Consider the following 230,686-nt stretch of genomic DNA (forward strand, 5'->3'; position numbering starts at 1 on the left):
ATCGATGGGATGCGACAAGGACGCCGTGTCGAATGCCTTCCCGCACTGGTAGCCGCAGAGATCCCTTGGACCTGCACGATTCACCAACTTGAGGGCGCGCAAGAAAGCGCCGCGTGACGCTACTGCGCAGTGGCCATCTACGCGCTCGCGTCTTCAGGCGCTCAGAGGTCGCTGGCGCTGACCAGGGAAATAGCACCGCCTTGGCGCATTCGCACGACGCAAGGGCACTGTTGGGACACCGCAGTCCCAGCTATCGCACGCCAATAGTCGCACCTGCAAACAAAAACCCGGCAGTGCCATGAGCACGGTGCCGGGTTTCGGTAAGCGGTAGGCTTTTTAGGCGTCGATCAGGAACTGATCGCGGTCCTTTCCATTGATCCAGTTCGGGGGCTTGCCCCGGCCCGTCCAAGTCGCGCCGGTGGCGGGGTCGCGGTACTTGGGGACGCCGACGCTACCTGCCCCAGTCGAGGCGGCGCGACCACGGCGACCAGAAGGGAAGATGTCTTGGGCGGTCAGGCCAAACTCGGCCACCAGGTCGCGAATTTCCTTAACCGCGCCGGACACTTCATTCTGGCGCGCGGCTGCGATCTGGGCTTCCAGCGCTTGGCGCTGTTGCAGCAGTTCCTTGTAGCTCATGCTCATGCTGTATTTCTCCTGACATGAAATCGGTTAGTAACCGTTGAATTATCACGCAAAAAATCAATCCGTGGGCGATGTATTTGCAAATTTCCTTATCGCCTCAATTGCAATTTCTTGCAAACCATCCTTGCCCAATCGCATCCGAGCCAAGGAAAACCCGATGCCCACACTTTCTCACCCTCGCGAGCTTTGAGACTGAGTGGTCACATCCCGTGCAGCCGCCTTCAATCAGCATGCCTGCAACACGCGTAGCCTGTAATCGCCAAGAAGTCTTGATGGACTGCCAGCACCAAAGCGGTGCGCAAACGACGGGGGCATCGTACCCCCGCCGTGAATCCGGCTGCTACCGTATCAACGCAAATTGGATCGCGAAGCCGCGCAGCAACTACTGTCAATTCTTGCCAATCAGTATTTAGTGGAAAATTGCGTAGCAAGAGATTGATTTCTCTTGAAATGCGGAAGGAATGCCTCGGCTAGCGCTGGGTTGTCCCAGTTCACCGTCACGTACTCGCTGTTGCGGGTCTCTGCCGACACCGTGTAGTTGAAGCTGCCGGTCTGCACATGTTTGCTATCCGACAAGATCAGCTTGTCATGGTGGATTGCAAACGCCGACACCACGCGTACATCAGCGCCAGCGGTGCTCAATGCGCTCAAGGCGGCGCGGGCCCGTCCATCCGACTCACGAGACAGATTGTGGTTCTCATCCACCACCAGCGCGACAGATACACCACGCTTTCTCGCGCGGAGCAGGGCTTGAGTGACGCGGGCCGAGGTGAATGCATATGCCAGCACCTTGATATCAACTTGGGCGGCATCGATCACCCGTACAACAAGACCTTCTGCGCCCCCCTTCGGGCTGAACGCTATTTCGACAGTCCCCGCAGAAGGGACCCTGACCGGGGCATCTACGATCGAGCGAGCCACCCGCCCTGCTGCACTGCGCAGATCTGCACCGTCGAAGCCCGCAGCCAATGTGACGAACGCGGTCGCGGTAATCGCGAGCGCAGCTTTGGAGACAATTCGATAATTGAGCATAGAATTGGAATTAATTGACGCAATTATCTTAACTCAAATAATTGATGATACAATTACACAAAGACACTTTTTGTTGGAGACCACATGCATCGCTTCCTCCTCCCCGCCATCGCCGCAGTCGCCCTGGCTGGTTGCAGCACAAAGGCAAGTCAGTCCGATTTGGCTCAGATCTACATTGGTTCGCCCCAAGTGACCGAGTGGCACGAAGGCGTACTAGTGCAGGCCATCGAGTCGAAGACGACATCCGACGTTGTTGACCTTGCAGGTCAGGCGCTGCCGACGCATGGCGTTTTGGGAGGTGTGGGTGCTGTAATCAATGCAGCATCGCTTGTTAGCTCCGGCGCTGTGTACAGCTACCAATTTCATCTCAAGAAGCCTGATGGGAACGTCGCAGTGCTTCCCCCCATCGAATACACGAAGAAAATGAATTTCATCGTGGGCGACACGTACAGGGTCTTCTATGCAGACAGCCTCAAGATCAAGTGGCCTGCTAACCTGACAAAGTACCCCGAGCTGACGGCCCGTACGGCAGCACGAGAAATCAAAACCGGCGCGCCCACGCAGCCCTGATCGCGTAGCGCCGCCCAGCTAGAGAACCGTGGCGACCCTACTGGAGCGCATATTTTGCGAGGCAAGACGTGCAGGGTAGCTGTGCTCTGCGCCACCTATCGCGACTGTGGTGAGGGGCGCTAGCGCGTCGCGCCATGCACATGGACGCCGATGAAGGTGGCTTAGAAAAAAGGGAATGCAATATGGCAATGGACACATTGAGCGTCGCGCGCAGACGGTGGTGGAAGGAAGCTCTTCAGGTGATGAGTTTCGCTGTCCCAGCACTGATTGTCGCGACAGCGCTTATGGCATGGCTGATCGGCCCACTGGGACACTTTCTGCTTGAGGCTCATAGCAGTGAATATGACATCTATGCATGGCAGGTCGCATTTATCGAGTTGCCATTTTGGATGCGCGCATTGTGCTTCCTTCCTTTTGGAATTGTGCTCTTGGCAATAGCCGTTGTTTACTGCAACGGCTCCTATCCATCAGAAGAGTCTGTCGAGCGTAGCAACGAAATGCGCAGAGCGTATGGTGAACGAGAGTGACCGAGAGGGGAAAAGACATCACCATGAAGAACCAGGCAAAGGCAATTTCTATCGGTGCACTTCTAATATGGGGTACATGGACAATACTTCCCGTCATAATGGCCGCACTCGCAGCAGTCGTGGCTATTGTGCACTACGGCATCAAGGCATTCGCGCTCCCGACGTGGGCCTTGGCGTGCGGAGCAGCGACAAGTATTTTAGCCGTCCTGCTGACGCTTCTCCTGCAAGAAGGGCCTAGAGAGCGTCTGCTGAAAACATTTTATGTTGCAGGCAAACTCGTAGGTCTTTTGCTTCTTACAGCCGGAGCAATGGTGATTGCCATTTCTAACTTGCCTGCGCTTCCGGACCAAGGCCCCTCACGTGTCGCAGAAATGGATGCAAACTTGACCAGCGCCGCATTTGGTTTAGTAGAGGCGTTTGCATGGCTAGCGGTTGTCGTTCTTCCAATGATCCTCTGTATCATCACGCTACATCGTCTTTGGTTTGAGATTCAATCAAAATAATTGGAAAGAAGTGTCGTGCATACAGTGGATCATTTGCGTTGGGGAAAAAATGTTCTGAAACGCGTATTTGAATTGTTTGTGGCGTGGCCATCCATTACCTTGGGAAGCATTCTGTTTCTTTCCGGGTTGGCAGGAGGCGCACCCATCCGCGATGCCGTTTCAAGCGTATTCCAGTGGGGCGACGTAGCGTTTCGATTCGCGCCCCCTGGCACGGTGCTTGTGGGTAGCGTCCACGAAGGTGTCGTGACCGATGGAAACTTGATACCCGCTGCCCGTCTCGCGTCGGAATTCAAACCGGTCTCACTCCAACAGGCGGTCGATGAGGCGACGGACACTCTGACAGACATCTATTGGGGGTGTGTACTGACCTGCGCAGGCCTCAATCTAGCGGTACTTGGCCCTCGCCGATTCATCGGGCTTCCTCCCATGGCAGCCTCACCAGAAATCAGCGCAGGCCCTTGAAGGAAGACCATGCCGATAGCCAAGCGCCCCTGTGCGAACTGCCCATTCCGATGCGACGGTGCCGGCATTGAACTGCACCCCGGACGGATTGAGAGCATAGTGTCCGAACTGCTGTCCGACGACAGTAAAACATTTGTTTGTCACAAGACCTTGGACAAGGAGCGTATGACCTGTGCTGGAGCAGTAGGCCTCATGTCGAAGCTGGACCGCCTTCCCGTGATTGCCCGCATCGGCTTGGCACTTGATGTCATCTCCCAGGCCGACATTGAGGCCAGCGCTGCGATGGTGATCGAGCCCCGCGACTTGGCTCTACCATCGACTGACTGCACAGACTAAAAGGTAGCGAGGCTAGGACGAAGCGCTGTTCAGCATTTGATGATCGTCCAAGTGCGGTCCGCAATACGGTTCACAGTGCCGCTTCACCATCGGCCTGCGGCTGGCCAGAACCTGCAGGGTGGAGTCGTTGAATACAGTCTCCCCGCTCCGCCTTGACCACTGGTATGTATTTAAGGAACCGAACGGGTCTTCGACTAATGTCGTTGAGGATCGAGGAAATTAGATATGGCGAGTGTTTCTAAGAAAATCAAACCGATTGAAACGGGCACAACGTCCGGCGACGATATGACTGTGTCTCAGAACGCGCAAAAGCTACTGTTTGAGGCAGGCTATGAGCCGAAAGCAGAATGGGTATTCATTGACGATCTGCTGCAAAAGTATCTTCGTAGACACAAAGGGAAGGATGATTTGCTACAAGAAGTCAAATCACTTCTAGCTGATTCAGTTCGCCCTGTGACACGTTCTGAATTCCTCCAGTTAACAACCGCACTCGATAAAAGAGAGGCCGAGCAAAAGAAAAATCAGGACCGCGCGTGTCAACTAACCGACATCCTTACCAAGGCCGGAGTGACAGAAGTGGCCTTGGGACACGAGGCATTGGCAATGCGAATATATGAACTTGAACGCGCCGTGGAGATGTATGCGCAAAAGTTGAAGATGGCAGAAAGTACCGCATCACAAGGCCGCCCCAGTGGATCCATCCCATTTCTTGCAGGCGTAATGATCGGTGGCCTCTTATTCTAGTCGCCTCTATACTATAACTATCACGGTCGGGACACTCATTGTCCCTAGGCTTTCGCTCATGGAAACAGCTACGGCAATAGCAAGAGAGAAATATTGTGGAATTGACTAAATATCAGCGCGTCAAGGCTATTCACGGATGCGTAGTCCTGGCTTTATTCGCCTGTTCCTGCACTCTGACGTGGCTGATCTGGAAGCAGCCGCCCGATGACCGGCTTGAAACGATGCAAACGATGTTTTATCCGGTATATCGCTGGATTTTTCCGCTGTGGGCATTTGCCCTTTGCGCGAAAGTAGCGTTAGATCCCTTCACCACTCGGCTGCTGCGTTCTCTGAGACGACAGCCAAGGTAGGTAATCATTTTGCGCAAGTGTGGACTCTGACCGCCTGCATTCCGATGCCAACATAACGTTGGGGGCTAACTACACGCACGAAATCTGGGCTGCCTTGCCTATCGCGGATTCTGCCATCTGCACGATTTGCCGGTGCTGGAGCAAGCATCGATTTAGGGGTTTTCGCAAGTCATCGATGGCCACGCGCAGCTGGCTTGCTTTTCCCGCGTAGTGACGCGATAATCGCGGTCATGACTTGGTTTCCTGTGGTATGGGTCTGGGTCAAGAGACTCGTGAGGTTGCCGCCGCAGGTGTCTCGCCGAAGGACTGACGGTTTCCGCCGTTCAGTCCTTTGCTTTTTCTGGGCGTACATCTGAGGCTAAGGGTTAAATGCTTGCCTCCGGCGCCGATAGTCATCGCTCGTCCTCCGCCATGGACGTGCACGTGCAGCTGCCCTCGGTCAGCTGCAGCTGGCCCAATCGGGCGCCGTCAGCGCGGATCGATTCGCCCTTGGCCACTGACACATCTCGCGCCAGCCCCTCACCAGGCGGCACCTGCACACGCAGATCCTCCATGCAGAGGCCTAGCTTTGCCCACGTCCAATATCTCTGTTTCTCAGGATCGGCGGCAACGCAAATGATCTGGCACGGCATCGGAGATGGCCTCTGGCCCGAGCCCGGAAGAAGTGCGGCGTATGCGCACTGGCCACCCCGGCACCTGAGCAGCCAGCGGCAGCGTCGCTACGCAACATCAGTACCTCATGGAGAAGCTGCTCTCTCCACCGCCGTACAGCAAGTGCCCCCGGCGCGCACCACCAGCTGCACCGGCCAATGAGGCTTGGGCTTGCTAACCTGAACTCAAGCCCGCCTGTGGCGCGCTCGGCCCTGTGCTGCAGCTGGCCAGCACCGCGAGGACCTGGCCTCAATTCCCCTTTGAAGGCCGTACGGCCTTTTCGAATGAGCAGGGGTGCATCGTCGCTGGCCCGCATTGGGGCTCGGCCTGGTCACGCCATTTGCCGACACATCCCAGAGATCCAACGTGGAGCGCGGCAGCCACTGCCGGCATCTAGCAGCTGCAGCTGCCTAGCCGCGACCAGCGCCAGCAGTGGTTGCTCCATCACTGGAGTGGCCGAAGCGTGCTCAACGTCACCTGGACCCACCGCGTCAAGGTTCTCAGCAGGACCTCCAGCATCAGCTGCAGCAGCAGCTGGCCCAGCTAAGCCGGCATTCATCCCCTAACGTTGCGTCATGCTCCCACTGCATGAGCACTTCAGGTAGCCAACGTCCACCGCTACATCGGCTCTTGGGCTGTCACGGCCCGCTGCCCGACCTGGCCACGCGCATCAACGGGCACCAGGGCTACGCGCCGCACCCAGCCCGACCCGATGTACTCACCTAGCCCCAAAAAACGCTCCTGCGCCCGCCTGACGCCACCCAGCACCATCCCGGTCGGCGCAGTCACACTCCCTTGCCCAGAGCCCACCAATCACCATCACCTATGGCCTGACGGTCAAGCGGCTCCAACCAGCTCGGCACACCGAGGTGGCGCCATGCCGACCAGCGCCACCAGCCCCGACCACCAGGCTCCGGTCGGTACATCAGCATGCTGAGCAGAAGTCGCTGAACTGGCCAATGCGCAATAGCTCGGCAACACAGCTCCCCACGGCCCTCCTCATCAGCTGCTGCTATCCCATCTGCGCGGGCATTCACGACATGGCGTCTTGTCGGATCCGGAACCTGCACAAGCCTTCCAGGCCGAGAACACTGCACCAGCGCATCTCGCGCATACCGGGTTCCAAGGGAAGGTGAGCCTGGCCAGCTCATCGATCTGGCCCTGCGCATTGTCGAGAAGCCGCGCGACCGGCCGCGACGACTCAGCCCGATGCCCTCCCACCTCACAAGCATTGCTCCTGCACCCGCCTGACCGCGCCCACAACCAAGCGAGCTGGCGCTGGGCGCGCACCAAATGGATCTATTCGTTCGCTGCGTATTCGGCCGCACGAGTCCACTGCGCGAGCGCATCACGCTCATCACGGCCCGTCTTGTCGATTTGTCGCCTTCTGAAGTCGCCGTACGCTCGCCACACTCCACCGCTCTTCTGCCCCACCCACACACGGCACAGCTCTCCATCGACCAGGATTTCATGCTGCGCTGCAGCCCGAGAACTCACCATCGCTATACCCCCTTCGCGTCCATCCGGCGCGCAAGAATTCTGAGTCACAGCCTACGCCCGATCTGCCCCACCAGCGCCGACAGCCGCCTACAGCAACTGCGTCGGCGGCACCAGCCTCAAACGACTCACCTCAAGCGGGTTCTGGGTACTGACCATCCTCGCCTGCGAGTGCAAGCACTTCTATCCAACAAGCGCCGGCATCTCGTCGTAATGCACCACCGAATTCCACTAAAAAATTAGGCTCGTGGCGCGCCATCCTGTCTTGCAAAGACCGCAGCGCCTCACGATGGCGGCGGATCCGCCTCCTCAGATCCCCCACAAACAACAACGCCCACCGCCTTCTTGACGATGAGCATCTTGCTAGCAGGATGAACCGCATCATTGATCAACTCCTGGTGCGCCGGATCCAGCGTTACAGGCCCGTGAGCCTCCAGAGCTGTACCCTGAATTCCGCAGTCCTTGCGCGGACAAATCGCCGAGAAAAGCTCGCCTCTTAGACCTGCTTGGACCATTGGTATCCCGTGTACTGGACAGCGGCCATCTGCCAGTCGCAATAGCCGGTCCTGCCTCGTTTGCTTCACCATCCCTGGGCGACTCCCGCCCCAAGGGGCACAAGCAAATTGCAGTGCCCTTCATGGGTCCTAGCCTCCACGACCTCTACTGTGGTTCCTGAATTGCAGACGATGCATACAACGTTCCGACCGATATCCATACTGCGGCGCTCTTTCAAGGTTGGTATCCTGGCTGATGTATCGGGTCGTCTGGGTGGCCACCACATATGCGGCACCAAAACACCTGGTCAGACGGAAACTCCATCGGGACTAGCTGATGGCCGATCATCACTCCATTTTCGTCGTAGTGAAGCGGATCCAATTGCGTCAGAGCATCTACTAAGATGTGCTTTCTCATGCCTACACTATCCCCTTTTCTCATCTAGCGAAGATAAGCGGCAGCACAACTGCCGATACAGACGATCTGGGCTATGACTTCACCATAAATTCACTTCGCAGCTGATCGATTGAGCCACCAATTCCATAACACACCATTTTTATAGGCTCGTGAGATAACCAAATCCACCAGCTGCACACCCGACCCCAATCCAAGGAAAACCGTCCCCAACATTGCGGACTCCGAAAACAGTAAAACCGACACTCCAGCCCACATAAGCAACAGAGCAAGTGACGAGGAGGTTTTGCGGGAACTGCTAAGTGACGGCCAGGCAGCCAAATACATGATCGTCGTGGCGAGAATGAGTAAAAAATACAAGAGGACCATCGTTGCCTTTCGCTAATCTGAACTTCTGCCCGCCATCACACAATAGCTAGCACAATCTCACCAATAGACTGGACCTTAGGCACAGAATATTCAGGTGTTGATACGGAAGGCGATGCACAACGGAGGACTGGCAACTTCGCAACAGCCAGCTTGCAACACCGCCATGCTTCGCTCCTTCAGGTCATTTGCTTCCAGCACGACGCCCAACGCCAACACATGGAGTATGACCTGCATGAGCCATTTCTGCATACCCACTGTTCTTTAGCATTATTTGTTGCATCGAAACGGTAGCTAAGCTCATCGCCAACTTGGATGATGTTGCCAGGCCAGTCAGTGACATCCGTCACCCATACATGAGTCGAGGTGCGGACAGTGCACTGCAAAGAACGCTTGCCAGAACTGCATCCCTTCACCTCCAATACGCTACCCAACGGCCTCATCGTCGTTCTCTTAGGCCCACTTGGCAATTGGATCCAATAGAGTACCGCTGCCGTAATTACAAAGGATCCAAAGATCACGGCAAACTCTCTCATTCTTCGAGCTATCGACATAAGTCTCCTGATAAATTACCCAAGCGCACCTCCACCCTTTACTCCCCCTTAAGCCTATGGCTCAGGATTTCGTACTCACCGGGGACCACTTCCCTAACGACGCAGCACGCTTTAAGCATGCGACCAGCGACCCCGGCCCCGAGCGGAAACACCTGCCCATTCGCGTTCTGAGTGCGAGCTCCAGGCCAGAGCATCTCGGCCACCACGCCAGCGCGCACACGACGGTGACCGCGAGCATCAAGGCTCCGGAGCACGTTCAAAAGATCCGCCTGAGTAGCCATCGCTCACGTCGATGCCGGGGGGAGCTTGAAACCGTATCCCTCCAAGATGGGATCGCACGCCACGTACACGTCGTGGTCGTAGTAGGGAAGCTCAATTCCGAGGGAGGGAGCCGGAAATCCCCACGGAGTCGCCAACTTGCGCTCTAACAAATTCTCTCCTTCAAGCGCTCGGAACAGGTCCGGCGAGACGATCACGCCCTTGGGCCTTACATTCGCTGCGGCGACCGCGCTTTTGAAAGTTGCTGTTGTCATGTCGTTTCCTTTCATTTAGGTTGCTTCCATTACATTGCAGGCTACCGTCAAAGATCCCGGTGCGCTCCGGACGGGTACCGGCGCCCAGCCATTGATACGACGCGAGCTTCACCCTCCAGCCGAGCAGCGCCACTGCATCGTCGGCAACGTCTGCGCAACGGCTTCTTCTGCAAAAAAGGACACACGCCCTGGACTGCATCGGTCCCGCGTACCGGGCTTCCAAATTCTTCCAGTAGCTCGGCGCCTTGCACATTTTTTCTTCAGGTATCGAAGCTCGAAGCGCGCAAGCGCATCGCAACCACGCCATGCCAAATTGCATAGCACCGCGTGCAGGTGATTTTTTGCCCGCGCTTCGGTTCTACCGTCCCGTAGGTGCCAACTGCGGAATCGTTTGCGTCGATGCCACATAGCGTGTCGTAATCAGGCCCTGCAACTGGTGGAGCATGCCACGTCTCTTCACCTTCAATCAGTACGCCCACTGCTTTGCTCATCGTCGGTCTTGCCTTCGTTAGTCCCGCATCCAACGGTTAGCTTGCGCCAAGCAGGCTTTGCATGTGACTTTGGGCTGAAATGGGTTGCCATCGCCATCCTCGCCACGCACTACCGTGGCTGAGTAACGCTTTCCGTTCGTGCCGCTGCCCGAGGTGCAAAGGAAGTCGCCTTCGTGGCGCTTCAAACGGCCTGCCTGAAGATCTTCCAGCAGGTAGATATGCTCCACGGTAGCTTTGCAACGGCCATCACCCCAAGATGTTTCAGAGAGACCGGACAGTACATCCTTGATCCCCACATCCCAGCGCAGAGGTAGCGCGATCCTCGCATTGAAAACTTCTGCGTCTGCGCGCATCTCATTGAGGCGCTTTCGGCGCTCACTGGCCTTGAAAGCCTCGGCCTCCTGCCAGGCCTGGGCCTCGCGCTCGATCTCGTCGCGTGTAGCGCAGACGAAGTGGCCAGCGCCGTCAAGCCATACACGCACAGCGGTGCCGGCAGCCAAGGCGCCCCGGGATAGTCGAAGGTCTACGCCATTGACTGACAAGATGCCTTCAGCCGCGACTTCGGCCGGGTGCTGGCCATGCCGCACAGTGTTGAACCAAATTGGATCCAGCATGCCAGGGCCTGCGAGAGCGTAGGTCTGCATCGGATGCACTCCCTCAGATCGTTGGGCGATGCACAGCAAGAGCCGCACTTGCTTGTTGAACGAGCTGGGCGAGCATCCCTGCGCCGATCTCCCCGGATGACGCGTTAAGCCCAGCAACCCGCTCGGCCAGCTGTACCAATCCGTGGATGGGCTGCACGGTATGCCCTGCAGCCCCCCCAGTATCGGCTGCGTGGAGTTCAATCCAACGCAACGCGGCCTCGGCGTCGCTCTGCAGCGGCTCTCCGCTTCCGTCTTCCCAAGGTCCGTGCGTCGCAGTTCCTCTCCTGTCAGCAACTTCTAAGAGCAGGCTACGGATGCGAGCCGGGAACCCTTCAACCGCTTCGGTGTGGACTTGCACCTCACGTGTAGACGATCGGTTCATGATGGACATGGCTTCTTCCCTCAATTTCATCACCGCACGATCTTCCAACCCATCTCACGGCACAAAGCTGTGGCCTGTGCTTTCGTTGGCATCGCTTCCATCCAGAAAGCAGGTTCATCAAAAACCCGAATGGCCCACACAGGCTCCCCTGTCTCCAAAGAACGTTCGATGAACACCGATAGCCTGTCTTGAAGCGCGTATTGAAGCGCAGTTTTATAGCTGACAGGGGAATCAATCTTGAATTGTTTGGCCCATGCTGTTCGCTCAAGTGTTTGAAGAGTTGTTGGTGTGCGGCCCGACATAACGTGCTTTTCTACTAGCGATTTGAGCAACTGCTGCCCAACTTCCGTCAGGCAGTCATCTTCTATTGCCCCCCAGCCAATCAGCGTTGCGCGGCATGTCATCAGCCCGTTGGCTTCACTGCTTCTGGCCGTGACCAGCTTGCGGCCTTCCCGCACAGCTTCTAAGACTTGACGGTGCCCGCTGTTCATTCGGGCACGCATCTGGCGAATTGTGGGCACAGGCATCGCTTCCTTCACTACCACGAGCCCAGTAGGCCTCCGAGTTTGAATAGACGTTCAGCCGCCTTAGCATTCCACGCCGCAGCTTCCTTTGCCGAATCGTACTTCAGCGCCGCTCGTGCAAACTTTGCGCAGCCCAGCATTTCGCGTCTGTGCATCGCCTTTCGGTCGTAGTAGTTCATTTAATCACCTCTGCCCAACGATTCGGGGCAAATGCATTGTAAGGGCACTTGTACCCTTATTCAAGTTTTATTGACGTGTTGTTTGAAATTCCGCATTGCGTGGGCCAGAAGCTCGTCTTTGAGTGGTCTGAACTTTAAAGAATCTGACCGAGCGAGAAAGGCTTTGAACGTATTGATCGAGTATGCAGCTGGCCCCAACCCTAGGTTAAAGATAGCTAGCGCTGCGGATTGAGTTAGACCGCTTACATCCACCAAGTCACGCAGTCGATCATTGTTCGATTTTTCTAGGTACATGGACCCATTCTGCCAAAAACCAGTTTTCTAGAGGTTCTTCCCCGCGCGGTGTATAAGCCGAGCAGCATTGTTAGGTATCTTGCGGCCTAACACCACACTCGATCTGTGGCCTCGGCGCTGCGCATCTACTGATGCGCCGCTAAGCGCGCCACCGCTTGATTGATCGAATGATCGCCTTCAAGAGAGCCGGAACCACGAGAAGCCCAAGGAACCCCATCAACACAGGCATGTTGGGCGATGCGCCGGATTCTTGTTTGAGCACGTAGAGTGAGATACAGCACCCGACGACACCCGCCCAAAGCGGGCCAGAGCCACATTCATGCAGCCGCCAGAACATGCCAAACAACAGCACCAGGTTGCCCAGCCCGAGCAGCATCAACAATGTTGCGCCAACTGAGAACATGTTCATATCTCCCTCAGGGAGAGTCGCAAGCACCAAGTGCATGGCAACGAGGCCAATTATCACAGCCACGTAGCGAAGCGCAAGCAACCGCCCGGTATTCACAACGCATTTCATTGACTCTCGCTCTCTTTCTTCAATACTTACTGACCCACCGGCTGATGATCACGTACTTGACGTTGAAAATTTCCAGTAGAACCACCAATACGTTCAGGCGGTGGATCGGAACTCCACAAGCCAACAGCGGAACCAAATCGTTAGCGTTTGACTACGGCATCCCATGCCAGATCGTAGCAGCCAACTGACCAACCCGCACATGAACTCTGCCGTGACGTTACAGCCTCGGCAGCAGAAATATTCTCAGCAGTGCAGTAATAATGGAAATGCAGCCTGCCAAGAGAAATGCATAAAGGACAACTAGCCCCCCAGGCAAGTCTCTGGCTACATTCTCCAGAGCGTCTTGAACTTGCGCTAAAAACAGCATTATTTTCCTTCCTAGAAGCCGATGACGAGTCCAGATTCAGAACAGATGTACTGTGTTGGGTTGCCAAATGACGTTTCGCCGTCACCAATAAAGCGTAGGTTAGGCTCCTGGCCACCTGCCTTGCTGCCAGTAGGCAAGAAGCTCACTTCGAATCGCCAGGAGGTAGACGGAGAGGCGACTGCACACGCAGAGCGAATCGGCCGCACGCAGACAACGCCTTTGCTGCTGCTGCTGTCCATACCAACATTCAGCGCGAGTGAGCATAAGCTCGTCGGCGCTTTCCTCCTCGGCCGTAATCTGGCCAACGAACGCGGGTAGCTCCTAAGGCTCAGCGCGATGCTTGCACAGCAATGCCGCCCGTTGGCGACGCGTGTCTTTCAACGAGTAGGTGTCGAACTTGCCGAATGGCATGGCCTAGCTCCTACCCCTCACCTCTTTGCGTAGATAGCCCAGGCGATGGCGAACAGACCTGAAGCAATAAACCCACCTACGCCAGCCAATGGATTATTCATCAAAAACTGCGCTGTTCCAGCGAACCACGCCAGCAATGCGAATATGCAAAATACTATGTTCATGTTTTATATCCTATCTCGTATATATCGAGATTTGTACATTGGCCGGAGGCATATACTTTACACCTAAGCCGGCGACTTGAATCGGCGGCGATATTATCGCCGTGAGAATTGCTATTTTCGACGGGTCGCTAAACCCTTATCAATGAGATACTCTGCTATCAGTTCATCCTCTGGATAGGACCATCCTCCATCTGCCCCTGCTCGCATATTTATTTGAAAATCGACATACTCACGAATGGCAGCATTACACTTTCGCCTATCTAAGGGCAAGCAGATATTGTAGATCTCGGACAGATCGATTTCTGCGGTGATGACAACTCGAACTTTCATTACCATATCCTCACCACCCTACGTCTATCTTCTTTACAGTCGCTCGGCGCTACCTGTGTCGCCAACCTTGCCTTGATTTTGGGCCAAGCTATCCCCTTAATATCAACTGCGATGCCAGTTCTCTTGATGACACGGCTTCTTAAAGCTGTGCATTACCCTTAGGGCCTCAATGCAGTTTTAATCGCGGCACGCGGCCAGAACAGGGTCGTCCGCTGGCACTCCATTGGCGATCGCCATTGCGCGATAGTTTTTATGAAGCTCGTGCCCACCATCACGCACGTCCAGGCAGTCACCTCTCATTTGCTTCAATCTAATTCCCAGGTTGTGAGCCGCCCCGCGCAATAAGAACCCGGCACATGTCGAGGGCTTAGCAGAGCCCGATGCGTGGCACGCGAATGACTCTTGCGCCATGTCATACGCTGTTCGGGCAGAATGCCTGAAGGCTTCTGGAGGAAACTCGCCCACTGCGTCAACCCGCCAGGGGCAATTTTCGCAAGGCGTACGGCGATAACTTCCACCACCTCCAGTGACAGTGACTACCTGGTGGTTTTCGCCACGCTCATTGAGGCCTGCAGGGAGAATCCTAGTTATGCGGGTTTTGCTAGTCAATTTGCGATTTCCTTTACGCCGCAGACAAGAACAGCTTCGCGGCGTCGTACTTCTTCTTCAGCCGCTTCGCGAGCGCTTCGGGCAGAGCTCCAAGGCGCACAGGGTCACCGTTGTCTTCCAGATCGGCCACTTTTACCGCCAGAGCACGAGGGGCAGATTTCACGACAGCCAAGTATTCGTCGTAGGTTTGGGTCTCGTCCTTCGAAAGGACCTTCACCGTTTCAACTACTTCAGGCGGCACTCCAAGCCACAGTAGCTGCTCAGGGCTAGCTTTTCGATCCTCAACGGCATCGTGCAGCAAAGCGGCCATCTGTTGAAACAGATCGCCGCCAGCGGTCTGAACGCGAAGGAACACCCTTGTGAGGTGCTCAATGTAGGGTCGTCCAGCTTTATCAACCTGCCCCGAGTGCAAGCGGCATGCGAGTTGGTACGCCTCAAGCAGTTCCATATGATCTCACTACGTGGGTTCAGCCGAGCAGCACTGTCGCGCCCGGCATGTCAATGAAGTCTTCGAGCCAGTGGTTCTCTTGGATGTGAGACAGTGCAGCGTCCACGGTCCTGAATGACTGCGCGCCTTCTTCCTGGCCGAAGTGCATGCGGACAACTTGCGCTGCGCCGGTCTTCGGCGAGTAGTGCAGCTCAACGGCAAAATCGCTGCTCTCGTGATGCTGGACGCCAAAACGGACAAACCCCATCTTGGACTTGATGAAGGGAGCAAAGTGAAGTACCGCCGCCTTGGTCCGCTCCACCGCGCTCACCTCTCCGCGATTCAGGCGGACATGCAGCACTGTCTGCTTGGTGTCCGCCCACGTCAAGCCCCACCCGAGGCCATAGGCACCCGCCAGTGCTTCGCCGGCATAGTGGAAGGCCATGCTGCCCCCAGACGCTAGCAGTGCGGCCACATCGGGATTGGAGCCCCACAAGCGCAGCCGCTCGTGGTCGTAATCTTCCAGAAGTGCGGCTACAGCATTGTCGGCACGCTCTGCGCGGCGCTCGACCTTCTTCAGTTCGGCTTTGGCCTCTGTCGCCTTGGCGCGAGCCTGAGCGAGCTTCGCGGCGAGCTGGGCAAGTTGTGTTGATGCGTCGATCCGGCTTGGCATTTTTGCTCACCTCAAATTTGAATCAAGCCGGGGCTGACCACGATGCCGTGGTGTTGATTCATCAACTCGCAAAAAGTCAACCAATCGTCCGACCTCGGTGGTACGTGGGTGCAATGCAGGCACTGGTCCGCTCCTTCCATCTGCTGGGTGACCGTCGTATGTACATCAAGCCCGAAACGCTTTGAAAAACGCCCTACCGTAGAACCATCCAGGGCATGCACCCACACGGTTGATCCGTCTGCGCTCACTTGCACATGCTCGACTTGCGAGAACTGCTCCATCGGCTGATTTCCTTCGTCTTCAGTTCGTTGGCTTGATGCGAAGCACACTTGCCAGTGAAATTGCCATGCATGCCAGTGCGGTCTTGTTATGGCCTTCGCCATATGCATATGCCGCTGCCAGTAATCCTGCGCCGAATGCGACTGCTAGTAGGGCTTTCAAGCTCGTGCTCCTTCCCTCATTTTGTTAATTGGGCTACTGCACGCATGACTTGCTTGCTGACGCGGTACTGCGTTCCGCTCTTCGTTGTAAGCACGTGAGTGTAGGTATAGCCCCCGCTATAAAAGGAGGATGCCATCGGCGCCAGCGACCCGCCTGCACCGATGGCTCGCTGCACTATGTCAACGCCTGCCGATTTCAAGCCGTACTGCATGTCCGGTTCCCTCAGGCCAAACGCACTTGGCATGCCTGGCTGATGAGGTAGCCAAGGCCTGCGATCTTGTGATCGTGTTTGGGCTCAAACGAACGCAGATGAGCCATCACCACACGATTAAGGAGTGCCGGCGCTTCCGCGTCGTCGAAGCCCTCATGAAACACGATCTCCCCCTCGGGAATGGCTTGACCAGAAAACAAGTGGTCAAGCAGCCTCGTGTAGTCGTTTCCGCGCTTGAACTCACTTGGCACCACGTCGAAGGGGGGCAGCAGCTTGCGGGTGCCGAACGCGACTTCAAGATCTGTGATCGTATTCAACGACTCTCGCTTAAGGCTGAACTCAGGCATGGGATGTACTCGTGAAGTCGCTTAATGCCAAGGAGCCTCAGCGTCCCGTGGGCCAGGGACGCAGCTGCTCTCACCATCCTCTTCATCCATACCTTGGAGTACTTCATCCAAGGTGTAGACGCGAATGAGTTGCTCGGGATGTGCACGCTTGAACTCGTAGGCCTCGTCACCGAAGCCCATGCGAAGCACCTTGTTCGTATTCAAGTCCACGGCAGCAGCCATGTAGTCGGGCTGGCCGTCCTGCACTTGGTACACGCAGCCCTTCCACTCCGCCCAGCGTGCCGCTTGCCGAATACTCATCTGCTTCATGTGTTGCTCCTTTGGTAGTCGCCTGCGATCAACCGCGCCGCGAGGCGCTGTGCACAGCCAAAGTGCCTCTGCCGAGCCATCTGCTCCATCACGGGATTCATGAAAAGCCAGGCGCGTTTCAGGGCGCGCTGCTGCGTGGAGAGTCGGTATGCGAGTTCACTCATAATGACTTAATCATAGTGTGCACGCACACCATGCGCAAGCTCTATTTCTGCAGTGGACCAAATACCTTTTCAGCGTGAGCCAGCAATTCAGGAGCGAAGCCGCGATAGCGAGCCGTGCCTGGCGCACAGAAGTAACCCTTCCACGTGGATTCGGACAGGGGTCGAACTTTTATTTCTCGGTTGAAGAGCGCCAAGGCCGCAGGTTGCGTGAGCCCTGCGCCCGTCACAAGTAACCGCAGGCGCTCATTGTTGGGATTAGCGTTCGATGTACGGTCGGTGTTCATGCACACCATTTTAGCTTGCTTACCCTTCACACGTCGCCGGAAGCAATAAATGGTTCCTGGGGATATGCTGAACCGATATTCAGGGCGCTGCTCATGCAGGGTGAGACGATATAAGCCGAAGGAAACTGGCCGAGGTCTCTTTCCCGATCCGCAACAAACTGACCAATCATCAATCGAAAATTATGAGGATCTAGGCGCGCAGTGTCCTGCATCGCTGTCTCTGCCCCATCAGCGGCAGCTTCATAACCAAGGACTCCATCCCTGTTCCAGACTCACCATGTCACGTCGCGGCAGCCTGTAGCCAATGTGGCGATGCGGCCTGGCTTCCGGGCCCAGTTCCATTCGCGACGGCGGGCCGTGGCCGTAAGCAACCAGCGCGCTGCACAAGCCTAGATCAAGGCTACAAACCCAGCTGCTACGCCAGCAACAGTTCCTTTGCCAGGGCTGGCCGCAGGCGCACGCTACCGAGAACAGCACCCTTGATTGCGAGGCCTCGTGCACAGTCCATTGGACATCGCCGTCCAATGTGGGCACCACGCGCCGCAGGCCTGCTTGAGCCAGTTGCACCAGCGCAGCAAGCGGCCCGCTGACTGGTAGTCGCCACGCGCATCCTCGAAAAGCAGCGAAACATCGCCTCCGGCCCCAGCGTTGGTCTCACACACGCGGTCAACGGCACATCAGTGCCGGCGCTGCCCGCGCCCACATCGGTTCCATTCATTGACGGCGAACTACGCTTTTAACCGGCACCGGGGTGTCTGGCTGCCGAGTAGTGGATCACATGCCATGTTCTAAACTACATCGCGAGCACTGAAGGAGGGCTCCGGTGGCAATGTTGAATTCAATCATTTTCTGTTGCTTCGGAATCTGCCGATAGCGGCCAATGCCAAGGAGAGCAACGCGACACTCAAGCATGCCAACGCAGTCCAAGAATTCCCACGATCCAACGCCATGCCAGATAGAACCGCGAAGAGTCCAAATAATGCTATTTCCATTTATTCCACTCATTCGTCACGGACGACTGACTCTCTCTGAATCCCTCAACTGGGGTGAATTCGCATAGGCCTGGCGGGAGCGATCTCAATGCGACTGACACGGTGTGGCCAACAACTGCGGCGTCGAGCGTCGGGTACAGGCGCTTCAAGGCCGTCATCAATTCATGCCACTCCTGACCGCCTGGCCACGGGACGCCGCCCACGTGGATCAATGCGGGGGCACCCAGGTAGACGCTTGGCAAGTTCTCGCGTGAGCTCCAGTTGAACTGGTCCGCCGTGGGGTCCAGCACCTGGCCATCAGCAAGCAGCAGGAAGACGTGCTCGCACGCGCCGACATCGGATACCACGAGCTGGCTTGGAATGTCCAGGACCCGAAATGCGGCATGCAGGGGTGCAGATAGCGCCACGCACATCCGATCGCTAGATGCACCTTGCAGAATGGCCTTTCGGAACTCTCGGGCGTAGGTCAACGGATCAGGCATATTTTCCCTTTACGTAGGCTCGCGTCTCTCGCTCAATCGAGCATGGCGCTTCGACTCCATGACCACTTCATCGAGAATCGTTCCGCACAGGCCAGCGAGGGACACGCCCAATGCCGCACACTGGGCGTCCAAATATGCGCGTGTATCCCCTTTTACGACAACAGGAAACCGCGACTCATCTGAAGTGGCAGGAGCGGGCTTTGCTTTCTCCGATGCCGCTGCGAGAACATCCAATATCGACATCGCCCCCATCTCAATAAGCATCAGCTTTCCTATTTCAGTTGGCCGTTCGCAGCAACCGAGTAATTTGGGTGTTATGTGCGCGCAGCTTGTCTGCATCAATCCGCAACCTTGCCAAAGCTCCAGCAACGTCACCGTTCTCAAGATCAAGGCTTGCCATGACAACTACCGTGTACACGCGAAGCTCTGGACGCTGAAGCTCTTTCTTCAAAATTTCTAAGTCATTGCTGTTGAAAAACGACACGCTGATTTCCGATCACTTGGGGATGTGCATGACGGTGACTGATCGCCCAATGCTAGTCAGCAAACCATTGACCGTCGCTGCATGTTTCTTGGCCATGGAGTCATCGAGCTTGCCCGTCACCACCAATGGCTGCCCTTTGATCACGCGCTGCTTGAACAAATCAGCCATTTCGACGACTTCTCGCTCATCCTTCGGAATCACATTCTTCATATCATGTTTCCTACGAGTTGCGGATTCGCTGGCTAATAGTGCAAAACAGGTCGCGCATAGAACCAAACACAGGCATGAAAAGTATTCCTACCAAGAAGTAGAACAACTCCATTCCCGGCTTTCGCGCGACGGTCATGCAACCCACCATCATTAGTAAAAGAGCCGCGTGAACCAGTACCTGTTTTTTGAAGTTGCTCATGTGCTTTCCCATCAGAAAAACTTGCTGCCATTCCATGGCTCGGTACTGTGTACCATCAGGGCCTTCAAAGGGCTCCATGCCCTCGCCTCGAATACCTGCTGCACCCATCCAAACGACGCGAACTTTCACCATCACAGCGACGAGTGCACGGCCATCCTCATTCCAGGCCTGCGCAACGCCTTCTCGCGCATCAAACGACACGCTCGCAGGCACCGCTGCAGGCTCTCGGACAGACCTGCCAGCGTCATCAAGCAGCTTGGCGAATTTCACGCTTTCCTTCATCAGCGTTTGGTGATTTTGCGGCGAACTGCAGTCACACGACCGCCGCAACTTTGGCCTTGAACGCGTGCCAGCTCTGCACGCAGCAGCAGGCTTCAGTGCAGCTGAAACGATCCGTCATCCTGGCTTCGTCGAGCACTGCGCATCACCAGTTTGTGCCCGCCGAAAAGCGTTCCTGGCTGCGACCCGGGCAATGCGGCGCAAGTTGTGCCCAGTTGGTGCTGCCATGCTGCTCACGGTTCTGTTTTCCCTTGCTTCAGGCGACTTCACGTTTACCGAAATTCTTCTCATAAAGCTCAATATTGCCTGCTAACCAATCCTTAGCTTCAACCTCAGTTATGAACTTAAATCTCTGTTCTACTTGAGGGCCGTATGGAACTTGTATGTTGTGCTCAAACCACTGCCCTGTGTTGGTTTGACACAGGTGCGAAATTCGCAAGGGCCCAACTGCTGCAATCTCACTCTCGCATCGAGCGACGACCTTGGCGTTTGCCCCAATCAACCTCTTCCCGTCAATCACAACATCAACTCTTTCGAGCGAGCTGTCCGCGCGAAAGGCATCTTCCGCATCAATCAAACCTTCGATGATATATACGCCGGAAATCAAAATGCAGGCAACCCAGAACATAAGAAACAAGGTCAACCCGCTAAAGGTGTCTTTCTCACTTGGTGATGCACCTCGCATTTCCATCATTTGATCGCTCAGAGAATTCATCAGCGGATGAGCCAAGACTGCTATAAGCAAAACAAAGCCAACAGCTGCACACATTAATCGAACGACGCTCCATGAAGCTTTAGTCACTGATTTTTCCTTGATCGTTAAGCCCGAGTCACGGGCACAACGAGAAGGCCTCCCCCGTGATCCATGTTCGGCAGCGCGCCAGAAAGCGCGTCCGCGACTTCGAAGAGATGCATTAAGACAAACATGGCCACGGCAAGAAAGGTCGCTACTACTGGCCTGAACATCGCCGCGCGCTTCAAGGACTTCCGTTTGGCGTAAAACATTGAAGTATCTTCACTCATTGCCGTGATGGGAAGAATTCACGTATGTCCGCAATAACGGGATGGGCTGTGGTCTGCGCAATGAGACGATTGACTGCGAGCGCCTCACCTACGGACACCATCGGAAGTTTCACAGCCAACATGCGCTCGGTTGCACACCAGTAACTGTCGGAATCAAATGAGGCATGCCCACGACAGGTCAGTGGCCTGTCGTCATAAATGCTGCACTTATGGTCCTTGAGAAAAGGGCACGCGAGGCCCGCAAACTTCTCGTCAGAATTATTTGTACTGAACCCTAAAGGCTGTGCTGCTATGCCCGTGGCTTTCGCAATACGCTCAGCCTCAACATTCGTTAGTTCAACTTTCATGTGGCAGCAGGAATCGCAACCTTCCTTGCACGCAACGTACGGCTGGCGCATAGCAGCGTATTCATCAACCAACGTATATAGTTTGCCGAGCTTTGCACGCGGCGAAGCATTCATGATGGCAATTTGCTTAGTTCGCTCGGTCGCTTCCACAATGAATGCCGTAGGAAGAGCCTTAATGTGTGAGGCTCGCTGAAGCTCCATGAACTTTTCGGAAGCCTCTAAACGAGCGGTATCAATCGTAGGCTTATCTGTCATATCAGAGTTCCCCTTGCGGACAGTTCTTCTACTTTCGTTCATTTGGAAAGGTGACTTGGCACGTTGCTGTACAAGGCATCAGGCCAGTCCGCCTCGCCGATCACATGTGCGTTGTCAACAATCAGCCCCGGTTCCACATGGCCACGCACCATGTGCGCGCGCAGGCTGCCTAGGACACCATCCGCAATGACGTGATCCTCGATGGCGGGCCACCAAAGAGGTGGCTCGACACGCTGCCATAGCAGTTCCTTCATGTCAGCTGCGATCGCCTCTCCGCTGTCCACGCTCAACAGGAGCGCACGGGTAACCTCCTTGACGTCTCCCTCATGCACCACAAATGCAGTCGAGGCATCTGGATTCTTGACCTGCAGGGCAACGCACGCTTGGTCGATATGTACAGCGCCCAGTTTTCGGTGAAAGGCAATGCCAACGCTATCTACTCGCATGTCTTTCCTTCAACTTTCCTCTGGGGTCGCTAGACGGAGCCAGTCATAGGCACAATAACTGTCGTGGACCATTCGTGCTGTTGCGAGTCGAACGTAACTTCCAACGGGCGGCCCGAACGGTCCACAAATCCAATCTTCTTCCCTACGGATAGTCCCAGTGCCTTTCGACGAATTAGTGAGTAGAAGGCCATACGTTTAGCCAAACGTCCTTTATTTTTCATGATCTATCCGTTTAACTGAACAAATGCGACGACCAGGCCGGACGCGCTCACTAGGAACGAAAGCAAGCAAGACGGGGCCGCATTCCTCGCTTGATTGAATCCAATGATGAAGCTGACCATCGAAGCGAGCACGCCAATTGCGCGATTGAGTTCCGCAGGAGCTGGGCCAACTCCTGCGAACAGCACGGCCCCACTCAAGGTAAAGACAACCCAGGCGCTGAGATTCTTCTCCATGATCCTTTCCGGTGGTCAGTCTTGTAGACGCTCTACAACGCCAATTTCATCGTGAGCTTGAACGAGCAGGCAAACAGCCTCTTCTAAGGTCGCTAGCGCCTTGGAATACCGACGTTCCTTTAGCAATGGATTTTCGAGCAATAGGTCCTTGATCCCATTCGCGTGCGCCTTGATACCGTCCATCACTGCAGTCTGTGCGTTGAATTCTTCAAAAGCCATGGTGTCACTTTCCTTGATCGCTAAACTGACTCGCACTGACCTGCAAGCCAGCTTTTGCATGCGTCATAGCTGCCGGAATAGCTAGTCCTGAAAATCCCGGCGGTTTACTTGCAATTGTAGTTGGGTTCGATGCTTACTGCTTTCATGATCCGCTCAGGTTGCCCTTATTCGGCAGGATTGCGGGGCGTGCGAACCTCGGCACCTGTCAGCTTGACCCCTTCAGGGCCAAACGAAAAACTAAGGACCCCACCGCGCACACGCACATCGTTCGGGCCGATGCCGATGGGGTTGGTCTTCAGCATGTCTACCATCTCTGCTTGTGTGACTTTTTGACCAATTTTGGCTTTTATTTCATCTGGCGTCATGGGTTTTCCTTGATCACTTTGGGTAAGAAGTACGCAGCAAACCGGATTCCAGTTTTACTGCCAGCGACTGTTCCACAAGGACCTTGGCAACCGTTTCAATCGAGTCACCCCACAGGCCCAGTTCGACAAGCCGCCTCAGATGCCCCTTGCCCTGTTCGCTGACATCAATTTTCAGACGGCAATCGGCTTGTTTCGGCTCACGGGACGATTCTTCCTCGCTCATGAAAACCTCAAGAGCAGCAGCTGCTGGATGCTCCTGTTTTTCAAAGCAGCCTTGCAAATAAATTGCGTCGGCTTCCAACAGTTCTTCGATCCACTTTGCACTCAACTCATTTCGTTTCTGCAGCAGCCTGCGCACCGCGTCCACGTAGTCTTGAAGGGTCGCGCATTGGCTGCTCGATAACGGCAGCGCCGCGGTCTCGGTCTTCTTCGGCATGTCCTTGCTCTCCTAGCTGTTCCTTAGCTCACGCAGCTTCTTTCGCATCTTTTTCCTTGATCAATGAGTGGCGCCAGCAGCATCTGCTTGGTCGCCAGGAAACAGGATGTCGAAGCCTGGTACAGGAATGACTCGACCATCGCGCAGGCAAGCTGCAGCGGAAACAAGGTGTTCATGGGCTGCGCGTTGAGGATGCGGCATCCACGCAAGGTATGCCAGAGAGGCCTGCGCTTCTTCTGCAAATACTTCGGCAGCTTCCTCAGGCCTGATGCCCTTTGCCTTGATCTGCATGTTCACCAGCTCTACCAGAGCGGCGCGGAATTGCTCCTTGATTTCAGTCCGACTCACTTTGCTTTCCTTCAATTCAAACTGGTCACGCGCTCAGGATCTGTGCCCCATGCGCGGACGCACAACCAAACTTGCAAGCGCCCATCGGAGCCACCTTCACCCCGCAGCAAGTCAACACCGAAAGGCTTGATGATTGCGTACACGCCAGGGGCAACATCTAAGCAGTCTCCAACCTCAACTTTCGCAGTCACTGCCCCTATCTGGTCAAGCAGTCTTTTGCGATCCCAGGCGGCAGGTGCTGCGGGCCGGAAAGGCAAGCCGCGCAAGTGATCCAGTGCAGCCTGCACATCAGGCTCAGAGATCACCAGATCGGCCTTTTTTCTTCCCAGCATCGCTGCTCTCCTCTCAGTAAGTAGACGGCGTGTCACCGCACTTCGCTTCGTATTCGGCGATGGCTTTTTCGATCAGCGCCAGGCGCTGGCCAGCGTTTTGCTGCACTGACCGATGTTGCTGGGCATCCATCCATGACATTGCCAAGACTCGCAGTACGGTATCGCCCCCATCCAAGAAGCTGTCAATCCACTTCTGGCGATTTTCAGTGACGAAGTAGCTCATGCTTTCCGATCAGTTGCGAGGTTCAAAGGACACGCAGCCGAAATCCGGCGCCGTGATCAAAGCTGCCCGGTAGCCGGTGCCATCGAGAGCCAAGGCTTTGACTCCGACGAACTCTGCCTTCAGCGTGCGGGCACCATCACCGGAGTCCTCTGGGTCGAACTCATCAAGGTCGTCGGTTGCATCGAAAAATTTCGGGACGTTGGTGCACTCTCCCATCCCCATGCGCCAACCAGGCTCCCCCTTTTCGGCTTTGGACCAGCGCCTACAAACCGCACAGTTCATCGTTGCCATCGCTTTCTCTTTCCTATAAAGCGACGCTCACGCCGCGTGCAGCCGCAAGCTCTGCGGCCGAGAGATGCACAGGGTTCAGCTCCAGCCGCCCCTGGTCATGCATGTGCAGCATGCACAGCAAATAGGTCGGGTCCGCTGGCCACTTGCATCGCTGCCAGTAGACTCGCAGATCGTCTCGAATCGGTTTTGGGTAGGCAGCAAAACGATTGCGCGCCCGGCGCCAGTCGGCAGCCCGAGCCGTTGAGCCACACTTTTACGGCCGTGCCGGCAGCCAGGGTAGCGTTGCACAACCGAAGTGCGACACCCGCGACGGTCAGGCTCCCATCTACTGCGACTTCAGCCGCGTGTTCGCCATACCGCACCGTGTTGAACCACATAGGGTCCAACATGCTGGGGCCTGGGACAGGGTAGGTTTGCATTGTGTGCTTCTGCCTCAAATACGAGCGGGCAGCAGCGACAGCTCACCGCGATTGACACGCCCCAGGGTGATAGCGGCGCAGTGATCGACCACCGTATCAATCAAGACTTGCGCATCGCCTGAGAACAGGTGCTTGAACTGATCCCATAGCACCTTACGCTCTGCTTCCGACTGCACGTTGATGCCGGCCAGTGATTCAGCCTGACCGAGGGAACCGCCTGCCCACCCGCCTAAACGGCGGAGGGTTTCTGAGGGACGAGTTTTCGACTTTGCCATGGTCGCTTTTCCCTTTTAGGCCATCGCGTCGTTCAGCGAGGATTCAATATCGTCAAAGGCTGTCAAAGCGTCATCCAGCGCAGATGCCGCAGCCTCGCTTGCTTGACCCCGTTCGGATGCCTTCAGGCCTTCAGGCATGTTGTCATAGGCATCCTGTTCCTCTCCATGCAGCGAATCAACGCGGCTCCGCAAATCAGCGAGCTCGTTGAGCACTTCTTCTATCTCTTTGCGGCGCTGTGCGTTCATGGCGTTCCTGGCTCTGTTGAATGCCTGTATTATTAGGGTACTTGTACCCTGCGTCAAGATGCTTTGATGTGCTGCTTGAAGTTCTTTTCGGCATGAGCCAGAAGCTCATCCTTTAGAGGCCTGAACTTTGGAGAATCGGCACGAACCAAGAATGCCTTGAAGGTGTTGATTGAGTATGCAGCGGGCCCAAGTCCAAGGTTGAAAACTGCAAGTGCTGCAGGTTGGCTGAGGCCGCTTGCCTCCACTAATTCGCGCAGGCGGTCGTTGTTGGTTTTTGCGGGGTTCATGTACCCATTGTGCCAATGTATACGGCGTCGGCAAACATGGCGCATATAGTCTCTTTGCTCACATCGACATACCGTTGCGAGCAACTTGCTGGATGGATGCATCACATCGGCCTCGGTCGAGAAATCTCTGTGATCGGCATGCGGCAGTGATGACCCAGGAGAGAACCGGGAGATCAGCTCCTGGCGGCCGAGAACCTGGTCCTCGATCGGGGCACCAGCAGCTGCTGCAGCTGGGCGATGCCGCCCGCCTGAGCCAGCGCCCGTGCAGGGTGCGCCAGGGTGCCGGCAGCAGTCGCAGGAGGTGCGGGCGAATGTCATGTGGCTACCCAGGCATCGGCCGTCGCCTGTTGCTCGACCACGCCGCACCAGGGCGCCAGCAGCAGCTGCAGGACGACTAGCAGGCGGTAGTCATGAGGCTCGCCAAGCCTAGGCCCCGGGCGGCCCAGGACCCAGTCCTTGATTGGGGCACCAGCCGCTGCTGCAGCTGGTCGATGCCGCCCACCTGGGCCAGCGCCCGTCCGCAGGGCACAAGGGTTCCGGAAGCTTTTGAGATTGCCCTACGGTCGTTGAAAGCGTGACCGCTTTGCGCCAACGGCTGTGCACTACCCTTGCGGGCAGTGCTTTCCTTTAAAAATTCACGGGAGCAAGGCTGACATCAGCTGATCATGCAGGTCTTGCGTAGCGGCAGCTTCCTCTTCGGAAGCACAGTTGGTACAAAGTCCATCTCTGACACTTTCGCCGTTGTAGTCACAGGAGCTGCACTGGTAGCAACGCCAGTACCAACAGCCATCGCGGGCAAAGCCTTCTGTGTTCGAACGCTTCTCGCGACCATTGAGGTAAGCCGCACGCAGACCAGTGTCATCAGCGAGCAGCGGGGGGACTTCCGCATCGGTTGCTTCCGACACGGCGCCGTCTGCGAATGCCATCATCTCCGCTTCCCATGCTGTAACCAGGCAGGATTGGTCACCCACAAGGTGGGCAATGTCTGCTTGGGCCATCAGGCACCGCGCTGCTAGTCCTCGCATCTGCTTTCCTTGAATGATCTCGCTCAGAAGAATTTATCCAAAAAATAAGGTGCAAAGATGATGAGAGGCCCAACGATCAACAATCGTTTGTCGCGCACCAGCAGCATACCTATGAGGTCCCACACAGGCGGCTTTTGGTCTCTTTGATTCATCAGCTTTCCCATGCCCTTACCCAGCTGGCCTTCATCAATATCCTCAGCGACACGCTCAAGCGCCCGCCACCTCCCGTATTTGACGGCCCGATCAATCAGTGCCTTGGTGGTTTCGTCTGCGCCAGGCGGTAGGAGTTGGGCGGTACCCGTGCGCCGGTCAAACCCCTGCTCCTCCTCCAAACGGATAGCTCTGGCTCGGATGTCGTCTATGACGGCGAATTTCGTAACACGTCCCATGGTCTTTCCTTTCAAACCACAGCATCGACGGTCTTAAACCATTCGGCCGCGACAGCGCGGAAATGGGGTTCGACCTTCTCGGCCTGTACCCTCCCCGCATCCACTTCTTTGATGTGCCCGCCAGCCCGTCCATCCTCCCAATACTTTTTGGCGTGAGCGACCATAGCGTCTGCATAGTAGCCACGCGAGCCCAGCTCCAGCGTCCGCATGGCCGCGCCAACGTGATCGCCAGCGCCAGGTATGCGTGAGTCGCCGAGCGCCGTGCACCACCCATGACCAGACGGAGAATTCGCCTCGGCGAAGGAGGGAAACACTCGCATGATCGCGGTGGCCAGGACCAGGGGGTGGCCAGGGTACACAGGCCAGTCCCCAGTCAGCTCATGGATGATTAAAGCGCCTTGCTCCATATCTTTCCTCGATTATTTCTGGGCTTATGAAGCCATTGCATCAGCAAAAACTCAGACTAAGTACCATTCGTCAGCGCTGTATTTGCGAGCATTAGACCGCACGTTCCGTGAAGCGCATTCGTGGTAGTTGAAATTCATGGCTTACCCATCGCGTCGCCATCCACAGGCTTCGACGCAAAGCTCACTACAGCAGAAGCTAGGGTCTCCAGACTAGAAGCCAAGGGTGCCAGCTGACGTTGCACGACCGCCTCCCCAGAAGCGATTGCCGCTCGCTGGAAGTCCCCTACTGCCTCATTGAACCCTTCTTTCACTGCGTCCTTGATCCCATCAGCACATGCTTCCGCTGCAGCAGTGGCGGCTAGAACTGTTGCGCCCGCAACAAGATCGAGCCCAGGAACAGGGAAGTAGAGAAAGGTCTTAAACGCGAGGCTGTCTTCGGGTTTCATTGTCATGCTTTCCTCTCCGTTTTTCTATCCACGCTCAAGCGGCGTCGCGCGCCACCACTGACCATCCCGGCTGATGGCCGCTGCCCGCTCTCTGCGACAGACGCCCAACTTGACCATGCGCGAACCGTTTTGCACAAACCGAAGGCCACGCAGCGCCTCGGTAGTAAAACGCTCCTTCAGCGTGGCATGGATCGGCTGCTTGTTCATGCCGCATTCCTAGAGATTGTTAAGCATTGAAGTACCCTGACCTCGGGGAATGGTCAGCACATGTGTAAAACCGGCTTTAGTGATGTGAAACGTCTTCAGACCCTCGTCTTCTTTATGCAGGATCACTCGCGTATTACGTTTTACCCGGTTGCGGGCATAGAAGGCCCTGCGCTTGGAAATGCGGCCTTGCGGATTGTTCTTAGGCATGGTGCTTTCCTCAATCAGAGCTTGGCTGCTTTGGAGATCACAGCTGCAGCCGCAGACTGCGCAGCCGCCGCCGCAGGACTGGTTAGCACCACAATCTCACCATCCACCCGATGGGCCGCTAGCTTTTCGCCCGTTTCAATGTCCTGCACATCAGCCTTGCCATTGATGGCAAGCTGAGTGGACAAGCGATGCTGGCCGCTCACGACCTTCAGTCTCGTACCGCTGACACGCTTAACTTGAATAGTCATAACTGGTTTTACCTACTTGTTCCGACGGGCAGTTAGCACCTTGCCCTGTTGATCGACCATGAACTGCACACCGTGAGACTGCCCATTCTGGGAGAACTGAGCCGCATGGGTGTCCGCTTCCGCCATTGTTTCAAACAACAAAATTGGAGCGCCATCGAAGAGCTTGCGATCTGGCAGCCACGCACCGGACTCCAACAGGTATTGCATTGACCCCATTCCGTAGAACTGCCCTACTCCCCACGTCTTTATCATGGCATGCTTTCCTCGATTTAGTTGGATCCCGCTGGCTCAGCAAAGAACGATGGGCCATGGGTTTCACTTGCCACGGAGAACCTGTAACCAAAGTCATCATCATGTTCCTCGCCAGCAATTTCTCCCTCACGCAGCCGGGAGAGAACCGCCTCAAGCAGCGAAATCACTTCATGGCGATGACTATGCCTTGTCCCTTGCAAGTGAATTGCCACCTGCTGCAATGGATAGGCATGCTCGATCCACGCGGCGTTGGTATGCATTTCAGGTTGCTCTGGCCAGGACCGAGGGAAGCCAGGGCCCCTTGCGAAGCCTGGATTGCTCACGCCGAGTGATGTGGCCAAGCTTTCTAGTGCGCAGAAAAATTCGTCATTACCACGCAGCCAACCGTTAACCCATGGGCATTCAGCGAGCAGTTGCGGCGCCTTCTGCTGCAACAGCTCCAGCAGCTCGCGGTTCTCGTCTACGCGCTTGTGGACACCGCCACCGATATTCTCCAAGACCATCAAGAGTGCTGGTGGGGCCTTTGGTCGGAAAAAGGTCAGGATTTTTTCGAGCATTTCTTTTTTCCTTCCAATCAAATCTCAGAACTGCCAACCCACTGGGCGCCCAAAAACGCATCCCAGGGTTCAGCCTTGGGCACGACGATTGCGTCGAGTGCATCGTGTGTCCAGCCTGCCTTGGGAGGCTGATGGGCCGCCAACTGATGGTCGCCAGCCCCTGTGACAAAGCGAAAAACGCAGTGCTCGTGGCCACTCAGCAAATCCGACTCAGCGTCACTTTCCGGGCGTGCAACGATCATGGCTTTCCTCTCAAACCTTAGATCCGCCCTGGCGCGTCACACCAGGGGTCCATACCGCATCCTCGATCGCAATCCCAGGGTTCGACTTGGCGAACTCTTTGCCGGCCGCGTAGCAGACAGCGCTGAGCGTTCCAGGGATCACGTTCGCGGTCTTGGCCAAGCCGCCATAGCCGTCCCAGAACGCCGTGCGGTGGCCCGCGCCACGATGCGGCTTGCCGTCGTGGTACAGCTCGCTCGATGGGTCGCGCGCAGCCGAAAGCATGGCGTCGTATGTCGCCTGGAACGATGGGGTCTTGTAGCGCGGCACAGCCACTTTTCCGATCATTTCGCGCCCGCAGGCGCACTCAGTTGAACTTCGCGACGTGCAGTGCCCGCACGCGCCGCCGCCACGGTGTCGAAGCCTTTGACTCCACAGCCAGGGTCTTCGCTGCAAAACTCGAACTTGCCTTCCAACGTGACAATGATTGAGCTACCGTCCTCACGCTCATCGTCTACTGCTGACACGTATGGCAGCATGCGGATCGCATCAAGGGTCTTGCTCATGGCTGCGCTTTCCTTGCTCAGAAGGTCCAGTAGGTCAGGCTCAAGTCTGCCGCCGCCTCGGGTAGCTTGGTTGTCCACTCGGGTGGGTAACCCGCGATAGGCTGCTCTGGCCAGCTCGCCAGCTCGGTCGCCGGGACATCTGCCCATGAAGGATCGACTTCACTGACCAGGTCGAGCTGCTCTGCGAGGCGGGCCTTGAAGCGACGCTCCCATCCTGCGCGAGCAATGCCGTGAGCCATGACGCCTATCTGTGACTCCGCCTTGGCCTCCTCGTAACCGACGTGCCACTCAATGTAGGCCTCACTCCTCTCGGCAAATTCAGGAGGCAGAGTCCGCCCGGCGTTAAAGGCCGAGCGACCCTGTTTTCTGTACTTCCGCCGATCAAACAGCTTTTCAGCCACTGCGTACTTTCCGATCAGTTCGTCGCTGTATCGGTGTAGGACACGTTATGCCCTTCGCGATGCAACACGTGAAGCATGTGGGCCACGGCTCGATAGAACGACGCCCCGTCTTTATTCAAGTGCAGAGGGCCTTCGCAATCGCGAGCCATGCGGTCACCTTCGTCTTTACGCGTCAGCGTCAGCGTCCCGGAAGGATGGCGAGATACTTTCAAATCAATCAACATAGTTGGCTTGCCTTCGTGGTTAGGTAGATCCGATTCTAGTAGCCATTGGCTACTTGTCAAGAGGCGGTCAACTTGCTCAAGCGCTCCTCGGTCGCGAAGGAGGTCGAGTAGCAGAGCGCAGCGAGCGATGTAGCGCGGAACAGGTCTACTACCCGTCGCGTAGCGCTTGTAGCCAACATAGTCACAGGCCAAGCGCTCAGCCATCATTTGTTGTGTAAACCCAAGGCGCTCACGGATAGCTTCCAGCTGCTGCCCCGTCATCAAACAGCCCTCGCCACAATGTCAGCCAGCCGCACTGCATCTCCCTCAACAAGCCGCTTCGTAGTGCTGACGCTCTTATGTCCAAGGATCGCCGCGATGTGCACCAGGTCGCGGCCTTGGCGGTGCTGCTTTACCGCGAAGGTGCGTCGAGCAGATTGGGCGCTGCCGCCCTCGATGCCGGCGTTCGTATGAAGGCGGGAGATGTAGGCACCGAGCGTGTTGCACGAGTAGCTACAGACGCCAGAGGGGAGCACTCGCTTGGTCAGGGTATAGGGCCTGCCGTCTTCGGTTAGGAACAAGGCGCTTTGGGGATCAAGACCACGGTACGCACCCTTCCTGACGGTGGCGCCATGCTTGCGCTCCAAGCGCCACACCAAGTAGGCATCCATTGCCGCGACAACGCGCCTATTCGACCAGAAAAGGGGGCGCTCTACTCCGTTGTGCGCGACATCGACGCGCACTGCGCTCGTGACGCGGACGTTGCCCTTGGCGTCGAGGTAGTCGCCAACCGTGATGGTGGCTAGCTCCGTAACCGACATGGCCGTTCCGTATAGAGTCAGGAGCAATGCGGTATCGCGTAGCGGGACGCGGCTGCAGGCAGCCGTCGCCTTGAGCAGGTGCTCGATCTGTTTGTCTTCGATGACGGGAGGTTTTGCCACTCTTGCAATTGTGCGTAGTTGACGAATTACATAGAGTGTATCGGTAGAGCGCCAGCCTGCCTATTGGCAGCGTGAGAGCCGGCGCCACATCAAGGAAAGTCGGATGACCCGACTTCCCCTATGCTGAGCCCTCACCAGCCTCGGATGCCACCACCTTGCGCGTGGCGCGCAGACCGCGTGCTTCCTGTACGAGGCGCTGGCCGTGTGCTGCATTCGCTTCTGAAACAGCCCTGCAGCCAGTGCAACTTCCAGAATATATCGAATGTGCTATGATTTGCACATCGGCATGTAAACGAGGCGACGAAAGTCGTGTGCCGACCCCGCCCCGCAAGGGGTTCCCGCCCAAGTGTGGGGATAGCCAAGGGGCTCGATTGTTTTCCTAAACGCCCTCCTCGTGAGGGCGTTTTCATTTGCCGATCTCCTCATCGACTCGATCTAGCTGAGGGCACAGATTCCGCATTCTCCACCAAATTCACGTCTTTCGCTCTTCGCCCGATTGTGGGACAGCACGAAGGCGGCTGAAGTGCCCATGCCTCCATGGCTATCCATGAGGTGGATGCAGGCAGGGGGGGACTGTAGGCCAAGCCGCATGCAGCCTCGACATCGAGGAAAGTTGGAAACCGGCTAACCATGAAAAAAGCCCCGAAACCGAAGTTCTCAGGGCTTTGTTTGAGAAGCAATTACACGCCTGGACTCGGTGACTCGTCACGCGCCTTCTCAGGCTCATCAAGCGCACCTACAGCGTCACAGAACCGATTGATGGCGTCGGGGTGAAGTACTCCAGCCAAGTCATCCAGAAGGCCGCATTCCGTGGCTTTCTTCAGTGCTTTCTGCAACTCATGCTTCGCTGCTTCCTTGGCATCTTCCTGCACGTCTCCGAGTTGAGGCAACGCTGATTTAACCTCATCAGGCCAAGCCTCGATCACCTCTCCGTCTGCGAATTTCACACGGTACATCGGGCCAACGTCATCGGCATCGTAGGTAGCTGGGTCAACAGGCCCTAGCAGCACGAAACTTTGTCCGTCGCGCGCCGCATGCTGCTCATAGGAGGACTGGAAAACTCCAGTTTTCTCCACGATCACACTAACGCTCGTCAGCGTATTGCTGTTGATTTCTCCGACAATGTAAGAAGCGAACACTTCCATCAATTTATTGAATTCGTCTGGGTTTGCGAAGTGTCCATCGGCATAGACGCCTTTAGAGACTCCGGCGAACTTCTGCAAACGCCGGCAACCAGCATTAATTGCATCAAGAACCGCTAGAGGCAGCTCTTCATTGAGACCCACAATGAATTTCGCCTGTTCCTCGTTAAGGCCCCAGCATTCTTGCGGATCGACCTTATCTCTCATACCAACATCGTAGTATGGGTCCGTCACGAAATAGTCTTCGATGGTCAGACCGATTGCAGGATGATCTTCGGCAGTGAACCAGGAAAGTTGCGACGGCAGCGTCAAACGCGTGGCACCGCAATCGCCAACGACCTGTGACTGTTGCCGCATAGGCTGCGCAGCCAAAGTGGCTCCAGTGTGCGCCAGATTCACAAACCTGGGAGCCAGCACACTACTAGCCGTCGCCTCGGGCGTGCTCCCATCCCAACATCCTCGCTCACTGTCCCACGCACTGGCATCAAAGTCATAGCAATCGCGCTCGCTGTAGATGTGGCCCTCATCCTCAGTCGCCAAACCACAAACATGGCCGTTGATGATCACAACGAAACCAAGGTCGCCTTGAACAAGCGCTGTCCAATCTGGCTTATCGCCAAGGAGCTCGCTCGCCAGCGCCAGCCAGCCGCGATATGTGGTGATGTCGTGTGTGGTTTTCATGTGCTACCTCTGGTGGAGAATCGATGTTTTGATTGTATGCGCATAAAATCAAGATTAACTATTTCCGACTCCTTTGCGGGGTTGTTTTCATGCGCATTAATTCAAATAGAATCCGTGAAATGGAACCACACAAGAAATCAACTCATGGCGGCGCCGGTCGCGGCCAGGGCCGTAAAACTCTCTCCGACGATGGAGAACCCCTGGTATCGCTGAACAGCAGCGTTACGGCCGCGCAGAAAGCCAAGTTCCGCGAGCACCTGGGCAGCGCGTGGCTCCGCGCGGCTATCGATGCAGCGCCGGTCAAGGAAAAGACGCCAGGCAAGACATCCTGAGAGCGGGAACTCCAGTGGCTTTTTGGACTACGACAGCGAGCATTCCTTCACAAATGAACCGCCGTCTACTTTCCTTTCTACTTGGACAGGGACCTATCGATCAATAAGCCATTCCGTGAAGCAAACTCCGGAATCAGCTGCACAAAAAAAAGCCCCGGAACCGAAGTTCGCAGGGCTTTTTGTTTTTAGGAGTTAGGGGGAACTAAAGGTGTTCGCCCTAAAAATCGACGGTTAGAGCTTCGGCGTCTGCGAGCCGGGGCTTACTCAACTCGATTCGATAGTCACGTTTCCATTTTTACGTGCTTGGACGCCGGCAGCAGTCTTCCCTTTATATGCCTGGCGCTCTCAGAATAGCGAGGCTTGACAAAGATTGGGAGTAGGCGCCTCCTTAACGGAAACCGGGGTGGGAGTGGGATGTTCCCCCCCCTGCCGGAGCTTCAGCAGTTCGCGCCTTTGGAGCATGTGCTCCTGAATAGTCCCACTTCCCTTCCAGAAAAGGATATTAACTTCCGGGGTGGCGTCTGTACGAGCATACGTACAGACGGGGTGACCGGCGAGGCTTGACCAAATAGTTGTGGCATCGCGAAAACTGTAGCTTCGCCAGCCGCTTTTTCGTAGTGACAACTCAAAGGCGATGGCCTCTTCTATCGAGAGTGGCGTTACAGTCGGAAGCGAGCGTACAAAATTGACCGGCTTGGCACAGACCATTTTTTGCCCTCGGACTTTAACGATCATTCCGGTCTTGTCCCCACGCGCTCGCAGGCGATCCCACTCTGAGGCACAAATTGCCCCAGTGGTCCTCCCACTATAGGCTTGCAAGGGATGAAGCTGCCAAGCATACACAACATAGTCGCCAGACCATCCACCTGTCTTAGTGGCAAAGACGGCGTATAGGAAGCCACCGTGCGTGAACTCCTTTACCGTCACGACATCGCCTACAGCCGTTTCGCTTAACCGATCTCCGCAATAGGCGTCGGCTGCCTCAGCCCAAACCTGCGAAGGAATCGAGATGCTTTTCGCCTCCGGCATGATCAGCCTTCCGACCGCTTCATTACATGCGGATGTTACTTCTGCACACGGATTTTCTTCAAACAACATAGCTTCATCTCCAAGAGAGACGGGCAGCAGCCCTAACGGGCCTTGCCCGTCAGGGTTTAAAATGATCGGCCGTAGCAGATTAATGATTTAAACCTTCATAGCTGAGTCGCTATCAAGATTTAATAGTAAATAGCAGAAGTCGCCATTATTGCTGAGTTCTTCAGAAGATTGGTATGCTATCAGTTGATTCGACATAACCGGACCCTCAGGAAGTTTTCTGCTTCCATAAACCTGGGCAGAAGTGTCTTTTGCGGCTCCTGCCAGGATTTTAGAAAGCGCCGAGCTTCAGCGGAGATGTTTCCTCTCGCTATTACGCAAAGACGCAATGATTTGAGAATCTGTGATATAGCCTAAAGCGACACTATATTCGAGACCGCTTTGACCCTCATAGATTATTTCGACATCCTGAGCCAGGACTTGGGCACCGGCAAAATCAAAGCGTTCGCCGCTTTTTATCTGCTCTAACCTCTTCTCGCTTTTGCCATAAACCACAAAGCCCCAGAGCTCGCCCGCTTCCATGGTGAAGCGAGGAAGGGCAATGCGGCGCTTGAATCGAAGCACCGCATAGAGTTGATTCGGAACGTTGGCAGGGTTAGAATTTTCCCCTTGGAATTGAGTTGCTTGCATGATTCATGCTCCTTTACAGAAACGACGAACCATGCCCCCTTGGGCTGTGGCCCGTCAGGGTTAAAAACCAGCTGGCGCTGGGGTTATTGCGATCGGTCAATAGACTGAACGTCTAAAGACTTAATGGACTCGTATGATTTTCCTCGGGCATCCGAAAGGCATCGACATACCGGAAGGTAGTGCATCCGTTTTCGAATCAGCGTCAGCAGGTTTCAACACCTTCTCGCCGCCAAGCAAGACTGCCAGGAAGCTATATCGGCGATTGAGCCTCGAACGGGCCTTTATCCTCCCGATCCAACAAGCTGGTACAGGCCTGAATCGTTGGCAGGATAGGGTATGAAGAATCGCTACTGAACGAATGCACAGGCGTCATCGCTTTGGAAGGCGCCAGCGAGCAAGCCTACGCATTGCTGTGCAGCTTGCTCCAGTACCGCCCCCTCGCATGGTCCACGCGGTGGAGGGCATGTTTCACGTGCCGTCTCCTGTTGCAGGTGACAGACACTGGCCCCTATCAGGCATCAAGTGCCTATCTGGGGTTTGAAAAAGCGACTTTCGTCGCTGCAAAGTGCTTCTTCACCCGAGGGCACGGCAGCTACCGTATCTACCACCAGCAGCACGCTGGCAGGCTGAAGATTTGCCCAAGCCCCCGCTTCCGAGGTGTGGCTTGGGTAAGCCATCGTTGCCAAGTCGCATGCTGACCGGGCGTCAATCCTACACGAAGAGCGAGACGCGCCCAAAGCAGCTGCCTCTGTCGCGTCGTTCAAGCCCGTGGGTAGGTGGTGTGCCGATAGCGATGGGCGTGTTCAACGTCGGCTTGGAGACTGCGTCCCGCGCCTGCTCTAGAGTTCTATGAAGCGATCGTGACGGCCTGACAACATTCGATGGAGATCAGGTTCCCGCTCGAACAACACGGAGGATAGATGGCCACGCTACCGTATACCTTTTACCCACTTGGGCCTGAAGAGCCTGCCGGTGTGTTCCACTGGGGCAAGGCCCCTCAACTCACGGAGAGTGACGTTTTGGCGGGTGTCGCCCGCCTGGGCGGTCGAAGGACACCGAACTACTGCCAGGCCTATCTTTGGAGCGCGGGCGAATTGCTGCAAACCGCCATAAACAAGAGGCTGCTTGACCACCACGCATTGCCCATTTTTTACCTTCAGCGTCACGCGGCAGAGCTCCTCCTCAAGGCGCCGCTCTCACTTGCAGTCGAAGTGCAAACGTATCGTGAGAGGCTGGGCATTCGGTCTTCTGGCTTTCCGACCCCAGGTCAGGCCAAGCGTGTTCATAGTTCTCACAACCTCCAGCTCCTCCTGAGAGATCTCGGCGCTATGCTAAGAGACATGCAGGTAGGCGTCATCCCACAGCCTCTGAGCGAGGCCGTGCATCAGATCGTTGCCATTGAAAAACATGCTACCTGGGCGCGATATGAATACAGCATCCAAGGTGACAGGCTCGTACATCACCTGGCTGATGAGGTCGTCGTCCCCTTGACTGCGATCCAAGGGCTTTTGTGCCGGGCAAATGACTCGCTAGGAGCCCTGTGGCCGTCTACTTCTGGGCTTGTGATGGGGAGGCTCAGCGAGATGCTTGAGTACGCTCTCCGTAGCGCAGGTGAGATCCCTTGAGTACCGGATGGGACTGGTGCTGATGATCGGGCCGCAAAGCGGCCCACGGCCCCTCTCTCATACGAAAGCCAGGGTCAAGCGCGGATCCGCGCTAAGTTCAAGGCCCTTCAGACCGAGAGCCCCCGTCAAACTTCCGTTCGTATAGCGTGATGAGGGTAGTGGAGGTGGTTGGGCGCGAGGGGTCTCTCGACGTAGACGCGGATCAGTCAGCCTCGAATACCTCGCGGGTCTTCAGCGCACGTTCCAGCACGATCACCCGCTTGCCGGCGCTCTTCCCCTGCGTCCGCTGCACCAGCCAGCAGGGCGCCTTCATGCAGGGCTTCTCTCAGGAAATCGTTCGCACCTCATTTCCGGACTTCGTAACGATGTAGAGGTCGTCGCTTTCAACGATCATGTTTGGACTCCTTCCAGTTTTACGGCAGCGGCCTGCAGGCCGCTAAAGATCGGTTCGGCCACATGCTCCGGGAAATCCGAGGGCAGCTGCGCGCTCACCTCCCGGATCACTTCTGGTGTGCAAGCTATATGGTCATCAAGGACACCCGCAACTGACCTTCCGTCCTAAGTCAAGATGTCGTGAAATTGGCACACGGCGTCAGCGTGGAGGGCGACATTGGATATCTTGTCCCGCGCCCTGAAAACTGATAGTCAGCTAACGCCACCCCTTGATGTTGGACCGTGACTCCTCGACCAAGAGTGCGTGGCTTGAAGGGAATCGCGAAGGCTTCAATTCAACCGTCACCCCCATGTGAAGCCGCAGGAGCCGCGCGCGATCCAGCTCCGCCTCTGCCTGCATTGCGTCAAGCGGAGGGCCTTGAAAACTTCCCATCGGGTCGTCTCTGTGAGAGGAACCAGCAGTGGGCCGGAACGGCCGACAAACGGCCTGCTGCCCCCGGATGTCATGCTCCCTTTGCCTTGTGACCGGGGCCAACAAGGAGGCTTGGCCATTTTCAACAGAGACGCTGAACAGCACGGTCCCAGCAAAAGTCGTGACCTGGCCTTCCCAGGAGGTTGGTTCGTGAGCGGGAATAGCCACATCCTGGCTGCTCGGAGTGGTTAGGTGGGCCTCGATCTTGCGGATAAGTTCCTGCGTGGACGGAACGAGTGGTAAGCGGCGCAGATAGGCCGCTGTCTCCTCTAAGAGGGCTAGTGAGGGATCTGTCGAGGACGTGGCTTGCATCACTGGGCAAAAACTACTGCAGCCCGGCAAGTAGATCCAGATGCTGGACGGGCGCCTGGAGGTTGCCGGAATAGAAGATGAATCGTGCTCAACTCTAGGCCCTCGCTTCCAACACGGCGGCTTCATCACAGGAGCGGCCGAGAGTAGCAACGAATGGTGGCCGGACGCTGGCGTTCCGGCTACTCGAAAAGAGAGCCCTTTCCTGTCTACCGAGATGAACTAGGCATCGGTACCGGGAATCGTCTGCTGGCTTCGGCGCTGTTTCTCAACATTCTTTGACTGCTCTTTTGCTCTTCGTGCATCCATCGCGCTGCTCCAATTCTTAACGAGTTCGAGCATCACCGCTGCGTCGATTTCCACCTTCCGGCCCTTCAACTTTGAGGGAGGAAGCTTCTCAAGCTCGGCTAGCTCGCGCCGCTTCTTCGAATCCAACGACTCCACCACGCCTTGCACCGAGCTGATGATGCCCCCAGCAATCTTGCGGGGAGGAAACCACTCACGAATTGCTGCAGGCCGGATCTTCGTCTTTCCTTTGGCCTGCTCTTCTTCCAAGGTCTTGCGCAGGAATTCAAGAGCACCGTCGCCGCGCTCGCGCAAGACCTCGATGGCCGTGGTAGCCGATACCTTATCTGTGTTGACCATCCGCTGAATCTCAGCCGGTGCCTCGGCCAGCACCAGCATGCCCTGCACATGCGACAGTTCCTTGTTGCGGCGCTTCGCGATCTCTTCTTCGGTGGCGCCCAGGTGGACCAGCTTGAGATAGTTGCGAGCGATGCCCACCGGGGTGAGCTTGAGCCCACTTTGACTATCCAGCTGGCAGTTCACCCGATCGACATCGTTGCCTCGAAATGGGATGCACACGAGAAATGGGACGGATGCGCCGCGCGAGATTGCGAGCATGGCACCCCGGGCACGCTGGTGGCCTTCGACAATGAAGAACTTCCCCGTGCCGGCGTCGATGCGGACCACCAGGTGCGGCACAAACCGCCCTTCGGCGTACGCCTCCGCGAATTCCTCGATCTTGGCGACCACACGAGGATCGTCATACTCCCGCTGATTGAAGCCTGGTTCTTCCAAGAGCAGGTGCGGCGGGATTTTGAAGACATCGTCCTTCTTCACGCCCGTCTGCTCCGAGTGCGAGGCCTGCGCCTTGAAGGACCTGTGGATGGTTGGGGTTGCGGCTGTCGCCATAAAGCTCCTCATACAGTCACAAAAGTAGTTGACTGTAAATGCAATGCTACTACAACAATTACCTAAGTCAATATTTAGACAACAATTAATTGCCAATCTACAACAATTAAATCACAAAAATAGTCAATGTATTCAACACGTTAGCGATTTGGTATTGAACGTGTGGTTGTTCTGGGGAGTTGCACCGCCTTCCGGTAGAAGCGCAACAGCGATAGCGTAATACGGGAGATCTGCCAGGCGGCGCCCTTCTTGTACATTCATCCACCCAGTAGCGGGATTGCTTGTTATCAAGGAGCGGTCCGAAGACACTGTCCCAGCTAAGCGTCTTCCGCGTCAGGAGCCAGTGACGCCCCTGAAATGCATGTGACTACAGCGGCCAACGTTTAAGGTGAACTGGCAGGGAGGCGGCCACATCGGTCTTGGACGTCGATGGCAAATGCCGGATGCAGATCCCTGCAGCCTTCACATGAGGATGAGGGTATCGCTGTGCCTGTTGCTGGCCAGTGCGTTCCCAGTGATCGCATAGTAGCGGCCTTGCCATCAGTAGTCTTTCAGTTGTGATTCTGTATCTCCTCTGTCGCCTTTCAGTGGCAAGCAATCCCTTTGATCGAAGGTCCAGGTTGCCACTCAACTCTCAGTCGCTGCTCAGTCACAAACGCCCCTTTCTGTTAAGCCTTCCGTGCAGTCGTACTTCGAGCTGGACTTTACCCTCTCTAAACCTGCCGGTGCAGCTGGAAGCCACGGGTCAGTCCCTGCATCTGGGTGACTAAGCTGGCGCATCGCCTGCGTCTCGGCAGCCATGTCATAGGCCCAACCGTTGTCTGCTGCAGCATTGAAGTCTTAGCTGTTGCATGCTGCAGTTCGCAGGATTGTCTGAGCGATGGGCACTCGTCTGGAATTTGACCTGTGGATAACTTCAAAGGTCCCAACGGGATGTTTTCCGAAGGATTGCATAAATACAGATACTGAAGCTGCAAGGTTCCCACATGATCGCCGGCTTTACTCGGTGTCTCGCTTGGGAACAATCCGCCCGTCATGAATCGCCTCGACGAATGCCTCACTGATGATGTGAACCAGGCGCGTACCGTTTGGCTGCACCTCATACAGCACCCCTCCTTCCACGCAGAACGCCCGGTTGTTCTTGCGACCGATGTAATGGCGCCCTTCCATGGCTTCAAGCTTATTTGCCAAAAATTCGGAAATTTTTGTAGTTTTCTCAATTTCTTCGGATTTTCTCGCAGAGTATCCAAAATCCCTTCCTGATCCGATAAGCTTTCGCAGATAAGCAAATATCTCCCTCGCAGGAAGCTCCTCAACGTACTTTCTTGCGGTCAGCATGATGTCGGAAAGGCGCTGTTGGGCATCTTTCGCCGCTCGCATCAGGGCGAGAACACCAAATGCACTGACACCTTTCTCACAGAGCCAGGCAAGTTCCTTCGGAAGAAGTGCGTTACCCACTTTGACGAAGGCGGAGCGCCCAGCCTTGGTGGACTCAGCCGGAGAGCTTGGAGACTTAGGCGGTTCGGCTTGTTTAGTCCTAAGAGGGTGGCCAGTCCGATCTTGTGCACTGGCAATAGGCTTTCCCTCCTGGTCGACCAAATTCAAGGCCAGCAGAAAGCTCCGAGTTGGTGTTATAGGAGATGTCGAGCCACGGTTTCCAAAGAATGCTCTACGCTCGCGCTCAATGAAACCGTTACCTTCGAGCCATTTGACAGCTCTATGCACCGAGTCTATGGATTTCCCAGATTCGTCAGCAATGGTGGCCCGAGAGGCAAAGATCCCCGTGTATGGACTTTTCAGGTCAATCTTTTGAACTATGCGCAGTACGATGCGCAGGAATCCATCTGGCATTGCATGGAAGGCCGATGTATGCGGCAGAGCTGTGCAAGCCCTGGTGATCAGGTACGGGAAGTTTGTAGGTGCGAGCGTTTCCATCGCAGTCTCCGAATAAGGACACGATTCCTTGACGGAGCTGGAGGAACGACTTACTATTGAATCCGTGGTCTGGATTTTTTCCGATTGGCGTCGGTAGAAGTCAGGTTCCGTCACAGCACCCGTCTAACGAGTGCAGAAACCCCGGTAGTTGGCGCTTCCGGGGTTTTTTATTGCCTGTGCTAAGTCATGGGCCTAATCTCCAAAACGTGGACTCCAGAAACGCCGAACCCCGCTCGGTGGCGGGGTTCGGTTGGGGGGAGTGCGGAAGCTGATGGTGGTAGGTTGGGCATCCTCGCCCTCGTTGATGGTTCATACGTATGAACCATCAACGTCGGTAAGGTGCAAGTGCCCCCCGGACCGTGGTTCATACGTATGAACTGGGCTCCTGCGCAGCTGTAGGCGAACCCCGGCGGCGGCGAGCCAAATTCATACGTATGAACCGGTAGCTTCCTGGTGGTCTTTGGCACATGTTGTGTTCTTCCAGTGCGCCTTCCCCATATAGCTGAGGAAGCCTCGTCACTCTCAGAACTTGCCGCGTCCAGGACGAAGTTCGCGCACCTCGAACCTGAATCAGATTCAGGTTCGAACTCACTTCCAAAGGCCTGCTCATAAGGCAATTGTGCGGACGAGCAATTCATACGTATGAACTGCGACGAGAGCCAGCCATGAGGCATGAAGCCGCCGTCAACAACGGTGCTTGAACCGCTTGTGTAATCTTCAGCTGCTTGAGCTTCGGAGCATTCGGGCCTGCGTAGGCAAAGGGTTGCTTGTAGGCCGGACGAGTCGACGTGCGATCCATCCCCAAGTTCATACGTATGAACTGGACGGCGCTTGCCAGCCGAGTTCATACGTATGAACTGCGACGAGAGCCAGTCATCAGGCATGAAGCCGCTGTCAACAAGGGGTTTTGAACCGTTTGTGAAATCTTCTGCTGCCTGTGCTTTACAGCGTTCGGTGTGACGTCGGGAAGGCGCTGCTTGCTGGCCGGACGACTCGATGTGCGATCCATCCCCAAGTTCATACGTATGAACTGGACGGCGCTTGCCACCCGAGTTCATACGTATGAACTGCGACGAGAGCCAGTCTTCAGGAGCGAAGCCAACTTCAACAAAGTTGCTTGAACCGTTTGTGAAATCTTCAGCTGCGTGAGCTTTGGAGCGTTCGGAGCGGCGTCCGGAAGGCGCTGCTTGCTGGCCGGACGACTCGATGTGCGATCCACCTCCAAGTTCATACGTATGAACTGGACGGCGCTTTCCACCCGAGTTCATACGTATGAACTGCTCCACGTCGAACATGGCAGACTCGCTCGGGAGCGCGTCGCGGCCATCCTCAAGTTGAGGTAAACGAAATCCGGAAAAGATGACGCGTTCCGGGCCCGCAAACAAGGTGTGAGGAACGGGTGAGCTTCCGAACACGGCCAGAGGCAGTGAAGACAGGCAGTCTTCATCCAGTTCATACGTATGAACCGGAAACCAAGAGTGGTGCCGGTTCATACGTATGAACCACTCCCGGAATGGAGTGGTTGAAAGACAGCAAGCCACACCTTGAGGGTGCGGCTTGGCAGGGTCGAGGCGGCTGGACACGCTCATAACAGAAGGTCTACTCAGGCGCGTCGCCTGGAAGAGTCGCGTCGGTAGGACCTCCATCTGGCAGATCCTTAGGGTCCAGATATTGCTTCAACAGGCTTTCAATAGCCTGGTTGAACTCTGCAACCCGGGATGTGTCAGGGATTTGGATGGCCATCTCCACCTGACCATTCTTTCGCTGCCGATAGTGTCCAACGGAGAAGCGGCGCTGAAACATCACCGTGTTGCTATCGTTGCGCTTACGGCCCTGTCGCCCGAGCTTTGCAAGAGCGTCATCAACTTGCTCCTTGAGCCACTTGATCGTTTGCTCATTCGCAAGGAACTTGTTCGCGAGATTTGCCGCAACCGAAACGCCTGCTTGGGCTTGAAGACGTGACAAATGATAAGCAACGTTGGCCGAAAACCGCTGCGGGGTAGCTTTCACAAGCGAAAGCACATCAGACTCCAGCTTGGAAAAAGCCGCGTAGTAAGCCATCTGCGCTTTAGATACTCCCGCTCTAGTGGCGATTTCGTCCCAATCCATCCCGGAGGCGTTCCACCCCTGGTAGTAGACCCCTAGGTCGTAGTCGGTTGCACCGTTCCGATCCTTATTTTGTGAGTATCCAAGCCAGGAAGCCTGCTCTTCAGAAAGGTTGGTGTGAACCTTGGCAAGCAGAACGCCATTGTTTAAGTTGTACGAGCGTGTGGCGAGGACCCGAGTCCAACCGTCGCCGATGATGTAACGATTGGGCTTTGCGGGATTGGGAATGACGTGGATCGCGTCTCGCTGGCCATCCGCGCGCATGGAGTCTGCAATGACACGGATGCCATCATCCAGATACAGCGAGCGCGGGGGATGAGAATTTTGATCAATGAGGGTCGCATCCAACTCCACAAAATAGAAATCTTGCGTTGGTGTCGGAAGTGCGTGGCTGTATGTTTGTACAGTATCCGTACTGGAGTGCTCGACTTGGGACGCTGGAGGAAGGAGCAGTTCTGCGTCGCTCCCGTCCTGCTTCGCATGGCCAACTTCTTGCACAGTGCTCGCTAACGTGCTTTGCGCCGCCGCTGATTGAAGATGATGAGTGTCATGCGGCTCGCCACCGACGAGCGACGGCTCGCCTGGAGACACAGACGGGTCAGACACTTGCACCGTACTACCGTCCTGCTCAGCTTCATCTGCTCGTTTGGCGTTCGAGAACGAAGGAAGGAGCATCGGTACGGCTAGCTTATTTGGCCGAGAGCCGGTTGACGAAGGCGGCGGAGCCGCCGCACCCGCTTCCTGCGGGTCGGGGACAGGCGCAAATTTACGACGTTTCATGAGTTGCTTTCTTGGCCTTGGTCGCCGCGATCTGCAAGATCTTGCCGTGGATGAACTCCGCGAACACTTGGTACTCTTTGGAAGCGTTCGATGTCGGACGTTGCAGCGCCAGAGGAAGATAGTTCTCGATGGCCTTGGGAAACTCCTCAGACAGGGAAATCGGATGCGGGGCCAGCGAGTCGGCATACTGGTTCACGCTAGCTTGCATGCGACTGATCCGCGAAAACTGAGGCGAATAATGAGTTGGCAAGATCACCAGCTCGGGCCTGACTTTGTAGCTTTCTTCCACGGATTCGATTTCACCGATTAACCTGCGCAGACCTTTAACGGCGAAGGAGTCCATGCGAACGGGCGCAATAACGAGATCGGCTGCAGCAAGAGCAGCAGTAGATGTGAGACTGACGTTCGGGGGGCAATCCATGATCACCACGTCATACTGGCTCAAGTCGAAGCCAGGAATCTTCCCTTCGAGCGACAGGTCAAACATCGCTTTGAAGAGCATCTCTCGGGGTCCAGTAGAGTTCGCGATGTCGAGCTCCAGGTCACCCAGGTACGTGTCGGCCCCGATGACATGAGGACCATGCTGCCCGAAAGGCTTCTTGATCATGCCGGTCAGGTCGGGCATTGCACGCCGGGTGCGCTTGTACTCGATGAAGGGCTTGACGAGCTTTGCAAATGTCTGCTCGATCAGCGCCTCCTGCGTGACACCGAAGCGCTCGATCTCTTCCAACACGATGTCGTCTTCGTAGCCGAAACACTGGGTGAGATTGGCTTGAACGTCCAGGTCGATCGCCAGCACCCTCAACCCCAAGAACTGGAGGTGAATAGCAGTCTCGACGGCAGTTGTCGTCTTGCCGGTCCCCCCCTTGACCACATCCACGGTCACGAAGACCGGCTTGCCCGCTTGCTTCGGCACCTTCACCAGGCCGCTCGCGCGGCGCCAGTCGGTCAGGCGGAAAAGCGTATTGATGTCGAAGAGTCGAACCGCGACACCAGTCGCTGCGCGCTGAACCTCAATGCCTGAGTTCTCCGAGTAGGAACGGAGCGTCACATCAGACACCCCCAGCAGCGAGCAAGCAGCGCGAGTGCGGTACTTGAGTTCGTCGATCTTGGCGTACGTGTTGCGTGGAGCGTCTTGAGTCATGTCACGGCCTAAGGATGATGGGGCGAATTCTCTACGCTCCGGCGGGGTCTGGTCAAGCAAATTTATAGGTAAAAGTGGCAAATTGGCAAAAAAACCTATAAACCAGACGCACGGAGCGTCAGTTCAGTAGGTGCCTTCTTGCCTGTAACAATCAGAGATGGGCCGGGATCTGGTGGTTGAGGCTTACTTGGCCGGAAAGCCGAAGCAAGGATTCTATGAAACCACTTGAAATATTTTCTGGCGAAAAGAGCGCGATTTCGCAGCTTTTCGAGGAAATGTTGCCCTCGCATGCTGTGTTTTTGTGTTCAGGCCTCGCAGCTCTACGCTGCGGCTGAAGCGCGTAACCCCGCGCCAGCATTGAGGATGTTGGGGCTACGCAGGGGGGAGCAAAAATCTCAATTTGTTTCAGCCTAAGAATTGCAATGCATTGACAATTAATCATTGCCACGGGAATTTGTGCTAGCTCCTTGAACATTGCAACGTATCTGAGCTTAAAATTTAGGTAGGTAACACTGTGAAGAATTGCAATGGAAAACAGCTATCTGGAACTCAAGCAAAAGGTCGAGGCAATGCAATCCGATTTGGAGCGTGCACGCATTGCAGAGGTGCCAAAGATCGTTGCATCCATCAAGAAGCAAATTGAGGAGTACAAAATTGCTCCTGACGATCTGTACCCGGGTTTGCGTAGCCAACTTGCAGCAAGCCGTAGCGGGCGGAGCAAGAGGGACCGGCCTGCAAAGTACCGTAGCCCAACCGGGGAAACTTGGTCGGGCGGTCCAGGGCGTAAGCCCATGTGGGTGCGTGAGATCGAGGCGAAGGGCGAGGACCTAGAGAAGTACAGGATCGAGATACCACAGTGACGTTGAGCGGCCTCGTTCAACACCAAGCGGCCCCTAGTAGGGGCCTTTTTTGTGCTTTGACGTATCGCAACCGTTGAGCCCATACACGCCTCATGCCGGATTTCCGCGAACAGCTGCGAAATCGGAAGCTTTTGGGGGAACTTTGAAAAGCACTTGCCGATATTCTCACCCTATCCCGTTGATAGAGAGGAGTAAGCAAAGTGTGGCTGTACGACGGCGCGCCAGAGCACCTGGAATTGAAAGTAAGAGATGCGCAACCCGAAGAGGGGGGCTACGTCATGCTGCTGGTGCTGGAAGGTGGCGAGATCCGCTTGCTCGGCACACGCTTTCCGGCAAAGTACGTTGCCAATTGGCGCAGTAACGCAGTTCGTCATGACGGACCGACGCTGGCAAGGGTGGTTGTCCTCGGCCTGCATCCTCGCTACGAGAAGATCAAGCGTTTGCTTGCTACCAGCTTGGCCGTGGACGAAGAGAAAGGCTCGCAAGGGCAGGGAGGGGGGCCGGCGAAACCCCATTCTGTAGACAGCGTTTTTTCGAAGGCGGAGTTCCTCTTTTCAATTTCGCCGGCGACCAACGCTCACCTGGCTGAGGCGTCGCAGCAGCTGGCCCAGCAAGCCTGATCCCCGAAGGCAACACCGTGGCCAGCGAACTTTTCGATTTTGACAACCCGTGGCGCCCCGTCTACGAGGGCCGGCAAGCAGCCTCCTGGCTGGGTGCGACCGTTGGGTGTATGGCTACGGCTACGCTCTTACCTCTCCCAACGACCTTCGGTACCGTTACTGCGAGCGCGTGCGGTGTGGTCGGTATGTGGCGGGCTTACAAGGCCTGGGAGAGGGCCTCAGACAAGTGGCGGACGAGCTTTGCACAGAAGGAGTTCATCACCATTCCGGACCTGTTCAAAGTCAGCGTGCCCTTCGCGCAGATGGAAAACGGCCGGGGCGAGTTGACGCCCCAAATGTGGATGGGACGAGGCTTCCACTGGACCGACATTGAGGCGTCCAAGATGCATTCCTTGATGGGGGCTGGTGTCGCAAAGATGCTCGGCAAGACCGCGCTTCATGGAGACGGAAGCTACTGGCTGCATGGCCTGGCCAAGGAAGAGTCGGTTGGAGTTCCACTGGAACTGCTGGAAGGGCATACGCTGATCGTCGGCACCACGGGTGTGGGGAAGACAAGACTATTCGACATCCTGATTGCTCAGTGCATCATGCGCGGTGAACCGGTCGTGATCATCGATCCCAAAGGTGACCAGGGCCTTGCAGACAACGCGCGCAAGGTCTGCGAGTTCATGGGGCATCCCGAAAAATTCATCTACTTCAACCCAGCTCACCCGGACAAATCCGCAAGCATCGACCCCTTGCGGAACTGGAACCGCAAAACCGAACTTGCGTCACGCGTGGCTGCGCTGATCCCATCAGAGACTGGCACCGACGCATTCGTGGCTTTCGGCTGGAAAGTGCTGCAGGACATCTGCGGTGCTCTCATTGCAACGGAAGAGCGTCCCAACTTGATGAAGCTGCGCCGATACATCGAAGGTGGCCCAGACGATCTGTTGCTGAAGGCTCTTCGCTTCCACTTCAGAGCAAAAGTTCAGAACTGGGAGGAGAAACTGGCGCCACTGATAAAGAAGGCACAGAGCAACACCAAGGATGACAGTCCAGTTTTGCGCGCGTACATCAAGTTCTACAAGGATGTAGTCATCCACGAGCACCCGAACGTAGACCTGGCGGGCCTGATTTCTACCTTCGAGCATAACCGTGACCATTTTTCGAAAATGGTCGCCTCGCTTATCCCCATCTTGTCCATGCTCACAACGGACCCGCTGGCGGACCTGCTGTCACCGGATTTCGAGCCGGGGCACGACAAGATCTCGACAGACATGAAGAAGGTGATCACAAACGACATGGTGTTGTACATGGGGCTGGACTCCCTGGCCGACTCCACGGTGGGCAGCGCGATTGGCTCGGTGATGCTTGCAGACATGACGGCTGTGGCAGGTGACATCTACAACTACGGAGGGAGCTCGAAAAAGCTCGTCAACGTCTTTGTCGACGAAGCCGCAGAGGTGATCAACACGCCGACAATTCAGCTCCTCAACAAGGGCCGTGGGGCCGGCTTCAAGATGTATATCGCAACCCAGACGTTCGCGGACTTCGCGGCACGCCTGGGCGACGAGAACAAAGCGCGCCAGGTGCTCGGCAACACCAACAACAAGATCATCCTCCGGGTGCTGGACGCGGAAACGCAAAAGTACGTTTCAGACGGCATACCGAAGATCAAAGCCCAATCCATGTCCGTCCGCTACGGCCATAGCCTGACGACTACCATGAGTGAGGAGTACGGCGCGGCATATCAGGAACAAGCCACAGCAGAGGAGGCCGAACTGATCCCGCCCGGAATTCTCAGCGAGCTTCCGCCACTTCACTGCTACATACGGCAGTCCGGTGGGCGAACCTACAAGACGCGTATTCCGATTCTTGGCGAACGGAAGGAAATGCCACGTAGGGCGCGCCACAGCACTTCGGAAAAACTCAAGGCGAAGCGCGGCTGACCATGGCAACGAAAGCATCAAGCGAAGGGAAGCACTCGTTCGCATCAATCGTGCTTGTGATCGTCATCTTCGGTTCGTTGGCGGTGCTCGCCTTCGTGCCGGTTGAGGTATTCCAGACCCTTCGAATGCGTGAGCAGCGGCAGATCGTGGACTGGCTCGGCGCGGAGACGGACCAGTGGATCATGGATCGCATCATGGACACCCTCAGTTGGGTAAACGCCGAAGCGGGCCAGATCATGGAGCAGGCGGCTAACAGCGGCAACAAGAAGATCGACCTGTGGCTACTCGATCGCATCCACGCAGCAGCGATCTGGTCCCATGTCGTGTTCTACCGGCTCGGAATGATCGTTATGTGGATGGCATTCGCACTTCCTTGCCTGATGGCGGCCTTCTCGGATGGCTACTTCCAGAGACAGATTGCAAAGGCCTCGTTCACGTCGCAGAGCCCTCGCTTGCACAAGGGCGGTGTGGATCTCGCGATGCTCGTGGGGGCCTGCCTCGTGGCGTGGATCTTCGCGCCAATTTTCGTCTCAACGTTGGTGGCTCCCGTAGCGATAGGCGTCATGTCGTTTGCATGGTGGGTCTGGATGGCTAACCTTCAAAAGAGGCTTTGAAGATGACCGATGCACTTCAGATGGCGCAACGCCGCTTCCGGGCACAGCCCATCATCTGCGCGCGGACCAAGGCGGTGAAGGGCTTGGAGTTGTTGAGCAGGAGTCGACTAGATTTCAACGACCCTCAGGGCATGCTGATTGCCGACGTGGACGCCATCAAAGCAGCATGGGCGGTGGCGAACCACTACAGAGGCTCAATGCGCGTCCACTGCAACGTTGAAATATCTTCCATGGGCAGCTTGCTCTGGACCGACACCATGGTTGAGTACATGTGTCCCGGCGTTGTGGTCGAACTAGTTGAGCGCAATGACAGCCTCACATGCTCTCGCTCGTTCTCAAGAATCTGCCACACAGTGCAATGGGTCCGTCGAATGGGCGGTGTCATGGCCATGGACGACTGGACCGGGAAGGCTATCGAGATGGGCATGCTGCGTGAACTCTCCCCGGAGTTTGTCAAGGTGAACGAGCCTCGGTATCTGAGGGAGCTAGCCGATTGCGGTTTGGGACTGGGCACGCAGATCGTCGTGGAGCGCATCGAGACACTGCAGCAAGCTACCGACGCCGAGCGAATCGGCGCTACGGAACTGCAAGGGTACTGGTGCGACGTTCATGTTGAGCATGAGTTTCCAGCCGAGTTCACGCCGCCAGGCGTCATAGCCAGGAACATGGCGTTGACGAAGGTGGCCTAGATCTGAATCTCAAGCTGTGTGCCAATTACTTGCCTGGCGCCGGGTTTGAGAGCTTGGAAGCCAGCGAGCACATTGTCCGCTCAGGAGGCCGAGCCTCCCGACATGAGTCGGAAAAGAACATCGTCATCCCTTGGACCGAGCCCGCCGCTGGCGAGCCTTGACCGAGTTTCCAAAGCGCTGCCGGTATGAACGAAGGCGCAGCGAAATTTCTGCAAACAGCGCTCCCAGAGCAAGCTTTTCGCCCGAAATTTTTCTGGGTCACTCCGTAGTATCGAGTGCCATGCGGATCGTTCTCTTTGCACTTTTGATGCTTGGCTCTGTGGGCGCTCGCGCGGCTTGCTTTGATGAAGCGGCCGAGCGCTACCGCGTGCCCGTTAGCCTGCTCAAGGCGATATCGACAGTCGAATCTGGCGGAAATCCGAAGGCCCGAAATAAGAACACCAACGGCTCCTTCGATATCGGTCATATGCAGATCAACAGCTCCTGGCTTCCAACGCTCGCACGGTATGGCATCGACGAAGAGAAGCTGCGGGATCCCTGCATCAACACGAACATCGGCGCCTGGGTGCTCGCACATAACGTTGCTCGCTTCGGAATGACTTGGAATGCCGTTGGTGCATACAACGCCACGACCGAGTCCAAGCGGCTCATCTACGCCAGAAAAGTTTCCCGCGTGCTACTGGGCGGTAAACCTCAATCCTGAATGAACTGGCCACTGGCCCCTTGGAGTAAAAATGATTCGGAAACACCAGCTGAGCCAAATTGCGGTGGCGATCTCCCTCGTCTGCGGAGGAGTGCCTGCGCATGCAGCGCTTGTCGCGGGCGTCTGCGAAGTCAACGGAATTGCGGTGTGTGGCGGAGCGAGCGCACCTGCCATCCCTGCAGCGGGTGTTCTAACGATCCGTGGGTATGCGTTCGATATGGCAACGAACGACCGACCAAACGAGCCTGCAGGTGGTTTTGTCGTCGTTCGCAACGAAGACACACTGGTCTCGTACAAGCTTCCCGTCCAGCGGATCGAGGCTCGCCCGGATCTCATTGTGGACAAGATTGATGGGGAGATCACGCCTGAGCAGTACGCCCTGGTGAACTCAGGGTTCATCGCTCAGGTGTTCTCCGCATCACTGCCGCCAGGACACTACACCATCCAGGATGTTCGCCTGTCGATGCGCGTGGCCGGGATGACCGTGATCCCCATTGCGGATGCTGACCAGAGAGGCAGCTTCAAACTCCCCGATGCCAACAGCCCGTTCACGCTGGTGAAGGCCGACGGGACGAACGTTCCGCTGAAGATGACGAGAACCGCGCCCAACACTGTGAATGCAACGGGCTACCCCGCGCTGCGCGATGACAATTTCGAAATCCGCGCCTCCTTGCCTGGCGTCGGTGGCGAAGTGGTGAAGTCGGTCCCCTTTGCGTACAAGCGGCCGATTCTGAGCGTCCCCGTCTCGCTACCAATTGTCGAGGGCTTCCCTGGCACGACGGCCAAGATATCGCCTACCAACCCACTGAACAACCGTTCGCTGGACGTTGCGGAGATCCCTGTGGTCATCGAGTCTGCGACGGTAGAGTCGATGGAGATCAATGGCACGAAAGTGGAGCAGGGTACTGCCATGAAGCTGCCTCGCCAAGCTAACCTGGCTGGCTTGTACCCCACAGTCGTGAAGGATGCAGGAACGGTGGAGTCGATGCAGCCCGTCAAGCTATGGGTTGATTTGCCAGATGGTCCCAACATCATCATGGCAACTGAGCGATGGGACCCTTCTTCCAAGATCATGGTGAAGTCGTCGAAAGATAGTGCAGCCATAAAGGTTGAGGACATCGACATCAGCGCCAAGCTGGAAGGAGGTACCAAGGAAACCTGCTCCACCTTGAGCATGGTGCGTACTGGCTACATGCTGTCGCAAACTGCAGGCGTGAACTGCGCGATCCAGTTCGGGGATCTGCCTGAGGGCTTGAAGTACAACCCCTACGCATCGAACGCGCTTCGCGGATCCCTCCCCGTGGTTGGTGCCAACGTCATCGACTACACACCTGGCGTTGTGTATACCGATCCGAGCACGCGCCAGACGGCGTTCTACCCATCGCGCAAAGGCCCAAGCGCAGTGGCGGTCGAAGGTCTTGTTCCGGCCCCTATCGCGCTGTCGTTTAAGAACGACAAGCTGCTGGACACCTTTTATACAAAGAATGCGGATCAGTACCCTGGCAAGAACTTTGCCACAGTGGACCGGACGCAGGCGCGTGCGCTGGGCGTGATGAACGTGAAAGGGGGCTATCGCGAGATCATGACCCGCATCGTCTACCCCGGTGATGTGGTGAAGGAAGTGTTTTCTTCCGTGGCCGAATCGAATGTGGCACTGATCATGCAAGCGACCGACCCGTGGGAGTCGTACCCGGTGAAGGTCGAGTCTTGGTACCAGCGTGCGCCAGAATTCAAGACCGAACAATCCTTGGATTTCATCGGGGTGCCTGCGACGCCTCTCGTGGATCTTGAAAAAGCATTCGCCTCACACGATCAAGCAGACACGGTGATCCATGGCCAGGTGGGAATACCGAAGGGCACACAAATCGTTTTTGACCCCGCCTCGATGGGGAAGTGGCAGGTAGTGATCCGCGAGGACAAGACAAACAACCAACTGTCCGCACCTGTCGCCGTTACAGAGGATGGCACCTTCACCGTCAACATGGGCCGTCTCACAGCTGGCACGCGGTACATCGTGGCCGAAGCAAAGATGATCAGCACGGACGGCTTGGTCACCAACAGCTCGGTGCTTTCCAAATCGCGCGCCCTCATCACGGCTGCTGGCGAGCGCATTGAAGCCTCCCTGTCTTCCCGCGCTACCAGCGGCAAGGCCCCATTTGTGCAGACCATCAACGCTAACGTCAAGAACTCCAAGATGTTGGCCAACGTGAAAGCAGTCTCCTGGGAATTCCTCCAGGCCGATGGAACGTGGGCGCGTGTAATGCGATCTGAAACAGTTGAGCAGACAGGCATCAACTTTACTGCCCAGGTAGCGGAAGCAGGGAGTGTCACGTACCGCGCAGTGCTGATGAACAAGTACTCCGGTGCAGAGTTCACCACTGATCCCCTGACTCTGACGGCTTTCGACGTGCCCTCGTTCCGAGTGACTGCGCCCGGGGTGGTCCAGGTGGGCCGACCCGTTACTTTGGAAGTCCAGGCCGACGACGGATTCGACGCTGCATACACATGGCGCATCATTACAACTGGCGGCTATGAGGGCGTGAGCGGCGAGAACACCGCAGCCTTTACGTTCACGCCAACCGAAATCAAAAACTATGCGATCGAGGTCAAGGGGCGCTCTGCGAGCGCTCCCGACAACCCAGCTGCCGATGTCACGAAAACGCTCGGGGTCAAGGCGGTAAATCCTTTGGCGGCGCGCGCATCGATCAGCGGCCCAACCTACCTTGAGGCCGGTAAGAGCTATGCTTTCAAAGCGCAGATCAACGACGTGGTGCCCACCACTGCGCAGAAGGCGTACAAGGTGCTCGGCTATTGGAGCCTGCCGGATGGCACGCGTGTGGATGGCACAGAGTTGCAGTTCGTTCCGCGCCCGGAAGACAAGTTGCTCAGCTACTACACCTACGTTGAGGGCTACCCCGAAGAGACAACTGTCGCTACCCTGCCGTTCAAGACCTGGGCATACAACTGGCCGCAAGACTGGAACGTTCGCTTGTCCGCACTGCAAACCGATGTTCCGGCGGTCATCAAGTATCAAGTGGAGACGCCTGGGTTCGACCTCAAGACGCTCAACGGCGAGCCATTGACATACACCTGGTCACTGCCAAGCGGTATCACCCGGTCTAGCGGCAACGACGTGGCAGGGAACTTCACTGTTGCGGCGCAAGGCACCTACCAGCTGGCGCTGCAGGTCTCGGACACGCGCGGGAATGTTGTGAATGTCTATTCCGACGAGTTCACGATCCTGCCTCCTGCGACTGTCCAGACCCAGGCTTCCATGGTGTCGAAATACGGTGAGTCGTACTACGCGCCCGGCACTTACTACATCAGTTTGAAAATCTCGCAGCTGCCAAGAGGAGATTCGTTCCTTCGGAATGACGTGCTGATCAACGGCGCCAAGGTCGGGGAATTCACAGGGAGCGGTAACTATGTTTCCTTCACTGACCCTGGCAACTATGAGGTGCTGTTGCGGACTATCACCAAGGCGGGCAACTATGGCGAGCAAGCGCTGCAGGTCAACGTGCAAGAAGCACCACGGCCGCAATGCGAGCTGAAGCAAACAACCAGCATTAGTGGGTTGCTGCTGACCCCGGTTTGCACGGTCTCTGCGGGTTACATCAAGTCCCTCACTTGGACCTATGACCTGGACGGCGTCGCCCAAAAGGCAACGTCAAAAACGTTCTTGGTGACAAAAGCTTGGCTCGCATCCAACCGTGTCTCCAACCTCCGCCTGACGATCGAATCGGACCTCGGAGCTAAATCCGAAGAGCCCGTGCTGATCCAGTGAAGGGGCCCCCCGTGATTTCAGCGGGGGAATGAAAATTTTGGCGAATTGCTTCGAAAATGGAAGCTTTTCGCCCTAATTTTTTCTATGTGACCCGATAGTATCCATGTACCGCTTGTTCGTATGTGCATGGAGAAATAATAGTGAAATCGGTAACGCCGCTGGCCGTAGTTGCATGTTGCCTCTGCACTGCATGCGTGCCGCGTTTCATTGATGTTCCTCCTGAACCAACAAAGACAGTTTGGGTTGAGCGCGAGGCCGAAGTCCAGCACTCGGTAATAGGAAATTCTGCAAGCCGCGAGATTGTCAGAATTGAATCTGCAAGCAATCAATTTCTCAGCCCGGACGAGCGCGTAGTTTGGGTCTCTGGGATTGATCCTCAGAAGAGTCGATTTCAACGCATCCACCAACGCGGAAGCGACTTGGCGTCGCTACTTCTGCCTGACGCTGGGCAGCGTGGGGATGCCCTTGTTGAGATCTTCAAGTTCCCTATTGTGGGCGGCGAATTGAGCGTTGAAGCCCAACTCGCAATTGAAAGATTTCAGTCCAACTCCAAAGCGCGCTACTACGTTGAATTCCTGAACAAGTCGCCAATGTCTGAAGAGTCAGTTGATTCGATGTTGAGCATCTGGAAGGCGCTTTCCATTCGTCTTAAATCCCGGGGGCTGGGTATGGCCAATGTCATGCTCGGTGGCAACAAATATGATCAAGGCATTGACGCCATTGTGATGGTGCGGGTGGGTAAATAATGACTCCAGTTCCTATTCCAAACTACGTTGACGATCAACCCCAGTTTTTTTTCTGGGAAGTCGACGAATTTTTTCCGTCACTGGTGATATTTATTGTCCTGTACATGTGGGATCAATTGCTGATGGGTATGGGAGCGTCGCTTGTCTTTGTGAAGCTCTTCGGTCGCTTCAAAAACAATCACATGCCCGGAGTCCTCTTTCACATGGTCTGGTGGGTTGGCTTGATGACTATGAACAAGAAATTTGAAAATGGCGCTGTACGCGAGGCTGTGAAATGAAATTCAAAGATGCTTTGCGAAATATGGGCCAGCTACAGGCCATGACAAAGGGGATAATTATCTCCAATTCAATTCTCGCCCTTGGAATGGTATATGCGTTGGTCCACTTTAACAACCAGCGCGACCGCATTGTTCTGGTCCCTCCGAATATGGATGCCAAGGCGGTGATCGCATGGAATTACGCGGACCGGGAGTACCTAAAGAGCTTCGGCCTGTTCATAGCCAACTTGGTAGGCAATATTCAGCCGAAGTCGTCTACCGTGGTGCTGGACGCTGTGTCGGCATTCATGGATCCGTCCATCTACACGGACTTCCGCCGCCAACTCCTTGCTGTGATTGAGGACCCGGTGTTCAGGGCTTCTGGGTCCGTGATCAGTTTCCTGCCTGCCTCTATCCAGTACGAAGCAGAGACAAGTCGCGTCTTTGTTACCGGCACCCTCGTAACCTCCACAAGCGGCGCGCAGAAGTATCAAAAGCAAGTCGTTTACGAGGTGGGTACTTCGATTCGAAACGGTCGCCCATCTGTGACTCACTTCCTTTCGTACGAGGGATCGATTCCCCGGACCGTCACTTGGCATGTCACCCATGCGCAGAAGGAAGGCAAACCAATTCCTGAATACGCGCTTCCCCTTAAGGATCGCAAATCCAGAGGGAAAGTCGATGTCGTTGAGCCTGCAGCGGATCTGTCCGTGATGCGTGAAACGGCATCGCCGAACCCAGCTGCCGCGCCCGATGCCAATGCCACTGGCGAGAACCACGCCGAGCCCTCCACCGCGCCCGCAGGCGCCGCAGAAACCGTTGATATGAAGGAGCCCACGTGATGTTCCCCCGCGCGTCATCCTTTGCACTGGCAGCTTCCCTTGCCTGTGGCGTTGCTTATGCACAGGATTCGAAATCGGAAGCCGAGAAGGCGAAGGCAGAGCTGCAGAAGACCGAGGCGGCTATCAAGGCTGAGCTCGCCAAGCCCATCAGCACGCCGCTGAGTTCGGAAGCAGCACCTGACAAGGCAGCGACAACCGGCAGCCGCTTCGTTACGCGACCGGGGACTGGCGGCGCAAAATCGGTTCGCTCCGCCCCGTCTGTGACGTTGCCCGACGGACCGCTGGGCAAGGCTCCTGCCGACATCTCTCGGGTCATCGGCGATGCGCAGCGCGCGGCTGGCATGCCGCTGGACGCTTACCAAAAGGAAATCAACCTCCCCGGCCTGAAGAAGGACGACCCGGCCACGCGCCCGACCGTTTTGCACACGCGGAACGGGGTGAACGAAATCGTACGTCTCTCCAGCCGCCTTCCGAACCGGATAGCGACACCGTTCAAAGACCCAAGGGTGGTGGGCGATGTGCCCGAGGACGACAGCCAGCAAATCGTCGGGAGCGACGTGTATCTGCGTCCGCAAGGCGAGCAGCCCATGGGCGTGTTCATCGTAGATGGCGCAAACACCAGCCAGGTCATTTCGCTGACGATCATTCCTACCCCTGAGATTCCTGGGCAAAACCTGATCGTCAAGCTGGAGGACCTGCGCACGGTGAAGCCGTTGGCCGGAGGGGGCTCGGCCGAGGAGCAGGAGATCAATCAACCCCGCTCCACAGACTACGTGGGCAATGTGCGTCAGATCATGGCGCAGGCCGTGCGGGGAAAGATCCGTGGGTTTGCTGCAGTGCCGATCGAAGGTGGTACGGCCAAGATGGGTGCGATCGAAGTCACCCCCGAGTACGCCTTCACTGGCTCAACGGTGGACGTGTACCGCTACTCAATCAGGAACGCAAGCGAAGAAGTTGTGGATCTTGCAGAGACAGCTTTCTATCGAAAAGGCGTGAAGGCTGTCAGCTTCTTTCCCAGTATTTCGCTTCCGCCAGGCGAAGCGGGCTACGTCTTCCTGCTTGCAGATAAGCCAAAGTCCGCCCAGGCACAAAGCGAGGTGTTCGAATGACCCTCGCCGCGCAATTCAACAATCTCCAGCCTAAGACCCGTCGTGTCGTAATGGTGGCGGGGGCGATCAGCATCATCTTGTTCGTTTCCTGGTTCCTCGGAAGCGCAGCCGATCGCAAATCGTCGAGCACGCCTCGCGCGGCGAAGCCAGAAGTTACTGTCGTGGCTCCGGCACGGACAACGGGTGTCGAGCAGTTCGGCGCAAAGATGGCCGTGATGGAGAAGCAGCAGGGCGACCTGGCCCAGCGTATTGCAAAGCTGACCGAGGCAGTGGAGCGGCGCACCTCCGAAAAGCCCGAGGGTGCTCCACAAGGCGAGCCCGCCCGCAGAGCAGAGGACGACCTTCCCGAACTAGGTCCCCAGACTTCTGTTTTCGACGCCCCGGCGTCGAAGGCGCCGGCCCTACCTCCGGCACCGCCGATTTCCCAGCCCAGCGTGCCGGGAGTTACAGGCAACGGAGTTACCCCCCATGCGCCGCAGGTACCAGAGCGTGCGCAACAACATGTCGCGTCGAAGCCGCGCGGTATTCGCATCCTGGGGCCCGAAGGCGTTCTCAAGAAAGAAGACGCCGCCGAGAAGCTGAATAAGCCCGAGGACACCCGTAAGAAGGCGCCGGCGAACGACACAGCATTCATCCCCGCTGGCGCGATGTTCACGGGCGTGCTCTTAACCGGCATGGACGCGCCAACCTCAGCGGTCGCTCAGAAAAATCCGATTCCGGCTGTACTGCGTATCAAGCGTGAGGCAGTGCTTCCCAACTATGCGTCGATCGATGTGCGGGAGTGTTTTGCGGTCATTGGCGGCTGGGGTCAGCTCGCTACGCATCGCGCAATGATGCGCTCCGAAGCGCTTTCTTGCGTCCGCCATGACGGCAACGTCATCGAGACGAAGTTGGAGGCTTACATCGTTGGAACTGACGGCAAGGCTGGCATCCCCGGCACTCTGGTTTCCAAGCAAGGGCAGATGATCGCGCAAACGCTGCTTGCAGGCACCCTGGGCGGGATTGGGCAAGCCCTCAACCGCTCCCGCGTCCCATCTTTGAATATCGACCCTATGCAGGATCGTTCGCTCTACCAGAGCGAATCCGTTTCCTCAATCGCCCAATCCGGTGTCGCCGGTGGCATCGGGTCCGCCACCAACATGATCGCCAAATTCTATTTGGACATGGCTAAGGAAACCTTCCCGGTTGTGGAGGTCCCCGCGGGCGAGGCTGTGACCATCGTCGTAACGCGAGGCTCGATGCTGCCACTCAAGGGGTCCACGAATCTGCAGCGCTACGTTGACCCTAGCGAGAAGCCGCGCAGCGGCGCCACTCTGGCCAACCGGGGCGGAAGCCCAAATCAGCATTCCGGAGCTGCCGGCGCTGTCAGCGCTCAGCCCAGGAGTCCTGTCGAACGCATGGGACACGTGATGGACGCTGCGCGCGACGCCACTTCATCCGCAATGGGTAACGCCGACGGCGCTACGCCCAATTTCTCCAACGGTCTCTCCTGGTAACGCATGAGCATGTTCAACCACGTCATCAAGGCGCTCGCCACTGCTTCCTGCCTCGCAATGGTGGGATGTGCGAGCACATTCAACACGGGTGAAACATCCGACTTCGCTTGCGACCGCAACCGCAACTGCCCGACGCCTCTTGAGGTGTATGAGGACACGCACGCCTCAGCACCTTCCGTGCAGCGAGGGCGCACGCCATCAACCTGGAAGGGTGGAAAAGAGAAGGGCGGAAAGGCTGGCGGACATGAACTGCGCTCCGACCTGCTGGCGCTGTCCAGCGAGTCCGCGCTCGTTGTTGCCGGCGAGCCTGCCGCGCGCCCTCTGCGTGAAGCACCGCAGGTCATGCGCATTTGGATTTCCCCTTGGGTCGATGCCCAGGACAACTTGAATTGGTCGGGCTACGTCTTTACCGAGATCACGCCGAAGCGCTGGAGCTTTGGCGAACAAGAAGTTCGCCACCAGGGGATGGCGCCTAGTTTTGTCCCCCGCTGATTCACTCTTTTCATCCACCAAGCCAAGGAGCTTTTTCCATGACGTTCTTCACCCACTTTCAATCTCGCCTTCTCCAGTCGGCACAGGCAAAACAGGCCCAGGACCACGTGGCCCCCGTGCTGCTGGCGCTGGCAATGGTCGTTGCGCTGGCGCCAATGCAAGCGTCCGCAGGTGCAGGCGGTACCGAGTTCACCCAGGTCTATGACCAACTGACCGGATGGTCCAACGGCACGCTGGGCAAGGTGCTGGGTATCGCCGCGCTGCTCGTTGGCCTGGGTGTCGGCGTGATCAAGCAAAGCGTGATCGCCGCCGTCGTCGGCATCGCCATGGCGCTGACGGCAGGTTTTGGCCCTGGCGTGATCGACGGTGTGATCAGCACGGGCATGGCCATCACCACCCCGATCTGAGCCGTAAAAAAAACAAAAAGGGGGGTTGAATGTCGGCAGTTCATCAAGCTCTGAGTCAAGCGAGTAAGCGTTTCACGCCTGACGAGTACATTCCTACGCTAGCGTACATGGAAGAGAACGGGATCTTCCTATGCGACGATGGCCACCTGGGGGTGTGCTACTGGGGCAGTCCGATCCGGGGCGCCGACGACTCGACAGTGGACATGCTCAAGGGGGCATTGTCCCTGTCGCTCCCCGCTGGCAGCTTTGTCCAGGTGTCGCTGCTCGGAATGCCCGACATTGACTTGCCGCTGGCCCTGTACCGGGCGCGTCGTGAAAACGGCATGGGCCGGATCCAGAGTCCGCTTGCTCGTGAAGCCTTGACGGCGTATTCCGAGCGCAGAGCCGACTACCTCAGCGCCTCGCGCATGGAATCGAATTTGCCCCAAATCGGGGTGAAATTGCTGGACCGGCTTGTGGTCGTTTCTATCAAGATCCCGTTCAAGGGTGACAAGCCCGAGGAAGAGGATGTTGACCTCATCGCCGAGTCTGGCGCGAAGCTGTCTGAGTCACTCCAGACCGTCGGCTTGATGACGAAGAGAATGACGGAGGACGAGTATCTGCGCGTTGCATATCGCCTCACGCACCCTTACGATCCGCCAAAAACTGATTCGGCGCGGTCCGACGAGTTTCTCAAGTCCCAGGTATTCGATGTGGGCGAGAGCTTCGATGTGGAAAAGGACGCACTGGTGCTCTCCGACAACACCTTTGCGCACATGCTTGGTGTGAGCCGCTGGCCCGAGAGGAACCCACTGAGCACCATGGCTTTCATCATCGGTGACCCGCTTGGTGCGAACAACCAGCTCAAGCTGCCGTACCACATCAATTTGACCCTGCACTACCCAGACCAGTACAGCAAGAGCACTAGCCTCAAACAAAAGGCTGGCTGGATCAACTACCAGGCGTTCGGCCCGCTGCTTCGCTTCGTCCCCAAGCTCGCTTTCAAGAAGAAGGGCATGGATGTGATGATCAATGCCATCGAGCGCGGAGCGACCACCGTCGAGGCCTGCCTTAGTGTGACGGTCTTCAGCAAGAAGCGCGAGGAGGGCTCACGCCAGCTCGCAGCGCTGCGCAGCTACTTGCAATCGTTCGACTTCTCGACTGGCGAGGAGAAGCGCGTGCTGTCGCCCAGCTTCTGGAATGCATTTCCGCTGTTCCCCACGGCGGAGACGATCAAGAACACATTTCGCTTCAAGTCCCTGGCCGTCGAACAGGCGGTGACTTTCCTGCCGATCCTCGGCGAGTGGAAGGGGACGTCCCGGCCTAAGCCTGGCGAGGGCTACGGGTTCCTATTGCAGAGTCGCCGGGGCCAGTTGATGAGCTTCGACCTCTATGACTCGCCGACCAACATGAACGGCGTGGTGTTCGCGGAGTCCGGCGCGGGCAAGAGCTTCTTTACGCAGATGCTGGTCACCGAGTATTTGTCGATGGGCGCCAAAGTGTGGGTAATCGACGTGGGCCGTAGCTACCTCAAGCTGTGCAAGTGGCTCGACGGGTCGTTCATCGAATTCGGGACGGACTCTGACCTTTGCATGAATCCTTTCAGCAAGATCCAAGACTTGAATGACGAAGTGGGGCTCTTGCAGGCAATGATCGAGAAGATGGCCGCGCCGATCGACGGGCTGGACGATTTGCACCGCTCGCGGATCGAGGAGGCGATCAAGGCAGTGTGGGGAGCAAACGGCCGGGCCTCCACGATCACCGACGTGGCCATGTACATGATTAACCAGCCCGACAAGTATGTGCAGGACATAGGGCATATGCTCTTCAGCTTCACGAGGAATGGCAGTGAAGGCCATTGGTTTGACGGCACCGCCAACCTGGAGATGGACAAAGACCTTGTGGTCCTGGAGCTGGAAGAACTGAAGAGCAAGAAGACGTTGCAACAGGTCGTGCTCATGCAGATCATTTCGGCCATCCAGCACGAAATGTACCTGTCGCAAGACGGTCGCCCAAAGGTCCTCATCATCGATGAAGCCTGGGACTTGTTGGATGACCCGATGATTGCGCGCTTTATGGAGCACGCCTACCGTCGCTTCCGGAAGTACAAGGGATCTGCAGTCATCGTTACTCAGAGCATTGCGGATCTGTATGGCTCTCCCTCAGGGAAGGCCATAGCAGCAAACTCTGCGTTCAAGTTCATCCTGAGGCAGAACAACGAAACGATCGACCAGTCGCAGAAGGAAGGCTATCTGGCTATCGGCGAATTCGGCTATAGCCAGTTGCGTACGGTTCATTCGTTGGACGGGAAGTATTCCGAAATCATGGTCTACACGAACCAGGGCATGGACATCGCCCGCCTCGTTGTAGACCGGTTCACGCAGGTGCTTTTCTCTACTTCCGGAAACGAGCGCACTGAGGTGATCAAAGCAATTGAGGCAGGAACACACCCTGTCCAGGCCATCGACGACCACATCGCGCGCTACGGCTGATCCTGCTCCAGCCAGAACTCACCGCCGTTCGCAGCAATCCAGGACCCCATTCATGACTGATAACCAAAGCGTGCCTGCGCAAGCAGGCCAAGCCGCAGCATTGCCCCTTGAAACCATCGCCCCGGCGACCCCGGCGACCCCGGCGACCCCGGCGACCCCGGCGCATGCCGGCGGCGTCAGCACATTTCTGACCGAACTCGTGTTCATGATCATCATCGCTGCAATGGTCTCAGTCGCGGTGACGGTGTTCCTGCCTAGATGGCTGGGCACGGCGGGGGGGAAGGCTTCGCTACAGGACTCCATCGTCACCGTCAATTTTGAGGCGATTGTGCAAGATCAGATCTCTGCCTTAAGCGACCAGGTGCGCGTTGGCGCAATCGAGCCCAAGGACATGCCTAGGCTAAGCGAACAGTTCATGTCCGCCCTCTTGGCAAAAATCAAGTCCCAGACAGAAGAGGGAAAGATCGTGTTGCGCAGCGAACAAGTACTGGGCGCTCCCGATGACATCCCTGACCTGACTGACCGCTTCCGCACTGAGCTGCAGCGGGAAGGGCTCATGGTGTCGTGGTCAAGTCTTTTCGGACATTCCGATAGGGGATGTTCGTTCAAGCTGAGTGAGCTGCCAACGCCTGCTGCATCTCGTAGTCATTGGGTGACTGGTATCCCAGCGTGGAGTGCAACCTGATAGGGTTGTAGAAGCCCACGATGTAGTCCGCGATGTCCGCCTGGGCCTCAGCATGGTTTGCATAGTCGCGCTGCCAGACACGCTCCATCTTCAAGTTCAGGAAGAATCTCTCCATCACTGCGTTGTCCCAGCAGTTGCCCTTGCGACTCATGCTGCACACCAGGCCATGGCTCTCCAGCAACCCCATGTGCAGTTCGCTGGCGTACTGACTGCCTCGGTCCGAATGAACCAGCAATCCTGGCTTGGGGCGGCGGCTTGTGATGGCCATGCGCAGCGCCTCGCACACCAGCTGTGCTGGCATGCTCGGGGCCATGGCCCAGCCCACTACTTTTCTGGAGAACAGGTCCAGCACCACCGCCAGATAGAGCCAGCCACTGCGTGTGCGAACGTAGGTGATGTCGCTGGCCCATGTCTGGTTGGGCTTTTCAGGTTTGAACTGGCGCTGCAGCACATTGTCTGCAACAGGCAAGCCATGGCGGCTGTCGGTGGTGTGCGTGAACTTGCGCCGCCAGCGTGCTCGCAGTCCGTGCGCGGCCATCAAAGTGCGTGCTTTGTAGCGCCCAACAGCCCAGCCTTGCAATTTCAGCTGTGCACTCAGGCGGCGACTGCCGTAGCTGCTCCCACTGGCATGGAAGACTGCTTTGGCCTGAAGGCTCAGTGGGCTCACTGCAGCCTTTGTGGTGGCGCGCTTGCGCGCCGCGTACCAGCCCGAGCGGCTCATGCCCAACACCCTGCACCACTGGCTTACTGGGGCCTTCTGCGCCTGTGCTTGCGCACTCATCAGGTCCTGAATCATTTCATTTCCCGGGCGAAGAAGGCCGACGCTTTTTTTAGGAGTTCATTGTCCGATTGCAGTTGCCTGACCTGCGACTCCAATTGCCGAATGCGTTGCTGCTCGGCCGTCAACGGCTTGCCAATACCCGGACGTCCGGCCGCCTCTTCGTCGTACTGCGCCAGCCAGCGGCGCACCGCGCTGTCAACCAGATCCAGATCCTTGCTGACCTGAGCCACGCTCAGATTCTGTTCTCGGACCATCTTGACCACTTGTAGCTTGAAGGCTGCGTCAAACGCCCTGCGCGCTCTTTTGTCTTTCATGTTCGTCATTTCCTCTGGGGTCTATGGGCCCCTATCGAGGTGTCCTATTTCATTGGACCATGACATGGAGCGCAAGCTTGAAAAGGGTGATGCGCCCACCGAAGCCCGCAAGGACGCGCAATGAAATCCTGGATGAGGAAGTTCTTTCGGGTGTGGCTGGTTACCAATGCGGTAAGCATCGCCCTCATCACGCTGGGCCTCTGGCTGTCCGGCCTGCGCATCGGGATTGATGTCCAGCGCCTCATCGGCGAGCCCGCTTGCATGCCCTCGTTGGTCTACATCTGGAACCCAGGCCTGTCCGAGCCTGCAAAAGTGGGCCACTACATCCTCGCAAGGATGCCTGCTACCGGGCTGGGCGTTGGCGCGCGCCCCGGGGACCGCATCGTCAAGCGCGTGCGTGCTGTGGCCGGCGATACGGTAAAGGTCGAGGGCACTGAGCTGTACATCAACGGCAAGCATCAAGAGGACGACAGATTGTGGTTGGCCAAGAGCATCCCCGGCAAGGCGCCGGGGGACTTCGATCGTGAGGTGACGCTTGGGGATGGTGAGTTGTTTCTCATGGGAACAACGAAGGAAAGTTTCGATTCCAGATATTGGGGGCCTGTCAAACGTGAAGCGATTCTTGGTTCTGCTATCCCTCTGTTCTAGCTCGTTCGCCTGGTGCGCGGACCAGGCGGAGAGCAGGGCACCTTGGCTCAACAATCTGCCTCCTGCGGCAGAACCCACCGCCATTGCACCGCAACAGCCCGCAATGGGGTCGTTGCGCGACTTCCTTATGCAGCCTGCGCAAAAAGCTGAATGGATGGAAGAAGCCAAGCAGCGGGTGCAGAGCAAGGCTCCTCAGTCGGAGGCAACCAGCAATGCGCCGGAGCAGGACTTCGACATGCAGGTGTTCATTTCCACGGGCATGCCCGAAGGCGTCCTGCGCCAGTTGTTCAAACAGGCGCTGGCCAAAGAGCCCAAACGCATCCGCTTCGTTGTGCGTGGCTTCGAGCCGCAGAAAGTCGGCGCGCTGCTGAGCAAGCTGCGCCATCTACTTCCAGATCCGTACAACGATGACGTCATAGTGGAAGTCGATCCGAACGCGTTCCGAGCCTACGCGGTAGACGCCGTGCCGGTGTACTTGATCAAGGACAAGGCAAAAAACAAGTGGTTCGAGATTCGCGGAACCGCTAGTTTGGACCTCGCACGGGATTTTGCGCGCAGGGGCGGAAGCTACAACGCTGGCGACCTGTATCCGATAGCGGAGCCGGACATCCTGGCGGTGATCGAGGAGCGCGCACGCAAATACGACTGGGAGCCCGCGATGAAACGTGCCCAGGCACGAGCGGCCCAGAACCTGCGCCCAACCTTCGATCTTCCCACCTCATCGCGCAATGCGACGGCCTACTTCACTCCGACTTTCACGGCGCCGCATGACATAACTTCTCCAGGGCAAAACGGCAGAGGGGAAGTCTTGATCGCTCGCGCTGGCCAGACCTTCGCTCTACTCGACTACACCCGTCTGCAAGTTCCCGTGTTGGTCTTCGACGCAACGGACACCCGCCAGCTGAGCATGGTGCGGCAATGGATCCAGCGACCCGAGTACAAGGGCGCGGATGTGTTCGTCGTGGGCTCGAATGCTGTTGCGCGCGACGCGACTACACCTTTGTCATCGGACCTGCAGCACCTGCTCAAGCGTCCTGTGTTCCCAATGCCGCGACGCCTGGCAGAGCGCTTCGGCGTGGATGCAGTGCCTGCGATCGTGGAGCAAGAGGGACGCAATCTGCGAATTCGCTACTTCGACGCAGCATCTGGACTCGCAAAGTGATCATGAAATCAACCATTCTTCGCGCTTTGGCGATTCTTGGAATTCTCGTGGCTAGCCTTTTCGGATTGGACGAGGCCTATGCGCAAGAGGAGGGAGCGGGCTCCGGGGATACGTCCTCCGCACGCGCTATTGACTGCAGCAACTACAGCCCTCTTGAGACGATGTTCAAGGACGTGTGTTGGAGCGGGATGTTTCCCTTCCGGCTCATGGGGGCAACGTTCATGGATGGTAAGTCGGGGGTGCCGACTGATGCGAACAAGGACATCCTGTGCAAATGCGGAGGGAGTCTCTCGGACGCCAAACTGCCCCGCATTGGCTTCACGCTTGGGTTCTGGGCTCCGGCAAAAATAATGGATGTGACCCGAAAGCCGTACTGCCTGCCGTCTCTCGGGGGGATGAAGTTGCCGCTGGCTGGCGCTGAGTTCCTTAACGGCGGGGCGAACATGGGACGAGGGGGGCTGAACTCGTTTTTTGCGAACTGGGCGCTCTACACGTTTCCGATCATCTACATGCTCCGACTCATCGATGACGGCGCCTGCCCACCCGATGGAATGACCGAATTCGACCTGCTGCAGGTTAGCCCTGCGTTCCCCAACTGGAATGACGTGCTCGGTCGCTACACCACGTTCATCAACCCCGAGATGCTGCTATTCACGGGAGTGACCTCTCTTTTTGCCCTCCCCGTAGATGCCGCCTCATCGTCCTTCGGTACACCCATTAACGCGTTCTTCTGGACAGCCGGCGCGTGGGGTCCCATGTACCCAATCACGGGGTTCGCGTCAGGGTCCGGTGACACAAAAGCCGATCCAGTGTCTCTCACAAGCCTGACCGCAGTGCGCGGAATTTCGCTGCTACATCGCCTAGGCCTACTCAACGAGACCATCGGCAAAGCTAACGTCTGCGAGCGCAACCCGCGATTCGTAATACGCAAAGACGCTTACCGTTGGCAGTTTCTCGCTCCTTCCCCGGAGTCGAACGGCCGCCTGCCTGGCGCTCCTCCGCCGACCGCCACTACATCCCAGGTGCGAGAGGTAAATCCGCCTTCTCGATTCAGCACTTGCAACCATGCCACCGGCGCGTCTTCTGCGGCTTGGGGGATGTGGCGGGATGTTCCAGCGACTGGCGAAGACCATTCCTATCTGATTTTCCAGTGGACCGATTGCTGCTTCGGTATCACTCCGTAAGAGCCTCGCATGATGCACAGATCTGATCTTCCCGAGGTCTATAGGCCGCTGTCCCGGAACCCAGCTATCGTTTGGAGTGGGCGGCTCATGCTGTCGTGGGCCTTGGTAGTGATGCCTACCACTTCCGTACTCACCTACGCTCAGGCGCTGCCCGCGCCTTCTACGGCTGCGCAGAATGAGTGGGCCGCGACAGCGCGCACCCAGGATGAGGGGACCGCGAACCAGCTGATCAACCAGCGTGCGTCGAAGCTCATGCGTAGCCAGTATCAAACTGGAGCGGCGCTAAGGTCTCCAAACTTGACCGAGGACACGTCGGCACCGGTGCGCACACCGAAGATGGTCGCAGACCCGGGCGACGCAGAGCGCGCGGCAAAGCAAGCAGCTCGTGTGACACAGCGGACGCGTGAAGACATGGTGCGCAGCGCCCAGTCGGCGAACTCAGTGGCGCAAGAGAACTACCAGCGCATGGATTTCCATCAAAACACGCTGGAAACAAAGAGGGCCGAACCGGGCGTCAACCAGACAACGAACCATCGCGCCAACTTGAACGAGATGATGCCGGGGTTCAGCGACCAGAAGGTGGCCGAGATGCATGAGATCGGCGCCCAGATGTACAACAACCCAGAAAAGATGGAGTCCATCGCCGAGCAAAACAGGCGAAACCTCCGCAGAGACGGTTGCCGTCGAACTCAGTTCGCGCTGAAGTCGCGACAGAACATCGATCTGGCTCCTACATCGCCTGAACATCGTATTCTCAAAGTCGAGTTCTTCGACATCGAGAAGGTGGCTATTCCGAACACTAGCCCAGTCGATCATCAGTTCATCACAAAGCCCACAACGTACAAGCGCGGCAAGGTGGACATGCTGAGGGCAACGCTTGGCGGCGTGGCCAACGTTATCTGGGACCAAGTCGATGAGACGTTCGCGATCCGCTACACGTACACACCCTTCGCCGAGCCCACGGGGCGCAACTACTTCACATACAACCACTGGTTCGGTGTCTCACGTGGAGGAGCCATCGAACGGGTGCTCGACCCTGGACTTGTGAGCTATGGAACGCCATCTGATGGCTGGAAGCCAGTTGCTGGATATGCGGTTCCCTACGGCGTTTCAGCCGCGTATCTCGCCGCTGATCTGTACCAGTCGGAGGTGACGTATTCAAAGCCAGTGGACGGCGTGCCATGCCCTCCGGACCCGCCCGAGCAATGCGAAGTCCCATCTGTTGGTGGTGACCCCGTACGTTGGTGCCCAGGGGCCTACGGTGCGAACATTGTTCTCATGTACAACGATGCCGCGAATCCAAGCCCGGATCGCTTCGGCAAAGAGTTCAATGACAAGCTTGCGGCCAATGCAAGCCGTAACGATTTCTCCGCGAACGCCGATCTACGCTCAGGCGTTATACGCGGCGTCAATGCTGGAAACAGTGATCTGGCCAAGCAGCTGATCGGCTCATGCCGACGTGATTCGGTTTCGCGTATCGACGTGATTCAGGGTGGCACCTACGGAGATCCCGATATTCAAATGTGCTCTGAGACCCTTGTGAACCCGTTTCCACAAGGTTGTCAGGGTGTCAAACGCAGTTTCGGCCTGGCATACGTCGGTGAGCACAACTTCATGTCGGTAACGGCATTCAACAAGGTCAAGGTGCCGGTCATCGACCCAGTGACGAAGCTGCAGGTCAAGGACGCGGAGGGTTTCCCTCAATTTACCTACCGCAAAGATCCGATGAACGTGACAGGCTCCCTGCGAACCGACTTCACGATCATGGGGGCAGCTACATGCCCAGCGGGGGAGAACTGCACCACCGAAAAGCTGCCTGACGATCCGCGCGGATCGAGCGAAGGCCAGTACGTGGAGTACCGCCATACCCCCATGGGAGGTGACCCGAAGCTCTTCGTGGTCAACGGCGTCTATGCACAGGCTGGAGGAACGGGAGACTTCACGGACTATGGCGTGTCTGGCTCAAGCTGGATGCCGACAGGAACGGTGTTCGCGGACGGCACACTGCACGAAGTCAGGCTAATGGCCAAGATCTACAGCATTGCGATTAACAGCTTCGCGGGCTGCGAGCGCTACATGCAGTACGCCGCAGACGGGTTCTGCAAGGGTGCAAAGCTGACCTGCACGGATACGGCTCCAACGCGGACGGTTGGCGACGTCACTTTCGGGCCCAACCTTCCGAACCGAGGGATCGTCGAGTTGCTCAAAAAATGGGGCACTGATGCATCAGCGGTCGTTCAACCAGACTACGACAACGGATCAGGCGCGGAGCCAACACCGAACGGGCCGCCACTCAAGCTGCTTGACGATCCGATGTGCTGGCAGGCTAACGCCGAATCGTTCACGAGCTGTGCCACGATGGAGGTAAGTAGCAGGCTGAAGACCTTCATGCGGGACGGTGCGGAATGGGCAACCGACTGCAATCTGGCGACGGACGACAACGATGTGCCGCTGGAAAGCTCCCCCTCATGCAAGCGGGCGACAACACGTGATGAGTGCGACAACCGATTCAAAGGAATTTTCACCGGGCAGTGCTACAACCCCTCGATTGCCTACGACTGCGGCGTTACCCGAGAGTTGAAAATCCCTGTCTCGGTGGAAGAGCAGGGCGATGCATGCTCGGGTGCAATGCGTTGCTTGGGGACAGAGTGTCATCGGCCGAACTTGACTGGCTCGCATCAAGGAGATTTCGCTCGCGCTGCTTCGGGCATGGAGGCCATCAATCAAATGGTCAATGAAATGGTGTGCGAAGAGACGGGCGAGCCACCAAAGAGCGTGGATCAGGCGTGCACGCCATATATCTTTGGTGGCAAGGCAATGTACTGCAAGATTCCGATTGGGCATCAGATCGGCCTCACACCAAATTGCTGCAAAGAAGCGAGAAAGGGGGCCAAATCAGCGCCCGGCTGGATGGAGTACCTGCAGGCGATGTCCGCATTGAACAAGTTGGGCCGGACGAAAGTGGTCCAGGATGTGATGGCGAGCAGCGACATCTACAACTCGATTGCTCGAACATTCGGTGATGTCTCGTCCGAAGTGACGAACCTGTACTCCTCGGCGGCGTCGTGGGTGACTGACAACCTGGTGGCACCGTTCCGCGCTTCTTTCGATACCCTCATAGGCTCGGAAGCCACTTCGGAGGTGGCGAGCATGGGGGTGGGGGAAGTGAGTAAAGGGTTGGGGATTGAAGGGCTAATGACACAGTTTCAACAGTTCCTATACAAAGGTCTAAATGACGTCTTGATGAAAATCGGTGGTCAAGAACTTTCCGGCATGGTGTTTCAGGCCGCACCGGGCGGTGCGCTCAAACTAACTCCTGGAATGCAGAACTTAGTTGACGGATTAGGCACAGTGATGATGGTTTACTCAATCGCACGACTAATCGGCCACATAATCTTCGCTTGTAAGCAAGAGGAGTTCGAATGGGGAATGAGTGACAAGTGGCGTTTATGTACAGATGTCGGCTCCTGTTGTTCGAAGAAAGTCTTTCTGATTGGTTGCGTCGAGAAGCGGCAGCTATATTGCTGCTACAAATCGATTGTCTCGCGAGTGATTAGCGAACAGATAGTCTCCAAGAACCTTACGGGTCAGCGCCCCTATGGCTTTCGCTCTACAAAAGATGGACGCCAACTGGGTGGCTGCAGCATAAATTGCGGAGGATTCACCGCATTTGAGTTAGCGTCGATAGACTGGTCGAGGATTGACTTGACAGAATGGACAGATACATTGATTGAAGCGGGGCTTCTAAATCCCGCTGATCCGACGACAAACTTCGGTATCTCGCAGAACAAGATCAAGCCATCTATGGCGATTGCCGGAAATCCAGACACAGAAAATGCGTATGACCATAGAGTTCCAGCCGTCAAGTCTGCCGAGATCCTTGGAACGACTATGGACAGGGCTACAAGCTTCACCCATGCTCTTAAGGACGAAGTTGAGGAGCACTGCTACGACGCAAATAAGAAGAAAATGCCGTTCGTATATCCTGGGTGCAATACAAAGCCTTAATTAGAATAAGCGGTTGATGGATTGTGCAGAAGGCTCCTAGAAACAACGGCCGGAGATCGGTTTGGCGGTTGCTTCCAACTCCCGGGGGGCGATGAAATGCCTACGGTACGCCATGCTCCAGATTTTCGATCGCCCCAATTTTTCTTGGAAAAGCTTCTGTTTCAGTAGCTTTTCGGGCCACTTTTCTTGGTCTCACTCCGTACGATAGGACGCGCAAGGGGGCACTCATTTGAGGAGCTCCTGTCGTCTTACGAAGGGGGATTGCGAGATGGATTCTGGCGCAGCATTGATGGCGGCAGTGGGTGGATTGGCAATCGTTGCGCTAGTGCTTGTTGGGGCAGCAAAGCCTGATGGCCAACGCGCGGGCGATGCACGAGATCGAAAGGCCCCCAGGTCGCCCGCCTCAGCACGGGAACGCGTCGGCGTTTCGCCCCGCCGAGCGGTGGCAGGCGGGGACGAGGATGAGGGTACGGCACTCCCCCAATCCTCGCTAATGATTCCCCCGCCTGACGAGGCGCGCATCCAGGCGATCGCGCCCAACAACGACCCACGTAGGCGCTGCTGACATGAGTCTGCGTATGCGTATGAATGCGGGCCTTCTTGTGGGGCTGTTGTCCGGCTATTGCTTTGCCGGCGATGTTGACCAAGTGGTCACGGCAATCCGCGAATCTACTCAGGACACAACGAAGCTAACTGCGTGCCTCCTACTCAGTCAAGCGGCCAGCACATCGAAGGCGGACGCGCGAACCCAGAAGAAGGCCGTCGAATTGGTCACGCAGCGATTGAAGAATCAGGACGTGGCCATGTTGCGCGCCCGAGGGGATGTAGCGCGAAAGGGACTCTATGGCTATGAGCGCAACGAGGAGCTGGCATACCGCCTTTACTCTAAGGCCACACGTTCGGTAGAAGCGGGCTGGAATGGTGCGCTGATGCTCTATCGAAGAAGCCCCAATGGCGTAAGCGCAAGTGATGCGCGCCTGATCTTGGACTTGCTTCAGAAATCTGGCGCTGCCACGCAGAATTCGCGTGGGTTGGTCGGCTCATATTCACATTATGTTGCCGGCCTACTTAACGAGGCAGGCACGGCAGGCAAGCCAGATCTCAAGAAGGCATTTATCCATTACCGAACCTCGGCTCGCAATGCCTACGTGCCTGGCGCTTACCACTACATGCGCCTGCTGGTCCAGTCCATACCAAAGCTCCCGACTACCGAAAAGGGTGTAGTGATGCAAGAGATCCGGATGATGGTGAACCGCTGGAAGTGGCAATCCCCCGAGATCATGTTCTTGGCCGGAGACATCTACGCGGCCCGATGGCTTCCAGACGAGGACGGCTTCATGGCCCAGTACCACTGGCGAATGGCTGCAAGGATGGGTGCTGCTCGTGAAATCGCGGATTTTGAAGGGGCGCTAAAAACGCGGGTGCGCAGGCTTTCGCCTGAGATGGAAAAGCGTCTCGAAGAGGCTATTGAAGCAGGGTATAGAAACACAATGGCCGTTAAAAACGAACTCGAATTCGTCGATCTGTGCGCTGAGTGAATATGAAAACAATCCTTTTGTCGGTAGCAATAGCGACTATTGCAGCTTCCGCAGTTCAAGCGCAGCAAGCAGGAGATCCCTTCAAGAAGACAGAAGAGGGTTGGTTCTGGTACCAGGTCGAGCCAGAGCCGAAAGAGCCGCTCAAAATTGAGGAGGCCCCACAGCAGCTGAAGAAGCAAGCGCCCGCAGTTATTCAAATCGGCAAGCCTAAGAAGCCAGAAGCGCTATCGGTGGAATGGTTCCAGACTGAGTACCCACGTCTGCTCAACAATGCGGTGGACAACCCTACCGACGAGAATGTCCAGGCGTACCGCTATGCAACGCGGGTGATGCTGGATAAGGCAAGCAATTTCACTCGGACCTTTCAGCGTCAATCGCTTCTGGATCCACTTCTGGATGAGTCAGTACGCTCACCATTCTCCAGTGCAATGCGAGGTAGCTACCAGCGGTGGTCCTTGGAACAAAAGAGGAAGGCCACGGAGGCGATCTCAAAAAAAGCCGGCTTGTGGGTCTTCCTAGACGATAAGTGCCATTTCTGTTCGCTTCAATACCCAATCGTGGAACGAACAGCGAAAGAGCGTGGATTTGAGGTGATCTACATCACCCCCGATGGGGAGCGGCCAAGTTGGCTCATGGGGAAAAGCGACGTTCGGAAGGATGACGGCCAAGGCCGCCACCTAAAGATACAGGTAAGGCCCGCCGTCGCGCTGGTGGCGCCGCCGGACAACATCACCGTGATTACTCAAGGGATGCTGTCTCAGGATTTGCTGGAAGAACGGATTCTGATCGCCGGGGATGTTGCTGGACTGGTTACTGGGCAAGCACGTAAAGATGCGTTCCCTGAGGAGCGAGGAATCCTGACGACCGAAGACATCAAGGAAATTGGCCGCGCGCTTGAAAAGGATCCGAAAGCAATTGTCCCCAGCGCGCAAGAAAAAATTCAAAAGAGGTATTGACATGGCAAAAGCTCGAAGGTTCAGAGCTACCGTAACCGCAATCACAATTGCAGCAATGGCAGCCTTAATGCCTGCCGAGGCTAGTGCGGGCCTAAAGGAAGCAATGAATGACATGTTTGTGACCACTTCAACAAATGCACAAACATACAAATCGCAGCGCCTTATGGGGGTTTACGGCGGATCGCTATCTATACGATCGCCCGGAAGAGGCATCAACATTGTCCAGTTTGCACCCCCCAGAATTGACGCGGGGTGTGGTGGAATCGATATCTTCTTTGGCAGCTTCTCATTTATAAATGGTGCGCAGTTTGAACAGCTCTTGCGCTCTATCGCTGCGAATGCTACAGGGTTCGCCGTAAAGGCCGCCATCAAATTGATGTGCAATCCATGTGACGAGATTTTATCGCGCCTTCAACAAGCAATGGAAACACTCAATTCAATGGCGAAAAACACATGTGCCATTGCGAACTCCATGGTTTCTGGCTCGATTGAGCCTAAGCTGAAGGAGCAAGCTGCAAGAGTGGGGACGGCGCTATCTGGCGCGCTTAGCTTAACTGCGGACTGGGTCTCCGGGGAAAGTAAGCGTCAAAGTCAAACACCTTCGGACGCAGCAACGGCTGGTGGAAATGCACAAGCCCGAGATAACAATCCGAATGTGGGCAATTTCGTGTGGCGCGCTGCAAATGAGACAATGGGTAAAGGCGCTAACACCCTCCAGGTCTTCATGACAAAAAGGCAAGCAATTGAAATAATCATGGGTTTGTTTGGTACCACTGTAAACCGTGCAACAGAGGCCGGTGAGAGCTGCGGACCAGGTGTGAATCCGGAGGTCTGTGATCAACCGGTGCAGACATACCCTTCGAAGATTGCCAATTGGGACCAGGTTCTCAAAGCCAGCAGATTCAGTCCTGATGGAGTTGGGATTTACTCCTGCATAAATGAAAGTCAGGAATGTACAAAAATCGATTCCAGCAGGAAACTTCCTATTAGCGAATGGGGTGGTGTCGAGGACATTGTCAATCAAGCGCTGTTTGGAACTACCAGGCCTGAGATTAGAAGTAACTGGACGGATAGCTCCATTGTCGGTTCTTTTGCCAATAAGAGGCCGCTTGTTTCAGGATCGCTCGATGCGAGGTCTCAGGCTATATTGGATATGACACCATTTCCTTTGCTGCATTTCTTGCTTGAAGCGCAGAAGATACCAGGCGCACCTGAGCAGATCGGCCTGATCGTGGCTCAGTATTTGCCAGACTACTTCGGCTATATGCTCGGCATCGAATTGCTTACCATAGGAAAGTCGGCCTTCACTGAGCAAACGAAAGCCATGATGCCAGATGGGTACGCTGCGGAGTTGAAGATCAAAGAAGAGGCGCTCATGAAGATGCGGCCTGATGCCGACAAGATGAACTCTATGGTCAAAGCTGTATACGACTCGTTGGTCATAAATCAACGGCTAACTGCATCTCAAATGCGTGGCGCGTCCGGCTCTGGCGACAAGCGCTAAGGAAGAATATGGCGTTTACTATCTATACAATTTCCGATCCTGTGGTGATCGGAAGTGCGATGACGTCGATGGCTATGTTCTTCGGCCAAGAGTCATTGGTTGGTTCGATCGTCAAGACTGGGCTATTGATATCGCTCCTCTTCATTCTTGGCCAAACTGTCGTCCAAAAAGGCTTGCGGCTCGATGTAATATTGATTCAGCTAATTGTAGTTTGGGTTGTTTTTCTTCCTAAGACGACTGTCAATATAGAACAGTTTGATAATTCGGCGCCGCCACGGGTCGTGGACAACGTGCCGTACGCAATTGCGCTTCCCGCAACGCTGGCCGGCAGCTTTGCCTTAATGATGACCAATCGAATAGAGCAGGTAATGGTCAACGTTAATGGAGACTATCTATCGGTGTCTGGTGATGTGCACCCATTCTCGCCTGCACGGGTGTTGATGAGCTTCGCAGCTTGCCCTCTTGAACCGCTAGGTTGCCTTTCTCAGAATCTAGTTGAGACAATGCGCCTTGCGGTACGCTACTGTTCAGGCCCTAGCTTGTCTAAAGCCGAATTTGCTAACCAGCGCTATGTTTTGAAGGCACTGTCGGAAACTCTGACGGAGACTGGAAGTACTGTGATCTATGATGATGGTAATCCGTATGTAACGGGCGGTGGCGGCGGACGCGCTGCGTCCTGCTCAGAAGCGGCCTCATACCTTAGAAACTATGAGGATAGTGTTGGCAATGGAAGCAGTAATGAGGTAACTGAAACAATAAAAAATCTCGCAAACAAAGCAGAAATAAAGCAAAACAAAGCAGTCATTCGCGATGATGGGACGATTGACTATGATACCGCCATGGGAATGATCAATAAGTTGACCGATAGCTCCTCAAGGATTGATACCAGGAGTGTCTTCAACATCATGACATATTCAATGGCCGATTCGCTGAAGTATGTTGGCCATACGCCAATTGATCAGCCGATTTCCATAATGAGAGACTCGGGGTTGTTCAATTGGGCAAAATCTGAGGCCTCCCAAAGCATGATGGTAAGTACAACAGCTCCAAAATTCATGGATGTGTTGTTCTTTATATTCATTGCAAGTACGCCGATAGTCATGTTTATGCTTGCTGCTAACCCCCAAAGTGGGGTAAAGGTGGCTGTATCGTATATCGTATTTGGGCTGTGGACTCAAAGCTGGATTCCGATGATGGCAATCATTACAAGTTGGTATCAGCGAGATATTCTGAGTATTCCTGCGCCTATTCCTCCATTGGGCGAACCTTTATCCCCTGCGTACATGGCGATGATGATGCGCCAGACGATGACATCGACGATAGCAGCTGGGAACATGATCCAGAATGCTCCATACCTGATGTTCGCGATACTTACTGGCTCGATGTTTGCCATGTCGAGCATGATCAGCAAAGCGGTTCCTAGCGGGAGTGGTGGTGGCTCTACAGGAGAAGCAAGCGGCGCAGGTGGAAGTTCTGGCGGTGGGAAGGGCTCGCCTCTTGTTGGCGGCGCAGGATCCGCTGGCAGTCCTATTCTTGCGCAGCGCGCTGCAATTGCCGGATCCGAGAACGCAATGCGTGGAGGTATGACAGGCGATTCCGTTGGAGTGCTTGGCGATGCGTCTGCGAATTTATCTGGTCTGGGGAGCATGGATTTCGGTGGCGGTGTGGCAAGCTCATCCAATTATTCGTCTGAGACGTCAGCAGCCGCGCGTCAGAAAGTTGAGCAGTCCCAATCGCAGGCGTTGAACGACACTTCTTCCTTAATCGCATCCGGTGGTAAATATCTTGATGGGGCAAAAGTCGCAAATTACCTGTCCAGCCGAGGCAGCACTGTGACGTGGGATGCTTCCACTGGAACGCTTAGTTCTGATGGGCAATCAGTGAATCTGCGCACTGGGCAAATGAACACAGCTGCGAGAAATGCAGCCCTCTCAGGGAATATCCAAGCAGGAATTAACTCAAAGGACTCTCTCCCAGGGAAAGTACTTGGGACCTTTACTGGGATATCTGGGAGTGCAGGTATTCAAGCCTCCACTGGAATTAGTCATGGAGTAACCCAGACTGCGGGCCTGGACGAACTGAAGAGCTTAAAGAACGAGAGGAGTGCATCGTCAGGTGTTCGCGACTCAGCGTCCAACGGTGAAAGTGCCAATACTGGATCGTCTGGAAAATCTGGCTCCCAGTGGTCTGAAATTGGGCAGAAGGCGACGCAGCTAGGAAATACACTCACGAAACTTGCCTCAAGCGCAAAGGCATTGGACGAGGCAGATAAGCTCTCAAAATCGGCGGCTATGGATGCCTCCGCAAAGACAGGCGCTAAGGTCGAAGGATCAGACTTTGTGAATAAGTGGGGACAAACGCAGGCAGGCAAGAGCGGCAGCGATTCGCGCCATCAAGCTGAAGCTCTTGGGAAAATACAAGGTGCGATGGGAGGCGCATTGACCGGTGAGGCACTTCAAGGCTTTCTCAGCTCATTCGGGAGTAACTACAGGCAAATGGAGCAGGCTTTCGGATCTGGCATGAGCAAAGACCAGATGGCAGGCGCGGCCGCTTGGAAAGCCTTGACCTCAATGAACGCCTCGGCAGCGAGCCCGTCGGAAAAGCTAGCATCGCTAAATGCGATGGCGAAACTTGCCACGGCGGCAAACATTGCCGACGTTTCTGCAGGTGTGGGGGCAGCCGCTGCCGCCGTCGAACGTGTTGCGGCAGTTGAAAAGGGCCTGGCGAGCATGCAAGCCGGGATGAAGCCAGCTATGGCGCAAACTGAAGCGGCGGTGAAGAGTGGCCTTGATCCGGATCGGCAGAAAGAACTTGCAGCTGGTGCAAATGACCGGATTGCAGGAGGACGCGCGGCTGCGGGCGGAATCTATAGCGAAACCATAGCTCAGAATGGTGCAGTTGAAGCGAGAGCTAAAGAGTCAGTTGGCCAAGCTCAGCAGGGTAACGTTCAGTTCGAAAAGCATACAGGCGATAGCACGCCATTGGTCACGGGAATGGCAAATGCCACTTCGCGTCAACAGTTCGTTCCTACAAATGATGGCGCCGGATATGCCGTTGGCGGTAAACCTCCATCACCATTAGAAAGGCTTCAGGATACTCAAGCTGCGTTAAACCTGAAGAATGCGGCGCCCAGTGACCCAGGTGCTACGCTCAGATCTCTGTATGCCGGAAGTGTTCCGCAGGCAGACGCAGGTGGCCTTTCTTCCGCTGTTTCTGCGATAAGTGGAGCTACAGGAAAGGCACTGGATTCGGCGGGATTCGTTGCCGGGTCGCTATCGGATGGAGCTAATTCCGGTAGCAAAACTGCACAAGCCCCTTCAAAGGATCCTGGCGGGTCTCACCTTCAGTCTGCTGGGGGCCAGTCTGCGCCGCATAGCCAAGCGGCCAAGCCGGAGTTGAGCAGCCATTCTCCCGTTGCTTCGGCCATCAGTGGTGGCTCTGTGAATATGCTGAGCGCGGCGGGATCCGTGGCTGGAGCACTAGTGAATGGCGCTCCAGCCGGGAGTAACGTTGTCACAAGCGTTTCGAAGGAGGTAGGTGGTCCGTCAGCTCACTCGCCAGTGACCGCTCCTTCGAATGGGCAAGCAGGCTCTGCGGCTCAAATTTCCAAGGGTGAAGGGGGTGGGCTTTCGCCCGCTGCTGCCGCAATAAATGGTGGCACGGTGAATATGCAGGGAGTGGCTGGATCGGTGGCCGGATCAGTAACAAGTGCTGCAAGCGCTGGGAGTACGGTCGTTCAAAATATTTCAAAAGATGTCGGTGGGGCGTCATTACCGACATTAGGAACTACAACTACTGTCCCACAAGGAGGCGCCTCGGGTGGGGTGGGGGCAGCGCCGGAGCAAGATGTTGGAGGAAAGCCAGGACGGCCGGTTCCCGGAGGCGCGACATCTCGTCAAGTCCCCGGAGAAAACAACAAGAAATCGATTGCTCCCCCCAAATAAAAAAGAGGCCCTCGTAAGGACTCATTCCCTAAACATACATAGGATGTGGGTGAATGAGCGTAGAGCCTTGTCAGAATTGATTTTTTTCTACGAGTCATTGCGGTGTAGAGATACATCGTAATACATCGTAACTACAAAGCGCCGAGGGCAACTTCGGCGCTTTTTTCATGGAATTTTGGGCGTGGATTCGCCCAGCACCTTGCGAACGGCACGAGCAAAGCCCACCTCGAACACCGTCCGTCCGCGCTCGTTGACGATTTCGCCGTGGCTGCCTTCCTTCAAGCCGCGCTCTTCAAGGTAGCTTGCCGAAACCGCTTTCTGCAAGGCTTCACGCTCCGACGACGTCAACTGCGCAGACAGGGCGAGGACAGCCACCGGCAGTGTCCCCGGAGCAGCAGAGATGGTCGCCCCTAAGGGACGTCGATCCACGGTTACCAGCGTGTGGGCCTTCAGCACGTTGAGTTGCGCTTTGAGCTTGTCGCGCTCAGCGATGACGGCCTGCATGATGGAGCGGATGGCAGGGTCTTCGATGCGCATCAGGTAGTCATGGCTCGCCAAGGTTTTGGGTAGCTTGGGCTCAGCGGGTCCGGCATAGGCGGACCACGCTTTAATGAGCACCCGATAGTCGGCGGACTGGGCGTTGTAGAGCGCTCGGCCTTTCAGGATGCCTTCGGCTTCAGCTAGGCGGCCGATGGCCGGCAGGGAGAAGTCGCGCGAGCCGGCTGCGTGCTGCCGGCGGCAAAGCTCGTGCATTTTGGCCAGGTTGGCCTGTCGATTGGAGCGTCCGCCCTTGTCGAGCAGCGACGCAAGCACGGCGTCCGGGTGGATGTCCGTCATGCCGCTCATGCTGCGTCTCCGGTCAAGGGTCGGGGGCCGGAGGGGAACGACTGAACCGGGCGGTCGGCGTGCAGCAGCGAAGCGAGGTCCATGTTGAAGTGCTGGCTGAGGCGTACGCCTGCGTCCATCAGGCGAATCACCTCCCGCTGGCCAAGCACGGGATTCGCAGCGTTCATCTGCTGGGCCAGTCTTCGCATGAAGGCGTTGCCCGCGAGCAGTTGCTCCTGCTCGCCCAGAAGCATGAACACGGGTGGCAGGTCGTCACGATAGAGCACACCATCGAGGAGTTGGCTGCGGCGGAAGACCGCCTTTCCCGGCTCCAGGTCGGGGTAGACCTCGACGCTGTCGCAGACACCGCTCAACTGGAGCAGTTCGGAGTCCGTCTCCTCAAAGGCAACCTGCACGTCGGCCACCTCGCCGACCGTGACCAGTTGCGTGCCGTCGCCTTCTGCGGCATTCAGCGCAGCCTTGCAGCGCTCAATAAGACGCCAGCAGGCCACCAAGTCTTCGGCCAAGTCGCTGAAGCGCTTCATCGCGCTTTCCCACACCCGCTCGGCCTGCCGGTAAGCGTCCTGGCAAGCAAACGGATGTCCAGCGTCCTCCGCGTCAGCCTTCTGCTTTTTCAGGCCCTGAAGCTCCTGTTCGCGCGCAAGGCAGGCGTTGCGTGCCTCGTCGAAGTGATAGGCCAGTGTGTTGAAGTGGGCTGCCAGCGCAGGCAGGTGGTGTGGTTCGGTCACGAACCAGCGGCAACGCACGCAATTGCGACTGCCGCCCGGAACCGCTCCGTACTTCGGAGCGGAAGGTGAGCCTAGGTTTGGCCCGCCGTTATAGCAGCCGCCCACAACGCCGTTATCCTCAGTCTCACTCGTGTTGCCACCGACCAGACACAGACCATGGTGCATCGGCATCCAGCCTACCGGGTTGCGCGCAGCGGGATGCTGCGGGATGGCAGCGGCAAGGCTGGGCACGCTGTTGCAGATGGCCTTTTGCAGCAGTTCGTCGTGTGCGGTATCCAGTAGGAAGTTCTGGATGCTTGATTCCTTGCGCGCCTCCAGCCGCTCCGCAGCACCATGCAGCACATCTCGTATGTGGGTTGCGCCGGGCTTGGTGTAGTAGAGCGTCATCAGCAGCCGGCTGTGGCCGACGAGTTTTTGCAGTATCGGAAACGGTACCTGCCCTTCCAGAGCCAGTGCGGTGATGAGGGAGACGCGCAGGCTGTGCAGCGGGAAGAGGGTTGTCCGCCCATTGTTCTGCTCCTCTGGCGGCGGGAGGAAGCGAATCGGGTTTCCGTTACGGTGGGTTTCACCCAGGTCGGCGAGTCGCAGTTCGAGCGCTTCCAGCAGAACGAACCACGCCCTATCCATGGAACCATCCACCATCGCCAGATGCCGCTCGTCGTCTCGGGCCTCCGGGAACCTGAAGAGGAAGCAAGCGTCAGGATAGCCAGCGAGCTGCACCTCGCTCTTCGCCTTGATGTGGCGGCCATCCAGTTCCGTCCAAGCTGCGCGCCGTGAGACGGGGTTGTACTTCTCCTGCCAATTGCGCAGCTTCTCTAGCCAGTAAAAGACGTCCTGATGTACCGGTCCACCTAAGGACCAGGGCAACACGTAGCCTTTCTCTGTACCGGATTTGGCGATGTCCGCAGTCTTGTTGGTGTTGATGTGAAGCACGGTTGATGCATCTTTACCATCGGAGAGCGGGTTGCTGCGGCGAAACACCCCTTGCTGGAGGGGGCGTCGTTCGCTGCCCCGTGCAAGTCGGTTCGTATTCAAAGTCCACTCACCCGCTGAATAGCGCCAGGTATCCGCTTCGCCCGAGTCGAGCATGCGCACCTGGAAGGTTCGCAGCGGCAGGATGAGCTTCACGAGCAGGGCAACCCAACGCACCGGGCTCCACATCTCCAGCACCTGGCCACCGCGATATTTCGGACTCACCTTGCGGACTCGCCACACGCAGTCGGGGTCGTTCCGGTCAATCTGGCCCTCGGTCACTTCAAACCAATCAGGTGCACCTTGCCCGCGCTGGCCAATTTCCACACCCAGAGCGCTCTGCGCCCACGGCCAGTCGCAGAAGTTTGGGCCTGCTGCCAGCATTTGCCGCAACTCGTCAATGTACCCATAGGGCAGTGGCGAGTGGACGCTCTCATCCCGCCTGGGCAGGCCACTCTTGGACATCCGGAGCACAGGGTTGCGGAAGGCTGGTGAGACCACCGGTTGGCCATTGTCGTCGGCTTCGCTGAACTCCCGCAGCAGCACGAAGTGCAGGAAGGCGTGGATGTTATTGTTGTACTGGATGCCATTCGCTGAATCCGGGCAGGTCGTGCGGTAGAAGTCCGGCAGGACCGTGCTGCGGGCCAGGAACACCGAGGGGTCAAGCGGCAGCCCCTGCTGGACGAGGTAGCGTTCGAAGAAGGCCGCCAAGGCATTAAGCCTCCACCCAACCCCGCTCGTTTCCCCTTGGAGCCACTCCACTGCCAATACGCGCCAGGCCTCGAGTTGTGGATGCTCCAGTTCGACCCAGCGCAGGGTGATGTCGCTTTTACGCGAGACCCTTTTGACCTTGGGAGCCGGGGCGGTAGATGACTTGGCCGTAGTCGTTGTTTTCTTTTCGGTCATACGGATTACCTATTCATCTAGCTCGATACCCGGCTGTGGCCGGCCCAGCACAGTCGGAGGGCCGGCGTGCTGAGCCCGCAGTCGCTGCGCGGCGGTTTCAAGTGCTGCGATGGCCTCGTGGGTGGTCGCTTGCGTGTAGACCTGCTGGCTCTCCTCGGATGCGTGATGCATAAAGCGACGGATGAGCGACTTATCGACATCGGCGTTGCGCAGCCGCCGACCATAGGCGTGACGGTGGCCATGGGGTGTCGTGCCCAGTGCCTTGCCGACCGTAAGACCGATACGTTCACAGGCGGCGGCATGCGCCTTGTTGTACTGGTTGAGCGTGTACACCCCGCCCACTGGCTCTCGACTGAGGTTGATAAAGGCAAACGGGTGGCCACGGTCGATACGCGCGACCTGCTCCAGGTAACGGTGCCAGAGTTGCAGGAACCACTTGCCATATTCTGGCAAGAACCAGTACGCCTGCTTGTAGTAGGCCGCGTCATGCGTACCGCCTTTCCAGCCGGCATGGCGCCTGTCCATCAACTCATTGCGAGGCACAAGGCCGAATTGCTGGGCAAGGTATTCCGCCCGGTTGCCCTTGCGTGACTTGCCTCTTTCATCGCGCCAATCGGCGGGTGCTCCGCCATGGCTCGGGTGATGGATGAGCACCCTGGCCTGACTCGGGTTGGCTGGGTCCGGGAATACATCGGAGATGTAGAGGTGGAAAGGCTCCGACTCTCGGAAACCGGCCCCGTGCAGCAGCAACGTGATGAGCATGCCACGGTAGTCCTGGCGTCCAGCTGCATGGAATCCCTTGGCAAGCAGTTCCTCGAAACGCTCTTCCGGGAAGGCTGGCGGTTCACCCTTCTCAACTCTCGGCAGGCGTTGGCCCCGGACACGGTGCCCGGTCTCGGCGGGGGAAGCGTTAGCCGCCCAGGCGTGCCCGAGGAAGGCCTTGCTGCGCCGGTACTGGTAGGCGGCTTCATCGGTCTGGCGGTCGAAGGCGCCGCCCGCGTAGCGCGGGTTCACCTGGGCCGCCTCGGGACGCATCTCGCCGAGCCAGTCAAAGAAGTCGGTCAGGTGGGTGACGATGTGCGAAGCATCCTGCGGCGAGCGCGGCGCCCAGCAAAGGCCACTGGGGTCCAGACCGGTCGCACGGTCGAAGGTGCCGGTGTACAGCCGCTGGGCGAAGTTCTGGAACAGACGGTAGGTGTCGCGCTCGCCAGGGTTGGATTGCAGGTATTCGAGGAACATCCGCACCGAGCGGGTCACTTTCGACATCCAGGCCAAGCTGCGGTCGTGGCTGCGGTACAGGCAATAGTCCAGCAAGGGCTCCAGCACCCCCGCCGGGGTCAGTAACGCAGGCAACTCGGCGTAGGCCCCGGTGGCATCAGTATGGACACGGGCTTTGACGGTCACGAACATGGTCGACCTAGACAGCCAAGGTGCGCAACAGGTCAGTTGCGCCTTTGAAATCGATGTGGCGCGCATGCATGACCATATCCATGGCGCCCCCACCGCAGCGCTGGAGCCGGGTATCGAAGAACTTGGGGCCGCGCAGCAGCAATTCGAAATCCCGCCCTTCAACATTGATGTGATAGCGCTGGGTGCCGTGCGTGCTCAGTGGCTCAAACGTGTCGTCGGCCTTTACGTAGCTCTCCAGCTTCTCCAGCATCAACAAGGCATCGAGCTCCCGCCAGCGCCCCAGAGTCAAGCTATCGACAAAAAGTCGTCCCATACGTCCCTCCCCCGGACCCCACCTGCTACTCGTCTTCAAAGAAAGACGGCTACTCGAAACAGCCAGAGATAGCGCTGCATCTTCGCACTCAACCTACATAAGATGCAAATTCATGGAATAGCTACAAGATAATTAGGTCAAGAAAAAACCCCTGCAAGAGGGGTTTGAGTAGCTTCCGACAGTTAAACCGTCCCAACTATGTATTGATTGTTGGGGGGAATAATTAATTAGGGCCTCTTTTTAGTCAATATCATGGTCTCTATGATAGTTGCTGTTGTGGATGTTGGTTGCATTCCAGTGTCTCTCAGGGCTGGTAATGTCCTTCATCGATTCATTAAATAGATTTGACTGGCTGTTCTGGACATCGGATTCATTATCTTTGTTCTCTAATTTGTTTGCTCCGAATTTCAACTGCCGTAATAGGTAATAGATTACGCCTGCAGCCGCAAGCATCAATATTTCATCTATTGGAAGCATACGAATCCCCTTTCTGAATTGATTATATGGAAGATAGGCAATATTTGCAAATACTTTGCTTTATTGTTGAAAGTTCGCGCCTCCGTAGGCTTCGCACAGGCGGCGAGGTATGCAAGAGGTGGTTTTCCTCGAAAAGTGCATTCTTTTCGAGCTTTTCGCGGCAAAAAAGGCCTGCCTTGTCGATAGCATATACGAGTCTATAGTCACTCTTGAGCCAGCCCATGTCCCGCGAGATCAGTCGTAAGGTAATCCGCCGCTTGCTGGAGGTCAGCGCTGTTTTCCTCCTCGGCGGCATGTCGCTCCTCCATGCGTGCGAGTCAAAGCTGCCCCCGGGCGCTTCAGCGAGGGCGGACGAGTTTATCAAGGAGGGCAAAGCATGGAAGGCATATGGTGCGATGAACATAGAGGCGTCGAGAGGTAGTGGAGGGGCCTATCGGTACTTGGCGACAATGCTAGAGAGGGGGCGAGGCGTTGAGCGCAGCGCCTTCGCTGCTCGGCAGTTGAATTGGATGGGTTCGCAATACCACGACGCCGATGCGATGTTTCACGCCGCCAAGGATTTTTATGCGCGCGGACATCGCAATGACGGTGATGATCTAGCCGAAAGAGCCGTCCGATGCGGGCATCCAGAAGCGGCGTTACTTCTGGCGGAACGGCGCGCTATGGAAGGTAGAGCCAGTGAGGCGTTGACATTCCTTACGCTGGCTATCGAAGCCAGTCTCCCTGGGGCGAAGTATTTTCTGGCCGAAGTGTATGACAAAGGTTCTCTTGGTCTGCCGAGGGACTATGAGCGTGCATTCTATTGGTACTCGCTTGCAGCGAAGGACGGCATCGCGGAGGCAAAGTCCGCGATGGCTTACTATTTCGTTCGCGGTTTGCATGGGCAGCAGGATGATCTTGCAGCACTGCATTGGTATCACGAAGCGGCGAAAGGCGGACATGTTGATTCGATGACCGCCTATGGCTGGATGTTGATGACCGGTAAGGGCGCTTCAGTGGACATTGGGGAAGCAAGCTACTACCTCAGCCTGGCCGCAAAAAATGGTGATAAGCAAGCAGCGAAGTTCCTCAAGGAAATCAAAATGAAGCGCGATGAACGAATCCAACTTTCTGCTTCCCCTGCGCTCAAAAATGATTAATTGTTATATGGCCCAAGTTTGCGCAGTCTTTGCAAGTTGGCTCGGTATTGCAAGTTTAGCAAGCGGCCTGAAATCGTACAGCACTGGAATGCATGTGATTCCGCACCGATCTAGGGGGGGGCAGTTCCTAGCGGAATTGAAGGGCGCAGCACAGCAGATCCTGCTGAAGTTGCAGACCGCAGTGGACAGTTCGCATGATGCTTTGTCACGGCGAAACATCAGCCTTGCCATGGTGTTTGCCATTGTGCTCGCAAGTGGCGCTACGCAAGCGAAACCGACTGATGCTCAGATTGCACGAAATAACTTCGTCCAATCTATTCCTGTGCTTCCATGGCTTAAGTTGGCTGAGACAACTATTCATGAGGTGCGGACGCCGATTCAGCAGCTAAAGAGCCAATATCAGGGAGCTTTACTTATCCAAGAAGGCACGTCGGCGGAGACTGGAGGCATGTTTATAAACCTCTCCATGGCCTTGCCAGAGGGTATGTTGAATGAGCCTGGCCTTCAGATGCTGACGCTGGATTTCGATGAGCGAAAGATTCTTCAAATGGTCGTCTTCAGAGTCAATCGCGGATGGAAGGACAGGAATCTCACACCCTTGGTTGAGAGGATGACTGGCCGCTACAGAAACCTGGCTGAGCCGGATTTCCTGGGGGATCCTGACAGCGAGGCAACTGACAAAACATTGCTATTCGATATAGGGCGGTTCGCTATCGAAGTGCGTTTGCCGCAGCACGGAACTTACGCAACGGCAACGTTCACCACCAAGACTATTCTGAAACGGTTGCGAACAGTAGATAGCACGATTCACATCTTCGGCGACATGCTCGATAGGTGACATGGAGCGAGATAGGACAGCTCTGCTTATTGCGAGATCTAGATCATTTGTAACCGGGGGGCACAGGCAAAAACCAAGAATCGAAAATTCTGCGGTGCTGATGCCGACTGAGGGCTGGTTCTGGCCAAGGTGAAGCTGATCAATGTTGGTGCGAAGGCGAATGCAGAGAGGGGCGGCAGGACCGTGTTGCGGTGTGAGCTCGTCAAAGGGTTAGAGCGATGCGGACCGGGTGAAGGTGCTCGGCAGGCAGCTGGCGGCCGCCGCCCAGCTCTTCCCAATTTGGGCACTGCCGCGTACGTGTTGGAGATCGAGAGCTTCAAGCTGCAAGGTGCATGGCCATCGCTCTTGGAGGACAGGTCGCCACGAGCCTTGGGGTGTTCAGCGGTTGCAGCGTTGGCACTTGGCCGCTGGACTCCAAGGACCTTCAATCAAAGCCGACGTTGAAAGAATGCAATTAATTAGCAATCAAGTAATTGCAATAAATTGATGTGTAGTAAGCAAAAAAGCTCGCTTTCATGGGGTTTCATCTGGAGCTATTTTGATTGCAAATAAAGTGGAGCAATAATTGAAATGATGATTAGCAAACTTATCGCTGCAGCGCTGACGCTCATGGCTACAGCCACGCTGAGCCACGCTTCTCCAGAGACGGATGCCTTGTCCCAGAAGTTGATGAAGTCGATGCCCGGCCTGACTATCGACTCGCTTAGTCCGAGCGCCATCCCCGGCCTCTACGAAGTGGTGTCGGGAGGGGACGTGGCGTACGTGACTCTGGACGGCGTACACATGATCCAAGGGACGATGTTCAACGTCCCTGCCCGAAAAAATTTGTCCGAAAGGACGCTCTCCACGCAACGCGCAAAGGCGCTGCAGGACTTGGATCCCGCAAGCCTGATCGTCTACAAGGCCTCGGGCCCGGAGAAGCAGGTGATCACGGTGTTCACAGATCCCTCCTGTCCGTACTGCCACCGTCTGCATGACGAAATCCCCAAGCTGAACGAGTTGGGTGTAACGGTGCGCTACGCGCTCTATGCCCGTTCCGGTGAAGGAACCTTGACCTCGCGCCAACTTTCGGAGGTTCTCTGCGCCGCAGACAAGAAGACTGCCCTTATGCGGTTCTTCGCGAACCCTTCCTTGAATTCCTCGGGCGCTGATTGCGACCAGGCACAAGGACTTGAGCGCATTGCTCGCGCGGCCAACCAGGTTGGTTTGAAGGGGACTCCACACATCGTGACGAACACTGGCTACGCGTCGTCTGGCTACATGCCTGCGCCTGAGCTTCTACGGGCCATCCAGCAGGGAAGCTGAGTATCATCTGTCTGCGCTGTCCTTTTATCCTCCCTCCCTCCCTTGTGACAGCGCCTTCGCCGCCCCTTTTTGGGGCGTCTTTTTTTGGTTCCGGCTGGTGAGTAAAAGCGTTTCACGAGATGAAAATGGAGTTGACATCATGTGTTCGGCTTTGCTTGAAACTTTACTTCTGCAAAATTTGAAGGGAGAATTTCGTGGATGAGCAAAAAAGCTGCCACGAAAGAATTGGTTTTCACGATTCCCGAGGATCTGCAGTTCTCGGACTTGGAACTCCGTCTTGACGATGATGGGCTGGTGCGGTTCAACTGGGAGGCGATCGAGCGTCTGTGCGCGACCTCCAACATCAACCCGGACTTTTTCAAGCTCTCGTCCCCCGAATACGTCGGAAACTTGATTTCCCACTGGTATGGCGTGCACCTTTACAACGGGGGCGCCCACGATCCAGAGCAAGAACGCGCCCTGTCTCACGGTGACACCATGCACTGGGGCAGCGAGCAGTTCCAGCACAGAGCCGGTACGGCCTAGTTCGCCCAGCTCCAGTAAGAACGCCCCGGAGAGACGACCTCAGGGGCGTTTTTTTTGGTTTGCCGGCCGGTTTACTTCTTGGTGAGCAGTCTCTTCCAGTCAGCTTGGCTTGCTGGAAGCGGGACGTTGACCATCCGTTCTTTCTCGCCGTCGTAAACGAGTGGCAGGGTGTCCAATCGTGCGAGCAGTGCCTGGGTGCTGTTGTCCTCCATCTTGAAGACCCCGGTACCTAGGATGCGCTTCACTTCGGAGTCCTTGCCCATAGACTTGGGCTGGAGCCAAGCCACATCTCGTGCTTTCTCCGCAAACTCCATGGCCTTAGCGAGCCCGGTGCCGCTGATCGTCTCCGCGCCGTAGGCAATGGCCATTGCGGCCGTGGCGAACTCGTCGTGTCCTGCGGACACAAGCACCAGGCGCAGAGGGCGCACCGCCGCGCCTTCGCGGCGCAGAGCTTGGTGAAATCTCACCAAGTTGAGCAAGCTGTCTCGCCCAGCCTGTTTGCCCAAATCCACCACGAAGCTGACAGCCGAACCGGCGCCGCCTGGCACAACAATGGCGTGCATGTCCTGTGGCCGCAGAGCCTTGGCTGGGTTGTCGGCAAGCTCACCACGAACGAAGCGCTCCGTGTCCACGTTCACATCGCGGTTCTTCTGCATGTCGATCATCATTCCGACCATGAGGTACCGCTTGGACTTGTCCGTGTAGAAGACGTAGAGCTCTTTTTTCCCTTCAGGTGTCGCATCAGAAAAGCTCGTGGCCTCAACCACATAGCCCTCCAGACCAGGGAATGGTGCCTCTACACGGCGGATCACCTTCGGGTTTTCGACCCTGTAGTTCGCATCCGCGCCCAGCATGTCCTGCAACCTCTTACTGTCCTTTAGCCAGTCAGGGAGGTCCTTGCTCTTGGAATCGATTGGTTCCGAGCGCAGGACGCTAGGAGCATCAAGGGCCGCAGGAGCGGCTGCTGCGTCTTGTCCCTTGGGCTTGCCATTTTTCAGGAGACCTCCAAAGTCAACCGCGTGAGCGCTTAGATGGGCGCACAGGCCGATGATCGATGCGGATAGGATGAGCCGTTTAAAGCGCATGTCCAGCCCCTTGAATGATGCGGCTCACCATTCCGTTGAGCAGGAGGAGAAACTGCTGGGGATTGCCCTGCGCGTTGTCGGGCGTCACGACGAAACGCCCAGCCAGCGCAACAGAAGGAGTGGAGGTGAGCTTGTACGTCCGCACGAGTCGAGCGTGGCTCGAAACGCGGTTCTCGACGCCCTGGCCGCGCCCCTTCAGGTACGCCTGGACTGCCTTGCCCTCACCGCCTGCTTGGACGATTGTGCGCAGCACGTCAGTAACTGTGAGCCTGCCTGATGGGGGCGTTCCCAACTCGGGATCACCCTGCAGCTTCATGTACATGAGGTAGTCGTAAGTTTGTATGGCTTGCGGCGCAACGTCTTGCGTGATCAGTCGGCCCAGCACCGCGTTAAATGCGTTTTCGCCTTCGCTGGTGATCAACGGGGTGGCCTCGAAGCTGAGAGGCTTTGGAAGGGTTGCTCCCCATTGCACCAGGCCATTGTGATAGTTGCGGCAGAAGGGACAGTCGTACGAAAAAAGCAGACGAACTCGGGTCAAGTCACCCTTGATAGGAGGGTTCAGAACCTCGTACGGCTTCATCTCCCCAGCGTCGGTTACAGGCGTTCCGGCCTTCGCCGGCAAATCGGCTGCTTTTGACGGGAGTGCAAGGCTTGCGGTGATGCCTGCAAGGGTGGCGAGAGCTTGTCGCCGTTCTGTGAGGAGTGTCATATTGAGCAAGGGGTTCAAAGAACTTCGCGTCCGGTGACATCCAGGGCCTCTGCCAAGGAGGTGTCACCACTGAGCACGTTGAGCATCGCGTCATGGAGCAATGTCCGATACTGCGGCTGCGTCTCGGCGGCGCGGGCGAGATCCTTCAGGCTGGACTCTTCGATCGCCAGCCGCACAGCCTGCGTGGGCAGCAACAGTTCATAGATGCCCTTGCGACCACTCCATCCGCCCTTGCAATGCTCGCAACCGTGGGGGTTATGTGTGTACAAGGAGGAGTGGGCGGAAATCGTCTCGGCGGGCACGCCCGATTTTTCGATGAGCTTAGCCACTTCATGAGTCAGCGGGGCCGCGAGCCGGCAGTGCTGGCAGAGCCTTCGGACTAGGCGCTGAGCCAAGATTCCGCCCATCGATGCAGCCAGGACGTTGGGGTCCACTTTCAGATCCAACATGCGGCTGAGTGTCATGAGCGCCGAGTTGGTATGGAGAGTCGTCAGAACGAGGTGACCGGTAAGGGCAGACTGAGCAGCAATACCTGCAGTCTCGTCATCGCGTATTTCGCCCACCAGGATTACGTCCGGGTCTTGCCGCAACATCGCCTTCAATGCCTTGGCAAATGTCAGCTTCGGGTTCACCTGAGCCTGCGTGAGTCCCTCGATGCGGTACTCGACCGGTGTCGTGGTCAAGTCTTTTCGGACATTCCGATAGGGGATGTTCGTTCAAGCTGAGTGAGCTGCCAACGCCTGCTGCATCTCGTAGTCATTGGGTGACTGGTATCCCAGCGTGGAGTGCAACCTGATAGGGTTGTAGAAGCCCACGATGTAGTCCGCGATGTCCGCCTGGGCCTCAGCATGGTTTGCATAGTCGCGCTGCCAGACACGCTCCATCTTCAAGTTCAGGAAGAATCTCTCCATCACTGCGTTGTCCCAGCAGTTGCCCTTGCGACTCATGCTGCACACCAGGCCATGGCTCTCCAGCAACCCCATGTGCAGTTCGCTGGCGTACTGACTGCCTCGGTCCGAATGAACCAGCAATCCTGGCTTGGGGCGGCGGCTTGTGATGGCCATGCGCAGCGCCTCGCACACCAGCTGTGCTGGCATGCTCGGGGCCATGGCCCAGCCCACTACTTTTCTGGAGAACAGGTCCAGCACCACCGCCAGATAGAGCCAGCCACTGCGTGTGCGAACGTAGGTGATGTCGCTGGCCCATGTCTGGTTGGGCTTTTCAGGTTTGAACTGGCGCTGCAGCACATTGTCTGCAACAGGCAAGCCATGGCGGCTGTCGGTGGTGTGCGTGAACTTGCGCCGCCAGCGTGCTCGCAGTCCGTGCGCGGCCATCAAAGTGCGTGCTTTGTAGCGCCCAACAGCCCAGCCTTGCAATTTCAGCTGTGCACTCAGGCGGCGACTGCCGTAGCTGCTCCCACTGGCATGGAAGACTGCTTTGGCCTGAAGGCTCAGTGGGCTCACTGCAGCCTTTGTGGTGGCGCGCTTGCGCGCCGCGTACCAGCCCGAGCGGCTCATGCCCAACACCCTGCACCACTGGCTTACTGGGGCCTTCTGCGCCTGTGCTTGCGCACTCATCAGGTCCTGAATCATTTCATTTCCCGGGCGAAGAAGGCCGACGCTTTTTTTAGGAGTTCATTGTCCGATTGCAGTTGCCTGACCTGCGACTCCAATTGCCGAATGCGTTGCTGCTCGGCCGTCAACGGCTTGCCAATACCCGGACGTCCGGCCGCCTCTTCGTCGTACTGCGCCAGCCAGCGGCGCACCGCGCTGTCAACCAGATCCAGATCCTTGCTGACCTGAGCCACGCTCAGATTCTGTTCTCGGACCATCTTGACCACTTGTAGCTTGAAGGCTGCGTCAAACGCCCTGCGCGCTCTTTTGTCTTTCATGTTCGTCATTTCCTCTGGGGTCTATGGGCCCCTATCGAGGTGTCCTATTTCATTGGACCATGACACGGGTCCTCGATAGTGATGATCTTGACGGCCGGTTTGATCAGCTGGAGCAACACGCCATAAAGCGTGGTCGTCTTTCCCGACCCTGTTGGTCCGGTGACCATCAACATACCTTGAGGCTGGCTTATGACGCGCTGAAGTGCCGCGTGAATGTCCGCTGGCATCTCCATTTTGCTTAGGGGGGTCAGGTTTTCACTCTTGTCGAGCAGGCGGCAGACGATGGACTGCCCCCGCGCCAGGGGAAGGATGCTGACGCGAAATTCAACGTTGCGGCCGTCAACGCTCATCTCGAATTTTCCGTCCTGGGGGGCTTGCGTTTCGATCAAAGAAAAGCGACACCTGGAACGAATCTTCCGGTCCACCTCACGCCCGATGGCGAGAGTGAGGCGGCCTTCCTCTTGAAGTTCTCCCCTCAACCTAAAGCGGACGAGACAATCTGATTCTTGGTCGTCGAAGTGCACATCGCTGGCTCCGCGACGAGCAGCTTCCCTGAACAGATCGTTCATGTAGGTGGCTACGGGCGCGTCCTTGGAACTGGTTGAAATGAATTCCGCAGCAGGCCCACTGGTCACCTGCATCGCGACTTGTTCGGATGAAGAATTAGCGTTCATAGATTCTTAAATTGACGCGTAATTGTCCGATAAAAAATTGCTTTGTGTCAATAATTGTTACACCTCTGCGTGCGCTTCTAGATGTTCTATTTAATTGGCGTAAAGGTGCAATTAAGTATTGCAATTCTCTGCAATTCGTTCAAAATTGGAACTGTCTTGCGGGAGCTGTTCATCCGGGCAGCGAGCCACAAGCGTTTGCCCTCCGGGGTTTGGAGCATCCATGTCGCCTCACCTGCCCGGCACGAAGCCGGAATCCCTTGCGATCCTTGGGAAGATCCTCCCGCCCGCGCAGATCCGCCGCTTCGAGCGCATGGACCGTATCTCGCAATGTGTGGAAGTTGCCTCGAACCTAAATGCTCGCCATCTCTACATGGAGGACTCCGAGCTGGGGGGGCAGCTTGCCGAGCTTTTGAAGCTGCTCATCCGCGAGAAGGCTGAAGCGCAGATGGAGCACTTCCACGCTTTGGACGATGCAGGAGCGATCAATGCCGGACGGCCCTTTGGCTTTGCCGAAGCACCTAAGTTGATGCCGCGCTTTCGGGATCGAATCACCTCTCTTATCAAGCGCGGGCGGTGAGCATGGACAAGCTTTTCACGCGCGTCAGCGAACGCGCCACTGGTGCATTCCTGGTGGAGTGGCAGTGGTTGCCGCACGGTGCGGCCCAACCTACGGTCGGCTCCCTGAGCTTTGAGGTCGATGCCTACCATAAGGATGATCGCGGGGCCCTGGCAGAACTTAAGGGGCTGTACTACTTGCTTGAGCACAAGCATGTGCACGGCGAAAGGCGGCTCGGAAATGGCGTCAAGCTTTGCGTTTCAAGCGGCGCCATCCGAAAGGCGCTCGCGAAGAACGCCTTGAAGAAAACCATGTCCGGAAAGACTGACAAGGCAGCTGTTGCCAATGCGGCCACCTTCCTCGCGACCAAATACTTTGAGGCGACTGTAGAGGTTGCTCGCTGGCCAGAAATGACGCCGAAGTCCGTTGTGCCTTGTGAAGAAGTAGAAGACCTTGGTAGGCAGTTCGACCGTATCACCATCGACTGCCCTTTGTTGGGCGAGTCTGTCTCGCTGTCGCGGCACGCCATGCATCGATACGTCGCACGGATCGACCAGAAGCGCGACAAGCTCGATGAATCGGATTTAAGCAGCGTGGCGGACGCACGATGGACCGCTGCTTGGCGCTGGTTCGCCCGCATCTTTCCCAATCCCAGCCTTGTCCGCGCTGAATTGCTTCCGAAGGTGAAGGCGAAGTTTGAAGCCAAGTACGGCAAAGATTGCCACTACCTCCATTTCCAAGATGCGGGTGTGCTGCTTGTAGTTCGGAGAGACTCCGTGGGGCTGATCGTCGCGACGGTCATTCGCCTGTCACCCTATGAGCCGCTGATCGTGCTTCCTGATTACATGGTTGGGCAGGGCCTCGTCAAAGGGCATCTCCACCTGTCTCGTAAATAGGCATCGAGCCTAAGGTGCATCATGAAAAATTCGATTTTTCAACTGTGGCAGACGGTCGAGGCCCTGACGCCCGCTGAAGCGGCCCGCATCGACGCAGCTGATCCGATTTCCCCCGTGTACGGGCTGGCGATTGATAGTGTGATGCCCTGGGAGGATGTCGCTCACCAGCGCAAGCGGATCGAGGCCGGATGGCGCTGGCAGTACATCGCTCAGTGCGGCATCTACTCCGTCGATGAAGTCTCGCGCCTTCTCGTGTCGGCTGCGTCCATGCCTGAACTCCCATGGCAGGAGCGATTGGGAGCTCGGTCACGCCTTTTCGATCTGGCGATGGACAGCAATGGATACCCCATCGCACATACATTCGCACTTTCGCTAGCCGCCTGGGCGAGCGGCCTGCTGATCCGCGAGCGGGGAGATGTCGAGAGTCTCTTAAGTGGCGGGGTGTCGCGGCTTGAGGGACTTCCGGTGCCAGGCAACACGCTTCCAGAGGTTCGAAGTGGCTATGCGGGCTTTGACATGCTCTCTATGGCGCTGATGCAACTGGTAGCGGACCAGGTCGAATGCATGCGAGAGGAAGCGCGCCCTGCTGGAGTGGCTTGGCTTGCGCAACTCGCTCATGAGGTGGCTGAGCGTCTGGGCATCCCTTTGATCGCTTTCGACAAGCGGGCTCCGCTGCGTGTTCGTTCTGTGCGCGTCAGGGTAGCAACGCAAGATATCGACTCCTCCGCCAAGCCCAGTGCCCCGGACATTCTTACAAGTTTCTTTGTGGAGGACCTCAGTCGTGCTGAGGCTGCCTTCTCTACCGGCAAAGCAGGAAAGGGACTGAGTCAGTTTATTGCGGCTGGCACGGGAAATTTCGAAGTTGATCGAGTCGATGTTCGTGATGAGGATTGCGCCGAGGTAGTGCTCGACCGCATGCGCCCGGACAGAATCCCCGTTGGTAGGTGGCCCTCGGACCACGCGTTGGTCTTCAGCCAGCAGCTGGCAGTGAACGAAGCCGTCTCAACGCTGGCCGATGACGCTGGGCTGTTCGCGGTTAACGGGCCGCCTGGTACTGGTAAGACGACGCTGTTGCGAGACGTGGTGGCGTCGGTCGTAACCCAGCGCGCCATGCAGATGGTCAAGTCGCGTACGCGGAAGTTCACGGACAAGCAGGTCTTCAAACTATCCGGGGTGTCGCTACCCTTCTACAAGATGCACGAGTGCCTTCAGGGCTCCTCGATCGTCGTGGCGTCCAGCAACAACGGGGCCGTCGAGAACGTGTCTCTTGAGCTCCCGGGCGCCCAGGCCGTGTCTCAACGAGTCAACCCGTCGTACTTCCCCGAGATTGCGTCGAGAATCATCGGTAAGCCCGCATGGGGTCTGATAGCCGCGCCCCTCGGTAAGCGCTCGAACCGCAGCGAGTTCCTGAGCCGCTTCTGGTGGGGCGAGAGTCGTTCCGCAGATCCTGACTCCGAAAAGGCACCCGGCTTGCGCGAGCTGCTGCGCTCCATTCAACAAGGTGTGTTGTCGCCGCGCATTTCCTGGGATGACGCTGCCGCAAAGTTCAAGGAAGCTGTGGAATGCGAAGAGCAAATTCGCGCCAAGATGCTGGCGCTGTCAAAGTTGCCTGAGCATGTTGCCCACATCACGCTTCGACGGAACAGTGACCAAGCGGCACTGACTCACATTGAGGAGCAGCTTTACGAGCTGGAGTCGGTGTCCCAGGCTCTACGAGTTCAATCCAGCCTCGCTACAAAAGACCTGTGGGCTGCGGTAGAGGCGGTCAACCGGGCAGAAACGGCTCAGAAACTCCATTCCCTGACTAAGCCCGGTGCACTCGCTTGGATGGCGACGTTGGGGCTGGCAGCCCGGGAATGGGGTGAGAGAAACCAGGCGCTTCTTAAGGAAAGCCATGCAGCACGCCAAGCTGCCATCGCCAAGCAAGCCGCACTCGATGCGATCACTTCTGAAATGGAGCAACTCAACGCACACATCGAAGCACTTACCAAGCGACAGAATCTGCTGGCAGAAGCGATTGATGCAGCCGAGGCCAACTTGGAAACACACGAATCCAAGTTGCGCGCGGCGATCAGCGAGTTGGGCTCCAACTGGCCGATGATCAACGTCGATCCATCGCAGCGTGAGCATTCCTCGCCCTGGGCCCACCCGGCATGGCTGAAAGCCCGTGAAGAGGTGTTCCTGGCTGCCCTGGACGTTCACCGTGCCTTCATCGAGTCGCACCCTACGCAGATGATCGCCAACCTTGGGCTCGCAAGCGATTGGTTGAATGGCAAGCCTATGCCGCACGACCTGGCTAAGCTGGCGCTGGACTCGCTGTGTCTTGTTGTACCTGTGATTTCCACCACTTTCGCGTCGATGCCGCGCATGTTCGCCAGCGTTGGTGGCCAGGCAATCGGATGGCTGCTGATCGATGAGGCGGGGCAGGCCGCTCCATCGCATGCCGCTTGTGCGATCTGGCGTGCGCGCCGCACTGTCATCGTGGGTGATCCCCGCCAGCTTGAGCCCGTCTCCACCATACCAGTGGAGGTGGAAGACATGCTCGCAAAAACGCTGAAGGTCGAAGACGGGTGGCTCCCCAGCCGCGTATCAGCTCAGAGTTTGGCTGATCGCTCTGCACGTCTTGGCACTTTCATTCCTGATGAAGCTGGCGAGAAGATCTGGGTCGGATGCCCCTTGCGACTTCACCGTCGCTGCGATGAGCCAATGTTCACGGTCAGCAACACAATTGCCTACGGCGGCATGATGGTCCATGGCAAGCCTGCCGGCACCCCAAACAACTTGCCACCCAGTGGATGGCTTGATGTGCAGGGCGTGGTTGCGGCGGGCCATTGGATCGTCGAAGAAGAGGCCTGCTTGCGTAAACTGGTTGCGCGCATCCTCGGCATCGGAGCCCATGCAAATGAGATTGCGATGATTTCTCCTTTCCGAGATTGCGCACAGAACCTTCGCCGCGTCGCGCGCGAGATGAGCGTTGACGGCGGCAAGGTGGGCACGGTACATACGGCACAAGGGAAAGAAGCGGATGTGGTCATACTTGTGCTGGGTGGGGACCCGCGCCTGCCGGGGGCGAAGGCTTGGGCTGCAAGTAAGCCCAATCTACTGAACGTCGCCAACTCGCGGGCGAAGAAGCGCCTATACGTGATCGGTGACCGCAGTCTTTGGCAGAGGCAAAACTATTTTTCAGTACTGGCCGATAGCCTGCCTGTCCTCAACACGGCGGACATCAACGTGTGCCGCTAGCGCTACTCTTCCGACGGGTCCGCGTCCTTTGAAGACGGCACGGGCACTGAAAGGATGTCGGCGATGCTCGCATCAGCCGGACTGTCCATTCCGACACCTGGTTTCACGATGTCATCCCAGCCCGTCTTTTTGCCATAACGGGCCTCTAGGATGGCCAGGTGAAGGGCCTCCCTACAACGCAGCACAAAGCCCTTTGTGAGGAGGTCAAACTTCTCTGGAGCTTCCTCGCGCAGTTTGCGCAGGGCTTCGGCGAGCTCATTGATTTTCTTCTCCGCAGGGCTGACCTCAAGGGGGGGGGGACTGTCCGCTCTCAGCATGCCCCCTTCGCCGGTGAGCAGCCAGTTCATATTGACGCCATGTGAATAGAGGAGGGTTAGGTGCGAAGTTGTGAGCGCGTTAAGTCCTAATTCATATCTGCGAAGGGTTGCTTTGTTCACATCCAGCTGTGTAGCGAGATCATTCTGTGTGAGCCTCATGCTCCTTCGCCAAGCGCGAAGGCGCTCGCCGATCGCTATGGAGCCGAAATTTGGAGCTTCACTAGGGTCTGCTTCATGTGACCCAGGAAAGTTACTTTTTTGCATCTTTTTTAAGGAGCTTCAGTCAAAAAGTGACGTTTTGGCGAGCTTTTTGATACACTGCATTTACAGATTTTTGCAGTTTGTATCTTTTAGCAGCCATGCAGGACGCAGCCATTCTTAATCGTAACTTCTTGTTGCAAGCCCGTGAAGCCGCGAAAAAGCCCGAAGGTGGGCTTACCACGGGGCTTTCACCCACCATGTTGAAACGCATCGGAGACATGACCAACGCCGAGATCGAGCAGTTCTCTCAGCTTCTTCCGATAACTATGTTCACGCTTCGCGTGGACACGGCCGCGCTTGATCGAATTCTGGAAACCAGCAAGACCAAGCCAGTCGCTGCAGCAAGCTACCTCGTCAGTGCCCTGGCAAGGTGACAGGTAAAAGATGCTTGAGCAGATCGCCTCTTGGGTGGTGGCCAAAGATCTCATTGAAGCAAAGCTTCGGCTCACCATAGTTCACTCGCTGACCGGTTTGTCGATTCCGCAGTTGAGAAATCTGTGGCGCGACATCCACCACGACATCCCTCGGAAGGGCAAACTACCCGAGTCGTCACTCTCGTTCATGTCGAACCGCACCGAGGCGGCTACGCTATCAGCCTTCGTCGGTGTCCACCTGCAATTGTTCGGCGAGCCCTCCAGCAAGCCGGAACACCTGCTCCAATCCTGGCGTGCGCACCGGGAGATCCTGGGCGAGCTGGACATCAATGCTGCCTACTTCGCGCTCCGTGACGTGCGCACCCAAATTGTCAACTTTATCCGCTGTGGCGGATGTGAGGGGCAATACATACATGACGCTGGCTCCTACCTGACAAGTCGCTGTCCCCACTGCGGGACCAACCCCATCGGCTAAATCCACAATGAGCCTGTTCAAAACGTTGCGTTCCTGGTGGGGCTCGACGGGCGATGCTACGGTTCAGAAGGTCGACACGACCCAAATCGACCTCGAAGTCCCGCGCTATCCGCCTTTCGTCAAAGGCCTGCCGGCAGTTGCACCGGAGCGCCTGATCCAGTCTCAGGACGAGCTATTGGTACAGCTGGCTCGGGTGGTCACCGTGAGCAAGCCGCTCTACGAGCAGCACTACCTCGGAGTGCTTCGGCGCTTTGTCTCCTACTGCCACCTTTTGCCCGCATCACAGGCCCACCATCACCGGGGCGCGGGGGGCTTGCTTCGTCACTCGATCGAGGTCGGCTTGTGGGCGGCGCAGGCTAGCGACAAGCTGCTTCTGGATCTTGGAAAGACGCCAGCCCAGCGCAGACAAATTGAGCCTCGATGGCAGCTCACGGCGTTTGTTGCTGGCCTGTGCCATGACGTGGGCAAACCAGCTATCGACCTAGTGGTGACAAGTCATGATCGCACCAAAGTTTGGAAGCCTCTGACTGAGAACCTGTCGGACTGGGCTTCTGCAAATAAGATTTCTGCATATTTCCTTGATTGGCGGGTAGGGCGTGCCAAGCAGCACGTGGTGCTGTCAAACCTGATCGCCGATCGCATCATCGGCTCAGAGACGCTGGCGTGGATCGACGAGGGCGGAACTGAACTGGTGGTGTGGCTCATGGAGTCACTTAACGCAAATCCCGGGGCCCGGAACCCCCTCTACGACCTGGTAGTGAAATCGGATCAGGCAAGCGTCGAGCGTGACATGAAGTCACTTGGCGTTGCAATGGCTGGATACGAGCTCGGGGTGCCGGTGGAACGCCACTTGACCGACATCATGCGACGCTTGATCCGCGAGGGTGTCTGGCAGGTGAACGAGCCAGGCGCTCGCGTTTGGAACATTGACGGTTCGATCTTCTTGGTATGGCCAGCGGCAGGCGATGAGATCGCCAGTAAGGTCAGAGAAGATGGGGCGCAAGGTATGCCGCGCACCGGCGATGGAGTCCTAGACATGCTTGTGGAACGCCATTTGGCCTTCTTGCGAGATCATGAGGACGGCGATCGTTTTTGGAAGGTCGCTCCAGAGGTTCTGGAGGCCAAGTTCAACAAGAGGGTCGTTCTCACATGTGTGCGTCTGAAAGACGACGCGATGATTTCCTCAGTGCCCCTTGCTTCAGTGCAAGGAGTGGTAACGAACGGCCCGAATTCCCAGCCTGTCGAAGCTGTGCGCGAGAAGACTCCGGAGCCTCAAGAACAGCCCAGCTGCGCTGCTGCAGGGGCGAGGGAAGAGGAGCCAGCATCAGAGGCGATTGAGCAGGCGGCTACGCCCAAGAAGCCGCGCGTCTCCAAGCCGAAGGCGAGTGGCGCGAAGAATGAAGGCGACGACTCCCATGCGCCGTCGGAAGGCTCTGGGGTGCGCACCCCGGCCCAGATGGAGATCGACCCAACGACGGGTGAGATCTTCAACATAACAGTGACCAAGGCAGACGGTTCGCAGCGCCAGCTGGCGGTGCGCAAGGGGGCCTTGGCCGGCGACGGCACAAGTGGGCTTTCTTCACCTGTGGCGTTGAAGCTCAAACCAAAGGAAGCCGAGTCGCCGCAAGACGACCAGGTCGTCCAAGCGGGACAAGTCGATCCGAGGTCGCTGCCAGAGCTATCAGCACCGGTAAAGAAGGCGAAGCGCCAAGGAATTGACCTCAGTGCTCCACCAACACTGCAGTTTGATGGCGCGGTGGGGGAGCTGCTCGGAGCCTTGGCGGAGGATCTGAAAAGTGGCACCAAGTCCTGGGAAACTGACGCCCGGGTCGATGAGGAAGAGATGGTGCACCTCAAGTGGCCAGTTGCGTTCAGCGGCTATGGCCTTTCTCCCAAGGCCATCTTGGACGAATGCTCGTCGAAGCAGTGGCTGTGGATTGATCCCTACCGGCCAATGGTACGGGTCATAGATTCGCTGTTCCAGGGAGAACCGTGCAAGGCTGTTAGGCTCAATCCAGAAGCGACCTATACGCTCTTGCACAAGGCAAGCTACAAGGGCGAAAGCCAAGGCACGCTACACCAGCCGTCCAGTGCGCAGCAAGCAACCAAGTCTTCCGATCCACACGCGCACGAACAGGGCGAGACCGCGCCTTCCCAGAATCGTGCCTCTGGCCAGGTAGCGGCGGCCGAGCAGGGGACATTGGACCTAGACGGTGGACCTCCAGCCTACCTGGATGAGATTCCCCAAATGGCTATGGATGACATGCCTGCCCCCGTGGCATTCACTGACCTTGGAGAGCCGGATGCGCCGAGGCAAGCACCCGCAAGAGCTAAACGATCCCTCAGGCCAGATACGGGAGCGAAGCAACCGGTCGCGTCCGCAACCGAGCGACAGAAAGGTGATGCGCCGGTGGACTCCAAACCGGCCGCTGTGCCAAAGCCGAAGGCGGGAGAGGGATCCAAATCGTCGCAAGGCAGCGGTGGGCAAAACTCCAAGCCTTCGCTAGCTCAAAAGCGGTCAACGTTGATCGCCGAGCCATTGCAGCACAAGAGCCCCTTCCAAGAGACGAAGTTTGACAAGTTCATGGCCATTGTGAAAGCTATGGATGGAACGCTGACTGGTGACGGCTGGATTTCGCTGGACCGCAAGGCGTGCATTGATGCCTGCAAGGCTCAAGGGTTAGATTTAAACCGTCGTGACCTGCAATCCTTTACGGAGTATGCGAGCGACTATCTCAATATCTCCGGAGCCAGTGTTCGACTGAAAACTGCGAAGTGAGAGTTTCGGGCTCCAGGTGCTGCATGTTCTGGAGAGACACCACCGCCGCCGACACGTGGGGAGTGGTGGGTCCAGCGCTATCGAGCTGTTTGTACACCCAAGCCCGCCTCCTCCAGGAAGCGCGACTCCATCCCTTCTGAGATGGCGCTGCTCAGCATGAGCGTTGAGCGGGGCCGCGTCATCCCCACATACATCAAGCGACGCTCTTCCTCTTCGGTGGAGTCGGTGTGGGGTAGGGTGCCTTCCTCGCACCCGGCGATCCACACGTTGTCCCATTCCAGGCCCTTGGAAGAGTGCAGCGTCAGCAGGTGCACCACACCTTGTTCAACGTCCTTCTCCTTCTCGCTTCTGGAAAGGATGTTGAGGCGTTGAAGCAGGCTTCCTTGAAGCCGTTCAGTGAAAATCTTCTGCATCATAGTGAGCAGCCTGCGCTGCGGCGGCTTGCAGTGGGGAGCAAGAAACGCCGTGATGCCGAACACGACCAGGTTGACACGACTCTTGCGAGCTTGCTCGGACCAAGATAGGTAGCCCTCGCGCAGGGCGACCGCCAGCTTACGAGATTTATCATCCGGGGCAGAGTCGATAGCCGCATCAAACCGCGCCAGCACATTGCCACAGTTGGCGCGCGAGTGCTCGTTGACCCAGGAGTTGCTGCCTCCGCAGAACGAGATGGCGTTGGCCATACCCATCCATGAGTCAGTAGCGACGCTGCGGATCAGGCCAGAGTAAACGGCGCCCACGCCGTGCTCCCATATCGATTTGCTCCCAGCTCGCTTCACTTCTATCCCTGCCGACTTTAGGAAAATCTCGATTTCATCGAGCAGGAGGTTGGTGCGCGCGAGAACTGCCCATTCACCCATGGACTTGGGGTCGAAATTTCTCATGGCCAGGGCGTTCGGATCGGTGTCAAGTGCTGACCCGGGTTCGATACCAAGGATCGCCTTGGTAAGGGCTGTGGCTTCATCCATTCGGTCTGCGCGCCGGAAGACCTTGATGGTGCCCAATTCAGTTTTCTCGGCCTTGATGTTCTTCGCTGCGCGGTTGGCGTTACACGCAATGAGCTTTGCGGCGTGCATCAGGATGTTCGGAGCGCACCGGTAGTTGACGGGGAGTGACAGATCGACCGAGTTGAGGGCCATCGAAACGTCTTGGAGCCCCTCGTAGCCAAGCGCGTGGCGGAACGAGTAAAGGCTTTGGTCGTCGTCCCCAACTAGCGTTATCTGAACGCCGTTCCTCCCGTGTGCCAGGATCCATTCCATCTGCACTGCGTCCATGTCCTGGGCTTCGTCCACCAGGAGCCATCGGATAGGGAGAGGCTGGATCGATCCATCGAGCATCCCCCTGGTAGCGCGCAAAAGGATATCGCTGAAGTCCATCGCGAGGTCCGCAGCAAGTGCATCTTCATAGGCCTTAAAGATCCTCTCCATGAGGATGTCTTCGAAAACGTATGGGGTCACCGATCCTTTGGCCTGGTCCACCTGCTTGATGACATCCTCAAACCTGAGGCTCGGGGCGAAGTCCTTCCAGCAACGTCTGAGGACGGCCATGCGCTCACCGTCATTGATAAGGCGCGGCATCTTTCCTCGGCTGTTGCGACGAAGCTGGTTGAGAGCGAGGGAGTGAAACGTTCCGACAGCGATGCGCCTCGCGTGATCGGAGTGGCAGGATGCCATGATGCGCGAAAGAAGCTCAGTGGCCGCATCGCGAGTGAAGGTGACTGCAGCCAGACGGCCCAGCTCGTTGTTTGTGATGATGTGGCCAGCGCGAGCTGTGAGTACGCGGGTCTTGCCTGAGCCGGGGCAGGCGAGGATGGTGCAATGCCCCGGCGTGAGGACGGCTCTCTCTTGGAAGCTGTTCAGCTCCACGAGTGCGTCAGGCGACCGCCAGTGCAGGCTCTGCTTCCGCCGAGGGAGCAGCAACTGAAGTTGGAGCGGGATCCGCTTCGACATCGGTGGCAGCTGCTACTGGCGTCTCGGCCCCGGGTTCGAGTTGAGTGCCCTTGCGGGGGTCAGCTGCGTTAGGTACGCCGTTTCGCTGCGCAGATGCTTGGGCACGAAACACCAGAATGCGAGCCTTGCCGCAAGTGCGCAGGAGAAGGCTTTTCGCGTCGTAGGCGCTTTTGCTGCGTGCACGGTCGCTAATGAGCGTGGCCATCCAGAGGATATCCAGACAGATGCACAGCTTGTCCAGCAGCAGCAGCAACTCGTGAAACCGCCGCTCGCGTGGGGACGACATCTGCATTTCGTACTCCATCGGGTGGGTGTACTCAACATCAGTTGCGCCATCCAGGTCCACGCCGTTGTTGTCAGCGACGGTTTTCAGGCGAGTCATCTCTTGCTTCATGGCATCCGAGCAGATGCCCATAAGGCGATCGACCTCGGCATCCACCGTGAGACATTCTTCTTCACGCTTGAAGTTGCGCATGGTGACGCTGAGCGTGATGACGGTTTCTGACCATAGCTCGTGAGCTCGCTCATACATCTCCTGAGCGTGACGCGTCTGCAGCTTGAGCTTCTGCTTGAGGAATGGCATCGACTCCTTGCTCATCCGCTGCAGGCGCTGCTTCTGTTGCTTCACATACCAGGGCTCGAAGGGCGGTTGATCGCGGTTGCGGCGCGCGCCTTCGCCAGCCTTGGCCACGGCCTGGGGCTTGGATCCTTGTTGGGTGGATGGTTGAGCATTCGTCGCGGATGGCGATGAGGCCTCGCTGGTATCGGTGGCAGCTGCTTGCGGCTTGCGGGGCGAGCGGGGCGCGCGCTGGGGCTTGGGTGAGGCCTCCGCAGAGGCTTGAGGCGCCTCGGTTTGAGCTTGGGCAGTGGCTTCGGTCACTTCAGCCATGTGTACTCCTAGGGTTGGACAACGGTCAGAGGATGGTACGAAGCAGCCCTGTTAAAAATGGGGCGAAAAGCTTTCGATTCCGCAGTTGTTCAAAGAAAAGAGTGGCGAGGTGGTGAAGCTCCCCCCGCTTGTTGACATCCCAGAGAACTCGACGGTACTATCGGGCCACCTTTGAGCGATGTGCGTAACGCCGTCCTCTTGTATGCGGAGCTGGCCTCATCAGACTAATCCAGTAGTTGTTCCAGGTGAACAACCAGTGCGGCAAAAGCTGTTCTGTTGAACTTTTATCGAACACCGTGATGCGTGTTCTTACGTTGCCTAGCAACGATTGGAGCGAAGCTCCCAACCCTCATGCTGCGGGTTATTGCAGTTGGATTGGGAGCGCGAGTAAGACCTGGACTTCATCCCGTTGGGATGTTGATGGGCGTCCGCTGCAATCCTGCCTTCGATGGCACATCAACGTGAAGAGCTTGACCCCAGAAGGGCTCCTCTTCCCGCCCCGCGTGATGCGGGCCGGTTTTTCACCCACCAAAATCTCTAACGTCGTAATGGCGTTCTTGTGTTTTCGTGCGTGCCAAACATTGCTTGTCTCACAGGACAAGCGATGCAGTTCCCATCTTCGGATGGGTTTCAACGTCCTTGGGATGCTATTCCCAAGGGGGAGTGGCATTTCCTTGGGCATTCTTCTCAAAGGAAAAACCATGACTCTCGTTCTCGTTGCTTGCTGCATTTCTGGCTACATGATTAGCCGTCCTGTGGTACGGGCGTTCGGTCTGTAATCACTTTCAATGGATCGTGGGCTTAGGCCCATGATCCATTTCAGTCCGTGGATACCCCGCAGGCCAGAGAGTTCTGAAAGCGAATTCTCTGGCCTGCGGGGTGCTGCGGACTTCAAAGTCCCGTGAAGCACTCTGTGGGTTATCCAACCATCACAGGGGTCAATCATGGATCTAGTATTTCCGCTTTCTCTTTGCATCGTGGCTGGTCTCGTGATCAGCACCCCTCTCATCCGCGCAATGCGTCGCTGATGGAGGCGCCGTGAAAACACACGAGCCAGAGAAGCACCCACTTGTTAGCGCTGTTATGAGAGCGCTTCCCATTCGTTCCGCAGTTGAACTCCATGCTAGGCTCAAGTCCGGCGAGGAGAGTTCTCCAGCGTTGCGAGCCGCAGTGCGTGATGCAGTGCGAAAAGCAGGGAAGGTTCTCAAACATGCTTGAAGACGCCGCCTTTGCGCCCTTCGTGGCGCGAGGCGGTAGTTCTCTCGTATGAGCCCGATGCCGGGTTCATACGAGAGAATTGCATGCTACTTCGGTAATCGAGTAGCTTCAATGGGTCGCTGCCCCGCCAAATGGCATTCAGCAAACACTGTCACGAAAGTGATCTTTTTAACCCTGTCGGGGCATTCCCGCAGGGGGAGTGCCTCGTCCTCTTGGAGGTACTCTATGTCTGACGATTTGAGCATGTTCATCGACATGCCCGCCGACGAATACCACAGCGACCCAGCCGTGGTAGGGCATTCGGCACTTGTTTCGCTACTTCACTCTCCCAAGCACTATTACGCTGATCTGCAACGTGGCCGCAAGGTAACGCCTGCAATGGAATTCGGAACCGCGTTTCATACGCAGGTACTTGAGCCAGAGCGCTTCGCAGCTGAGTTCGTAGTCAAGCCAAAGTTCGATCTTCGGACGACTGTGGGTAAGGAGAACAGCGCAGCTTGGGATGCAGAAAACCCGGGCAAAACGATTATTTCTGAAGCCGACAAGGAGTCGATCGAAGGAATGTTCGCCGCGCTGAGTGAGCGAGATGATATCGCTTTGAAGATCCGCAACAGCTATCGTGAGAAAAGCTTCTTCTGGACTGATGAAGATACCGGCGTTGAGTGCCGCATCCGACCAGATTTGCTGATTTTCGATGAGATAACCGAAGAGATCATCGCGGCTGCCGACTTGAAGTCGGCCCAGAACGCATCTAGATCGAAGTTCGCACGGGAAATTGGTGACCGAGGCTACGACTTGCAGGCAGCGTTCTACTCGGACGCTATCAGCCAGGCGCTCGGCCGCCGTATCCCATTCTTTCTCATCCCGGTGGAAAGCTCGTACCCCCATGGCGTGGCCTCCTATGAGGTTGGCCCCGTCACGATGGAGGTTGGGCGAAAGAAGTACCGGACAGCTTTGCAGCTGCTGCAGTGGTGTCGTGAAAACGACCGCTGGCCAAGCTACCAGCTTGATGATTCGGAAGTAATCGAGGTTCCCTCTTGGTACGCGCGAAGCGTCCTGGAAGAGGCAATCTAAGCGCGGGCCAGGCCTGCAGAAAAATCAGCGGGCCTTGAGGCCTTTTTGAAGCCCACGCGGGGAGCATCACCCTGCATGGGGTGGTGTTCCCCATTTTTAGGAGAAACACCATGTCTCAATTGATGGGAAGCATCCGCCGCGCCTCGAACGGCGCGGGCGGAGCCAGCGCTGAAATCTACAACCTCGACTTCCCTCGGCTACTGGAAAAGCACAAGGGTGCGATCGAGCGCGCATTGCCGAACCACCTTTCCGTGGACCGGATCATGCGTGTCGCACTCACGGCCTACCGCAAAAATGACTCGCTCGCAAAGTGCCAGCCGATCAGCGTCGTGGCAGCCGTGGTCCAGGCGTCGCAGCTTGGACTGGAGTTGCATCAAAACGGCGAGGCATTCCTGGTCCCGTACGAAGATGAGTGCCAGCTGATCCCCGGCTACAAGGGCCTGATGAAGCTGGTTCGCAATTCCGGCCTTGTGCGCGACATCTTTGCGCATGAGGTCCGGATCAACGACTTCTTCGACTATGACTTGGGTGCCGCTCGCAGGTTGGTACACAAGCCGATGGCAGGGGAAGGCAACTTCCCAGCGCCAGACAGCAGTCGAGGGAAAGTGGTTGGCTACTATGCCGTGGCTTTGCTGCACGATGGAACGCCCACCTTTGTGATGAAGCACCAGCTCGACGTTGACGCGATCCGCGACGCGACTCGCGGCTATGCGGCTGCGAAGCGGAGAGGTAACACCACGCCTTGGGATACTCATCCTGTGGCCATGGGCAAGAAGACCCTTATCCGCCTCCTGTGCAACTCTCAACTACCGATGTCGGCTGAACTGCAGATCGCGCTGCAGCTCGACAAAGCTGATCTGATGGGCGTGAAGCAAGGGATCCAGCTTGAGCAAGCAGCTGACGGGTCCTATGAGCCGCCAGCATTCGACAACCTGCCACCAGTGGAGGGTGGCGACGGTAGCGATGGGGCTCGACAGCCTGGCCAAAGCAGGCCCGCTTCCCGTGGTTCTCAAGGCCCACGTCCTGAGCGCGAGGCTCCGGAGAGAGCGCCACAACCTCCCGCAGAGCGACCGCAACGGACCGCTTCGCCCGTGAGGCCTGCAGCGGCCCCTCGAACGCCAGCGCCCCAACCAGCGCCTGCATCCACTAGGTCTGGGACTCCTCGCCCCCCCCAGAGCGAAGCCCAACCCCAGCACCAGGATCGACCCAGGTCGAGAGCGGAGCAAGAGTTGGACAAGGAGCTGGCGAGCATGCGCAGTTGCCGCGAGATGGTCGATCTTGATGAGATCGTCATCAGGCTGGAGGCGCGCTACTCTGGCGCGCCATTGGAACTGATCAACCGCACGTACGATGAAATGCGAACGCAGCTCAACCCGACGCGCCGCGATCTTTTCACCACGGCCTGATGGCCCGTAAACACCCCCCATGGCTTCGGCCAGTGGGGGCTGTTTTTCAGCAGGCATTGAACGCAGTGTCTGCCGAAAAACAGTTTTTCATCCTCCGCCGTAATGGCCTTGGATAAAAAAAGGTAGCTCGCCTTCCCTAAGCAGCAAATCAATCACTTTCTTAACCCTTGGGGGCACGTTTCCCCTATGGGGAAGCATGTCTCCTTTCTCAGTGGAGGAACCATGTTTTTTGAAAAGAAAATCGATACACGTAGCAAAGAGTCGGTGGCGAAGTTCCTGCTGGATCATTTCCGCTACTACACGATGTCTTCTGTGAATCGCTCTACAAGCTACGCCAATTGCGTGAAGGTCAACCGACTTGGCTTGACAGGATCTGCTTTGGAAAAAGCCTACGATCTCATCTCGGTGGAAGACTACTGGGACGAAATTACTTGGCCTATCCGTGATTTCGAGCGCGAAATGATGGGTGCTTACACCATTGGAACAAATGGCCGCTCGGGTGGCTACCTGGTACTGTTCGAGTCTGAGATCTACGATCCTGGCTACAAGAGCACGTGTCCCAAGTGTGGCCAGCTGAACTATCAACTGGTCAGCCCAGCCAGCCATTCCTGTGGCGTTTGCAGGGCCGAGCGGAGGAACCTGAAAGCGCCGCTTCGTTGGACTCGTACCAAAAGCAGCTCGATCGACCAAGGCATGACCATGGATGACTTCATGGACATGTCCCTAACCGGGCTGAAGGATCGCGCGGACCTTGTGCTGTCCTTTGACCGCGCCTGCGATCGCGTCCGCAATGAGTTCATCAGTGCAATCGAAAAGTACATGGTCGTCGAAGAAACGGTCATGGTTCCGACAAGGGTCCGCCGTCTCGAACGGATGTGAGGCCGCATGAAACTCGTTTTATGCGCCGTCACTCAAGGCTACAAGGGCTGCTTCATCCACCAACACACGGATGGCACGTTCACGTGGCAAGACCGGCATCTCGTTTCTCGACCTGCTAAATCATGGCGTGCTGCTCAGATGGCTATTACGGCCAGCCTGAAAGGATGACCTTAACCGCGTAGGGAGTCCTCTCGGCCTCTCATTGGAGATTCAAAATGAGTTTTTCGCTCAACAAGCAAACGATCATCGGCAACCTCGGACGAGATCCTGAAATCATCCAAAGGGGCGATTTCAGGATCGGGGTTCTCAATGTGGCAACGACCGAGTCATGGAAAGACAAGGCGACCGACGAGTGGAGGAATCTTGTCACCTGGCATCGCGTGATCCTGCGCAATGGCGACGTTGACTATGCGGAAAAGAACCTCCGCAAGGGAGACTCCGTGTACGTCGAGGGCGTCACCCGCCATCGAGCTTGGAAGGACGGTGATGAGCAGGAGCGCATCACCACGGAAATCAACGCACAGGAGCTGCGACTGCACGCAAGGGTTGCGCCTCGTAGCGCCGATGCACCTTCTTTGGCGCGTCGCAATGCCGCGCCGACTGGGCCTCAGAGTCAGCCTCAACAGGATGACGATGAGCGCCCCGAAGGGCCTGCCCACGGCGGCCACGACGAGGCTTACGGCGACCCTACGCGAACCGTCTTCTAAGGGACGTAGCTGTGAGCGTGCTGCGTAGTCGTCAATCCATCTAGCGGCAGCGCCGCAATTTCGTCCCAGCCGGGAAACCATCCCGGTTGGGGCGGTGTATCGGCTGGCTTTCCTTCCGAGTCGGGGCATACCGAAATGTCCCACTGGGCGTTTTGGTATGCCTCGATTCGGGGTCAAACTAGGAGTAGCCATGTCATTTCGTGAAAGAACCGATGCTGAATGGAAAGAGTATTGGACACAGTATTGGAACAAGGCGAGAGAGTTAGCTGGTGGGCGCTGGGACTCCATCTTGAGAACCCTGGCCCCAAGCCTGACAGATGCCTTGAACCAAGAGGGCAAGCGTCACGTCCCCTGCCCCGTGCATGGAGGTACTGACGGGTTTCGAGTGTTCCCCAACTACCACGAAAGCGGTAGAGCTATCTGCAATACCTGCGGCCACTTCCACGATGGATTCAGTGTCCTGGAGTGGGCAAACGGTTGGACGAGGAGGCAAACGGTGGAAGCTGTGATGGCTTTCCTGACGGGTGACTCCAGTCACCGCTTCACTGAACCGGTGCAGCGCCAGCTGCCGCCGAAGAAAGAAGCCAAGCCGACCAGGAGCAATGATGAGAAACGCGAGTCTCTCAACAAGACGATGCAGCGGGTTGTGCCCATGTCCCACCCCAGCGCCGAGCCCTTGAGGCTCTACCTGGCAAGACGTGGACTTGCACCGCTTAAGTCTCCTTCGGTGATGTTTCATCCAAGGCTGGCATACAGCGACGGGGACAAGATCACCGGGTTTCACCCCGCCATGGTTGCCGTCGTGCAATCCGCCACCGGAGAACCTGTCACGCTCCACCGGACGTACCTCGATGAGGACGGCTGCAAGGCGGATGTTGCGGAAGCCAAGAAGCTCATGGCCTATTCCGATGATCTGAAGATCTTGGGCGGGGCCATTCGGCTCATGAAGCCGGGGAAGGTCCTGGGTGTAGCAGAGGGGATCGAGACCGCCTATGCCGCGAGCGAGGGTATGGGTATCCCTGTCTGGGCCACGGTTAACGCCACGATGATGGAGCACTTCGTGCCTCCTGATGAAGTGGAGTTGATCATTGTGTTCAGTGACAAGGATCGTCCCTCGCCGCGACACCCAAGAGGCCATGGCCAAGAGGCCTCCCGAGCGCTTGTGGGACGGATGTGGGCGATGAACAAGAAAGCCATGGCGATCACACCCAAGGGCGAAATTCCTGAGGGGCAGAAGTCGCTGGACTGGCTGGATGTTCTCAACCGTGATGGTGCCAAAGGGTTCCCCAGCTTCGAAGCGGTTCGCCGCGCGATGTTGGAGCAAGTCTTCGGCAAAGCCGCGTGAGGGAGTTCATCGTGTACGGAGTGATCAACTTCAACAGGATCGACACCACACCCGGTGGCAGCTCGGCGTTTGCGCCGCCTGCTGGGTTTGATGGCGACTACAGGGCGTTCCTTATCCGCAAGATGAGTACCGACAACGGCGTTCGTCAACACGTGGCAACGGTTGCCCGCATGTACCGCGCTGGCGCTACACCCCCTGTCTATCTCGGCCCCTACGCAGAAATCGCGGCGGGGCTGATGCAGAGGGTGTGGGCCAAGATGCATGCTTCCAGTGAAGCCGATAAAGCGAGGAGGCAGGCATTGCCCGACGCGCTATGAATGAACCGTGCCCCCTCGGGGGCTGGTTTTCCAGATTCCATCGCCAACGGTGGCATCTGGAAAGCCGCTTTCAAAGCTCTGTGGCTATGCCCTGAGTTTTAAAGTTCGCGCTGGAGAACTGAAATTCCAGAGAAGCCAGGGGGAAACTCTGATGGCTTAGGCGCTGCGTGCGGCGCCTGGAAATCACGATCTTCTCAAGTCGATGTGGACGTCTTGCTTCATGCAGGGCCTACCCCAGTCTCTAGCTCTGCTGGGGGCTGCGGTAGGCCCTGTATGGGGTGTCTGCAACCACTAGAGGAGTTCGCCAAATGGCAAATCGCATTTGCAGCCAGGGTCGCATGACCATGGCATTCAAGAGGGCTGCCAGCCCGTCGCAAGACAAGCGGCACTTTCAATTCTTAGCCGGCTTTCCGGTTCTTTCCACTCCAGTGGGGACACTCTCCCTTCTGGGGGCGGTGTGCCTGCTGGGTTCTTGATCTAGGAGGTACACCATGGAAAGCGCAACAATCGCCAACGCTGCAGACAGCAGCACTGGCGTCATCCAGGCCACTCAGCTCCAACCGATCTCGCTTGCAGTGCTGCTTGAAAAGTACGCGCACGGCGGAGAGACCTCGCCGGAGCAAGTGAAGGATCGTGTGGCCAACGGCCTTGCTGCCGTCGAGCACACGCCCGAGGAATGGGCACCCAGGTTTCGCGAAGCACTCGACTTCACGATCCTCGGCGGGCGCATCAACGCGTCTGCCGGGCTACCAGGTGTTAAAGCGACGTGGGTCAACTGCTTCGTGCAGCCCCTATCGGACTCGCTTTGCGAATCTGTCGATGGCGTCCCCAGCATCATGGAGGCCGCTCGCCAAGCCGCGCAAACTATGCGGCTTGGCGGCGGTGTGGGCTACGACTTCAGCGTGATACGTCCGAAGGGCTCTTGGATTAACTCTACGAAGAGCTACGCCAGTGGGCCCATCAGCTACATGCACATATTCGATTCGATGTGCAAAACCGTCATCTCTGCAGGCTCCCGTCGTGGTGCTCAGATGGGGGTGATGCGCTGCGACCACCCCGATATCTTTGAGTTCGTCTCGTGCAAGAAGGTGTCGGATCTTTCTATCCCGTTGGATGCTAGGCCGCTGCGCAACTTCAACCTGTCCGTGGGCGTGACCGACAAGCTTATGCAAGCTGTAGTGGCCGATGGCAGGTTCGACCTCGTGCATGACGCGATGCCGTCCCCTACGCAGATCGCCGCTGGAGTAGTCCAGCGTGACGATGGCAAGTGGATCTACCGCACGGTTCGCGCCCGTGACCTGTATGACGCCATCATGCAGGCCACATATGCGCGGGCTGAGCCAGGCGTACTCTTTCTGGATCGCATCCACGAGGACAACAATCTGCGCTACTGCGAAGCGATCACAGCGACCAACCCTTGCGGTGAAGAACCGTTGCCTCCGTACGGCTGTTGCGACTTGGGCCACCTGGCTCTGCATTGCTTCGTGAAACGTACGGTGTGGGAAGGCGAGCCTGAATTCGACTTCGATAGACTGGCCCAGCTCACGCCTGTCCTGGCGCGCATGCTGGACAATGTTCTCGACCTGACGCCCTGGCCACTGCCGGAGCAAGAGGCCGAGTCGAAGGCCAAACGACGAATCGGCATAGGCTTCACTGGTCTGGCCGATGCACTCATCATGATGGGCCTGAAATACTCCTCCGCCGAGGGCAGGGCATTTGCTGCAAAGGTGCAGGAGACGATCCGTGATGCTGCGTACGCCGGCTCCACGGAACTGGCTATGGAGCGCGGTTCATTCCCGCTGTTCGACGCTGACCTGTACCTTGAAGGTGTAAGGGACGACATGGAGGGCACTTTCGCCAGCCAGTTGCCCGAAGGAATCAAGCAGCAGATTCGCGCACATGGGATCCGCAACAGTCACCTGCTGGCGCTGGCCCCAGCCGGCACCGGGTCGCTGACATTCGGCAACAACTGCTCCAGTGGTTGTGAGCCTGTATTCAGCTTCAAGGAAATTCGCCGCATCGGAAAAGCAGATGGGAGCATCAGGGAGGAGGCCGTGTTGAACGCAGCCTTTCTGCGCTACCAAGAGCTGGGCGGCGACATCGAGAAACTGCCAGACTACTTCGAGAGCTCGCAGGAGCTTCCAGTCGCTGCGCACGTCGAGATGCTGAATGTGCTGACACCCATGGTGGATGCCGCTATCAGCAAGACGGTGAACATCCCGGCTGACTACCCCTACGAGGACTTCAAGTCGGTCTACATGGATGCTTGGTCAGGCGGGCTCAAAGGTTTGACGACCTACAGGCCCAACGCTGAACTGGGTTCGGTGCTCGCTGTGGACAACGGTGAAAGCAACGGCATCGGTAAGCCGAATGGCCACCCAGTGAATGACCTGGACCATAGCGATCCTGACCGCCAAGTGCGGCTGCATGCATTGCCCGAGACGGTGATGAGCAGTCTGCAATGCTGTGGCTACCTCGGAAGCTGTGGCTGAAAAGTCAGAGACTTCTTAACCCCCTGCAAAGGGGGTTTTTCCGAGCATCTTTTGGCGAGGATGCTTCGAAAAACCGATTTCTGATCCATGTCCGTAATGGCTTGGTGAGAAGGGGCCCGCTGTCCCGCCGTCAGGCATACAGCTTATCTATGTGCCAGGCTCCTGGTGCTTAAACCTACCCATCGGGGACACACTTCCCGATGGGGAGTGGTGTGCCTGTTGGGTTCTTCAACTCAAAGAGGTATTCCATGTCTACTCAAGAAATATTGTTCACTATCGCTCTGCTTGGGTCTGCGCTCTACCTCTTCGATCGCATCGCCGGGGTCTTCGCGGGTCTGTACGCGAAAAAGAAGGCGAAGCTCGAAGTCGAGAAGGAGGCGCTTCTTAAAGCCGAGGCAGTGGCCAAAGAAAAGGCGAGGCTCGAACAGGCGAAGGAGGCCCAAAACGCCGTCCTTCAACTGGTCGAAATCGTCAACAGCATGAAGAAAGGCCTCGCGGGCTTTTCTGACGTTCTGCCTGTACCCGCACCTTCGGCCCCGTCAGGCGCCGTAGCTGCTGGACTTCAGGAAGTACCAGTGCCTGCTTCGTCCGCCTCTGCAAAGACTGACGCTGAGATGTCGTTGGAGGGGCAGATCTCGTTCCTTGCCAGCACTGTGATGGCGCAGGCTGAGCAGATGGACTCGATTCAGGCCACGCTGCGTCAACTCACAGAAGCTGGCGGTGCTCCGAAGCGTCGGTCCGCCCGCAAAGGCGCCGATGGATCGGGGATCGTCACGCCAGCCTCCCCGGCAGCCGCGTCAGCGGGAAATCGCAGCGCACGTGAAGTGCCTTCTTTGGACGGCCTGGAGAACCAACCGCCCCTTCAAGGCGAGCGGCAAGGCGAGTTCGACATCGTGAAGTAAACCATCAACCCTTGCGGGGATAGCACCCCGCAAGGGGGCTTCTCCGCTCTTCTTGGAGAAGACTATGGAAACGAAAACGCCTGAGCCCTGGCGCCCTGATTGGTCGAAGCTGTTCGACTCCATCCTCACGGATCCAGGCGTGCTGGGGACCTACTACAGCGCATTCCACGAGTACAGCCTGGGCAACCAGGTTCTGGCCATGATGCAGTTGGTTGATCGCGGTCTGCCGATATCGCCGATCTCCAGCTTTCACGCGTGGAAGGAAAAGGGGCGCAAGGTGGCTAAGGGACAAAAAGCCCTAGGCCTATGGATGCCCGTCACCGTGAAGGGCGACAAGGCTCGGGGTGATGCCAAAGACGGCGATGCGGATGCTACTTCGGAAACGGGGAGCAAGCGAATCTTCGTCATACGCAACAACTGGTTTGCTTACTCGCAAACCGAACCCGATGAGCGCGGAGACTGCCCGTCATACTCGCCGCCCGAGACACCTGTCTGCGGATGGGACAAAGCTCAGGCGCTGGCCGTTTTAGAGGTCACGGAAGTGCCCTTTGAAATGGTGAGCGGGAACACGCAAGGTTATGCCAGCCCGTTGAGCAAGGAAGTGTCGATTTCGCCGTTGGCGAAGTTGCCTCACAAGACCCTGTTCCACGAATTGGCGCACTGCATTCTCCACGCCAAGGAGGCGGAGTTCGCATGTCTTTTCGAGCTGGACAAGAGCATTCGAGAAGCGGAGGCTGAGGCCACCGCATTTCTCTGCTGCTCGGCTTTAGGCCTACCCGGTTTGGAGGAAGCGCGGGGCTATGTGCAAGCATGGCTTGGTAGCGGCAGCACCCGGGAGGCGTTCAAGAAGAGCGCCAGCCGGGTCTTCACGGCCGCGAACCGAATCCTCAAGGCTGGCGCTGTCAAGCACGAGCCAGGAGTGATGTCACCTGCGTCCAGTCCCGCCCCCATGCAGCATGCGGCCGACCCTTCAGGCCAGTGCCTTCTGTTTGCTTAAGGAGTTCAAGATGGAGATCATGATTGCTTTTGGTCCTGAGGCGAACCAGTACCGCTCTACAGGCATAGTGCTGCGGTTCGGGTTCCCAACGGGTAATACGGTTGAGGTCTTCTACTCTGACTTCAGGCAGACAGGCTCCAGCTTGCGACAGGGACACCAGCGCAAGCGACTGGTGCTGGAGTACAACGACCAATGTTGCGTGGACGACGTGGTCACGGAAATCGAACGCGCCGCAGACGCACTGGGGATTGTGTTCGACCCGGATCCCACGCTGTCCGTCGAGGTTCCGTTGCCGCCCAGCGGCAACTGGCTCTATCTCGCAGCACCAGTGGCCACGCGCCTCGGCTGGAAGCTGGAGCATCCGTTCCAGCCGATTGAGCTCTCTCCATGGACCTGTGACTAGAGGTCTGAATTAACCCCCTCGGGCACCGATCGCCCAAGGGGGTCGTTGTCCGTCAAATTCACAAGGAAACGGAACATGCGCATCACCATCGCTCGCATTGAAGGTCTGCCCCACGTCGTCGCCGCACCGCGAAAGCCACTAGCAGTGCTCGGCACTCGCAGGGTGGGCTGGCTGCAATGGGTCAAGGCCAAACTTTCAGGCCGATAGTTTTTGCTCAGTCACATGGGCAAATCGGCGGCCGAGCCAGTATTGTGCTCGGTCGCTTGACGCCAAGACTTCGGTCAAAGCACTGGGTAGGTCAGCAGCGGATGCGCCAACATCCGTCGCTGAGGCAACCCAATGACTGCAAAGGCGCTTTCGCGCGACACCCGCACGGGTGTCTCCCAAAATCGCTTTCTTCAACGCGAACTCGTTCGCGTTAAACCCTCCCAGCTGCGGAGTAAAAGCAGCAACCTCATGCTGGCGGTCTATCCGCACGCATCCATCAACCCCGGGGGCCATTGATCCCCTAGGGGACGTGACTCCGTATCCTCTTGGAGTCAATATGAAACCACAACAGTCAAGCGCATCGCCGAAGCGTTCCGTGCCTCGAATCATTTCGCTGGCAGAGTACCTTGCTATTCACCAGGACTACCGCACGGTATGGACGACCGAACGCACCGACTTGCCCAATTGGGAAAGGGACCGTCATAACTACGTCGGCAAGCGCACGCTGCTGCGCGAAGGCGGCTTGGAAATTGAAGGCATCTCGTTCATCATCAAGGAGGAGGACTCCGGCTGGTACGAGATCCACGGCGACAACGGCCAGCACGCGCGCCAGCAGGGCCTCAAAGAAGCTCTCCAGGTAGCGAGCGGCTTTGTCGCCATGCCGAGCCAGTACAAGGCTCACTATGAGGCGCTGTTGCGCGATACGGGGGCGGCTGCGTGGAGCTACGGCTTCTGCACCGTAGGTGTTCAGCTCGTGTCGGCATTGCGCTGAGTTCCACGCGGGAATCTTTCCAGTCCTTCCTTGCGTTTGACGTGCTGCGCGGGGCGTGGCATCATTCTCCACGGTCTGAAATCATTCTTCATGGTCTGAAATCATTCTTCATGGTCTAAATTCCGTCTAAGGGTTTTTGATCAAGAGTTCCGCGTGGTTGCAGCCGCGCAGTTCTCGGGCGAAGGCCGGCAGTTCGCGCTGCCGGCCTTCTGCTTTTTCGCCGTGCTAGGCGCCGACCATTGTCTTGCCGTTTAGCGAAATGCAGGAATGGCGTGTTCGTCGTGCGTCTGCGAAAGTGTCCGTGTGTAAAGGCTTCGCCCTTGATGGAACGGCTACGCGGGTGTATTCTTCGCTGGCTGCTCACGGCGAGAGTCGCGAGCCAAGAATTCATCGATGCAGGCTTTGCCTGAATCTGAAAACTCCAAGCTGAGGAGTCAAAACTACAGCATCAGTCAACGGGAAACCGTTTTTTCAACCCTTGGGGACTACAACCCCTTGTGGTTGTGGCCTCCTCCGTTTTGGAGGTCACATGCAGAAGTTACGCGCCCCCCGGGTGCGAGAAATGTCGAGATGGTCTAACCACTCGGCGATGGTTCGCTCTACTATGGAGCGCCTGAAGCCAAGCCTTTCGAGGTCAAGGTTGCGGCGTTTTTTTAATCAGAGCGATATGCCAATCATCCCAGTTCACTTCGACGAGAGCGACACCACGCCCGAGCGCTTGCAGGCGAGGGCGCGCGAGTTGGATATTTCTGTTGAAGCGTTGATACAAAGAGCGATCGCGGAGCACCTCGGTGCCTACGGTCTACCAGTTGTTTCGACATCACCAGAACCCACCAACTTGAGCGAGTTGTTCCAGGCACACGGCCTGCTGAAGCAACAGCAAAAGTAGTTCTACTCAACCTTTTCCCCTGTTGGGGCTGGAGTTTCAATGTGTGAAATATCCGCCCCAATAGGGGCGATCGTGCGCGTCTGGTTCCCTGAATCGGAAGCGGTAATGGTGCCTGGGCCTAAATTCAGGCCCGTGCTCGTTCTGGAAGTGGCTACCAGGAGCGATGGGCGCCGAGAGGCGCTTGTTGCCTATGGCACCAGCCAAAACACCCGCAGCTGTGGGCTCGGGGAATTCACCGTCAAAAGCGGTGATGTCCACTGCCTGGACCGCGACACCAAGTTCTGCCTCACAAGGGCAGTTTGGTTGCCGCTGACCAGGCAGTATTTCTATACCGGCCGAGCGCAACCAGCGCCCGAGTCGCTTCGTGGAGCGTCCATGGCGTCCTTCTTCAGGGCCGCCAAGGAAGCTCGCCTCGTGTGATCTGTCTTTCAACCCTCGGGGGTTCAGCCCCCGAGGGGGCTGCGCCTTCAATTTTTTGGAGCGTAACTATGTCGACAGTCGTCAATCCCCCGTCAGTTGCACTTTCCACTGCCGAGTTGCGCAAGCGTGCTCACGTCCACAGCGCCATCGATACCCATGAGAGAGCAATGTGCCTCAGGACGGGTGTCCTGGACTTGGATCTGTTGAAGGCGGCGCACTTGACAGTTCCATCGAGCCTGGAAGATTGCGCTGTGGTCGGCGTTGCTTACGCAGCGCGGACCCTCAGCAATCTCACCCAAAGGACCGAGGCCGTCTTCCACGTCTTCGATGCCAGTGGCGAGTTGATGGGCTCCTACTTCAGTAGCGCCTTCAAGTCGTTCGCTCGCTGACGCTTCTATCTCAACCCCAGGGGGCCTGAACCCCATGGGGTGGGGCTCCCTTTTTCATCCGCGAAAGGAAACCCCATGAGCAACAAACTCAACCGCCCCGCAATCTTTACCGACAAGATGATCGAGGCCGCCGAACGGCTCTTCGAGGCGATCGCTATCGAAAGAACGTTGGACCCCATCGTCAACGGTTACAAGAAGGCAGTCCTGCTTCGCCTGCAGCTCAAGGTATCGCCCGAGTTCCAGGACGGCAGGGAGGACCTGGTGGTCCTTCACCCCGACCACGCCTATCTGCTCGCAGAAGGTGACTGGGAGTTGTACCTTGCAGAGGTTGAGAAGGCCCGAGTGGCTGCGGGCCTGCACGTCGCTGAGGCGGACCATTGCCCACTGTTGGTCGCCAATCACGAACGCCTGAGCGCCGAGAATGACCTGCTCACTGCCGTGAGTGTGATTCCACGGTTGAAGGACTTGGAGCACCTAGGCGCGGCCAGGCTGGAGGACCGCAAGAAGGCGGTGGACTTGGCGTTGAGTATGCTGAGTCCCTACGTCAAGCCCACCCAGCAAGCCATCCTCGATCTGATACGCAAGGGCCTTGAGGAAGACCCGAAGTAATCCGATGCGCCGTCGTTCCGCTCTGTCCACCACTGGCAAGAGCGGGCTTTGACGCGGTGCTGATGGCCATCACATCGGCCGCTGCCTTCAGCTTGAACTGGGGCCGGCATGGCACGGTGTGCAATCGATCTCCTCTTTCAATCGTGCCGACACGATTCTGTCGCGCACCTTCAATACTCCCTGCCGTTATGCAGGGGGTTTTTCCAAGCCTCGCCTCTTCGAGTGGCTTGGAAAAACCTCATTCACTGCCCAGGGTAATCCTGAGTTGAGAACTCGCGCTGGAGAGACCAAAACCAGTACCCACCGGACGGCTTGCCGCTCCAAAACTCAACCCACGCGGGCCACTATCCCCGCATGGGGGCTTGGCTCGTGTTTATTTGGAAACCAACATGACCAGCAAAACCCATGCGCTCGCCCCTCGCGCGCGCTATTCCAAGATCGGTGACCGTCGTCGGAACGCAGACGGCTCCGTGAGCACCCTTGTAGACAATGGCGATGGCAGCATCGGCACATACACCACGGGCTGCCCTGCGGCGGGTCCTCTGTATCTCCACAAGCGCACCGGGATCATCTCTTCGGTGCCTGAGACAGAGGCCTCCATATGACGCGCAAGCAGTACCGACGCGCAAAGCGCACGGCGCTTGCGGCCTTGCTAGGTGGATGCAGTAGCGACGACCTCGACGAGAGGGAGCGGCGTGTTGCGCAATTCATCAAACGTCAATGGCAAACGGGCACGGATGTGCTTGTCCAACGGACCTCGTCCATGACTCCCAACGCCGCATCGCGCCTGAAGGTGTACCCGATGTGCATCGGTGCCCAACAAGTGGCAAAGCGGACACAGCACTGAACCTAAGCTCGCGAAAGCGGGCGAAGGATTTCGATAGCCCTGACGGGTGCATCCCGTTGGGAACACCTGTCGATTTGCAAGGTAGAGACTGAAATGGAAACCAACAAAATTTCAAGTGCCCAAGCGGGCATTGGCCAACTGCAAGACAGCCTTCACGCGGGCGTCGAGATGTTCGGCTACGGCATCAAGGAAGCGGGACTCAGGATCTGCCAGGATTGGCTGGCCAAACTGGCCACGAATGCCGAGGCGGATCTGGTCGGCGATGTCGATCTGCTGATCCTACGGCTCGATGCCTTCCGAACGATGGCGCGCCGGATCCTGCCCATCCCCAACGGGGGCTTTGGTGGCCACGACAAGGATGTGCTCCTCAGTGCTTTGCGAGAGGCAGGCTGCGAGATCTTTCCAACGGAGGAAGGGCTGTACAGCTATCACGGCTGCGAAGACGATTTCGAAACGTCTGCGGAGGCGATCGTGTCTGCGCTGCAGGACCATCCCGAAGTAGTGCGGGCGCTCGTGCATCAGGATGCTGGCGCCACGGCCTCCTGACTCTACGCATCCCATGTGGCCAGTCGCTGCAGCTTAGCGGCCTGGCTGGCAGTTCAAACCTGGCGGACGCTTGATCCCCGTCGGGGTTAGGTGCCGCCTTATCTTCAAGGAAACACAATGGTGATGAAGAAAACTCCCTCGGGGGCAATGACGATCCCAGTGGAACAGGCCCTGCAAACGATCATGGCCGTTCCCGAAAAGATGAGTCTCTCGCTGGCGCAGGGGGCCTGCGCACATAAGGCCGCTTCTGTCTGTGTTGCCAGCGTCCATCAGCCAACGTCGGCTCAAGTCGAAGCCCTGCGTGGGTTCGCTCAGCGTCATGGACGCTACTGGAAGTCCAAGCTGAAGGCGCTCTGGATCGACGGCAAAGAGGAGCGTCATCCCGATGCATACCTCCTGCGCCAGGTGCGAAACGAGTTCGGCCCGAAATGGCTGACACGCCTCTCGCTTGCCCGGTTTTCTGTGACGACCGGAGATCCCCATGCCTGAATCGCACAGCCTTGAGCACCCTGGAGCCGTGAGCCGCATACGCGCCAAGTGGCGCGGCGTTGAGCCAACGTCCATGATCATCATCGAGTATTGCGGCGACGGCGACCCTGCGTTCGGTGGCACTGCCGACGATCGTGCGCTCGGGCCTGACGGCTACATCCTTCGTCACGAACAACGTGTGCTGAAGATTGAGCCAGTGGAATTCGCGACGCTTGAGGAAGCCCATGAGGCTTCTAAGCTGGTGAAGAACCGACGACCCCAATCGATGTTGGGTGTAGCCCCTACCTGGCGCTAGCGCCATATCCCCTGAACCGCCCTGGCCACGCGCCAGGGGGTTTTCCCAAGCGCGCCCTACGCACGCTTAGGAAATCCGATTTGACTCTGCGGCGTGATGCTGCAGTGACAAGCCTCCGAGCTGACGGAGCCAAAAACTCAGCAAACCGTACCGCCGAAAGGCGGTTTTTTCATCTATCCCTGCGGGTCAGCATTCCCGCAGAGGGGGTGTTGTCTCCAGGGGTTCTCCCAATGAGGCAACACCATGAAAATCAAACCTATCGCCGAAGCGTGCATGTGGCTCCCGGGCTTCGGCCCCGAGGAAGATCCGCTGCAGGTCCTGGGTCCGCTAGGGGCTTCGGTGGCCAACGCTTCAGTGGCTGAAAGCGTCCCCCCTTCGCCGGCGCCAACGTGCGCGGAAACCAACGGAAGACCTATTTGGCCAGCCTTGCTGGGATCGGATCTCGACTGCTTGTCGGGGCCGGTGGCGAAGTTCGAGGCGAACGTCGCGGCGATTGATCTCCTGCGCAAGCTGGAGGTAGAGTCCCGCGAGCCCACGTCCCGTGAGCGCGTTGTCCTCAACCGGTTCACTGGATGGGGTAGCCTGCCGCAAGCGTTCAATCTGGAGCAGAACGACACAGCCTGGGCAGCGCGTGCCGCGCAACTCAAGGAGCTGCTTAATCCTGAAGAGTACACAGCTGCGCTGGAAAGTACCCCGAACTCGCACTACACGCCCATCGAGGTCGTGGAGGCAGTTTGGGAAGCTGTCAAGGCCATGGGGTTCGCCGGAGGGCGTATCGTGGAGCCCGCCAGCGGCGCTGGCTATTTCCTGGGTGCAATGCCCGAGGATGTGGCCAGCGCCAGCGTCGTGACAGCGGTGGAGCTGGATTCCATACCAGCGCGGATCGCCAAGGCTCTCTATCGCCCCTACGGTGTGGTGACACATCACGGTGCTTTCGAGCGCGTGCAGCTGCCGCAGGGGTTCTACGACCTCGCGATTGGCAATGTGCCCTTTGGGAATCACGGAGTAGCCGAGAGGCGCAACGTGGCGTTTGCCGATTTCACAGTGCACAACTACTTCTTTGCGAGAGCGCTGGAGCTGGTTCGTCCTGGGGGGCTTGTGGCGTTCATCACGTCGAGCTTCACCATGGACGCTGTGGATGACAAGGTGCGCAAGTACCTGGCTGGCCAGGCCAAGCTGGTAACCGCCATCCGACTGCCGAGTACAACCTTCGCGGCCATAGCTGGGACAGAGGTCGTGACAGACTTGGTGATCCTTCAGAAGTTGGCGACGCCTGTCGCGGACGTTGAGAAGGCCGGGTGGACCACCACGAAACCGGTTGCCTGGGGTTCCCCGCTGTACAGCCGCGACAGTGGCTACGGCAGCAGGTCGCACCTGATGGTGAACGAGTATTTCGTTGAGAACGCCAACCTTGTCATCGGAAAGTTGCGCACCCGCTCAATGGGGTCCAGGACGGTTCTTGTCTGTGACTTTGAGGGCGACCTCAGGGGCGAACTGGCAGACCGGCTCGGGATGATGCCGCATGGGATCTATCAGCCCACGGCGATGCGCGCAAGGCAGCATGAACGTCGCGAGGCGGCACTGCAGCTTGAAGGTGAGCATCGGCCTGGCCTCTCGCTGATCGATGGCAAGGTGTTCGAGGTGCTGGGCGACAAGGCCGTTCCCTCCGATCTCGCAGGGCGTACGTTGGAGCGTGTGCTGGGTCTGATCCAGTTGCGCGACACAGCCCGAAAGCTGATCAAGGCCCAAACAGCCTCCGACGACGACGGCATGCTGGGCGTGTATCGCACGGCCCTCAATGTCTCCTACGACGCCTTCGTGGCGAAGAACGGGTACATCAACGACAGGGTCAATCGGCGCGCTTTCAAAGTGGATCCCGATCTGCCGTTGCTGCTGTCGCTGGAAGTCTGGAATGAAGAAGAGCAGCGCGCAGGCAAGGCGCCGATCTTCGAACGCCGTACTGCCGGAGCATACAAGCGGGTGACCTCATGCGAAACCGCAGTGGAAGCCTTGCAAGTCAGCCTCGGTGAATCTGCTCGCGTGCTGCCGCTGCGCATAGCTGAATTGGTCGGGAAACCGGCTGACGAGGTCATGAAGGCGCTGGAGGAGGGCGGCCATGTGTTCCTTGACCCGGATTCGGGGCATTGGGAGCATGCGGATGCCTACCTCTCTGGCCTAGTGCGCGAAAAGCTCCTGGCAGCAGAGTCCTGTGGCGCTCGCTTCGAACGCAACGTCGAAGCTCTCAAGGCTGTCCTTCCCGTGCCATTGGGCCCAGCCGACATCACCGCGCGCGTTGGCTCAACGTGGATCCCCACAGGTGTCTACGAGGAGTTCCTGAGCACGCTGTTCGATAGGAAGGGCTTTAAGGTGACCTACGAAGGGAGCGTAGGGGCTTGGAACGTGGAGGCGCCGTGGATCTCTGAATCGGACGTGCGCAACACGCAGACGTACGGAACGGGGCGTGTGAGCGCCGTAGAACTGTTCGAGATGGAACTGAACCAGCGCAGGCCTACGGTGCACGACAAGGGCGAAGCCGGGGGGGCTGTTGTGAATTCGCATGCGACCATCGCGGCGCGAGAAAAGCAGCATGACCTCAAGGTGAAGTTCGTTGAGTGGCTGTGGTCCGACAAGGACCGTAGCGGTGAGATGGCTGGGCTCTACAACAGGCTCTTCAACTCCACGGTACCCCGCCGGTTCAACGGTGAGCACCTGGTGCTGCCAGGCATGTCCTCGATCTACTCACTGCGCGCGCACCAGCGTGACGCGGTGTGGCGGATCGTGTCGAGCCAATATCCGACGTTGCTGGCCCACGTGGTCGGGGCAGGGAAGACGCTCGAAATGATCTGTGCAGGTGCGGAGCTGCGACGGTTGGGTCAGGCAAGCAAGGTGCTCTACGTAGTTCCGAACCACATGCTCTACCAGTTTGGCGCTAACTTCATGGAGGCATATCCGAGCGCCCATGTTCTGCTCGCCTCGAAAGAGGATCTGCAGGGCGACCGGCGCAGGCTCATGCTTTCGCGCATTGCGACGTGTGACTGGGATGCAGTGGTGGTGACACAAGCGACGTTCGAGTCGATGAGGGTCAGCGATGACTACATGACCAGCTTTGTCGAAGAAGAGCTGGAGAAGATCGAATCAGCAATCCGTCTGCATTCCAAGGACCGTGGCAACAAGATCGTCAAGCAATTGGCGAGGGCGAAAAAGTCATGGAGGGCCAAGCTCGACAAGCTCAACAACACCCGGAAGAAGGACTCCGTTCTGGATTTCGAGGACTTGGGGGTGGACTGGCTGATGATCGATGAGAGTCAGTTCGCGAAAAACCTGTATCGCTTCTCTCAGATGGAGCGGATCGCAGGTTTGCCGTCCTCGAACTCAGACCGTGCATTTGATCTGTTCGTGAAGACGCGGTGTGTGATGGAGCGGCGTGGCGACCGGAAGGGCGTCACCTTCGCAACCGGAACGCCCATTACCAACACGATGGCCGAGCTGTGGACTGCTATGCGATTCCTGCAGCAGTCCACCCTGGAGCGGCACCAGATTGATTGCTTCGACTCATGGGCCGCGAACTTCGCGGAATCCGTGACGGCGCTGGAGCTTGCACCTGATGGCAGTGGCTACAGGATGCAGACCCGGTTTGCACGCTTCGTGAATCTCCCTGAGCTGATGTCCATCTTCCGCATGGTGGCGGACATCAGGACTGCCGACATGCTCGATCTACCGACTCCCGAAGTCCGCAAGGAAACGGTGCCGGTAGCGGGAAGTCCAGACCTGAAGGCCTTTGTTGGTGAACTGGTCGAGCGCGCGGGGAAGATCCGTAGCGGCGGCGTGAAGCCCAACAAGGACAACATGCTGAAGGTCACCAGCGACGGCCGCAAGGCCGCGTTGGACATGAGGCTGGTGGATCCCTTGGCGCCAGAGTTTGAAGGGGGAAAGATCCACATGTGCGCGAACAACGTGTACAGGATCTGGAAGGAGTACGCCGAGTCGAAGGGTGCTCAGGTCGTCTTCTGCGACCTATCGACACCGCGAAACGACGGGGGCTTCAGTGCCTACGACGAGATGCGGTTGAACTTGGTGCGCATGGGGATACCCTCTCATGAGATCGCCTTCATCCATGACCACGACAGCGATGCATCGAAAGATGCGCTGTTCAGGGCCGTAAGAAAAGGGGCGGTGCGCGTGGTGCTGGGGAGTACCGAGAAGCTGGGCGTAGGAACCAACATCCAGGACAGGTTGATCGCGGCTCACCACTTGGATAGCCCTTGGCGGCCGAGTGATCTGGAGCAGCGTGAAGGCCGTATCGTGCGCCAGGGGAACATGTACCCTGAGGTGTTCATCTTCACGTACATCACGCAAGGCTCTTTTGATGCTTACATGTACCAGCTGCTCCATAGCAAGGCTAGGTTCATCGCGCAGATCATGACCGGCAATGCCGCGTTGCGAACTGCCGAGGACGCTGAGTTGGCTGCGCTGTCGTACGCTGAAATCAAGGCGCTGGCGTCAGGTAATCCTCTCGTGCTTCGCAAGGCAGGGGTGGACGCCGAATTGGCGAAGTTGAACGTCCTATATCAGGAATGGGCGAGGCAGAGCTATTCCAACAAGCGTGAGCTTGAAGGACTGCCTGCATCGATCCGGTACATGGAGGAAGCGGTCAAGCTGATCAGGATCGACATGGAGAACGCAGTGGCGGCTGACAAGGCGCCGTGTGTGAAGGTGGGGGGTAAAACCTACACCGACATGTCGAAAGCCGCGAAGGCGTTGACGGTGGCGATTCAGAGCGTTTCTGGGCGTATGCAAGAGATTGGGGCCATCAACGGTTTCAAGCTCATTGCTTCAAACCCGGCCGAACGCAGGTGTGAGCTGACTCTGCAAGGCGGCTGGGAGTATGAGCTGGGGCGGCATTCACGTGGTTCGCAAGTCCTGCGTGCTGCAATCCAAGAGCTGTCTCGGCCAAGCTTGGAAAAGCACTTGACGCTCGCGAAGGCGCGCGCGGAAGGCCTCAACAACCAGATGCGCGAGTTGGCCGGAGTGATCGGAAAGCCGTTTGACAAGCAGGCACGTCTCGATGAGCTGCGCAAGCAGCAAATCGAGATCGACACAGCGCTCGATCTGAGCAAGGGAGATCTTTCTGCTGTCGATGAATCGGTGCAGGCCGAGGACCTCGTCGCAGCCTGACCCTGCGAACTACCCTCATGCCCCTTGGGGCATGGAGGGTGGTTTTTTCAAGCACCTTCCTCACCGGAGAGGGTGCTTCAAAAATCCGAATTGTTCCGTGTGCGTAATGCACTCGGCCATGAGGCGAACGCCCTCGCCGCAAGGCACAGCGATTCTCATCATGGAGCGTTCGCGCTTCTTGAATTTGGACCCCGGGGCGTCAACGCTCAGTTGGGGTTCTTGTTCGAACGTGTCGGAGATGGGCACGGCCGAATCCGCCTACGCAGAGCCAGAACGGTCTTCGCTTAGAGCATTCCCTTCCGTCCGTACCTGGCGGGAGATTTCAACCTTTGCGGGGCCTATTCCCCGCAGGGAAGCGGCTCCGTAGCTTTGGAGCATTCAATATGGAAAATCAGAAATCGAGCTTGTTGGCGGCCACACCCCGCGCCGAGCATGTGATCGGCTATGCCTTCCCCCGTAGTTCGCAGGCCACTTCTCTCGGGCATGGCTCATCGGGCTGCTTCACCATTCAAGTCGCTGGGACGCTCGCGCCAGCAGAGACTTATGCGGAAGCCAAAACAATAGTTGTCAGGCTTGGTACTTCGCCTGGTAGATGGTCTTGGGACCATCCGCTGAATACCAGCTTTTTTTCGCACCACATGCACAGTGACGGACAGCCGCTGACCGGTGTGAACGTTTAGCCGCGTGTTTATTGGGGCGCTCTATGCCCTTTCTCCCCTTGGCCTTGGCCAAGGGGCGTTTCTCAAGGCTCTTGAACCAGGGGCCTTCGGAAACGCAGCAGGCCGCATTCCGTTGCTCGGCGCGATGTGGCCACGGCAGGGGCGTCGCTTCCGTGCGCGGGCGTGTATCATTTCGTGAAGTTGCTGATCCTCTACGAAGGGCGGCTGATTTCCCAAGTCCATGCGTGGCGTGGGTTTCGGAAATCAATTTTCTATGACGTGGCTCTGCCAGGTCATGAAGCTCCTAGCTGCCGGAGTTGAATCTGCAGACACATATGCTCCTTCGGGGGCTTGTTTTTCACCCTGGCGGGCTTGCTATAGCCCGCACGGGTTTAGCGTTGGCTCGCTTCTTCTCGGAGACTGCATGAGCCACGAATCGAAGTACGAGCAGCGCAAGCGAGAGCTTGTGGGCTGCCTGGGAACATCCCGCGCCTTGATCAGGCGCATTGAAGAGGATGAGCGGCGCGATTGCGTCGATGCTCATCGCGATGCCGCTGAGTTGACTGCTCTGTTGGAGCTTCGCTGCAACGAAGCTTTTGCCTTGGCCGCACCCGGAAGCGCCCAACCTACCGGCGTTCATCAACGAGACGCCTGAGGCCCTGTGCTGCATGTTTGCTGGCGGCCCCTCTAAGCTGCTGGTGTTCCAACCCGGGCATTGAAGCCCAACTGACCTTTTCTTTTTCACCCTGCCATGGGCGCGTTGACCCATGGGGGGTCGGTGCGTTCAGGGCGCTTCTCACAGGAGATAGACCATGACAAATAGCACCGCACCGACCATCCACAGGTCCTTCAAAGCCCAGGCCTCGCATTCGGACCAGACGGGCGTCAAGAAGGATGATGTATTCAAGATCCCGCCGCATCTCCTCTTGGAGGAGCCAGGGTTCAACGAACGCGACTACGACGATCCGCGCGTAGTGGCCAAGATCGAGGAGTTCGCTCAGGCCTATGCCCGAGGGCAATTCGTGCCGCATCTGGTGGTTCGCATCGACGCCGGCACTGGAAAGTTCTACATCGTTGAAGGCCACCAGCGAACGCGGGGCGCCATGCTCGCAATCTCGCGCGGCACATCCGTCCCGTTTCTCGTGTGCATCCCTTTCCGGGGCAACGACATGGACCGCGTGCACTGCCAGATGGACAGCCAAGACGGCCTCAAGCTCACCCCGGTGGGCATCGCTCGCAACTATCTCAAGCTGGTCCACATGGGCGCCACCGAAGAGGAGATCGCTAAGCGGCGCAACAAGGAACTGTCTCACGTGCAGGCCATGCTTGTGCTGGCCGAGGCACCGGTTGAGATCCAGCGGATGGTCAATATCGACCAGGTATCGGCTACCACTGCCATCGAGGTCCTGCGCGAGCGAGGCGACGGTGCTCTTGAGTTCTTGCGCAATAAGCTTAAGGAAGAGCAGGCCAAAGGCAAGACGAAGATCCGGCCTGCAGCTGTTCGCGAATGGACACCTCCTCGCAAGAGCGCGATTGCGATCTATGCTTCGGTCGGCTCCTTGGTGGGCAGCCTCAAGGAAGAAGGTTTCGAGGGTGACCCCGAGACTCTGCATGGGAAGACCGTGTCAGTTGACGCTCACGCGCTGTACCAACTGATGCAGGTCTTCCGACTGGCCGAAGCCCAGAAAGGCAAGCGCAACAAGGGCTCGACCTCTGGAGAGGAGTCGGCCGAGGAGGGGGCTGCAACGGACACGGCATCGTGCTCCACCAGTGACTCTACCGATGAAAGCAAGCCACAAAGCCCGCCCTCCAGCTGGGTTTCCGGGCTTGTTTCCAACACCTGACAGTGGTTTGACCACATCCCATGATCCTTGCGCCCTCGGGCGCGAGGGTTTTCCAAAGGTGCTGTGCTAGCACCTTTGGAAAGCTTTCCATCAGCACGGCTACGCCTGCTGCGAAAACTCCAGCTGAGAGTCAAAATCAGCATCGCGTTCCTTCCGCTCGTTTGAGTCGGTAAGTCAACAGCCCAGCCGGGGGCAAGTTCAACCCTGGCTTCTTGTAACCCTTGGCGGGCACAGCTCCCGCGATGGGGAAGTGCCTGCCGTTCTTCGAATGAAAGGCACTGCCATGATGACTTTTTCCATGCTCCTGAACATCCTGCTGGAAGCAGAGGCCCGTCGCGATGATCCGAGCCTTCCTCAAGAGGTGCGTGATCGCTCTGCAGAAACGGTATCCCTGTGCAACCAACGGATGGAGGAAGAAGGACTGACTCGCGAGCAACTCGAAATGGAAGCGCGCGCGGAAGCCTGAACCACCTCCAGGCGCGAGGAGACCCCTTGCGCTATCACCATCCCTGACGGGCCCCGCAAGCCCCCAAGGCTGGTGCCCGTCTCCACCACTCAAAGGAAACGGGTATGACACTCGAAATGGGTAAGCATGACCAGGAGCGCCTGGCGCAAATTCAGGCAAACCGAGAGCGCATTGAAGGTCCCCGAATCGGCGACTTCGTGGTGTTCTCCACAGGTCAGATTGAACGCTTCAGTCACGCCTGGGACGACTGCCTCCAGACTTCCCCCAGCGGGTCATTCTTTTTGCATGCCTCTGGAAGCGGCGAGTTTTCAGGGGCTCTCAACCTTCACACACCCAGGCAATCGCTGGAGCTGACCCGCGCAACTCTGCCTGGTACGTTCTGGTTCTTCCGCGATGGGCGTGCGCAGCCTGGCGGCCGTGTGGACTTCTCGATACCTTGCCGGGTCTTCCGCACCGCTGAGACGTACACGGGCTATTTGGGCACCACTTTTCAAATGGACTCCCATCGCCTCCAGACGCTCAAAGCGTTGCTGATCGAACAGGGCGTCTGATCGCTCACTTCCCAACCTGCGGGGCTTTTGTCCCGTTTGGGGCAGGGCTCCGCGTTCTATACGGATTTCACATGAAAGCTTACGAGACCACAAAAATCGGTCATCACCGGGGCAATCCCCGTCTCTGGCTGCAGGGCCGCAAGGCCTCGCGCGCTGGGTTTCACCCTGGCAAGCGCTTCCGTGTCCGCAAGGACGAAACACGGAGCATGCTGGTGCTGGAAATTGATGCCGACGGTGAGCGCGGGGTTTCGCGCAAGATTGCTGGCGCTGGTGAGTTGCCTGTGATCGACATCAATAGCGCTGAGGACCTGGCGGTCCTGACCGGCTTCACGCGAGTGCGTGTGATTTCGCAGAAGCTGCGAATCGTCATCCTGCCCTGTGCTGTCGAGCTGGCAAAGAAAGAGCGGCTTGCGCGTTTGCGGGCAAAGATCGCAGCGGCAGCAGCCATTTCAGTCGGGTCGATCTCGCACGGTGGTGGCATCCTGGATCATGCACTGCATTCCGGAATGAAGGCCGCAGGAGTGAAGTCCCGTCTCGCCTTCGCAAACGACATCCGTCCCGAGCTGCTGGAGCACGCCAGTGCGCACAATGACGCTTGGGATGATGAGACGGTCTCGCTGGCTGCTCCTATGCAGCTGCTCGCCTTTGATGCATGGGCCATGGACCGCATCGAAAAGGTTGAGGTGCTGTGCGCTGGCATTCCCTGCAGTGGAGCTTCCCGCAGCGGTAGGGCAAAGCGCGGCGCTGGCCACGCTGAGGAGCATCCGGAAGTGGGACATCTCATCGCGCCGTTTCTTGCAATCGTCGCGAAGACACAGCCTGCTGTCGTGCTCGTCGAGAACGTGGTGCCTTATCGCACTTCGGCCTCGATGTTCATCTTGCGGCACCAGTTGCGAGACCTCGGGTACCAGGTGCACGAAGCAGTGCTTCAGGCGTCCGAGTGGAATGTCCTAGAAAACCGTGAACGCCTGTGCATGGTTGCTACTACTGAGGGGCTCGACTTTGATTTCGCATTGCTGAGCCGCCCAGTCAAGGTGGAGCGACGCATCGCCGAGATTCTTGAAACAGTAGCCCCGGATGATGATCGCTGGTCAACCATGGCGGGCCTCTTGGCCAAGCAAGACCGCGATCGCGAGAAGGGGAACAGTTTCAAGATGCAGATCGTCACGGCGGACAGCACATCCTGCCCAACGATCACGAAAGGCTATGCAAAGGTGCGCAGCACGGATCCCAAGCTGCGCAGCAGCCACGATCCGAGCTTGCTTCGCCAGTTCACCCTGCTGGAGCACGCATTGTTGAAGGGAGTGCCGCCACATCTCATCAAGGGCTTGGGGCTGACCTTGGGCCATGAGCTGCTTGGGCAGAGCGTGTGCTACCAGCCATTCAAGGCCGTGGGAGAACTGCTCGGTATCTTCATGTTGGCCGATGCCGGCGTGCTGCCATCACCTGCTCAGTTGGCCGCCGACCAGGTCTCCAATGCCTCTTTAGTGCGCGTGCTTACCACGGCACTGCAACATGCGCCCATCGTCGAACCAGCGCAACTTTCACTTCTTGAGTGAGGGCTGCAGGTCGATGACCTAGGCATTCCCGCTTCGGCGATCCTGCTCGTGCACTTCGGTGCGCGGGCTTTCCAAAGCCTCCAGCAGGTGGCTTTGGAAAGCAAATTCATCTCCATGGCTTTCTGCCTTGGTCTGAAGCGGTAGCTGTCCGCGCCTCGTGCACATCAGCATTCGTCACGCACATCTGTGCGAACTGTTAACCCTGTGGGTGCACTAGCCCAGCGGGGTAGGGCGCCTCGATTTCTTGGTCCCCTGTCTGAGCAATTTGATCCATACGGCACGCACCCGCGATGCTACCGATCAATGCGCTTTAAACCCCGGGCGGGGCTCATCCCTGCCGGGGATGGACTCGCCCACTTCAAAGGAGAGTTCTATGACTATGCCATCAGCTAAGTTGGCTTGTACTGCAAGCGCCCAGAGGTTCGAGGAATGGAAGCGGCGGCCTGTGTATATGGCCCATTGCTTCACGGCGAACCTCGCGCGCCAGCTCTGCGGAGTCCAGCTCAAGCCTGGCGAAGGCATGGCAAGCGTAATGGGCCTCCCTGAAGCGATGGGGCTTATCACCTTTCGCGCGCTGGCGCCGTTCCGCTCCGCCGAGGCCAATGAACTTCGCAGCCGTGTTGCGGCTCTTGCGCGCCGCATGCGCCGCGAACGGCTCGTCGTCGCGTGACGCGCATGGGAAGTCCAACCTTAGATGAGGTGTACGTTCTAGCCAGCGAGAAGCGTCAACGCTTTTGGTTGCACGTTCGCGCCACATCTGTGCTGCCCAGCTTTCACCTGATACGGATCATCCGGTCCGCTGAGTCGTATTCGCCGCTGATGCGTGCTGCGGCACTTCGCAACCTGGTCTGCTCGGCGCCCATCGAGATTATTCGTGGGCGCTGCTACTCGGAGAGGCGCAGGCTTGTCCGGGCGTACTTTGGGGTGTAGTTGGTTTTAACCGAAATCGCCTTTTCAACCTGCGGGGCAGAGTTCCCGCAGGGGGCTCTGTCCGACTTTTTGGATGGAGCACAAGATGGACTTGAGGATAAGACCGCGAGATCTCCAGACGCTGCAAGACGCAGTGGTACCGGAGGACACGCCGGAACGGCGTGAAGCGTATACCTTGGGGAATTTCGCCCAGGCAAAGCGGTGCAAGAACTGGGATCTTCGATACCGCTGGGATTTGCTGCGCGCCAGTCGCCTTCGTCTCGGCGGTGGCATGTTGGCGCGGGGCGATCTCAATCTGTACGCCTATCTCAACGACAGGCACATCGATGACGCCTTGCGCAGCATCGTTCCACCTCTGAGAGTACCGGACGGTAATCGTTCGCCATATCCGGAGCAACAAGCGGGCAACGCCCGTTGAACCGAACCCTTTTGCCAAGGGCTTCACGTCTACGCGCCTCCTGAGGCGCGGCTTACCAACCCTGCTGGGGATCCTCCCCGGCAAGGGGGTGAGCCAGCGCAATCAATAAAGGAGTCTGCCTATGGCGCATTTGCTTGGACTATTGTTCCTGCTGTTCGTATTTCTGTTCCCTGCATTCGTGGCTCTGCCGATGCTAGGCGGAATGGCGCTGCGAGCATTTCTTAACTCCCGGTCTACTTGGATCGTCACCGCTCTGCTCATGCCGCACTTGGCCTCCAAGTCGCTTGACGGGATGTACGATGCAGCGATGTCTGGCAATACCTCGCTCACCCTGGTGTACTTGGCGGCGTTCGCTGCCATCGTGCTGGGTATCCGGTCGATCATGAAGCATGCGCTGCATAAGTAACTTCGCGTTAGACTTATGCAGCTGCGTACGGAGAAGGAACATCATGAATGAGTTTTTGAACGATCCTGTGGCGCTGGGTACGGTTATTTTTGCCGTACTCATCAACCTTGCTGTCATCGGCCTTAAATGGCAGATGTCATCGAACGAGGGTGCCACGTTGTGTGAAGGCAATAACGAATAGTTGGTAGGCGCAGTATGGCGCCTAGAATGAAAAGGCAGGCTACGCATCGCGTGGTCTGCCTTTTTGTCTAACGAGTGTCGGTAAAGCCTTGACGCAGCAAGCTGCCTGGAATATAAGAAGGACATGCCTGACATCCTTCACCAGATCCTCTCTGACCGCATCTTGCTCGGAACAATCGTCGTAGCCGTTCTCGTCAATCTGGGCGCGATCGGGTTGCGGTGGGAACGCGCGCGGAAGCAGGGCTAAGGCCTTCCTTGTGCCGAGGAAGCCCGTTGACGCCCGCGACAAACTAGCGAGCCCTTTCGAGCTTGTTGTTCTAAGTGCCCTTGGGGCGCTTAGAAGAACTAGTTTTTCTTTCCATCCGCCTGGTGCGATGGAGTCAAAGCGGTAGCTGGCCGCGCCTAGGGCGATTCAGCAACTTACGGTCGTGCTTGCACGGCATTTTTCACCTCACTGGGAATCTCTTCCAGTGGGAAGACGATTCCCGAAAAGGAGTCGTATGTTTTCTAAAAACCCTTCCCCGCAGTGCGTGGGACGCGAGGCGCTCGATTACCGCGAGCCGGTGGATCCGAGTTCGCAGCGCCCACATCACAAACTTTCCATTGATATCGTGCGAAGCGCTCTGTTTGCATGCGATGAGTCATGTAATCCTGCGCAAGTCTCTTACTACCCAGACATCGAGTCCATGGCTACGCGGCAACGCGAGAGCAAGATTTGGAGCCAAGGCGAAATATTTGTCTTTTCCCGCTCGGAAGATTGTTTCCTTATTGCGAAGCAGGTGGCCCCCAGTAGTTGTGAATTCCTGGTCGTCACGCATGACGGGTGTAAAGATGTATTAACTGCGTACCGTTTTAGGCAGGAAGAGTTGGTAGCTACGCTGAAAGGCTACATCCAATAGGCTAGACATTTCCCTGCCGGGTGGCATCGCCCGCGTGGGTCGGGGTGCCTGGGCTCTACAAGCGCGCGGGGAGCGCTGGAGCGCACCCCTACAACCTTGAGTATGAGTTGGAAGCGTAAATCGCTGACAACGTCAGGCAGGGGCGATTACGTCTCAGCCTCCGATCGCACCGGGGGGCCAGGTACATGCACTCCACCTCCTTCTTCACCGAGCGGTGGCTGGGGATCGAGGGAATCAGCATTTCTGGAAATATCGAGTCGAACACGCAGATTCGGTAAGGAAATATGTCCATGTATAGCGGAGAACTGCAGACCGCCAAGCCGGCTGTTATGGGCTGAAGGGTCTATTTAGCATGCGTTTTCTCCTTCGGGAGAGTGTTTAACCCGCGAGGGCACTTGATGGCCTCACGGGTCCAGTGTCCTCGCTTTTCATAGGAGCGACGGATGAATCTCGAAAATATGGCTAAGCAACAAATTTTGGTCATTGGTGCTCGTGCCACACATGAATTTGTTGAAGGTCCTCAGTACTGCGCTACTAGGATATCTTTGGAATTTCTCAGACGACTCGTTCAAGTGCATCGTCTAGTAGAGGAAGCCGGGCTTTCCGAGGCGAGGTTCTATTACGAACCCGATGTTTGGGGGCCAGGAGACACAAAGGAGGAAGCTAAGCTCTCCGAGCCCGAGGTCGTGGTAGCCACTCGGTGTTTTTGGTTCAGTCAATTCGCCAAGGATGCCGACTGCAATATTGAATCGGAACTCATGGACTTCGTTTCATTGGAAAAGCTGCTCACCGAATCCGCGCCGAACGAGTTGATATTCGTTTCCGACGAACTGCGATCGCTCTACGAGGAAGACAACGGTGAATAAAGGACGAGAACTGGAGATCATAATTGACAGTGATCGCGACCTGGAGCGGCTAAGTTGTAAGCGCGTCTTCATAAGGAGAACCGAGGACGGGCGGTACCACGTCACATCCAAACTTCGGTTCTGGAAAGGAGGTGACCACTCGTTTCTGAGCAAGCTGCTGCGTCGGAGGATGCCAGGGCTTCGATCTATAGCAGGCAATTGCAGTGCTCCAACGGGGTACTACTGGGGCAAGTAGTAACTTTAATGCATCTGCAGACCCTTCGGGGTTCTGCAGTGCTTTCCAAAGGCCCTTATCCAAAGGATCTTTGGAAAGCAGCATTGTTTCGCCAGGTTAGTCCTGACGATCAACATTCCCAGCTCGGGGGAATCAAAGCAACCAGCAAATGCAGCCCTTCACCGGGCCTTTTAACCCATGCGGGTCATCGTCCCGCAAGGGGTGCTGACCTGCTTTTCATTTGGAGGTCAGTATGGTTACTCATGCAATCAGCGCACCCGCTCGTCGGATGGGCGCTTTCATCACGGCTATTGCAAAGGCCAGACAATCGGTGGCAGAGGGTGGCTCGCTGGCTTATGCGGTGGAGCAGTGCCCATTGCGTGGCCGGGTCATCAAACTGGAAACAGCCAATGGGTGGAGTCCCTATCCATTGTTCGTGGAAAGCCCGCAGTAGACGCCATGAGCAAGTTCTACATCAGGGCAAGAGAGGCGCGCGAAAACGATGTTCTCTGCTTCGGCAACCCGAAGCGAGAAATTCGTGTCGAACGTGTCTCGCACAATTCGTCAGGCCGTATAGGTTTTCACGCCAATAGTGACACCTGGACTGCCTACTTCAACCCCAACGACAGGGTTCGCATTAAGGCACGCGCCTATTAACGTCTTTCTTGGAGATTTATCTATGAGCACGCAAACGGTGTTTCTAAAAATGAAGATCAACAAGGCCGACGGCGTATTCCGCAATGAGGCTTCAATGTTGGAATGGGTGAAGGCTTGCTTGAACTGCAACACAAATTATGCGAGTGTCGATTTCGAGGTCGCCGGTGCGGAACGCTTTGAGGCGCTCTCGGCCATTAACTACGCGTTCGACCGAATGCATAGCCTTTTAGCTGGCGCTGGGGCACTCAACACCGCGTGTCTAGCGCAGGCGATCTACGGCCTCAAGCTTGAAATCGCGATAGCGCAGAGAGATGCTGATCTGGTCGCGGCAGCAGAGTCCAGCCTACAGGAACTTAAGCCAGCTCTTCAAGGGTTGGATTTGCGAACCTTCAAGGGCTGGTGCGCTGCGGCAGCTGCGCTGCTGGGAGACAAGCCTTCGGGCACGGCCCTGATCGATGCTCCATTCCATGGATACCTACTCCTGGTGGATGGAGTACTTCACGGCTTGGCAATGCGCGAAGACGGCGACGTGCGGTTTCCCTCAGTGAAGCAGTGTCCGCTCGACGCAAACGAGGTGGACCGTTCGATCTGGGACGACGCGCTTCAGTGCTGGGAAGCCCATGATCCACTGCTTTGCCGCAAGGCATTATTGCTGCCTGCTTTCACCTCACTCACATTCGAGGAAATAGCAGGCGAACAACCTGAGTCATACCCCGGCGCAAGCCTGGATTGATTAGCTAAACGTTACTAACCCCATCCGGGATTCACCTCCCGGATGGGGGGTGATTCCGGATTATCACTGGAGATCACCATGAGTTCTTATCAGTATTACCCGACCGGCGCCCATACGGCAGCCCGCATGTATGCGAAGTTTAAAAGGCCAGTCAACCACCTCTGCGATCCGAGCGCTGGGAAAGGGCACCTAATCCGTCATGCCCGAGAAGGGTTTATCGGAGTTCCAGACGCAGATCTACCGTGGCTTGCAGATATTGAAGATCGGCCGATCGGGAGAAATGGCGCTAGAGTGTTCGACTATGCGCGTAAACGCTTCGGTGATGTTAGACAGGTATCGGCCATAGAAATCGATGCTCGGCATCACGATAGCCTCAAGGAGTTGGATATCCAGATACTGGGTTACGACTTCATGGACGTGCAGTCGTTGGCAACGGTTACGTCTGTTCTCATGAATCCACCGTTTGCTCGCGGTGAGGCTCATGTTTTGCACGCGTGGGACGTTGTATACGATGCAGAAATTGTAGCCATTATCAATGCGGAGTCTATCCGGAATCCACGGACTCAAGAGCGCCAGCGCTTGGTCGAGTTGATTGCGGCACACGGGACAGTCGAGTTTCTGCGCGACCAGTTCATAGACGATGTTGAACGAAAGACGGAAGTCGAAGTAGCGCTCATTTACTTGGAGAAGACGCCTGCGCGCTACATGGATCTGGACAGGTTGCTTGGGGGGCTCACCAAGGGCGATGCCTTGAGGGGCGAGATAGAAGTTGAGGTCTGTACTGCCCTTTCCCTTCCTTCAAACTTCATCCAGGACACGTCCTACCGGTTCCGCCAGGCAGTAGCTGCAGCTCGCGCTGCAAGCGAAGCCGTGGCACTGGCAGATCACTTCGCTGAGGGCATGGGACTCACGCTCGATGAGATGCAGGCCAAGGGGGTGGGAAGTGATTTCCGCGCCGAGGCAGGCAACGTTCGTGCTGCGGCCAACGAAGACTTCAAGGTGCGGTACGACAACCTCAAGAAGCGAGCCTGGGGGCAGATCCTGCGCTCTTCGCTCCTGAATGACCGACTCAGCAACCAAGCGCGAAGGAAAGTCGAGGCGTCAGCGGAAAGCATCTATGCCATGGAGTTCAGTGTGGCAAATATCCACGGCTTCCTCGCTGGGGTCATTCAGTCACTGCCATCTATCTACGAGGAGATGATTGTGGATCTGTTCGATGCCATTATTGAGCGTTCTTCTGACAATGTGGTGTTTTACAGGAGCTGGAAATCGAATCAGAAGCATCGTATTGGTATGCGCATTCGAAAATCGCGTTTCATCATGCCTCGCTTTCAACTTTCGTTCGGCGGATCTTTGGACTACGAGTCTGAACGGTTCCTGGCGGACGTAGACAAGGTGTGGGGATATCTGATGGGTGAGCCCCATGGGTATGAAGGCCTGGTTGCTGCCATGAAGAAATCCGATCTGCGTTCAAGTGAACGAATAGCCTCGCGCTATTTCGATGTGCGTTACTACAAGGGGGTTCAGACACTCCATTTCTATCCTAAGTCCAGCGAGGTTGTAGAGAAAATCAACAAGTTCGTCGGGAAATTGCGTCAGTGGATTCCTGGGAATATGGACGAGGCAAATAGCGATTTTCAGAAGCAATATGAAGGAGGGGAGGCTCTGACGAAGGAATACATGGTAGTCTACGAAACTAGTGCTCGCAATTCCTACGGTTATGACCGCCCAGCTATCGCACTCCTTCGGAGTCTTAAAGGGCTGGATGATGGCGAAACGCTGCAGCTGGACCGGATGAGCTCAGCTGTTGAAGCGGTGCACAACCAGCATGGCCTGCATTGCGGACCCGCACTGGCAAAGGCGCCGACCGCGAAGTTGATCTGCATGGGAGAGCAACGTACTAGCGAAAATAGTTCCGCGCAAGTGCAATTGCCTTTGCTCGCGGCGTAAAACATACCAGCTATGTGAGTTGAAGATGTCTATCCGACATCTTCAACTCCCGTGGCGCTGGTTCTCCAGAGCTCCCACTTCTGTGGGGGCTTTCCCAAGAGCGACTCAGGTGCTCTTCGGAAAGCGAATTTAGAATTTCTGGTCTTTTGTAATATATTCTACTAGAACTCATGAAATGCGGACGCTATTCAAATGAAAGAACCTCGATTGTGGAGTAGGTTGAATGCTGGATTATTCGGCTCGGCGTTGACATTGATGGTGCACTAGGGTCTGCGCAAGGTCGTGGGATCGGCCTCGCGCCCAGTTGCGACGTAAGGGCCGCTCGTCGCAGACGACGTAAAACACGTTGGGCAACGCTTCACTAAGCGCTCACCGAACCGTTTTCCCTTGAACAGCTAGCTACACGGAAGCTTTTCGGCTGATTTTTGCCAGGGCCACTCTGTACTATCAGAGGCACGTCAGGTGGCGAGCACATGAAGTTGTTCGTGTGGTTTCCGCAGATATGGCAAATCTCTTCACTTGGAGAATTTCATGAGTTTTCAAGCCCGCGCACCAGCATATACCATCGCGCATAGGTATTGGCTTTTTGAACTGCTATCAGCTGGAATGCGTAATTTCTTGATTTTAGTTATGCTCAGCCTCTTCGTCATTAGCTCGTACGCAGGAACGGCATATGTTAGAAATAATTCTACTTTTACGCTGGAGCTTACCGCTCAGAACGATGGAGCCGTGTTTGGCGGCACGGGAGATGGAACGAAAATTACCCTCGCACCGGGCGCAAGTCAGAGCGTCTCTCACTCCAAAACCAGTGACGGCTTGATGGTGCGGCATAAATACACTATTGATGTGGGGCAATTGTGTAGTAGATTCAGCACTACGTCTTTCGCGGATGCTCAATCAAAGCCGTGTGAGGAACGTGATGGGGCAATGCTTGGGGGCGGATACACTTACTCCACCGGTGGAACGCCAGATTCAAGCCCTAGATATCTCGGATATCAGACGCTTTACATAATCTACGAGAACAAAGTAAACAACTGCGCTGCTGCTACTGTCGCTTGGGGGCCAGCAGGTATTTGTAAAGCAACTCTTGGCGTAGGACAGCCAAATGCAGTGGTGGCAATTTCGAACATCGCAGCCGGCGTAGTAGGTGATGGGACAGCTACGTGCAGGGTACCTAATGGTTGGAGTGTGACCGGTAGTTGTGCCGCGAGCATGGTTCAACCTGCAGCTATTGCAGCAACTCAAGGTACCCTAGTCGGGAAGATCCAAGTCACTTGGGGCGCGGTGGAAGGGGCTTCCGGGTATGAGCTTTCATATCGTCGTCAGCCCGAGGACAACTGGACATCCCTCGTTGCAAACAGCGGCTATATATTAAATACTACCGATGAGTCTATATTTGAGTTCCGAGTAAGGGCGACAAATGCTGCGGGGGCCGGTGAATGGAGTGGTGTGGCGAAAGGCTTTATTATTCCGCAGATAATGCCGGTTTTTGTATCTCAGTCAGCACCAGAGAATGTACGGGCCGGTTCGACCTTCATAGTGCCACAAACTTGGAAGAATACTGGCTACACAACCTGGACAAGCGACGGGAAGTTCTACCTTGCGCAAGCATCCGGTTCCGGTAATTTTGGTGACGGCAAGGCCATCTTCCCCGGAAATGTCACACAGAATTCGAATGCCACTTCCCAGGTTTCCCTTGTTGCACCTTCCGCGCCAGGTGTTTACGTTCTCTCGCGCCAGTTTTACAAGGATGGTACTCCTTACGGGTCGCCCTCAACTCCAGTAAATATTAGGGTTTGGGGCGACGCGACTTGCAGTGGACTTACTGTCAATAAGGCCTATTTGTATGACATAAATGGGACGGTGAGCGTCCAATTCGCGGCAAATAATCAGACGACAGCAGTTGTTGCAAAGGTCTGGAGTGAAGTGACGGGCGAGCTGGACTCAAGGCTCTACAATCCCACGACAGTTGCCGGTGTGTACAAGTTTGACGTCCCTCTCTCCAACCATGGCGGGCGTATCGGTACCTATCGTGTGAAGGTTGACGTGAGTAACATGGTTACCTTGTCTAGCTGCGAAGTAACGTTTGAGTTGCGGCCGCTCGAAAAGCCAATTGTGCAGCTTCAGGCGCTTATCGGCACAGGGCCTGGTAGCAACAGTTTTGTCGTTGGCCAAACAGACGCGGAAGCGTTCCTCAAGGTCTCAGTCACTCGTACTGAAGGTTTGCCCATGCTTTTGGAGCTTGCCGTGGTCAGTGGCGATTACCAAATTGGGGGCACATCTTCTCTGGCTGCTGGGGCGGAGTCGGTAAGCATGAGCGTCACTCGGTGGCGCCCTGGCGTCTGGGGTACCCGTGGCTATCTGCTGCGCGTAAAGTACGCGGATCCCGCAGCGGCGGACCAGGGGAAGAACCTCGAAATCCCTCTTGATTTGATTCTGCCCCCCGCCGGCGACACCCTGGCATTGAAGTTTGGCCTCGGTCACCCATTGACCGCGAGCACCATAATGGGTCGAGCAGGATCGCTTCCCTACAACGGGGCGGCGCAAGGCAGTTGGGTCTCCAAGCTCGGCGTACAGGGTGGGGCAGATCTGGACAGCTTCTTGCCAATGGGCGAGGCTGGTAGCCGCCAACACGCTCTGGACTACAACATTCTCTACGGAAAGACCTTGGTTGGCACTGCTCGTGCCGTCCCACCAGCAGGTGTTTCGTTGTTGAAGCCCATTGAGGTAACAACAGTTGCAAGCGTACCGACAATGCCCGTCAAGAACCTACAGGCCACTGACGGCACCTTGGAGGATCTGGTGCGTGTTACTTGGGACGCACCAGCGGATGGCGCAGCCGGTTTCACGTATGACGTATACCGGGATGCGGAGCTTATTCAATCCGGCAAGTCGGCCAGGGTGGTTGATGACGTGCCGCCAGTGCGCGGTCAGGTCTACGACTACCGCGTGATCGCCTCCTTGAATGTTGCCAAGAGCGGTGAGGCCACTGACCCTGGCCACATGCCTTCATGCAGGGCAGCACGCTTGGTCGGTGCGAGCTTGAACGCGGATATGAGTGCAATTAACGGCCTCATAGAGCAATGGCCTTGCCTGGTAAGCCTCGCTGGTACGAGCGCTATCGATGCTTTGTCACCTCTGGGGCTGGAGCTTCAAGGTGCGAAGTCATACAAGGCGTTTAGCGTTCCGGTACCGCTGAATTTGAAGGATGGTCCTCACGTCCTCCATCTTGGCTTGGCAAGCGAGGGAGTTGTGTTGAATGCGAACCGGACCTATGACATGCCATTTCAGCTGAATCGCGCTTCAATTGCGGTCAACGATCTCACGATCACCTACGATGGCTCACCGGCGAAGGCGGGGCAGGATGCAACGTCTATCGGTCGTTTTGGGCTTCGCATGGAAGGTGGCTCGGGTATCGGCTTTGCCGAAGAAGTGAAGTGATGAGACCGTGAAGGGGCCGAGGATTTATTTCCTCGGCCCCTTTTTTTGCGTGCAGGAGCCTGTTTCGCTAGTCCGGCAACGTTTTAAGGTCATGGGCACATTACTAGGACCTCTGGGCCTGCAGCTGGTCAAGGGCAAGGGAAGCAAGGTTCGAACAGGCGCCTAAGGTGCGGTGGTGGCTTGCTCTGCAGGCCAAGGGTGGTTCGATTTATATTACATGACCTCGCTGAATGGGGCTAAATATGGTGTCAATCAGCAACGGGAGAAGGTAGTCCCATAGGTCGAAGCAGGCGTGGAAAGGTAATCCCGCTTGCGCTATCGAGTTCAAGACAGGGTCGCCGGAAGAGGGTGGTTGCGAACGCTTATCCGATTCATCTTCCAGGGCCAAGTACCCTATTGAGGAAGAATAGACAAACCGCGTAAGGCACGGCATTAATAAGAGCCTTTGCGGCTTCCACGGAAAAATCAATAGAAGTGTTGTATTGATATTACATGACCTACCATATTGAGCAAATTGGCCTGCTTGTCAAACCTATTGCTAGCAGTTCTGGAAATCCTGGGTGATAATGTGGAAATTGAGGATGCTCGAAAGGTAGGCCTATGTCTGAGCTATTGCAAGAATCGATTTTCAACGAGCCACCGAGCGCCGAAGTTCTGCTTGATCTGTGGCTCGATTATGGTTCTTCGGCTGACAGAGATCCTATTGGCCTAAAAGGCGAGCCATCGTATCGGTACTTCTGGAGTACCTGGACGAAGTATCTGAAAACTGGCAGAAATGCGGAACTGCCAGCCCCTATAGAGTGGCACGCCGTCACTAGCGAGGATGTCGTCGGCTTTCTGACATCTGGACCTGAAAGCCGTAAAGAAGACACCCAAGTCAGTGATATTACCCGCCGCAGATACTGGCGTTTGCTAGAGCGCATTTACGATTTCGCACTGCAACAAGGATGGGTATCGTCCAATCCGGCAAAGGCTCTCGAAAGAATGGATACGCCGCCGAGTGAAGATCCGCTTGGAGCGATCGTCACGCCAAAGGTGTGGGCGGCCCTGAGCTCCATCCTGCTCGCCCCAGTCGATGGAGATCCGATCAGTGCCCGAAATCGCGCGCTGCTTATCTGCCTGACCGCGATGGCGTTGACACCCATGGAAGTCCGCACGCTCACGCTGAATTCGGTCTTGTATTCCATGGACGAGGGGACGGAGCGACCTCACCAGCTCCAGCTCGATGGGCCTGGCAAGAACCAGCGGCGCCGGGTTGTTCTACCCACGGTCGCTGTTGCGGCCCTTCAGGATTGGCTCGCCATTCGGTCCCGCGTCGCATGCAAGCCAGAAGTTGAGAGTCTCTTTTGCACGAATCGTGGGGCAAGCCGCTCTGGCGGAAAACCGGCTGGGCAGATGACACCCGTGACCCTGCTCCTGCTGGTGCGAGACCTTCTCGTCGCTGCGGCTAAGACGGCGGGTGAGCCGCTCCCCGCTCGTCTGGGTCCGCAGATCCTTCGCAACACCCGCTTGGTGATGTGGCTCAATGAAGGCGTGCCAGCCAGCCAAGTTGCGGTCTGGGCAGGGCTGAAGAACGTCAAGGGCCTCTACCACCTACGTGAACACCTTAATCCTGAAATTCGGATTACTGTGAAAAACGTACGGGACGATGAGGACTGACTAGGTGCACCGACAGAGAACGAAGGGCCGGAGAATCCGGCCCTTTTCATTGAACGGCCTGGGCTACTTGAAATTCCGGCTTTCGGTCGCCAAGCGGCCCATCAGGTGGCTCAGGTCGGCGAGCCTGTCCGCGATCAGGTTGCATACCGCGCCGTTGCGTTGCCACCGGCCTTTGACGGCCAACAGTCGAGCGTTGAGCAGGATCTCCCGTTGCGCATCCCGCACATCCGGCCAGACGATGACCTGAGTCGCGCCGTCCTCGTCCTCCAGCGACACGAAGATCGTGCCGCTTGCCGTATCCGGCTGCTGCCGCAGCGTGACGATTCCGGCCGTGCGGACGATGTGGCCGTTAGGGACGCGGCGCAATTGCGCGGAGGTTTTGAGCTTGTAGCGTTCGAGTCTGGACCGCAGCAGCTTGAGCGGATGGCTGCGCAAGGTCAGGCCGATCGAGGTGTAGTCCCAAAGCACCTCTTCGCCTTCGCGCGCGGCCTCAAGTTCCAGCTCGTCTTCATCGATGGGCGCGTCGCGCAGCAGTTGCGGCGGCGCATACAGCGCTGCGGCTTCCCAGACCTGCTGGCGTCGGTGCCCCGACAGCGAGGCCAGCGCGTCGGCGGCCGCCAACTGCTTCATTTCGTGTTGTTCAAGGCCTGCGCGCCTGGCAAGTTGCTCGGCGCTATCGAACGGCGCCCGCGCCCGCTCAGCCTCGATGCGTCGCGCGCTGTCGGCCCTCAGACCGCCGATCAGGCGCAGGCCCAGGCGCACGGCGGGCCGGTGCTCGATGTCTTCGAGCGTGCAATCAACCTGGCTATGCATCACGTCCACCGGGCGCACTTCGACGCCATGTCGTATCGCGTCCTGGACGAGTTGGCTGGGCGAATAGGGGTCGTTTCAGAAAACGGAAAATAAAGCACGCTAAGGATCAGCTAATAAGCAAAAAGGAGTCTCAGTCCCTCTTGCTCCGTGCTACAGATGCAATTTGCCGAGCCTATGGCAAGGATGGATCAATTCTGTATGTCTTCGAGCAGAGCACCGCCCGCATCAGGCGAGACTCAGGCGCAGTGCCAGCGCAGCCAGGGTCGCCGCGAGTACGGGGACGGTTAGCACAATGCCCACCTTGAAGTAATACCCCCAAGTGATCGTCATTCCCTTGCGCGCCAGTACATGCAGCCAGAGCAGCGTCGCTAGCGAGCCAATAGGGGTGATCTTCGGCCCTAAGTCACTGCCGATCACGTTGGCATAGATCATTGCCTCTTTCACCACGCCGGTTGCACTTGTGGCATCAATGGAAAGTGCGCCCACCAGTACCGTAGGCATGTTGTTCATGGCCGAAGACAGCAGCGCAGTGAGGAAGCCTGTTCCAAACGTGGCTCCCCATACGCCGCCTTGTGCGAAGTAATCCAGCAGCCTTGCGATGTGCTCGGTCAGGCCTTGGTTACGCAACCCATAGACCACGAGATACATTCCCAGCGAGAAGACGACAATTTGCCAAGGCGCTTCACGGATCACTTTGCGAGTGCTGATGACATGCCCTCGCGCAGCGACTGCGAGCAACAGCAAGGCCCCTGCGCCAGCCACTGCGCTAACCGGCACGCCTAGCGGCTCAAGGCCGAAGAATCCGACCAACAGCAGGACAAGAACCACCCAGCCGAAACGGAACGTTGCCGCATCGCGAATGGCCTCATTCGGCTGTTTCAACTGATTCACGTCGTAGTGTGCGGGGATACTGCGGCGAAAATAGATTGAGAGTACGACCAGAGAAGCAATGATGGCGACAATATTCACCGGAACCATCACCGCAGCGTAGTCATTGAACCCGATTTTGAAAAAGTCGGCAGAGACGATGTTGACCAGGTTGGATACGACGAGCGGCAGGCTGGCTGCATCTGCGATGAAACCCGCTGCCATGACGAACGCGAGCGTGGCCGCCGGACTGAACCCCAGTGCCAACAGCATGGCCATGACGATTGGCGTGAGAATCAGTGCTGCGCCGTCGTTGGCAAAAAGCGCGGCGACGGCCGCACCTAGCAGGATGATCAGTGCAAACAACATGCGCCCTTTCCCGCCTCCCCAGCGTGCGACGTGCAAGGCTGCCCATTCGAAAAATCCGGCCTCATCGAGCAACAGGCTAATGATGATGATGGCAATGAACGCGGCTGTGGCGTTCCAGACGATCTGCCAGACGACAGGAATATCACCTAAGTGAACGACACCGGACAGTAGCGCCACGACAGCGCCAAGCGTCGCACTCCAGCCAATGCCCAGCCCGCGCGGCTGCCAGATCACCAGCACGATAGTGGCAAGAAAAATCAGTAGGGCAGCAAGCATGTCAAGTCTCTTTTTGTCAAACGGTTATCGGTAACTATTTTTCCCAACGGCAGATCCCGACTTGTGGATTCAACCGGTCGATGCAACGCAATGACTGCCACTGGCTGCCCCATCGCTGACAAGCTAAGGAAGCTCTGCTTTAACCACTTCGCGACGTGCATATGCCGCGCATGCGCGTCGTTTTACAAGTTAAGCCCGTTTGGAGCCCGGTTTTTCATCACTTTCGGCTGCCCACGGGCCGTTTGGCGAAATGCAGGCGCACTCATTCCTGCACCGCCATCAATTTGTGCCGCGCCATCCATAGATTGGACAGTGCAAACAGCGTGTGCAACTGCGCAGTGTTCTTCTTCAACCCGCGGTAGCGCACCTTGACGTGCCCGAACTGGCGCTTGATCACCCGGAACGGATGCTCGACCTTGGCCCGGATGCCCGCCTTGAGCTTCTCGACCTTGTCGATCAAGGCATCAATCGCGTTGTCCTTGTCCAGTGCCCGGCGTTTGCCCGCGCGCATGGCGATGTTCCAGCGCACACCATCTTGTGCATCAGGCCGCTTGGCTGCACCCTGACCCCGATGGCCACCCCAAACTGCTCCACTTATGGCCAGTCAAACTGCTCCAGGCAGAACGTTGCAGATTATGACTATTCCGGCGTGACGGCGATGCGTGCGGCGGCCTCCTTCAGGCGGTAACTTTTACCCTCGAACTCCAGCATCGCGCAGCGATGCATGAGCCGGTCCAGAATCGTGGTGGCCATGGTGGCGTCTCCCAGGTACTTGCCCCAGTCCTGCACCACGCGGTTGGAGGTGATGACGATGGCGCGGCGCAGCTTGTAGCGCTGGTGCACGATGGATTGCAGCAGCTCGGCGCTCACATCGGCGATGCGCCGGGCCAGGAAGAGGTCGTCGAGCACCAGCAGATCGGGCGCAATCCAGCCCTTGAGCTGCTGGGCCTGTTCTGCTGCGCTGGCCAGCCCGTAGCGGGCGAACTCGGTGTCGGCCTCCACGTAGCGCACGTCATAGCCCTGCAGCGTGGCCTGGTAGGCCACGGCCTTGGCCACATGGCTCTTGCCCGTGCCGGGCTTGCCGATGACCAGGGCGTTGGCACCCTCGCCGATGAACTTCAGGGTGTGCAGCTCGAAGCAGGCGCTGCGTGGCAGCTTGGGGTTGAAGCGCCAGTCGAAGTCGGCCAGAGAAGGCCGTTCATCCAGGCCCGAGCGTTTGAAGCGGCGCTCGCTCAGACGCGAACGGCGCCGATCCAGTTCGTCCTGCAGCATGGCGCCCAAGGTCTCCAGGAAGGGCTGCTGGGCGGCCTGGGCCTGCATCACACGGGTGGACAGGGTGTCGGCGATGCCCGACAGGCGCAGCTCGCGTTCGATCTCGGTCATGTTCATGATGCAAGGCTTGTGGGTTGGGCGGCGGTGGCGGCGTGGGCGAACAAAGCGCCGTACTCGTCGGCGCTGCGGATGAGCGGATGCTGTTGGGTGAGCGTTGCGTCCGTCCTTGCCGGTCTCGGGCTTGCGGCCTCCAGGGCCTCCAAGGCTTCGGCCACCGACTGCTCGGTCAGCACCTTGACATGGCGATAGCTGTGCACGCCTTGGTCCAGCGCGACGCCACAGGCGGCGTCAATGAAGTGGTAGGGGTAACGTTTGGCCAAGTTGACGATGCCCCAGAGCTTGCGTTGGCCGACCCGGCCTTCGATGGCGAACAGCATCTCGCACAATCGTGAGGCCTGGGCCCCGATGGCGCGGGCCTGGTCGAGGATGTAGCGTGTCTCGCGCGAGGGGTTGAACACCCGCTCATCCGTGGGAAGTACCACGCTGCCGGGCCTGTCTGCCAAGGTGTGGGTGCGCAGCAATTGCTGGGTGCGCAGGTCTCGGATCTCGATGCACCGCTCGAAGATCCGCACCAGTACCTTGGAGCCGATGGGCGCCGGGCGCGCGGCGTAGCTGCTGTGCGCGATGCGCACGCAGCTGTCGTCGCAGACCGTGCGCTGGACTTCGGTGAAGTACGCCATGCCGGTGATCGGCAGCGGCTGCAGGTGCGTGCGTTCCTCCTCGAACATGGCCTGCACCTGGCGGCGCTCGGCGCCGTGGATTCGCGAGGCTGCCCACTTGGTCTCCCAGTGCTCCAGGAAGGTGTTCTGCTCTTCGATGCTCTCGAAGCGCCGCCCCTTGAGCGCGGTGGACTGGGTATGCCCGATTGCGTTCTCCACCGTGCCCTTGCGGTTGGGGTCGCGCACCCGAGCCGGATCGGCCACCACTTCGTAGTGGGCCAGCATGGCGGCATAGACCGGGTTGAGGGCGGGCTCGTACAGGTCAGGCTTCAAGACGCCCTCCTTGAGGTTGTCCAGAACGACGTAGCGGGCCGATCCACCGAAGTAGCGCCAAGCCTGCTCGTGCAGCTCGGCCCAGACCTGCTGGCCGGACTTCCAGACCACGCGGCGGAAGCTGCGCCGGGAATAGCGCAGCGTGGCCACGAACAAACGGGGTTTGCGCCAGCGCTCGGTGCCGGCTACCCGGGTGGGAGCGCCCTCACCGTAGTCCACCTGCATCTCCTCGCCGGGAGCGAACGAGAGGCGGTCGAACTGCTCGGGTTCCTTGCGGCGAAGCTGGGCAACGAAGCGTTTGACGGAGTTGTAGGCGCCATCGAAGCCGTGCAGATCGACCAGATCCTGGTAGATGGCCATGGCGTTGCGGCCCAGGCGCAGCTGGGCATCGATGAAGGCGCGATGGGGCGTGCACTTGGAGGTGGCCAGCGGCCGCGAGACGGCGACAGAAGTCGGTGGCCGGGGTGGAGCAGTTTGACTGGCAGGGACGGTGGCCACCCCGGGGCAGTTTGCCGGATCGGCCGCGAAACGCTGCTGATAGAGCCGAATGGTGTGGCGCGAAATGCCGGTGGTGCGCTCGATCTCGCGCTGGCTGGCACCGGCCTTGAGCAATGTCCAGATGGTGGTTTGCAGATGTGGCTTCAAAACGTTCACTCCTTTGGTCCCTCGGTCATGAGGGGAGAAAGTAACGTCCTGCCTGTCGGTCTTGGCGGCGCCCACCGCACTGGATTCAATGCGTCAGGTCATAGCCGCCAAGGTGGAGCAGTTTGACCGGCCATAAGTGGGGCAGTTTGGGTGGCCATCGGGGCTGTTTATCGCGAGCTATTGAATCGAAGTGTGCTGTGCTGTGCTGTGCTGGCGATGGCTCCGGCGATCGGCACTTCTGGCGCACGCGATGCGACTGGTAAGACCCGCCTTGCCGGGACGCGCCTGGTTGCGCGCTGGCTTGCAGGCTGCGTTTTACAAAAGCGACAGCGTCAGGCGGCGGTGGCGAGGGCTGAGGGTATGGCCCCGCAGTGTGTCAGGGCTAGATTCCGGAGGTCTGGATGCCGCGGCGCAGCACCACGGGCTTGCCGCCAAAGCGTTGCTTGGACAGCCAGTGGGCCAGCGCGGAATCGAGGTGGGTCGCATGGCCGGGAAACCAATTGACCAGCGCCAGGACCAGAGCGCGGCAGGCCTGCACATTGCCCTCGGCCAGCAGCGCCTGAACTTCATGCACCGACTTCAGCACCGCGGCATGCTCGTCAATGTGGCAGTCGCGTGGCGGGAAGGCCGTGTCCCGCATCCACTGGTTCTCTTCATTGAAATGCTGCTGCAGATGGGTTTCCATGGCTTGAAGCAAGTGCGGCAGTTGCGCATCGCCGGCTGCTTGCAGCTGACGGGTCAGGTCGACGAATTCTTCATGGAGTGCGTCCATGGGGGCATGGCCTAGCAGCAAGGCGTCATCCCATTCCAGCGTGCTGGCTTGGTTCATTGAGTCTTCAGAGTTCGAAAAAAGCGGATCGGAAACCCGTTCCGGGCGGAGGCTGCAAAGCTTAACGCACCGCCTCGACACGGAACAAGCCGGCCGGCAGGTCGAGCACCTAGCGAGAACTTTTGGCCCGTGGGTGGCATACCGTGATGGCCGTGATGGCCGGGCGTTCCAACTCGCCCGATATGGCGTCGCGGTGATCCCCGATGGTCACATCACCCACCACTTTTGGCCAGTCAAACTGCTCCAGGCAGAACGTTGCAGATTATGAATAGTCCGGCGTGACGACGATGCGTGCGGTTTCTCCTTCAAGCGGTAGTTCTTGAACACCCGCTCATTCATGGGCAACACCACGCTGCCAGGCCTGTCCGCCAAGGCGTGGCCTTGTCGACGATGACATTGAGCCGTTTGAGGGCTACCCCGGTGGCGTGCAATTTGCGCAGAACTCGCGCATTGTCACAGGAGGATGCACGGATCTATAGTCTCTATGACGGTGTGTGCATACGGTAGAATGATTGAACCAATTATTACCTGACTCTCATGATGGAATTTTCTGCGATTTCACCTTCGCGAGCTGTGGATGAAATCGCCGCTCAGGTGAGGGAAATGATAGCCACCGGCAAGATCAAGCCAGGAGATCGTCTGCCTTCGGAGCGCGATTTGTCGGCACGCTTGGGCGTTAGCCGCAACACCTTGCGTGAAGCGCTGCGGGCGCTTGAAAATGCCGGCATCGTGGAAATGCGCAAGGGCGCGACGGGTGGGGCGTTCGTGCTTCATGGCAGCTCGGACGTGATCGTCGGCGGCATGCGTGATCTGTACCATCTCGGCGCCATCACGCCGCAGCAGTTCACAGAGGCCAGAATGTGGCTGAGTGAAGTCGTGGTGCGCGTTGCTAGCGAACGTGCCACCGAGGAAGATTTTGCTGCGCTCGAAGCCAATATCGACGCCTCGGCCAAGGCCGTCGATTTCGAGGAGCGTGCGCGCCACAACCGTGCGTTCCACGTGATTTTGGCAAGGGCCACGCGCAACCCCATCTTGATTATCACGATGGAAGGCATCGTCGAGGTGTTTGCTCACTTTATTGCGCAGATCGGCCCGAGCGACAACGCCTTTGTCCTGCCTTCGCGGCGTCGGTTCATGAAGCACTTGCGCGCACGTGATGCTGTGAAGGCTGCAGAAGAGATGAAGCGGGCGCTTGTCAGGCTTCAGACGCAGTATATGGATCAGTGGGAAGCGCGCTCCGCCAGCGATCAGAACGCAAAGTAGTAGCTGCTGTCGTAAAGCCTCGCAACATCACATGGGCCGTGTACGCAGACCTTGAATGATGCGATAGGCGAAAACCATTGCGGGACCGAGGGTTGCGCCTGGTCCAGGGTAGTGACCACGCCAGATTGAAGCCATGTCGTTTCCACACGCATAGAGGCCCGTGATCACGCGACCGGCCTCATCGAGTACCTGCCCATCTGCGGTCGTCAGCAGGCCGGAGCTGCTCGCGGATTCTCCTGGCCAGACTTCGAGGCCTATGTAGGGTCCAGAGCCGAGCGGCGCCAGGCAGGGGTTCGGGGTGTGGTCAGGGTCGCCATTGAACCGACTGACCGCCGTGCTGCCTTTGCCAAAGAGTGCGTCATGACCCTGCGCAGCCGCCTGGTTCATCTGCGCAACACTTGCCCGAAGTCCGTTGGCGTCGACTTCCAGCTGGATGGCGAGTGACTCGATGGTGTCGGCCATGCTGATATAACCGCGTGCGACCCAGTCTTCCAGAGTTGTGGTTCCGGGATGAATGGCGCCCAGTCCATAGCGTTTCACAAAGTCAGCATTGCAGATCAGGTAAGCAGGGCAAAGGGGTGCCGTTGTTTCGGATGCCTGCCGCATGCCTTCAACGAAGTGATGGTAAGAAGCTCCTTCATTGACAAATCGCCTGCCTGCGCGATTGACGGCGATGAGTCCAGGTTTTGCGCGGTCCAAGAACAAGTGAGGGTAAAGAGAGCTCGCGTGATTTTGTGTCCTTGGAACCTTCGAGACGGGTTGCCACAGAAAGTCTGGCACGCCGCGTTCCAGTGCACCGCCCACGGCGCGTGCGGCATCGATCCCTTCACCACGGGTGCCTTCGAACGTCAGGCACTGGGAGCCGAGCGCCTCGGCGCCGAACGCACGCCGCATCTGCGGGTGATGTCCTATTCCGCCTGCGCACAGCACGACACCCACGCGTGCGTGGTAGGCGCGCTGCGTACCCTGGTGCTGCATCAGCGCCCCGGTAACGCGTCCTTCTTGGCGCAAGAGATTTTGGCAACGCGCTCCGTACACGACATTCACGCCAGCGCGGGTCAAGCTGAAAAGCAGCTGAGCGACAAGCGCGTTGCCCATGACCAGCCGCGTCCCGCGGCCGTAGCCTTTGAGTCGGTCGAGTGCGTACCGGCCGACAATGCGCGCGGAGTGCAAAAAGTGGGAGCGACTTTGAAAGCGCCCCAGCAAGGCGTTGATATCCGCCTTGCCGACCATGAGCCCTCCGAGCACCATGAAATGCGCTATGGGTGATCGCACTCGGCCGAATTCGGAGCCTAGCAAGCGCCCATCGAACTGCGCAGGAGAAATCGCTCGACCGGCCAGGGCGGCACCGTCGAGTTCCAGGTAGTCCGGGTGTGTACCCGAGGAGAGAAACTCCACGGCCGACCGGGCTTGCAGATAATCGATGGCATGTGCTGCCGAGGAAAGGTAAGCGGCTCTGAGGCCACGCGGGTCATCCTGGCCGATGAGCGCGTCGAGATAGGTGCGCGCCTTCTCCACAGAATCTTCGTGACCGGCGCGCAGGCCTTGGCTGTTGCCTGGAATCCAGAGCGTTCCGGCGGATGTGGCGGTTGTGCCGCCCACCTGCTCACTGGCTTCGAAAAGCGTGACCTTGTAGCCTTCGAGCGCGCCCACCAAGGCGGCTGTCATGCCTGCCGCGCCGCCGCCGATCACGATGAGATCATCGTCGCGCTCCTGCGGCGCGGCTTTGCTATAGGTCATGCGTCGCAGGGGAGAAAATCTGTGCTCGGCGCGCTGACGCGGGTGCCGAATGCGCCGGATCGTGCCATCTCCTCGACCTTGTCGGCACTCCATCCAAGCGCCTCGTGCAGGACTTCCTGGGTGTGCTGCCCGATGCCAGGCGCAGGCGTTGGGTCGACCATCGGGGTGCGTGCATACCGGATCGGCGATGCAATGTTGGGAATCCGCCCCAGAACCGGGTGTGCGATATGCGTGACCAAGCGTCTCGATTCGGCCTCTGCCGAGCGCATTGCTTCACCGACGGTGCGTACTTCACCACAGGGGATTTGCGCTTGCCGCATGCGCGCCTGCCAATGCGACCAGGGCGATTTGAGAAATTCGGCTCCCAGCTCCTGGAATAAAAATTCACGCTGGGCGATGCGACCGTTGCGATTGGCCAGAGTCGTATCGCTCGCCAGGTCGGGCCGCTCAAGGACTTGTCCGACCAGTCGTTGGAAAATTTTGTCGTTACCGCAGTTGATGTAGAACGGTTTGTCGGAGGCTTGGAAGACGCCCGACGGACAGGTGTCGGGGCTGGTGTTGCCGTTTCGCTCGGGTTCCTTCCCCGAGACCAAGTGCTGCATGGTGGCCCAGCCCGTCATCAACAGGCCCGTGTCGAACAGGCCGACCTCGACGAACTGGCCTTCACCTTGCCGCTCACGTGCGAAAAGGGCCCCCAGGATAGCGTTGGAGACCATCATCGCCGTGCTGATGTCCATGACTGCGGAGGACGCCCTGACTCCCATGCGGTCAGGGTAGCCATTCATGGAGACAAACCCGCTTTCCGCTTGCACCACGGGATCGAATCCCAGTCGGTCGGCAAAAGGGCCCTCGCGCCCATAGGCCGAGACGGAGCAATAAATGAGTTTGGGGTTGAGCGCGCGGCAGGCTTCATAGTCGAGGCCGAAGCGCGCCATCACGCCTGTCGAAAAATTCTCCACAAGCACGTCGGCGCAGGCAATCAGGCTGCGCACCACTTCGATGCCCGCGTCCGTCTTCAGGTCGATGGCGACGCTGCGCTTGTTCCGATTGCTCCACAGGAAGGGCCCGCCCTGGGCCTCCAGCCCAGGCACTGCGGGTGGGTAGTAGCGCAGTTCATCACCGCGCTCTGGGGGCTCGATTTTCATCACGTCAGCGCCCATGTCGGCAAGGATCATGGTTGCCAACGGGCCGGCAATGAAGTGGGTGAAATCGACAACGCGGATTCCTTTCAGCGCGGTTGGTGCCTGAGCGGGGCGCGGCAGGTGTTCAGGGAACTCCTGCGCGCGTTGCGACAACGTGGGGTCAGCGGATGAAAGCATGAATGTGTGCTCTTTCTTACGGCGCGTAGCCGAAATCTTTGCCTGGTTCGGCGCGCATGAATTCTCCGCCCAACTCCATCCAATCCGCATCCGCCGGGACCGTGATAGAAATGGCGCGCATCAGAAATTTGGATGGATCATCGACAGAGAGTGGGCGCACGCCATCGGTGTGCAGCTTTTTCACCGTCTCCAGCAGGACCCGGCGGGTTCTGATGACGCCACTGTCACTGAGCCCCAGATTTTCCTTGCTTCGGTCGTAGATGGGCAAGACACCGGACTGGCAGGCTGCATCCTGCAGCCACAGGCCTGGCATGCCGGCGTTGTATTTCTCGGCCAGCTCAGGCGCATAGCCATAGGCGTTCGCGCGGTTGTACTTGCTCCAGTACGTGTGATAAGGGTGGGTGACGGGACGCTGTTCGAACGAGTTTTCAGAAGCATGGCCCGTCTCCCGACCGTTGTGGCCAGAGACAAAAAGTTGGCGCGTCTTCTCGTAGAAGGGCTGGGTCGGGTGGTACGAGAACATGATGCACAAGGTGTGCTCGTCATCGATCGGCACCCATGCGTGACCGCTCAGTTCGGGGTATTGGGAGAAGGGTGGCACCAATGTCCAGAAGGGCATCAAAAACTGGTTGACCCGAATGTAGTTCTTGTCTTCCCCGAGTTTGCGACGCGAAGCCACATGCACGCCACCTGCATGCTGCACGACTTCGAACTTGGGCGTCAGGTCGGCGGCCTGCTTCCACTGGTCGATGCTGCCACCGGAATCCACCCGGCCATGGAGGATGGCTGCGTGGGCTGAGTCGATTTCACCTTCCAGGGCCTGCAACCAGTTGCAATCCTGAATGCGCATGGAGACATGGACGTTCTCTTGCGAAACCATGTTCCATTCCATGCTGGGGAGTTCGGGCGGATTCTCATCGGGCCCCATATAGGCCCAGAGCACGCCATTGCGCTCACGAACAGGGTAGGACTTCAAGCGCACGCGATTGAGCATCGGTGTGTTTTCAGGCTCGGCGGGCATTTCCTGGCAATGACCATCGACGTTGAACTTCCAGCCGTGGTAGACACAGCGCAGCCCGCCTTCTTCGTTGCGGGCAAAAACCATCGGTGCGCCGCGATGAGGACAGGCCTGATCCACGAGGCCAATGCGCCCATTGCTGTCGCGAAACGCCACCAGGTCTTCTCCCAGAAGTCGGACCCGATAGGGCTGGCCGTCTACCGGCACGTCGCCAGAGAGCAGAAACGGCAGCCAATACATCCTCATCAGATCGCCCATTGGCGTTTTGGGGCCGACGCGAACGAGCATTTCGTTGTCTTCTGTTTTGAGCATCTCTAAGTCCTTTTTAATGGTTCAACCATTGAATTAATTTACCACAATCGTGGTACGCTGTCCACATGAACACACAAAACTACCCCGTGGTCGTTCGCGACCGAAAAATGGAAACCACCGATGTGCTGTGCCTGGAGTTGGCATCCCTGGGTGGTGGCGTGTTGCCTGACTTCGCGCCCGGCGCATATGTGGACGTACGCTTGCCCGAAGGGCTGGTCCGTAGTTATTCATTGGTCAGGCATGCTGCAGACCGTAGCTGCTATCTGATCGCCGTCAAGCGAGAAGCGCAAGGGCGGGGAGGCTCCGCAGCCTTGCATGACACCGTCGAAGTCGGTACGCAGTTGGCAATCAGCGACCCGAAGGGCGACTTTACGCTGGTGGAGCAGCCAGGCATGAGTTGCTTCGTCGCTGGGGGGATCGGCATCACGCCCTTGCTTGCAATGATTGAAAGGCTGGTCGAACTAGGTTCTCCATGGCAGCTGCACTATGCGGCGGCGTCACCGCAGCGCATGGCGTTTCGTGAACACCTGCTGGAGTTGGCGCAAAGCGGGGGGCAGGTATTTTTTCACTTTTCGGATGGATCCACGCCACGCATGGATGTCCAAGAAATCGTCCGCTCGCTCGACGCACACCCTGGCGCGCACGTTTATTGCTGCGGCCCTGCACGCATGGTCGATGACTTTCTTGTGGCCACCAAACCGTTGGAATCCAGCACCGTGCATTTCGAGCGATTTGGCGCCGATCAGCCTCTCGCCACCGAAGGCGGCTATACGGTGGAGTTGAAGAGTACGGGGCTGCGCTACCCCGTGCCCGCAGGCAAGACGATTCTCGACGTACTGCTGGAGGCGGGTTTGGATTTACCGTATTCGTGCGGCCAAGGTGTGTGCGGCTCTTGCCACACCAAGGTGATTGCAGGCGAAGTGGACCACCGGGACTGCTACCTCACGGAGGATGAGCGCGCGGCGAACAACTCCATGCTCATCTGCTGCTCGGGAGCCAAGTCGAGCAGCCTGACGCTGGATCTTTGAAGCCCTCCACGGGTGAACATTTCGCTCATTGACTCATTGATAGTATGGTTCTACCATTAGTCGTTATTAAAAAATCCTACCGGAGACAGCCATGCCGAACTTTCGCCGCACTGCCCTTGCCGCAGGCTTGCTTACCTCGCTGACGATGCTCGCCGCGCCGTACGCGCTGGCGCAAACCCCTTTTCCTTCCAAGCCTCTGCGCATCGTTGTTCCGTATGCGGCCGGCGGCAGCACCGATCAGCTGGCACGCGCGATCCAGCCGTTCATGTCGAGTTATTTGAAGCAGCCGGTGATCGTTGAAAACAAGGTGGGAGCGGGTGGCGCAATCGGCACCGACTTTGTCGCCAAGAGTGCCGCCGATGGCTACACCTTGGTCTTCGGAAACTCGGGCCCGAATGCGGTCTTGCCTTTGCTTCGCAAGCTTCCTTACGATTCGCTGACGGATCTGCGTCCGATTTCGACTGTGGCGATCACGCCCATGATCCTGGCCATTGCCGCGGACAGCCCGGCAAAAAATCTGAAAGAATTTATTGCCGCGGCGAAGCAGTCAGCAGGTCAGTGGAATTTCGGATCGGTAGGCAACGGTTCGCTGTCGCATTTGACAGGCGAGTACTTCAACAACCTGGCAGGCCTGCGTCTGGCGCATGTGCCTTACAACGGTGGCGCGCCGATGATGATGGCTTTTGGTGGCGGTCAGTTGCAAGCGGCGTTCGTCACGGGCCTGGATGGCCAAGCGATGGTTCAGGCGGGCAAGGTCCGCTATATCGCAGTTGCTACGCCGCAGCGCACAAATGTGGTTGCTGGACTGCCCGCGATCGCCGAGGAGGTGCCGGGGTTTCGCAGCGTGGCATGGTTTGGCGTGCTGGCTCCACGCGGGGTTTCCGATGCGGTGGCTGCAAAGTTGAACGAAGCGGTCCTGCATGCCGTGGCCCAGCCTGAAGTCAAAAAGATGTTCGCGGATCGCAATATCGAGGCGCGCGGCAGCACGCCTGCAGAGATGGAGCGCATGATTCGCGATGAGATGGCCCAGTGGGGGGCTGTTGCCAAGCAAGCCGACATTCGGCTCGAATGATGGTGAATATTGCTGATATGGGCGGTGGCCCGCTCAAAGGCCTGCGGGTCGTCGAGTTCGCCGGTTTGGGGCCGGCACCCTTTGCCTGCATGCTGCTGGCGGACATGGGTGCGGATGTGGTGCTGGTGGACCGTTCGGGAGCGCGTGTGGCGGATCCGCTGCAAATCGTCAATCGTGGCCGCACTTTGATCCACGCCGATTTGAAAGCGCCCCATGACAGGGAGCGGTTATTGGCGCTGATCGATGCGGCGGATGTGCTGGTGGAAGGGTTTCGGCCCGGCGTCATGGAGCGCCTGGGGCTGGGGCCCGAGGTCGTGATGTCCAGGAACCCGCGGCTCGTCTACGGCAGGATGACCGGCTGGGGGCAGGACGGGCCCTTGGCAAAAACCGCAGGCCACGACATCAACTACATCGCATTGACGGGTGCGCTGGCTGCGATGGGGCCGCGGGAGCGGCCCACACCGCCGCTCAACTTGGTGGGTGACTACGGCGGCGGCAGCCTGTACCTGGCACTCGGCATACTCGCAGCCGTTCACGAAGCGCGCAGCTCGGGCTTGGGGCAGGTCGTGGACGCAGCCATCACAGATGGGGTGATCCAGCTGATGACACAGTGCCTTGCCCAGCAGCAGCGCGGACAGTTCGTCGAGCAGCGCGAAAGCAACATGCTGGATGGCGGCGCACCGTGGTATGGCGTGTACCCCACGGCGGACGGACAGCACGTTAGCGTGGGCGCCATAGAACCCCAGTTTTTCGCCATCTTCATTGAACGACTGGGTATGGACGAAGCGTGGAAGAAAGCGCAACACGACGCGTCTTGCTGGACGGATCTGCGAAAGGCTATCGCTACCGCCCTGAAGTCGCGTACCCGCGCTGAGTGGGACGCGGTCTTCACAGGCTCCGATGCCTGTTTCTCGCCGGTACTCACGCTGAGCGAAGCAATGGAGCATCCCCATAACGTGGCGCGTGGCAACTTTGTGGATCTGAACGGAGTGATCCACCCGGCTCCTGCACCGCGATTTTCCCGCACTCCATCCAACCCGGTCGCAGCGCCCGCGCAGGAAGTTTCCTCTGTCGAGACGGCGCTCCAACGTTGGCATGCTCGAACCACGCAAGGAGCGAACTTGCATAAGGACAGCGATGAGTGATCGAACATTGCGCGGTAAGGTCGCCATCGTCGGCATCGGCGAAACCACCTACTACAAGCACAGCCAGGCGCCAGAGTCTGAATTCAAGATGGCCTTGCAGGCGATTCTGGCGGCGTGTACGGATGCCGGCATCAATGCCCATGAGATCGATGGCTTCGCGTCTTATGGCGATGATCGCAATGACTCGGTGAGGCTGGCTACGGCACTTGGCTTGCCGCGGCTTCGCACGTCGGTCATGCAATGGGGCGGCGGTGGCGGTGGCTGTTGCGCTGCGGTGGCGAATGGGGCGGCGGCGATTGCCACGGGCCAAGCCGATTGCGTCGTCGTCTTCCGCTCACTGGCCCAGGGGCAGTTCGGGCGCTTCGGACAAAGCGCGGCCTCGGGAAGCGTGACGGGCGAGCGGTCTTACCTGGTGCCGTATGGCGTGATTTCACCGCCCCAGCGTTTTGCCATGCGGGTCATGCGGTACATGCATGAGCACGGCGTGCGCCAAGAAGCCCTGCGCGCCATTGCGATGGCCTCGTACCATCACGCGCAGAACAACCCGCGCGCGGTGATGTACGGCAAGCCATTGAGCGAAGAGCGCTACGATGCGTCGCGCTGGATCGTCGAGCCGTTTCACCTTTTTGATTGCTGCATGGAAAACGATGGCGCGGCAGCGCTGATTCTGATGGACGCAGAACGTGCCAAGGAGCTGCAGCAAAAACCTGTTTATCTGTTAGGCGCGGCCTCGGGCGCGAGTGAGCGCTTTGCAAGCCACGCGCATAACTCGCCGCATTATGCGTCGGCTGATTTCACGACTGTGGCGAAAGATCTGTATCGAATGGCGCGCATCTCCCCCGGCGATGTGGGTGTCGTGCAAAGCTACGAAAACTTCACGGGCGGCGTTGTCATGGCGCTCGCGGAACATGGCTTCTTTGCACCTGAAGAGGCCAACGAGTTCGTCACGCTTGAAAACCTGTCGGCAGCGTCAGGGCGCCTGCCACTCAATACCAGCGGCGGCAATCTCGCTGAGTGCTATATGCATGGTTTCGAGCTGGTGCTTGAAGCCGTGCGCCAGGTACGCGGCGTTTCTTCCAATCAGGTTCGGCGCAATGATGTGGCGCTGGTCATTGGTGGACCCATGGTCGCGCCAGCGAGCAACCTGTTGCTGGGCTCGCAAGCCGTACTTTGAGGAGCATCGCCAATGAATGACTATTACCTTCCAGCAGGATTGCCTGCGCCCGCCGCGGAGTCTGATGGAGTTGCTGCGCCATTTTGGAGTGGCTTGAGACAGGGGCGTTTGCTGGTGCAGCGCTGCGCCCACTGTGGCACGTGGCAGTTCGGCCCGGAATGCCTATGCCACAGCTGTCACGCGTTTGATCCCGACTGGGTCGAGGTGCCCGCGGAGGGAGAGATCTACAGCTGGGAGCGTGTATGGCACCCTGTGCATCCGGCACTGAAAGAGAGCTGTCCGTACCTCGTCGTACTGGTGGAATTGCCCCATGCCGGTCGTGTGCGTCTCGTGGGCAACCTGCTGGGTGATCCTGCGCAGGAGGTGCGGATCGGCGCGCGGGTTCAAGGTGTCTTCGAGCACCATGCGGACGCTGCTGTGCCGTATTCCCTTTTGCAGTGGCAATATGCATGACCGACGAATGTCAGATCAATAGCACAGGCAGCCGTGCGCTCAGTCAACTCATGAGCGCCAGACATAGCTGCCGAGCGTTTCTGTCTGATCCAGTCTCCGTGGAATTGCAGCGCTGGATTCTCGAATGTGCGCAGCGCAGTGCCTCATGGTGCAATGCGCAGCCTTGGCAAGTGCATATTACTCAGGGGCAAGCCACCGACCGTTTCCGGGATCTTATGCTTTGCGCTGCCGATACCACGGAGTCCGATCCTGATTTTGCCTTTCCGACGGCGTACGAGGGGGTGTATCGTCAGCGCCGTTTTGATTGTGCGATGCAGCTTTATGACAGTGTGAAAGTGGACCGAGGCGATCGCGTTGCTTCGGCGCGCCAGGCACGCGAGAATTTTCGCCTCTTTGGCGCACCCCATGTGGCGCTGATTACCAGTGATGCGCGATTGGGTGTCTACGGTGCGCTTGACTGCGGGGCTTTTGTGGCCAATTTTTTATTGGCTGCTGCCAGTGTGGGAGTTGCGACCATTCCTCAGGCGGCGCTGGCGACTCGGCCTCGGCTGGTGCGGGAGTTCTTCGGTTTGGATGGGGATCGGTGGGTCGTATGCGGCATCTCATTTGGCTACGAAGATCGTGACCATCCGGCAAATCAATTTCGTACTCAGCGAGCGAATGTGAAGGACGTGGCATCCTTCGTCTGGCAGTAAGGAGGCCTCGGTGGCCGCATGCCGCGGCCGTTGGAGCATCGAATGTCACCCTTGACGGTCCATGCCCAGCCACAAGCGCTGCCGCAGCGCAGCTTTGCCATGCCTGGTCAAGCAAAGCTGGCGTGCTGCCCTGGCCGAGGGCACGCGCTGGGCATAAAGCCAGCGTGGTGCCGCTGGCGTGCCGCAATCATGGGTGTGACCAGCGACAGCCCCATTCCCAGCAGGTCCTTGTGCCAGATTACTTCCTCGCCCACGCGTGTTGCGCGAGGATCCCCACGAGCATGGCCACCATTGGCCACCATGGACAGCCACACTTCGGGCTGAAGCGTCGCCAGGTTCATCACTACGGGCCGGGGCAAAAGCCGGCCAGACCTCCACCGATACCGAACAGGGCAGCGCCGGTAAGCAGCTGGCGATCCACCACCGTTGCCGTGGGCAGTTGCCTGGGTTCACCGAGAACCGATGCTGACCGCCTTGACCCTGCTGTATATGGCATGAACGCCTGCGTCCTGAACTGCTGGCTCACAGAAACCCACACGCGCCATGCCTTCGCTGTCTCCACGCATCAGCATCTCATCGTCTCCAGTCAGTCGTTGTGGCGAAAAATTTATTGGCTCAACCATTGATTTAATGTACCATTCTTCATCAACATTCGCTGAGCTCAACCACCATGCCGCTGCCTGCGCGGGCCAAAAGCCCCATTGGGATATCGCGCATGCTGGAGACACCCATGAAGAAAGGATTGTTCTTGCTCGTAGAAGTCTGCGCTCCTGTCTGTGAAGACGGACATGTCACCCGCCTCAACCAGGCACTGGCGCTGATCGCAGCGCGCATTTCAACGGACCAAACCGTCTCTTTCTTGAATGCCCGCCGGAGATAAACCTCAAGAACAAGGCCTGAACTGACATCTCCTGACGGGCAAATCAGTGAAACCCCTAGGCGGGGTCTCCTCGTTTTCAGTGCAATAAGTGACGGTACGAAAAGCTAGCACTGGCGCGGAGGTGGTGTTGGTAGATCGTTGATTTCATTGACTTTCCTGTTCACTTTCAAATCTGCGATTCGTGGCGTCAAACCGTGGTCGGTTTCATCCATTGGTGCCAGTTATCGATGCATTTGGCCGCGAAGGCAGGATTTGGTCAGCATAGCGGTCAACCGGGAAGCGAAACACACCCCGCAAGTTGATGCTCTCCAGCCTGGTGGGCGCAATCTTCCCGATCAGTTCCGGTGGAATGACCTGGCGGCGGTTCGACCAGCGATCCAGGACCGCCTGCATCTGTGAGGTATTCCACGCCATCACGATGTTGGCCATCAGGCTCAACGCATCGGCCACAGCCTGCATTTCATCGACACGTTTGGCCTGCGCCGGGCTGATCCGGCCGGTATAAATGGCGCGCTTGAGGGCGTTAACAGCCTCGCCCCGATTGAGCACCCGGCGCAACTCGTTCCTGAAAGCGTCCTTGACAAAGTAGTCAGCCAAAAACGCCGTACGCAGCAACCGCCCCAATTGCACGCCAGCCTCATAGATTGGATCGCCCTGGGCGGCAGAACCGAACCGCGCAAGAGCTGCCACCGCACTGGCATGTCCGCTCATGACCGAGGCTGCCAGGTGCACCAGACTATCCCAATGCTTTTCGATCAAAGCGACGTCGACATTGGCTTCGCACACCGCAGCGATTTCTGCGGGCACTTTGGTGCCGCGTGGCACAAAGAGGTGGCGCTGTTTGAGTTCCTTCAACCGCGGGCAAAGATCAAAACCAAGCAAACGGGCATGTGACATGGCAAAGTCGGTGTAGCCATGGGTATCCACAGCAAGCTGGCTGGTCTCCAGCTTTTCTTGGCGGATGACACCTTCAATGGCCACGCCCGCCTGGCGCTCATTGAGCACAAAGGGCTGCGCATGGAAGATGCCCCACCGGTCTTTTACATGGGAGTAGATTCCAATGGAAGGTGTGTTGCGCCGAGGATCAAGCCGGGCTTGCCACACCCGTTTGGTGGTCTCCATGCTCATCATGTCAGAAGATGCCAAATCGGACCGCCCCCAGGTGGCGGCAATCGGGTGTCGCTGCATGAATTCCAGCACAGCCTGGCAGGCCTGGCTCAGACGCCGTTCGTCCCGCGCCCAGCGCATGGCCTGGCGAATGCTGGTGGCAGACAATTGCGGAATCATGCGCGCGCATTCGACCGCAGTCAGACTGGTGCCGTGGGCCATGATGCCGGCATAGACCATCAGCAGCTCGTCGGTAGAGCGCGGCTCACGTCCGAGCATGATCCAGCTAAAGCGCACCTGGGCGTCAACGGCCAGAATCACTTCCGGCAATTGAACCTCACCGATGCGGTGATCCAAAGCCGCGCGCAGCTTGGTCACTTCTGGGTCTTCGTCCTCTGCGGGCAATGGCGACAAATGGAGTTCATCATCCACGCGCAGTACGCCACTGCGGGCTGCAGCGGCCACCGCATCGACACCGGCAGTTACTCTGGCCAGCAAAGGCTTCAAGAAAGTGGCAGCCTTGCTGGGTAACGATAGACGGGCATAGTGTTTCTTGGACTCTGCCTGCCAACGCTCGTCCGTGAAGAACAAGCGCGCACGACCCCGAAAGCTCAGGCTGTGCTCAATCCAGACCGAGCCATTGCGCACCGCGCGGCGCAGGGCAAACAGGGTGGCCACCTCCAACGCCTGAAACGCCCGTTCCCGGTCTGGGCTGGAGATCGAAACCTGCCAGATCATTCCCAGACTTGGTGCCACCACTTCAACTGGCAGCTTTCTGGATCCTTTGAGATATAAAGCTTGCAGCTTGGCAAGGTACTCGATGGCAGGATGCTCGCCGGTGGCCTGCCAGGGCAGCTTTGCAATGGCGACGAGCAACGACCGCACGGGGCGAATTCCATCAATCAATCCCTCGCGGACCAGGGAGGCCCTGCTCGGTGGTTTGCGTTTCTGGGTTTCGGTGATCAAGGCTTCAAGACGGGCACGCAACTCAGCATCTGGCACCGCACCTTGCGCGCTCAAGGCAACAAGTTCGCCGAGCAGCGTTTTGTACATTGCGGCCCAATTGACGGTAGCGGGGACATCGGCGGCAGCCTGACGCCACAGATCGGCGATCCGGCGCTGCACCATAAGGATCAACTGGTCTGTGGTGGTGAACAGGCAATACCGAAGAAAGCATGCGACCTCCACGGTGCGCGCTGGCTCTTTGATCTTGGCTCCGGCTGAGGGCGGCCTGGAGACAAGTCGGCGCGCGTAGCGGCGCAAGATGAGATCGGGGATGTCTGCCAGGTGCTTATGAACGTCCAGCGTGTAAAGCAGGTCGATGCGCTCCAGTACCTCGCTGATTTGGCGGGTTGAGTGTTTCGCCGGTGCAGCCCATAGCCAACTCTGCTGGGTTTGTCCATCTGGGCGCAGCTCTGAAACTGAGGCTCGCCAGCGATCAAGTGTTGCTGGATCAACGCTGGCGGCGATGGCGGTGCCTGTTTCAACTTCAAGCTGGGCAAGTGCCGCCGCAATCAGTGTCCGAATTGCCCGCTCGTGCACGATCACCAGCTTGTTCTTGTACAGCCATTGACGCGCCCGCACGAGTAGCTGATCGCGGTCGGCGCAGCGCGCCACTTCGTCGCGCAGTTCACGTACCAGTGAGCGGCGCTGGTGCTCGCTCATCCACTGGAATCCAAGGACCGTGCAGGCTACTTGTTGGTGATCGAATAGCGTGCGCCCGCGTTCATACATGGCTCTCAGCGAGGCGACTTCTGGTGCTGCAATGCCAAGCTCGTTGCCAAGGTGGCGCCACAAGGCTACTGGAATTACCCGAAAGGCACCGAGCAAACGCCCACTCATGCGCAGGAAACCAATATGGAGCGCCAGACCAAGCTTGTGGGAATCACCTCGGCGTGCATTGATTGCGTCGCGCTCGGCACCATCGAAGGTGAAAAATGCCTTCATCTCGAAGTCGCTGATATCGCGGGGGAGCCCACGCATCCCCAAAAACGTTGTGTGCCAACCCTGCATCGTGAACCTCAAAAGTGGGAGGCCACCATACCCGTTTACAAAGCGAACAGGAAAGTCAATGAAATCAACGGTCTACCCAGACCACCCCCGCGCCAGTGCTAGCTTTGCGTACCGTCACTTATTGCACTGAAAACGAGGAGACCCCGAGTGACGGAAACAACAGCCGCACCGATGTTGGACGACGGGTACACGCCGCCAGGCAGAGCTACGATGCTCTGCAGCTCGTTGCCACCCTCGTTGCGCTCTAGTAAGTGCTCCCGCAGACGCTCCTCCTGGCCACGAGAGAACAACACGCTGGGCGGCACTAAAAAGACTGCTTTTTGGCCTGTGCGGTTGGTCAGCTCTTGTATTGCCCAGGTCTCAGACCGGTAATAGCGCTCCAAAGCTTTGTCTTCGCTGGAATCCCATTGAGCAAGCTTGGAGTCCCGGACCTGCATACCGAAAACAGGTAGGGCTAGAACAAAATCAGCCCTGGTCAATGGCCGACCTTCCCGGTCTCGCTCGATTACAGAACTCACCTCCGAAATATTGACCTTTCCGAATTCGATGGCCAAGAGCCTCGACAGTGAACTGTCATAGTGAGGCAGCAGCTGTGCCGTATTCACGGACCAACCTCTGCGCAAGGCCCGAATGGTCAGAACGCCCCAAGGGTCGAATGGAACCCACAGGGAGCCGTTAGGCTTACCCAGCATATCGAGCATCAATTCAGCGACTGCGGAGTTGACCAGCCCTTCGACTTTAGGTTTGTCTTTAAGGTATGTTGACAGGGCCGGGAGCACATCCCAAGGCTGGCCACCCATGTCATAGGCCAGCTCTTTGACGATGTCGCACGCGCGGACGAACCCGTTGCGTTCCTTGCCAAGCTCGGCCCGTGTTCCCAGTGCCCGCTCAAGAGCATCAACAGCAAGGCCTGCACGCTCAACGTGACTCCAGGCCGCCTCACTCTTGCAGCTTGTATCGCAAACGTCCGTTTTTGAGAGCCTCAAGACCTGGCGCCAAATGTCATTTTCAGAAGACGACTGCACCAATCAGCGAGGTTTGAAGCCTGTTGTGCATACGGCTCCTGACAGCCCGATATCAGGACTCCTCTGCACGAAACTCGTCTATGCTCAATACTCGTGTGCACCAAAGCGAGGTGAGCTTGGCGACCGATACCGCACCGATTACCGAGCACGGCGTAGCCTCCCTGCCAGATCAGGCATGGGAGCGTGCGCGCCGTCGCGCGGAGATCATCGGGCCGCTGGCACAGTCAGAGACGGTAGGGCATGAAGCGGCCGACGCGGCAGCCCTGGCACTGGGTCTGTCCCGACGGCAGGTGTACGTCCTGATCCGGCGTGCCCGGCAAGGTTCGGGACTGGTCACTGACCTGGCTCTTGGGCAGTCAAGCGGCGGCAAAGGTAAGGGCCGCTTGCCGGAATCGGTCGAGCGCATCATTCGCGAGTTGCTGCAAAAGCGCTTTCTGACCAAGCAGAAACGGACCTTGGCGGCGTTCCACCGCGAAGTCGCGCAGGCTTGCAAAACGCAAAAGCTCCGCGTGCCGGCGCGCAACACCATTGCACTGCGGATTGCCGACCTCGATCCGCGCAAGGTCACTCGCCGGCGGGAAGGCCAGGATGCGTCCCGCGACCTGCAAGGCGTCGGCGGCGAGCCTCCTGCCGTGACCGCGCCGCTGGAGCAGGTACAGATCGACCACACGGTCATCGACCTGATCGTGGTCGACGAGCGCGACCGGCAACCGATTGGCCGCCCGTACCTGACCATCGCCATCGACGTGTTCACCCGCTGCGTGCTCGGCATGGTTGTCACGCTGGAAGCCCCGTCCGCCGTCTCGGTCGGCCTGTGCCTTGCGCATGTCGCCTGCGACAAGCGTCCCTGGCTGGAAGGGCTGAACGTGGAAATGGACTGGCCGATGAGCGGCAAGCCCAAGCTGCTTTATCTGGACAACGCGGCCGAGTTCAAAAGCGAAGCCCTGCGCCGTGGCTGCGAGCAGCATGGCATCCGGCTGGACTATCGCCCGCTGGGACAGCCGCACTACGGCGGCATTGTGGAACGGATCATCGGCACGGCGATGCAGATGATCCACGACGAGCTGCCGGGAACGACCTTCTCCAACCCTGACCAGCGCGGCGACTACGATTCCGAAAACAAGTCCGCCCTGACGCTGCGTGAGCTGGAGCGCTGGCTGACATTGGCGGTCGGCACCTATCACGGCTCCGTGCACAACGGCCTGCTTCAGCCGCCGGCCGCCCGCTGGGCCGAGGCCGTGGCGCGTGCCGGTGTGCCGGCCACCATTACCCGCGCCACGGCGTTCCTGGTCGATTTCCTGCCCATCCTCCGCCGCACGCTGACCCGCACCGGCTTTGTCATCGACCACATCCACTACTACGCCGACGCACTCAAACCGTGGATCGCGCGGCGTGAGCGCTGCCCGTCCTTCCTGATCCGGCGCGACCCGCGCGACATCAGCCGCATCTGGGTATTGGAACCGGAGGGGCAGCATTACCTCGAAATCCCCTACCGAACCTTGTCACACCCGGCTGTCACCCTGTGGGAACAACGGCAGGCGCTGGCGAAATTGCGGCAGCAAGGGCGCGAGCAGGTGGATGAATCGGCGCTGTTCCGCATGATCGGGCAGATGCGCGAGATCGTGACCACCGCTCAGAAAGCCACGCGCAAGGCGCGGCGCGACGCAGATCGACGCCAGCACCTCAAGGCGTCGGTTTCGCCGGACACGCCGGACAAGCTGATTCCGCCGGAAACGGACGTTGCTTCCCCACAGGCAGACGACCCGCCACCGGCCAAACCATTCGACCAGATCGAGGAGTGGTAGCCGTGGACGAATACCCCATCATCGACCTGTCCCACCTGCTGCCAGCAGCGCAGGGGCTGGCCCGGCTGCCGGCAGACGAGCGCATCCAGCGCCTTCGCGCCGACCGCTGGATCGGCTATCCCCGCGCGGTCGAGGCGTTGAACCGGCTGGAAACCCTGTATGCGTGGCCGAACAAGCAACGCATGCCCAACCTGCTGCTGGTCGGCCCGACCAACAACGGCAAGTCGATGATCGTCGAGAAATTCCGGCGCACGCATCCGGCCAGCTCCGACGCCGACCAGGAGCACATCCCGGTGCTGGTCGTGCAGATGCCGTCCGAGCCGTCGGTGATCCGCTTCTACGTCGCGCTGCTCGCCGCGATGGGCGCGCCGCTGCGCCCGCGCCCACGGCTGCCGGAAATGGAACAACTGGCGCTGGCCTTGTTACGCAAGGTCGGTGTGCGCATGCTGGTGATCGATGAGCTGCACAACGTCCTGGCCGGCAACAGCGTCAACCGCCGGGAATTTCTCAACTTGCTGCGTTTCCTCGGCAACGAACTGCGCATCCCACTGGTCGGCGTCGACACGCGCGACGCCTACTTGGCGATCCGCTCGGACGACCAGTTGGAGAACCGGTTCGAGCCCATGATGCTGCCGTTGTGGGAGGTCAACGACGATTGCTGCTCGCTGCTGGCGAGCTTCGCCGCTTCGCTCCCGCTGCGGCGGCCTTCCCCGATTGCCACGCCGGACATGGCGCGCTACCTGCTCACGCGCAGCGAAGGCACCATCGGCGAACTGGCACACCTGCTGATGGCGGCGGCCGTCGCCGCCGTGGAGAGCGGCGAGGAAGCGATCAACCACCGCACGCTCAGCATGGCCGATTACACCGGCCCCGGCGAGCGGCGTCGGCAATTCGAGCGAGAACTGATGTGAAACCGGCAGCACGCTGGCCGCTGCATCCGGCTCCCAAGGAAGGCGAAGCCTTGTCCTCATGGCTCCAGCGTGTCGCCACCCGCTACCAAATGGATTTGTACGACTTGCTGGAACACGACCTCGGTCACGGCCAGCTCGATGACCTGGACACCGCGCCACCTCCGGCGCTGCTGACAATTCTTTCCCAGCGCAGCGGCATCGAGCTGGAGCGGCTGCGTTGCATGAGTTTCGCCGGCTGGGTGCCGTGGCTGCTGGACAGCCTCGATTCTCGGATTCCCGATGCCCTGGAAACCTATGCGTTCCAGTTCTCGGTATTGCTGCCGAAGCGCAACCGCAAGACGAGATCGATCACGAGCTGGCGCGCGTGGCTGCCCAGCCAACCGATTCACCGAGCCTGCCCGCTCTGCCTGAACGACTCGGTGGATCAAGCCGTACTGCTCGCATGGAAACTGCCCCTGATGCTGAGTTGTCCGCAACATGGTTGCTGGCTGGAATCCTATAGTGGCGTGCCAGGGCGTTTTCTCAGTTGGGAAAACGCCGATGCAGCCCCGCGCACGGCCAGCAACGCGATTGCGGCGCTGGACCGGCGCACTTGGCAAGCGCTGACGAAGGGCTATGTCGAGCTGCCGCGCCGGCGCATCCATGCCGGCGTCTGGTTTCGATTGCTTCGCACGCTGTTGGATGAATTGAACACACCGCTCTCGCAGTGCGGTGCTGACGCCGGATATATCCGGCACGTATGGGAGGGTTGCGGACTTCCACTCCGCGCAGGGCAAAGCCTTTGGCGGCCCTATGAGTCCCTCGACATAGCTGTCCAACTGCAAATGCTGGAAGCGGCGGCAACGGGAATCAACATGATGGAGAAAAGGGCAGTCAGTCCGCGCGGGGAGAAAGCAAAGCTGTTCTGGCAGGAGCCTCGAACCGCATTCACCATCGGTCATCCGGCCGTTGATCGGAAGAAGGAACCCGTCAATCACTGGCAGGAGGCGATGAAAGCGATCAATGAAGCATTTGCCGAAGCGCGACACAACCCAGAGACCGCCCATACCCTGTTCAATCTGGCTTCATGGAATCGGCGAGACCCCGAGTCATTGCAGGATTTGCGCGACATGTTTGTGAAGGAAGGCATCCCATCGGAATTTCTGTCACATTATGTGCCGGAAGCACCGTTTGCATTCCTTAGACAGAATGACGGGTTAAGTGACAAAATTTGACGACCACACCTTTCCAATCCAAACTGTCACATAATCGAACGTATATGTGACAGGTGAAACATGCTGATTGGCTACATGCGGGTATCGAAGGCGGATGGCTCCCAAGCCACCGACTTGCAGCGCGACGCGCTGATTGCTGCCGGCGTCGATCCGGCGCATCTCTATGAAGACCAAGCATCCGGCAGGCGCGAGGATCGCCCCGGCCTGGCGAGCTGTCTGAAAGCGTTGCGGTCAGGGGATACCTTGGTGGTGTGGAAGCTGGATCGGCTCGGTCGCGATCTGCGCCATCTGATAAATACGGTGCATGACCTAACCGGGCGCGGCATTGGCCTGAAGGTACTGACCGGCCACGGCGCGGCCATCGACACCACGACCGCCGCCGGTAAGCTGGTCTTCGGCATCTTCGCCGCGCTGGCCGAGTTCGAGCGCGAACTGATTGCCGAGCGCACGATTGCAGGTTTGGCTTCGGCGAGGGCGCGCGGTAGGAAGGGCGGCCGGCCCTTCAAGATGACCGCAGCCAAGCTGCGGCTGGCGATGGCCGCTATGGGGCAGCCCGAAACCAAGGTCGGCGATCTGTGCCAGGAACTCGGCATCACGCGGCAGACCTTGTATCGGCACATTTCCCCCAAGGGCGAATTGCGCCCCGATGGCGAGAGGCTACTCAGTCGAGTTTGATGACAGGACAGCAGATACCATAGAGGAAAGTGCGACGACTGGTTGAGTCAGCATAACCTGCCCGTTATCGCTTGAACGCCAGTAACAAAACGCCACCAGCGACCATCGCAATACCAGACCACTCTCTGAGCGACGGACGTTCGCCCAGAAATGTGAACGCAAACACCGCCACCAATACAAGACTGAGTTTATCGACCGGCGCAACCTTTGAGGCGTCGCCGATCTTGAGTGCACGGAAGTAGCACACCCATGACGCTCCAGTCGCCAAGCCGGACAGCCCGAGGAAAAGCCATGTCTTGGGTGACAACTCCAAGGGGTTGGCCCATTTTCCCGTGTAGGCGACAAACGCCGACAGGACGACGATGATGATGGCTGTTCGGATCAAGGTAGCCAGATCGGAATCAACTCCCTGAATGCCCACCTTGGCAAAAATGGCCGTCAGCGCCGCAAACACAGCCGACAGTAGTGCCCAGTAGAACCAACCAGTTGAAGTAACCAATTCGTTGCACTCTACGTTTCTCAAGTCATTGCTTCATGGGAACGATAACGGAAACCTTTAAGCCGATTTGCTGAGTTTCGTCCACGAAGTCGAGGCGAATTTCCGCACCGATGCGATTGGCAATCGTTTGGACGATGGAAAGCCCGAGACCCGAACCGATCTGCTCGCTGCCCAGTGTGCGGTAGAAGGGATCAAAAACCCGATCCCGCTCTGCCAACGGAATGCCAGGCCCGCTGTCCTGAACACGCAGCTCGGCTTTCCCTTCCGATATACCCACGGAGAGATCGACCCTCCCGCCCTCCGGCGTGTAGCGGATGGCGTTATCGACCAGATTCTTGACCACGGCGACCATGTCCAGCTCGCTCACCAATATCTCGGCGTCCTGCGTGCCTTCGACCCCAATGTCGATGTGCTTGGCCTCGGCCAGCGGCATGAGGTCTTCCAACACGCGACGGTAGATGGCCTGAACGGACATCGGTGACTTCGGCGAGTCGGCAGCCGACTGCGCCTTGGCCAAGGTCAAGAGTTGATCTAGCAGGCTTCGTCCGCGTTCGATCCCTTGGCGCAAGACTGTCAATCGTTCACGTGCCAGCCCAGACATTTCCGCATCTGCCAGCCGCTCCGCTTGCAGCGATAGGGCGGTCAGCGGCGAGCGCAGCTCGTGTGCGGCATCCGCCACAAAGCGGCGCTGGGATTCCATAGACTGGCCCACACGGGCGAGCAGGCGATTGATTGCGACGGCGAACGGGCGCACCTCGGCCGGAAGGTGACGGTCTTCGACGGGGTGCAGTTCCTGCTCGGCGCGCAGGTCGATTTCCTTGGAAAGTGCCGCAATGGGCCGGAACATCTTGCGCACCAGGTCAGCGACGATCAATAGCAGTACCGGCACGAGAATCAGGAAAGGCATCACGGTGCGCAGCGCTCCATCGCGGGCAATTTCATTGCGGAAGCCCGCTTCCTGGGCTACGGCGATGCGTTCGCCGACAGCCGTAGTCTTGACCAGCACGCGGAACGACTCGCCACCGATCTCCAGCGTGTGCAGCCCATCAGCCAGTGTCGTCGGCAGAGAAAGCGTACCGCCTGCATCCACGCTTGCCTCAGATGGGTTGGCCTCGTCCAAGCGCTGGACGATCACGCGCGATTCTTCATCGACATCTTTGGGGCGTGCGTCGGGCGTCGGCGTGGTCGGCGACAGGTGCTGCCGGTCCATGAGCTGCGCCACCTGGCGCAGAACGTCATCCTGTAGCTCGTGCGCCTCGTCGAAAGCCGACAGGAACGAGAAGACGCCCGCCACGATGGCTACCACGAGGATGGCCAGCGACAGGGTGAAGGACAGCTTGAGCTGAACTGACTCGTTCAGGCGTCTTTTGAAACCATCCATCCGACCCCCCTGACGTTCTTGATGACCTCGCTGCCCAGCTTGCGTCGCAGCGCATGGATCAGAAATTCGACGGCGTTGCTTTCGACCTCTTCTCCCCAGCCGTAAATGCGATCTTCCAGCTCGCTGCGCGAGAGGATGGCGCCCGGCCGAACCAGCAAGGCTTGCAGCAGCGAGAACTCCCGGTTGGACAGTTGCACCGAGGAGCCACCGTTGACGCTGGCATCTTTTGTGGCCGGATCGAGCGACACCATGCCGTTGCTGAGCACGGGCGCGGCGTTGCCACCCTTGCGCCGCAAAACGGCGCGCATCCGGGCCAACAGCTCCGCCATCTGAAAGGGCTTGGATACATAGTCGTCGGCTCCGCCGTCCAGGCCGCGCAGACGATCATCCAGGCCATCACGCGCCGTAATGATGAGCAAGGGGATCGGGTTGTCCTTGGCGCGGATGCTGGCCAGCACCTCCAGTCCATCCTTGCCTGGCAGGCCCAGGTCGAGCAGAACCAGGTCATAGTGCTGGCAACCCAGTGTCGTGAGGGCGGTCTGCCCGTCCTTCATCCAGTCGGCGGCGTAGGATGCGTCCTTCAGTGCGCCCTGGATCGCTTCGCCGATCATGGGGTCGTCTTCGACCAGCAATACCCGCATTCCCGCTCCTTTCAATCGTTGTTCAATGCGCCGTCCGGGCTGCCCGTTGTCTGAACAGTAGGATTGCAATCAGCATGAAGGACAGCAGCGCTGCCGACGCCGAATAGCGGCTCAGCGCCAGACCTCCCGCGCTCAGCGGCTTGTCCAGAAAGTCGCCGACCACGGCACCCAGCGGGCGGGTCAGGATGAACGCAGCCCAAAACAGCAGTGTGCGGGACACGCCCGTCCAGTAGTAGGCCGCCACCACCAGGGCGAGCAACCCGCTGAACACAACGGCCGCGCCGGTGTAGCCCAGGCCCGCCGTGTCCGCCATCCAGTCCCCCAGCGCCGTACCCAGCGTCTGGGAGAACATGATCGTCAGCCAGTAGAAGGCTTCCGCCTTGGGTGAGCTGACAGTGCTTACCGATACGGAACCGAGGGTGCGATGCCAGACAAAGAGCGAGCCGAGCAGTAAGGCCAGCAGCAAGCTCGAACCACCAGCGTACCCGATTCCGAGCGAACGATCCGCAAAGTCGGCCAGCGTCGTGCCGACCGTGGTGGTGGCGATGATGGTTGTCCAGTACAGGAAGGGATGGAAGCCCTTGGCCTTGACCTGCGCGATTACGGCAGCCAGGAAGATCACGGCGAAGATGCCTGTGCCGACCAGGTAGCCCAAATTCATGGACATCGAGACGGCATCGCCGCCAGTTTCGCCAAGCGTGGTGGCGGCAATCTTGATGAGCCAGAAAGCCAGCGTGACTTCGGGCACTTTGGCCAAGGCGTGTTCAGTGGATGTCTTCATTTGTCACGCTCCAAGGCCTTGCCTTCAAGGCTGTCGAAGGTTTTCAGCAGAGCACCCATCGCAGCCTTGCAGTCAGCTTGGCTTGGTGTATCGGCACGCAACGCCGACAACGCCTTGTCGATGGCCTTATCGAGCACATGCCAATCATCGGCAGCGCGCGGCTTCAGTCCGGCCTCGGCCGAATCCCAGGCCACCTCCAAATCCTTGATGCGCACCTTGGCTGCCGGTAGATCGCCCTTGTCCACGATGGCGGCCACGTCAGTGGCGATGCTGCGAAATGCGGTCAGGTCGCCCAGCTTAGAAGCGGTTTTGCCCGGCGATGTCGGGCTGGCGTTGGTCGCGGGGGCAGGCACGGCGTTCGTGCCGCCTTGGTCAGCAGGCTTGGAGCAGCCGGCGGCCAGGGCCACCAGCGCCACCGCCGATACGGTGGCGACAAGGCGGGCGATAGAGTGCTTATTGGGCATGATTTTTCCTTGGAAATTGGGAAGATGGTTACTCGGCGGCTTGGGCGGAGCGGCCTGCGTTCATGCCGAACTGCGCAACGGCCACCAGCATGACGATGATTGAGAGGAACAGGGCGCTGGTCCACATGGCCCCCATTCCGAGGCCGCCATAGGTCTTGGCCTGTGTCAGCAGGTCGCCGAGCGCAGCGCCGAAGGGACGAGTCAGGAGGTAGCCGATCCAGAAGGTCAGCACGGCGTTGCCACCTATGCGCCACGCGGCATAGGTGATGCCGATCAGCGCACCAAAGGCGACAGCACCCCAGGTAAAGCCCAAGCCCAGCGCCTCGGTCGCCAGATCACCGGCAGCGGTGCCCAGCGCAAATGTGCAGAGGATGGCTGACCAGTAGAACAGCTCCCGGCTGCGCGTCACGATGTCGTGGATGGACAAGGTACGTTCGACCCGATACCAGACAAAGAAGATCGCGGCGAGAGCCACGGCGAACGCCGAGGTGCTGATGTACAAGCTGACGCCCAGGCCGTCGGTCAACAGATCGGTGATCTGGGTACCGACCACGCTGACCAACACGACCGTTAGCCAGTAAATCCAAGGGGTGTAGCGGCGGGTACGCAGTTGCGTGAACAGGGCGACTGCCAGCAAGCTACCCATGACGGTGCGCGTCAGGCCCTGGCCAAAGCCCGCGTTGACCGCCAGGAAGTCGGCCCCCGTCTCGCCCACCGTAGTGGACATGATCTTGATGATCCAGAACGACAGCGTTACTTCAGGGACTTTGTTGAGCCAGTCGCCTGCTCTGAGCGTGGGCAAATTGTTCATGGTGTTCTCCTGCCGAGGTGAAAGGGATTGCCGCCAGTCTGACCAGGCAGACTTAGCCAATCCATAGGCTCACTCGCGCACCCATCCCAGCGCGATCAGCCTGCAGAACAACAAGCAATGGATACGGCTCGCCAGTCGGTAGATCGGTCCCAGATACCAACGTGCTTCGTGCAACGTCAGCACGGCACTGAGCGCCGCGACCGCGATGGCACCAAGCATGTCCAGCGGAAAGTGAACCCCCAGGTAGATGCGCGACCAGGCGATGGGGAGGCCAAACAGTGCCAAAGCGACGCCAGCCCTTCGCAGTCCTCGCTGTAGCAGAAAGCTGGCGGCAACCGACCACCACAGCGTCAGGTGATCGCTGGGGAATGACGAGTCGGCAACATGGGGAATGAGCGTATGACCCAGCCCGATCATGAAAGGCCGGGGATGCGACCAAGCCAGGCCGATGATTTGGTTGGTCAGCAGCCCAAGCAGGCCGGATGCGGTAGCGATCAGCAGCGCTTTGCGGGTGTTCTCATTGCCGCGCAGCCAGGTGATGCCGATCAGGATCGGGACGGCCCAGATGAGCCATTCCGCACAAAAGGTGGCCAGTGTCACCGCCAGAGCGTTCGGGTGTTCAGGTGCGTTGAGCCACAGGAAGAATGTTTGGTTGAGGTGTTCCATGAAGTCTCCTGGCCGGATCACTGCGTCACGCGCGATCCGGCCACGCTGGCAGGCGGTCAGTCTTGCTTGTCGTGGTCGTCATCGTGATCCGCCTTGTCCTCGGCAGACGAGATGACCGTGCCCTTGTCGGCATCGACTCGGACATCGAAGACCTTGGCCCCGCTGACGACTTCCACGTCATAGACCCAGCCTTGCTTCGAGTTTTCGTACTCGGCGCGTGATGCCTTGCCATTGGCATGCTGCTCGGCAACGGTGACGGCCTGGGTGAGCGGAATCTTGGCCTTGGTGATCGCCAGGGCGTCGTTTTCCATGCCGCCCTTGGCGGCATAGGCGACAGCGCCAGTCGTAGCAATAGCGATGGCCAGCAGGGAAAGTTTGGTGTAGCGGTACATGATGCTTCTCCAGAAGAGTGCAGGGATTTGCACGGTGGAGAAGTTACGCAGGCAGACTTAGCTCGTACTGAGCCGAGCTGTTTTTGCGCTTACTGACACAGTGCTATCGGCTCCTGATACTTCGTGCAATCGTCTTTTGAAAATGACAGAAACCACCCAGCAGCGTCAGAATAGAGTTAACTTTTTTGTTTCTTGACACCTGCGGCGAAAGGTCATAGATTTCTTCCTGACATTTTCGCATTTGGAGGCACCTTGCAGGGTCAACGCATCGGCTATGTCCGGGTCAGCAGCTTCGACCAGAACCCGGAACGGCAACTGGAGCATGTCGAAGTCGGCAGGGTGTTCACCGACAAGGCGTCGGGCAAGGACACCCAGCGGCCTGAACTCGATTCGCTGCTGGCCTTCGTGCGCGAAGGCGACACCGTGGTGGTGCACAGCATGGATCGGCTGGCGCGCAACCTCGATGATTTGCGCCGCCTTGTGCAAAAGCTGACCAAACGCGGCGTGCGCATCGAGTTCGTCAAGGAGAGTCTGACCTTCACCGGCGAGGATTCGCCGATGGCGAACCTGATGCTGTCTGTCATGGGGGCGTTCGCCGAATTCGAGCGCGCCTTGATCCGCGAGCGGCAGCGCGAAGGCATCGCGCTCGCCAAGCAGCGCGGAGCCTACCGGGGCCGTAAGAAAGCACTGTCGCCCGAACAGGTCGCCGAACTGCGGAAGCGGGCCGCAGCCGGCGAGCAAAAAGCGAAGCTGGCACGTGAATTCGGTGTCAGCCGGGAGACCCTGTATCAATACTTGAGATTGGATCAATAGCCATGCCTCGTCGTTCCATACTGTCCGCCGCCGAGCGGGAAAGCATGCTGGCGTTGCCGGACACCAAGGACGATCTGATTCGACATTACACATTCAGCGATACCGACCTTGCCATCATCCGGCAGCGGCGCGGGCCTGCCAACCGGCTGGGCTTCGCCGTGCAGCTTTGCTACCTGCGCTTTCCCGGCATCATCCTTGGCGTCGATCAGCCGCCGTTCCCGCCCTTACTGAAACTTGTCGCCAACCAACTCAAGGTCGGCATCGAAAGCTGGGACGAATACGGGCAGCGAGAGCAGACCCGGCGCGAGCACCTGGTCGAGCTGCAAACCGCGTTCGGCTTCCAGCCCTTCACAATGGGCCACTACCGGCAGGCTGTGCATACGCTGACCGAGCTGGCCATGCAGACCGACAAGGGCATCGTGCTGGCCGATGCCTTGATCGAACATCTGCGGCGGCAGTCCATCATTCTGCCCGCGCTCAACGCCATCGAGCGGGCGAGCGCCGAAGCGATCACCCGCGCCAACCGGCGCATCTACGAAGCTCTGTCCGAGCCGTTGTCGAACGCGCATCGGCATCGCCTCGATGAGCTGCTCAAACGCCGCGACAACGGTAAAACGACTTGGCTGGCCTGGCTGCGCCAGTCGCCGGTTAAACCGAACTCGCGCCACATGCTTGAACATATCGAACGCCTCAAAGCCTGGCAGGCACTCGATCTGCCTTCTGGTATCGAGCGTCTGATTCACCAGAATCGGCTACTCAAGATCGCCCGCGAGGGCGGCCAGATGACGCCCGCCGACTTGGCCAAGTTCGAGCCGCAACGCCGCTATGCCACCTTGGTTGCATTGGCCATCGAGGGCATGGCCACCGTCACGGACGAAATCATCGACTTGCACGACCGCATTCTGGGAAAGCTGTTCAACGCCGCCAAGAACAAGCATCAGCAGCAGTTCCAAGCATCTGGCAAGGCCATCAACGCCAAGGTGCGCCTGTATGGGCGCATTGGCCAGGCGCTGATCGACGCCAAGCAGTCGGGCCGCGACCCGTTCGCCGCCATTGAGGCAGTCATGTCCTGGGATGCTTTCGCCGAAAGCGTCACCGAGGCACAGAAGCTCGCTCAACCGGATGATTTCGATTTCCTGCACCGCATCGGCGAAAGTTACGCCACCTTGCGCCGCTACGCGCCGGAATTCCTTGCCGTGCTCAAGCTGCGGGCCGCACCCGCCGCCAAGAACGTGCTCGATGCCATCGAGGTACTGCGTGGCATGAACACCGACAACGCCCGCAAAGTGCCTGCCGATGCTCCGACCGACTTCATCAAGCCGCGCTGGCAGAAGCTGGTGATGACTGACGCGGGTATCGACCGACGCTACTACGAACTGTGTGCGCTGTCGGAGTTGAAAAACTTGCTGCGCTCGGGCGACATCTGGGTGCAAGGTTCACGGCAGTTCAAAGACTTCGAGGACTACCTGGTGCCTCCCGAGAAATTTGCCAGCCTCAAGCAGTCCAGAGAATTGCCGCTGGCCGTGGCCACCGACTGCGACCAGTACCTGCACGACCGGCTGACGCTGCTGGAAACACAACTTGCCATCGTCAACCGCATGGCGGCGGCCAACGACCTGCCGGATGCCATCATCACCGAGTCGGGCCTGAAGATCACGCCGCTGGATGCGGCGGTACCCGACACCGCGCAGGCGCTGATCGACCAGACAGCCATGATCCTGCCACACGTCAAGATCACCGAACTGCTGCTCGAAGTCGATGAGTGGACGGACTTCACCCGCCATTTCACACACCTGAAATCGGGCGACCTGGCCAAGGACAAAAACCTGCTGTTGACCACCATCCTAGCCGACGCGATCAACCTGGGCCTGACCAAGATGGCCGAGTCCTGCCCAGGCACGACCTACGCCAAGCTCGCTTGGCTGCAAGCCTGGCATACCCGCGACGAAACCTATTCGACAGCGCTGGCTGAATTGGTGAACGCCCAATTCCGGCATCCCTTCGCCGAACACTGGGGCGACGGCACCACGTCATCGTCGGACGGCCAGAACTTCCGAACCGGGAGCAAGGCCGAAAGTACCGGCCACATCAACCCGAAATATGGCAACAGCCCTGGACGAACCTTCTACACCCATATATCCGACCAGTACGCGCCGTTCCACACCAAGGTGGTCAACGTAGGCGTGCGCGACTCGACCTATGTGCTCGACGGCCTGCTGTACCACGAGTCCGACCTGCGTATCGAGGAGCACTACACCGACACGGCGGGTTTCACCGATCACGTCTTTGCCCTCATGCATCTGCTGGGCTTCCGCTTTGCGCCGCGCATCCGCGACCTGGGTGATACCAAGCTGTTCATCCCCAAGGGCGAAGCCAGTTACGACGCGCTCAAACCGATGATTAGCAGCGACAAGCTGAACATCAAGGCTATTCGTGCCCACTGGGACGAAATCCTGCGGCTGGCCACCTCAATCAAGCAGGGCACGGTGACGGCCTCGCTGATGCTCAGGAAGCTCAGCAGTTACCCGCGTCAGAACGGTCTGGCCGTGGCCCTGCGCGAGCTGGGCCGCATCGAGCGCACGCTGTTCATCCTCGACTGGCTGCAAAGCGTGGAACTGCGCCGCCGCGTGCATGCCGGGCTGAACAAGGGCGAAGCGCGCAACGCGCTGGCCAGGGCAGTGTTCTTCAACCGGCTGGGCGAAATCCGCGACCGCAGCTTCGAGCAGCAGCGCTACCGGGCCAGCGGCCTCAATCTGGTGACAGCGGCCGTCGTGCTGTGGAACACGGTCTATCTGGAACGGGCGGCGCAGGCGCTGCGTGGCAACGGCCATGCTGTCGATGAAGGGCTGTTGCAGTACCTGTCGCCGCTTGGCTGGGAACACATCAACCTGACCGGCGATTACCTGTGGCGCAGCAGCGCCAAGATCGGTGCGGGCAAGTTCAGGCCGTTACGACCGCTGCAACCGGCTTAGCGTGCTTTATTTTCCGTTTTCTGAGGCGACCCCGAATAGAAGCCGAGGGGAAAGCTGTTGAGCATTGCAGCGAGAAACGCTGCGGGCTCATGACGCTTGAGCCAGCATGAGGCGTAGACCAGCAGAGCAAAACTGGCGGCATGAGACTCCGGGAAGCCGTACGCGCTGAAACCTTTGATCTGCTCGAAGATGGCGTCGGCGAACGACTTGTCGTAGCCACGCGCCGTCATGCCATTGACGATCTTGTCGTAGTATTTTTCCAGCCCACCCTTGCGCTTCGACGCCGTCATCGCCCGCCGCAGGCTATCGGCCTCACCGGGTGTAAAGCCCGCCGCCAGGATAGATATCTGCATCGCTTGTTCCTGGAAAACGGGCACGCCCAGCGTTCGGCCCAGGGCTTCCTTGAGCGCGTCACTGGGATATGTCACAGGTTCATACCCTTGCCGGCGTCTGAGATACGGGTGTACCATGCCGCCCTGGATAGGCCCAGGCCGCACGATGGCTACCTGCACGACCAGGTCGTAGAAAGTGCGAGGCTTCAGGCGCGGCAGCATCGACATCTGCGCGCGACTTTCGATCTGGAAGACGCCGACCGTGTCGGCCTTGCAGATCATGTCGTAAGTGGCGGGGTCTTCGGCGGGGATGTCTTGCATGTTGAACTGGAAGCCGCGACGCTGCCCGACAAACTCCAGGCCTCGCCTGAGCGCCGAGAGCATTCCCAGCGCCAGCACATCGACCTTCAGCAGGCCCGCCGCATCCAGGTCATCCTTGTCCCACTGGATCACGGTGCGATCGGGCATGGACGCGTTTTCCACCGGGACCATGCGCGACAGCAGGCCCCGCGTCAACACGAAGCCGCCCGTATGCTGCGACAGATGTCGGGGAAAGCCGATCAGTTGATCGGTCAGTTCCAGCAGTTGGCGTACTTGCAGGCCGTCTGCATCCATGCCCAATTCGTCGAAGCGCTCCAGTCGGACTCGCTTGCCATCGAACCACATCTGTCCCTTGGCAATCGCATCGACCGTCTCCAGGTCGAAGCCCAGCGCCTTGCCCACGTCACGGATGGCGGAGCGCGGACGGTATGTGGCGACGGCAGCGGCCAGGGCCGCGCGGTCGCGCCCGTACTTCTCGTAGAGGTACTGGATGACTTCCTCGCGCCGTTGGTGCTCGAAGTCAATGTCAATGTCCGGTGGCTCATTGCGTTCGCGCGAGATGAAACGTTCGAATAGCACGCTCATGCGCGCCGGATCCACTTCGGTGATACCCAGGCAATAGCAGACGACCGAGTTCGCGGCCGAGCCCCGGCCTTGGCACAGGATATGCCGCGAGCGCGCGAACAATACAACGTCATATACAGTGAGGAAATATTGTTCATATTTCAGATCGCAGATGAGGTCTAGCTCATGCTCAATCTGCTTTTGCACCTTGACGGGGATGCCCTGTGGCCAGCGACGGCCGGCGCCTTCATAAGTGGCCTGGCGTAGGAAGCTCGCGGCCGTGTGTCCGGGCGGCACTACCTCCTCGGGATACTGATACTTGAGCTCGTCTAGGCTGAAGCTACAGCGCGCCATGACGTTCAGCGTTTCGGCCAGCAGATCGGCAGGAAAGGTCTGGGCCAGGCGCAGGCGGCTGCGCAGATGCCGTTCGGCGCTGCGCTCAAGCGCGTAGCCGCATTCAGTGAGCGGCTTCCCGATGCGGGTCGCCGTCAACACATCCTGCAGCGGCTTGCGCGAGCGCACATGCATATGCACGTCGCCCACGGCGACCAGCGGCAGCGCGGTCAGGGAGGAGAGTTCACGCATTCGATGCAGCCACCTTTCGTCATCCATGCGGCGTACCAGATCCACGCCGATCCAGGCACGCCCCAGAAAGTGCCTCAAGGTCCAGCGGCCCATGGCTTCCAGCTGGGTGTCGGTGCAAGAGCGATCAGGGCAGAGCAGCGCCAGGCAGTGCTGGAGCTCGCCATGCTTGAGCCCCGCTGTGTCTAGGTGGTATTCGCCTTTGGCCGAGGCGCGCCGCAGCCGGGTGATGAATTGGCACAGGTTTCCGTACCCTTCGAGGTTCTGCGCCAGGACGACCAGCGTGAACGTCCCGTCTCGCTCTGTGCGCGGCTGCACCGCGAAATGCGCCCCGACGAGCAGCGGCAGACCGGCGTTCTTGGCGGCAACGTGTGCGCGCACGATCCCTGCCATGCTGCATTCATCGGCAATGGCCAGCGCTGCGTAGCCAAGTTCCTGCGCGCGCTCCACGAGTTCATCGGCCTCGCTGGCGCCTTTCAAGAAGGTGAAGTTCGTCATGCAACGAAGCTCTGCATACGAAGGAAGCGAGGATGGCACGAAGGACATGGAGAAAGATCAGCCGTAGTGGCCATGGAGGAACCAGGCCGTTTTGTCGCCCGCCAAGCGGGCTTGGAACACACACAGCACTCCCGCATATGGGCTGATCGCCAACCAGTAATCGCGCTGCACGTTCAGAGCGGTCTCCTCCCCCTGCGCATTGACCCGGTGCCACCAGCCGCCCTCAATTCGATCTGGCCCCAGCAGCAGCTGCAGCGTGCCTTGATAAACCGGTCGGTTCTCCTGCTCCAGCAGCTGCAGCGGCTTGTCCAGAATCCAACTCGGCAAGGGCAGGTGGGCCCCTTCAGCGCTAGGGGCGCGTGTGCGCCCCGCCGCCTGCACCCAGGTCTGGATCCATTCCAGTCGGTGGTCTTCGCGAAGAATGGGCCGCCGCACACAGTCTTCTCCCAGACGAGCCTGGATGCGTTCCAGCGTGAGGGCCATGGACGCACCCTTGCGTATCGTGTCCGGGATGAGCGAGCGGCTCTCCTCAACGAGCGGCTCCGCCTCGGCAACGCGCAACTCCAACTCGCCTGCAGGTGCCTCCAGTTCGACCTTCGCCAGATGCTCGGCCAGCAGCCGCACCAAGTGCTCAACGTCTTGCGTGGCCGTGGCAGTTCGTACCGTCAATTCACCGCTCGAATTGGTGCTTTTGCCACGCATAACGTCATAGCACCAGCGCACCGTGAACGCCGTGGTTCCCAACCGTCGAGCTCGCAGCCATCCAACCATCTGCAACAGCAGTCTGCGGGCACCGAATAGCAGTGCAGGAGCCGTTTCCACCCGCGACATCAATTCGAGGCGAGCATGAAAACTCTCGGGGAGGGTGAGCCAGTCATAGCTTTCAGGGCGTAGACCATACGCCTCGTCCAGTGCAGACAACAAAGACTTGTCGAAGCGCCTGCCGATCCCGCCACGCGGTAGCGCACGTACTTGCCCCAGGGTGCGGCACCCGACTCTGGCCAGCGTAGGTTGATGGCGAGCTACGGCGGTGATAGTGTCCAGTGGCAACCTGTCGAGCACCTGTTGCAGCGGCATGCTGAACCCATCGCCGACGCCATGCTTGGCCAACGCCAGCGCTGCCAGACCAGTCGGTGCCCACGCAACGCGAGCCCCCAGTTCGCATGCCCCTTGTTCAATGCGCTCGCGCAGCATATCCATGCCATGGAACAAGCGCGCACTGGCCTCAACTTCCACCAGCACCGAGGCTTCAACCAACGCCACGCGCGGCGAGAATTGAAGGGCCCAGATGCCTAGCGACTGTTGATCAATTTGCGACTCGGAGGCCGTCGAGCTGAGCGGGACTAAAGCGGCCCAGTACATGGGTCACCTCCGAGCCAGGGATGAGCGCGGGCTGCGCAAGATTGCGCAACCTTGGCGGGATCACGATCCCCAAGTTGCTGGGCATCGCGTCAAGATGCAGCATGTCTTCGAGCGGAGCGCCCCGGCGCTTGATTATTTGCACGTCGATCTGCCAGCCCATGCCGGGCTTGACTGAGAGCCGCAGCGGCGCGGCCGACGTGTCGCGCACAGCCGTTTCCGGACGAAACAAAAACACGGGAGCATCGCAGCTATGTGCATTCAATTGCAGGCGCCGGATCTGTTCGGGCCGCGCCTGGGGAAGCCATGCCAGCACCGCGCCCACCGGGTCGGACTTGAGCAGTTGCTCCGTGACCCAAAGCCGGTCTGCCGGCCCCTTCGCGTCGATCCAGACCAACTGCTCAGGCTTTACGCCCAGCTGTGCCAAGCCCATGGCGTGGGGCTGCTTTGGGGGGGCGACAAGATAGAGACAGCTGCCTTTCTCTGCCAAGAGCGCTGCAAGGGATGGGCCCAGTAGACGCCACTCGCAGACAGCGGCCTGAGGCATAAGCACGTCAGAAAGGCAGGCGGTAGGCCATCCCTGGCCTGGCAGCGCCGCGTCCAACGCCGGATGACCGGACGGTACGGTGCGCCCTGCTGCCGCGCCTAACTCCGAGCCACGCCACACCGCCTCGGCAACATGTGTGGGCAACTGCCACCGGTCGAAGGCCGCCGAGCATCGGATAGGGTTGGAAGGTTCGTGGAGCATGGCAATAGCTGTATTTGCATACAGTATAGAGGCCTTGCTTCTCCGCTGCATAGGTTCGGGTCGGGTGTCGCAGCTGCGCTTCCGAATCGGGAGCGAGCCAGGCAGTTCCAGCAGCGCCCTGCGGACTTCGCGACCCAAGCCGGGGCATTCCGCCTAAATCTTGAGTCTGCGTAGGGGACAAGGCCCGGGTCCTGCATCGGCAAGCAAACGCGCATCAGGAACCAGGATGACCTCACACAGAAGGCCGGACGGCGTTGACAGCGGCAGCGCGAGCCTGCATGTCGGCCTTCACGTAGATCGCGGTCGTATTGATGGAGCTATGCCCCAGCAGTGACTGCGCGACCGTAAGATCTTTTCCCGTGGCCTTGAGCACGTGGTGTGCAAATGTGTGCCTAAGCCAATGCGTAGAGGCCCGCTTGAAGGTGGTGCGTTTCTCGCTAGGCAACTCACCCGCCACTTCGGAGCATTTAAGGAAGAACTGTTTGAGGAGTGAATAAATGGCAGCAGCTGATAGGCCTCCGGCATGAATCTTCGAGTTATTCTGGTCTGCCTTTTCTTCAGCCTTTATTTGCGGATGGGAGCCGTCCTCCCTAGCGAGAACCATTTGAAACCTATGGTCCTTTGCCACAACCAGTTGACGGCCATCATTCTCTGAGTCAGTTTCATTTTCTTTGATCGCCTTCATCTTTTTACGTGACTCTATCCATCGTTCATCCAGCAAGCCAATTAAAGGCATATCATTTTCTTTGTCTGGCTTGGGGATGACTCCACGGGCCTGCAATGCGAGCCTATCTTCCTTATGAGCAAGGAGTGCTGCGTAGGTATCTACATTAATAGGCACGTTTCTTACACGCAAGCCTTTGCCTTCAACTTTAAGGCCCCATTGCTCGGCATCACGACCGTCGATGCGCAATCGGCTCAGATGACCCCAAGTGGCATTTGCCAACTCCTCGCGCCGCAGACCCGCTGACTCCAGTATCCGAATGATGGCCGCAAGCCGACGCTTGGCATACCCATCCTTCATCTCAGAAAAAGTCTGCCCGATGATTTCGAGCTCCTGCTCGCTGAACGAGCGCATCACGTCCATCTTGGCGTCCTTGCGTTTGGAGCCAACGATGCCGTCTGCGGGATCCGAGGTGAGGTAGCCGCTCGTGTGCCACCGCCTGAACATGGAGCCAATTGCCACAAAGGTGACTTCAAGGCTCGTATCGGACAACGGGCCTCGCAGAGGGCGCCAGTCCTCGGCTTTGCCTGTGCGGGGCGCATTGCGGTCCTGGATCCATTGCGGGGGCGGGTCCGACAGGAAGTCCTTGAACGCCAGCAGATCGTGTAGCGTCATGGAGGACAAGCTGACAAACCGAACGTGCACGGCCCACAGCACCAGGCGCTCAATAGCCCTGCGATAGGCCACCTGCGTCGCCGCCGACTTCTGGTGGATGAGCTGGAACCAGGCGGTAACGGCCTCCATGTCGTTGCTGGCATCCAAGCTGTTCGGTGCATGCGTTCTCAGCATGCCGTCCTGGCCGCGCAGATGCTCGGGCCAATTCAGCTGGGACAGTGGAGCCAGCTGGGGCCGTCGCTCATCAGCTGGATCTTGCTGGGGCACCAAGGCACGCTGCTTGAGGCCCTGGGCCGCACAGATGTTCCACCTAGCCATCCACAGCCCGATATCCTCGGCGCGCCGGACGCCGAAGCCTGGGACGTAGCCGTACCACTGATCGCCGCGAAGGGCCATCCAATCGACCAGATTGCCGAGGGTGAGCACGCCCGCCTCATTGAGCGCCTGGCGCTGCTGGGGGTTGATCCTCAACCACTGCTCGACGCGATCGTCCCGGCTCGGTCGCCTGCCCAGCTGGCTATCCAACCAGTCGATGGCCGTTAGTAGGCGCTCCGTGCGCTCAGTCGCTGACAGGACGGAAGCGGCCTTTGTACCCTCTGAACCTCGCGGGGAAGGGCCTTGGCCAGACGCCTCCAGCGGTTGCCCTGCTGGCGCTGCCGCAGCGCTCGGCTCGTCGGGATACTCCGCCTCGTACATTTCTATGAGATCCGCCTCGGAGTACATATCCTCAGGGAACCGCGATGCAAACTCTTCGAGCGATGGTCTTTCGGGAGCGTCGGGCGCTGCGGTGCTTTGGGCCACGAGCGGCGCCGACTCAGAGAGCATCGATGCTGCAGCGCCGACAACGTCGGCCTGTAGGGCTAGCAGCTCTCGAACCATTCCCCGAGCCGCAGCAGCGTCCGTGAGCCTCTTTGCGCCGGCTTCAATTCTGGCCAAGATCAGGCCGAAGTTTTCGATCAACTTGGCGCGTTCTGGAACGCGGCTGGTCCACAGGAGGTACTGCCGCGAAGCGATGCCGACATCGATGCCCTGGGCCACCGCTCGAAGCACCGCAAATTCGTCTGCCGTGATGTGCGTGTTGGCCGCGCGGGTTTTGGCCCCGGGCGGTCGGCCGCGCCGGCGAGCTGTGCGAGCGGCGACCGGTGATTCGAGCACCTGGTCGTTCTCATCGACGGCGGCAGTGCCAAAGCCCACTTCGGCGTGGATGTCGTTCTGTTTTGGGTCACTCGTCATGGCAGCGGGGTGAAATGGATCGTTGACAGCAGAGACGCCTTGAACACGTTGGCCAAGGCCTGCAGCCGGAGCGGCCGGAACCCCACAAACTGAAGCAGGGCATCGACACCCAATTTTAGCCACTTCATTTTCATTGTGTTAAGTACCATTAACATGATGAAAAAATTAAATGTATTTTTTATGAACGAGTAGGTAGAACTGTACGAAATCACAGTCATAGTGCGGAACGCTGCGGAACTGCGGAACGCCACTGCGGAACGCTGCTGCGGAGCGCCACTACACATTAGTTTTTCCGCCACTGATCTTTAGTTTTTTCGGGGCTCGCCCGCGCTGGCCAGCGGCTCAGCGCGGCCTGCAGGAGCACACAGAACTGCCGGCGAAAGGCTGGCGCTGAATCACCATGCAGCCTTGCGGGCTGTGCCCGAACCTCGCATCGAGGGCGCGCCTGGCCGTGTGGCTGAGCGCACCCAAGATCAGCCAGCCGTGCAGAGTGACTGCCCTCGATCCGGCGCGAAAGAGACCGTAGCCTCGGCTGGTGACCTCTGTGGAGTCAGGGAGGGAAGCTCCGCCTTCGTGGCGCGATGACGGGGGGCCTGACCAGGTCGGGCACTGATGAGGAGCGGAGCCGCTGGCGATGACCTATGCGGGGTGGTTTCGAGTACTCGGCCGCCCTGCCTCACTGGCGCGATGAGAGGTGAGCATGATTTGGTTGGCTCAAATCGAGCCTGAGTGGCGCGCTCCCGGGAATGTCGCGGCCAACATCCCGCCCGCTACAGGGAGGCTTACGCGAGACACCAGGGGGCGCTTAGCGCTCTGTAGAAAGGCCTGCCCTCACACAAGGATAGCTGGCGGCCATAACTAGACGTTAACGCCTGACCTACACTTCAACGAAGTCATAATGCTCTGAGACTTCGCAACATCGAAAATAGGCTCATGACGCCTATCGCAGAAAATTTACATTCAGTTTGGGCCGACCTTCAGATGTTCTATAGTTAGGAATTGCGTTTAGCCGGATGAAGTTCACTATCACCAACCGAATGCAGTCGTCAAGACATCTCGAATTTCAAACTTCACAAATGAATAAGCAAATAACAAAGTTTCAGCATCAAGTTCCACAACATTACCTGCGCTTGTGGTTTGATCCGGAAAATCACGTGTGGTTGCACGATTTGCTCAAAGATAAAAGCTCACCCAGGACGACCAAGAGAATTTTGGGCGATGACTACTTCTACGAGAATGATGCCGCAAATCCTACTAATGAAATAGAGAATTATTTGGGAGACATAGAGTCTGCAGTCGCTCCGCTACTCAAAAGTATTTCTAAATTAGATCCTCAGAATCTCACGAGTTCTTTGCGACCAGAAGAGGCTATGTGCGAGGAAGCAGCCCGGCTTTTGTCTGCATCAGGCGCGAAAAAAAAATTGCTAGATTTCATCAGTGCTCAACTCATACGCACATCGCGTACAGTAGATGAAATTGAACATTCGATAATAGCAAGCGGCCTATCGGACGTGGAAAAGAAACTACTCCTCCAACAGAATCGGCCTTATGAACTCGTAAAGCTCGGCATGACGCGACTGCCCGCTCGATTGATTGATGGCTATAAGATAGTTCTTAGTTATGTGGAAGATAAAAGTCTTGTAACTAGCGACCACCCAGTGTCGGAAATACGAACAAATACTAATTTGCTACCGCAAACCGTTTATAACGTACTCCATAAAAATGACACCATTCTTTCCGTCCCTCTTGGTCCGAATTTTCACTGCTTTCTTCTACCGGATACAGGCGCTGAAAGCATAATGATCCAATTTCGAAAAACGCTAGCCTCCTGGACGAATACTCCAGGGATTGATTCGGCCATAGTATGGCGCAAACTGCAACCCCAAATTATTGAGCAACTTCGTATTTTGCACACAGGATTTGGTCGAAAATTTTTAGTCAGCAAAAAAAATGAGGATGACCTTATTGAAAACTCGACATTAATCAAAAAATCCAAAGAATCTTGAAAGCTTGGTGTTCACGCGTGGCGTTTGGATATGGGTATTAATATAGCAATATGATCGCCCGATGCTTTGCAACAAGCTTCCGTTTTTGCCTTGCGCTCGGAGCGCCTCTTAACAGGCAGAAGAACATCGTAGGCCAAGAGCGCTGATTCCTCGTACTCCCAGGAACCGTACAGATAAAGCAGTCGCTTAACCAGGAAACACAAAGCGGCGGCAATGGGTCGCTAGCTACCACACGAGAGCCCTTGGCAACTCGCGCGCCGCAGCACTTCGGCCCTGAGCGCTTGCGCCTCGGCCGATAACTCAATCCTCGCGCCCTCATGGCCGCACAGGCTAAAGCTCAGTGGTACATCTCGCCGAAGATTAATGGCACATGGCTTGCTGTGAAGCGAAAATTCAGCGTCGTACCGCAGAAGTTTAAAGACTTTTCAGGTGCCATCAACAACAATGGCGCCGACGCCTCAATCAGGGAACTGTGCGCCATCAGGTCGCAGAAGTCGGATGGCAGAATTCTCCAAAATCCCGAAGGTACTGGGAACATAAAGGCTAGGCGCCGGGAACAAATAATCCTGATCCGCCCCGTAGTAAATCGTCAGTAAAACCAGAAGACCTGCACAGGCATTTAGAACATTTTTAAGACTAGCCTCTGGAAAATGATCAGCTCTATGGTGTTTCACTTTATTATTTCCAGTCCACCAATCTGGAGGTGACTTTGCCGCCCTCCAATTTAACCAAGGCTTGAAATGCATTCCGAATCTGGGCATTGCAACCGCAGTCTGAACAATGATTGGCGCCGCTTCACACAGTATAGCCTGATACTCATTTATAGAAGAAGCCTTATCTTTGGGGCGAATACTGCCACATATTGCTTTTGCCAAAATATCCACCTCCGCCGCAGCAGTCATCAAAAGCCTAGCCAATTCTATAGAGTAGGTCTTCTCATTTTCCTGCGAAAACTCGATCCAGCGTGACATCCTTAGCAGATCGTCCTCTAGTGCTAGGAAGTAACTCCAGTGGCTCGGTATTTTTGAGTATTGAATCGCCATTCAATTCCTGAAATAGTTGAAATAAATACCATGACTCGCAAATGACGTATGAAGTTCTATCTAATCACTGGCCCAGTGTTCATAATCTTCCCAGAGCCTCGACACCAGATCAAGAAGGTCTGGCCTTGACGGCTCCTGAACTTCACAAGTAGTCACCTCGGAATGTACTTTCTTGACCAACTTCCACCTGAACCTAGATGGACAGTTCAAACCAGACCGTAAGAAAAAAAAGTCCACTGCCTCAGTGCATTCTTGTACTAGCTTCCAGTCAATTGCTACGGAGAGAGTCGAAATTGCATTCTCGGAGAATTCATCGTAATCCTCTGAACCAAACAACAGAAAGTTAATATCACCTCCTGCTCGCTTCAACTTCTTCAAGTAGCCAGTTGTAGGCTCAGATTTCCCCGCCTCATAGGAAACCTGCGTTCCACGGGATATTCCTGTCAGCTTCGCCAATTCAACTTGCTTTAGACCTAAACGCTCTCGCTCCGTACGTAGCCTCAAAGGCAGGTCATCTTGAACAATCGGGACCGTATGCATAAAAGAGATAAATATTTGAAGAACACAAAAGCCTAGAAGTTGGATCGGCGTTTCTGGGCGCAGGGTTGAGCATACAAGCAAGTACGGGCCACCTCGGAAGCACCGCTCTGTGATCGCAGATCTCGGTCGCCCCGGCACAGCAAAAATACATGCGAAACGTTGGCAGGCCGCGACGCTGCCACACATCGTCCCTGAGCGCTTGCGCCTCGGGCGATAGATCGCTACTCGTCCTTGCTGGCCAAAAAATCTAAAGTACAGTGGCGCGTTTTCCGTACAGACGAAAGTACAGTGGCGCATCCCTCTAAAGATCGATGGCGCATGGCTTGCGAGGACGCGAGAAATCAACGAGTTATCTGCGTGACGCGCTACGTGTTCAGTTGCGTTTCGCAGGAACGCCACTACACATTAGTTTTTCCGCCACTGATCTTTAGTTTTTTCGGGGAGCACCCGCGCTGGCCAGCGGCGAAGCGCGGCCTGCAGGAGCACACAGAACTGCCGGCGAAAGGCTGGCGCTGACTCACCATGCAGCCTTGCGGGCTGTGTCCTGACGTCGCGTCGAGGGCGGCCACTGGCCTTGGGGCTGAGCGCATCCAAGATCAGCCAACCGTGCAGGGTGACTGCCCTAGGTCAGGCGCCAACGAGGACCGAAGCCTCGGCTGGTGACCTCTGTAGAGTCAGAGGGAGGGAAGCTCCGCCTTCGTGGCAATGACGTGGGAGCCTGACCAGGTCGGGCGTAGATGAGGAGCGAAGCCTCTGGCGATGACCTATGCGGGGCGGTTTCGAGTGCTCGGGCGCCCCGCCTCACTGGGACGATGAAGGGTGAGCATCGTTAGGACGGCTCAAATCGACCCTGAGTGACGCGCTCCCCGGCGACTTCGCGGCGACCGAGCCGCCCGCTACAGGGAGGCTTATGCGAGACACCAGGGGCGCTTAGCGCTCCGTAGAAAGGCTTGCCCTCGCACAAGGACAGCTGTCGTCCAGAAGCTACCGTCCGGGGCGTAGCCGTAAACGGCAGGTCTAGCCTGGTAGCGGTCAGCCGGTAGTGACCGCTTTGAGGCCATCCAGGGGTGTCTCTCGCACGTCAGCCTCAACACGATGAGCGTCACGCTGAAATGCCAAGACATGTTAAAAACATGGGTCTTCAGCTCTTACTTCAAGGACCAGAGGGCGCATACTGCTGCGTACCTGAAGCGAACTCAAGTTTTTTCTTGTCGGTTCTTGCTAGGGCGATGACCGCACTCCAGACAGAATGTGCAGCGTTCTGGTAACGTACCCGTGAAACAAAGGAATGATTTCCTCCCTCCTATGAGCATGACTCCTGAAGATGCCGCCGAGCTAATTTCTTTATGCGACCGAGCATCCGAAGACCTTCGGAGATACGACAGGGGTGTCCCCTATGAGGAGCTTCAAATTGGGACGATCTTGTCGACCATAATTGAGCCGATGATTGCGAACGACGAGCTTGTACCTGAACTGAGAAAGGTCATACCGGCAACCGCGATACTGCCGTTGAAGCGCGCAATCGAGATTGCGAGGGGAGCCGCCTCTTACTCTCGGGGTACGGCAGAAAAGCAGTACGGCGGTGCGGTCGCACTCATTAAGAACGCGCTGCAGTGGTTGGCTAAGGCCCAAGCCGCAACGGCAGAAGTGGCCGTGGAGAATGCAGCGTCAGGTCCCATTGGCTTGGTATCAGCCTTTCCTCGGGTGGAAGACCTACTCCATCCTGAGATAGTTGCACACGCAGTTCCTCTCTTTCGAAACGGGCATTTGCGCGATGCCGTGCTTAATGGTGTGATCGCCGTGTTTGACATGATTCGAGCACGAACTGGTTTGAGCCTAGATGGCAAGGAGCTCGTAGGACAAGCCTTCGGACTGGACAACGGAAGTCTGATATTCAGCGAGGTCGACTCGTTGTCTGGTAAGAGTGACCAAAAGGGCTTTTTGATGATTTTTGAGGGTGTGTACACAGGCGTGCGAAATGTAAAGGCGCATTCTCTAGCCCACGATTTAACTGAGGCCAAAGCGACCCAATATCTCGTGACCTTGAGCCTTCTTGCGCGGCGGGTTGAGGAGTGCAAACCGCGCGCCTAGCCTTTTGCAGGCTGACTGCCAGATCAGTCGTGAAATGTTGGATGGCCGCTTTTGGGGGGCTAATTCAGCGGGGTGTAGGACTGTAATCGCTGCACAGCAGGCGTTGAAGGACAAACTTCAACCGACCGCAGACGGTCGATTGCCGTCATCCACTCTCGGCCGTCGAGCGCCTAGTATCAGCCAAAAGCAGCTATTTTGACTCGCGAAGTTGGTGGCCAGCTCCTCCAAGAGTCCCCACAGACGCGGCGCCACGCGGCCCAACTGAGGGCCGCACTCGCAATCTTCGGGTCAACGGCTCAGTTCCGCTCGCAATGCCTCCGCCAGTCCTGCAACAAGCTTAGAGCCAGCAGTGTAGGGGACCGAAGTGCCATCACTTAGTTCTAAAACTGGACCTATGTCACCCAGTGGCCCTCTCCCTGTCTTTGCCACACCACCAATACCTATAAATCTCTCTAATTCCATAGCCATTGCTTGGTTTGCGCTGTCACTCATCGCATGACCAAGTGTTTGCTCGCGGACTTGATGAAAACCGTAAACACGTATAGCGACGTCCCATTGCTCAGAGAGAATTGACTCCTCTGCTTTCCCCCTAAAAACCGATCCACCGTTGCTTTCATGCAACAAATTTTCATTAAGAGCAGAATTAAGTGCGTTGACCACGTGTGTAGGGTCGAATCCCCGATCCCTCAACTTCATTTGTAGCGCCATCTTAGGTACGTGTGAATGACCAAAAGAATCGAACGCGCTGAGAACGTCTTCTTTACTAGGAATCAAAATATTCTCCTATTTTAAATAAGTAAATCAACTTTTAACACACTTGCATTCTACCACTCTGGAATACCAAGAAGCCCCAAAAGGCGTCCGAGCGTAGCTATTGCCATTTCAAAAATTGAATCTAACTTTGCGGCTCGGCGGATATGTGATTGGGTAAGCCCTTACACTGCAATGAGAGCCGCCAAGCTGGCTACCCCTCGCTAGGACAGCTCTTGTCTGTGAAAAAACTTCTTATAATAAAATAGCTGCCGATGCGCGATCGAAGAAATATTATATAGCGCACCACTACTTCCCTACTAGTCAATCGGGCACCACCCAGCAGAAGGCTCATTTCCTGTAATCTTGCTCAGCATCTCTATTACTTCAATTCGACTCACGAACTGACCTCTGCCCCTGGGCTCCAGAGTTAGACGGCTAATGAAATACTGTCGACCCTGTTCGCTCAATGAATACCTGCCGTCGCTGTGCTTCAGAAGACGGCCTGATTTCAAGTGTGTTCCATAGTTGCTCATGAAGCGAGAAATATCGAAGCGCTCCCCTGCCAATAATCCGGTCGCTTCGAGAATCGCCTGCATGTATGCACGCATAGCACGCGTATTTGGTGCTGGTGGAATAACCTGTTTATAAAGGACTCTCATGCACCCAACTTCTTACACATTAGACTTTAGGAAAGAGAAAACTCATTCTTTGCTTGTGAAGCGATCCGGAATAAGACCCATAGAGAGGTGCCGCAGTTCCATCCCACTCCACGAAAATCACAACTGAAGCCCCTGCTTTGATTGCGAATTGTCGGACTGCACATTTTCATCTGTCTTTGCGAATCTTCACGCTAGACCCCTTTTCAAACGTACTTGCGACGGCGATTCTCAAACGCCGGCTTCGTCCCTTCCAAGATATTTACTACCGATTCGTTTAGGTTCAGCTCCTCAATAGCACCTGCCTCGTAGGAGATCTTGTTTGAACCGTCACGCTCCATACTGCAGACAATGACCTGCTCGGCATCGCAGGCAACGGCGAGGTTGGCGTTGTGGGTCACCATCAAAACTTGGCGGTGCTGCTTTGCCCGAGTAATGACTCCGACCAGTAGGTTGTAGACAGTCTCGTTGTCTAGGTTTTCTTCCGGCTGATCGAGGATGATGGGCATGCGGTCCTGGTCAACAAGCAGATAGAAGATGAGCAACAATGCGCCCCGCTGACCAGGGGAGAGGCGCTCCAGGTCGACGCCGCCGAGCGTCAAGCCGTAACTCAGACTTGCGTATTCAAGCCCAAAAAGGAAGTCGTAAAGTTGTGCGGCTGTCCTTTCGGACTTGAGAATTGTTGAAGTGACGACGGCTCGGCGTTGACCACCACGAACAGAGAAGGTTAATGCCTCGTCCACGTCGGAAAGAAACGCCGTAAGGCCCGCATCTGTGGTGAGGTCATGTGCCGCCAGCAGCTTGCTGGCAAGGGCCTTGGACTCCTCAAATCCTACAAACGAGCCAGCGTTCTGCTTTATGAAATCGAAAAGTCGTGTGACGAAAACATCAAACGAGAATCGGACCGAGAACTGCACGCCAAGCGCTTCACGAATCTGCGGCTCGTCATCCACCAGCGCCTGCACAGGAGCGAAAAGGCTCTTGAGCACGTCGCCGCGCTTTCGCAAAGTGCCCAGTATGGCTAGAGACAGCTGAACTCGCCTTTCACGCAGCTGTTGCAGCTCGATGCGCAGCGCTGGCATGCTCTTGAGACGGTGCCACTTGCCACAGAATGATTCCTCTTTATCCACTGTGCCTGTCGCAAGTGCCCACTCTTCCTCCCAGACTCGAAGAGCCGTTAAAGCCTCCTGGTGTGCCTTCATCGGGCCATCGAGCTTGGAACGCTCTTTGGACAACTCAGCCTTGAGTTCGGCCAGCAGTGCTGGATGGGACTCTTCGACACCCAGTTGAAGCATTGCCTCCTGTTCCAATAACCTGGATTTAGCCGCAGCCCGCAGTTCATTCAAGGGTGCCCTGTTAACAGTGACCTGAATTATTTCTTCAAGCTCTAGGCCAAGTGCTGTTGTGCGTTTCGACAACTCCGCTTTGCCATCCTCGATTACCTTCTGAAGAGCCGCAACACGCTGAAGCACGTCGTCTACATTGCGTATCCGGGTTCGCAGCAAATCGGCTTCATTCTGTGCTGCTGTGATCTGCATCTCGACCTGCGCTATGCGATCACTCAATTCCGAGATGGCGGCCGTCGCGACCTTGGCGGGCTCGTCATTGACCTGCGGCGCTGGTGGAACCGCAGGCTTCTTGTCGCGCAAGGCGCGAAGCCCGACAAGTGAAAGCCGAACTGATTCCCGCGCACGATCCTGTGCCGGCTGGTTCACTTGCTCAACAAGCTGGATGATGCGAGCATTGGTAGCCTCAAGTACACCTCGAATGGCTGCCGCCTCTCGCGCTATGACGTCGGTGCGAAACGCTATAAGCTCATCCAGCGAGCTGGCGCCATCACGGTCAGTGACCGGGATGTGAGAAAAAATGACAGCGCGGAGTTCTCCCTGCAATAAGCTGTCGTCGCCTTTGACGTGATCGTTACAAAGCTCTTCGAAGTAACTCTGTGGCAGGTACTTGACACGTGGTAAGGCGCTGCGGGACCTACTGTCGGACAGCGTTCGCCACTCTGGCTCCTTCGAGTCTCGGATCCATTCAAGCTGTGCCTCGAACGAGCTGGCCTTGTTGTCCTTCGCCAACCGGAAGCGTTGATCGGAAAGGAAAGAAAAATACTTTTCGTTCGGCGTGTCTCCAAGTACCCCGATGACGTCGGCAAGGGCACTTTTGCCGCTGCCCTTCCTGCCGATGAGCGCTACAAGGTCCGTATTCAGAGGGATCGTAGTCTTGTCGAACCACGCCCCAGGCTCGGGCGCGCCAGCACGCTTGCGCACGTGCACGTTCTTGATGAAAAGCTGTGGGTTCTTCTCGACAAAGTCGACTTTGGGCGGCAGGGCTCCGACATGGGAGCGGTTCGCGGGCTCCCGGCAAGCCTGCAGCAGCCCGGCGAACGTTGGAAGCGCTTTGATCCACGTGGGATTCCCGCCGTGGAATTTCCCATAGTCGGCCACGCGATGGGCATCGCTACCGCGAACGGCCAGCTTTGGGTGCCTGATAGCCGCTTGGAAATCAGCGAAAAAGGCGGCGTTGTCCGCAGTCTTAACCCCGTTGAAAGCGTCTCGGCTTGCTTGGTTGGCGACCTCGAAGACAGCCTCCATTGCAAGCACCTCACGTGGGAAAGAGTAGTGTTCCCTGAAACGGATTTTGTTTACTCCATCGTTGGTGTCAAAGGGTACGAACAAGATAGCGTCATGCTCGCCAAAAGTGCGCAAAGCCGCACCAACCGATTCCGCAGTCACCTCTGCGCACTTTGATCCGGCCTGCAGCGCCGCTACTTCGTCCCTGTCGAGGGTCTCGCGAGAAATCCCTAGCGTCGCCAAGCGCTCTGCGCTCAGGTTCTGACGTGCCCATTCAACGAGGTAGCTGTCCGTCAACGGCTTTCCGCCCATGCTCAGTTTCAGTTGCGATTTGAAGGCGTTCAGCTTATCGGCGGAAAGCTCCGGATTGAGCAACACATGCATGTTTAGACGGAAGCTGCCAGGGGAGACCATCCTCAGCTCAATGCCAGGAAAAATGGTTGCTCTGCACTTCATCGCGCCGGGTCGCCCCAGATACTCACGCAGAGCGAGAACACCATCAAAGGTCCAGTAATCCATTACAGCGACGGCGACACAGCCACTGTCGTTGATTCCGTCAATAACTTGCTTCAGCAAAGCATCTCGCTCGGCCGCTGTCGTGGCATCGCGTAAGCGTTTTCCGCTCCACTGGTACGAGGCCGGCGTGTGGATGTGCAGGTCCCACTTGCCCCAGGTTGCGCCTTGATTCATAGCCTCTTTTCCCCAGAATTCATTAAGCCAGCCGCGTGTACGCGCAGTATCAGCGCCCTGCACCAAACTTCCCGAATCTGTCGAGAAGCGGTGTTTCTAAGTGTAGCGGTCTGGAGAGCAAGGGACAAAAAGACCTCAACCTCTCGATCTCAACAAAACTCAAGCCCCAGGGAAGGCACGACGCCAGCTGGCATCGGCCATCAGTGCTAGCGCCTCTGCCATACCACGCAACTCCCCCTTCGCCGGCGCACGACCGTGGCACTGGTCCCTAACCGGCGTAAGTACAGACGCGCATCGCGTTAGCGATCAACGTTCTAAGTCTCTATAAGTCATTCAATTTTGGAGGTGCAGTCCCATGGCTTACCGCAACGCGGCCTGCAAGCGCACAAAGAGCTTTCAGCGAGAGGTCAAGATCAGCAGGGGGCTGTCCAGCCTCATCGCATCGACGGCGCCAGAGTCAATGTAGTTGAGACCAACCAGGCGGGACCGACGGTGCTGGGTGACCACGCTTGCGAGAGCCTGAGCAAGGAGCGAGGCCGCGGCCGAAAGTCTCAGGGGTGAGGAGCGTCAAACGCCTCCACGTCCTCGATCGGTGAAGGCCCAGTCGCTCTCGTAGCACTAGCCGAGCAGGACACGGAGAAGGGCCGAAGCCCAGGGCCTCGATCTATGCTGGCTCCGTATGTCAGGTGACTTTCAGCCCGATCCTAAAAAAAGAGAGACCCGAGCTTGGATGGCTCTAGCATTGGCCTAGGTAGCAAGGGCGTTGGAAGTTTCGCAGGCACCTTCCTGCCGCGCGAGCAACTACCCTGCAGACAACACTCCGTAATAGACTCCAATCGACTCAATAGTACTATCGGATTACGAGTATCTTGACAAGCATTCTTATTACAACTCTTCAGTGACGAAAGGGTCTTCGATGTATACACTGGACATAAGTGGCGAACAGTCATCATGGCCGCCGCTCCCTGCACAACACCAATATAGCCCGTTCTTCGACTTCCTTGCAGACGCGCTCTTTCAGCACCGGCAGGCAGTTGTTGCGGAGGGTCACTTCTCTCGGAACAGATTCTCCCGAGCCGCAATTATTGCGTCGGCACTAAGCGTTGAGTGCTTGGCGAACTGCCTCATATTCAATCTCAATTTGCCGGCAGATCAATTCATGGAGGCAGATAGGCAAAAACCTCTGGATAAGATTGCCCGCTTCTTCAATAATGAAAGCTTAGTGGGTTTCAGCAAAGGCGTTAGAACCTCGCAGCGATGTCGCGAACTGCTGAAGATTCGTGATGCCTACGTTCACCCTAAAAACACTCCAAATTCTGCAGTTCTAGATAGCCTGCAGGATGCCGGTAATAAGTGGGCCATACCCATTTCAATCGACTTGCCACTTTGGCCTTTGCTAAAGATTCCACTAGCTACGTTTGCATGGGACTCACAATCCTCCGCCGTAGCTTTGGAAGCCGCTTTTCGCTTTCATCACTATGTACTCAGCAAAATCCAAGAAGCCGCGCGCCACGATCTAGCGGTTCTACTGGCTTCGCGTATGAAGCTAGATGAGAAATTGAACTTACTCATGCCCCTAGACGAAAGCCTCATTGAAGAACTGCGTGCTGCTAACGAATACGGATTACATCTGGATGATCTCGGCCTCTCCGCTTGGCTCGGCTGACCAAGCCTGAAGCTTCTGTTTTGCCCTAAACACGCCTAATATTGATGGACCCACTTCTTAATATCATAAGACTCGACATCTCAGGTATCGGAAGACAGCCGTCTTCAACAAGTAGAAACATCGATGGCTCATTTCTCAATCTCCGCATAGACCAGCCGTCATGGATTTACCAAGCACATCCAGACGCGCGAAAAACGGGGAGGTGGAATCGTGCAGATCTGTGTCGCTGAAAAAAGCTTCGTTGCGACTCAGCGATTAGGCCAATTTCGGCCTGCTGCAGCAGCCATTTCCGCGAGGAACGGTCCGCTCTGCCGCGCTGCCGTGTCTGGCGTTTCAATCACGAAGTCTTCTCGATTCTTCCCTTCCAACCACCGGGGCTGCTTACCACGGCCACTCCACGTCTCACCCGTCTGAGGGTTCCGGAACTTCGCTTCGCCCTTCTTCTTTTCTTTGGACCTAGTGCCTACGAGAGGGAAAACCTGCTGAGAGGTGAAACCAAACTCACTGACGAGCGCATGAACACGACGGAGGGCGTCCGCTGATTCAATCTTTCGTGCCGAAGCGATCTCAGCGTCGAGGGCAGCCTTTGCTGCGAGTAGTTCTTTCAAATTCATAGGATCCTGGTGTTTCTTGAACCTCGTCGAGGCTCCGCCCTGGATTATGTGGCTTTGCGCTCCTAAGAAGCAACGTGCGGCGAGCGCCGGCCGCAAGTGCTAAAACAACCAGATGCAGGACGCTCGTCCGAGCGAACTCACAAAGCAGTTGCAGGTCCAACGTACTCTTCAGGAACCAACGCCAACAGTGGGACTGCTCGGGCAGACGCAGTGCAATTGAACTTGTAGTCGCGTTCGTGAGAGTCGTGGCTGCGGTGCCCGCAATCCCCGGCATAGGGTCGAAGGAGTTTCGCCCCTGTGAAGAGCACAGTTGTCTACAGCTTACTCGCGCTCTACCGCCCTGGCGTGACGAAGCGCGAGCTTCGCTGCTAGATGGAGTTACAGCCGGTTTGTTGGCGTCAAATTAAGTCTCACGGCTCAAGCAGCGCCTAAGCTCAGCCTTATGCTGGTGTATTGTGCAATACATACATCAAGCCACCTGCGCTTTCTCTCCCTCAGGAGGGCACGCATCGTCGCCATGCCCATGCAAGGCTCGCAAGCAGCCTTGGTGATCATCTCCCTACGACTTTTCGCTACTGATCGCACCCTCGCCTCGCGCCGGGGAGTGCCGGTACGGAAGTCCATAGCCACGTGTGGAGCTGCGTTTTGAACTCATTTACCGGACGGGACACCTTGGGGAAAACGCATGTCCCCGTTCTCCCCTCGATAATTTCCAGTTGCTGTCGCTCCACGACTGTGAGAAATTAGCGATCGGCACCTGATAGTACCGATCCACCTAAATACTGAGGGGCGAAAGATGGCACTAGCACATCACTGGCGGCTTCTAGCTCTGGCATTTGCCATTGGCGCGGCAACAGGTGCTCAGGCTGAGATGAGCGCTGAGCTGCAGGCCGAAAAGGATCGGTTGGAGGTCGAGCAAGCGAGACTCGCTCTCGCAAAGTCTCGCGCCGAATTGTCGAGCAGCTTGGTTCCCAACCTTAAGGACTACAAACTGGCCAAGCCTGATGCCCCCGTGGTTGAGGCCACAGCGGCAACAATTGCGTTTCAGCAATCAGCTGCGCTCGCCGCGAAGATTGCCGAAGAGGTCGACAAGGCGCTGGGGGATTTGATGACGAAAGCGGTTTTGCTAAACAGTGAAAGGATCATGGAGCTGATCTCCGCCGCCGACTCTGTTGGGGCTCGTCTCGATCTCGCACTGTCCGCCGTGGAGTCCAGCAATAGGGATCTCCAGGATCTCATGGACGCTATCAACAGAGCTGGCACACCGGGTACCAAGACCCTTGGTGCAGCCGCCGCCGCGTTACCCGCTGTGGTGTCCGCCTTCTTTTCCGTGGCATCGACGGCAAGAACCCAATACACGCTCAACAGCAAGTCACACACCGACTTGGCATCTTCAGTCTTGAGGGCAAAGGTTGCATCAGCTTTGTCTGCATCCGGGTACAAGGTATACGACCCTGATGCATACATTCCAGTCGGCTCAGACCTTCAGGTGCAGAAGCAGTGGGCTGCACTGGATCGAGCCCGAAAGGGAGCCAAGAACACCTCCATATCGGCAACCAAGCTTGCAAAGACGCTCCGCGATGCTAACGCCGAAGAAGAGGCCGAGCTCCTTGATTCTCAGGCGAAGGTACTGAGCGGTGTCGTTTCTCAGGCAGAGAAGCTGATGGCGGACCTGATGACGCCTGATGATCAGGGTACTGTCGCAATGGTTGCCGCGCAGCGAGGTTCCTGGCTGCGATCCAGGCTTGAAGACACGGATCCGGCCCCACCCGCGCGACTCAACGTGACAGCCCTCCTTTCAGCGACAGACTTGGTTGCGGCCGATGGTTTCGTTCGAGGGCTACGGATTGCCGTGAGCGGCAACACAATCGGCGAATGGAGTGTACTTGCTCGCGATGGCCAGTTGAGAACAGGGATCGTCCAAGCGTGCGCCCCGGACGCATCGAAAGCATGCGCGCGCGTACTCATTCGCCCTGACGACGAAGTGTCCGCCCGATAGATGTGCCCCGTTAGCCCTGGAGCCCGCTGATCCAGGTCTGCCGGCGTCTGCCGCCAAAGACGAAGTGGCCCCCAGGGCTAGCTTCGTCAGCGGCGCCAGGGCATGCTCTGTTGGCCAAGCAGGTGAGGCAGTGGGCCGTAGCCAACGGATGGAAAGTAACAGCTGTAGAACAAGGACCTCTCCCTTGTTCGTTTAGGTTGCGGCCTCCCGAGGTAACTGGAGCGTTCCGTCCCCGTCGCCTTCTCCGCACCAAAGCCTCGGGAGCCCAATGCATTTGCCTGCCCAGAGCACTGGCTGAGAACGTGTTTCGCCGAAACTTATGTAAGGGTGCGATAGGACTATTGCCAGACGTCTTCCAACCATCCGTCGCATGCAAGTCTGGCGAAATTAATTCCAAGACCCACCAGGCGGCAGAAATACATCTGTTCCGCACGACTGAAAATGTATCGGCGATTGTCTAGCATGTCCCTGTCTTGGCTAAACGTCCGGCCCTATGACTCAATAGAAATTACCAAGTAAATTCCTAGTTGATTTACCCCCGGGTCGAAAAAAATCAATTTCAAACCAACGAGTTGTTTACATCTATCTCGGTTTGCATTAATCTAAGCAAAGCCGAAGAAAGGAAATTCCATGGAGCACCTCATCACTAAATCGCAGGCAGCGTATCAACTCAACATTCCTATCCATCGTCTCAATGAAATGGAGGAAAATGGCGAAATCGAGGTTTTAATACTAGGTGGAGAGCCCATGGTCGATACCTTCCAGGTTTCACGCGTGAGCTGGCATGCACAGCATGTTCCCGAACTTATCCATTCCCAGGCGCTGCTGGCAAAATTCGAGGAGTCCACATACTGATTGTTTGGCGTAGAAAAGCCACCTTTCCCAAGGTGGCCTTTTTTTATGTTCCTAGAGTCAATGCGAAGCGCGCTACTCGTGGCTTTAATTTTCTAGGAGCGTGCTCAGTATCGGCGATAGCTGATATCGAAGGCGGTTCCTCAGAGGTCTCGGGCGGAGGCTTCTTCTCGACTGTCTCCTGCTGCACCTTTTCAGGAGTGGGCAGCACCACCTCATGCACCACCCGAGTCTTCGGGTTTGCATCCATCGTCGGTCGTGACTCCGAACGTGACCGCGCAGGCTGAGCTGGTGCAGGCTCTGCAGATACAGCAACTGCATGTAAGCCAAGCAGTGCAAGCGACCTCAACCGTTCTGCCCGAAGCCGTGCAGGTGTATCACGCAACACCTGATGCAGGTCAGGATACGCTTCGTTGAGGACAACTGGAAACTGCAAGAAGGCAGTCCTTAAAGCACTCCCTCCAAAAAATAGATCTGGAGCACTAATCGCAGCCTGTAATTTGCCAGTCTGGATTTGAAGACCGATAGAGGCGAGGGCTCGCAACCGCTCCGATCGGACTGAAGAAGGCATTCCTTCCAGATGCGTTTGTAGGGCCTGGAATGCCTCATTCAGAGCGACAAGAATCTTGACGCTCATACCTGTCCAAGAAGCCAGTAGCCCCGCGCGATAGACAAAACCGGCTGCTTCGGGGAAACAACCTCCAGCTTGGGAAAGGCCTCCTGAATCCCTTTTCGGAAGAACTCCGTCCCCCCACCTACCAGCACAATCACGTCCGGGGACATCTTCTCTGCGCGAAGGGAGGTCAATATGGAATTAGTGGTTATCGACGCCAGGGCGTTACTGGCTTGCTCGATGTACGGAGCAATAGCGACGCGCTGCCCAGCTACCAAAATTGAAGATTTACCTTCACGCATGGCTTTTTCAAAGCTCTCAACCGTGGGCTTCACCCCATGTTCTTCGGCCAGGAGGATGCCCGCCTGTTCCAGAACAACCGATGATGCCTGGAGACTTGTTCCGCTTGAACGCATTTGAAGCTGGCCATCAGCAATCAATACCCAGTCGTTGCTGAAGAACCCCGGGTCGATCACCAAAATTCTCGCTTCTTCATCGATTTTCGGTTTCGCTTCGTCATCCTGGTTGATCATGTCGAACAGCCCACCAACAGGCTGAGCAACCACCTTCACCTTGGCAATCTCCACAGTTCTCTTGGGTGTAATGCGGTGCTTGCCAACGAATTTCTTCTCTAGGGCTGCGCGAAGCTTCTCATCTTTGTACTGATGGACTGGCAGACCTGTGACCAGCATATCCACATCAGACATGCCTGACATCAGGAGGCCTGCATGAAACAACGCCTTGTAGGATTGCGTATTCGAGTATTCAGCATGCAGCGAACGCTCCCACAATGCAGCCTGATCAGAAGATACGCCTGCGACAAATGGTTCTTCATCAACCAGAACATGAAGGAAGTCGTCCTGAGCTTTCCCATCGTAGCGGCTTCCAAAACGATCGGCGGGCGCTGCTCCTGCAGGTCGAATTGCTGTTGTCATGCCCTCCTCGCTGTCGCCAAAAGCCAATTTCAGATTCGAGTAGCCGATGTCCAGACCGATGACGTTCATTGCAATCCTTTGCACAATTAGGAATTGCAATTCTAATGCAATTTTTTGGAAGGTTGGAGCTTTGTGGTGGATCAGTTTACGCCCTGTGGTTGTCTAGTCGCCTCGCTCTGTATGGCTCCAGTCGCCCCTCTGTAGTGCCTCTGCGTTTTCCGGCTAGCGAGGCGATTCTCCGCAGGAGCATTTCGGCTTCTGGCTAGTGAGTTGGCGACGCTGGAGCGCCAGAAGCCACCCCACATGCACCCTGATAGGCTGCATGTGGTGGCTGAACGCGGGAAAGATCGCAGCGAGATTGACGATGTTATCATCCATGTGCCCGTTACCGGGTGCATCTACCCTACCAGATGCACCCGGTAACGGGTGGATAGGTGCTTCTAGGGCGGACTAAAGGTTTGTAGCGCTCGACAGCGCCTGATGGCGGGCAAAAGCACGCCCAGGGTGCATCTGGGGGGTAGATCAGCCCACGGTAACTAGGCTCATGTGAGGGTATGAATGGAAGGCCATGACAAGGGTATCGAATCGCTTGAGGCGATCGTCACCGACCTGTACGACGAAGCAATGCGGATCGCTGATCACTACTGGGACACGGTGACTGCTCATGAACGCAGGGCCACCGGGTATGAGTCACGTAGCGCCCTAGAACTCTCATGCGTCAAACGCGGCAACAACCTCCAGATCGTGTGGAAGGGCATCAAGTGGTACGGCTCGAAGGCCAACCGCACCAGGACACGGATTGCAATTGCACGCGACAGCAAGAACATGACGTACACCGATGCAGAACTGAAAAAGCACGCCAAAGATTGGGAGTGGGAAGTCGTGCGTGAGACTGAATTGCAAATGCAGTCAATCCGACGACAAGCCTATCATCTAGTCAGGGCAATCATGTCCATACGTGCTGCAAAGGCTGTAAAACGCGTTGCCGATGAGAAGTTGCAAAAGCTACGCGATGGGCGTTGAGGTCTTGCCTCCGCCATGACCGACTAACATCGATTTTTATTCTCGAACGCGGGAACTCTGCATCGTACCCCAGGGGTGCTACTCATGCTCCTGGATACACCGAAGTCACGGATCCATTTCGATAGAGTTCCTGGTAATTCGTTTTTACGAACCTAGGTTCGCGTATGAAGAGAATCACTTTCCCTCGACTAATACCGGACAACGCCTCACAAGGTGCTATTCTAGGCATGTAGAAGCTGCTTTTTCAAGAAGTGCTGGTGCCCGAATCTATAAAGAAGCGACGTAGAGACTCCCAAAGCAGATGAACCGCTGTGTCCAACTTTCGTCGACGTTGCAACCGATCCGCCCCATGGACATCAGGTACTAGCGAAGCGTCATGGCTCAGTATATGGAGTTCTAGCGCGGTGATCTTTTTTCGCGTACAGGCGTACTTGAGTATCGGTTCACCCGGAGCTATTGGGTCGGGTTTCGCAGCAGCGGATGCTTGAACGTCGGATTACGGCGGCAGTTCGGGCTACCAACGTCTTAGCGGGACTTCCTCATGGTTCTGCAAGCCTCTTCGCTTCAAAGCGGGCACTCGTGTTGCATAACCATGGCCGAAGGCAGTGAGTCTCTTGCTGTACGTGTATTAGCTGTAGATTGTTCACGGCATCTGGTTGGATTTCCGCATTCCTCACCTGGTTTCATTCACTTTCACGAGCATCTAGCGTAGCTCGCCATATTTTGTTCCTCTCTTCTTCGGCTTAGATTACCTATCCTCATCGTGGCACCTCGATGCTCGGACATTTCGAGGCGTTCTCCGTATTACGAGCTGCCATGCTCAACCTTCAACATAATCCAACAACTAGCTGTGTGCCTCGGCGCGTATATTTCTCCGCAATTCTGCATGGGTTCAATCTCGGCGACCTTATCGCTGCTCCCCAGTTACAGCGCATTCAAGACGGCTACGCCGAGCCGCTTGATGGTCTCGGATATCTTGCGTTGATTTCCAGGCTTATAGCTCGACCGACGTCCCCTGGCGGCTAGTACTGGCCCTGAGAATTTCCGCACGCTTGGAGGGCATTCCACCAATTTCGAGCCCCCTGCCCCATCAGTCCAAATACGCTTCGTTTCTGTAGTGCGAAGCACTCAAGATATAAAGTTCGTGCAATGGCGGTCTTTAGAGCCGTAGGGCGAGGTCATGTAATATTAAATACCATGCATTTGACCTTCTGTAGCTTCCCCAGTTTTCGCACATCGAGGGACGTTCGTCCTCAAGCCATCTGCTCAACAGCGATACTTTCCAGCGTGCAAGACCTCTGCTGATCGCCGCGCATCCCTAGTGGGCGCGACTTCGATGATTGGCGCTTCGTGTAATTGGGAAAAGACTCGCGAGTTACCCCGACCAGTGTCTCGCAGGAACTGGCCGTCAATTTGCACCTGCAAACCATTTTTGCCCCTATTCGCATGCACAATGAGGTGCGCCAGCGCCAGCCGGATGTAAATTCTCAACCTGCTGCTCCCTGCCCCCCCGCGCTTTTCATTTGAACCAAGCGACGTGTTCTGCACACGGCCCAGAACGCACTGCACCAGCACCCGATGGCTTTCAGAGCAGCCGTCTATGGCGGCGTTGTTGGCCGCTGAATCAACGAGAGCGCTGGTTCGTGCGAACGAACGCCTACCCGTGCGAATACACATCTCGACTCCGGCTGCACGGACGCATGGTGTCATCACCTAGCGAAATCTTGGTTGGTACGATCAGCCTCCGGCTGCGGTAAGCTCCAGCTCGCCACGGACAGTCGTCGCTAGGCGGGGTGCACCCCGCCACTGCTTTAAAGATCCCCGCGAGAGAAAAGTGAAAAATTGATTTAGCAAGCCACCCGGGATTGACGCGCAATCCGAGACTACGCGTGTCTTCGATGCGGTGTGTAGCCCTGAATCGCAGTAACACTCGGATGGCCATAAACACCTCAACCCCAGCGTATGAGCCTTAATACGGAACCAAGCCCCACTCACCCCCGCGCGCGCCTGCTCGCCATCGTGGCTGTCGAGCCTTCTCGCCGGGTGATGTGTCAAAACCCGGGCTGCGGCCACGGCGTCTATGCCGCCATCCACGTGGTCGAGGACCAAGGCACTCTCATGGTCCTGGGTTCCACCTGCTTCGGGAAGCGATATGGAAGCACCAACGCTCTGGGATTGCCGTCGTACTCTGCTGGTGGTGGCGGCGGTGGAACACTCGACGAGGCGGAGCGCCAAATGCTCATGGAGAACACAGCCGCCTTGATGGCGCGCTTCAAGGAACGCCACGATAGCGCTATGGCGCTCGCCGATGCCAAGCTACGCGCACTGCGTGAACGCGCGAGCCAGCATCAAGCTGCTCGTCGAGCGCAGTTCGCTCCAACGCCCACAAGACCCTTGCAGTCTCTGCCACAGCACCCCTGGCCCTGGCAGCACCAGCAGAACACGTCGGTAGGGGTGGTTCGCGGCACCGATGGTCAGTGCTGGGTTCGGGTGCAGCATCGCGACGGCACGCAGAAGATTGCGCCGTGGCCTGCATTCGATGGGTGGGATGAGGTTCTTCCTCCCTCCGTGGGCGTGCCAGACCTCTCCCTGACTGCTTACGCTGTGAAAGACGTGGTCATGGCTCTCCAATGGCTTCGGGCCCGGGGCTTCTCCACCCCCGAAGTCAGCCGTTGGCCGGAAGTGCTCAAGATCCTCCCACCCGTGGACGAGTCGCCATGAGGCGGGTTCAACGCACCGCCACAGGCTTGGAGCATCGACACAGCCATCTCCGTGCGCGCGCCTCCGGGCGGAGGGAGCGGCGGCATTGGGTATCTCCGCAGGACCTGTGGCGGTACACAGGCCTCCCTGGCGAAGTTCCCCAGCGCCAGCCTCCGCTGGCCTCGCCTTTACTGCGCAATTGGAGGGGTGGCGGACTACCGGGAGGGCGATGATTTCCGGCCTGGCCTGCTTGGCTCCCAACCTGCGCGGACTGTTGCCCTGGGGATCGGCCAATTCGTGCATCGCGCGCCGAGCACGAGCGCGGCCAGCGCTGATCGCCGGTCAACCGCCTAGAGCACGCAAGCGGCCCACGCAGATACCGAGCCACGCGGCGGCGCCCACCCGCACCGGTTCAGCAGCGCGCACAGCGTTTTCATCGTCAACGATTGCACCGAGCCTGCTTGACCTTCGCAATCGCTACTGCGTACGCCCGCAGTGCCTCTCGTCTGCGCTACGGCGAAGGCTTGGCGTCGGCGGGGCAGCTTCCAGCGCCAGCATCAGGAGGCGCCTGGACGGCACCAGATCGATGTGCGCTCATGCCACCCTGCCCTCTTCCCTTGCCTCTCGCTCCCCAGGGATTCTGGAACACGCATGTGTCAGCGCTCTGCGGCGCGGGGAAACCAGTCCCGTAGATCGGCCACCAAGCCACCGGCCGTCACCTTGCCGTGGTACACGGCCTTCTCGATCGACGCATCCACGTACGGCGCAGAGATCGATTCACCCGGCACTATCTGGCAGAGCAGCGCGTCGCGGTCGAAGTTTGCGTGCAGCCGGCACATCAGCGGACGGTTTCGGAAAATGCTGCATTGGTCATCCTGCAGGAACGTGCACGGCTCACCAGAATGCCGGATAGGCACTACAGGTGCGTCCTGCAGGTCGCGTGCGACGACCACAGCGCCAGCTGGCTCGGCCACCGGCTTGCGGCCGATCGCGCGCCCAATAAGCGCTGCCTCGGCATCAGACACCAGCACGTCTTGGTGGCAGCAAGCAGAGCAGCCTCGGCGGCAAGCGACTTCGGGTGCCACGGCCATGCCGAGCCGATCAGCGGCGCGGTGCAGCCACACGATGGCCTTCGCGCGCGAGGGGGCGGCGAGGGCCTCGTTGACAAGACGCAGGCGATCACCGTTTGCTGGCAGCAGGACCGCCTTGGCGCGAGCGTCCAGCGTCTCGCGCCCCGAAGGGCCGAGGACATCAGTCTCCCGCTGGCGCACGCGGGCGAGATGGGCAGCTCGATCGGCAGAGTCCCAGGTCTTCATCGCTGGCCTAGAAGCCGTACTCGCGCTCGCGCCAGCGGCGCAGCGTCTGGTAGTCGCACTCAGGCAAGTCGATCTCCCCGGCTTCGGCGGCATTGATGATGCGATGACCAGAGCCATCGTGCACCCGGTTGCCGTGCAGGAGATAGAAGAACCAGGCGAAAGGCACGCCCGTTCGGCGGTCGATCACTTGGAGCTTGTCGAGCAGCTGCTGGGACGTACCTTTTCGTGAACTGACTTCGGCGAGATGCTTTCCATACGTCCACACCGGCACGATCGACAACTCACGCAGACCACGAGGACTCGGGTCCTGCCAATCGCTGGTCTTGAGCACCCAGTGCTGGCAAAGGCGGGCGCCGGCGCGGCCCGCGCTGCTGGCCTCCCAGTCCGAGAAAAGACGCCTTGCCTTGCAGGGAAATTTGTCGTGGCCAGGATCCAGGTCTGCCAGCGACTTCACTCCCAGCGGCTGTTTGGTGTAACTGTCCCTGACATCAAAGAGGATCGTTCGGGCGCGCTCGCGCTTGCGCTCCTCAAGCTCATCTGCAAGCCTGAGAAACTTGGCGACATCGATCACACGCTTGACGACATAGCGCGGTGCCCCGAGCGCTAAACGTGCGCCAGCGGGTAGCTCATCGCCGCAGGCTTCCTCGACCAGGTCTTGCAACGTGCGCGGGGCAGACCAGCGCCGGAGCAACTCGCAGTCCAGAGTCTCCTGCTGCAGCTCGATCTCGATCTGCACGAAGTTATCCTGGGCTCCGCCTCGATCGACCACCAGATAGATCTCCGTCAACTCCGTCTTGGTCAGCCGCAGCTGTAGCTGGCTGAGGCGCTCGTAGGTCTGCAGAGCGCGCGCGCCATCGGCCAGATACTCGCTGGTCAGCCAGGCAGCATGGTCCGTCGATATCAGGCACCCATCCGCGCTGGCAACACCGCGTCGAGTCAGCCATCCGCCTTCGCGGCTCGTCGCCCACGCCACGGAAGCGCAGCCCGAGACACCGCGAACAGCCGCCAGGAGCGTCTCGTGCCTGTCCTTGTCCCGGGAAGAAGTCAATGGCTGCGCGACGGCGGCTACAGCTTCAGCCAGGCCAGGGATTTCTATCGTGTACTCATGCATTCGTAGTCCTGTCACGTTGGCAAAGCAAGAAGATGCATTCTCTCCGCCGCCTGCTTGACGCGGCGTGTGCACGGCCGCACCAGGTCGCCCGCACTCTGTCCCGCGATGAGCGGCTAGACGCCCGCCAGGGGCGCGGCATCTACTAGCGGCAGGTTTCCTTGACTGCTGGACGGGTGCGTTCGTCCAGCCTACGCCCCTCAAATGCTATACAGGCAAGCGCCAAACAGCCAATGAACAATGCAGCAAGTGCTGGCCAAGCCGCTTCCCCCGTGAAAAGCGAGCTCGGCGAGACTTTGGTCGCTGCGAGGAAGCCGACCAGGACGCATCCAAGACTTGAAATGAAGATGAGCAGATATGCGCGCACGTTGCCTCCTACTGGCTGGCTGACCTGCCCAGCTGGCCGTCTTCAATACCCTCGGCCACACGCTCAAGCGCCAGCCACTCCCCATAAGCGACTGCGCGATCAATCAGTGCCTCGGTGCTTTCGTCAGCGCCAGGCGGGAGGAGCTGGGCAGTACCGGTGCGCCGGTCGAAGCCCTGTTCTTCCTCCACGCGGGTAGCCCTGGCCCTGATGTCGTCTATGACTGCAGATTTCGTAAAACGTCCCATTAGGTCTCTCTCCTTCGCTTCGTCGTCGCGCAGATTGATCGGCATTGCTTGCTGATCCTGGCCGCGCAACTCATCAGGTGTGGGTTAAAAGAAGCGCCTGTGGCACGCACAGCTCGCGGATGTTCAGCCGAGACGTGTCAAGGCAGCGCCAGCCGCCATCAGGCGATTAGCTCTCGGTCTGTTCAAGCTTGCGCAGAACATCCCCATAGTTGTCATGCAGTTCCGGCCAATCGAGCGCTGGCCGAAGCGCCTCGCCGTCCAATCGCCCGCTCATGACCGCGAGGCGCACGTTGGGGTGGCGCGAACCGACCGTGGCCAGCCACCCGGCACAAGCCAGTTCCTCCCCTTCCTTGGACTGGTGGCACGCGAACAGAGGGGCTCCAAAGCTCGGGCCGAATCCGCGTGCATCGGGACTGGTGGCAACAAGCCCGCGCGCTTTCTCCAGTGAAAAGCCGGGAATGTCGGCAGCGCCTTTGTCACATCGCCATGGGCAACCCGGGCACGGGCGGCTAAGCAATCGCAACCCCTCGTTACCCCTCTCCTCGTTCCGACTATCGCAGGACTCAGCCATCATCTCCCCCTTCGGTTCGCTTGCACCACCTCGCCCACGCCCCCGAGTACACCGTCGAAAGCATGGATGCCAGCGCCAGCCAGACAAACAAGCAGGCGTATCACGCGATCGAGGAAATAGAGCTCGGCTTGGCCAGCACACTCCGTGCACGGTCTGCCATCACCTGGGCATCGAAATCGCCATCATGGCCGATGGCCCAGGCAGGGGGTTGCTTGCGGACGCCGTCTTTCGTGAAGAGCTCGACGTAAGCCGTCGTGGCCTCCAGGGCATCGCGCTGCTCCTCCAAGCGGGAGGCGAGTTGATCGCGCTCCCACACAAGCTCTTCTACGAGGGCGGCGTAGTCACTGTTCGAGAGCTGGGACATGCTTTCCTTCTCCATATGGGCAAACCTAGTAGATGACCATGCAGCTCGTCCGAGCGACCGCGCTGCAACCATGCAACGAATTGTCTACAGCCGTACCTTGGTGTCAAGGAAAATATGATAGTTAACTATTGTTTTTTCTTAAAACGACAGTTTTATAACCATCTACTTTCTGCAGCCAGTGTGATATAAAAGTATTGTTTTCAACAAAGATGCTAGTTTCATATCATGCGATCACTACAGGAATTCGCTGCGACGATGAGGGAGGCGAAGAAGGCTCGCCGACTGACCGTCAACGAACTGGCGACCCGGACGGGGCTGTCCGCCCAGTCCGTGCGGCACGTGCTTGAAGGCGCTACAGCACCGAGGCTTACAAACGCCATGGCGCTGGCGCAGGAGCTGGGTTTCGAGCTCATGCTGGTGCCCAGCGAAGCTGCACAGTCGCTCGTCCAGCGCCAGCACGCAGGGCGCACCGTGGTGTCGGATGTGGAACGACTCATAGCCGGGAACGCCCCAGGCCCCAATCCCAAAGGAAGAGGAAATTGACCATGAGCAGCACCGCACACATCGAATGGGTCCGCGACAATCGCGGCCTTGAAGCAGCATTCAAGGAAGCCTGCAGCGCAGTTCGCAAGCGAGAGGCCGAGGTGAACGACTGGTGGGAGTCGCGGTTTTTCGAGCGGCGGGTGCTGGAGAACGGCAGCAAGAAGCTGTGGCCCACGACCGCAGGCCACGTGAGCCGTGCATACGATCTGCAAGACTGCGATGAGGACGTGCCCGAGTTCTTTTACTGCGACGAAGACGGCCAGCTCTACCCCGTGACGGTCGGCCAGCAAAGCCGCTGCAACACTGAAGACGTGTCGCCTTTCGTGTACGCGGCTTCGGACATCGTGGCGAACGGCAAGGTGGTCGGCCAGGTCATCTACACGGACCACTAGGTCTTGGCCGCCGACTATGCGCACGCAGCCCGCGTGCCGGTAGGGCCGCTTGGTCATCAGATGGCCACGTTGGGACTTTGCCGCCACTGGGGAGAGGCGCGGGCCTTGATGGCAGTGGATGGCACGAATCCCGGAGGGAACTTGCACGGAAAACTAAAAGGAATGGTCGAATGAACACCAAGGTCTGGAACCTGATGTACGTCGTGGGTAACCCTGCGATGTTCACGCGAGTGACAGCGAGCGCCGACAACCCCATGAAGCGCGCGGAGGCTCTTGCCGGTGCAGAAGTAGTGGCCCGCAATGGCTGGCGCGCATGGGTGGAGCACCACGCGACTGGTAAGAGGATTTTCGAGAGCGAGCAGGAGCAAGCGCACCGCGCGGCCCTGAGTGCTACCGAGAGCGTGACCTGACGGGGAGACCATGCAGTACCGAGCCCTTGACGTATTTATCGGCACCTCCAAGCGCCGGGTCGGCCTCCTCTACCAGTACGGCACTGGCCCTTCGGCGATCACGCGCCTTGTGCCGGACCTCAAGTATTGGATGGACGACACAGCCCCCATCCTCGCGGCCAATGCTTGGGTGGCAGACAGCACCGTGCGCGTGGCCTTCCTCGCTGAGCACGCCGTCCAGCCCTTCTTCAACGGGGACGGGGAAATGCTCCCCAACTGGTTCCAGAACCTCCTGCCAGAAGGCCCCCTGCGCCGGCACCTGGAGGAAATCGGCAATCTCGGCAAGGGTGACCACTTCGGCCTGCTCAGCCTGTGCGGCACGGATCTGCCTGGCGCGGTCTATGTGGAGCCCGCGCCTCTTGACCGCGCCAGCGTGTCGAGTGTTGTCACCCAGGACAACGACGCTCTTGAGATGTCCGTAGTGCCCGTGCCGGTACCCGAAGCCACGTCGCTATCCGGCGTTCAGCCCAAGCTATCCCTGATCCAGTCCGGTGGACGCTACGTGGCCAGGACAAAAGACGCCAGGGGCGTGCACATCATTGCGAAGCTACCCACCGTTGAGTACCCGCTACTGCCCCAGGTGGAAGAGCTGTCGATGCGCCTCGCTGCAGCGGCGGGCGTGCAGGTGTGCGAGGTCTCGCTGCAGCCCCTTGAGCACATCGATGCTGACCAGCCTTTTACTCTGGGCGAGGGCAAGCAATTTCTCGCCGTCCGCCGCTTCGATCGCGCGGGCCGCAAGCACGTCCATTGCGAGGATTTCGCGCAGATCCTCGGCGTGCCACCCGACCAGAAATACACCCACCCCTATGCTTCCTACGCGACCATGCTCTCACTGCTGGCAAACACCGAGGCGCTGGGGCTGGAAGCCGCGCACGAGCTGCTGCGCCGGATCGTCGTCAACGATTTGTTGGGCAACTTTGACGGCCACCTGAAGAACTTCGGTCTCCTGTACTTGGATGGCCGCACGCCAACACTGTCACCGGCATACGACGTGGTGGCCTACGCAGCGTACCTCACGGGGCGCGGCCATGCGCTTGCCTTCTCCCCGGGGGGCCTAAAGCATGCTCGCGTGTCGCCCGCAGTTATCCGCCAGCTCTGCAACGCTGTGCCGATGCTCTCGGAGCCCAAGCTACATTCGATCGTCAAGGCCACGGTGCGCCGTGCGCATGAGGCCTGGCCAGCCATGATCGAGGCCTCTGCCCTTCTCCCAGAGCAGAAGGTGAGGCTGCTCCAGCACTTTCGAAATACTCCCATGATCGCCTCCCTCGACAGACGCGCGGCCAAAGCCAAGGCGGCAGCCCATGACTGAGACCTCTACTCAGACCTCGGCCACGGCCACGCCGGTGAAGGTGCATATCGACCCAAGCTGGAGGCCGATCTTGGAAGAGATATGCCTGCTCAAAGATGCGCTGGACCATGCTTTTCGATGGCATGGCGAAGGCGGGAATGAAGCATGGATTGATGACGCACTTCGGCCGCACGGTTTAGACCTGCAGGACTTTGCCGAGGGTTCAAAGGAAGACGGGCCCACCTTTCCCGACAGCTTCGTGGCAATGCTTCTCGGTGGCAGGTTCTGTCGCCGCGAACTTCAGTCGACCATCCAGTTGAGTGAGATCCCGCCATGGGCCGTTTTGGGCTGGGTGCGCAAGGACCTCTACAAGGAAACGCCATCCCTTCCCCGCGAAGACTTGGAGCTCAGGGCCCTCGCCGCCAACCAATGGGACGGTACCGAGTCGTCCGTTGACGTCTGGACTGGGCTACCGCTGTACCTAGCGGGGGAAGGCAAGAACCGTACACAGCTCCAGCGGCTGGCAGGAGTGGATCGGCTGGCGCGGGTGGTCGAACACCCTTTCCCGGAAATACCGGGTTTCACCGCCTCTCCAGTGCCGTTCTTTCCCTGGGCAGTCGCCATCCAAAGCGATAACCGCCCTATTCAGGTCCTGCCGTTTCGCGAAATCACGGAGAAGCTTGTTCTCAAGCTGGGCTTGAAGTGGGATCCGAAACCCTCATGGCGCGCGCTGACAGCACTGATGCAGCGGGGAGACCGCCCCCTGCGATTCCTGAGATGGGCTGCCCATGGCTGGCAAACACGCCCCGGGCACGCATTGAGGCTGCGCCTTATTGCGGGGGATCGTAACAATGGTGGTACTCGACTTGCCGATGCGGTCCTTGGCGAGTTTCAAACCCCTTCGCCATGACCTGTTTCCCATTCCACAGAGCACCCATACAGACCATGCTTCGAAGTTTCGTCAGTGCAGCCGCGCTCTTGCCTGCCATCGCCCTACTCCCCATGCAAGCCGCAGCCCAGTTCAATCTGCAAAAGCAGGATGCATCCAGGCCAAGCAACCAGGTCGTCACTCCGCACGTACGCGCGGAACTGGTGGCGCATGCACCTGAAGGGATCGCCGTGGGCAAGCCTCTATGGCTCGGGCTCACCTTTGCGCACCAGCCAGAGTGGCACACCTACTGGACCAACCCAGGCGACGCGGGCCTCCCGACCGAGCTGGCGTGGAGATTGCCTCAGGGCATGGAAGCGGGCGCCATCGCATGGCCTCTGCCCCGCAGGTTCCCGCTTGGAAAGCTGGTCAACTACGGATATGACGGCTTCGTACTCCTTCCCGTTCCCGTGTCCATCTCCTCGTCATTCAGCCCTGGCCAGGCCGCTGAGGTGGACGTCAAGCTGCATGCCACCTGGCTGATGTGTCGCAAGGAGTGCATCCCCGAGGAGGGCGATTTCGTCCTGAAGCTCCCCGTGCGCGCTCCAACGGTCGCTCATGCAGAGGCCTTCGCGGCAGCGGCGAAGGCCATGCCTCAGCCACTTCCCAACAGCGCAGGCAGTATGGCGCGGGTGAACGGCGCCCACCTGGAGGTCGAGGTCGCTGGACTTCCAACGGAGCTTCGCGGAAAGGATTTAGAGGTCTTCTCGGAAGTCCCTGGCGTGGTCGAGACAGCCGCTCTCAGCTCCCAGCGATGGCAAGGCAAGGTATGGACTGCCCGCCTCCCGTTGGCCGCGCAGCGCAGCGCCAGCCCCAGCCGGATGCCTTTCGTACTCGCCCATGGCGGCAAAGGATGGCGAGCGGATCTGGGAATGCAGGGCGGATGGGCCAGCTCTGCAGCGCAGGGCACTTCCCGGCCCTGAGCGACCACACAGGGCGGAGTTGCTGGACAAAGCAACTGGGCAGGGCCTATCTCACATCAAAAGCGAGCAGGTAGGGTGTGCGGCCGACCAACTGCCGTCTGGTCAACTGCAGACCCTTCAGCTTTCGCGTGAGGTGACATCACCCAGGGCCGCTATGACGCGTCCCCCGGCTTGGTAGCCCTGCGCTCGATTGAGGCTGTGAAGGCTTTGATGCTCGGTGGTGGATCCATCACTCGAAAAATTTTTGACCCCGAAAACTGCCAATGCACGCGGCCACTTTTCCACTACGGAAGCGGGGGGCGAGCCGAAACGGCACGTGCCAGAACGCTACACATATTTACGGGACTGTTCCTGTGCATATGGAGATACGTATGAAAGCTTTTCTGGCCCACCTGGTACGCGCCGCAATGTTTGTTGTGCGGGCTTTACTTCACTGCGCCTGGTTTGCGATGCGGCCTGCGCTCGCGATGCTGTGCTATCTGCTTGCGCAGTACCTCGCCGCGTTCGTGGCGTTCTGCGCGATTACTCTGATGCTCCGCTGACAATGCTGCTAGGCCAATGCCCCAGCTCCTGTCGGAGGTCAAGGCTGGGTTCGGAGCGCATGGATGCTCGTTCGATGGGACATTCCGCGCAGCGCCAGCCTGACCAAGCTCTGAATTGAATCAATTAATTGCAAACATGTGCAATGCAGAATTGCACTAAAATATAGTTGCTTTAGGCTGTGTCGAAGCCTGCTGCCTACCTTTGCAAACCCGAAGGGACGACATTTCACCCATCAAAAAGCATCCGATCTCCCACTCGCGGAGTTCCGGCAGGTAGGCACCGGGCAGATCCGCCAGTCAGGATATCCATGCAACACGTTCACACCCCTGCAGATGCCGTCTCCAAGCTCAAGAAGGCGGCAAAGCTTCGCGTACGAGCCGCCCCCGGTACTCTGCATGCATACGCCCTGGACGAGGTCGCCAAGGAAGCGGGATACAGGCACTGGAAGCATGTGACGGCCTGCGCCATGAACAGCGGGAGTTCAACGCTCGCCGTGGCCACCGCACGCACGTGCACTTCGGATCGGTTTTCCATGCAGCAGCAAGACTTCACTATCGTCTGCGGCCCATCAGGTTCCGGCAAGACGCTCATGGCCTACGACTACGCACTGAACGCAGTGCGAGAAGGCCGCACGGTGAGGGTCGCCGATGTCGGCGGCTCCTACGCGAAGTTGGCCGAAGTGGTTGGCGGCACAATGCTCCGTGTCAACTCCATCGGTTCCAATTCCCAGGCCTTCGGTGATGTGCCGCTGACCGTCGTCGATTTCGAAGGTGCTAAGGCAGCTGGCGCTGGCGCCCTTGACGCTGGGAGCTTCCCATTCGTGACAAACGCTGACGCAGGCGAGGTCTGGATCATTGACGAAACCGAGACCATTCCGTTCAGTCAAAAGGAACTGCGGCTCATCCTGGAGCGGCACTTGGCTGCTGGCGGTTCAGTGCTTGTGACGATGCAGCAGTCGCCCGAATCTGCGCTTGCCCAGGCACTTGCAGAGATTCCGACCCGCGCGAATGTGCGCCGCGCGATGGTGACGCTCTCGCGCTTCCGACCGATGCGGTGACCAATAAGACCGTCCATACTCTGACCGGGTAGCATCACGTCCTAAACGACACAGGGAGCTACGTGGACAGGACCGGCATCGATACAGTGAGAGAGGTAGCCCCCTCCCCGGGCAAGCACGAGCTCGCCGCGAGTATGTGGGACTACCTTGCAGGGATCGACAGCTGCGTTATCGCACCAGTGCCGGATTCAACGGGCTCGATACGGGGCGATCGGCTGCACATCCAGTGGTGGATTGATCCATCGGGCAAGTACTTCGCCGTACAAGCACTCGACACAATGGACGCAAGTCATTGGGAGGTGTTCCATGTGCCTGTGGCTGAGGACAAGTGCGTCGCAGGCTGCCGTTTGAACTGGGAGGCGGCTGCGGGTCGGTCGCTGCTTCCTTCCCTTTGGGAGAAGGTCTTCAACCCTGTGCTCGGAGCGCCTCTGGATAGTGCGCGAATCCCCACGTTCACGGACCTGCTCGCAGCTGGATGCTCCCAGAGCGGAGTCACTGCAGTCCTGGACAACCGCAGTGCCATTGCCCACCTGCAAAGCGAAGTGGAGTACTGGACACATCTTTCCAAGACGCTGTCCAAGCTCCCCCAGCGCCAGCGCCGGATCCATCACCAAAGCCAGCCCAGCACCGCAGTCTCCGTGCCTGAAGCACCGCCAATTGGACCCGAATTGACGCTTGCTGACATCGACGCTTGGGCTGCGGCAAACATGGACCGGATCACCATACTGCCGCGCGCCATCAGCGCCACGAAGCGCAGCCCCTACGAAAACGCCGCGTTTCTCTACGATTGCCTGGAGTTGCTGGCGACCGAGTACACCCAGGTCAAGACTGGCGCGGCCGACCGCTTCGCGTTCAAGGAGAAGGCCGATGCGATGGGGCTGGAATATGGTGGCTCGGTCGATCCGACAAGAGCAGGGGAGCGCGGAGACCAATACTTCATTCGATGGAGGGGTCGCCGACGATTCCTCGACCAGCACATCACAAAGGGGAGCGCGCGAGACCCCCGCTTCTGCCTACGGATCTATTTCACGTTCGACGAAGATGAGCAGAAGGTCGTAGTCGGCTCCATGCCGGCCCATCTCGATACATCCAGCTCCTGAGGAGGCACCCTTGGCCGGAAAGAAGCTCACAAGCGACCAGAAGCGTGCTCTGCGCAAGCGCGAGGAAGAGAAGCGCAACCGCCAGCGCCAGCATGAGAGAAATCGCCGCCTGAACAGCATGGATGACCTGATGGTGACGGTAAGGCTGGCTGCGATGGGCGAGGTTGCTCCGGAGGAGGTTGAGGCGTCTTTGCTCAAGCTTTGTCAAGCCAAGTCGATCACGGCGAGCCTGAAGGAAACGCGCTTCAAGTCTCGCGCCTGGGATCTGCTCCGGGAAACCACTTCGCGCATGGTGTCGATGACACGTGGCCACGTTGAGTTGATGGAGCGGGACATGGCCTTGCTGGGGCGTTTGTACATGATCGATCAGGAAGACCAGTGGTATGACGCCTGCTTCTTTCCCATCGAGACGGCCGTCGCATCGGGTTGGGATCTGGCTGAGGTCTTTTCGAGCACCGCTCAGGAGATGGACCCTGCGCCTCGCGAGGGGGCATACTTTTTTGGACTACCGCTCCTTTCCAGTGCCGTCCATATTGCGATTGCTGGCTCAACCGACCCCAGCGTGCCTGAAGAGGTCTACGTGGTCACCGAGAAAGGCTGGAATGCAATCAACAACGCCGTCTGGCGCCGCGAGCTCATGCCAATCTTCATTCGGGGTATGGCGGCTCGGACAATTCTGAGCGAGCTCGATGACATCTCCTATGCCACCGAGGTACTCCTGCAGCGCCAGCCCCATGCTGATGACGAGGCTGCGGACAGCAGGCAAGGCGTCCCGGTCTTGGATCGTGAATCACGGGCAGTCGTTCGTTGCCTCGGTAGCAATCTCGTGGACGAAATGGACGCTTTCATCCAGGCCTCCGAAGGCATGAAGACGGCTGGGCAATTTGCTGCCTACAGAGATGGGCTGGCTGCAGGCTTGCAGGAGGCAGCGGCCGAAGGGACACAGCTCAAGGCGCAGATAGAGCAGCTGAGGCGTGAGATCAACGTTCTCCGCGAGCGCACTCCAAGTGCCGCGTGTCCACCTGCCAACGACTCAGCCGCGACCATGCACGTCGGAGGCCAGGATGTCTCCCTGGCGCACCGCATGGCGCCCCTCTTCTCATAGCGGCGCCGAGATCGCCGAGGAATGGCCCGCCAGCGCGGTGGTCGTGACCCAGCAACCGCCTGTAGCCAGCCCGTTGCGCGAGTGCCAGCCAGAACGTGCCAAGTGCCCCGCTAGGCGCGCGTTTGAGACGTTTTCGACCTCGATAAGGTCGATGTCCTGCCGGGGCTCGCAAAGCTCCGCGATCAAGGCCTTGAAGAAGCCCAAGCCCTGCCAGTGCACGTCCAGAGAGATGTCGGCAATCACAACGACGCGGCGCGCGCGGTCCAGATGCTCTGCGGGAACGGCCGAGGCGGCATAACGCGCGCCTGCCGACCGCCCACTGAGGCACCGGTAGTAGATGTGCACGCCGTGCGCCATATAGCGCCTGGACACCATCGGCAGGTAAGCTCGCAGCTGCGCGTCGGCAAGGCCCTGTTGGAGGGCCAAGACAACGTCTTGCAGCGCCAGCGCCAGCCTATCGGGCAGGTGGACCATCTGCATCTGCATCTGCATCTGTGGCGGTCCGTGAGATAGCATGAGAAAGCGGGATGAGGTGCTCCTTGCCCGCTGCTTCCCTCTGAAAGTCATGCCAGGATTGCTTCGCCAAAATAGGCCTATGGCCGTAGCTGCGTACGCGGCTCACCATCTCCAACATGGTCTTGGGCTTTTCGCGAGATAGTGGCCCCTTCGCATAGAGATAGGTCCCTTCGGCGCGGATCTTGTCTTGCCGCGAAGCCTCCTCGCGCCAGCGCTGAATGCTGCGCACGGCCTCATCATGTCGCGCCAGTGCCGAGTTGAATTTCGCCAGTGCCAAGGCATCGGCAAAGGCTGTCTTGGTAGAAGTCCGCCGCTCGATCAGCATCTCGCAAACCAACAGAAAGCTCTCGGCGGACGCTACCCTGCACGCATCCTCGATATCTACCTCAGCTGCGCAGAAGGCGGACATCACCACCAGCGCGGGGAACAGGTCCTGCACATCGTCTGGAGATTTCGGGTTGTCGGAGTCTTCGATGAATTTCGATAGCCCCCCAGGGTCAGGTTCGAGTAGGGTTGCAGCGAGGGGCAAAGCGCCTTGATCTCTCCACCAAGCCGCTGCAGCCACACCGGATCTTCTCCGACATGTTCCCCTATATAGGCATCAAGATAGCCGTCAAGCGCCTCGGGCACAGCATGCGCATGGGCGACGAGCGCAAGCTCGTCCGGCGTGCGCGCTGCTGCGCGTGAACGCGCTTCTTGAAGCTTCGTCCGCAAGGTCTCCTTGGCTACGTTGCGCAAGGCCGCCAGCGCATGGGACCACGGCGATAGCAGCGGAGTATCGCCTCGTTCAATCAGGCGATATATGGTGGACTGATTCACGCCAAGGGCGGCAGCCCACGCCACAGGCTTGATGGCCCGCGCATCCAGCAGGGCTTGCAGCTCGTTCCCGGTCACCTCACCAGCCCTCTCGGGTCAGCAGTGCAAAGGCCACATGCTTGGCCCACCAGTCCAGCCAGGACGGCAGCGCGGCTTCTGGAACGCCATAGCGCAGCGCGGCCCAGGCGGGCGGAGGTGCTTCGCCCACATCAGGCAATTGCGCCTGCGCATTGGCCGTGATCCAACGCCACAGCCCAGCGCTGGCCTTGGCCTTGAGACACACCGCCAGCACGGCCACGGGCACGCCTTCATCCAGCAACTGGAAAGTGGCGGCATTGGCCTTGATTTCCCCAGTCACGCTATAGCCGCTGCGGCGGCTGTCGGCCCAGCCCTTGCCGGTGTTGAGCACGGGCAAGAGCGTGCGATCGATGATGCCGGCCTGCTCGCAGGCATCGCAGTCTTCATGCGTCACGCGCTCCCGAATGCCGTCATTGAGCACTGTGTAGACGACGTAGCTCATGCCGATCTCCCGATAAGTCGCTGCACCGTGTGTGCCAGTGCTGGCTGTCCAGCTCGCGCTATGTCGCTGCCTTCATACCTGCCATGGCCTGCCTGGGCTAGCGAGCGCAAGAATCGCATCGCTGCTGCGTTGCTGTCCGGGCCGATGTACAGCACATCAATGACGCCTGGAAACGCTTTGGCGGCTGCCAGCGCTGCCACTTCGTCGTCGGGCTCCCCATCGCTGATGACGAGGATGCGCCCAGGATTGCGCTCACGCGCGGCGTTTAGAGCCAGATGCAGTGCAGTGCTCCCGCTGGCTGGTGGTAGCGAGGACGCATTCGGCACGGGTGTGACATCTTCGGCGAATGCCAGGACTTCGTGGCCTGCTGCTGTGGCAGCAATCGCTTCGCCCAACAGGGAATGCTTGCTGCGGCCACCCCAGGCAAGGCTGTCCATCGAGCCGGAAACGTCCGCAAGCACGACGGTTTGCCCGCTGGCCAGGCGCGTCATGCGGTCGTGAGCCTTTGCCACGGTGCCTGTGTGCTGAGGCAACGAGGCTTTGGCTTTGCCAATGAGGCTCTGCAGGGGGTTTACGAGTTGACGTGTCATGTTGTGATAAATGTGTCGAGTGGGACGACAGCAGTGAGGCCCGCGCAAAATTCAATGAGTTGGGGCCGCACATCGCGCAACGCCGCCACGGTCGATATTTCGGCTGTCGCCGTGTTGTAGTCCACGATGTGGTGCCGCGAAAAGCGATAGCGGCCCATGTTGATGTAAACGCGCCGACTGCCACGCGAATAGACATGCGAAATGCTGATTTCATCGGGTGCACGGCCCACCAGCTCTGCAGCCTGCAAGATCAATGCGCGATCCCGGTTTCTGGCAATCTCGGCCAGATCGCGGGCCTTCGCAGATTCATCGCGCATCATGTCAAGCATGGCATTTGTGACTGAAACGCTGCGCGCCAAGGCTTCTACACAGCAGCCACGGGCCAACTCTATGAGCTGGTCATCTGTGAGGCCGGAGAAATCAAGGCCTTCCATCAATCGTCCCTCGCGCTTTTCAGTTCATCCACTGTCTTTCCCATGGCTGTTGCATAGACATGCCACGCCGTCTCATAGCGCGTCAGAAGTGCATCGGCCACGGCATGCCGCTGCTTTTGTGTCACCCGCGAATGGCGACTTGGAGGATTGAGCATCGTGTGGATGATGCTGCTAATTTTCGGGTCGCCCAGGGTGTCAGCGAGCACCAGAAGTTCACCAGCGAGCCACCAGCCCCCTGATTTCTCCAAGCCTGCAGCCACCGCTGTGCGGTCAGCTTGGCCCTCGGGGTAGAGGCCTTCGTAGCGATGAATGATGCGGCTCACCCAGCCGGATGACGCTTTGTCTTGTGCGCGAATCATGATGCCCTTTGCGTGCAAATCGGCTGCCTGTGCGGCAGAGAAATTGTTCGCGAGGTGATTCAGTCGTACACGTAGCCATCTTCTCCATCCCACTGTGCATCGACCGTGGGCGCGGGTTGTGGATTCCGGGCCAGATGGGGATTTGCTACTTCAAACTCTTCGCGGCAGACGTAGCGGGCATCGAGCAGACCTGACTCGTTGAAATACAGGCTCCCGCTGGCCCAGTTGAAGGCATGTATCGCATCCGCCGTTGCACCTTCGGCTTGGGGGGCAGTGAGCGCCGCAAACAAGCGCTCTGTGCACTTGCTGCTATCGAGCAGGCGCCCGCCTGCGGCTTCTTCATCGTTGGGGTTTAGGCCTTTGTTGAGCCACTCGCGGAAGCAGCGTCGGGCGGCGGCCTCGCTAGGGCCGTGGCCAAGGTAGACGATTTCGCCGCGAGAGCTGGCTTGGGTGCCGATGAGAATTTTCATTATGGTGACCTTCCACAAATGCCCTGCGGAGCGGGAGCAGCGAGGCTGCCATGGGATGAATATATTCGCAATTTGCGGCAACCTCAACCGGGCGTTATGCCGAGAGGCCCTTGGAGTGGCGTTCTCAGCTTCCGGTCACTGCACCCCGTCCGACGCGAACGCCTGGACGTGGGACGCGCACAGGCCCCGAGCGGAGTAGTACGCTTCGTCCATATCGGCCGAATTGAGGCCAACGTCATAGGCTTCGATGCCGCTGGCGCTGAACACGATGGAACCGCCGCTTTGCTCTTGGTTGTACTCGCGGCCCCGATAGAACTGAGCTGCAATGGTTGGGCACCCTTCCCTCTCGAAAATCGCATAGGCGCCGCCGTCGGCCAGCACATCCGCCTGCATCGCGGGCTCTTCCGGATCACCGGCCAGGAAGATCTGCTTTGCGTCGTCCCAAGCGTAGAGGCGAAAGCACCCCGCAGTTCGCATGTTGTCCGGTGCCGCAGCATTCCACCAGGCGCACAATGCCTTGACGCCGGGGTGCGATTCGTACTCACCGAACTTCGGCTCATCCGAGCGCGCCATCTTCGCAAGGGCTAGAGCCCGCTCCAAGGCGGCGGCGTCGCCCACGATGGTCTGCCGTCCCTTGGCATCGTCCAGTCCGGGACGTGTGGCACGCTTGGCCATTGAAACCCGCGAGCCGTGGAAATCGGCCACGCTCGAAAGCACCAGTGACCCATTGCCGGCGTAGTGCTGCAGGCCGGCGTTGTTCCAGATACCCCACAGCCACTCGTCGCGGCGGTAGACGATCACGAACTTCTGACCTTGAGGGGACTGCGGCGCCCGTGTGCAGGCCTCATCCAGTGACGCGGCAGCGATGTTCGATTCCTTGTACCAGCGCAGGAACGGCGCGTAAGGCTCCAGCTCCACCAGCTGCTGCAGCGCCGCTTGCGCTTGACCTGGTTCAGGGTAGGTGTCGGCCAAAGTGGCGTGAGAGCCGAACGTGCCGACTTCGCGCATCACCACACCTTCGACAGAGCGGTCAGGCCTTTCGATCAAGACCAACGTGGGCATGTTGTCCCGGGGGGCTCACCGCCGCTATCGACCACAGCGCATCCCACGAGTTGGGGCGGTGCTCAAGGCGGATGGACTTGCCGTGAAACGGCGACTGGCTCAACAGCCCTCTGATGAAGGCGTCTGCATCACTCCCAGCGCCAGCGAGCTCCCAGGCTGCAGGCAAGTAGTGGTACAGCACGGTGGCGTCCCCGGACACACTCGGGGGGTAATCGCCGTCGCGCACGACAGCAACGTAGCGAAAGCGGGGAGCCGCGTATCCATGCTCATTCGCAGGGAACGTGCTGGCGATGATCAGATCACGGAGTGCAAGGCATTGAGCGTCGTTCATGGGCTTCTCACTGGTTAAATGGACCAGTCCAAGAGTAAGGTGACGCCCTGAAAAATCTCCGGGGAAAAGCACAGCTTTCAAGAGCTTCTCACAGAAAGTAGCAGCGAGCGCGTGCGACCCCGAACCGAAGCGGGGCTGATGCGCTACTGGTGGGGCGCTGGCTGCGGGCGCGGCGCCGCTGCGAGGACCGCGGACTGCTCGATGAACAGCTTGCCCGCGTCGTCTGCTTGGTCGAAATGACGCAGCAACTTGGCATGCCGCTCGGACACCAGGTACATCCTTCCCGAAGTCTTAGGGGCTACGGATAGAACGCGCAGTGGACGTATGAGGGGCCAGGTCAACCCCGCCGCACGCCACTTGTCCATGTCCAGTGTTTTCCAACGGCGCGCTACCGCGACATCCTCGATTTCCAGCAGCTGCTGGATCAGGTGACTGCCATTGCCAAAAGGCTCGTCGGTTGTGTTCTGGTGAGCGAGCTCGACTACCTCAGGATCAAGATCGACGCGGAGATGCTGCTGAGCAAACTGCAGCGCCACGGCGACGGGCATCTTGTCTGGAAAGGCCTTCGATGGTCCGGTGAAGAAAGCAGCAAGGGCTCTTCGCGTAGTGTGGCGGCCATCCAAGGCGGTCAAAAGCTCGACTGAGGGAAACTCGACTTCTAGCACTCCGGGCTCCGCGTAGCGGATCACCCCAAGCGGACCGGATGGGAAGAGCCGCCGTTGCCTTTTTAGACCCAAGCCACGGGTCCCCTTCAGCCGCACCGAAGTGTTGGCTTCTGGGCCATGCATGGAGATATCCGAAAAGCACCTTGAAGCCAGTCGCTGTTTCGTGAATGGCACGCCGCCGTAGTCGCGAGCGCGCTTCAAGCATCTGTCCACCAGTGCGTCTTCCAAGTTCGCCATCGTCTTTCCACCGTGTAGAAGCTATCCTGGGCGTCAGTCTGTGGGTTGGCAATGGCAAACGCAAGAGGCTATTGCACCCTCAGAAACTGAGTTTCACCCTGGGAAAGACGCGTTGCGCGCTCGCTACGAAACCCCATCGGAGCCCGCGTTTGCCACTGCCATTGCTCCCCAGACAGTGCGTCGCAGCCCCACCGTGACGCCATTCGATCCAGAGAGTTGTCAAGCGAAGCTGATCGCAGAGTGAAGGCGAGGTCAGGCGACTCGCACGCTAGGCGCAGCGTCAAAAATTGATCGTTCTTTGCTCCGCTTCTCAGGGTCGAACAAGACAGGCCCTGCGTTGGCATCAACGATGAGAACGCCCTTGGCGGCCGCGAGCCAGAGCGCAGAATCAATCATCGCGATGCGATCTCCAGTGGCTTCGGCCAACGGACGGCACAGCGCCATACAAACGGGGAAGCGATACCTCACCGCGCGCCTGGGGTTGTCCGGGATGCCTGCCAGACGACATACCCAACGATCTGGCTTCAGCAAATCAGCGCCAAGATTCTTCGCGAGTTGGAACTGCGTGTCATCGCCGATGAAGGGGATAGACCCGCACCAGTCCACCAAGGCCTCTGCGCTTCCCACTGCGACGGCCCTATTCATCTTCTCGAAATCCTGCTCCCGTTCACGCCATGCGCGCTCGATGGCAGCTGCCTTGGCCCGGTAGCCGAACGCCTCCACTACCGGCCGCCCGTGGTTGATCGCGTCCCACACCTTGCGCTCTATGGTGCGCGCTGCCTGAGCAGAGCGGCCGGCGCACAGGATGACCCAGATGACTTCGCTGGCAAGCTTTTCGGGAGTCGCTGGCGCTGTCAGTGTTGCAGCAGACCAGTCCAGCAAGCGCGGTGCGTCTGGGTCATTGGCGAGAAGCCATGCGCGAACCTCAGCGTACATCGCAGCGGAGACGCGCGAAGCAGGCTCAGGCACCGGAGGAAACCCGCGCCGCCTCCCGGGCAGCTGGCTTTGATGAATGTCCATATGGTCCCCACTCAAGTGCGATTCGGGCCACACCGCGACTGCTACCCACACCAAACAACGAAGGTGCCGCATGCCCAAGCGATAGCAGCTACTTCAGCCAAAGCGCAGATTTGAGTTCTTGCTGAAGGACCTAGCCGTAAGGGAATCTTGAAGTACTTCCTACAGGCAATAGAGTCTTATATTTTGCTTACGCTGCACATCTAGTTCCAGAATCATCTTCCAAGTGCCTTCCATCTGTTCATTAAACGGGATTCCGACGCCAAATTCGCAAATTACCACGTCTTCCACACCTCGTTCAACGAACTTTCTAGCCCTATTAATTGTGACACTAAGGTCCGGTGATGGCCAAGTCAAGATCTCGCTTGCGGCGGCTCTCTTGGTTTTTCCGGTTATATAAAACCCTCTTTCTGATAGGCCTCTCATGATGGTTGGCTTTGGACGCACGCCTGGATTGTCCCGGTACCAGAGAGCTATTTCCAAGCTACGATATCTAGCGCAAGAAAATTTGCGCTCTTCCCCTTTCTTGAGACAGCGCCAAGAGCGATGGCGCAGTGCGAATACATCCACGTCGCGACAGGAGACAGCGTAGCTATCTTGTTTGTAGTGCCACACCCTTCTGTTGTACGGCGTGAATTCCGGATCACTATAGGGGTCTATAGCGGGTACCCAGCACTCATACAGCGTGACAATTACAGGCGCCCAATCTGACAGATCTGAGCCGGCCATCCTTTTAACCCAGTCGAAATATTTTCGTAACGATCCATGGGTAGCGATGGCTACAAAAGGTTCAATTCCTAGCTTCTCGCTAATCGCAGCCTGTGCCATCCCCAACTCGAAGATAAGAAGCCCATCATGACATCCGCTCTTGACGTTGGAGAACAACCACTCGTCTTCATCCGGAATTCGCGTATCGTTCGCGAACGACTGTGCTTCGCTACAGGGCTCAATTAGGGCAATGAATTTTCCAGCCTCATCGGGAAATGCATGCATTTCGCCAGTGGCTTCATCGAGATAGAGTCTTTTATCATTCACAACGGTTCCTCAAAATGAGGCACCTAGAATACAGACTCAGCCTCTTCAAAATATCGCGAAAAGCTCGCAGCTTTCGAGCTTTTCGCGGAATTTCTCCGCCGCCTCAAGCGGCCGGCGCCTGCGCACTGAAGACGGCATCCTCCACGAGTCGCATCTTCACCGCCTCTCGTACTCTGAGGCCAGCCGGACTCGCGTAGAACGCATCCTCTGCATCCACGTCGAACGGAAGCAACGGGAGGGGCGCTGTGCCGCCAGTTCCAGCGTTGACTTTCGCCGTCTGCGCCGCGCTGATGTGGCTCTCAAGCAGCGCATCCCCGTAGCGACGAATTGCCACCCGCATGTCAGGAGAGTGCCGTGCCGTACCCACAAAGACGAATCGGATTTCCTGCAGGTGATGAAGGTGCTCCGAGATCCCCGGCAGCTGTAGGGCCCAGACGCCAAAAGGCGAGACCTCCACGATGTCGGTTCGGGCATCCATGAAGTTGCGCTCCTCTTGGACGAGATCCATGTTCAGAGCTGTGCGCGCGGTGCTCACGGCGCTGCGCTTGGGAACCTTCAAGGAGAACATCTGCCCAGCCTCCGATTTGAACCAAGAGACGCCCATGCTTGTCAGCATTGCAGGCGTCTCCACCACCTTGTGGGTCAGGTAATCGCTGTCAAAGACCAGCTGGATTCCCAGCGAGGTCGAGCGTTCGTCCCATCGGCTCCTCTGAGCGCCAGCGACGTGACCTGGCATCAGGGATACATAGGCCTTGTCGCCTTTCAACTGATCGAACACCTCCTTGTGGCTGTTCCCACTGATGCGGAACTCGCACACCGACGCGAGCCTGCTATCGACGGGGATCAGCCGTCGATCCCCAAGCATGCGGTCGTACTCCTTCTCGATGTGTTCGCCCCGTGTGCTTGAAAGGTCCACGAATCGGGGAGCAATCCACTCGTACTCGAACGCGGAATTTGCCTCAGCAAGTGCCACGAGATGGCGCTTGCCGAACTCCAGGTCTGCCCATAGAGCGGCCTCGTACACGTCGCCGATCTGCGTGAGAAGGGCGCTCCCATCAGCCCTCTCGAAATCATCACGCTGGCGCTGGGCAGTCGCAATCGCAGCCCGGATGGTGGCGAGCTCCACGATCAGTTGCGT

General features: G+C 57.9%; 224 protein-coding genes and 3 pseudogenes (1 of these 227 cut by a window edge). 106 read left to right on the forward strand and 121 right to left on the reverse strand.

From position 1 onward, the window contains the following. Positions 1-336 precede the first annotated feature (336 nt). Both U6958_RS00005 and U6958_RS00010 read right to left on the reverse strand, forming a co-directional pair. Entirely contained in the window at positions 337-642 is a 306-nt protein-coding gene (locus tag U6958_RS00005; protein WP_047219300.1) for an H-NS family nucleoid-associated regulatory protein, read from the reverse strand. 402 nt (positions 643-1,044) lie between these two features. Then, positions 1,045-1,674: a phospholipase D-like domain-containing protein gene (locus U6958_RS00010; protein WP_074921855.1), complete on the reverse strand. Its 630-nt coding sequence runs from the start codon at positions 1,672-1,674 to the stop codon at positions 1,045-1,047. Between the two features lie 84 nt (positions 1,675-1,758). Between U6958_RS00010 and U6958_RS00015 the strand changes: the two genes are divergently transcribed. The 5 genes from U6958_RS00015 to U6958_RS00035 all read left to right on the forward strand — a co-directional run bounded on the left by U6958_RS00015 (position 1,759) and on the right by U6958_RS00035 (position 4,816). Further along, complete coding sequence (locus U6958_RS00015; protein WP_074921853.1) at positions 1,759-2,244, forward strand: hypothetical protein; 486 nt, start codon at positions 1,759-1,761, stop codon at positions 2,242-2,244. Positions 2,245-2,384: 140 nt separating this feature from the next. Continuing rightward, positions 2,385-2,771 carry a hypothetical protein gene (locus tag U6958_RS00020; RefSeq protein WP_143044561.1) on the forward strand — a complete coding sequence of 129 codons (387 nt, stop codon included), beginning with the start codon at positions 2,385-2,387 and terminating at the stop codon, positions 2,769-2,771. Positions 2,772-2,794: 23 nt separating this feature from the next. Further along, a complete protein-coding gene (locus U6958_RS00025) occupies positions 2,795-3,274 on the forward strand; it encodes a hypothetical protein (RefSeq protein ID WP_143044560.1) in 480 nt (159 codons plus the stop codon). Between the two features lie 471 nt (positions 3,275-3,745). Next, on the forward strand, positions 3,746-4,072 hold the full coding sequence (locus U6958_RS00030; RefSeq protein ID WP_074921849.1) for a DUF6283 family protein: 327 nt from the start codon (positions 3,746-3,748) through the stop codon (positions 4,070-4,072). A gap of 225 nt (positions 4,073-4,297) precedes the next feature. Further along, complete coding sequence (locus U6958_RS00035; RefSeq protein WP_143044558.1) at positions 4,298-4,816, forward strand: hypothetical protein; 519 nt, start codon at positions 4,298-4,300, stop codon at positions 4,814-4,816. Between the two features lie 3,866 nt (positions 4,817-8,682). Here U6958_RS00035 and U6958_RS00040 read toward each other — a convergent pair. From U6958_RS00040 to U6958_RS00280, 49 genes are all read right to left on the reverse strand, one after another. Then, on the reverse strand, positions 8,683-8,841 hold the full coding sequence (locus U6958_RS00040) for a hypothetical protein (RefSeq protein WP_167368407.1): 159 nt from the start codon (positions 8,839-8,841) through the stop codon (positions 8,683-8,685). A gap of 586 nt (positions 8,842-9,427) precedes the next feature. Continuing rightward, positions 9,428-9,691, reverse strand: coding sequence for a hypothetical protein (locus tag U6958_RS00045; protein ID WP_143044557.1), 264 nt, complete (start codon positions 9,689-9,691; stop codon positions 9,428-9,430). Positions 9,692-9,936: 245 nt separating this feature from the next. Next, on the reverse strand, positions 9,937-10,167 hold the full coding sequence (locus U6958_RS00050; RefSeq protein ID WP_143044556.1) for a hypothetical protein: 231 nt from the start codon (positions 10,165-10,167) through the stop codon (positions 9,937-9,939). 17 nt (positions 10,168-10,184) lie between these two features. Beyond that, a complete protein-coding gene (locus tag U6958_RS00055; protein WP_143044555.1) occupies positions 10,185-10,811 on the reverse strand; it encodes a hypothetical protein in 627 nt (208 codons plus the stop codon). A gap of 13 nt (positions 10,812-10,824) precedes the next feature. Beyond that, positions 10,825-11,202: a hypothetical protein gene (locus U6958_RS00060; protein WP_074921841.1), complete on the reverse strand. Its 378-nt coding sequence runs from the start codon at positions 11,200-11,202 to the stop codon at positions 10,825-10,827. Between the two features lie 20 nt (positions 11,203-11,222). After that, complete coding sequence (locus U6958_RS00065) at positions 11,223-11,684, reverse strand: hypothetical protein (RefSeq protein WP_350337273.1); 462 nt, start codon at positions 11,682-11,684, stop codon at positions 11,223-11,225. 645 nt (positions 11,685-12,329) lie between these two features. Beyond that, positions 12,330-12,599: a hypothetical protein gene (locus tag U6958_RS00070; RefSeq protein ID WP_143044553.1), complete on the reverse strand. Its 270-nt coding sequence runs from the start codon at positions 12,597-12,599 to the stop codon at positions 12,330-12,332. Between the two features lie 903 nt (positions 12,600-13,502). Further along, on the reverse strand, positions 13,503-13,649 hold the full coding sequence (locus tag U6958_RS00075) for a hypothetical protein (RefSeq protein WP_167368406.1): 147 nt from the start codon (positions 13,647-13,649) through the stop codon (positions 13,503-13,505). Between the two features lie 111 nt (positions 13,650-13,760). Beyond that, positions 13,761-13,979 carry a hypothetical protein gene (locus U6958_RS00080; RefSeq protein ID WP_143044552.1) on the reverse strand — a complete coding sequence of 73 codons (219 nt, stop codon included), beginning with the start codon at positions 13,977-13,979 and terminating at the stop codon, positions 13,761-13,763. A gap of 177 nt (positions 13,980-14,156) precedes the next feature. Further along, positions 14,157-14,588 carry a DUF6283 family protein gene (locus U6958_RS00085; protein WP_074921837.1) on the reverse strand — a complete coding sequence of 144 codons (432 nt, stop codon included), beginning with the start codon at positions 14,586-14,588 and terminating at the stop codon, positions 14,157-14,159. Positions 14,589-14,601: 13 nt separating this feature from the next. Beyond that, on the reverse strand, positions 14,602-15,036 hold the full coding sequence (locus tag U6958_RS00090) for an HD domain-containing protein (RefSeq protein ID WP_074921835.1): 435 nt from the start codon (positions 15,034-15,036) through the stop codon (positions 14,602-14,604). A gap of 19 nt (positions 15,037-15,055) precedes the next feature. Beyond that, on the reverse strand, positions 15,056-15,688 hold the full coding sequence (locus U6958_RS00095; RefSeq protein WP_074921833.1) for a hypothetical protein: 633 nt from the start codon (positions 15,686-15,688) through the stop codon (positions 15,056-15,058). Between the two features lie 11 nt (positions 15,689-15,699). Continuing rightward, positions 15,700-15,969, reverse strand: a complete 270-nt coding sequence (locus U6958_RS00100; protein ID WP_074921831.1) for a hypothetical protein — start codon at positions 15,967-15,969, stop codon at positions 15,700-15,702. 382 nt (positions 15,970-16,351) lie between these two features. Continuing rightward, positions 16,352-16,687 (reverse strand): hypothetical protein, encoded by a 336-nt coding sequence (locus U6958_RS00105; protein ID WP_074921829.1) that lies wholly within the window; start codon positions 16,685-16,687, stop codon positions 16,352-16,354. A gap of 21 nt (positions 16,688-16,708) precedes the next feature. Beyond that, positions 16,709-16,996: a hypothetical protein gene (locus U6958_RS00110; RefSeq protein WP_074921827.1), complete on the reverse strand. Its 288-nt coding sequence runs from the start codon at positions 16,994-16,996 to the stop codon at positions 16,709-16,711. Positions 16,997-17,201: 205 nt separating this feature from the next. Next, positions 17,202-17,444: a hypothetical protein gene (locus U6958_RS00115; RefSeq protein ID WP_143044551.1), complete on the reverse strand. Its 243-nt coding sequence runs from the start codon at positions 17,442-17,444 to the stop codon at positions 17,202-17,204. Between the two features lie 982 nt (positions 17,445-18,426). Then, positions 18,427-18,918 carry a hypothetical protein gene (locus U6958_RS00120; protein WP_074921825.1) on the reverse strand — a complete coding sequence of 164 codons (492 nt, stop codon included), beginning with the start codon at positions 18,916-18,918 and terminating at the stop codon, positions 18,427-18,429. 277 nt (positions 18,919-19,195) lie between these two features. Then, a complete protein-coding gene (locus U6958_RS00125; RefSeq protein ID WP_143044550.1) occupies positions 19,196-19,402 on the reverse strand; it encodes a hypothetical protein in 207 nt (68 codons plus the stop codon). 12 nt (positions 19,403-19,414) lie between these two features. After that, positions 19,415-19,612, reverse strand: a complete 198-nt coding sequence (locus U6958_RS00130; RefSeq protein ID WP_074921823.1) for a hypothetical protein — start codon at positions 19,610-19,612, stop codon at positions 19,415-19,417. A gap of 10 nt (positions 19,613-19,622) precedes the next feature. After that, positions 19,623-20,093: a hypothetical protein gene (locus tag U6958_RS00135; protein ID WP_074921821.1), complete on the reverse strand. Its 471-nt coding sequence runs from the start codon at positions 20,091-20,093 to the stop codon at positions 19,623-19,625. A 253-nt stretch (positions 20,094-20,346) separates the two neighbouring features. Further along, a complete protein-coding gene (locus U6958_RS00140; protein WP_143044549.1) occupies positions 20,347-20,892 on the reverse strand; it encodes a hypothetical protein in 546 nt (181 codons plus the stop codon). Positions 20,893-21,109: 217 nt separating this feature from the next. Next, positions 21,110-21,715, reverse strand: coding sequence for a YkgJ family cysteine cluster protein (locus tag U6958_RS00145; protein ID WP_167368405.1), 606 nt, complete (start codon positions 21,713-21,715; stop codon positions 21,110-21,112). Positions 21,716-21,753: 38 nt separating this feature from the next. Then, entirely contained in the window at positions 21,754-22,161 is a 408-nt protein-coding gene (locus U6958_RS00150; protein WP_074921810.1) for a hypothetical protein, read from the reverse strand. A 224-nt stretch (positions 22,162-22,385) separates the two neighbouring features. Beyond that, the gene (locus U6958_RS00155; RefSeq protein WP_143044548.1) at positions 22,386-22,616 is read right to left on the reverse strand and encodes a hypothetical protein; all 231 of its coding nucleotides are present in this window, start codon (positions 22,614-22,616) and stop codon (positions 22,386-22,388) included. Between the two features lie 15 nt (positions 22,617-22,631). Further along, positions 22,632-22,835, reverse strand: coding sequence for a hypothetical protein (locus U6958_RS00160; protein ID WP_074921808.1), 204 nt, complete (start codon positions 22,833-22,835; stop codon positions 22,632-22,634). 164 nt (positions 22,836-22,999) lie between these two features. Next, positions 23,000-23,200, reverse strand: coding sequence for a hypothetical protein (locus U6958_RS00165; RefSeq protein WP_143044547.1), 201 nt, complete (start codon positions 23,198-23,200; stop codon positions 23,000-23,002). 13 nt (positions 23,201-23,213) lie between these two features. Further along, entirely contained in the window at positions 23,214-23,636 is a 423-nt protein-coding gene (locus tag U6958_RS00170) for a hypothetical protein (RefSeq protein ID WP_074921806.1), read from the reverse strand. 60 nt (positions 23,637-23,696) lie between these two features. Then, positions 23,697-23,984, reverse strand: coding sequence for a hypothetical protein (locus tag U6958_RS00175; protein WP_074921796.1), 288 nt, complete (start codon positions 23,982-23,984; stop codon positions 23,697-23,699). A gap of 11 nt (positions 23,985-23,995) precedes the next feature. Next, positions 23,996-24,316, reverse strand: a complete 321-nt coding sequence (locus tag U6958_RS00180) for a hypothetical protein (protein WP_074921795.1) — start codon at positions 24,314-24,316, stop codon at positions 23,996-23,998. A 13-nt stretch (positions 24,317-24,329) separates the two neighbouring features. Further along, on the reverse strand, positions 24,330-24,539 hold the full coding sequence (locus tag U6958_RS00185) for a hypothetical protein (protein ID WP_074921793.1): 210 nt from the start codon (positions 24,537-24,539) through the stop codon (positions 24,330-24,332). A 9-nt stretch (positions 24,540-24,548) separates the two neighbouring features. Next, a complete protein-coding gene (locus U6958_RS00190) occupies positions 24,549-24,830 on the reverse strand; it encodes a hypothetical protein (protein WP_074921790.1) in 282 nt (93 codons plus the stop codon). A 433-nt stretch (positions 24,831-25,263) separates the two neighbouring features. Next, positions 25,264-25,524, reverse strand: coding sequence for a hypothetical protein (locus tag U6958_RS00195; protein WP_143044546.1), 261 nt, complete (start codon positions 25,522-25,524; stop codon positions 25,264-25,266). A gap of 15 nt (positions 25,525-25,539) precedes the next feature. Next, a complete protein-coding gene (locus U6958_RS00200; RefSeq protein WP_074921788.1) occupies positions 25,540-25,770 on the reverse strand; it encodes a hypothetical protein in 231 nt (76 codons plus the stop codon). A 53-nt stretch (positions 25,771-25,823) separates the two neighbouring features. Further along, positions 25,824-26,057: a hypothetical protein gene (locus tag U6958_RS00205; protein ID WP_143044545.1), complete on the reverse strand. Its 234-nt coding sequence runs from the start codon at positions 26,055-26,057 to the stop codon at positions 25,824-25,826. Positions 26,058-26,692: 635 nt separating this feature from the next. Beyond that, the gene (locus U6958_RS00210; protein ID WP_074921786.1) at positions 26,693-27,055 is read right to left on the reverse strand and encodes a hypothetical protein; all 363 of its coding nucleotides are present in this window, start codon (positions 27,053-27,055) and stop codon (positions 26,693-26,695) included. A gap of 50 nt (positions 27,056-27,105) precedes the next feature. Further along, positions 27,106-27,471, reverse strand: coding sequence for a hypothetical protein (locus U6958_RS00215; RefSeq protein ID WP_074921784.1), 366 nt, complete (start codon positions 27,469-27,471; stop codon positions 27,106-27,108). Between the two features lie 541 nt (positions 27,472-28,012). Continuing rightward, a complete protein-coding gene (locus U6958_RS00220) occupies positions 28,013-28,330 on the reverse strand; it encodes a hypothetical protein (protein WP_143044544.1) in 318 nt (105 codons plus the stop codon). A gap of 18 nt (positions 28,331-28,348) precedes the next feature. Next, the gene (locus U6958_RS00225; RefSeq protein WP_143044543.1) at positions 28,349-28,531 is read right to left on the reverse strand and encodes a hypothetical protein; all 183 of its coding nucleotides are present in this window, start codon (positions 28,529-28,531) and stop codon (positions 28,349-28,351) included. Between the two features lie 9 nt (positions 28,532-28,540). Next, positions 28,541-28,738, reverse strand: a complete 198-nt coding sequence (locus U6958_RS00230; protein WP_143044542.1) for a hypothetical protein — start codon at positions 28,736-28,738, stop codon at positions 28,541-28,543. 14 nt (positions 28,739-28,752) lie between these two features. Next, positions 28,753-28,986, reverse strand: a complete 234-nt coding sequence (locus tag U6958_RS00235) for a hypothetical protein (protein ID WP_074921780.1) — start codon at positions 28,984-28,986, stop codon at positions 28,753-28,755. Positions 28,987-28,998: 12 nt separating this feature from the next. Next, complete coding sequence (locus U6958_RS00240; protein ID WP_143044541.1) at positions 28,999-29,193, reverse strand: hypothetical protein; 195 nt, start codon at positions 29,191-29,193, stop codon at positions 28,999-29,001. 62 nt (positions 29,194-29,255) lie between these two features. Beyond that, positions 29,256-29,795 carry a hypothetical protein gene (locus U6958_RS00245; RefSeq protein WP_208607054.1) on the reverse strand — a complete coding sequence of 180 codons (540 nt, stop codon included), beginning with the start codon at positions 29,793-29,795 and terminating at the stop codon, positions 29,256-29,258. Positions 29,796-29,812: 17 nt separating this feature from the next. After that, positions 29,813-30,037, reverse strand: a complete 225-nt coding sequence (locus U6958_RS00250) for a hypothetical protein (protein WP_074921776.1) — start codon at positions 30,035-30,037, stop codon at positions 29,813-29,815. 10 nt (positions 30,038-30,047) lie between these two features. Continuing rightward, complete coding sequence (locus tag U6958_RS00255) at positions 30,048-30,362, reverse strand: hypothetical protein (RefSeq protein ID WP_232357031.1); 315 nt, start codon at positions 30,360-30,362, stop codon at positions 30,048-30,050. Then, positions 30,359-30,580, reverse strand: coding sequence for a hypothetical protein (locus tag U6958_RS00260; protein ID WP_074921774.1), 222 nt, complete (start codon positions 30,578-30,580; stop codon positions 30,359-30,361). The genes U6958_RS00255 and U6958_RS00260 overlap by 4 nt, the downstream gene beginning before the upstream one ends. Positions 30,581-30,597: 17 nt before the next feature. Continuing rightward, positions 30,598-30,981, reverse strand: a complete 384-nt coding sequence (locus tag U6958_RS00265) for a hypothetical protein (RefSeq protein ID WP_074921772.1) — start codon at positions 30,979-30,981, stop codon at positions 30,598-30,600. Between the two features lie 14 nt (positions 30,982-30,995). Next, on the reverse strand, positions 30,996-31,466 hold the full coding sequence (locus U6958_RS00270) for a hypothetical protein (protein ID WP_074921770.1): 471 nt from the start codon (positions 31,464-31,466) through the stop codon (positions 30,996-30,998). Beyond that, entirely contained in the window at positions 31,466-32,125 is a 660-nt protein-coding gene (locus U6958_RS00275; RefSeq protein WP_074921767.1) for a site-specific integrase, read from the reverse strand. Before U6958_RS00275 ends, U6958_RS00270 begins: the two co-directional genes overlap by 1 nt. 680 nt (positions 32,126-32,805) lie before the next feature. Beyond that, on the reverse strand, positions 32,806-33,948 hold the full coding sequence (locus U6958_RS00280; RefSeq protein ID WP_074921764.1) for a hypothetical protein: 1,143 nt from the start codon (positions 33,946-33,948) through the stop codon (positions 32,806-32,808). A gap of 119 nt (positions 33,949-34,067) precedes the next feature. Here U6958_RS00280 and U6958_RS00285 point away from each other — a divergent pair, with 119 nt between their 5' ends. Beyond that, positions 34,068-34,280 carry a hypothetical protein gene (locus U6958_RS00285; RefSeq protein WP_139093293.1) on the forward strand — a complete coding sequence of 71 codons (213 nt, stop codon included), beginning with the start codon at positions 34,068-34,070 and terminating at the stop codon, positions 34,278-34,280. Positions 34,281-34,625: 345 nt separating this feature from the next. On the opposite strand, the gene U6958_RS00290 is transcribed toward U6958_RS00285, so the two are convergent. From U6958_RS00290 to U6958_RS00315, 6 genes are all read right to left on the reverse strand, one after another. Next, the gene (locus U6958_RS00290) at positions 34,626-35,378 is read right to left on the reverse strand and encodes a hypothetical protein (RefSeq protein ID WP_143044540.1); all 753 of its coding nucleotides are present in this window, start codon (positions 35,376-35,378) and stop codon (positions 34,626-34,628) included. Between the two features lie 285 nt (positions 35,379-35,663). Beyond that, positions 35,664-36,005, reverse strand: a complete 342-nt coding sequence (locus U6958_RS00295) for a hypothetical protein (protein ID WP_074921761.1) — start codon at positions 36,003-36,005, stop codon at positions 35,664-35,666. Between the two features lie 3,021 nt (positions 36,006-39,026). Continuing rightward, positions 39,027-39,926, reverse strand: a complete 900-nt coding sequence (locus U6958_RS00300; protein WP_143044539.1) for a hypothetical protein — start codon at positions 39,924-39,926, stop codon at positions 39,027-39,029. A 1,071-nt stretch (positions 39,927-40,997) separates the two neighbouring features. Further along, positions 40,998-41,933 carry a hypothetical protein gene (locus U6958_RS00305; protein ID WP_143044538.1) on the reverse strand — a complete coding sequence of 312 codons (936 nt, stop codon included), beginning with the start codon at positions 41,931-41,933 and terminating at the stop codon, positions 40,998-41,000. 1,599 nt (positions 41,934-43,532) lie between these two features. Then, positions 43,533-44,819 (reverse strand): hypothetical protein, encoded by a 1,287-nt coding sequence (locus U6958_RS00310; RefSeq protein WP_143044537.1) that lies wholly within the window; start codon positions 44,817-44,819, stop codon positions 43,533-43,535. Beyond that, positions 44,806-45,963 carry an AAA family ATPase gene (locus U6958_RS00315; RefSeq protein ID WP_074921748.1) on the reverse strand — a complete coding sequence of 386 codons (1,158 nt, stop codon included), beginning with the start codon at positions 45,961-45,963 and terminating at the stop codon, positions 44,806-44,808. The genes U6958_RS00310 and U6958_RS00315 overlap by 14 nt, the downstream gene beginning before the upstream one ends. 527 nt (positions 45,964-46,490) lie before the next feature. Here U6958_RS00315 and U6958_RS00320 point away from each other — a divergent pair. The 16 genes from U6958_RS00320 (at position 46,491) to U6958_RS00395 (ending at position 63,669) form a co-directional block, all read left to right on the forward strand. Further along, complete coding sequence (locus U6958_RS00320) at positions 46,491-46,823, forward strand: H-NS family nucleoid-associated regulatory protein (RefSeq protein WP_074921745.1); 333 nt, start codon at positions 46,491-46,493, stop codon at positions 46,821-46,823. Between the two features lie 200 nt (positions 46,824-47,023). Further along, complete coding sequence (locus U6958_RS00325) at positions 47,024-47,443, forward strand: hypothetical protein (RefSeq protein ID WP_074921742.1); 420 nt, start codon at positions 47,024-47,026, stop codon at positions 47,441-47,443. A 17-nt stretch (positions 47,444-47,460) separates the two neighbouring features. After that, complete coding sequence (gene traD / locus U6958_RS00330; protein ID WP_074921739.1) at positions 47,461-49,374, forward strand: conjugative transfer system coupling protein TraD; 1,914 nt, start codon at positions 47,461-47,463, stop codon at positions 49,372-49,374. 2 nt (positions 49,375-49,376) lie between these two features. Continuing rightward, a complete protein-coding gene (locus tag U6958_RS00335) occupies positions 49,377-49,988 on the forward strand; it encodes a DUF4400 domain-containing protein (RefSeq protein ID WP_074921737.1) in 612 nt (203 codons plus the stop codon). Positions 49,989-49,990: 2 nt separating this feature from the next. Further along, positions 49,991-50,677, forward strand: a complete 687-nt coding sequence (locus tag U6958_RS00340; RefSeq protein ID WP_074921734.1) for an EAL domain-containing protein — start codon at positions 49,991-49,993, stop codon at positions 50,675-50,677. Between the two features lie 280 nt (positions 50,678-50,957). After that, on the forward strand, positions 50,958-51,380 hold the full coding sequence (locus U6958_RS00345) for a lytic transglycosylase domain-containing protein (RefSeq protein WP_074921732.1): 423 nt from the start codon (positions 50,958-50,960) through the stop codon (positions 51,378-51,380). A 31-nt stretch (positions 51,381-51,411) separates the two neighbouring features. Further along, on the forward strand, positions 51,412-55,164 hold the full coding sequence (locus tag U6958_RS00350; protein WP_232244068.1) for a hypothetical protein: 3,753 nt from the start codon (positions 51,412-51,414) through the stop codon (positions 55,162-55,164). Positions 55,165-55,304: 140 nt separating this feature from the next. Further along, positions 55,305-55,910 carry a hypothetical protein gene (locus U6958_RS00355; RefSeq protein ID WP_143044536.1) on the forward strand — a complete coding sequence of 202 codons (606 nt, stop codon included), beginning with the start codon at positions 55,305-55,307 and terminating at the stop codon, positions 55,908-55,910. Beyond that, positions 55,910-56,188 carry a type IV conjugative transfer system protein TraL gene (gene traL / locus U6958_RS00360; protein ID WP_046988358.1) on the forward strand — a complete coding sequence of 93 codons (279 nt, stop codon included), beginning with the start codon at positions 55,910-55,912 and terminating at the stop codon, positions 56,186-56,188. The genes U6958_RS00355 and traL overlap by 1 nt, the downstream gene beginning before the upstream one ends. Further along, positions 56,185-57,009, forward strand: coding sequence for a TraE/TraK family type IV conjugative transfer system protein (locus U6958_RS00365; protein ID WP_083393593.1), 825 nt, complete (start codon positions 56,185-56,187; stop codon positions 57,007-57,009). The genes traL and U6958_RS00365 overlap by 4 nt, the downstream gene beginning before the upstream one ends. Then, a complete protein-coding gene (locus U6958_RS00370) occupies positions 57,009-58,118 on the forward strand; it encodes a type-F conjugative transfer system secretin TraK (protein ID WP_074921726.1) in 1,110 nt (369 codons plus the stop codon). Before U6958_RS00365 ends, U6958_RS00370 begins: the two co-directional genes overlap by 1 nt. Continuing rightward, positions 58,115-59,614: a TraB/VirB10 family protein gene (locus U6958_RS00375; protein WP_232244067.1), complete on the forward strand. Its 1,500-nt coding sequence runs from the start codon at positions 58,115-58,117 to the stop codon at positions 59,612-59,614. Before U6958_RS00370 ends, U6958_RS00375 begins: the two co-directional genes overlap by 4 nt. 3 nt (positions 59,615-59,617) lie before the next feature. Further along, positions 59,618-60,106, forward strand: a complete 489-nt coding sequence (locus tag U6958_RS00380; protein ID WP_074921724.1) for a TraV family lipoprotein — start codon at positions 59,618-59,620, stop codon at positions 60,104-60,106. 38 nt (positions 60,107-60,144) lie between these two features. Next, on the forward strand, positions 60,145-60,513 hold the full coding sequence (gene traA / locus U6958_RS00385) for a TraA family conjugative transfer protein (RefSeq protein WP_167368404.1): 369 nt from the start codon (positions 60,145-60,147) through the stop codon (positions 60,511-60,513). A 29-nt stretch (positions 60,514-60,542) separates the two neighbouring features. Further along, a complete protein-coding gene (gene traC / locus U6958_RS00390; protein WP_074921722.1) occupies positions 60,543-62,984 on the forward strand; it encodes a type IV secretion system protein TraC in 2,442 nt (813 codons plus the stop codon). Positions 62,985-63,036: 52 nt separating this feature from the next. Continuing rightward, entirely contained in the window at positions 63,037-63,669 is a 633-nt protein-coding gene (locus U6958_RS00395; protein ID WP_350337274.1) for a TrbI F-type domain-containing protein, read from the forward strand. On the opposite strand, the gene U6958_RS00400 is transcribed toward U6958_RS00395, so the two are convergent. Next, positions 63,590-64,773 (reverse strand): IS3 family transposase gene (locus U6958_RS00400; protein ID WP_201266015.1). Its coding sequence is split into 2 segments (ribosomal slippage): positions 63,590-64,491 and positions 64,491-64,773, totalling 1,185 coding nucleotides; the frame shifts between segments, so codons are not numbered across the junction. The genes U6958_RS00395 and U6958_RS00400 overlap by 80 nt on opposite strands. A gap of 111 nt (positions 64,774-64,884) precedes the next feature. Between U6958_RS00400 and lepB the strand changes: the two genes are divergently transcribed. From lepB to U6958_RS00440, 8 genes are all read left to right on the forward strand, one after another. Next, positions 64,885-65,412, forward strand: coding sequence for a signal peptidase I (gene lepB, locus U6958_RS00405; RefSeq protein ID WP_232244065.1), 528 nt, complete (start codon positions 64,885-64,887; stop codon positions 65,410-65,412). 154 nt (positions 65,413-65,566) lie between these two features. Beyond that, positions 65,567-66,574 (forward strand): TrbC family F-type conjugative pilus assembly protein, encoded by a 1,008-nt coding sequence (locus U6958_RS00410; protein WP_232244064.1) that lies wholly within the window; start codon positions 65,567-65,569, stop codon positions 66,572-66,574. 2 nt (positions 66,575-66,576) lie between these two features. Then, the gene (locus U6958_RS00415; RefSeq protein ID WP_143044722.1) at positions 66,577-67,758 is read left to right on the forward strand and encodes a TraU family protein; all 1,182 of its coding nucleotides are present in this window, start codon (positions 66,577-66,579) and stop codon (positions 67,756-67,758) included. Positions 67,759-67,845: 87 nt separating this feature from the next. Continuing rightward, entirely contained in the window at positions 67,846-71,766 is a 3,921-nt protein-coding gene (gene traN / locus U6958_RS00420) for a conjugal transfer protein TraN (RefSeq protein ID WP_074924357.1), read from the forward strand. Positions 71,767-72,332: 566 nt separating this feature from the next. After that, positions 72,333-73,304, forward strand: a complete 972-nt coding sequence (locus tag U6958_RS00425) for a hypothetical protein (RefSeq protein ID WP_139093355.1) — start codon at positions 72,333-72,335, stop codon at positions 73,302-73,304. 2 nt (positions 73,305-73,306) lie between these two features. Further along, the gene (gene traF, locus U6958_RS00430; RefSeq protein ID WP_208607096.1) at positions 73,307-74,260 is read left to right on the forward strand and encodes a conjugal transfer protein TraF; all 954 of its coding nucleotides are present in this window, start codon (positions 73,307-73,309) and stop codon (positions 74,258-74,260) included. A 1-nt stretch (position 74,261) separates the two neighbouring features. Continuing rightward, complete coding sequence (locus U6958_RS00435) at positions 74,262-75,764, forward strand: conjugal transfer protein TraH (protein WP_074924355.1); 1,503 nt, start codon at positions 74,262-74,264, stop codon at positions 75,762-75,764. Positions 75,765-75,772: 8 nt separating this feature from the next. Further along, entirely contained in the window at positions 75,773-79,708 is a 3,936-nt protein-coding gene (locus U6958_RS00440; protein ID WP_083393695.1) for a conjugal transfer protein TraG N-terminal domain-containing protein, read from the forward strand. A gap of 165 nt (positions 79,709-79,873) precedes the next feature. Here the strand turns inward: U6958_RS00440 and gmtX are convergent, their stop codons facing one another. Genes gmtX through U6958_RS00460 form a run of 4 tightly spaced genes read right to left on the reverse strand, consistent with a single transcriptional unit; the run spans position 79,874 to position 84,883 of the window. Beyond that, entirely contained in the window at positions 79,874-80,554 is a 681-nt protein-coding gene (gene gmtX / locus U6958_RS00445) for a gamma-mobile-trio protein GmtX (RefSeq protein WP_012204585.1), read from the reverse strand. Then, a complete protein-coding gene (locus U6958_RS00450) occupies positions 80,551-83,160 on the reverse strand; it encodes an integrase family protein (RefSeq protein ID WP_012204584.1) in 2,610 nt (869 codons plus the stop codon). Before U6958_RS00450 ends, gmtX begins: the two co-directional genes overlap by 4 nt. Before the next feature lie 9 nt (positions 83,161-83,169). Then, the gene (gmtY, locus tag U6958_RS00455; protein ID WP_012204583.1) at positions 83,170-84,570 is read right to left on the reverse strand and encodes a gamma-mobile-trio recombinase GmtY; all 1,401 of its coding nucleotides are present in this window, start codon (positions 84,568-84,570) and stop codon (positions 83,170-83,172) included. A 7-nt stretch (positions 84,571-84,577) separates the two neighbouring features. Beyond that, a complete protein-coding gene (locus U6958_RS00460) occupies positions 84,578-84,883 on the reverse strand; it encodes a hypothetical protein (protein WP_012204582.1) in 306 nt (101 codons plus the stop codon). 698 nt (positions 84,884-85,581) lie between these two features. Here U6958_RS00460 and U6958_RS00465 point away from each other — a divergent pair. From U6958_RS00465 to U6958_RS00480, 4 genes are all read left to right on the forward strand, one after another. Next, the gene (locus U6958_RS00465) at positions 85,582-86,499 is read left to right on the forward strand and encodes a tetratricopeptide repeat protein (RefSeq protein ID WP_074924387.1); all 918 of its coding nucleotides are present in this window, start codon (positions 85,582-85,584) and stop codon (positions 86,497-86,499) included. Beyond that, on the forward strand, positions 86,453-87,337 hold the full coding sequence (locus tag U6958_RS00470) for a hypothetical protein (RefSeq protein ID WP_143044724.1): 885 nt from the start codon (positions 86,453-86,455) through the stop codon (positions 87,335-87,337). The genes U6958_RS00465 and U6958_RS00470 overlap by 47 nt, the downstream gene beginning before the upstream one ends. Positions 87,338-87,907: 570 nt before the next feature. Further along, complete coding sequence (locus tag U6958_RS00475; protein WP_065345270.1) at positions 87,908-88,642, forward strand: DsbC family protein; 735 nt, start codon at positions 87,908-87,910, stop codon at positions 88,640-88,642. 198 nt (positions 88,643-88,840) lie between these two features. Then, complete coding sequence (locus U6958_RS00480) at positions 88,841-89,167, forward strand: hypothetical protein (protein ID WP_074924383.1); 327 nt, start codon at positions 88,841-88,843, stop codon at positions 89,165-89,167. Between the two features lie 71 nt (positions 89,168-89,238). On the opposite strand, the gene U6958_RS00485 is transcribed toward U6958_RS00480, so the two are convergent. From U6958_RS00485 to U6958_RS00505, 5 genes are all read right to left on the reverse strand, one after another. Next, on the reverse strand, positions 89,239-90,252 hold the full coding sequence (locus U6958_RS00485) for a hypothetical protein (protein WP_065345268.1): 1,014 nt from the start codon (positions 90,250-90,252) through the stop codon (positions 89,239-89,241). After that, positions 90,242-90,979: a hypothetical protein gene (locus tag U6958_RS00490; protein ID WP_143044723.1), complete on the reverse strand. Its 738-nt coding sequence runs from the start codon at positions 90,977-90,979 to the stop codon at positions 90,242-90,244. The genes U6958_RS00485 and U6958_RS00490 overlap by 11 nt, the downstream gene beginning before the upstream one ends. Then, positions 90,976-91,644 (reverse strand): GspE/PulE family protein, encoded by a 669-nt coding sequence (locus tag U6958_RS00495; protein WP_074924379.1) that lies wholly within the window; start codon positions 91,642-91,644, stop codon positions 90,976-90,978. Before U6958_RS00495 ends, U6958_RS00490 begins: the two co-directional genes overlap by 4 nt. A gap of 33 nt (positions 91,645-91,677) precedes the next feature. Further along, positions 91,678-92,861 (reverse strand): IS3 family transposase gene (locus U6958_RS00500; RefSeq protein WP_201266015.1). Its coding sequence is split into 2 segments (ribosomal slippage): positions 91,678-92,579 and positions 92,579-92,861, totalling 1,185 coding nucleotides; the frame shifts between segments, so codons are not numbered across the junction. 35 nt (positions 92,862-92,896) lie between these two features. Continuing rightward, positions 92,897-93,526, reverse strand: coding sequence for a GspE/PulE family protein (locus U6958_RS00505; protein WP_083393605.1), 630 nt, complete (start codon positions 93,524-93,526; stop codon positions 92,897-92,899). Between the two features lie 220 nt (positions 93,527-93,746). On the opposite strand from U6958_RS00505, the gene U6958_RS00510 reads away from it, so the two are divergent. The 3 genes from U6958_RS00510 to U6958_RS00520 are packed head-to-tail and all read left to right on the forward strand — an operon-like array spanning position 93,747 to position 98,221. Further along, the gene (locus U6958_RS00510) at positions 93,747-94,103 is read left to right on the forward strand and encodes a hypothetical protein (RefSeq protein ID WP_074922022.1); all 357 of its coding nucleotides are present in this window, start codon (positions 93,747-93,749) and stop codon (positions 94,101-94,103) included. 2 nt (positions 94,104-94,105) lie between these two features. Continuing rightward, positions 94,106-94,978, forward strand: coding sequence for a hypothetical protein (locus U6958_RS00515; RefSeq protein WP_065345264.1), 873 nt, complete (start codon positions 94,106-94,108; stop codon positions 94,976-94,978). Positions 94,979-94,999: 21 nt separating this feature from the next. Then, the gene (locus U6958_RS00520; protein ID WP_074922020.1) at positions 95,000-98,221 is read left to right on the forward strand and encodes an ATP-binding protein; all 3,222 of its coding nucleotides are present in this window, start codon (positions 95,000-95,002) and stop codon (positions 98,219-98,221) included. Between the two features lie 2 nt (positions 98,222-98,223). Here the strand turns inward: U6958_RS00520 and U6958_RS00525 are convergent, their stop codons facing one another. Then, entirely contained in the window at positions 98,224-98,568 is a 345-nt protein-coding gene (locus U6958_RS00525) for a hypothetical protein (protein ID WP_232357030.1), read from the reverse strand. A 36-nt stretch (positions 98,569-98,604) separates the two neighbouring features. Then, positions 98,605-98,802 (reverse strand): annotated as a pseudogene (locus U6958_RS00530) (helix-turn-helix domain-containing protein); the annotation flags it as partial. A gap of 95 nt (positions 98,803-98,897) precedes the next feature. On the opposite strand from U6958_RS00530, the gene U6958_RS00535 reads away from it, so the two are divergent. Genes U6958_RS00535 through mobH form a run of 3 tightly spaced genes read left to right on the forward strand, consistent with a single transcriptional unit; the run spans position 98,898 to position 102,427 of the window. Further along, positions 98,898-99,173 (forward strand): hypothetical protein, encoded by a 276-nt coding sequence (locus U6958_RS00535; RefSeq protein ID WP_143044590.1) that lies wholly within the window; start codon positions 98,898-98,900, stop codon positions 99,171-99,173. 10 nt (positions 99,174-99,183) lie between these two features. Beyond that, positions 99,184-99,648 (forward strand): FlhC family transcriptional regulator, encoded by a 465-nt coding sequence (locus U6958_RS00540; protein ID WP_046989155.1) that lies wholly within the window; start codon positions 99,184-99,186, stop codon positions 99,646-99,648. A 7-nt stretch (positions 99,649-99,655) separates the two neighbouring features. Then, a complete protein-coding gene (gene mobH, locus U6958_RS00545; RefSeq protein ID WP_074922014.1) occupies positions 99,656-102,427 on the forward strand; it encodes a MobH family relaxase in 2,772 nt (923 codons plus the stop codon). 77 nt (positions 102,428-102,504) lie between these two features. On the opposite strand, the gene U6958_RS00550 is transcribed toward mobH, so the two are convergent. Next, positions 102,505-104,292, reverse strand: coding sequence for an ATP-dependent helicase (locus U6958_RS00550; RefSeq protein WP_074922013.1), 1,788 nt, complete (start codon positions 104,290-104,292; stop codon positions 102,505-102,507). Between the two features lie 7 nt (positions 104,293-104,299). After that, positions 104,300-105,265: a hypothetical protein gene (locus U6958_RS00555; protein WP_143044589.1), complete on the reverse strand. Its 966-nt coding sequence runs from the start codon at positions 105,263-105,265 to the stop codon at positions 104,300-104,302. Between the two features lie 1,443 nt (positions 105,266-106,708). On the opposite strand from U6958_RS00555, the gene U6958_RS00560 reads away from it, so the two are divergent. The 36 genes from U6958_RS00560 to U6958_RS00735 all read left to right on the forward strand — a co-directional run bounded on the left by U6958_RS00560 (position 106,709) and on the right by U6958_RS00735 (position 145,075). Beyond that, positions 106,709-107,557: a PD-(D/E)XK nuclease-like domain-containing protein gene (locus U6958_RS00560; protein WP_074922009.1), complete on the forward strand. Its 849-nt coding sequence runs from the start codon at positions 106,709-106,711 to the stop codon at positions 107,555-107,557. 110 nt (positions 107,558-107,667) lie between these two features. Continuing rightward, a complete protein-coding gene (locus U6958_RS00565; protein WP_074922006.1) occupies positions 107,668-108,963 on the forward strand; it encodes a recombinase RecT in 1,296 nt (431 codons plus the stop codon). A 222-nt stretch (positions 108,964-109,185) separates the two neighbouring features. Continuing rightward, the gene (locus tag U6958_RS00570; protein ID WP_074922069.1) at positions 109,186-109,842 is read left to right on the forward strand and encodes a hypothetical protein; all 657 of its coding nucleotides are present in this window, start codon (positions 109,186-109,188) and stop codon (positions 109,840-109,842) included. A gap of 215 nt (positions 109,843-110,057) precedes the next feature. Next, on the forward strand, positions 110,058-110,549 hold the full coding sequence (locus U6958_RS00575; protein WP_074922004.1) for a single-stranded DNA-binding protein: 492 nt from the start codon (positions 110,058-110,060) through the stop codon (positions 110,547-110,549). A 190-nt stretch (positions 110,550-110,739) separates the two neighbouring features. After that, positions 110,740-111,894, forward strand: a complete 1,155-nt coding sequence (locus tag U6958_RS00580; RefSeq protein ID WP_167368410.1) for a primase-helicase zinc-binding domain-containing protein — start codon at positions 110,740-110,742, stop codon at positions 111,892-111,894. After that, on the forward strand, positions 111,891-112,211 hold the full coding sequence (locus U6958_RS00585; protein ID WP_074921999.1) for a hypothetical protein: 321 nt from the start codon (positions 111,891-111,893) through the stop codon (positions 112,209-112,211). The genes U6958_RS00580 and U6958_RS00585 overlap by 4 nt, the downstream gene beginning before the upstream one ends. A gap of 491 nt (positions 112,212-112,702) precedes the next feature. Next, a complete protein-coding gene (locus tag U6958_RS00590; RefSeq protein ID WP_074921998.1) occupies positions 112,703-114,703 on the forward strand; it encodes an adenosylcobalamin-dependent ribonucleoside-diphosphate reductase in 2,001 nt (666 codons plus the stop codon). 248 nt (positions 114,704-114,951) lie between these two features. Continuing rightward, complete coding sequence (locus tag U6958_RS00595) at positions 114,952-115,605, forward strand: hypothetical protein (RefSeq protein ID WP_074921997.1); 654 nt, start codon at positions 114,952-114,954, stop codon at positions 115,603-115,605. Between the two features lie 64 nt (positions 115,606-115,669). Beyond that, the gene (locus U6958_RS00600; protein WP_065345250.1) at positions 115,670-116,602 is read left to right on the forward strand and encodes an ArdC-like ssDNA-binding domain-containing protein; all 933 of its coding nucleotides are present in this window, start codon (positions 115,670-115,672) and stop codon (positions 116,600-116,602) included. A gap of 10 nt (positions 116,603-116,612) precedes the next feature. Next, positions 116,613-117,005, forward strand: a complete 393-nt coding sequence (locus U6958_RS00605; protein WP_074921996.1) for a hypothetical protein — start codon at positions 116,613-116,615, stop codon at positions 117,003-117,005. A 75-nt stretch (positions 117,006-117,080) separates the two neighbouring features. Further along, positions 117,081-117,212, forward strand: a complete 132-nt coding sequence (locus tag U6958_RS00610; RefSeq protein ID WP_269751889.1) for a hypothetical protein — start codon at positions 117,081-117,083, stop codon at positions 117,210-117,212. A 337-nt stretch (positions 117,213-117,549) separates the two neighbouring features. Continuing rightward, positions 117,550-117,984: a hypothetical protein gene (locus U6958_RS00615; protein ID WP_175403230.1), complete on the forward strand. Its 435-nt coding sequence runs from the start codon at positions 117,550-117,552 to the stop codon at positions 117,982-117,984. Between the two features lie 667 nt (positions 117,985-118,651). Next, positions 118,652-118,873 carry a hypothetical protein gene (locus tag U6958_RS00620; protein ID WP_074921995.1) on the forward strand — a complete coding sequence of 74 codons (222 nt, stop codon included), beginning with the start codon at positions 118,652-118,654 and terminating at the stop codon, positions 118,871-118,873. Between the two features lie 488 nt (positions 118,874-119,361). Continuing rightward, the gene (locus U6958_RS00625) at positions 119,362-119,682 is read left to right on the forward strand and encodes a hypothetical protein (protein WP_143044588.1); all 321 of its coding nucleotides are present in this window, start codon (positions 119,362-119,364) and stop codon (positions 119,680-119,682) included. Between the two features lie 75 nt (positions 119,683-119,757). Then, complete coding sequence (locus U6958_RS00630; protein ID WP_074921991.1) at positions 119,758-120,291, forward strand: hypothetical protein; 534 nt, start codon at positions 119,758-119,760, stop codon at positions 120,289-120,291. Positions 120,292-120,680: 389 nt separating this feature from the next. Beyond that, complete coding sequence (locus U6958_RS00635; RefSeq protein ID WP_143044587.1) at positions 120,681-120,896, forward strand: hypothetical protein; 216 nt, start codon at positions 120,681-120,683, stop codon at positions 120,894-120,896. Positions 120,897-121,231: 335 nt separating this feature from the next. Continuing rightward, positions 121,232-121,684: a hypothetical protein gene (locus tag U6958_RS00640; protein WP_074921988.1), complete on the forward strand. Its 453-nt coding sequence runs from the start codon at positions 121,232-121,234 to the stop codon at positions 121,682-121,684. A 117-nt stretch (positions 121,685-121,801) separates the two neighbouring features. Then, positions 121,802-122,173, forward strand: a complete 372-nt coding sequence (locus tag U6958_RS00645; RefSeq protein ID WP_083393601.1) for a hypothetical protein — start codon at positions 121,802-121,804, stop codon at positions 122,171-122,173. After that, positions 122,166-122,468, forward strand: coding sequence for a hypothetical protein (locus U6958_RS00650; RefSeq protein WP_143044585.1), 303 nt, complete (start codon positions 122,166-122,168; stop codon positions 122,466-122,468). The genes U6958_RS00645 and U6958_RS00650 overlap by 8 nt, the downstream gene beginning before the upstream one ends. 243 nt (positions 122,469-122,711) lie before the next feature. Beyond that, positions 122,712-127,643, forward strand: a complete 4,932-nt coding sequence (locus U6958_RS00655; protein ID WP_083393600.1) for a helicase-related protein — start codon at positions 122,712-122,714, stop codon at positions 127,641-127,643. Between the two features lie 383 nt (positions 127,644-128,026). Continuing rightward, positions 128,027-128,323, forward strand: a complete 297-nt coding sequence (locus U6958_RS00660) for a hypothetical protein (protein ID WP_143044584.1) — start codon at positions 128,027-128,029, stop codon at positions 128,321-128,323. Positions 128,324-128,726: 403 nt separating this feature from the next. Next, positions 128,727-128,957, forward strand: a complete 231-nt coding sequence (locus U6958_RS00665) for a hypothetical protein (protein WP_143044583.1) — start codon at positions 128,727-128,729, stop codon at positions 128,955-128,957. Positions 128,958-129,114: 157 nt separating this feature from the next. After that, positions 129,115-130,146 (forward strand): hypothetical protein, encoded by a 1,032-nt coding sequence (locus U6958_RS00670; protein ID WP_074921980.1) that lies wholly within the window; start codon positions 129,115-129,117, stop codon positions 130,144-130,146. A 283-nt stretch (positions 130,147-130,429) separates the two neighbouring features. Continuing rightward, positions 130,430-130,612: a hypothetical protein gene (locus U6958_RS00675; RefSeq protein WP_065345237.1), complete on the forward strand. Its 183-nt coding sequence runs from the start codon at positions 130,430-130,432 to the stop codon at positions 130,610-130,612. A 104-nt stretch (positions 130,613-130,716) separates the two neighbouring features. Next, positions 130,717-131,163 carry a hypothetical protein gene (locus tag U6958_RS00680; RefSeq protein WP_074921979.1) on the forward strand — a complete coding sequence of 149 codons (447 nt, stop codon included), beginning with the start codon at positions 130,717-130,719 and terminating at the stop codon, positions 131,161-131,163. Between the two features lie 71 nt (positions 131,164-131,234). Continuing rightward, complete coding sequence (locus U6958_RS00685; RefSeq protein WP_083393599.1) at positions 131,235-132,722, forward strand: DNA cytosine methyltransferase; 1,488 nt, start codon at positions 131,235-131,237, stop codon at positions 132,720-132,722. 373 nt (positions 132,723-133,095) lie between these two features. After that, a complete protein-coding gene (locus U6958_RS00690; protein WP_074921976.1) occupies positions 133,096-133,392 on the forward strand; it encodes a hypothetical protein in 297 nt (98 codons plus the stop codon). A gap of 345 nt (positions 133,393-133,737) precedes the next feature. Beyond that, positions 133,738-134,070: a hypothetical protein gene (locus U6958_RS00695; protein ID WP_074921974.1), complete on the forward strand. Its 333-nt coding sequence runs from the start codon at positions 133,738-133,740 to the stop codon at positions 134,068-134,070. A gap of 121 nt (positions 134,071-134,191) precedes the next feature. Continuing rightward, positions 134,192-134,476: a hypothetical protein gene (locus tag U6958_RS00700; protein WP_065345232.1), complete on the forward strand. Its 285-nt coding sequence runs from the start codon at positions 134,192-134,194 to the stop codon at positions 134,474-134,476. Between the two features lie 43 nt (positions 134,477-134,519). Beyond that, on the forward strand, positions 134,520-134,657 hold the full coding sequence (locus U6958_RS00705) for a hypothetical protein (RefSeq protein WP_167368409.1): 138 nt from the start codon (positions 134,520-134,522) through the stop codon (positions 134,655-134,657). 1,341 nt (positions 134,658-135,998) lie between these two features. Further along, entirely contained in the window at positions 135,999-136,421 is a 423-nt protein-coding gene (locus tag U6958_RS00710; RefSeq protein ID WP_139093342.1) for a hypothetical protein, read from the forward strand. A gap of 673 nt (positions 136,422-137,094) precedes the next feature. Continuing rightward, the gene (locus tag U6958_RS00715; protein WP_143044582.1) at positions 137,095-137,292 is read left to right on the forward strand and encodes a hypothetical protein; all 198 of its coding nucleotides are present in this window, start codon (positions 137,095-137,097) and stop codon (positions 137,290-137,292) included. A gap of 22 nt (positions 137,293-137,314) precedes the next feature. Further along, positions 137,315-138,025 carry a hypothetical protein gene (locus U6958_RS00720; RefSeq protein WP_074921968.1) on the forward strand — a complete coding sequence of 237 codons (711 nt, stop codon included), beginning with the start codon at positions 137,315-137,317 and terminating at the stop codon, positions 138,023-138,025. A 78-nt stretch (positions 138,026-138,103) separates the two neighbouring features. Then, on the forward strand, positions 138,104-139,975 hold the full coding sequence (locus U6958_RS00725) for a DUF4942 domain-containing protein (protein ID WP_232244063.1): 1,872 nt from the start codon (positions 138,104-138,106) through the stop codon (positions 139,973-139,975). A 531-nt stretch (positions 139,976-140,506) separates the two neighbouring features. Then, positions 140,507-143,416 (forward strand): hypothetical protein, encoded by a 2,910-nt coding sequence (locus U6958_RS00730; protein ID WP_143044581.1) that lies wholly within the window; start codon positions 140,507-140,509, stop codon positions 143,414-143,416. Positions 143,417-144,016: 600 nt separating this feature from the next. Further along, positions 144,017-145,075 carry a hypothetical protein gene (locus tag U6958_RS00735; protein ID WP_143044580.1) on the forward strand — a complete coding sequence of 353 codons (1,059 nt, stop codon included), beginning with the start codon at positions 144,017-144,019 and terminating at the stop codon, positions 145,073-145,075. A 63-nt stretch (positions 145,076-145,138) separates the two neighbouring features. Here the strand turns inward: U6958_RS00735 and U6958_RS00740 are convergent, their stop codons facing one another. The 6 genes and pseudogenes from U6958_RS00740 to U6958_RS00765 all read right to left on the reverse strand — a co-directional run bounded on the left by U6958_RS00740 (position 145,139) and on the right by U6958_RS00765 (position 151,198). Continuing rightward, the gene (locus U6958_RS00740; protein ID WP_331254687.1) at positions 145,139-145,906 is read right to left on the reverse strand and encodes an OB-fold nucleic acid binding domain-containing protein; all 768 of its coding nucleotides are present in this window, start codon (positions 145,904-145,906) and stop codon (positions 145,139-145,141) included. A 207-nt stretch (positions 145,907-146,113) separates the two neighbouring features. Continuing rightward, positions 146,114-147,400 (reverse strand): arsenic transporter, encoded by a 1,287-nt coding sequence (locus tag U6958_RS00745; RefSeq protein WP_024160710.1) that lies wholly within the window; start codon positions 147,398-147,400, stop codon positions 146,114-146,116. Positions 147,401-147,662: 262 nt separating this feature from the next. After that, positions 147,663-147,965: pseudogene (locus tag U6958_RS00750) on the reverse strand (transposase); the annotation flags it as partial. A 74-nt stretch (positions 147,966-148,039) separates the two neighbouring features. Next, complete coding sequence (gene istB / locus U6958_RS00755) at positions 148,040-148,789, reverse strand: IS21-like element helper ATPase IstB (protein WP_074921958.1); 750 nt, start codon at positions 148,787-148,789, stop codon at positions 148,040-148,042. After that, positions 148,786-150,378, reverse strand: coding sequence for an IS21 family transposase (gene istA, locus U6958_RS00760; protein WP_074921956.1), 1,593 nt, complete (start codon positions 150,376-150,378; stop codon positions 148,786-148,788). Before istA ends, istB begins: the two co-directional genes overlap by 4 nt. Before the next feature lie 373 nt (positions 150,379-150,751). Continuing rightward, positions 150,752-151,198: a bacteriohemerythrin gene (locus U6958_RS00765; RefSeq protein WP_074921954.1), complete on the reverse strand. Its 447-nt coding sequence runs from the start codon at positions 151,196-151,198 to the stop codon at positions 150,752-150,754. A 537-nt stretch (positions 151,199-151,735) separates the two neighbouring features. Here U6958_RS00765 and U6958_RS00770 point away from each other — a divergent pair. After that, positions 151,736-152,461 (forward strand): FadR/GntR family transcriptional regulator, encoded by a 726-nt coding sequence (locus U6958_RS00770; protein WP_074921952.1) that lies wholly within the window; start codon positions 151,736-151,738, stop codon positions 152,459-152,461. A gap of 27 nt (positions 152,462-152,488) precedes the next feature. Here U6958_RS00770 and U6958_RS00775 read toward each other — a convergent pair whose 3' ends face one another. The 3 genes from U6958_RS00775 to U6958_RS00785 are packed head-to-tail and all read right to left on the reverse strand — an operon-like array spanning position 152,489 to position 156,850. Further along, positions 152,489-154,201: an FAD-dependent oxidoreductase gene (locus tag U6958_RS00775; protein WP_074921950.1), complete on the reverse strand. Its 1,713-nt coding sequence runs from the start codon at positions 154,199-154,201 to the stop codon at positions 152,489-152,491. After that, a complete protein-coding gene (locus tag U6958_RS00780; RefSeq protein ID WP_074921948.1) occupies positions 154,198-155,520 on the reverse strand; it encodes a CaiB/BaiF CoA-transferase family protein in 1,323 nt (440 codons plus the stop codon). The genes U6958_RS00775 and U6958_RS00780 overlap by 4 nt, the downstream gene beginning before the upstream one ends. Before the next feature lie 16 nt (positions 155,521-155,536). Continuing rightward, complete coding sequence (locus U6958_RS00785) at positions 155,537-156,850, reverse strand: Rieske 2Fe-2S domain-containing protein (protein WP_074921945.1); 1,314 nt, start codon at positions 156,848-156,850, stop codon at positions 155,537-155,539. A gap of 65 nt (positions 156,851-156,915) precedes the next feature. On the opposite strand from U6958_RS00785, the gene U6958_RS00790 reads away from it, so the two are divergent. From U6958_RS00790 to U6958_RS00815, 6 genes are all read left to right on the forward strand, one after another. Further along, positions 156,916-157,878 (forward strand): PDR/VanB family oxidoreductase, encoded by a 963-nt coding sequence (locus U6958_RS00790; protein WP_083393598.1) that lies wholly within the window; start codon positions 156,916-156,918, stop codon positions 157,876-157,878. Positions 157,879-157,969: 91 nt separating this feature from the next. Continuing rightward, positions 157,970-158,950 carry a tripartite tricarboxylate transporter substrate binding protein gene (locus U6958_RS00795; protein ID WP_074921943.1) on the forward strand — a complete coding sequence of 327 codons (981 nt, stop codon included), beginning with the start codon at positions 157,970-157,972 and terminating at the stop codon, positions 158,948-158,950. After that, the gene (locus U6958_RS00800) at positions 158,947-160,095 is read left to right on the forward strand and encodes a CaiB/BaiF CoA-transferase family protein (RefSeq protein WP_143044579.1); all 1,149 of its coding nucleotides are present in this window, start codon (positions 158,947-158,949) and stop codon (positions 160,093-160,095) included. Before U6958_RS00795 ends, U6958_RS00800 begins: the two co-directional genes overlap by 4 nt. Further along, the gene (locus tag U6958_RS00805) at positions 160,088-161,269 is read left to right on the forward strand and encodes a thiolase C-terminal domain-containing protein (RefSeq protein ID WP_074921941.1); all 1,182 of its coding nucleotides are present in this window, start codon (positions 160,088-160,090) and stop codon (positions 161,267-161,269) included. The genes U6958_RS00800 and U6958_RS00805 overlap by 8 nt, the downstream gene beginning before the upstream one ends. 12 nt (positions 161,270-161,281) lie before the next feature. Further along, positions 161,282-161,722, forward strand: coding sequence for a Zn-ribbon domain-containing OB-fold protein (locus tag U6958_RS00810; RefSeq protein WP_074921939.1), 441 nt, complete (start codon positions 161,282-161,284; stop codon positions 161,720-161,722). After that, complete coding sequence (locus tag U6958_RS00815; RefSeq protein WP_074921937.1) at positions 161,719-162,417, forward strand: nitroreductase; 699 nt, start codon at positions 161,719-161,721, stop codon at positions 162,415-162,417. Before U6958_RS00810 ends, U6958_RS00815 begins: the two co-directional genes overlap by 4 nt. Positions 162,418-162,760: 343 nt before the next feature. Here the strand turns inward: U6958_RS00815 and U6958_RS33320 are convergent, their stop codons facing one another. The 3 genes from U6958_RS33320 to U6958_RS00830 all read right to left on the reverse strand — a co-directional run bounded on the left by U6958_RS33320 (position 162,761) and on the right by U6958_RS00830 (position 167,403). Then, positions 162,761-162,913, reverse strand: a complete 153-nt coding sequence (locus tag U6958_RS33320) for a DUF6691 family protein (protein WP_404997194.1) — start codon at positions 162,911-162,913, stop codon at positions 162,761-162,763. Between the two features lie 588 nt (positions 162,914-163,501). Next, a complete protein-coding gene (locus U6958_RS00825; RefSeq protein WP_003049965.1) occupies positions 163,502-166,417 on the reverse strand; it encodes a Tn3-like element IS1071 family transposase in 2,916 nt (971 codons plus the stop codon). Between the two features lie 98 nt (positions 166,418-166,515). Beyond that, positions 166,516-167,403 (reverse strand): N-6 DNA methylase, encoded by an 888-nt coding sequence (locus tag U6958_RS00830; RefSeq protein ID WP_074921935.1) that lies wholly within the window; start codon positions 167,401-167,403, stop codon positions 166,516-166,518. Between the two features lie 155 nt (positions 167,404-167,558). Here U6958_RS00830 and U6958_RS00835 point away from each other — a divergent pair, with 155 nt between their 5' ends. The 4 genes from U6958_RS00835 to U6958_RS00850 are packed head-to-tail and all read left to right on the forward strand — an operon-like array spanning position 167,559 to position 172,047. Next, positions 167,559-169,247, forward strand: a complete 1,689-nt coding sequence (locus U6958_RS00835) for a Mu transposase C-terminal domain-containing protein (RefSeq protein WP_197968123.1) — start codon at positions 167,559-167,561, stop codon at positions 169,245-169,247. Between the two features lie 2 nt (positions 169,248-169,249). Further along, on the forward strand, positions 169,250-170,158 hold the full coding sequence (locus tag U6958_RS00840; RefSeq protein ID WP_074921931.1) for a TniB family NTP-binding protein: 909 nt from the start codon (positions 169,250-169,252) through the stop codon (positions 170,156-170,158). Beyond that, positions 170,155-171,372, forward strand: coding sequence for a TniQ family protein (locus tag U6958_RS00845; protein ID WP_074921929.1), 1,218 nt, complete (start codon positions 170,155-170,157; stop codon positions 171,370-171,372). Before U6958_RS00840 ends, U6958_RS00845 begins: the two co-directional genes overlap by 4 nt. Before the next feature lie 60 nt (positions 171,373-171,432). Further along, positions 171,433-172,047 carry a recombinase family protein gene (locus U6958_RS00850; protein ID WP_074921927.1) on the forward strand — a complete coding sequence of 205 codons (615 nt, stop codon included), beginning with the start codon at positions 171,433-171,435 and terminating at the stop codon, positions 172,045-172,047. Between the two features lie 64 nt (positions 172,048-172,111). On the opposite strand, the gene U6958_RS00855 is transcribed toward U6958_RS00850, so the two are convergent. The 8 genes from U6958_RS00855 to U6958_RS00890 form a co-directional block, all read right to left on the reverse strand. Further along, positions 172,112-172,546 (reverse strand): EamA family transporter, encoded by a 435-nt coding sequence (locus U6958_RS00855; RefSeq protein ID WP_054620130.1) that lies wholly within the window; start codon positions 172,544-172,546, stop codon positions 172,112-172,114. Positions 172,547-172,571: 25 nt separating this feature from the next. Continuing rightward, positions 172,572-173,927: a HAMP domain-containing sensor histidine kinase gene (locus tag U6958_RS00860; protein ID WP_074921925.1), complete on the reverse strand. Its 1,356-nt coding sequence runs from the start codon at positions 173,925-173,927 to the stop codon at positions 172,572-172,574. Continuing rightward, positions 173,903-174,568: a response regulator transcription factor gene (locus U6958_RS00865; RefSeq protein ID WP_074921923.1), complete on the reverse strand. Its 666-nt coding sequence runs from the start codon at positions 174,566-174,568 to the stop codon at positions 173,903-173,905. Before U6958_RS00865 ends, U6958_RS00860 begins: the two co-directional genes overlap by 25 nt. Before the next feature lie 22 nt (positions 174,569-174,590). Next, positions 174,591-175,349, reverse strand: coding sequence for a hypothetical protein (locus U6958_RS00870; RefSeq protein WP_074921921.1), 759 nt, complete (start codon positions 175,347-175,349; stop codon positions 174,591-174,593). Next, positions 175,346-175,813, reverse strand: a complete 468-nt coding sequence (locus U6958_RS00875) for a hypothetical protein (RefSeq protein WP_074921919.1) — start codon at positions 175,811-175,813, stop codon at positions 175,346-175,348. The genes U6958_RS00870 and U6958_RS00875 overlap by 4 nt, the downstream gene beginning before the upstream one ends. A gap of 28 nt (positions 175,814-175,841) precedes the next feature. Then, a complete protein-coding gene (locus U6958_RS00880) occupies positions 175,842-176,624 on the reverse strand; it encodes a hypothetical protein (protein WP_074921917.1) in 783 nt (260 codons plus the stop codon). 69 nt (positions 176,625-176,693) lie between these two features. Next, positions 176,694-177,290, reverse strand: coding sequence for an undecaprenyl-diphosphatase (locus U6958_RS00885; RefSeq protein WP_074921915.1), 597 nt, complete (start codon positions 177,288-177,290; stop codon positions 176,694-176,696). A gap of 56 nt (positions 177,291-177,346) precedes the next feature. Beyond that, positions 177,347-177,682: a PepSY domain-containing protein gene (locus tag U6958_RS00890; protein WP_074921913.1), complete on the reverse strand. Its 336-nt coding sequence runs from the start codon at positions 177,680-177,682 to the stop codon at positions 177,347-177,349. A 252-nt stretch (positions 177,683-177,934) separates the two neighbouring features. Here U6958_RS00890 and U6958_RS00895 point away from each other — a divergent pair, with 252 nt between their 5' ends. Both U6958_RS00895 and U6958_RS00900 read left to right on the forward strand, forming a co-directional pair. Continuing rightward, a complete protein-coding gene (locus U6958_RS00895) occupies positions 177,935-178,495 on the forward strand; it encodes a recombinase family protein (RefSeq protein ID WP_074921911.1) in 561 nt (186 codons plus the stop codon). A gap of 2 nt (positions 178,496-178,497) precedes the next feature. Further along, positions 178,498-181,467, forward strand: coding sequence for a Tn3 family transposase (locus U6958_RS00900; RefSeq protein WP_034403086.1), 2,970 nt, complete (start codon positions 178,498-178,500; stop codon positions 181,465-181,467). Between the two features lie 26 nt (positions 181,468-181,493). Here the strand turns inward: U6958_RS00900 and U6958_RS00905 are convergent. From U6958_RS00905 to U6958_RS00920, 4 genes and pseudogenes are all read right to left on the reverse strand, one after another. Continuing rightward, positions 181,494-183,812: pseudogene (locus tag U6958_RS00905) on the reverse strand (error-prone DNA polymerase); the annotation flags it as partial. 9 nt (positions 183,813-183,821) lie between these two features. Beyond that, entirely contained in the window at positions 183,822-185,126 is a 1,305-nt protein-coding gene (locus tag U6958_RS00910; protein ID WP_074921909.1) for a DNA polymerase Y family protein, read from the reverse strand. Next, positions 185,071-185,922: a translesion DNA synthesis-associated protein ImuA gene (imuA, locus tag U6958_RS00915; RefSeq protein WP_350337275.1), complete on the reverse strand. Its 852-nt coding sequence runs from the start codon at positions 185,920-185,922 to the stop codon at positions 185,071-185,073. Before imuA ends, U6958_RS00910 begins: the two co-directional genes overlap by 56 nt. Before the next feature lie 181 nt (positions 185,923-186,103). Then, the gene (locus tag U6958_RS00920) at positions 186,104-188,443 is read right to left on the reverse strand and encodes a tyrosine-type recombinase/integrase (RefSeq protein WP_074921907.1); all 2,340 of its coding nucleotides are present in this window, start codon (positions 188,441-188,443) and stop codon (positions 186,104-186,106) included. Between the two features lie 1,013 nt (positions 188,444-189,456). On the opposite strand from U6958_RS00920, the gene U6958_RS00925 reads away from it, so the two are divergent. Continuing rightward, a complete protein-coding gene (locus U6958_RS00925; RefSeq protein WP_082138170.1) occupies positions 189,457-190,449 on the forward strand; it encodes a DUF4238 domain-containing protein in 993 nt (330 codons plus the stop codon). A gap of 458 nt (positions 190,450-190,907) precedes the next feature. Here U6958_RS00925 and U6958_RS00930 read toward each other — a convergent pair whose 3' ends face one another. Together U6958_RS00930 and U6958_RS00935 are read right to left on the reverse strand one after the other, a co-directional pair. Next, positions 190,908-191,492, reverse strand: coding sequence for a hypothetical protein (locus tag U6958_RS00930; RefSeq protein ID WP_074921901.1), 585 nt, complete (start codon positions 191,490-191,492; stop codon positions 190,908-190,910). 60 nt (positions 191,493-191,552) lie between these two features. Then, positions 191,553-192,329: a helix-turn-helix domain-containing protein gene (locus U6958_RS00935; RefSeq protein ID WP_082138169.1), complete on the reverse strand. Its 777-nt coding sequence runs from the start codon at positions 192,327-192,329 to the stop codon at positions 191,553-191,555. A 1,008-nt stretch (positions 192,330-193,337) separates the two neighbouring features. Here U6958_RS00935 and U6958_RS00940 point away from each other — a divergent pair. Further along, positions 193,338-194,123, forward strand: a complete 786-nt coding sequence (locus tag U6958_RS00940; protein ID WP_074921896.1) for a TIGR02391 family protein — start codon at positions 193,338-193,340, stop codon at positions 194,121-194,123. Positions 194,124-194,411: 288 nt separating this feature from the next. On the opposite strand, the gene U6958_RS00945 is transcribed toward U6958_RS00940, so the two are convergent. Both U6958_RS00945 and U6958_RS00950 read right to left on the reverse strand, forming a co-directional pair. Further along, positions 194,412-194,897 (reverse strand): hypothetical protein, encoded by a 486-nt coding sequence (locus U6958_RS00945; RefSeq protein WP_143044576.1) that lies wholly within the window; start codon positions 194,895-194,897, stop codon positions 194,412-194,414. An 841-nt stretch (positions 194,898-195,738) separates the two neighbouring features. Beyond that, a complete protein-coding gene (locus tag U6958_RS00950; RefSeq protein ID WP_074921894.1) occupies positions 195,739-198,795 on the reverse strand; it encodes a TrlF family AAA-like ATPase in 3,057 nt (1,018 codons plus the stop codon). Positions 198,796-199,711: 916 nt separating this feature from the next. On the opposite strand from U6958_RS00950, the gene U6958_RS00955 reads away from it, so the two are divergent. Next, entirely contained in the window at positions 199,712-200,461 is a 750-nt protein-coding gene (locus tag U6958_RS00955; RefSeq protein ID WP_143044575.1) for a hypothetical protein, read from the forward strand. 248 nt (positions 200,462-200,709) lie between these two features. On the opposite strand, the gene U6958_RS00960 is transcribed toward U6958_RS00955, so the two are convergent. Beyond that, positions 200,710-201,075 carry an H-NS family nucleoid-associated regulatory protein gene (locus tag U6958_RS00960; RefSeq protein WP_074921891.1) on the reverse strand — a complete coding sequence of 122 codons (366 nt, stop codon included), beginning with the start codon at positions 201,073-201,075 and terminating at the stop codon, positions 200,710-200,712. A 796-nt stretch (positions 201,076-201,871) separates the two neighbouring features. On the opposite strand from U6958_RS00960, the gene U6958_RS00965 reads away from it, so the two are divergent. Beyond that, positions 201,872-203,074, forward strand: coding sequence for a hypothetical protein (locus U6958_RS00965; RefSeq protein ID WP_143044574.1), 1,203 nt, complete (start codon positions 201,872-201,874; stop codon positions 203,072-203,074). 630 nt (positions 203,075-203,704) lie between these two features. Next, complete coding sequence (locus U6958_RS00970; protein WP_047219693.1) at positions 203,705-203,929, forward strand: hypothetical protein; 225 nt, start codon at positions 203,705-203,707, stop codon at positions 203,927-203,929. Between the two features lie 43 nt (positions 203,930-203,972). Here U6958_RS00970 and U6958_RS00975 read toward each other — a convergent pair whose 3' ends face one another. Both U6958_RS00975 and U6958_RS00980 read right to left on the reverse strand, forming a co-directional pair. Beyond that, the gene (locus U6958_RS00975) at positions 203,973-204,563 is read right to left on the reverse strand and encodes a hypothetical protein (protein WP_143044573.1); all 591 of its coding nucleotides are present in this window, start codon (positions 204,561-204,563) and stop codon (positions 203,973-203,975) included. Continuing rightward, the gene (locus U6958_RS00980) at positions 204,560-205,543 is read right to left on the reverse strand and encodes a ParM/StbA family protein (RefSeq protein WP_047219692.1); all 984 of its coding nucleotides are present in this window, start codon (positions 205,541-205,543) and stop codon (positions 204,560-204,562) included. The genes U6958_RS00975 and U6958_RS00980 overlap by 4 nt, the downstream gene beginning before the upstream one ends. Positions 205,544-206,032: 489 nt before the next feature. On the opposite strand from U6958_RS00980, the gene mobI reads away from it, so the two are divergent. Together mobI and U6958_RS00990 are read left to right on the forward strand one after the other, a co-directional pair. After that, entirely contained in the window at positions 206,033-206,497 is a 465-nt protein-coding gene (mobI, locus tag U6958_RS00985; protein ID WP_047219691.1) for a conjugative transfer protein MobI(A/C), read from the forward strand. 1,962 nt (positions 206,498-208,459) lie between these two features. Beyond that, on the forward strand, positions 208,460-209,218 hold the full coding sequence (locus U6958_RS00990; protein ID WP_052862767.1) for a hypothetical protein: 759 nt from the start codon (positions 208,460-208,462) through the stop codon (positions 209,216-209,218). Between the two features lie 635 nt (positions 209,219-209,853). On the opposite strand, the gene U6958_RS00995 is transcribed toward U6958_RS00990, so the two are convergent. The 5 genes from U6958_RS00995 to U6958_RS01015 form a co-directional block, all read right to left on the reverse strand. Beyond that, the gene (locus U6958_RS00995) at positions 209,854-210,513 is read right to left on the reverse strand and encodes a YkgJ family cysteine cluster protein (protein ID WP_047219690.1); all 660 of its coding nucleotides are present in this window, start codon (positions 210,511-210,513) and stop codon (positions 209,854-209,856) included. 7 nt (positions 210,514-210,520) lie between these two features. Beyond that, on the reverse strand, positions 210,521-211,624 hold the full coding sequence (locus tag U6958_RS01000; RefSeq protein WP_052862766.1) for a hypothetical protein: 1,104 nt from the start codon (positions 211,622-211,624) through the stop codon (positions 210,521-210,523). A 372-nt stretch (positions 211,625-211,996) separates the two neighbouring features. Then, entirely contained in the window at positions 211,997-212,278 is a 282-nt protein-coding gene (locus U6958_RS01005) for a hypothetical protein (RefSeq protein ID WP_047219689.1), read from the reverse strand. Between the two features lie 121 nt (positions 212,279-212,399). Next, positions 212,400-212,807, reverse strand: a complete 408-nt coding sequence (locus U6958_RS01010; RefSeq protein ID WP_350337272.1) for a DUF6283 family protein — start codon at positions 212,805-212,807, stop codon at positions 212,400-212,402. A 97-nt stretch (positions 212,808-212,904) separates the two neighbouring features. Then, positions 212,905-213,168 carry a hypothetical protein gene (locus U6958_RS01015; protein ID WP_074921889.1) on the reverse strand — a complete coding sequence of 88 codons (264 nt, stop codon included), beginning with the start codon at positions 213,166-213,168 and terminating at the stop codon, positions 212,905-212,907. A 225-nt stretch (positions 213,169-213,393) separates the two neighbouring features. Between U6958_RS01015 and U6958_RS01020 the strand changes: the two genes are divergently transcribed. The 10 genes from U6958_RS01020 (at position 213,394) to U6958_RS01065 (ending at position 221,496) form a co-directional block, all read left to right on the forward strand. Next, the gene (locus U6958_RS01020) at positions 213,394-213,711 is read left to right on the forward strand and encodes a helix-turn-helix transcriptional regulator (RefSeq protein ID WP_047219687.1); all 318 of its coding nucleotides are present in this window, start codon (positions 213,394-213,396) and stop codon (positions 213,709-213,711) included. Positions 213,712-213,713: 2 nt separating this feature from the next. Beyond that, positions 213,714-214,103, forward strand: coding sequence for a hypothetical protein (locus U6958_RS01025; protein WP_047219686.1), 390 nt, complete (start codon positions 213,714-213,716; stop codon positions 214,101-214,103). A gap of 170 nt (positions 214,104-214,273) precedes the next feature. Beyond that, positions 214,274-214,513 (forward strand): hypothetical protein, encoded by a 240-nt coding sequence (locus U6958_RS01030; protein WP_047219685.1) that lies wholly within the window; start codon positions 214,274-214,276, stop codon positions 214,511-214,513. Positions 214,514-214,523: 10 nt separating this feature from the next. Beyond that, positions 214,524-215,861, forward strand: coding sequence for a type II toxin-antitoxin system HipA family toxin (locus tag U6958_RS01035; protein WP_047219684.1), 1,338 nt, complete (start codon positions 214,524-214,526; stop codon positions 215,859-215,861). Then, complete coding sequence (locus tag U6958_RS01040; protein WP_047219683.1) at positions 215,854-216,750, forward strand: hypothetical protein; 897 nt, start codon at positions 215,854-215,856, stop codon at positions 216,748-216,750. Before U6958_RS01035 ends, U6958_RS01040 begins: the two co-directional genes overlap by 8 nt. 92 nt (positions 216,751-216,842) lie before the next feature. Further along, positions 216,843-217,691 (forward strand): protein-disulfide reductase DsbD domain-containing protein, encoded by an 849-nt coding sequence (locus U6958_RS01045; protein ID WP_232244072.1) that lies wholly within the window; start codon positions 216,843-216,845, stop codon positions 217,689-217,691. 371 nt (positions 217,692-218,062) lie between these two features. Further along, positions 218,063-218,233, forward strand: a complete 171-nt coding sequence (locus U6958_RS01050) for a hypothetical protein (protein ID WP_156180084.1) — start codon at positions 218,063-218,065, stop codon at positions 218,231-218,233. Positions 218,234-218,541: 308 nt separating this feature from the next. After that, on the forward strand, positions 218,542-219,291 hold the full coding sequence (locus tag U6958_RS01055) for a PhoH family protein (protein ID WP_047219682.1): 750 nt from the start codon (positions 218,542-218,544) through the stop codon (positions 219,289-219,291). Positions 219,292-219,425: 134 nt separating this feature from the next. Beyond that, positions 219,426-220,391 (forward strand): hypothetical protein, encoded by a 966-nt coding sequence (locus tag U6958_RS01060; RefSeq protein ID WP_143044571.1) that lies wholly within the window; start codon positions 219,426-219,428, stop codon positions 220,389-220,391. 10 nt (positions 220,392-220,401) lie between these two features. Continuing rightward, entirely contained in the window at positions 220,402-221,496 is a 1,095-nt protein-coding gene (locus tag U6958_RS01065; protein WP_047219680.1) for a hypothetical protein, read from the forward strand. Here U6958_RS01065 and U6958_RS01070 read toward each other — a convergent pair. The 14 genes from U6958_RS01070 to U6958_RS01135 all read right to left on the reverse strand — a co-directional run. Beyond that, positions 221,491-221,988, reverse strand: a complete 498-nt coding sequence (locus tag U6958_RS01070) for a hypothetical protein (protein WP_047219679.1) — start codon at positions 221,986-221,988, stop codon at positions 221,491-221,493. The genes U6958_RS01065 and U6958_RS01070 overlap by 6 nt on opposite strands. Then, positions 221,951-222,451: a hypothetical protein gene (locus U6958_RS01075; protein ID WP_143044570.1), complete on the reverse strand. Its 501-nt coding sequence runs from the start codon at positions 222,449-222,451 to the stop codon at positions 221,951-221,953. The genes U6958_RS01070 and U6958_RS01075 overlap by 38 nt, the downstream gene beginning before the upstream one ends. Beyond that, entirely contained in the window at positions 222,421-222,906 is a 486-nt protein-coding gene (locus U6958_RS01080; protein ID WP_143044569.1) for a hypothetical protein, read from the reverse strand. Before U6958_RS01080 ends, U6958_RS01075 begins: the two co-directional genes overlap by 31 nt. Position 222,907: 1 nt before the next feature. After that, positions 222,908-223,348: a hypothetical protein gene (locus tag U6958_RS01085; protein ID WP_047219627.1), complete on the reverse strand. Its 441-nt coding sequence runs from the start codon at positions 223,346-223,348 to the stop codon at positions 222,908-222,910. Further along, the gene (locus U6958_RS01090) at positions 223,345-223,938 is read right to left on the reverse strand and encodes a vWA domain-containing protein (protein ID WP_047219628.1); all 594 of its coding nucleotides are present in this window, start codon (positions 223,936-223,938) and stop codon (positions 223,345-223,347) included. Before U6958_RS01090 ends, U6958_RS01085 begins: the two co-directional genes overlap by 4 nt. Further along, positions 223,935-224,372 carry a hypothetical protein gene (locus U6958_RS01095; RefSeq protein ID WP_047219629.1) on the reverse strand — a complete coding sequence of 146 codons (438 nt, stop codon included), beginning with the start codon at positions 224,370-224,372 and terminating at the stop codon, positions 223,935-223,937. The genes U6958_RS01090 and U6958_RS01095 overlap by 4 nt, the downstream gene beginning before the upstream one ends. Then, complete coding sequence (locus tag U6958_RS01100; protein ID WP_143044568.1) at positions 224,372-224,731, reverse strand: hypothetical protein; 360 nt, start codon at positions 224,729-224,731, stop codon at positions 224,372-224,374. The genes U6958_RS01095 and U6958_RS01100 overlap by 1 nt, the downstream gene beginning before the upstream one ends. Positions 224,732-224,790: 59 nt before the next feature. Continuing rightward, complete coding sequence (locus tag U6958_RS01105; RefSeq protein WP_143044567.1) at positions 224,791-225,201, reverse strand: hypothetical protein; 411 nt, start codon at positions 225,199-225,201, stop codon at positions 224,791-224,793. A 135-nt stretch (positions 225,202-225,336) separates the two neighbouring features. Next, a complete protein-coding gene (locus U6958_RS01110) occupies positions 225,337-226,263 on the reverse strand; it encodes a hypothetical protein (protein WP_143044566.1) in 927 nt (308 codons plus the stop codon). Further along, positions 226,232-226,594 carry a hypothetical protein gene (locus U6958_RS01115; protein ID WP_052862764.1) on the reverse strand — a complete coding sequence of 121 codons (363 nt, stop codon included), beginning with the start codon at positions 226,592-226,594 and terminating at the stop codon, positions 226,232-226,234. Before U6958_RS01115 ends, U6958_RS01110 begins: the two co-directional genes overlap by 32 nt. A gap of 143 nt (positions 226,595-226,737) precedes the next feature. Beyond that, positions 226,738-227,496: a hypothetical protein gene (locus U6958_RS01120; RefSeq protein ID WP_047219632.1), complete on the reverse strand. Its 759-nt coding sequence runs from the start codon at positions 227,494-227,496 to the stop codon at positions 226,738-226,740. A gap of 252 nt (positions 227,497-227,748) precedes the next feature. Beyond that, a complete protein-coding gene (locus tag U6958_RS01125; protein ID WP_208607056.1) occupies positions 227,749-228,516 on the reverse strand; it encodes a hypothetical protein in 768 nt (255 codons plus the stop codon). Between the two features lie 159 nt (positions 228,517-228,675). Continuing rightward, positions 228,676-229,548 carry a hypothetical protein gene (locus tag U6958_RS01130; protein ID WP_143044565.1) on the reverse strand — a complete coding sequence of 291 codons (873 nt, stop codon included), beginning with the start codon at positions 229,546-229,548 and terminating at the stop codon, positions 228,676-228,678. 103 nt (positions 229,549-229,651) lie between these two features. Next, positions 229,652-230,686 carry the 3' end of a hypothetical protein gene (locus U6958_RS01135; RefSeq protein ID WP_143044564.1) on the reverse strand. It continues 1,833 nt past the right edge of the window, so only the last 1,035 of its 2,868 coding nucleotides appear in the window; the start codon falls outside the window, past its right edge; it ends in the stop codon at positions 229,652-229,654.

The organism is Delftia lacustris, assembly GCF_040267515.1.
GTDB lineage: Bacteria > Pseudomonadota > Gammaproteobacteria > Burkholderiales > Burkholderiaceae_C > Comamonas > Comamonas tsuruhatensis.

Coding starts and splice junctions, on each gene's coding strand:
- U6958_RS00005 (WP_047219300.1), bottom strand. CDS start 642: ATGAGCATGAGCTACAAGGAACTGCTGCAACAGCGCCAAGCGCTGGAA.
- U6958_RS00010 (WP_074921855.1), bottom strand. CDS start 1,674: ATGCTCAATTATCGAATTGTCTCCAAAGCTGCGCTCGCGATTACCGCG.
- U6958_RS00015 (WP_074921853.1), top strand. CDS start 1,759: ATGCATCGCTTCCTCCTCCCCGCCATCGCCGCAGTCGCCCTGGCTGGT.
- U6958_RS00020 (WP_143044561.1), top strand. CDS start 2,385: ATGGACGCCGATGAAGGTGGCTTAGAAAAAAGGGAATGCAATATGGCA.
- U6958_RS00025 (WP_143044560.1), top strand. CDS start 2,795: ATGAAGAACCAGGCAAAGGCAATTTCTATCGGTGCACTTCTAATATGG.
- U6958_RS00030 (WP_074921849.1), top strand. CDS start 3,746: ATGCCGATAGCCAAGCGCCCCTGTGCGAACTGCCCATTCCGATGCGAC.
- U6958_RS00035 (WP_143044558.1), top strand. CDS start 4,298: ATGGCGAGTGTTTCTAAGAAAATCAAACCGATTGAAACGGGCACAACG.
- U6958_RS00040 (WP_167368407.1), bottom strand. CDS start 8,841: ATGCAGAAATGGCTCATGCAGGTCATACTCCATGTGTTGGCGTTGGGC.
- U6958_RS00045 (WP_143044557.1), bottom strand. CDS start 9,691: ATGAAAGGAAACGACATGACAACAGCAACTTTCAAAAGCGCGGTCGCC.
- U6958_RS00050 (WP_143044556.1), bottom strand. CDS start 10,167: ATGAGCAAAGCAGTGGGCGTACTGATTGAAGGTGAAGAGACGTGGCAT.
- U6958_RS00055 (WP_143044555.1), bottom strand. CDS start 10,811: ATGCAGACCTACGCTCTCGCAGGCCCTGGCATGCTGGATCCAATTTGG.
- U6958_RS00060 (WP_074921841.1), bottom strand. CDS start 11,202: ATGTCCATCATGAACCGATCGTCTACACGTGAGGTGCAAGTCCACACC.
- U6958_RS00065 (WP_350337273.1), bottom strand. CDS start 11,684: ATGAACAGCGGGCACCGTCAAGTCTTAGAAGCTGTGCGGGAAGGCCGC.
- U6958_RS00070 (WP_143044553.1), bottom strand. CDS start 12,599: ATGAACATGTTCTCAGTTGGCGCAACATTGTTGATGCTGCTCGGGCTG.
- U6958_RS00075 (WP_167368406.1), bottom strand. CDS start 13,649: ATGAACATAGTATTTTGCATATTCGCATTGCTGGCGTGGTTCGCTGGA.
- U6958_RS00080 (WP_143044552.1), bottom strand. CDS start 13,979: ATGAAAGTTCGAGTTGTCATCACCGCAGAAATCGATCTGTCCGAGATC.
- U6958_RS00090 (WP_074921835.1), bottom strand. CDS start 15,036: ATGGAACTGCTTGAGGCGTACCAACTCGCATGCCGCTTGCACTCGGGG.
- U6958_RS00095 (WP_074921833.1), bottom strand. CDS start 15,688: ATGCCAAGCCGGATCGACGCATCAACACAACTTGCCCAGCTCGCCGCG.
- U6958_RS00100 (WP_074921831.1), bottom strand. CDS start 15,969: ATGGAGCAGTTCTCGCAAGTCGAGCATGTGCAAGTGAGCGCAGACGGA.
- U6958_RS00105 (WP_074921829.1), bottom strand. CDS start 16,687: ATGCCTGAGTTCAGCCTTAAGCGAGAGTCGTTGAATACGATCACAGAT.
- U6958_RS00110 (WP_074921827.1), bottom strand. CDS start 16,996: ATGAAGCAGATGAGTATTCGGCAAGCGGCACGCTGGGCGGAGTGGAAG.
- U6958_RS00115 (WP_143044551.1), bottom strand. CDS start 17,444: ATGAACACCGACCGTACATCGAACGCTAATCCCAACAATGAGCGCCTG.
- U6958_RS00120 (WP_074921825.1), bottom strand. CDS start 18,918: ATGCCTGATCCGTTGACCTACGCCCGAGAGTTCCGAAAGGCCATTCTG.
- U6958_RS00130 (WP_074921823.1), bottom strand. CDS start 19,612: ATGAAGAATGTGATTCCGAAGGATGAGCGAGAAGTCGTCGAAATGGCT.
- U6958_RS00135 (WP_074921821.1), bottom strand. CDS start 20,093: ATGAAGGAAAGCGTGAAATTCGCCAAGCTGCTTGATGACGCTGGCAGG.
- U6958_RS00145 (WP_167368405.1), bottom strand. CDS start 21,715: ATGACAGATAAGCCTACGATTGATACCGCTCGTTTAGAGGCTTCCGAA.
- U6958_RS00150 (WP_074921810.1), bottom strand. CDS start 22,161: ATGCGAGTAGATAGCGTTGGCATTGCCTTTCACCGAAAACTGGGCGCT.
- U6958_RS00155 (WP_143044548.1), bottom strand. CDS start 22,616: ATGGAGAAGAATCTCAGCGCCTGGGTTGTCTTTACCTTGAGTGGGGCC.
- U6958_RS00160 (WP_074921808.1), bottom strand. CDS start 22,835: ATGGCTTTTGAAGAATTCAACGCACAGACTGCAGTGATGGACGGTATC.
- U6958_RS00165 (WP_143044547.1), bottom strand. CDS start 23,200: ATGACGCCAGATGAAATAAAAGCCAAAATTGGTCAAAAAGTCACACAA.
- U6958_RS00170 (WP_074921806.1), bottom strand. CDS start 23,636: ATGCCGAAGAAGACCGAGACCGCGGCGCTGCCGTTATCGAGCAGCCAA.
- U6958_RS00180 (WP_074921795.1), bottom strand. CDS start 24,316: ATGCTGGGAAGAAAAAAGGCCGATCTGGTGATCTCTGAGCCTGATGTG.
- U6958_RS00185 (WP_074921793.1), bottom strand. CDS start 24,539: ATGAGCTACTTCGTCACTGAAAATCGCCAGAAGTGGATTGACAGCTTC.
- U6958_RS00190 (WP_074921790.1), bottom strand. CDS start 24,830: ATGGCAACGATGAACTGTGCGGTTTGTAGGCGCTGGTCCAAAGCCGAA.
- U6958_RS00195 (WP_143044546.1), bottom strand. CDS start 25,524: ATGGCAAAGTCGAAAACTCGTCCCTCAGAAACCCTCCGCCGTTTAGGC.
- U6958_RS00200 (WP_074921788.1), bottom strand. CDS start 25,770: ATGAACGCACAGCGCCGCAAAGAGATAGAAGAAGTGCTCAACGAGCTC.
- U6958_RS00205 (WP_143044545.1), bottom strand. CDS start 26,057: ATGAACCCCGCAAAAACCAACAACGACCGCCTGCGCGAATTAGTGGAG.
- U6958_RS00210 (WP_074921786.1), bottom strand. CDS start 27,055: ATGGCCCAAGCAGACATTGCCCACCTTGTGGGTGACCAATCCTGCCTG.
- U6958_RS00215 (WP_074921784.1), bottom strand. CDS start 27,471: ATGGGACGTGTTACGAAATTCGCCGTCATAGACGACATCCGAGCCAGA.
- U6958_RS00220 (WP_143044544.1), bottom strand. CDS start 28,330: ATGACAATGAAACCCGAAGACAGCCTCGCGTTTAAGACCTTTCTCTAC.
- U6958_RS00225 (WP_143044543.1), bottom strand. CDS start 28,531: ATGAACAAGCAGCCGATCCATGCCACGCTGAAGGAGCGTTTTACTACC.
- U6958_RS00230 (WP_143044542.1), bottom strand. CDS start 28,738: ATGCCTAAGAACAATCCGCAAGGCCGCATTTCCAAGCGCAGGGCCTTC.
- U6958_RS00235 (WP_074921780.1), bottom strand. CDS start 28,986: ATGACTATTCAAGTTAAGCGTGTCAGCGGTACGAGACTGAAGGTCGTG.
- U6958_RS00240 (WP_143044541.1), bottom strand. CDS start 29,193: ATGCAATACCTGTTGGAGTCCGGTGCGTGGCTGCCAGATCGCAAGCTC.
- U6958_RS00245 (WP_208607054.1), bottom strand. CDS start 29,795: ATGCTCGAAAAAATCCTGACCTTTTTCCGACCAAAGGCCCCACCAGCA.
- U6958_RS00250 (WP_074921776.1), bottom strand. CDS start 30,037: ATGATCGTTGCACGCCCGGAAAGTGACGCTGAGTCGGATTTGCTGAGT.
- U6958_RS00255 (WP_232357031.1), bottom strand. CDS start 30,362: ATGATCGGAAAAGTGGCTGTGCCGCGCTACAAGACCCCATCGTTCCAG.
- U6958_RS00260 (WP_074921774.1), bottom strand. CDS start 30,580: ATGAGCAAGACCCTTGATGCGATCCGCATGCTGCCATACGTGTCAGCA.
- U6958_RS00270 (WP_074921770.1), bottom strand. CDS start 31,466: ATGACGGGGCAGCAGCTGGAAGCTATCCGTGAGCGCCTTGGGTTTACA.
- U6958_RS00280 (WP_074921764.1), bottom strand. CDS start 33,948: ATGAAAACCACACACGACATCACCACATATCGCGGCTGGCTGGCGCTG.
- U6958_RS00285 (WP_139093293.1), top strand. CDS start 34,068: ATGGAACCACACAAGAAATCAACTCATGGCGGCGCCGGTCGCGGCCAG.
- U6958_RS00290 (WP_143044540.1), bottom strand. CDS start 35,378: ATGTTGTTTGAAGAAAATCCGTGTGCAGAAGTAACATCCGCATGTAAT.
- U6958_RS00295 (WP_074921761.1), bottom strand. CDS start 36,005: ATGCAAGCAACTCAATTCCAAGGGGAAAATTCTAACCCTGCCAACGTT.
- U6958_RS00305 (WP_143044538.1), bottom strand. CDS start 41,933: ATGGAAACGCTCGCACCTACAAACTTCCCGTACCTGATCACCAGGGCT.
- U6958_RS00310 (WP_143044537.1), bottom strand. CDS start 44,819: ATGAAACGTCGTAAATTTGCGCCTGTCCCCGACCCGCAGGAAGCGGGT.
- U6958_RS00315 (WP_074921748.1), bottom strand. CDS start 45,963: ATGACTCAAGACGCTCCACGCAACACGTACGCCAAGATCGACGAACTC.
- U6958_RS00320 (WP_074921745.1), top strand. CDS start 46,491: ATGGAAAACAGCTATCTGGAACTCAAGCAAAAGGTCGAGGCAATGCAA.
- U6958_RS00335 (WP_074921737.1), top strand. CDS start 49,377: ATGGCAACGAAAGCATCAAGCGAAGGGAAGCACTCGTTCGCATCAATC.
- U6958_RS00340 (WP_074921734.1), top strand. CDS start 49,991: ATGACCGATGCACTTCAGATGGCGCAACGCCGCTTCCGGGCACAGCCC.
- U6958_RS00345 (WP_074921732.1), top strand. CDS start 50,958: ATGCGGATCGTTCTCTTTGCACTTTTGATGCTTGGCTCTGTGGGCGCT.
- U6958_RS00350 (WP_232244068.1), top strand. CDS start 51,412: ATGATTCGGAAACACCAGCTGAGCCAAATTGCGGTGGCGATCTCCCTC.
- traL (WP_046988358.1), top strand. CDS start 55,910: ATGACTCCAGTTCCTATTCCAAACTACGTTGACGATCAACCCCAGTTT.
- U6958_RS00365 (WP_083393593.1), top strand. CDS start 56,185: ATGAAATTCAAAGATGCTTTGCGAAATATGGGCCAGCTACAGGCCATG.
- U6958_RS00370 (WP_074921726.1), top strand. CDS start 57,009: ATGTTCCCCCGCGCGTCATCCTTTGCACTGGCAGCTTCCCTTGCCTGT.
- U6958_RS00375 (WP_232244067.1), top strand. CDS start 58,115: ATGACCCTCGCCGCGCAATTCAACAATCTCCAGCCTAAGACCCGTCGT.
- U6958_RS00380 (WP_074921724.1), top strand. CDS start 59,618: ATGAGCATGTTCAACCACGTCATCAAGGCGCTCGCCACTGCTTCCTGC.
- traA (WP_167368404.1), top strand. CDS start 60,145: ATGACGTTCTTCACCCACTTTCAATCTCGCCTTCTCCAGTCGGCACAG.
- traC (WP_074921722.1), top strand. CDS start 60,543: ATGTCGGCAGTTCATCAAGCTCTGAGTCAAGCGAGTAAGCGTTTCACG.
- U6958_RS00395 (WP_350337274.1), top strand. CDS start 63,037: ATGACTGATAACCAAAGCGTGCCTGCGCAAGCAGGCCAAGCCGCAGCA.
- lepB (WP_232244065.1), top strand. CDS start 64,885: ATGAAATCCTGGATGAGGAAGTTCTTTCGGGTGTGGCTGGTTACCAAT.
- U6958_RS00410 (WP_232244064.1), top strand. CDS start 65,567: ATGGAAGAAGCCAAGCAGCGGGTGCAGAGCAAGGCTCCTCAGTCGGAG.
- U6958_RS00415 (WP_143044722.1), top strand. CDS start 66,577: ATGAAATCAACCATTCTTCGCGCTTTGGCGATTCTTGGAATTCTCGTG.
- traN (WP_074924357.1), top strand. CDS start 67,846: ATGCTGTCGTGGGCCTTGGTAGTGATGCCTACCACTTCCGTACTCACC.
- U6958_RS00425 (WP_139093355.1), top strand. CDS start 72,333: ATGAGTCTGCGTATGCGTATGAATGCGGGCCTTCTTGTGGGGCTGTTG.
- traF (WP_208607096.1), top strand. CDS start 73,307: ATGAAAACAATCCTTTTGTCGGTAGCAATAGCGACTATTGCAGCTTCC.
- U6958_RS00435 (WP_074924355.1), top strand. CDS start 74,262: ATGGCAAAAGCTCGAAGGTTCAGAGCTACCGTAACCGCAATCACAATT.
- U6958_RS00440 (WP_083393695.1), top strand. CDS start 75,773: ATGGCGTTTACTATCTATACAATTTCCGATCCTGTGGTGATCGGAAGT.
- gmtX (WP_012204585.1), bottom strand. CDS start 80,554: ATGAGCGGCATGACGGACATCCACCCGGACGCCGTGCTTGCGTCGCTG.
- U6958_RS00450 (WP_012204584.1), bottom strand. CDS start 83,160: ATGACCGAAAAGAAAACAACGACTACGGCCAAGTCATCTACCGCCCCG.
- gmtY (WP_012204583.1), bottom strand. CDS start 84,570: ATGTTCGTGACCGTCAAAGCCCGTGTCCATACTGATGCCACCGGGGCC.
- U6958_RS00460 (WP_012204582.1), bottom strand. CDS start 84,883: ATGGGACGACTTTTTGTCGATAGCTTGACTCTGGGGCGCTGGCGGGAG.
- U6958_RS00465 (WP_074924387.1), top strand. CDS start 85,582: ATGTCCCGCGAGATCAGTCGTAAGGTAATCCGCCGCTTGCTGGAGGTC.
- U6958_RS00470 (WP_143044724.1), top strand. CDS start 86,453: ATGAACGAATCCAACTTTCTGCTTCCCCTGCGCTCAAAAATGATTAAT.
- U6958_RS00475 (WP_065345270.1), top strand. CDS start 87,908: ATGATGATTAGCAAACTTATCGCTGCAGCGCTGACGCTCATGGCTACA.
- U6958_RS00480 (WP_074924383.1), top strand. CDS start 88,841: ATGAGCAAAAAAGCTGCCACGAAAGAATTGGTTTTCACGATTCCCGAG.
- U6958_RS00485 (WP_065345268.1), bottom strand. CDS start 90,252: ATGCGCTTTAAACGGCTCATCCTATCCGCATCGATCATCGGCCTGTGC.
- U6958_RS00505 (WP_083393605.1), bottom strand. CDS start 93,526: ATGAACGCTAATTCTTCATCCGAACAAGTCGCGATGCAGGTGACCAGT.
- U6958_RS00510 (WP_074922022.1), top strand. CDS start 93,747: ATGTCGCCTCACCTGCCCGGCACGAAGCCGGAATCCCTTGCGATCCTT.
- U6958_RS00515 (WP_065345264.1), top strand. CDS start 94,106: ATGGACAAGCTTTTCACGCGCGTCAGCGAACGCGCCACTGGTGCATTC.
- U6958_RS00520 (WP_074922020.1), top strand. CDS start 95,000: ATGAAAAATTCGATTTTTCAACTGTGGCAGACGGTCGAGGCCCTGACG.
- U6958_RS00525 (WP_232357030.1), bottom strand. CDS start 98,568: ATGAACTGGCTGCTCACCGGCGAAGGGGGCATGCTGAGAGCGGACAGT.
- U6958_RS00535 (WP_143044590.1), top strand. CDS start 98,898: ATGCAGGACGCAGCCATTCTTAATCGTAACTTCTTGTTGCAAGCCCGT.
- U6958_RS00540 (WP_046989155.1), top strand. CDS start 99,184: ATGCTTGAGCAGATCGCCTCTTGGGTGGTGGCCAAAGATCTCATTGAA.
- mobH (WP_074922014.1), top strand. CDS start 99,656: ATGAGCCTGTTCAAAACGTTGCGTTCCTGGTGGGGCTCGACGGGCGAT.
- U6958_RS00555 (WP_143044589.1), bottom strand. CDS start 105,265: ATGGCTGAAGTGACCGAAGCCACTGCCCAAGCTCAAACCGAGGCGCCT.
- U6958_RS00560 (WP_074922009.1), top strand. CDS start 106,709: ATGTCTGACGATTTGAGCATGTTCATCGACATGCCCGCCGACGAATAC.
- U6958_RS00565 (WP_074922006.1), top strand. CDS start 107,668: ATGTCTCAATTGATGGGAAGCATCCGCCGCGCCTCGAACGGCGCGGGC.
- U6958_RS00570 (WP_074922069.1), top strand. CDS start 109,186: ATGTTTTTTGAAAAGAAAATCGATACACGTAGCAAAGAGTCGGTGGCG.
- U6958_RS00575 (WP_074922004.1), top strand. CDS start 110,058: ATGAGTTTTTCGCTCAACAAGCAAACGATCATCGGCAACCTCGGACGA.
- U6958_RS00580 (WP_167368410.1), top strand. CDS start 110,740: ATGTCATTTCGTGAAAGAACCGATGCTGAATGGAAAGAGTATTGGACA.
- U6958_RS00590 (WP_074921998.1), top strand. CDS start 112,703: ATGGAAAGCGCAACAATCGCCAACGCTGCAGACAGCAGCACTGGCGTC.
- U6958_RS00595 (WP_074921997.1), top strand. CDS start 114,952: ATGTCTACTCAAGAAATATTGTTCACTATCGCTCTGCTTGGGTCTGCG.
- U6958_RS00600 (WP_065345250.1), top strand. CDS start 115,670: ATGGAAACGAAAACGCCTGAGCCCTGGCGCCCTGATTGGTCGAAGCTG.
- U6958_RS00605 (WP_074921996.1), top strand. CDS start 116,613: ATGGAGATCATGATTGCTTTTGGTCCTGAGGCGAACCAGTACCGCTCT.
- U6958_RS00610 (WP_269751889.1), top strand. CDS start 117,081: ATGCGCATCACCATCGCTCGCATTGAAGGTCTGCCCCACGTCGTCGCC.
- U6958_RS00615 (WP_175403230.1), top strand. CDS start 117,550: ATGAAACCACAACAGTCAAGCGCATCGCCGAAGCGTTCCGTGCCTCGA.
- U6958_RS00620 (WP_074921995.1), top strand. CDS start 118,652: ATGCCAATCATCCCAGTTCACTTCGACGAGAGCGACACCACGCCCGAG.
- U6958_RS00625 (WP_143044588.1), top strand. CDS start 119,362: ATGTCGACAGTCGTCAATCCCCCGTCAGTTGCACTTTCCACTGCCGAG.
- U6958_RS00630 (WP_074921991.1), top strand. CDS start 119,758: ATGAGCAACAAACTCAACCGCCCCGCAATCTTTACCGACAAGATGATC.
- U6958_RS00635 (WP_143044587.1), top strand. CDS start 120,681: ATGACCAGCAAAACCCATGCGCTCGCCCCTCGCGCGCGCTATTCCAAG.
- U6958_RS00640 (WP_074921988.1), top strand. CDS start 121,232: ATGGAAACCAACAAAATTTCAAGTGCCCAAGCGGGCATTGGCCAACTG.
- U6958_RS00645 (WP_083393601.1), top strand. CDS start 121,802: ATGGTGATGAAGAAAACTCCCTCGGGGGCAATGACGATCCCAGTGGAA.
- U6958_RS00650 (WP_143044585.1), top strand. CDS start 122,166: ATGCCTGAATCGCACAGCCTTGAGCACCCTGGAGCCGTGAGCCGCATA.
- U6958_RS00655 (WP_083393600.1), top strand. CDS start 122,712: ATGAAAATCAAACCTATCGCCGAAGCGTGCATGTGGCTCCCGGGCTTC.
- U6958_RS00660 (WP_143044584.1), top strand. CDS start 128,027: ATGGAAAATCAGAAATCGAGCTTGTTGGCGGCCACACCCCGCGCCGAG.
- U6958_RS00665 (WP_143044583.1), top strand. CDS start 128,727: ATGAGCCACGAATCGAAGTACGAGCAGCGCAAGCGAGAGCTTGTGGGC.
- U6958_RS00670 (WP_074921980.1), top strand. CDS start 129,115: ATGACAAATAGCACCGCACCGACCATCCACAGGTCCTTCAAAGCCCAG.
- U6958_RS00675 (WP_065345237.1), top strand. CDS start 130,430: ATGATGACTTTTTCCATGCTCCTGAACATCCTGCTGGAAGCAGAGGCC.
- U6958_RS00680 (WP_074921979.1), top strand. CDS start 130,717: ATGACACTCGAAATGGGTAAGCATGACCAGGAGCGCCTGGCGCAAATT.
- U6958_RS00685 (WP_083393599.1), top strand. CDS start 131,235: ATGAAAGCTTACGAGACCACAAAAATCGGTCATCACCGGGGCAATCCC.
- U6958_RS00690 (WP_074921976.1), top strand. CDS start 133,096: ATGACTATGCCATCAGCTAAGTTGGCTTGTACTGCAAGCGCCCAGAGG.
- U6958_RS00695 (WP_074921974.1), top strand. CDS start 133,738: ATGGACTTGAGGATAAGACCGCGAGATCTCCAGACGCTGCAAGACGCA.
- U6958_RS00700 (WP_065345232.1), top strand. CDS start 134,192: ATGGCGCATTTGCTTGGACTATTGTTCCTGCTGTTCGTATTTCTGTTC.
- U6958_RS00705 (WP_167368409.1), top strand. CDS start 134,520: ATGAATGAGTTTTTGAACGATCCTGTGGCGCTGGGTACGGTTATTTTT.
- U6958_RS00710 (WP_139093342.1), top strand. CDS start 135,999: ATGAATCTCGAAAATATGGCTAAGCAACAAATTTTGGTCATTGGTGCT.
- U6958_RS00715 (WP_143044582.1), top strand. CDS start 137,095: ATGAGCAAGTTCTACATCAGGGCAAGAGAGGCGCGCGAAAACGATGTT.
- U6958_RS00720 (WP_074921968.1), top strand. CDS start 137,315: ATGAGCACGCAAACGGTGTTTCTAAAAATGAAGATCAACAAGGCCGAC.
- U6958_RS00725 (WP_232244063.1), top strand. CDS start 138,104: ATGAGTTCTTATCAGTATTACCCGACCGGCGCCCATACGGCAGCCCGC.
- U6958_RS00730 (WP_143044581.1), top strand. CDS start 140,507: ATGAGTTTTCAAGCCCGCGCACCAGCATATACCATCGCGCATAGGTAT.
- U6958_RS00735 (WP_143044580.1), top strand. CDS start 144,017: ATGTCTGAGCTATTGCAAGAATCGATTTTCAACGAGCCACCGAGCGCC.
- U6958_RS00745 (WP_024160710.1), bottom strand. CDS start 147,400: ATGCTTGCTGCCCTACTGATTTTTCTTGCCACTATCGTGCTGGTGATC.
- istB (WP_074921958.1), bottom strand. CDS start 148,789: ATGAACATGACCGAGATCGAACGCGAGCTGCGCCTGTCGGGCATCGCC.
- U6958_RS00765 (WP_074921954.1), bottom strand. CDS start 151,198: ATGAACCAAGCCAGCACGCTGGAATGGGATGACGCCTTGCTGCTAGGC.
- U6958_RS00770 (WP_074921952.1), top strand. CDS start 151,736: ATGATGGAATTTTCTGCGATTTCACCTTCGCGAGCTGTGGATGAAATC.
- U6958_RS00775 (WP_074921950.1), bottom strand. CDS start 154,201: ATGACCTATAGCAAAGCCGCGCCGCAGGAGCGCGACGATGATCTCATC.
- U6958_RS00780 (WP_074921948.1), bottom strand. CDS start 155,520: ATGCTTTCATCCGCTGACCCCACGTTGTCGCAACGCGCGCAGGAGTTC.
- U6958_RS00785 (WP_074921945.1), bottom strand. CDS start 156,850: ATGCTCAAAACAGAAGACAACGAAATGCTCGTTCGCGTCGGCCCCAAA.
- U6958_RS00790 (WP_083393598.1), top strand. CDS start 156,916: ATGAACACACAAAACTACCCCGTGGTCGTTCGCGACCGAAAAATGGAA.
- U6958_RS00795 (WP_074921943.1), top strand. CDS start 157,970: ATGCCGAACTTTCGCCGCACTGCCCTTGCCGCAGGCTTGCTTACCTCG.
- U6958_RS00800 (WP_143044579.1), top strand. CDS start 158,947: ATGATGGTGAATATTGCTGATATGGGCGGTGGCCCGCTCAAAGGCCTG.
- U6958_RS00805 (WP_074921941.1), top strand. CDS start 160,088: ATGAGTGATCGAACATTGCGCGGTAAGGTCGCCATCGTCGGCATCGGC.
- U6958_RS00810 (WP_074921939.1), top strand. CDS start 161,282: ATGAATGACTATTACCTTCCAGCAGGATTGCCTGCGCCCGCCGCGGAG.
- U6958_RS00815 (WP_074921937.1), top strand. CDS start 161,719: ATGACCGACGAATGTCAGATCAATAGCACAGGCAGCCGTGCGCTCAGT.
- U6958_RS33320 (WP_404997194.1), bottom strand. CDS start 162,913: ATGCCATATACAGCAGGGTCAAGGCGGTCAGCATCGGTTCTCGGTGAA.
- U6958_RS00825 (WP_003049965.1), bottom strand. CDS start 166,417: ATGCAGGGTTGGCACACAACGTTTTTGGGGATGCGTGGGCTCCCCCGC.
- U6958_RS00850 (WP_074921927.1), top strand. CDS start 171,433: ATGCTGATTGGCTACATGCGGGTATCGAAGGCGGATGGCTCCCAAGCC.
- U6958_RS00860 (WP_074921925.1), bottom strand. CDS start 173,927: ATGGATGGTTTCAAAAGACGCCTGAACGAGTCAGTTCAGCTCAAGCTG.
- U6958_RS00865 (WP_074921923.1), bottom strand. CDS start 174,568: ATGCGGGTATTGCTGGTCGAAGACGACCCCATGATCGGCGAAGCGATC.
- U6958_RS00870 (WP_074921921.1), bottom strand. CDS start 175,349: ATGAAGACATCCACTGAACACGCCTTGGCCAAAGTGCCCGAAGTCACG.
- U6958_RS00875 (WP_074921919.1), bottom strand. CDS start 175,813: ATGCCCAATAAGCACTCTATCGCCCGCCTTGTCGCCACCGTATCGGCG.
- U6958_RS00880 (WP_074921917.1), bottom strand. CDS start 176,624: ATGAACAATTTGCCCACGCTCAGAGCAGGCGACTGGCTCAACAAAGTC.
- U6958_RS00885 (WP_074921915.1), bottom strand. CDS start 177,290: ATGGAACACCTCAACCAAACATTCTTCCTGTGGCTCAACGCACCTGAA.
- U6958_RS00890 (WP_074921913.1), bottom strand. CDS start 177,682: ATGTACCGCTACACCAAACTTTCCCTGCTGGCCATCGCTATTGCTACG.
- U6958_RS00900 (WP_034403086.1), top strand. CDS start 178,498: ATGCCTCGTCGTTCCATACTGTCCGCCGCCGAGCGGGAAAGCATGCTG.
- U6958_RS00910 (WP_074921909.1), bottom strand. CDS start 185,126: ATGTACTGGGCCGCTTTAGTCCCGCTCAGCTCGACGGCCTCCGAGTCG.
- imuA (WP_350337275.1), bottom strand. CDS start 185,922: ATGCAGCGGAGAAGCAAGGCCTCTATACTGTATGCAAATACAGCTATT.
- U6958_RS00920 (WP_074921907.1), bottom strand. CDS start 188,443: ATGACGAGTGACCCAAAACAGAACGACATCCACGCCGAAGTGGGCTTT.
- U6958_RS00925 (WP_082138170.1), top strand. CDS start 189,457: ATGAAGTTCACTATCACCAACCGAATGCAGTCGTCAAGACATCTCGAA.
- U6958_RS00930 (WP_074921901.1), bottom strand. CDS start 191,492: ATGGCGATTCAATACTCAAAAATACCGAGCCACTGGAGTTACTTCCTA.
- U6958_RS00935 (WP_082138169.1), bottom strand. CDS start 192,329: ATGCGCCACTGTACTTTCGTCTGTACGGAAAACGCGCCACTGTACTTT.
- U6958_RS00940 (WP_074921896.1), top strand. CDS start 193,338: ATGAGCATGACTCCTGAAGATGCCGCCGAGCTAATTTCTTTATGCGAC.
- U6958_RS00950 (WP_074921894.1), bottom strand. CDS start 198,795: ATGAATCAAGGCGCAACCTGGGGCAAGTGGGACCTGCACATCCACACG.
- U6958_RS00955 (WP_143044575.1), top strand. CDS start 199,712: ATGTATACACTGGACATAAGTGGCGAACAGTCATCATGGCCGCCGCTC.
- U6958_RS00960 (WP_074921891.1), bottom strand. CDS start 201,075: ATGAATTTGAAAGAACTACTCGCAGCAAAGGCTGCCCTCGACGCTGAG.
- U6958_RS00965 (WP_143044574.1), top strand. CDS start 201,872: ATGGCACTAGCACATCACTGGCGGCTTCTAGCTCTGGCATTTGCCATT.
- U6958_RS00970 (WP_047219693.1), top strand. CDS start 203,705: ATGGAGCACCTCATCACTAAATCGCAGGCAGCGTATCAACTCAACATT.
- U6958_RS00975 (WP_143044573.1), bottom strand. CDS start 204,563: ATGAGCGTCAAGATTCTTGTCGCTCTGAATGAGGCATTCCAGGCCCTA.
- U6958_RS00980 (WP_047219692.1), bottom strand. CDS start 205,543: ATGAACGTCATCGGTCTGGACATCGGCTACTCGAATCTGAAATTGGCT.
- mobI (WP_047219691.1), top strand. CDS start 206,033: ATGGAAGGCCATGACAAGGGTATCGAATCGCTTGAGGCGATCGTCACC.
- U6958_RS00990 (WP_052862767.1), top strand. CDS start 208,460: ATGAGCCTTAATACGGAACCAAGCCCCACTCACCCCCGCGCGCGCCTG.
- U6958_RS00995 (WP_047219690.1), bottom strand. CDS start 210,513: ATGAAGACCTGGGACTCTGCCGATCGAGCTGCCCATCTCGCCCGCGTG.
- U6958_RS01000 (WP_052862766.1), bottom strand. CDS start 211,624: ATGCATGAGTACACGATAGAAATCCCTGGCCTGGCTGAAGCTGTAGCC.
- U6958_RS01005 (WP_047219689.1), bottom strand. CDS start 212,278: ATGCCGATCAATCTGCGCGACGACGAAGCGAAGGAGAGAGACCTAATG.
- U6958_RS01010 (WP_350337272.1), bottom strand. CDS start 212,807: ATGATGGCTGAGTCCTGCGATAGTCGGAACGAGGAGAGGGGTAACGAG.
- U6958_RS01015 (WP_074921889.1), bottom strand. CDS start 213,168: ATGTCCCAGCTCTCGAACAGTGACTACGCCGCCCTCGTAGAAGAGCTT.
- U6958_RS01020 (WP_047219687.1), top strand. CDS start 213,394: ATGCGATCACTACAGGAATTCGCTGCGACGATGAGGGAGGCGAAGAAG.
- U6958_RS01025 (WP_047219686.1), top strand. CDS start 213,714: ATGAGCAGCACCGCACACATCGAATGGGTCCGCGACAATCGCGGCCTT.
- U6958_RS01030 (WP_047219685.1), top strand. CDS start 214,274: ATGAACACCAAGGTCTGGAACCTGATGTACGTCGTGGGTAACCCTGCG.
- U6958_RS01035 (WP_047219684.1), top strand. CDS start 214,524: ATGCAGTACCGAGCCCTTGACGTATTTATCGGCACCTCCAAGCGCCGG.
- U6958_RS01040 (WP_047219683.1), top strand. CDS start 215,854: ATGACTGAGACCTCTACTCAGACCTCGGCCACGGCCACGCCGGTGAAG.
- U6958_RS01045 (WP_232244072.1), top strand. CDS start 216,843: ATGCAAGCCGCAGCCCAGTTCAATCTGCAAAAGCAGGATGCATCCAGG.
- U6958_RS01050 (WP_156180084.1), top strand. CDS start 218,063: ATGAAAGCTTTTCTGGCCCACCTGGTACGCGCCGCAATGTTTGTTGTG.
- U6958_RS01055 (WP_047219682.1), top strand. CDS start 218,542: ATGCAACACGTTCACACCCCTGCAGATGCCGTCTCCAAGCTCAAGAAG.
- U6958_RS01060 (WP_143044571.1), top strand. CDS start 219,426: ATGTGGGACTACCTTGCAGGGATCGACAGCTGCGTTATCGCACCAGTG.
- U6958_RS01070 (WP_047219679.1), bottom strand. CDS start 221,988: ATGCAGATGCAGATGCAGATGGTCCACCTGCCCGATAGGCTGGCGCTG.
- U6958_RS01085 (WP_047219627.1), bottom strand. CDS start 223,348: ATGAGCTACGTCGTCTACACAGTGCTCAATGACGGCATTCGGGAGCGC.
- U6958_RS01090 (WP_047219628.1), bottom strand. CDS start 223,938: ATGACACGTCAACTCGTAAACCCCCTGCAGAGCCTCATTGGCAAAGCC.
- U6958_RS01095 (WP_047219629.1), bottom strand. CDS start 224,372: ATGGAAGGCCTTGATTTCTCCGGCCTCACAGATGACCAGCTCATAGAG.
- U6958_RS01100 (WP_143044568.1), bottom strand. CDS start 224,731: ATGATTCGCGCACAAGACAAAGCGTCATCCGGCTGGGTGAGCCGCATC.
- U6958_RS01105 (WP_143044567.1), bottom strand. CDS start 225,201: ATGAAAATTCTCATCGGCACCCAAGCCAGCTCTCGCGGCGAAATCGTC.
- U6958_RS01110 (WP_143044566.1), bottom strand. CDS start 226,263: ATGCCCACGTTGGTCTTGATCGAAAGGCCTGACCGCTCTGTCGAAGGT.
- U6958_RS01115 (WP_052862764.1), bottom strand. CDS start 226,594: ATGAACGACGCTCAATGCCTTGCACTCCGTGATCTGATCATCGCCAGC.
- U6958_RS01120 (WP_047219632.1), bottom strand. CDS start 227,496: ATGGCGAACTTGGAAGACGCACTGGTGGACAGATGCTTGAAGCGCGCT.
- U6958_RS01125 (WP_208607056.1), bottom strand. CDS start 228,516: ATGGACATTCATCAAAGCCAGCTGCCCGGGAGGCGGCGCGGGTTTCCT.